This window comes from Marinimicrobium locisalis, assembly GCF_039822625.1.
Lineage (GTDB): Bacteria > Pseudomonadota > Gammaproteobacteria > Pseudomonadales > Cellvibrionaceae > Marinimicrobium > Marinimicrobium locisalis.
Genome location: NZ_JBDLLG010000001.1, coordinates 172,272 through 402,957, shown reverse-complemented (window position 1 = coordinate 402,957; position 230,686 = coordinate 172,272). Strand labels below are relative to the sequence as shown.

Here is a 230,686-nt window from a genome sequence, read left to right as displayed (position 1 = left end):
CGCACCCCCTTTCTAAAGGCCCGGGGCCGGCCCGGTCCGTTCACCCCCGTGGACCTCGCGGTCCAGGCAGGCCGTCCGCTGCTGATGCGCCAACCCTTTGAGTCGTCTGCGTTTGACCAGGTGGTTCTGGGGTGCGTTAACGTGATTTCCGAGGAAATGAACCCCTCCCGTGTGGCCGCCCTGCGACTGGGCATGGGGGAAAACATGCCGGCCTATACCGTCCAAATCAATTGCGGTTCCGGCATGCTGTCCATCGACAGCGCTTATCGCCACATCCAAAGCGGCAGCTCGGACCTGATTCTGGCCGGCGGCGCGGAGGCACTGAGCCACTCACCGCTGCTGCTTCAACAAAAAACCGTCAACTGGCTCGCCGATTTGCAGCTTGCCAAAAGCCCCATGGCGAAGCTGAAAACCTTGACCCGGCTAAAGCTCGGCATGCTGAAACCGGTGGTGGGTCTGGAACGGGGGCTGACCGACCCCATTGTGGAATTGAATATGGGCCAGACCGCGGAGGTAATCGCACAACTGTATGGGATTACCCGCCAACAGGCCGATGAATACGCTGTCAGCAGCCACTTGCGTCTAGCTAAGGCGCAGGAGGAAGGCTGGTTGGATAATGAAGTGGTGCCCGCCATCGCACCCGATGGCACCCTCTACTCCGAAGACAATGGCGTCCGCCGGGACAGCTCGGTGGAGCACCTCAGCAAGCTTAAGCCCGTGTTTGAGCGCCCCTATGGCATTGTCACCGCCGGGAACAGCTCCCAGATTACCGATGGCGCCTCCTGGATGATTCTCGCCTCCGAAGAGGCGGTGCAGAAACATAACTTGACTCCCAAGGCGGTCATTACCGACAGCCATTGGTCCGCCCTCGACCCTCAAATAATGGGGTTGGGCCCGGCCATGAGCATCGCTCAATTGTTGACCCGCCACAATATGCGCCTGGAAGACATTGATTTGTGGGAGCTCAACGAGGCCTTTGCCGCTCAAGTACTGGCCTGCCTGGAAGCCCTGGATGACGACACTTTCTGCCGGGAAGCGCTCGGGCTGGAGCAGCGCCTCGGCCGCATTGACCGGGAGAAACTGAACGTTGACGGCGGCGCCGTGGCGCTCGGCCACCCAGTGGGTACCAGTGGCAACCGTATTGTTCTGCACCTGATGAATACCCTGGAACGCAAAGGGCTGAAACGCGGTATTGCGACACAATGCATCGGCGGCGGCCAGGCCGGCGCCATGATGATCGAACGACTTTAAGGAGAGCGCTAGATGACAGGTCCCGTATTTTCCGCCTTACAGGCACGCGCCCTCGAACTGGGCCCTTTTGGCTACCAACCCGACCAGGAAAGCAGTGGTCCCTGGAAACACTGGCAGCTCAAACGCGACGAGCAGGGCATTGCCTGGCTGCTGCTCAACAAAGCGGACTCAAGCACCAACGTGCTCTCGGCCGAGGTGTTGGAGGAGTTGGGTCAGGTACTGGATGACCTTGAGTCCGACCTCCCTAAAGCACTGGTGCTGCGCTCCGGTAAAACCGGAAGCTTTTGTGTCGGCGCCGATATTAAGGAGTTTCGCAACCTTCACAGCGAAACCGAGGTGGAGGACAAGCTAAACAAAGCCCATGGCGTAGTGAATCGGCTGGAAGATTTGCGCTGCCCCACCATTGCGGTGATTCACGGCGCGGCATTGGGGGGCGGCCTGGAGCTGGCCCTGTGCTGTGATTATCGCATCGCCATAAAAGGGGCGACCTTCGGCACGCCGGAAGTGCTTCTGGGTCTGCACCCCGGCCTGGGAGGCACCGGTCGCCTGGTGGATCTGATCAGCCCCGTGCAGGCGATGACCATGATGCTGACCGGCAAAAACACACGCGATAAGAAGGCCAAGTCCCTGGGGCTGGTGGATGCCCTGGTGCAGGAAAGGCACGTCGCCAACGCGGTCAGGGCCGCGGCGGACGGCAAACTCTCACGCCGAAAGAACCACTGGACAGCGAAGCTGTTTCGCCTTGACCCTGTACGGCGCTATGCCGGCAAAAAAATGCGTTCCCAGGCGGCCAGCAAGGCACCTGCGGAACATTACCCGGCGCCTTACGCGCTGGTCGACCTCTGGGAAAAGCACGGGCAAAATCGAAAGAGTTTACTGAAGCATGAAGTGCCCTCTTTCGCCAAACTGCTGACCAGTGAAACCTCCCGCAACCTAGTCCGGGTTTTCTTTCTTAGAGAAAGCCTCAAAGGCCAGTCCTCGGTCGGGGAGGATGTCGACCCGGTGAAGCAGGTTCACGTGATTGGCGCCGGCGCCATGGGCGGTGATATTGCCGGCTGGTGTGCCATTCAGGGGCTTCGGGTTACGCTATTCGATACCCAGCCCGAAATGATTGCGAAGGCCATCGGTAAAACCGCGGACTTATGTCGGAAAAAACGCTTCAGCTCGGCCGATACGCGAGCCGTACTGGACCGGCTGATTCCCGACTTTACCCACCAGGGAATCGGCCAGGCAGACCTGGTGCTTGAAGCTGTTCCGGAGAAACTGGAAATCAAACACAAGGTGTTCGCCGAAATCGAGCCCCAACTCAAGGACGGGGCGATTTTGGCCTCCAATACCTCGAGCATTCCCCTGGAACAGCTGCAGGAAGGTTTGAAGCAACCCGAGCGACTGGTGGGCGTGCACTTCTTTAACCCCGTCGCGCAGATGCAGTTGGTGGAGGTGGTCAAACATTCCGCCCTGAACGATCATACCTATGATCGAGCCCGCCAGTTTGTCGGACAGATCAGCCGCCTGCCCTGCCCGGTTTCCAGCGCCCCCGGCTTTCTGGTCAACCGCGCGCTGACGCCTTATTTGATTGAAGCGATCATGATGCTCGACGAAGGCGTTAAAGCGGAGAGTATTGACCGGGTCGCGCTCGACTTCGGCATGCCCATGGGGCCCATTGAACTGGCGGACCAAGTCGGGTTGGATATCTGCCTAGGCGTGGCGGAAATGCTGCGCGAGCGCCTGGAAGGTGACTTGCCCGAGCCGCCCAAATGGTTCCGGGACAAGGTTGAGCAAGAAAAGCTCGGCAAGAAAACCGGTGAAGGCTTGTACCAATGGGAAAAAGGCAAACCCAAGAAACAGGACCAAGTGCCCCGCGCACCAGAGGATACCCTGGACCGCTTGATATTGCCCATGCTCAATGCCTGCATGGCCTGCCTGAGCGAGAACGTCGTGGAGGATGAAGAACTACTCGACGGGGCCATGATTTTTGGCACCGGCTTCGCCCCCTTCCGCGGCGGGCCCATGAAGTACGCCCACGAGCGAGGTTTTGGCGAAATCCAGCAGCGCTTGCAACAGTTGGAACAACTCCATGGCCAACGCTTCTCCCCGGATGCAGGTTGGAGTCGTTAAGGACTTTTAAGGGCCGTTAAAGACTTTAATGAGCCGTTAAAGACTTCGAGGGCCGCCCGTTATCTCTGTTAAAGCAGTGGATGAATGACGGCGGTCCCCACGACAACCAGCCAAGGCGGCAGACGCCAGTAGAGCAAAGCGCCAAACGCCGCCAATGCAATACCGAAATCGGTGGGCGAGTGAATGGCGCTGGTCCATACCGGGTCATAAAAGGCCGCCAACAGCAGGCCGACCACGGCAGCATTCACACCCGTGAGTGCTTTGCGTAAGGTGGGTTGCCGGCGCAGAGCGCCCCATAACGGCAAGGCAGCAATAATCAGCAAGAAGCCCGGCAGAAATATAGAGATTATCGCTAAGCTCCCCAGCACCACGGCTTCCGGCCCTGTGCCAATGGCCGCCCCCAGGTAACCGGCGAACGTAAAGAGCGGGCCCGGCAACGCTTGGGCGGCACCGTAGCCGGCCAGAAACAGGTCGTTGGAAATCAGTCCTTCCGGCACCAGCTCCGCCTGCAGAAGTGGCAGCACAACGTGCCCTCCCCCAAACACCAAAGCACCGGCCCGGTAGAAGCTATCGAGTAATAACAGATAGGCATTTTGAAGCTGGCTCGACAGAAGCGGCAGAGTCGAGAGCAACAGCGCGAAGAACAATGCCGCCACCCAGCCGGCTTTCGCTTTGGCCATTGGAAAACTCCCTTCCGTGGGCTTGTGGTGGGACTGAAGCCACACAACCCCAACCAGAGCCCCCAGGAATATGCCGCTAAGTTGCCCCCAGACGCCATCAATAGTTAATGCCAGCAGCGCTGAGGCAATGGCCAGAGTGGCGGTCAGGCGATCGGGGCAGAGTGACTTGCCCATTCCCCAAAGCGCTTGAGCCACCACGGCCACGGCGACGACTTTCAGGCCTGAGAGCCATTCGGCGCCCTGAGCCATACCGGTTTGGGTCACGGCCAAGGCAAAGCCAATCATCAATATCGCCGAAGGCAATGTGAAACCCAGCCATGCCACCAAAGAGCCCGGCAGACCCCGGCGGAAATACCCCAGCCCCATACCCACCTGACTACTGGCGGGGCCGGGCAAAAATTGGCACAGGGCGACCAGATCCGCATAGTCGTGGTCAGCGAGCCAGCGCCGGCGTGCAACAAATTCAGTGCGGAAGTACCCCAAGTGGGCCACCGGCCCTCCGAAGCTGGTACAGCCCAGGGTAAGAAACGCGAGGAAGATCGAAAGCAACGAGTCTTTGTCAGTTTGGGGGGAGGCCATGCGCGCGGTCCCATTCAGTCGCTAAAAAGCCTCTATCCTAACCTCCGGGGCTTTTCAGGGGCAATTCAGGCTGATGCGCGAGCCTTGTTTTGCTCACACCCATGAAGCGCCCCCGCCTATACAGAGTTCATTGGCCTCTGAGTTGAACCGGGCTTACCTCCCCGGGCTCCTCCGGCCCACCCGCGACTCGTGCCGCGCGGGTAGCGGTTTCAGCCAATAGGTCACGGTTGACTCGGTGCTGATCCCACCGCCGTTGCTCAATGAATTCCTTCAACGGCTGGGCGTTCTGCTCCGCCACATCCAGCTCAAGCCCAATACCAAACGTGGATTTGTGTACGACCAGCGCCCCGATTCGACAACGACGGTTGCCCTTGACCCGTTGGCCCAAAAGAATTTCGAGTTCCAATGTTTGCAGCTCGCGCACGTCCCCGTAGTCAGTTTCGACAAACAGGCCGTGGCGGCTGCCATTTTTGATTCGCCCCATGGCAACCGGCGCGCCGTGTTTGTAGATTAGCGCATTGATATTCAGTGGGACTCTTCGGCTGCAGCGATGCTCCATGGCAAATACCTCATAAACGTGAGTGATGGTTAAGCGATAGATTGGGTTGACGCCCGTATAGCGTCAGCCAGTGAATCATTCTTTGGGGTAAGTCGGGTGGGACTTGTGGCCAGGCAAAACGCCAAAGCCAATTGCCCTCCTCTGTGCCGGGCCGGTTCATGCGATGTTCGCTGTTCAAGCCCAGCAGGTCTTGCAAGGGGATAATCGCAATATTGGCGACGGAAGAAAGGGCCAGCCTGACCAGCAGGTCTGGCATGTCGTCCTGACTGTGATGGCAGTAGTCGAGCAGGCGCTCCTGTACTGCTTGTTCTTGTGAGCAGAACCAGCCAAGGCTGGTATCGTTGTCGTGGGTCCCGGTGTAAACCACCGTGTGGGGCGAATAGTTATGCGGCAAATGGGGGTTGTCCGAATTGCCGTCAAAGGCGAACTGCAAAACCACCATGCCCGGCAGTTTGAAGGACTCCCGCAGCACTTCCACCTCTTCTGTGATAACGCCCAGGTTTTCCGCCACCAACGGTAGGTTTTTGTGTTCGCGAAACAGGCTGTTTAACAGGGCTCGGCCCGGGGCCTCTACCCAGCGCCCAAGACGCGGCTGGGGCGTGCTGGCGGGAATTTCCCAAAAGGCCTCGAGACCGCGAAAGTGATCGAGCCGAACCAAGTCAAACCACAGTAACTGGGTGCTGACGCGCTGGCGCCACCAGCGGAAGTCATTGGCCTGCATTTCCTCCCAGTTATAATGAGGGTTGCCCCAGTGCTGACCGTCTTCGGAAAAATAATCCGGCGGCACCCCCGCCACTGTCAGTGGCTGGCCCGCCGCATCAAGGTGAAATAGGGACTGGTTCGCCCAGACATCGGCGCTGTCATGAGCGACGAAAATTGGCATGTCGCCAAACAAAGCGACCTGCTTTTCCCGTGCATAGTGGCGCAGTGCTTGCCACTGCTGGTTAAAAATAAACTGCTCGAAACGGTAGATTTCAATGGGTTGCGTCAGCTCTCGGCGCATGCGCGCCATACCCTGAGTTCGACGCAACCGAACATCGTCCGGCCAATGGGTCCAGTCCCCTTCCGGGTAGCAGTCTCGCAGCGCCATGAACAGGGCGTAATCATCCAGCCAATGGTGCTGCTCATAGCAAAACCGCTCAAAGCTTTCCGCGCTATCGGGCTGGTCATCATAGTGGGAGAAAAAGCAATCCGCCGCACGGCGGCGAGCTTGCTTCGGCGTTTCGCTAAAGCGGTGTTCAGGGGAGAGCCACTGCCGCGCCACCAAGTCATCCAAATCTATCAGGTCCGGGTTGCCGGCATGCACCGACAGGGTCTGATAAGGCGAGCGGTTTAGATGGGTGGGCCCAAGAGGCAGCATTTGCCAAAGCGTCAGCCCAGAGTCGGCCAGAAAGTCGACAAAACGGTAGGCTTCCACACCGAGCGTGCCGTTGCTCCCCTCCCCCGGCAGTGACGTGGGGTGCAACAGCACCCCGGCGCGACGGTCTCGCATGAGCGGGTGGGGCAGGTCGCGCAAAGCCATTAGGTGGCGCCCTCCGCGTGCCCTTTGCGCATAACTCCGCCGGCGGCGGGTGAGCCACCACCGTGACTGAATGCAGATTTCAAATACTCGGGCGCCGGCTGTTTAAGTAGCGTGTACAAGTTGGTCAGGTGGCGGCGGAACAGGTAATCAAAATCTCGCACGCTTCCCGACGGATTGTAGTCCCCAAACCACCAGAACCAGTCCGACCCTTCACACTGAGCCAGTTGTAGCTCAGCCGCTTCCCTTTCAGCCTCATTGAGGACTTCGACCGATTGGTCGTAAACCGCTTTGGCCTCACACAACATGTCCCAGGCGCGGTTCTTGTCCCGGTCACCAATCCAGGTTGAAAAGGTGCCGTAAACCCAGCTTCCGGCCACCATGTGTTTGAGCGCAACGGGTTCAAGTTCGCGTTCGGCCAGTGCCGCTTCATAGGTTGTCAGCTCCAAGCGGGGGTGGTCCCCGAGGCGGCGGTAAAGGGCTTCGAGAAAGTGCCAGGCGTTTTCGGGGTAGTATTCCCAGGCATTCTCGCCGTCCATAATAATGGAGATGACACAGGCCTCCGGGTCGTCGCTGTGATCGGCAATGTTAACCAAGTGGTTCAGCAGGTCTCCCACCGCATCTTCGGCGTGCCAATCCGCATACTGAAACCCGATCAAGTCCGAGAGTCCGTCGTCCCGGAAAAACGTATAGAGGTCGCTGCCTTCGAATTGGTAGGCGCGGTGCAAATGTTTGGGCGCCAGGCCCTTATTGTCCTTGTGCTTAATGCTGTTGTGCAGAACGGAGTCTCCCGTGGCGCTCCACAGAAACTGTTCTTCGCTCAGCAGTGCCAGGGTAGCGTCACTGAGGGCCCCTTCGGAGGCCCAGCAGCCCTTGGGCCGGCAGCCAAAATACTGCTCAAAAACCTCAAGGCCATGGCGCACATGCCAATGCGCCCGCGCTTCGCCCCCGGGGTACTGCGAAGCCTCGGGTAGCGACACCTTCGGCATCGCCTGGCGGGCGCTGTCAAAGTCCAGCAATAGCGGCAATATGGGGTGCGCGTAAGGGCTCATTGCCAGCTCGATGCGCCCCTGCTCATGAAGTGCCCGGTAACCCGGTTTGATCAGACGCAGTTGGTCCGCCACGACGGATAGCAACGTCCTTCGGTCCTCTTTGGTGAAACCGCCGCGCTTTTCCTGAAGCGCCTTAATACGATCGTCGTGTCGGCGGTGATGTTCTCCCAGCCAGGCCAGGTGGTACCAAACCAGGATGTCGATCAAAAACTGTTCAGTTAAATAGTTTAGCCCTTGGGGTGCTTCGATGGCTTGTTCAAACACCTGGACCAGGGACCGGTAGGCGGGAAAGCGCTCAATCATGCGATCACGGTGAGCACGAAGACAGTTCTCCGCTAGGGTTTGAAACGCTTCACTGCCCGGCGTTGGTTGTTCATCCCGCATCAGCGCGGCGAGCATCGGGTCCCGAATCGGTTCGCCCTTCTCCAAGTACTGATCCACCTGACTCAGGTAGTCATCCAGCTGCTCCAGGAGAATGGGCGCGAAATTCACCACCGCACAGGCCCGGGGGTTGGCCTCCAGGTGCGCCAGCATATCGGTGTAGTCTTTAAGTGCATGCAGGTAAGTCCAGGGAAAATAATATTCCCCCGTCAACCGATCCCGGTAATCCGGTTGATGCATGTGCCAGCAAAGCACGACCTTTGCTCGTGGCTGACTGACCTCAGAACACATAGGAATTCCCCTCATCCAGCATTTCGGGAGTAACAAGCACCACTCCCTTTGGTGATACGTGAAACCGCTTGCGATCTTCTTCAAGGTTGTAGCCGATCTCCGTGCCCGGTGGGATCTGGCACCCCCGATCGATCAACGCCTTTTTGATTCGACAGTTGCGCCCGACATCCACTCGGGGAAACAGCACCGAGTCGGTCACTTCGGCGTAAGAGTGGATTCTTACCCTCGGGAACAGCAGTGAATGGTTCACCTGCGCTCCCGAGACGATACTCCCGCCGGCGACCATGGAGTCCACCGCGCTGCCTCGGCGGCCCTCATCGTCAAACACAAACTTGGCCGGGGGCACCTGTTCCTGATAGGTCCAAATCGGCCACTCCGAGTTGTACAGGTCCAGCTCTGGGGTAATACCCGTCAGCTCCAGGTTCGCCTCCCAGAGCGAGTCGATGGTGCCCACATCGCGCCAGTAGGCTTTCCCACCGGTAACCGGGTCTCGGAAGGGAAAAGCCGTGACCCGGTGGCTCTTTATCAAAGAGGGAATAATATCTTTACCGAAATCGTGGGAGGAGCCCGGCAGGTTTTGGTCGTTAAGAAGCTCCCGAAACAGCACCTCGGTATTGAAGATATAAATGCCCATGGAGGCCAGCGCCTGATCGGAGGAGCCCGGCATGGGCTCGGGGTTTTTCGGCTTTTCCAGGAAGCTGACAATCTGGTTGTCGCTGTCAATATTCATTACGCCAAAGGCACTGGCTTGCTCCAGAGGCACCTCAATGCAACCCACGGTAATGTCGGCCTCGCGCTCCACGTGAGCGGCCAACATGGTGCCGTAATCCATTTTATAGACGTGGTCACCCGCCAGGATCAATACATAGGCCGGGTTGTGGCGGCGAATAATATCCAGGTTTTGCAAAACGGCATCGGCCGTGCCCGCATACCAGTTCTCCCCCATGCGTTGCTGGGCGGGGAGCAACTCGACAAATTCGCCCAGCTCTCCCCCCAGAAAACCCCACCCCCGTTGAATGTGACGATCCAGTGAATGGGATTTGTACTGAGTCAAAACACTGATACGCCGAATGCCGGAATTCACGCAATTAGAAAGCGGAAAATCGATAATGCGAAACTTTCCGCCATAATGCACGGCGGGCTTGGCGCGCCAGTTGGTTAGTTGGTGCAAGCGGGAACCGCGGCCCCCGGCCAGCACGATTGCCAGAGTTTCACGGGTTAAACGACTGACAAAACGTCCGGATGTGGAAGTGAGCATAAAACGTATCCCTAGAACAGGAGAACGTCATCAACAGAGGGGGCTGCCCCGTCGATAACGATTCCATAACAACGATTGAGCAATAAAGATGCCAAGGATTTTTGTTACGTTTGAAACATTGGATTAGTCCGTGGATCCTTGGCTTTAGGGCACCGCTAAGAGTCGCGAAGCGCCCTTCAATAAGTGTAGTCACAAAAATGACAAGTCAACTTGTTCCTGATCAAATGGCATCATTTTTTGTGGCGTCTAAAACAGTGTGCGTGACAATTCATAAACCGCTGGTAATATAACGGCATCCCTATTACGCTTTAACGACATACGCTTGGAAGAGTCATGTCCTATGCCAGCGACTGCTTTAAAGGAAGCCAGCGAGCGCTTGGCGCAAGCCCGACACCACGATCCTTTTCAGGTGCTCGGCTGCCACCCCCTTCCGGGGGACGCTTCATTGGTTACATTTCGTGTTTTTCTGCCTTATGCGAAGAGCATTTCGATAACCGGCGTTAACGCCACATTGACATTAACCCGAGAAACCAAAGACGGCCTATGGTGCTGGAAGGGAGAGAAAGCGGCTCTTCCACCCCACCCTGAACTGGAGTGGAAAGATACCGAGGGCTGCACTTACACAGAGCGAACGCCGTATACCTTCGCCCCACAAGTGGGCGAACTGGACTTGCACCTGTTCGGGGAGGGGCGGCACTGGCAGGTGCAGGACGTGCTTGGCGCTCACTGTAAAACCGTCGACGGAGTCGAGGGTGTGCTGTTCGCCACCTGGGCACCGGCCGCCGAACGGGTGAGTGTCATCGGGGACTTCAACCTCTGGGATGAACGCCGTCATCCCATGCGGGTACTGGGCGGCAGTGGCGTGTGGGAACTGTTCGTCCCCGGCCTGAGCCCGGACAATCTCTACAAATTCTCGGTTCGCAATCGGGAATCGGGGCAAGTGCAATCCAAAGCCGACCCTTACGGCCGCGCCTTTGAAATCCGACCGCAAACCGCCGCGCGCGTCGTGCCCCCCACCCGGTATCGCTGGGGCGATGCCGATTGGCTAGAACAACGGGCCACGTGGGACTGGCAGGCGGCACCCATGTCGGTGTATGAACTGCACCTTAGCTCCTGGCAGAAGACGCAAGAGGGCGGGTTTATGAACTACCGCGACCTGGCCCATCAGATTGCGGACTATGTCAGACCCCTCGGCTTTACCCATATTGAGTTACTGCCGATTACCGAGCACCCGTTGGACGACTCCTGGGGTTATCAAACCACGGGGTATTACGCGCCCACCAGCCGCTTCGGTTCACCGGATGATTTTCGTTACTTTGTGGATTACCTGCATCAAGCGGGGGTGGGTGTCTTACTGGACTGGGTGCCCGCCCATTTTCCCAAGGACGAGCACGCCCTGGCGCGTTACGACGGTACCGCCTTGTATGAGCACGAAGACCCACGCCGGGGCGAGCACCGGGATTGGGGCACACTGATCTACAACTATGGCCGCAATGAGGTGCGCAACTTTTTGTTGGCCAACGCCCTTTATTGGCTAAAGGAATTCCACATTGATGGCCTGCGGGTGGACGCGGTGGCCTCCATGCTTTACCTGGATTACTCCCGTGAGGAGGGTGACTGGCTGCCCAACCGCTATGGCGGCAACGAGAACCTGGAAGCCATTGATTTTCTGCGCCAATTGAACGAGCTCTGCCACGGTGAACATCCGGGGTCTCTGGTTATGGCTGAGGAGTCCACCGCTTGGCCCCAGGTGACGCGGCCCACCTGGGTGGGTGGCCTCGGCTTTTCCATGAAATGGAACATGGGCTGGATGCACGACACCCTAGTCTATATGAGCAAGGATCCGATTTACCGCCATTATCATCACGACCAACTGACCTTTGGGCTGGTGTACGCCTTTACTGAAAACTTCATGTTGCCCTTCTCTCACGATGAAGTCGTGCACGGCAAAGGCAGTCTGTTGGGAAAGATGCCCGGGGATGACTGGCAGAAATTCGCCAACCTGCGGCTACTATACAGTTACCAGTGGACCTATCCGGGCAATAAACTGTTGTTTATGGGCTCGGAATTTGCCCAACGAAAGGAGTGGGCTTACCGGGAGCCCCTGGATTGGGGACTGCTGGACCATGCCCCCCATCGCGGCATTTTGAGCACGGTAACGGACTTGAACCATCTCTACCGAAACCGGACAGAGCTCCACCAGCGGGGTTTTCGCCCCGAGGGCTTTGAATGGATCGATTGCCACGACAGTACTCAGTCTATCATCAGTTATTTGCGCTCCAGTGAAGACGGCTTTCTCGTGGTGGTGCTGAATTTTACCCCCACGCCTCGGGAGGGGTACCGTTTGGGCGTGCCCAGTGCGGGCGAATACCGGGAAATTTTTAATTCGGACTCCACCTATTACGGGGGGAGCAACCTTGGCAACCCGCTGCCCATTCCGGCCGAAGCATCGCCCTGGATGAATCGCCCCTATTCGATCCAAGTGACTTTGCCGCCACTGGGAGCCATTATTCTCGAATGTCACGCGCTATGAATATTCTCTGGCTGGCAAGTGAAGCCTTTCCCCTAATAAAAACCGGCGGCCTTGCCGATGTGGCCGGCGCCCTGCCCCGGGCACTCATCAAACGCGGTCACTCGGTTCGCCTGGTGTTGCCGGCCTACCAGTCGGTGTTTCAACGTTTGGAGGCCCACGGCATCGACGGCAAGGCGCCGCCGCTCAAGCCCCGGGGTACCCTGATATTGGATGGGCGCGAGGTTCGCCTATGGCAAACCCGGCTCCCGGGCACTCGGGTGATTGTGTGGCTGGTAGATATTCCCGAGTTTTCCCGGCGAGTGGGCAACCCCTATGTCACCGCCGAGGGGACGGATTGGCCGGACAACCACCGTCGCTTTTATACCTTGTGCCGGGCGGCGGTAGAACTGGCCATGGGGCGAGCGGGGCTGGACTGGAAAGCCGATCTGGTGCATGCCAATGACTGGCAGGGCGGCATGGCCTGTGAGCTGCTGGCTCGAGAAGACAAAGAGACAACTCGACCACCGGCCACCGTATTCACCATTCACAACCTGGCCTACCACGGCCTGTTTGATGCTTCGGCCCTGCAGGAGCTGGGGTTGCCGCCCGGGCTCTGGCACCCCGATTACCTGGAGTTTTACGGTCAACTGTCCTTTATTAAGGGCGGTCTGGTATTTGCCGACCGGCTGACCACTGTTAGCCCCACTTATGCCCAGGAGGTGCAAGCCCCCGCGGCCGGTTGTGGGCTGGACGGCTTGCTGCGAGCACGGCGCCATCATTTTTACGGAATTCTCAATGGCATTGATGCCAAAGAATGGAACCCCAAGCGGGACGTCCACTTGGTCGCCCACTACGACCACCGCCATTTAGAAAAGAAAGACATTAACAAGCGCGCTTTGTGCTCACAGCTGAGGCTGGCCAACGAGCCGGGCACACCACTTTTGGGCTTTATCGGGCGGATGGTGGAACAAAAAGGCCTGGACTTATTGCTGGGAACACTGCCGGAGTTCCTGGCCCGAAATGATATTCAAGTGGTCATCCTCGGCAGCGGAATGGCGGACTACGAAGAAGCCTTCCAGCGGCTCGCTCAAGATTATCCAGCGCAGTTGTCCGTTCAGCTGGGCTATAACGAAGCATTGGCCCATCAGATTGAGGCCGGCGTAGACCTGTTTTTAATGCCCTCCCTGTTCGAGCCCTGTGGCCTCAACCAACTCTACAGTCTTCGTTACGGAACGCTGCCGTTGGTGCACGCGGTGGGCGGACTAAAGGACACCGTTATTGATAACGATGACCCCGCGCAAGCCAATGGTTTTCGCTTTAATAGCGCCACCACCGGGGCCTTGCGCTCAACCCTCAAGCGGGCCCTGGCCTTGTACCGTGACCACCCCGAAGCTTGGCGGGCACGGCAGCTCAACGCCATGGGAGGCGACTACACCTGGGAGCGGAGCGCCGCCGAATACGAGCGGGTGTACGAAGAAGCGCTTTCGGATTCAGCACTCGCCTAAAGCTCCAGGTCCAGCTCGCAGCCATTGGCCGGTGTAGCGGTTTGCTCCAGAGGCTCCCCGGCCATGGCCGACTCGAGAGCCGCCTCAATATAGCTGTTACCTCTATCTTCGGTCTCTGCGGGGGCCACCCCCGGCGCCCCGCGATACATGAGCGTACCTTTCGGGTCGATCAGAATGACATAGGGGGCCGCCTCAACGCTGTAGGCCCGAGCCATCACACTGGTCTCGTCCAACAAGATGGGCGCCTCGGAAGACAGGCCATTCTCTCCCTTCAGAGCCATAGCCTCTTCCGGCTCCACCACGTTGTCCGGCCCGGGCTTGGAAGAGATGATTGTCAGCCACTTCACGCCTTCTTCCCGGTAACGCTCTTGCAACTGAGGCAGCGCATCGTTGGCATAGGCCTGCTGAACGGCCTCACAGCCGGGATCAAACCACTCCAGTACCAGCCACTCCCCGATGTACTGAGACAGCGTGTGGGATTCTCCGGTCGCATCGCTAACCAGAAAAGCGGGGGCGGGGTCGCCAGGCGTTGTGTCACTCACCACGCTAGCGGAGAGCGCAAGGCCGACAATAAGACTGAAAGGGCGGGCCCACTGCTGCATTCTATGACTCCTCTTTAAGGCTCATTAAGACCTGGCGACCTCAACGCTCGGCCATGAAGAGTAGCCGTGGACGCCAATAGTGCCCCATCCTAGCAAAGTTACCGTTTTATCTCAGTTCAGACTCCACAAACTGGCCTGGGAAAGCAAAAATAACGGCGATTTCACTCCCTTCCTTTTCAGCGGACCTGTGGCGCGCTATACTGTTTGTATATACAGTTTTGCGAGGTTTATGTGGAACCCAGTCTGGAACAGCTCGAACAGCAGCGGCTGATCTGGCGCGGCCGGGAAGCCGCTAGCCCGGCTCAGGTCCGCCCCAGCGGCTGGGCCGAGCTGGATCAACAGCTTGGGGGCTGGCCCGGCGGCGGAGTGACTTCGATTCACTCTCGCGCCGGTGTGGGGGAGCTGCGCCTGCTTTTTCCCAGCCTGCAGTCCCCGGAGCGGCTGTCGGTGTTCATCGCCCCACCCTATCCTCTGAACGCGGAAAGCTTAAAAGGTGCCGGGCTTGATCTGGCAAAGACGTTGATCCTACACCCCGAAACCCCGAAAAGCCGGTTGTGGGCCGCGGAGCAAAGTCTTAAAAGCGGTGTCTGCCACAGCGTCTGCCTTTGGCTGACTCAACCATTGCAAACCGTCCAAGCGCGGCGGTTACAATTGGCGGCCCGCGCGGGCGCCGCCAGCCTGTTTTTGCTGACCCTTCAAGGGGAGGGACGACCAGGCACAGCTCAAAATACAGGGCTACCGTTGGACTTGTGCCTGCAATTGACCCCCCACTCTCAAGGCTTGATGGTGGCTGTTCCCCGCCGGCGCCATGGCTGGCCAGTACCACCGTTTTTGGTCTCCATGGAAAGTACCTGGTCGGAACTGACCTCTCCCACCGTTCAGTTGGCAGCCAATACTCCAGCCCACTGGCGCACCGCGGAAGGACTGTGAAGGGCGGGAATATGCTTTGGCTCTATCTGTATTTTCCGCGGCTGCAGCTTGAAACCCAGGAGCCGGATAATTCGCTCCCCCTCGGCATTGTGGATGAGCGGGACAACCGTTTGGTACAACTGAATGAGACGGCAAAAAACCAGGGAGTGACCCATGGAATGGGGCTCGCCACGGCCGCCGCACTCTGCCCCACTATCCAATTGCTGCCTTTAAAAGAAAGCATGGCCCAACGCCGGATTGAGGAACTGGCTCAAGGGCTTTATGACCTTTCGGGAGACATATCACCCGATACCCCTGAAGGGTTGTGGCTTGGCGCCACCAGAATGGTTAAATACCATAATGGATTTGACAATTATTGCAAAAGCATTCGGCGGTTTTTGGAACGCCAAAACCTCACCTGTCAGCTCGGAGCAGGCACTTCTCCTCTCTCGGCCCGGTTATTGGCCAAAGCCGGGGCACCGCTGAGCGATCAGCCCGACGCCTTGGCCCGAGCTTACCGCCAATGCTCTTTGGCATTGACCGATTTGCCCCTCTCCACCCGGGAGCATTTGCACCGCTTGGGAATTCAGACCATGGCCGGTTTGCTGGCACTACCCCTCAAGGATTTATCTCGCCGTTTTGACGCCGAGCTGGCGCAATACGTGGGGCGCCTAACCGGACAGCTCCCCCACCCGCTGCCGTTTTTTCAACCGCCGGACACCTTTCGCCGCCACCGGGAACTGCCCCACGAACTGGAGACCACTCAACGGTTAATGCCTTGGGTTGAACGCTTGCTGGCCGAGCTGGAAGCTTTTCTTCAGGCGCGGGAGCAGGTGGTCAAACGGGTGGAGCTAAGGCTCTACCCCAGAGAGGGAGAGCCCACGGCCTTAACCATTGGCGCCGCGCGGGGCGAGTCCCGCGCCGAGCATTGGCTGTCGTTGACTGAATTGACGCTTGAGCGCCAGCCTTTGAACGCACCGGTTGTGGCCCTGGCTCTTTCGGCGCGGGAGTTGCTGCCTCGCCCCAAAGACACTGGAGACTGCCTGGACCCCCACAGTACCGCCAAGCTCTCTTCCGACCAACTGGTGGCCTTGTTACAGGCCCGCCTGGGAGAGGACCGTGTCCGGCGGTTGGCCGTGCAAGAGGATTTTCGCCCGGAGAAAGCCACGGTTGAACGGGACCCGCTCAGCAGAGCGGAGCGATTTCCCGACAGCCCACCCCCTCCGAGCCTGCGCCCCGGTTTTCTGCTGGACGCTCCCCAGCCCTGCCGTCAACCACTGGAAATCGTGTATGGGCCGGAGCGAATTGCCACCGGTTGGTGGGATCAGCAACCTCAAGTACGGGATTACTACATAGCCCGCAATAAGGATGGGCAGTGGTGTTGGGTATTCAGGGAGCCACAACAAAGCGGATGGTTTATGCAGGGGTATTTTGCTTAACAGCCCCTTGTGGCCGGCGACTTTGCTTGGAAAGACACGGCTTGAAGGGGCATTGGCTTTTAAGACCCACTGGCTGCGCCGCCGGAGCGGCGAAGCCAGTCACAATGGGACGGCATCGGGAGGGATTATGCCGACTTTTCCGCTTCGCCGTGATAATCCCGCGCCATCCAGAGATAGACCGCCGGGATTACAAACAGCGTAAACAGCGTCCCGATGGTCATGCCGCTGGCAATCACCAGCCCCATGGCAAAGCGGGAGCCGGAGCCCGCGCCGGTGGCGATCAAAAGCGGAACCATGCCGAGCACGGTGGCCGCCGTGGTCATCAGAATGGGGCGCAGTCGGATAGCCGTGGCCTCTTCAATGGCTTCCCGCTTGGTACGTCCGTCCTGCTGAAGCTGGTTGGCAAACTCCACAATCAGAATACCGTGCTTGGCAATCAGCCCGATCAGCGCCAGCAGCCCCACCTGAGTATAAATATTGATGCTGGTCAGCCCCACGCTGATGAAGATCAAGGCGCCACAGATGCTCATCGGCACCGTGACCATAATGATCACACTATCGCGGAAGGACTCAAACTGCGCCGCCAGCACCAGGAAGATGACCAGCAGGGCGAAGAAGAAAGTGACCACCAATTGCTGTCCTTCCTGCTTCAACTGCCGCGACTGGCCGGCGTAGTCCACACTGAAACCATCGGGCATCACCTCCGCTGCAATGCGGTCGAGCTCGCCCAACGCATCGCCCAGGGCCACCCCCGGCATGGGCACCCCGCTGATGGTGACTGAGTTCAACTGCTGGAACCCGGTAAGCGAGCGCGGCTGCACCGAGGACGTCAGAGTGATCAGGGAGGACATGGGCACCAACTCGCCCTGGCGGTTGCGCGTGTAGTAATCCTTCAGCAGGCTTGGATTCAAGCGCTCTTCCCGCTCAACCTGGGGAATGACCCGATAGGAGCGGTTATCCAGGGAGAAACGACCTACATAGCCGCCGCCGGTCAAACTGCCCAAATCGGCCGCGGCACGCTGCATGTCTACCCCCATAAGCGCCGCCTTTTCCCGGTCAATTTCCACCGTTTCCCGGGGCCGGTCAATTTTGAGGTCGCGGTCGATAAAGATGAACTTCCCGCTTTGCTGGGCCTGGGAAACAATCTCCCCCACGACTTCATCCATTACCGGGTACGGCTGGGTGGAACCGACCACAAACTGAACCGGCGTACCACCGCCGCCGGGGGAAGGCAGTGACGGCGGTACCGTGGCAAACACATTCACCCCTGGCAGGTTGTTCAGGAATGGCTGAATATCCTGCTCGAGAATTTCATTCGTACTGCGCGTGCGCTCGTCCCAGGGCGCCATGACGAAACCGGCAATCCCAACGTTGGTACCATTAGTCCCGTTAATGATGAACAGGTTCTCCAGCTCTGGAATATCCTCCAGCAGCTGCTCAATATGGCTTGTGTTAATTTCCAGATAGTCCAGCGTGGCATAGGCATCGGCGGTCGCTTGGGAGAACACGAACCCCTGATCCTCAGCCGGTTCAAGCTCGTTCTGGCTGGAGACGAACAGGAAGTAACAGGAAGCAAGAATAATGGCCGCAAACACCAACACCACCGGCATGCTATTCAGGGTGCCATGAAGCAGGCGCTGATACCGTCCCCGCAGCTTTTCGAAATGATCATCCAGCCAGACTTCCAACTTGGGCCGCTCGCCTCCGGACTCCCGCGAGCGTAGGATCCGCGAGCACATCATGGGGGAGAGCGTCAGGGCCACCACACCCGAGAGCACCACGGTTGAGGCCAGGGTAAAGGCAAACTCTACGAACAATACCCCGGTCAGCCCACCGACAAACCCCAACGGAATAAACACCGCTACCAGCGTGGTGGACATGGCCACAATCGGCCAGGCCAGCTGTTGGGCGCCGAGCAGAGAGGCATCCATGCGCGACATGCCTTCTTCCACATGGCGCTGGATGTTTTCAAGCATGATGATGGCGTCATCCACCACGATACCGATGGCTAGCACCATGGCCAGCAAAGTCAGCAGGTTAATGGAAAAGCCTAGAATCCACATTAAGAAGAAGGTGCCCACGAGTGACAGCGGCACAGCCACCGCCGGCACAATAACGCTGCGCACCGAGCCGAGGAAGGCGTAGATCACAAGCACCACAATAATCAGCGCCAGCACAATTGTGAATGCCACCTCGTCAATGGCGCTTTCAATGTACTCGGTGGAGTCGTAGGGAATATCGGCATTGAGGCCTTCAGGCAGCTCGGGAATGATTTGGTTATCCCAGACATCCCGCACCCGGCCAATCACTTCAAGGGCGTTGGAGTCGGGCGAGATTTCAATCCCGATAAAAGTGGCGGCCTTGCCATTGAAACTCACAGAGGACTCGTAACTTTCCGCCCCCAGTTCCACGTCTGCCACATCGCGCAGACGCACCACGGCATTCTCGTTGGAGCGGACCACCACTTCTTCGAAGGCCTCGACGCTGCGCAAATCCGTACCGGCGTTCAGGTCAACAGCGACCATCTGCCCCTTGGTCCGGCCCAGGGCCGCCAGAACGTTGTTGGAGCGCAAGGCGCTCACTACCTCTGAACCGGTCATGCCCACGGAGGCCAGACGCTGAGGGTCGAGCCAGATGCGCATAGCGAAGGTGCGCCCCCCCAGAATGCGAGCGCGCTGAACGCCGGGAATGGTGGATAGCTTGGGTTCCACCACCCGCACCAGATAATCGGTAATCTGGTTGTTGTCCAGCAAATCGCTGTAGAAGGATAGGTACATGGCGGCGGTGTCCTGCCCCACGGACAGGGAGACCACCGGATCTTCCGCGTTCTCCGGTAATTCGGAGCGCAACGCGTTCACCTGCGCGGCGATCTGAGTCAGGGCTTCATTGGGGTCATAGTCCAAGCGCAAAAAGGCCTGAACGCTGCTCACTCCCGCCGATGAAGTGGACTTGACGTAGTCAATGCCCTCAGCGGCGGCGACCTCGCGCTCCATGGGCTTGGTGATAAACCCCTGAATCAGATCGGCATCGGCGCCGATATAGGTGGTGGATACCGTCACCACCGCGTTTTTGATCTCAGGGAATTGGCGCACGTTCAAGTCAAACCCGGCGCGCGCTCCCAGCAGCAGCAAAAACAGGCTGACAACCGTGGCCAACACCGGTTTGCGGATAAATACATCGGTAAACCGCATGGTTTAGCTCTCCTTAAGGGCAGGCCTGTTACTCGTTTCCGGGGTTGGGGTTCAGTTCAGCCGAAGGCTGTACCGCCGGATCGTCGTTGACGTTGATCAGCGCGTTGTTGCTCAGCTTGAGCAAGCCCGAGGTGGCCACTCGCTCCCCGATGTCCAGGCCATCAACCACTTCCACGAGATCGCCGCGTCGCTCGCCGGTTTTGATAAAGCGACGCTTAACGCGGGTTTTGTCTTCCTCGTCGGTGTACAGCACGTAAACCGAGTTGCCGTAGGGGTCAAACTGCACGGCCGTTTGGGGCACGAACTTCACCTCTCTGGGCTCGCCCATGGTAAGGGTGACTCGGCTGAACATGCCTGGACGCAACTTGTGTTCCGGGTTATCCAGGGTGGCCTGCACGGTAAAACTGCGGGTCGCTTCATTAACGGAGGGCTCAATGGCCGTTACGGTCCCATTAAACGTGTCGTTGCCATAAGCGTCCACCCGAGCATTAACCGCTTGCTTTTCCGAGACCTCGGACAGCTCGCTTGCCGGGAGAGTAAACTGCAAGTAAATGGGGTCCAGCGCCTGGACGGCCACCACGGGGCTGCCCACGGAGACGTACTGCCCCACATTGACCTGACGAATACCGGAACGGCCGCTGAAAGGGGCCCGTATCATTTTCTGGCGAAGGCGCGCTTTCTGTGCTTCGAGAGACGCCTGAGCCTGCTGAGCTTCGCTCTGACGGCGCTGCAGTTCGGACTCGGAGCTGTTGCCTTCCTCAAACAGCCGACGGTAACGCTTCAGCTCCAGCGAGGCCAAGCGCTCGGCCGCTTCCAAGCGCTTCAGTTCCGCCCGGACGGTGTCGGTATCCAGGGAAACCAGCAGTTGCCCTTTCTCCACCGGCTCGCCGTTTTCGAAGTGCACCTCGGTCACAATACCGCCCACCTCCGTGGTCAGCTGGGCGCCGTTGACCGCCTTGAAGGAGCCGACGGCCGTGGTCGTGCGCTTCCAGGTAGAGGCTTCCACCTCGGTAGCCGTGGTAGCGACGGCCTGCTCGGGCATATTGGCAAAGTACTGGCCCATCATGTAATTGCCAAAGGCTTTCCAGCCGAAGACAGCGCCGAAAAGAATACCTACGGCCACTAACATCAAAATCATTCGCTTGGTCATGCGCGTGCTCCCTACTCCTTTCAAACAGTGAAGGCGCGTTTTTTAGTAACGGTGGGGTTTTATTTCGGACCCTAAATAAGGCTTATACGCAGCCGGGCCTCTTTGGATGGGGTCAAAGCTTACAATACCGGGGCGCCAGCGTATACGCCCCTTACAGAATCTTACAAATTCCGCCCCGCTCTCGACTTCATGTGGGTGAGAGGCGCAAAAGCGCCCTTTGCAGTGCGGCTAGTCCCTGCCCTTGAAGTCTGCTGCGCACCCGATATACTGTATGCATAAACAGCTTTATTGAAGCCAAATACCAGCAAACAAACAGAGCGAAAATCCCGTGGGTTATGCAGAGTTGGTCTGCCAAAGCAATTTTTCCTTTCTGGAGGGGGCCTCTCACCCGGAGGAGCTGATGCGTCGGGCCGATGAGCTTGGTTACCGGGCGCTGGCCATTACCGACGAGTGCTCCGTGGCCGGGGTGGTGCGCGCCTATGCCGAACACCGGCGCCTGGACAGCGAAACCAAGCTGATAGTCGGCAGCCGAATGAAGCTGCCGCCCGGGCTGGATGTGGTTCTGCTTTGCCCTCACCGCGCGGCTTATGCCGAACTGTGCCGAGTGATCACCAACGCCCGTCGGCGCAGCCCCAAGGGGCAGTACCAGTTGGAGAAGTGGGATCTGAAATCCCTTCAGCACTGCCTGGTCATTTGGCTGCCCCACGGTGACTGGACGCTGGACCTGCGCTGGGGCCAGTGGCTGCAGAAGCACTGCGCCGAGCGCCTCTGGCTGGGCCTGCGGCGCCACCTCACTCACCGGGAACACCGTTATATCGCCCACTGCGAACAGCTCGCCGGCACGCTAGAACTGCCCATCAGTGCCTGCGGCGAGGCGCTGATGCATTGCGCCGAACGTCTGCCTCTGCAGCAGGTATTGACCGCCACTCGCCTGGGAACCACCGTCGCCCTGGCCGGTCGACGGCTCCTCCCCAATGCCGAGCGCCGCCTGCGCTCGATTGGTCGGCTGCAAACCCTGTTCAAGGCCGAGTGGTTGGAGCAGACCCTCGCCATTGCCGAACGCTGCCAGTTCGGCCTGGGGGAGCTGCGCTATGAGTACCCGGCGGAGCTGGTTCCGGCCGGGACCACCCCCTTTGCCTACCTGTGCGAGTTGGTGGAGCTGGGCATCGCCAAGCGTTTTCCCGAAGGCCCGAGCCCGGAGGTTCGCGCCACTATCGACAAAGAGCTGGCCCTGATTGAAGAGTTGGGGTACGCACACTTTTTCCTGACCATTCACGATCTGGTGGTCTTTGCTCAGAAAAACGGCATTCTCTATCAGGGGCGGGGTTCCGCCGCCAACTCGGTGGTGTGTTACTGCCTGGAAATTACCGCGGTAGACCCCCGCCATATTAAGGTTCTGTTTGAACGTTTTCTGTCCAAGGAGCGGGATGAGCCGCCGGATATCGATGTGGATTTCGAGCACGAACGCCGCGAAGAAGTCATCCAGTACGTCTATGAAAAGTATGGGCGCCCCCGAGCGGCCCTGGCCGCCACCGTCATCAGTTACCGCTTTAAAAGCGCCTTGCGCGATGTGGGCAAGGCACTGGGCATTAATGAATCCCACCTTGAGTTCTTGATTCGCAATATTAACCGGCGGGACCGGGATGCTGCCTGGGAGGAGCAAGTCGCCGAGCTTGGTTTAACCCCCGGCTCGGAAACCGCCGAGCACCTGATTCGGCTGGTGAACGAGCTGCGCGGCTTCCCCCGCCACCTGTCCCAACACGTGGGTGGCTTTGTCATTTCCTCCGGTCCGCTGTATGAGCTGGTACCCATTGAAAACGCCGCCATGGCCGAACGCACTGTCATTCAGTGGGACAAGGACGATATTGAAACCCTCGGCTTGCTGAAGGTGGACATTCTCGCGCTGGGAATGCTGACGGCGCTGCGCAAGAGTTTTGACCTGGTTCGGGAGCACGAGGGTCGTTCTCTAACACTGTCAGAGTTGACGGCCACCATGGATGATCCCCAAGTCTATGGCATGATTCAGCGGGCGGATACCCTGGGGCTTTTCCAGATTGAATCGCGGGCTCAAATGTCCATGCTGCCACGCCTGAAACCCGCCTGTTATTACGACCTGGTCATCCAGATCGCCATTGTCCGGCCCGGCCCGATTCAGGGCGGCATGGTTCACCCCTATTTAAAGCGGCGCAACGGCGAGGAACGAGAAGATTACCCTTCGGAAGCGGTTAGAGGCGTGCTTGAGCGGACCATGGGAGTTCCCATCTTCCAAGAACAGGTGATTCAGCTGGCGATGGTCGCCGCGGGGTTTACCGGCGGTGAAGCCGACCAGCTGCGGCGCGCCATGGCGGCCTGGAAGAAAACCGGTGACTTGGGCAAGTTTCACGGTAAGCTGGTAAACGGTATGGAAGAACGTGGCTATACCAATGAGTTTGCGGAGCGTATCTACCAACAGATACTGGGCTTTGGTGAGTACGGTTTTCCGGAGTCCCACTCAGCCAGTTTTGCTCTGCTCGCCTATGCCTCCGCCTGGCTCAAGTACTATTACCCCGAAGCGTTTTACACGGCCCTGCTCAATAGCCACCCCATGGGGTTTTACTCTCCCTCCCAACTGATTCAGGACGCCCGGCGCCACGGGGTGACCGTGCACCCGGTGTGCGTGAACCACTCCGACCGGGACCATCGGCTTGAACGAGAGGACGAGCAGTTGAGCCTTCGCCTCGGGTTGAGGTTGGTCAAGGGGTTATCACGGGAGGCAGTCCACAAGCTGGAGGCCCAGCCCCGGGACAGTGCCGGCCGTCGTTTCCAGCAGAGCTCCCAGTTGCAGCATTGTGGTTTAACCCGGCGTGACCTGGAGGCGCTGGCCAGTGCCAATGCCTTGCACACCCTCAGTGACAACCGTTATCAGTCACGCTGGCAGCTTATGGATCGCAATGAGGATTTACCCCTCTTCGCCCAATCCGAGCCGGCGCTGGAGGCGGCCGAGGCCCCGGCGAACTACCTGCCCCGGCCCAGCGAATTCGACAATCTGATTGAGGATTATGCCAGCACCGGGCTGACCCTGAACCGCCATCCGGTCGCTTTGCTGGAAGAAGCCGGCCTACTCGGGCATTTTGTGCGCGCTCGGGATTTGGTGCACCAGCGCCACAAAGCCCCGGTGGTGGTGGCCGGTGTGGTGACCGGCCGCCAGAGCCCCGGCACGGCGGCCGGAGTGACGTTTATTACGCTGGAAGATGATACTGGCAACAGCAATGTGGTGGTCTGGCTGGCCACGGCAAGAGCTCAAAAACAGGCCTACCTGACGGCTCGCATTCTCAAGGTTCACGGCATTCTGGAGCGGGAGGGAGCCGTGGTCCATGTGATTGCCGGCCGCTTGGAGGACATGAGTGATCGGTTGCAGCGGCTTTCAGCCAAGTCTCGGGACTTTCATTAAACTCAGGCACTAAACTCAGGCATTAAATTCGGGCATTAAACCCGGCACTTCCATTAAAAACGTATTAACGCCTGCTTAATGCGGTAAACCGCACCAGTCACTGGCGCACAAAGACCAGGCAGCGGTTGTTGGCCGGAAGCTCAAGTGTTGCCGTCAGAGCGAGCCCACGCTGTTCTGCCTCAGCGACCACGGTCTGGCGGTTTCGGATACCCCGGTGCGGCACCCGTTGTCTTAGCGACCGGTCAAATGCCGCATTGCTCTCACTGGTAAAAGCCCCCTCCTCGTTGAAGGGCCCGTAGACAATCAGCTGTCCACCGGGAGACAGCAATCGTGACGCACCATCCAGCAGGCTCAGAACGGCTTCCCAAGGCATTATGTGGAAGGTGTTGGCTGTGAATACCGCATCGGTGTGCTCCACCGGCCAGTAAGGCTGCATTACGTCCAGCGCCAGAGGCGCTTTGAGGTTGGCCCCGGGGTAATCTTCCAGCCACTGGTTAATACTGTCATGGTTTTCCGGAAGGTCACTGGTCTGCCAGACGAGGTGAGGCATGGCGGAAGCGAAGTGAACCGCATGTTGGCCGGTACCACTGCCAATTTCCAACACATGACGGCAAGTGGCCAACCGCGGTGCCAGCACCGCTAAAATGGGGTGTTTATTATTTTCGCAAGCCTGGGAAAAAGGCTTTTGCAAGGCCGCTATGGACATAATTCACCTACTGAGAGTTTAGAATGATTAGAGGTACCCTTAGATGATGTCGTCCAGTGTAACTCAATAAAATAAAATGTCTTCCCCTACCCGCTCAATCAGCAGGTCCCGATAGTACTCGGCTTTGGCGATATGCAGGGTTTCCAGGGGGTTAAAATTGTCGGTTATGACTAGGTCGGTGTCCCCGGCGACGGTGGTCTCCCGCTCTTCCAGCCAGCTCAGAGCGGCTTCCGGGCCGGTTAAGTTCAGCGGACGGTCCGAGACAAAGAAGACGAAATCATTGAAGGTGGCATCGGGCGAGGAAACAAACGTGCGGCGATGGTCAAAAACCTGATCCAGGGTATGAGCCACCGCTTCCACCGGCGTTTCCTCATCCTCAAGAGTGAGGCCCACGAAATTCAGAGCCAGCACACCGCCGGGCTTGAGCTTGGCTTTGAGCTCGCGGAACATTTCCAGGCTGAGCAGGTGGATCGGCTCCGCCCCGCCGGTGAAGCAGTCGTGGATAATAAAGTCGTAGCGCTTATCCAGCTGCTTAATCTGGTAGCGGGCATCGCCCACAATGACATCCCCGGTGGGCTCAAAACTGAAATACTCATGAGCCGCGTGGGCCACGGCCGGGTCGATTTCAATAGCATCGGTGCGCACACCGAACTGCCGGTAGGTATTGACCAAGTGACCGCTGCCCAAGCCCACCAGCAAGGCGTCTTCCCCCGCCGGGTGAAACCGTGGCAAGTGCCCGACCACCTGCTGGTAACCCAGCATACCCGTCCCGGTTTCCAGGTGCTCGGCCCCGATGGTGGAGCCACCGGACATCAACCAGCGAATGCCCCGCTCCGGCTGGTCCACCACACGAACCCAGCCGTAGTGGGTTTCCTCTTCAAAGATGACTTGAGAGTTCGGATAGTCGCGGGTGCCCAGGGTGGAGCCTACACCCAGGAATAGCGCCAGCGCCAAAACCGCGGTCGTAGCGCCCCAGCCGACCAGCGAATTGCCCGCTTTGAGCCGCAAGTTTTCATAGAGTGCGAGCAAAAATGACAGCACCAGCATCAACGCGCTGAGGCTGAGCACGATATTCTCGGTGCCAAACAGCGGCAGGAGAAAAAAGCCCAGCAACAGGGTGCCCATAACGCTGCCCAGCGTACTAATGGCATAGACCGTGCCGGCGGTTCGCCCGACGCGTTCCAGCCCGCTGGTGGCGATTTTGATCACATAGGGCCCCACCATCCCCAAGGCCAGGAGGCAGGGGGTGAACAGGATTAAAGCGCTCATCAGCGCCCCGCCCCGCAAGCCGAGCCCGTTACTGGCGAGCTGAACGGGTTTACTCAGCAGGGGAATTACACCGATCAGCACCGCTGTCACCAGCAGAATGTGCGACAGTCGCAACCAGGGGGCGGTATCCGCCAGCCGCCCCCCGAGCAAATAACCGATCGACAGCGCCAACAGCGCCGTGGAGAGCAGCGATGACCAGACAATCATGCTGACCCCGTAATAGGGACCGATAATGCGCGTGCCAAGCAGCTCGATCATCATCACCGTGGCGCCGGTAATGCTCGCAGTCAGGTAGAACAACCCCCGGTCGACGGCTTGCAGCGGCGGGTGTTGCGCCGCGCTGGCCGAGTTCTGCGTCCGGGAGGGTTCCTTTTTGTGTGAGTGTTTGGCCACGATCCTTAACCTCTTTTATTGTTGTTGCGGGGGTTGGTAGCCTATAAGAACCCAATGAGGTTGCCAATGCCATATTGGAATTTTGTGGCGTGGTTCTCAGCTTACGATCATTCTCATAGGAGTATTCTGATGAGGGGACGCTGGCCTTCCGCCATCGCCTGGCTGAATTGCGTCGTCCCGCTGTTCGCCGTCGCCGGCTCCTACGGGATCTCGCTATATCAGGGCTCGGTGGTGGCCTGCTTTCCCTTTACCCACGGGTGCACGTCCATCAGCGGGGCCGCCCGTTACGGCGATGCGCTCTTTCTGTTTCGCGGCCTGATGATGCCCCTGAGCATGTTGCTGGCAGTTTACTGGTGCCTGCAATGGGAGTGGCTTACCCAGCAAGTGGGGCCGCGCCGCCGCCATACCGTGATCCTTTGGCTGGGTATCATCTCGGCCCTGGCGCTGGTGCTCTACGCCAATTATCTGGGCTCGGGCAGCGGCTTTTATGAATTTATGCGTCGCACCGGCATTATCTTTCACTTCGCCTTAGCCCTTCTGGCTCAGTTGCTGTGCATTCAATCCTTGTACCGCACACACCGCCCTCTGTCAGCGCGGACTCGACGAATCGTGCGCTGGCAGTTCGCTCTAATCGGCCTTCAGTGGCTGTGGGGCTTTGTCTCCCTCACCATCGACCTGACTCAACCCTCCTTCGAGTACGAGGCGAAAAACATCGTCGAGTGGAACTTCGCCTGGGCCATGGTGGGCTTCTATGGCCTCAGTGGCTGGCTGTGGTGGCGCGATCCACCCGGCCCCATAAATCGTACTCATCCGCCTGCTCAATCATGACCATGACTTTATCCCCCGGCTGCACGCCCTGCTCGCCATTGAGGTAGACGAGCCCGTCAATTTCCGGTGCATCGGCATAGCTGCGGCCGATGGCGCCCTCTTCATCCACTTCGTCGATCAGCACTTCCAGCGTACGGCCGATTTTGGCTTGCAGGCGCCGGGCGGAGATGCCCTGCTGGACTGCCATAAAGCGTTCGAAGCGCTCCTGCTTCACCGCTTCCGGCACCGGATCTGGCAGCTCGTTGGCGGCGGCCCCCTCCACCGGCGAGTACTGGAAGCAACCTACCCGGTCAAGCTCCGCCTCTTCCAAGAAGTCGAGTAGCTGTTGAAAATCGTCCTCTGTTTCCCCCGGGAAGCCGACAATAAACGTGGAGCGAATGGTCAGGTCCGGCACCTGCTCGCGCCAGCTTTTGATGCGCTCAAGGGTTTTCTCCACCTGGCCCGGGCGACGCATCAACTTCAGCATTCGCGCACTGGCGTGCTGAAACGGGATATCGAGGTAAGGAAGAATCTTCCCCTCCGCCATCAGCGGAATCACCTTATCCACATGGGGATAGGGGTAGACATAATGCAGTCGCACCCACACACCCAGCTCGCCCAGGGCGGCGCAGAGCTGGAGCATGTCGCTCTTCAGCGGACGCCCGTCCCAGAAGTCCGTCTTGTACTTGATGTCGACGCCATAGGCGGAGGTATCCTGGGAAATCACCAGAAGCTCCTTCACGCCGGCCTTGGCCAGGCGCTCGGCTTCGCTCATCACCTGCCCGATGGGTCGGCTTACAAGCTTGCCCCGCATATCGGGAATAATGCAGAAACTGCACTTATGGTTGCAGCCCTCGGAGATCTTCAAATAGGCATAGTGGCGTGGCGTGAGCTTTATGCCTTGGGGCGGTACCAGGTCAACAAAGGGGTTGTGGTCCCGCACGGGAGGCAAGTGCTGGTGCACTTGGTCGAGCACCTTTTCATAAGCATGAGCCCCGGAAATGCCGAGTACGCCGGGGTGAACTTCGCGGATTTCATCCTCTTTTACCCCGAGGCAACCCGTTACCAGCACCTTGCCATTCTCCTTTAGGGCCTCGCCGATGGTTCCCAGGGACTCCTCCACGGCACTGTCAATAAAGCCACAGGTGTTCACAATCACCATATCCGCGTCATCGTAGCTGGGGACGACCTGGTACCCCTCGGTACGCAGTTGCGTCAGAATCCGTTCGGAGTCCACGAGGTTTTTCGGACAGCCCAGGCTGACAAAGCCGACGGTGGGAGTATGTTTCATAGGATGTAGCTCTCGGGGTGCAGAAAAGGGCGCTATTGTAGGCGTTAATACGGCGGTTTGCATGGGGTTCCCATGATAGAATGCCGCTTTTGCGCAACGAGTCCCGATTCTTTTCCATGCGGCCCAGCCCCCAGGTTATACCTCTGCCCTATTACACGGACAGCGCTCATTGGTTCGCCTTATTGGCCGAGGCGCCCTCACCGGCCTGGCTCGATAGCGGCCACCCCGGCAGCCAGTACGGCCGATTTGATATTCTCGCCGCCCAACCGAGCTTCCAGATTAGCGCTCGAGGCCGGCAGACCCGAGTCGAAGCCAGCGGCGAGACCCTGGAGCTTAGCGGGGATAACCCGCTTAGCGTTGTCCGCCGTTGGCAGCGTCCGCCCCTCGGCTCGGCGCCCGGGCTGCCCTTCGTTCCCGGTGCCATTGGCTATTTTGGGTACGACCTGGCCCGCCGACTGGAGCAACTGCCGAGTCAAGCCGAGGCGGACATTGACCTGCCGGATCTCTGGCTGGCCTTTTACGATTGGGCCATCGTGCAGGACCACCACACCGAGCAAGCCTTTCTGGTGGGCCGGCCGGAGGTAAACCTCGAGCCAGTGCAAGCCCAACTGCTTGGTCAGCACGGCACCGACCCCTTGAAGCAGTTTCTGGATAACACTCATAACCTATTGAAAGTAGAGGATTTTTATCCAGAAATTTCCAGAAAAACTTATCTCGAGCGTCTCGCGCATATTCAGCGTTACATCGAGGCGGGTGACTGCTACCAGGTAAACTTTGCCCAACGATTCAGTGCGGAATTTAAGGGCAACCTGGCATTGGGCTTTCTGGCCCTGCGCCAGGCCCTGCCCTCGCCGTTCTCGGGCTACTTGTCGCTTCCCCGAGGGGCGGTAATTAGCCTTTCCCCCGAACGCTTTGTGTCCGTGCGCGAAGGGCGGGCGGAAACCAAGCCCATCAAGGGCACGGCCCCCCGCCGCGCCGATCCGGAGGAAGATCGCGCCGAGGGAGAGGCGTTGGCCAGAAGCCTCAAAAACCGGGCGGAAAATCTGATGATTGTCGATCTGCTGCGCAACGACCTGAGCAAGACCTGCGACCGGGTGGAAGTGCCACAGCTGTTCGAGCTGCAAAGCTTTGCCAACGTTCACCATCTTGTCAGCACGGTCACCGGCGACTTACGCCCCGGCGCCACGGCGCTGGACCTTCTGGAAGGCAGCTTCCCCGGGGGCTCAATTACCGGCGCCCCCAAAATCCGGGCCATGGAGATCATTGAGGAACTGGAGCCGAGCCGTCGCTCGGTATACTGCGGTAGCCTCGGTTACCTAAGCGCCGACGGCGGTATGGACACCAATATCGCCATTCGCACCCTCGTGGGCAATGGTGATCGGTTGCACTGCTGGGGAGGCGGCGGGATTGTGGCCGACTCGGAACCGGCGGATGAGTACGAGGAGAGCTGGAATAAAGTGAGGGTTTTGATGGAAACCCTGCAACGCACGTTTGGCTAAAGACCGGCGTGTACGGCGAGCTTTATAGCTAGCATGGCCCCGGTACGCCGATCCCGGGGCTCTTCTTCGCGGGAGGCCCTCTTGTTCGCTGGAGGCCTCTTTTTAGCTAGAGGCCCCTTTTTAGCTGGAGGCCCCTTTTTAGCTGGAGGCCCTTCTTCGCGCCGGGCCTCTTCCTTCGCTAAAGCGTCAAATCGCGGTTGCTGGCCTTGATAAACGCTTTTTTCAGGTCCTCGAAATTGTGCACCGCCGGGAACTGCGGAAACTCATCGATCACGTTCTGGGGCGCGTGGAAAAGGATGCCGGCATCGGCTTCGCCCAACATGGTGGTGTCATTGTAGGAGTCACCGGCGGCAATAATCCGATAGTACAACGTCTTGAGGGCCAATACGGATTGGCGTTTGGGGTCCTTTTGGCGCAGGGTGTAATCCACCACCTTGCCCTGCTCATTCACCTGAAGCCGGTGACAGAGTAGCGTCGGGAAGCCCAACTGACGCATCAGCGGCTGGGAGAACTCGTAAAAGGTGTCCGAGAGGATTACAACCTGGAAGCGCTCGCGCAGCCAGTCCACAAACTCGGGCGCCCCCTCCAGCGGCTTCAGTTTTGCAATCACCTCCTGGATCTCATTCAAGCCAAGGTTGTTCTCCTCAAGAATACGCAGGCGCTGTCTCATCAGCACATCGTAGTCCGGGATGTCGCGGGTAGTGGCCTTCAACTCTTCAATGCCGGTTACCTTGGCAAATTCAATCCAGATTTCAGGCACCAGGACCCCTTCCAGGTCGAGACAGGCTATTTCCACACTTACCCCCAAGTCACATATTCGGATCGGGCCCACGGCCCGAAAAATGGGGAAATTTACCGGTTTCCCCTACCAAACGCAACCAAGGAGGGCCTCGGGCTTCGAGGCACCAGCGACCCTGAAGGGAAGCGGTTTTCACGTGGAACATATACCCAAAAGAACTTAGAGCCAAAGTTTAAATGCTCAAAAAATAGTCTTTTTTAGCTGAAATACCGCCAAACTGACGAATTTTTCATCAATATATGGGCACATTAGAGCAAACAGACACTATATGCTGTGCATAAAACGCTCAAAACGCTTATTTTTCACGCACTGTTTCACGGTTGTAATATTTCACTTCAACAAGGCTCTCCAAGTCCCCTAAAACAGCGCTATAACCTCATAAAGTTTGGGTATTAGGAACTTAATCATCGCTCTGGTATTCTTCTCAGCCCGTGATGAGCCAATTCAATGATGGAAGAATCAATGACGAGTGAACTACTCAATACCGTCGATTTAGACGACGAACTGCAAAAGGCCTCTCCCCAAAAGGTCATCGAGTTCGCCTTGAGCGAGTTTGACAACATCGTAGTGTCCTTTAGTGGTGCCGAAGACGTGGTGTTGGTCCATATGGCCCACCAAATTCGCCCGGATATCAAAGTGTTCGTCCTGGATACCGGCCGCCTCCACGCCGAAACTTACCGTTTCATCGAGCGGGTGCGAGACCATTACGGCGTCGATATCGACATCCTCTCCCCCGACCCTGAGGCCTTGCGCGAGATGGTTCGCAAGAAGGGCCTATTCAGCTTTTACCGCGACGGGCACCAAGAGTGCTGTGGCATTCGAAAAATAGGTCCGCTGCGCAAAAAGCTCCTGGAAGTGGATGCCTGGATTACCGGCCAGCGTAAAGACCAGAGCCCCGGCACGCGCATGGGCATCCCGGTCATTCAGGACGACAAGGTGTTCGCCCGTCCCGGCGACCGACTGGTGAAATTCAACCCCTTGGCCAACTGGAGTTCCGAGCAAGTCTGGGACTATATTCGAGCCATGGGAATTCCCTACAACGAGCTTCATGATCACGGCTACGTCTCCATTGGTTGCGAGCCCTGCACCCGGCCGATTGGCCCAGGGCAGCACGAGCGGGAAGGCCGTTGGTGGTGGGAAGAAGCCACCAAGAAGGAATGCGGCTTGCACGGAGCCAATATCCGGAAATAGCCCAGATGTACTGGCACGCAGTGAGGAAAGGTTATGACCATCACGCTGGTTAAGAAAATCCTGAAAGACGGCTCACCCTGCGCCAAGTGCGCGGATGTTCTGGAAAAACTGGAATCGTCCGGCTATATGGATCGCATCAATGAGGTGGTGGTCGCGGATGAGCGGGACCCGGAAAGCCCCGGTCTTCAATTGGCACGCGAGCACAACGTCAACCGGGCCCCCTTTTTCGTAGTGGAACGTGAAGGCCAGCCGCCGGAGATTTACACGGTTTATCTGAAGTTTGTGCGGGAGGTGTTGGAGCAGGACACTCACGAGTCGGATGAGCTGAAGGAGATTATGAAGGACAACCCGGATCTGGATTTTCTCTAAACTGATTTTGTGCTTAAAACCAATAAAACGTCGGCCCAGAACAGGTCGGCGTTTTTTATGGGCAGCGGCTTTTTAGGCGAAGCCCCCGGGGCATGGCACTCCAGTTCCGCCCAGCCCACAATAGCCGCCGGGATTCTTGGCCAGGTATTGCTGGTGATAGGGTTCGGCGTAGTAAAACGGTCCAGCTTCCAGGATTTCGGTGGTTATTTGTCCCCTACCCGCTTTTTGCAGCGCGGCTTGGTAGCGATCTCGCGAGGCTTCAGCGGCGTCCAGTTGTTTTTCGCCGTAGGCGTAGATGCCTGAGCGGTATTGGGTGCCCCTGTCGTTTCCTTGTTGCATGCCTTGGGTGGGATTATGATTTTCCCAGAAGGTTTTCAGAATCGTTTCGAGGGGGGCGACTTTGGGGTCGAATACGATGAGTACGACTTCGTTGTGTCCGGTGTAGCCGGAGCAGACTTCTTCGTAGGTGGGGTTGGGGGTATAGCCGGCGGCGTAGCCCACGGCGGTGGTGTAGACCCCGGGCAGTGTCCAGAAGCAGCGTTCGGCGCCCCAGAAGCAGCCCATGCCGACGACGATTTGTTCTAGCCCCTCGGGGAATGGAGGTACCATCGGGGTGCCTTTGACGAAGTGTTTGGCCTGCTCACCTTCGAGTTTCATAGGCTCGTCCCGACCGGGCAGCGCCTGTTCCCGTGTAGGCATTTCCAGCTTTCTGCTTCCGAAGAACATCTTGGGAACCTCAATTAGACCGGTGTGATTGTATCGTTCCGGCGATGGAGGGGGTAAGTTCTTCGGGGACCCGCCGTGAACCCATCCATGGGGGCTTCTCATCGGCATCCATGCCGCGGCTTTAGCTCCTTGCGTCGCCCTAGCACCTACATCCTTGTAGGCGTCAGAGAGTCCCCGAAGAACTTACCCCCTCCATCGCCTCAGTGCCAGCAAACAACTTGGTTAGAATCAATGCAACTCACTTGTGGCACGGAGGTCTTGGGGTGGGTGTACCGGTTGGAGACCCGCCGTGAATACATCCCTGTAGGCTTCTCATCGGCATCCATGCCTCAGAGAGTCTCCAACCGGTACACCCACCCCAAGACCGGACTCAAAAAACACTCAGAATTCTCAAAACCAACGCTGATTATTAGACCGCTGCCACCAGCGCAACAATAAACGATCCACCGCGCCTTCTGCCGCCACACCAAACTTCTCCTGCAGCGACTTCTTCTGAACGTACCTTACCTCAAAGATATCCGCCTTATCCGCCTGCGACAAAAGATACTCATCACTGGTCTTCAACTCATCCACCAGCTTCACCTCCTGCGCCCGGCGGCCGAACCAAATCTCACCCGTGGCCACCTTACCGATATCCACCTGCGGACGATGCTCCGACACAAACTCCTTAAACAACAGATGCGTATCCTCCAAATCCTGGACAAACTTCTCCCGTCCCTGCTTCGTATTCTCACCAAACATGGTTACGGTACGCTTGTATTCTCCAGCGGTAAACATCTCAAAATCAATGTTGCTCTTCTTCAGCAAACGGTGGAAATTCGGCAGCTGCGCCACCACCCCGATCGAGCCCAACACCGCGAAAGGCGCCGCCAGAATGCGGTCCGCCACGCAGGCCATCATATAGCCACCGCTGGCGGCCACCTTGTCCACGCATACGGTGAGAGGGATATGGCGGTCCCGAATACGGGCCAACTGGCTAGAGGCCAAGCCGTAACTGTGAACCAGCCCGCCACCGCTTTCGAGTTTGACCACCACCTCATCGGTGGAGCGCGCCAGGCTGAGGACGGCGCTGATTTCCTCGCGTAGATTCTCCGTCGCCGAAGCTTTAATGTCGCCGTTAAAATCGAGCACGTAAACGCGCTTTTGCTCCGTGTCTGCTTCCCCGCCCCGGGATTTTAGCGCCTTTTTCTTTTGCGCCTGTTCGGCCTTTTCACGCTTCTTTTTGGCTTTCGCTTCGGCCTTGCGCTCGGCATTGTCCAGGGCCGCGTGCTTGAGGGCATCGGTCATGTGCTTGAAGCGATCATTCAGCTTCGTGGCTTCGATGTGCCCTTTCTCAAGCTTTTTCTTGCCTTTGGCGCCGGCGGCCGCGATCAAACCGATCACCATACCGATGGCTACCACGATAATCACCGCCTTGGCGAGGAACAAACCGATATCAATGAGAAATTCCAAAACTCTACTCCGTTGCTATGCATTTGATGTCGCGTGTCATATAAGAACCAAAACCAGCCCAGTGCTGGCCCTACTCCCAGTACGAGACCGCCTGACGGGCCGGTTCGTTCAGCGGACGGGCGAGTAGACCGCTGGAGGACAGGCGGACTTCAAACAGTGCCTTGTCCGCCATGGGCACGAACGTCGCGCTACCGTAGCGGGCGTCTACAACCGGGAGCCAACCCGGATGCTGGTTGGCCCAGGCCCAAACGTCGGGGCCCCACCCGTCCTGCTCCAGCGCATAGACGGTCCGCTCGGCCGCGCGCTCTTCACTCAGGGCGTAGTATCGGCCGCTGATACGATCTAGGCGGTAGCCGGGCTTGATGCCCAGGCCGCCCATAACGCCGCGCCACTTAATGATTCTGGCGTCAAGCTGCCATTGGTCACCGCGTAGCTCAAAAGTCTCTTCGCGGCCGCTGTTGTGAACCAATGTGGCCTCGAACAATTGTTCCCCCAGGCGCTCAAAGCTCAGTGTGGCGACTGGCTCTTCCTTTGAGAGCTGACGATAGCTGAACACATCGAAGGCAATCAATGCCAGGGACAGCGCGATCACGATTAATCCCAGCCCGAAGAAGCCCCGGAGGAACCCCATCAGCCAATTTCGTTTAATCAACAGGCGCAGGGCGGCATAAACCAGTATTAACCCGGCCAGCACGATAAAAACCGATAGTAGTGTATAGAACATGCCCTTCCCTATCCTCTCTTACGAGCTCTTATTGTGCTGATGTGCGATAAAATGCGCAATCAGCTGCCCTGCCAGGGTCTCCGGCGGAGGCACCATGGGCAAGCGGTCGTACCGCCACCAGTCGGCCTCCAGGATTTCGTCTTCATCCACCTGAATCTCTCCGGAGGCGTATTCGGCGTGAAAACCCAGCATCAGTTGCCCCGGAAACGGCCAAGGCTGACTGCCAAAATAGCGCGGCTCGCGCACGCTCAGGCCCACCTCCTCGTAGATTTCCCGGTGGACGGTATCCTCCACCCGTTCACCAATTTCCACAAACCCGGCCAAAGCGGTATGAAATGCCTTGCGCGAACGGGCATGACGGGCGAGCAGGCAGTGATCACCGCGGGTGATTAAGGTAATCATGCAGGGAGAGAGCCGGGGGTAGAAGCGTAGCTCGCACCGGGAACAGACGTGCGCGGGTTCCCCGGGGATGGGTTGGGTCGGCGCACCGCAGCGGCCGCAATAACGATGGTCAATTCTCCAGCGCGCCCACTGCAGGGCGCTACCACCCAGCGCGAACAGGGAGTCGTCAATTTGCCCCATCTGGGCCCGTAGCTCCAGCCACTGTTCCGATGCATCGCCCTCTGGCGGCACAAGGTCTTCGGGGCGGTTGAGCTGTTGGGCGTAAACCGGCCGATCCCGCCAGCGCCCGAGAAAATCCGATTCAGCCCGAGGTGCACGCTCTCGGGCTTCGGCTTCGCCGAGCAAACGCAATTCGCCGGCCCCATTACACAGCAGGCGCTCACCGGCCACCATCAGAAACAACGGGTGATGCACTGTGTGGGCATCCGCCACCTTATTGCACCGGGTATCCCAGGGCATCCAGGCTTTCTTCAGCCACTTGCAAAACACTATCGTCCGTGCGCCGGTCCTGCTTGATACTGTCAATGTAGTATTCGAGACTGATTACCGCATCGGCGAAAGTCTCCAGCATATGCTGGACCGCCGCGGGCTTTTCATTTTTGAGGAGCGACTGATCAATAAACTGAACGCAGGAGTTCAGCACCGCAGCCGCTCGGGTCCGCCCCAATACGACCATCCCGCCGCGAATGGTGTTTAGGGTGGTCGCCACGTTCTTAATGTGGCCCACATCGTAATTCGATTCAACAAAGGAGGTCAGGGCCCGCTTTATCATGGCCAGGCCGGACTCCGCTTCTTCCAGCACCAGCTCTTCCGCTTCGGCCAGTTGGCTGGTGGAGATAACTTCGTCCCGGGAGCGAGCGTTGATTTGAGTCAGTTGCTCCTCGGAGAGGTTCATTTTGCCCAGACCGGAGATGGAGCTTTCGATGTAGAGCAGTGTATCCGCAACGCCCAGCAGCTCGTCCGGGTCCACCACCTCATCCGACTGGTGCCAGCGCTGAATCTTCTGAATCTCTTCCTTGAGGCTGTTGCTGGCGGAAACCAACCCCACCACCGAGAGAATGTCCGCCACCTTTTTCAGGGTTTCGAGCAGTTCCGGGCTTTCGCGAAGCAGCTCAGTGCCCCCTTGGGCGGCCCTCTCCAGAATGTTCTTAGTACTGCGCAACTCGTCTTTGAGCACGGTGCCCATGGAGTGAATGGTAGCGGCGCTGGGGCCTTTGAGGAATTCCAGCTCGCGAGTGAGCTCGGCATCGGTATAGGGCAAAGGCGACAGGTTGTAAGCTGTGACCACTGCATCGACTTGGGGACCTGAGGCGCGGGAAAGGGCTATCAGGTAGAGCATGTCTCGGAGCAGGTCTTTCGGCGGCGCGACTTCGAGCCCTTCGGGCCCGGACAGCTGCAGCTTCTTGATTTCCCGGTCCAGGGCGCTGAACAGGCGCTTGCGACTGACGCTAATGACCATGTTCTCCGAGCGCAGCGCCTCCAGTGTTGCCGCCGCCACCCACCACAGTGCGGCGCGGGGCCGGGCATTGCTGATGGATTCCAGACGCTCCATGGCGCGACCCATCATGCCCAGGGAAGCGCGCACTTGTTTGTCCCGCAGAACATTGACCAGCCCCACCTGGTACATGTGCCGCAACCGGCGCACCAGCGCCCGCATGTCTTCGCCCAATACGGTGCTGCTCTGTTTGTTGCCCGCATAGACCGGAGTCACCTCGATGTTGTAAAAGTGGCTTTCGGGCAAGGGCGGCGCCTTGCGCAGCTGGCGCAGCTCGTTGATATGGGGGACCAGCAGCACCGCCATGCTTTTTGAGGTTTGGAGGCAATATTCCAGATAACGCGGCAGGATGAAAAACGCGGAGGTCAGTATGTCCAGCTTGCGGTTGGTGTCTTGCTCTTCTCCGAGCGGAATGTCGGTAATCTGTTCGACCAACTCCTGAGCCAGCGTGTCGACCCCCCGCAGCTGCAGCAGATTCAGGGTACCGCTGATCTGTTTAATACTGTCGATGCAATTTTGCAGCAGCTCGCCGTTGTTGCGGTCGGCGGCAAACTGCTCCAGCTGAGTGGCGGCATGCTCAATGGTTGCCACTAACTGGTCTTGAACCAGTTTCAAAGAGTTGAGGTTGACGTTTTCAGTGCTGCTCACCGCCGCGACCCTTTTTGTTTATGAAGCGTTTATTGATGGACTGCTTAAATTATGGCCTAACATTTTGGCCGAAGGAGGGGCTAGCTGCGTGGATCGATTTTGAATACGATTCAGACAAACAGACCCTCAAACCGTCAATGTAACCCAACTTTACCTATTTTTCATAAAAACTTGAGCAAAGCAACGTAAGTCCTTAAGAAATCGGTCTTTTTGGAGCACCAATCAATCCCTCCACAGGACTTGCCCCGCGGCTTTTTCAATCGCTTCCAGCTTGGCCCGATGGGCGGCAAATTCTTCTTCAGACGCTTCGATCACCGGCAACGGAGGGCGATCGTTGGCTAGGGGCCGCCGTTCGGTGCCCGAACTGGCCCCGCCCTCTTTTGAAGATTGCCCCCCCAGGGACAGGGCCGTCTGGCCGCCCGTCATCAGCAGGTAGACGTCCGCCAGAATCTCGGCATCCAGCAGGGCCCCGTGCAGTTCCCGCTGGGTGTTATCCACCCCGTAGCGCTTGCACAGGGCGTCCAAATTGTTTTTCTGGCCGGGGTGCTTGGTACGGGCCAGCACCAGGCTGTCGACCACCCCGCAGCGCTTGGCGATGGAGCCGTAGCGGGTATTCCACTGTTTTAACTCGTGATCGATAAATCCGATATCAAAGGGCGCGTTGTGGATGACCAGCTCCGCCCCTTCGATAAACGCCAGAAACTCTTCCACGACCTGAGCGAATACCGGTTTATCCGCCAACATTTCATTGGTAATGCCGTGGACCTCCATGGCGCCGGAGTCAACCTCCCGTTCGGGATTAATGTACTGGTGATAATGCCGGCCGGTGAGTTTGCGGTTGACCAGCTCCACACAGCCTATTTCGATGATGCGGTGCCCCTGGGCCGTTTCCAGGCCGGTGGTTTCCGTATCGAGTACAATCTGTCGCACCATTAACCCCTCATTTCGTCAATACCGAGATTCGCCAACTCATCGGCAATCTCATTTTCCCGGTGACCACTGTGCCCTTTCACCCAGTGCCATTCAATGGTATGCCGCTGAGCCAGCTCATCCAGTGCCTGCCACAGGTCCCGGTTTTTGACCGGCTTCTTGGCAGCGGTTTTCCAACCGTTGCGCTTCCAGCCCGCCATCCACTCATTGATCCCCTTGCGCACGTACTGGGAGTCAGTGGTCAACGCCACCTCACAGGGCTCTTTGAGTGCCGTCAGCGCTTCGATAGCGGCCTTGAGCTCCATTCGGTTGTTGGTGGTTTGCGCTTCTCCGCCATGCAGGTGCCGCTCCCTACCATTGAAGCGCAGCAGCGCGCCCCAACCACCCGGCCCGGGGTTGCCCCGGCAGGCACCGTCTGTAAACACTTCAATTTTTTTCAAGCTTTCTCCGGTATCTTGTTGATTTTACTGTTTTTTGTTTCGTCTTAACGGGCTGGCACCGAATCCGGGTACCGGCTTTTCGGGCGCCTGCCACTGAGGTTTCACCGGCACGGTGCCGCCCACTTCCTTACAGGCCACCACCAAATAAAAGGCACCGCTCGGCCAGCGCAGCTTTTTACCCCAGCGCTCGAGCCAATGCAAACGCCGTAACGAGCCCGGAGAGGTCACGGGCGGGCGAAAGAAGCCCCCCCGAACCTGGTCCGGCTCCAGGTCCAGCAGTTGTAGCCAGTCCAGCAACCGACCCAGGCGCAGCGCCTGGTGACGCCACAAGGCACGATCACTAAACCAACGGGCCACCCACCGAACCAACCCAAAGACGCTGGCAGGGTTAAACCCCACTATGATCAAATGCCCCCGAGGGATCAGCACGCGCTGGGCTTCGCGCAATAGCTGGTGGGGGGCTTGGCTGTAGTCCAGCAGATGGTGGATAACCACCAAGTCCACTGACTCCGGCGGCAGCGGAAGTTGACGGTGATCAGCCACCAGAGGGGAAAGCACGGCTTGTTGGTGCGCCTGATGAGCCACCGTGACGCGATGGGTGATGCGACTGCCGCCGCTAACATCGATACTTGGATCAATGCCCATCTGCAGCAGATGGTAGCCGAAAAGGTCCTCCAGTTGCTCATCAAGGCAGCGCTTCTCTTCGCCGAGGACAGCGCTGCCCAGCGGTGTTTGGAACCACGCTGATAACTCCGGGCTCGAACGCTGAAGCCCGGGCACTCCGAACCGACGCCGCCTCCAGGCGCGGAATCGATGCAACTGTTTCGATGACGCCATAATTAACCACTGTTCGGCGATTGAGAAGAATTCAGGTATGGTGTGAGTATACTCCACTCGCGTCCCAAGTCAGGAGTTGGCATGCTAGAACCCATTGCGATTCCCGCCCTCGATACTAACTATATCTGGTTGTTACCCGTCGGAGACGCCGCCGACGCCCATGAGCAGGACGTCTACTTGGTCGATCCGGGCGACGCGGCTCCGGCACTATCGGCTCTGGAAGAGCGCTCTCTGACCCTCAAGGCCATTTTAATCACCCACCATCACTGGGATCACACCGACGGCCTCGACGGCTTGCTGGCAAAACACCCGGTGCCGGTCTACGGCCCCGCCTCTGTCCCGCAGGTGACGCACCGACTCACCGAAGGCGACCGTCTGAACCTCCCCGGGCTGACCCTGTCCGTCCACGCGGTGCCGGGCCACACCCTGGACCACCTAGCCTACTTTCAAGCACCACAGACTCAGGGAGAGCCGCCTAGGGTATTCTGCGGCGATGCACTCTTCGCCGCAGGTTGTGGGCGCCTGTTTGAGGGCACCCCCGATCAAGCCCTAAATTCGCTCCGCAAGCTTAATGCTCTACCGCCGGAGACCCGAATTTATTGTGCCCACGAGTACACCCATATTAATCTGCGCTTTGCCCGGAGCGTCGATCCATCCAACACGGCCGTCGCTGAACGCCTGTCCGAGGTGGAGCAGTGCCGAGCCCGAGGGGCCCCCACCCTGCCTACGGAACTGACTGCGGAACGCCTTACCAACCCTTTCCTGCGCACCGAGGCCCCGAACGTTCGTCAAGCCCTGGGGCTTGGCGAAACAGCGAATGCCGTCGAGGTGTTTGCCGAACTGCGCCGGCGTAGAGATGGCTTTCGTTAGCGATTCTAACGGGCGGTTCGCAAAGTCTGAATGCAATCCTTGACGCCCTATCGGGGACTCCCTAGAATCGCAAAAATCCACGCCTGGCGATACGACGTCGGGCCTCATTAGACCAGTACACCGGTATTCAATGAATCGATTCAAGCGCCCAATCGCCCTCGCTGTCGGCCTGATGACTCTCAGTGGTTGTCAAACGCAGACGTCGTCCGACCCCAACCTCGACCAACCGCTGAAACTGGCGCAGAGCGCCTCTCTGGTGGTCGATGAAGCCCTGTGTACTCGAGATGAAGAAAAACACGCTGAGTTTGCGGTATCTGACCGGGGCAACCTGTGGCCGCGGCTGCGCGAGGGCTATGCGTTGCCCGAAATCGACCACCCGCGCGTCGATACCTACCTGAAGTGGTACGGCAAACACCCGCATTATATGGAGCGGGTCATGGAGCGCGGCCACCGGTACCTGCATTACATTATCACGCGTTTGGAAGAGGAAGGGCTGCCCACCGAGCTGGCTTTGCTGCCCATCGTCGAAAGCGCTTTTGATCCGTTTGCCTACTCCCACGGCCGTGCCTCGGGCATCTGGCAGTTTGTGCCCGCCACTGGACGCCAATATGGCCTGAAACAGAACTGGTGGTACGACGGGCGCCGGGATATCGTAGCCTCCACCGACGCAGCGATCCGCTACTTAAAGTACCTGAACGAGCTGTTTGACGGTGACTGGCTGCTGGCCCTCGCCTCATACAACACCGGCCAGGGCAATGTCATGCGCCGCATGCGTGCCAATGAGCGCCAGGGCAAACCCACGGACTTCTGGTCTCTGCGCTTGCCGCGCGAGACCCAGGCCTATGTCCCGCAGCTACTCGCGTTGTCCCGGATCGTAAAGAACCCCGAGCAGTTTGATCTGGCCTTGAAGCCAATCCCGGACGAGCCTTATTTCAGTATCGTGGATGTCGAGTCCCAGATTGATCTGGCCCAGGCGGCGGAACTCGCCCAACTCGATCTCGACGAACTCTACATGCTGAACGCTGGCTACAACCGCTGGGCCACCGACCCGGATGGCCCCCACCAGCTGTTGGTTCCTGTAGACCACGAAGAAGCGTTTCGCACCCGGCTGGCCAACATCGACGCCGACGAGCGTATCGGCTGGCGCCGTTACCGCGTGGCCTCAGGGGACTCTCTCATCACCATCGCCCGCCGGCATCGAACCAGCGTTGACAACATTAAGCGGGTGAACGAACTTTCCAGTAATATCATTCGCGTCGGGCAGACGTTGATGATTCCCACGGCCAAACACCCTTCTGACCGGTATGCTTTCAGCGCCGACCAGCGCCGAGAACGCGTCCAGGATAACTCCAAAGGCGCCGAGGGAAGCTCTCGGGTCGATTATAAAGTCCGCCCCGGCGACAGCTTCTGGACCATTGCCAAGCGCCACGGCATTACGGTCGGCGCGCTGACAAACTGGAATGGAATGGCTCCGGGCGATACGCTGATGCCCGGGCAAAATCTGGTCATCTGGACGGAGCAGGAGGACTTGACCACGGCGCAATCCGATAACCGGTCGGTGGTTCGCAAGGTCAGCTACCGGGTGCGCAAGGGGGATTCTCTGGCGCGTATCGCCAGTCATTTTAACCTTTCCGTTAAGGATATCCTGCGCTGGAACCAGGTATCACCCTCAAGCTACATCCACCCCGGCCAGTCACTGACGCTGTTTGTGGATGTGACGGAGAATGGTGGTTATTAGAGCCATCACTCAATCATGGGGTATGGCTTTAGTTCCTTATTTGTAGCCCCCATGGATGGGTTTACGGCGGGTCCCCGAAGTACCCACCCTCTCCCTTGCCGGAACTCAACTAACTAGCACCATGAACTAAGACAACAGCCATAAAAAAACCCGCTCGAAAGCGGGTTTTTTTATGGCGTTATATCGGCTGCTTACTGCTCGATATCGGCCTGCGTTCTTAGCTGCGTACGATAAGCCGTATACTCCTGCTCACCCTGCATACGAGCCAGATTGCGACGCAAAGACCGCTGCTGCTCCTCACTCAAAGAAGACCAAGAACCCGGCGTCACCTCAGAGAGGCTCACCAGCGCATAACCACTACCGGTGGCAACGCCGCTGACAACCGGCTCCGCACCCTCAGGGGCAGGCAACGAAAACACATGGTTCGACAATGCCCGAGGAACATCCGCCTCATTACGCTGAGCATCCTCAACCGTATTCACCTCAAGATCATTCTCCTCAGCCAACGCCTCCAAAGACTGCCCCTGCTCAAGCGCCTCCCGCAGCGCCTCGCCACGTTCAGCCAGCAGGCTACGGATACGCTCCTGGCGCAGCTGATTGGCGATCTGATCCCTCACCTCATCCAAAGGCTTAACATAAGCCTCTTCGTAGTCTGTCTTCTTCAACACGACCACTCGATCCGAGGCCAGCTCAATCACATCACTGCTATTGCCGCGCTCCAACACTTCCTCGGAAAAGGCCGCTTCCGTTACCGCCGCCTCAGAGGCAATACCCGGCCCACCATTGCGGGTGAACAGCCCCGTATTTTCAACGTCCAAGCCCAGCTCTTCCGCCACCGGCTCCAAGCTCTCGGCGTTGTAGGATAGCTCGCCGAGGCGCTCCATCAGAGTAACAAACTCATTTTCCGCCTCAACACGCTTCAGCTGACGAGCGATACGGTCGCGGGCGTCTTCAAAGGTGACCTCTTCATTCCCGCGCTTCTCCAAAACCTTGATCAGGTGAACCCCCGCATCGGTCTCGACCGGTTCGGAAACTTCCCCCTCTTCCAAGGATTTTGCAGCGGCGACGAACGGCTCGGGGAATCCGTCTTCAGTGATAAAGCCCAGCTCACCCCCCTGCCCTTTAGAGCCCAGGTCATCAGAGTGCTCGCTTGCCAACTCGGCGAAGTCTTCACCTGAAGCAAGTGCCTTCTGCACTTCGTTTATCTCTTCGTCGGCGCCGTCCTCAAACAGGATATGAGCCACCCGAACTTCCACGGGGCGAGAGTCACGGGCGGCCTGGTTTTCCTCGAACTGATCTCGCAGCGTCGACTCGTCGATCTCAATTTGGTCCATCAAGGACTCGACACTCAGGTCAATATAATCAACGGCCACCTGTTCGGGCTGGCGAAACTGCTGTTGATTGCCATTGTAATAAGCTTCGATGTCCGACTCGGTGATTTCAACATCATCGGCAACGCGCTCTTGCGTCAGGGTCGTATAAGAGAAGTCCCGGGTTTGATAGTTCAACGCCGCGAAACGCTCCAGCTCATCCTGGGTGACGAACCCACTATTGCCAACCCCCATCGCCAATTGATTCAGCAGCAACTCCTGCCGCAAGACCTGTTTGTACTGTGCGGGCGTGAAGCCGGAAGAGCGAAGCACTTGCTGATAGCGGTTGGAATCAAATTTGCCGTCATCGCCGGCGAACTGGGGGTTGCTGACTATCATCTGGTCCAGTGTCTGCTCGCTTACGGCCATCCCCCGGTCGCGGGCGTGCTGTACCAGGATTTGGCGCTGTACCAGGTTATTGACGGCGGGCTCACGCAGGCGCTCGTCACTGACAAATTCGGAGGGCACGGAGTCGCCATACTCGCTCAAAATCTGTTGACGTTGCCGATGAATTTCTCGCGCAACCTGGGTTTCGGTGATCGCCTCACCTTCAACCGTGGCCACTTCTGGGGATTGAGTGCTGCCGGAAAACAGTGCCTCGGCTCCCGACAGAGCGAAAATAATAACCAGGAAGCCGACCAGAATACCGGCCACTACACCTTTTGAGTTATCGCGAATCGTCTGCAGCATTGTCTGCTCCTAATCGTGAACCCTTTGGGACGACCATATCCAAGGGGCGCTTTTTATCATAATGTTCAGTGCTGAAACCGAACCAAGTATTTGTTGAATAAAGAAAAGGCGCACCTTGTGAGATGCGCCTCTTCATTCTGCCAGGACTAATACGTCGGGTTAGAGCAACCACTCAAGACTTGATGGGTGCCTACGACATTCGTCTCTGATCACCACTGAAACGCGCGGAAGGCGCGCCAAACGCTTAGTTTACAGCGTCTTTCAGTGCTTTACCCGCTTTGAAACTCGGTACCTTGGCAGCGGCGATTTGAATCTCGGCGCCTGTCTGTGGGTTGCGGCCGGTACGTGCGGCACGCTCCTTCACAGAGAAAGTACCAAAACCCACCAGCACAACCTGATCGCCCTTCTTCAGAGCACCAGTTACGTTGTCAACCATTGCGTCGAGCGCACGGCCGGCAGCAGCTTTTGGAATGTCCGCAGATGCGGCGATGGCTTCAATCAGCTCGGATTTGTTCACACTTAACCCCTTTTGATTATTTGCTTCAGAAATCGATGGCGCAGGTCTACTGTTCAATACCTAGTCTCAGGCAACCTCAAGAACTCGGGCAGACCTATTCAGGCCCAGTCCGTTGAACTCAGGACATACCACCATTGAACTCAGGCACATACACTGGCCTGAACAGTAGCCGGGCTTGGACAGCTATTCGCCCCCCGTGCCGCCTGCTTGGCGAATGAACTGCGATTTATACCAAGGCAGATGGGGCGGGTCAAGAAGACGATGCGTGCTTTGTGAGATTACTTCCCGAGTTGAACGTTATTTGACCATTCCGCCCAAAAAAAGCCGCTTGTCAAGGCCCTTTGTTACCAGCTGGCCACTCGGTTGAGTGGCCAGACTGTTACCTTTAGAAACCTCAAAAATCCTTCAAATGTATCAGTGGGTACTGATTCGCTTGGCCGAATCGTCCTGCTCAGCCTTCTTTTCAAGCGCCTTATACTCTTCATCCGAGAGTGGCTTAGGCATGCTTTGCAAGGCAATTTGCAGTACGTCGTCAATCCACTGAACCGGTTTAATTTCGAGGTCTTCCTTAATGTTATCGGGGATTTCTTTAAGGTCCCGCTCATTTTCCGAAGGGATAATGACGGTTTTGACCCCGCCTCTGTGAGCAGCCAACAGTTTTTCTTTGAGCCCCCCGATGCGCAACACTTCACCGCGAAGGGTAATTTCCCCGGTCATGGCCACTTCCGAGCGAACCGGGATGCTGGTGAGTACAGACACCAAGGCGGTGCACATCGCAATACCCGCGCTTGGCCCATCTTTGGGCGTGGCGCCTTCGGGAACGTGAATATGCACATCCATTTTCTCGTGATAGTCCGGCGCAATGCCCAGGACTTGTGCACGCGAGCGTACCACTGTAAGCGCCGCCTGAATGGACTCCTGCATTACATCGCCCAAGGAGCCGGTCTTAATGACCCGACCCTTACCTTTTACGGCGGAGGATTCAATGCTCAACAGTTCGCCACCGACTTGAGTCCAGGCCAAACCGGTGACCTGACCCACTTGGTTGGTTTCTTCCGCGCGCCCGAAGTCGAACTTGCGTACGCCCAGATAATCCTCGATCACTGACGAGTCGACAATGTCTTCGCGAACCTTCTTGTCCTTAATGTGGCGAGTCACCACCTTGCGGCAAATCTTGGCGATTTCCCGCTCCAGGCTGCGCACGCCCGCCTCCCGGGTGTAGTAGCGCACGATATCCTTGATGGCTTCATCTTCCAGCTTGAGCTCGTCCTTTTTCAGACCGTTGGCTTTCATTTGCTTCGGGAGCAAATAGCGCAAAGCAATATTCAGCTTCTCATCCTCGGTATAACCGGGGATGCGGATCACCTCCATCCGGTCGAGCAAAGGCCCAGGGATGTTCATGGAGTTGGAGGTGCACACAAACATCACATCGGACAGATCGTAATCCACTTCCAGATAGTGATCGTTGAAGTGGTTGTTTTGTTCAGGATCGAGCACTTCCAGTAGAGCGGATGCGGGATCCCCTCGGTTGTCCATGCCCATCTTGTCCACTTCGTCTAACAAAAACAGTGGGTTTTTTACCCCGATCTTGGCCATTTTTTGGACAAGTTTGCCCGGCAATGAACCGATGTAGGTTCGACGATGCCCGCGAATTTCCGCTTCATCCCGCACGCCACCGAGTGCCATGCGAATAAATTTGCGGTTGGTGGCCCGGGCAATGGATTCGCCCAAGGAAGTTTTACCAACCCCCGGCGGACCTACCAGACAAAGAATGGGGCCCTTAATCTTCTTCACCCGCTGTTGCACGGCGAGATACTCTAGGATGCGCTCCTTTACCTCTTCGAGACCGAAGTGGTCTTTTTCCAACACCTCTTCGGCGCGCTGAAGATCATGACGAACCTTGCTGCGCTTCTTCCAGGGGACCTTCACCATCCAGTCGATATAAGCCCGAACAACCGAAGCCTCTGCGGACATGGGAGACATCATCTTCAATTTGTTGAGCTCAGCTCGCGTTTTCTCCTCGGCTTCCTTGGGCATGCCGGACTGCTCGATCTTCTGCTCGAGCTCATCGGCTTCATTACCTTCATCGCCCATGTCGCCGAGCTCTTTTTGAATGGCCTTCATTTGCTCATTCAAATAGTACTCGCGCTGACTTTTTTCCATTTGCTGTTTAACGCGGCCGCGAATTTTCTTCTCGACCTGAAAGAGGTCGATTTCCGCTTCCATCAGGCCCAGCAAATGTTCAATGCGCTCTCGAACCGAAACCATCTCAAGTATGGCCTGCTTTTGCCCAAGCTCGAGCGTCATGTGAGCGGCGACGGTATCCGCCAGACGGCCCGGATCGTCGATGCCACTCAGAGAGGTCATCACTTCCGAGGGCACCTTTTTACTCAGGTTTACGTACTGCTCGAACTGACTGACGGTGGAATTGATTAGGGCGTCGGCCTGATGGCCAGTCATGCTGTCTTCTTCCAGCAAATTAACTCGGGCGCGGAAATGCTTTTCAATGATTTCCACGTTATCGATTTCCGCCCGCTCGCCGCCTTCGACCAATACCTTCACGGTGCCGTCGGGCAGTTTCAGAAGCTGCAGAATGGTCGCCACAGTGCCCACTGTATACAGGTCTTTGGCGCCCGGATCATCGTCACCGGGGTTTTTCTGGGCCACAAGCAGAACTTGCTTATCGGTGGACATGGCGCTTTCCAGGGCCTCGATGGATTTCTCGCGGCCCACGAAAAGCGGAATCACCATGTGGGGATATACCACTACGTCGCGCAGGGGCAACAGAGGGATATCACTGACTTGTGTGGGGATGGGGGTTTCTTGCTGATCCATCGAATCGGTCCTCATATTTGGAAGGCCTAATGGCTGACTCTTACCCCTAAGGGTTGGGGTTTGGACACTGGATTACAAGTTTCTAAAAGTAAAAAACCGCAAAGAGCGCTTCTATAGGCGCCCTTTGCGGTCAATTTCACGACTGAGGGAACAGCTATCAGTCGCCCTTGGCCACTTTCGCCGGCGCCTCGCTTTGTTCGTACACCAACAGGGGCTCTGACTCCCCCTTGATTACGGAATCGTCCACAATGACTTTGACGACACCCTCCTCTGACGGAATACGGTACATGGTATCCAACAGCACCGCTTCCATAATAGAGCGTAGACCTCGAGCACCGGTTTTGCGATCCATGGCTTTTTGGGCCACGGCTTCAAGGGCGTCCCGGCGGAAGTCGATATCGACGCCTTCCATCTCGAACAGTCGCTGGTACTGCTTAGTCAACGAGTTTTTCGGCTCGGTCAAAATCTGGATCAGGGCTTCATTGTCCAGCTCGTCGAGCGTGGCGATCACCGGCAGACGACCGACAAATTCGGGAATCAAGCCATACTGGACCAGATCTTCCGGCTCAAGCTGGTGCAAAATCTCGCCAAACTTGCGTTTGTCGTCTTTGCTTTTTACTTCCGCGCCGAAACCGATACCGCCCTTCTCCGAGCGCTCCCGAATGACCTTGTCCAGGCCCGCAAAGGCACCACCGCAAATGAACAAGATGTTCCCGGTGTCTACTTGCAGGAACTCCTGCTGTGGGTGCTTCCGCCCGCCCTGAGGGGGAACGGAGGCCACGGTGCCTTCAATCAACTTCAGCAATGCTTGCTGCACCCCTTCGCCCGATACGTCTCGAGTGATGGAGGGGTTGTCGGACTTGCGGGAAATCTTGTCGATTTCGTCGATATAGACGATGCCCTGCTGGGCCTTGTCCACATCGTAGTCACATTTTTGCAGCAATTTTTGGATAATATTTTCCACATCTTCACCGACATAACCGGCCTCGGTGAGTGTGGTGGCATCGGCAATGGTGAACGGCACGTCAAGTAGGCGGGCCAGGGTTTCCGCCAGCAGGGTTTTACCACTGCCCGTGGGCCCCACCAACAAAATATTGCTCTTGCCGAGTTCGATTGGGTCCTTGCCCTTGTCGCCGACCCGCAATCGCTTGTAGTGGTTATAAACCGCCACTGCCAGCACCTTCTTGGCACGTTGCTGGCCGATGACGTATTCATCCAGGATCCCGGAAATCTCACTGGGCTTGGGCAGGTGCTCAGAAGGCCCTTCCGCCGTCGCTTCCTGGATTTCCTCCCGGATGATGTCGTTGCACAGGTCGACACACTCGTCGCAAATGAACACCGAGGGCCCGGCGATCAACTTGCGAACTTCGTGCTGGCTCTTACCACAAAACGAGCAATACAGCAGTTTGCCGTTTTTGTCGCCATTGTCGTTGGTGTGATCGGTCATTAAACCACTCCGTCAAAACGCTTTAGGGTAAAGATGCAACCTTTTCCCCGGAATTTCAAGCCGGAGGCGGTAGAAACCGCCTTCGGCTAATGGATTATACGCTCAAAGCGCCACTTGGATGACCTTATTCGGTCGCGTCACGCTGGCTGACCACCTTGTCTACCAGACCGTACTCGACGGACCGCTCGGCGCTCATAAAGTTATCACGCTCGGTATCGAGGGCGATCTGTTCCACGCTTTGGCCGGTGTGATGGGCCATCAGTTGGTTCAAGCGCTCGCGTATACTCAGAATTTCCCGAGCCTGGATATGAATATCCGACGCCTGGCCCTGAGCACCACCGCTGGGCTGATGGATCATAACCCGAGAGTTGGGCAGGCAATACCGCTTACCCGCGGCGCCGGCGGCCAGCAAAAAGGAGCCCATGCTGCATGCCTGACCAATACACATGGTACTGATATCGGGCTTGATGAACTGCATGGTGTCGTAAATTGCCATACCCGCAGTGACGGAACCGCCCGGAGAGTTGATATACAGGTGAATATCCTTATCCGGATTTTCCGCCTCCAGAAATAGCAGCTGTGCCACTACCAGGTTGGCCATATGGTCTTCGACCTGCCCCACCAGGAAAATTACCCGCTCTTTGAGCAGGCGGGAATAGATGTCATAGGAGCGCTCACCGCGAGCGGTCTGCTCCACCACCATGGGGATCAAGCCGGATGCCATAACGTCGGGTACCTGTTTGGAGTATTCGTTCGACATAGGTTCTTTATGTCCCTTGTTAACTGCGGCGGGCCGGCCTCTGGGCCGGGCCGCTGGAGAATGTAGGGAAAGCTTAACCTGAGAATCGCTGATATGCCAGCGTCAGGCGAATTTGGCGGGAAGATTGGCCACAAAACAAGCAGTTTGTGGCCTTTTTAAACAATTTACTGCTGTTTCTGGCTGGCGACAATGTCATCGTAACTGCTGTTTTCTTCAGTCACCTTCGCCTGCCCCAGAATATGGTCGACAACTTGGTCTTCGAGCGCCGCGGATTCCACTCCGGAGAGCAGCTCGCGGTTCTGGTAGTAATAGTTGACTACCGCCTCGGGCTCTTCGTAGGTGGATGCCAAGTCTTCCACCATCTCGCGGACGCGTTCGTCGTCAACCTTGATTTCGTTCGCCTTAACGATTTCGCCCACAATCAAACCCAGGGCGACACGCCGCTCGGCCTCTTCCTGGAACATGGTGTCCGGGAGCAGTGACTTGGCGTCAAAATCTTGCTGCTGACCACCAAAACGCTGCATCATCTGGTTGCGTAAGGTTTCGATTTCGCTATCCACCAAAGCTTGGGGAAGCTCTGGCTTGTGGTTTTCGATCAGCGCGTCCATGACCTGGGTCTTGGTCTTGGTTTTGATGGCGTTTTTCAGCTCACGCGCCATATTGGCTTTGACTTCTTTGCGGAACTGGGGCTTACCGCCCTTTTCCACGCCAAACTTGGCGTAAAAGTCTTTATCCAGCTCAGGCAACTCTTTCTCGGAGACACTGTTAACCTTCACCTTGAATTCAACTTCAGCGCCGCGCAGCTCTTCAGACTGGTAGTCTTCCGGGAAGGTCAGCTTCAGCGTTTTCTCGTCCCCGGCCTTCAGCCCGACCAATCCGTCTTCGAAGCCGGGAATCATAGAGCCGGAGCCCAGCACCAGATTTTGACCTTCGGCCTTGCCCCCTTCGAACTCTTCGCCGTCGCGGGTGCCGACGAAGTCAATGTTGACCTGGTCACCTTCGGCCGCCGCACGGTCTACTTCTTTCCAGGTGGCCTGGTGCTCGCGCAGCACGTCGATCATTTTGTCGACATCTTCAGCGGTAACGTCCGCCTTGTAGCGGGTAATTTCGAATTTCGAGAAGTCATCCAGCTCAACCGAGGGATAGACTTCAAAGGTCGCAACGTACTCCAGGTCTTTCCCTTCCCCGAACTCTTTGGGTTCGATGGACGGTTGACCGGCGGGTTTGACGTCCTCTTTGCGCACCGCTTCATAGAAACTGCGGTTGATCAACTCACCCAGCACCTCTTGACGAACACCGGCGCCGTAACGCTGCTTCACCACCTTCATCGGGACCTTGCCCTTGCGAAAGCCGTTGATACGAATGTTCTTGGCGGCCTGCTGCAAGCGCTTCTGCACTTCGCTATCTACTTCGGCGGCGGGCACTCCCACCGTGAGGCGACGCTCCAGACCGGATGTTGTCTCTATAGAAACCTGCATTCTCTTCCTCTATACGCTATTCGCATCGGGGGGCCAATGCCGTTAAGGGTGACAAGTGAGTTATCGTAAAGTGGTGCGGTCGGAGAGACTCGAACTCTCACACCTTTCGGCACCAGAACCTAAATCTGGCGTGTCTACCAATTCCACCACGACCGCAAATTCCGGGGCGCCCGCTCTGTATCAAAAGCGTGGCGCCCGCCACATGAGTGCGTCAAGTGTTTGATTTCCAATAATTTTTTTAAAAAATCAAACGCCGCACCCCTGCGAAGGCAAGAGATTGTGCCACAAGCTCCGGGACGGTTCAATAAGCGGACTAGAGACGCTCCACGGAATAGCCCGAGTGGCGCAAGCCCTCGACCAATCCGTCCCGACCGATTAGGTGCCCTATTCCAACGACGACAAAGGCCTGTTGCCGCTCGCCAAGGTAGGTCTTTACCGCCCCTATCATGGCTTCGTTGCGGGTTTTGAACACCCGTTCATAAAGCGTCTGGCTGAAAGGGTCCTGGCGATCGAAAGCACCGAGAATGACCGCTTCCAGGTCGGCCTGATCCCCTTCCCGCCAAGCTTGCGCCATACGATCCAACTGGGGGCCGGTGGCCTCCAAGTCCGCAAGGGTATGCTCCAGAAACGCGCGTTGCTCCTCTTCGGTCATACCGGCAAAGAGCGCCAGCTGCTGCTCCAGAGTTTCCAGCGGTTTCACGGGCTTTGTGTTGGCGGCCAGATCCATGAAGTAGCGGTCGATGCCCTGCCCGGCCTGGTAATTGCTGCGTGCGACCTGAAGGTTCACTAGCTGCAGCGCGGCCAGCCAAGGGCGTAAATGGACAATGGACTCGGCATCCATACCCAGACGCTCGCTTGCCCGGGTCAGTTGTGACCAGAGTTCGGCGTCAATTCGTTCAGACAGTTCTACACCGGAAGGATAGCGCCCCAGACGGTCCAGCGTGGCGCGCATGCGCCGCGGCTCGACGTTTGATACATCCAGCTCCACGGCCAGCAAGTCGGATGTTTGGTAGGCTTCAATCACCGGGGAAGGCAAGGGATAAAAACTGTCATCACCAAAGTGAAGAGAACCAAACAAATAGACGGGAACGGAGTGCTCGGAGGTCTGAACGCGCCACAAGAGGGGCTGGGACTGTGCGGGATTATCCGCCAGAACCCCGGCGGAGAATACAAGTGACAGCAGACCCCAGAGCAACAATAACAGGGCACTCACTGGTGAACCAATGAGCGGGAGTGGGTACGAGAAGGCATTTGCCGATGCCTGCCGGCATCGGCTTGAGCCTACTCTATCGATTGTTTCTGTTTTGCCTACGTGCCCGGTCGCCATCATTAGACCACCTGTTTGTGACAAGGTTATGATGGCGAAAGAGTCTAGCAGAACCAGCGCGAAAATCGACCCCTATTACTCCAATCGTTCAATCACGGTGCTGATCCCCTGCCCCAACCCGATGCACATGGTCGCCACGCCCAGGGTCATATCCTTTTCCGCCATGGCGGTCAGGAGTGAGCCGGTGATCCGGGTTCCGGAGCAGCCAAAGGGGTGTCCCAGCGCAATGGCGCCGCCATTGAGGTTAACCCGTTCGTCCATATCATCCAAAATGCCCAGGTCTTTCAGGACGGGCAGCGACTGCGCGGCAAAAGCCTCGTTCAGCTCTACACACTCGATGTCCTCCATGGTCAGGTTGGCGCCATCCAGTGCCTTTTGAGTCGCGGGTACTGGGCCGTAGCCCATGATTGAGGGGTCAACCCCCGCCAACCCCAAAGACACGACCCGCGCGATAGGGGTCAGCCCCAGAGCCTGGGCGCGTTCAGCCGACATTACCAGCATCGACGAGGCGCCATCGGATAACTGTGAGGAGGTGCCGGCGGTTACTTGCCCGTTTTTGGGGTCGAATACCGGACGCAATTGGCCTAACCCTTCCACTGTGGTGTCGGGGCGGATCGTCTCGTCACTGGCGACCATTAACGGAAAGCCCCGATCATCGTGGCCGGGCACCGGAATGATTTCCCGATCAAAACTCCCTCTTTCCCGGGCAGCCGCCGCACGGTGGTGGGAGCGGGCCCCAAATTCATCCATTTGCTGACGGGTAATGCCGTGCAGCCGGGCCAAGTATTCGGCGGTAACCCCCATGTTTCCGGCAGCTTTGGCCACCGAAAGCCCCAATCGGGGGTTGGGATCGATCGCTTCATACATGGGCAGGTGCCCCAAATGTTCAACCCCACCAATCAGGTAGACATCCCCAAGCCCCGAACGAATATTCGCCGTGGCGGTGTGCAACGCGGCCATGGAGGAGCCGCACAGGCGGTTGACCGTTTGCGCCGGAACGGTATGAGGCAGTCCGGCCCGCAGCCAGACGTTGCGTGCGATGTTGAACGCCTGCTCCTCCCGCTGCAGCACGCAACCCCAAATGAAATCATCCACTTCGGCCGGGTCCAGCGCCGGGTGGCGGGCAAGCAGGCCCTGAATGAGCGTGGCGGAAATGTCATCGGCCCGGCTGTTGCGAAAGCAGCCGTTCTTGGAGCGCCCCATGGCGCTCCGGGCGTAATCCACAATTACCGCGTCTCTGTGATGCAGTGTCATTTCGCACCTCCTTGCTCGGGAGCGGTGTAGAACAACGTATTGGTCCGAGCGCGCTCTACCAGGCTCGGGGGCAGTTGATAGAGGGGGCTCAGTGAAGCCCAGGGCTCCGCCATGGCTTTGAGCTCAGCCGGTCCGAGACTATCGACCCAGCGTAGCGGCCCACCTCGAAACGGAGGGAACCCCGTGCCATAAACCATGGCCATATCCGCCTCCGCTGGCGTTTCAACCACCGCTTCGTCCAGGCACCGCACCAGTTCGGTGACCATGGGAACCATCATTCGAGCGAGGATCTCTTCATCGGTCACGGATTCATTGGCCATCTCGCCCAGGATCTCGCGCGCCTGCTGACTGGTTTTTTTCTGCGGACGCCCCTTCTTGTCATCTTCATAATCGTAGAAACCACCGCCGCTTTTCTGGCCAAGACGACCGGCGTCGAACAGCAGCTCCGTACAGGAGGTATAGTCCCGGGCAAGCCGGCCCGGATAGGCGTCGGCCATCACTTGTTCGGCATGCACGGCGGTATCCAACCCCACAACGTCCAACAAATAGGCCGGCCCCATCGGCCAGCCCCAGCGCTCCATTACCCGGTCAATGTGTTCGTAGTCGACCCCGTCGCGCACCAGCATGGCAAAGCCGGCAAAATAGGGAAACAGCACCCGGTTGACGAGAAAGCCGGGGCAATCGTTGACCACCACCGGCTTTTTGCCGAGCGCGCTCGCATAAGAGACGGTACGTGCGATGGCGTGATCCGAGGTCTGTTCACCGCGGATAACCTCCACCAACGGCATGGCATGGACGGGATTGAAAAAGTGCATGCCACAGAAATTTTCTGGCCGTTTAAGGGCTTCGGCCAGGGACGTTATGGAAATGGTGGAGGTATTGGAGGCGAGCACCGTATGCTCGGTGACCTTGTCTTCGGTTTCAGCCAGCACCGAGCGTTTAACTTTGGCATTTTCCACCACCGCTTCCACCACCATGTCGACTTGGTCAAAGCCGTCGTAACCGAGGGTCGGCTCGATACGGTTGAGCGCCTCGCCCATCGCCCTAGCGGTCATTTTGCCCTTGTCTACGCGCTTGCACAGCAGCCGGTTCGCTTCGCCCAGGCCCTGATCCAGGCCTTTCTGGGCGATGTCCTTCATTTTGATGGGCACGCCTTTATAGGCCGATTGGTAGGCAATCCCACCCCCCATGATACCGGCGCCCAGAACAGCCGCCCGTTTAACCCCTTGGTCGTCGAGCTTCTGCCAGGCTTTTGCTTTCTTTCCCAGCAATTGGTCGTTGATGAAAATTCCCACCAATGCCTGGGCTACCGGCGTGGTAGCCAACTGCGCAAAGGTCCGCGCTTCAATCTCAAGCGCCTTATCCCGGGATTCGCCGGCGGCTTCCCTCATCACATCAATCGCCGCGACGGGCGCGGGGTAATGTCGACCCGCCTGGGCGGCCACCACGTTTTTGGCCGTCTCAAACGACATGGTTGCTTCCACGTGGTTGTGCCGCAGTGGAGCGGTTTTCTGCTGGCGGCGCGCCTGATAATCGAACCGACCGGCGAGACATTCGGCCACGGTGTGCAGAGCGGCGGCCCGAAGCTGGTCGGCCACCACGATGGCATCGACCGCCCCGGCTTTCAGCGCCGCCTTGGCGTCCCACTGCCGCCCGCTGGCAATCCACTCTGCGGCGGTATCAACCCCTACCAGCCGAGGCAGGCGAACGGTACCGCCCCATCCGGGGATGATGCCGAGGGTGGTTTCGGGCAAGCCGATTTTGGCATCATCGGTAGCGATTCGATAATCGCACGCCAAGCACAGCTCCATGCCGCCACCGAGGGCATAGCCCGAGATGGCGATGACCACCGGAAAAGGCAGGTCCTCAAGGCGACAGAAGTTCCGGTTATTTTGAGCGAGATAGTCCCGCACCGCCTGCTCTCCGGCGGCGAAGAAACTCTGAAATTCGGTGATATCCGCGCCGACCATCAACGCCGGTTTGGCGCTGGTGAGGATCAGCCCGGTTACGGCGTCGTCTGAGGCAAGTTGGTCGAGCGCCTGTTCGAGCTCGATTACCGTTTGCCGGCTAAACTTGTTGACGGACTCGCCTTCCAGGTCGAACGTGAGTTCGACCACGCCATCGTCGAGTCCGGTCAGCTTCAATGTTTTTCCCTGATACATACACAATCTCTTGTTGAATCGAAGCGTTGGTCCAAACCCCGCCGTCACGGTTGATCGTTGGTAATCATAACGATTGTCGCTTTTGACGAGGTGTTTCGGGCGCGGAACAGCTGCCCCTTGGGCAGGTGGAAGCCGTCGCCTTCGTCCAGAGTGTAGCAGCGAACGCCGAGGGTCAATTCCAGGCTCCCCGAGATCACCCACCCGGCTCGGGCCGCGGGGAGTCGCTTGGGAGCCGAGCCCGTGTCGGCCCCCGGCGCGAAATGGCATCGCTCAAGCAGCCGCGAACGCCCCCCGGGGACGGGTAGGGATTCAATGGTCAGTCCTATATCCGGGCACTCGGTTCGAGCGGCGGAACCGGCTCGGACAATGCCCCCTTCGGGAGCCTTGGGATCGAGGGCAAAGAACTGTGCCAGGGAGATCGGGATAGCATCAAGCAACCGGGCCAGAGACCCGACGGCGGGACTGATCTGACCCTGCTCGATCAAAGAGATGTTGCTATTGGTGACACCCGCCCGGCGCGCAAGCTCACGTTGCGACAAGCCGTTGAGCTCACGAACCTGGCGCAAGCGCGCGCCCAGCTCGACCGCTTCGGGGTCCCGCTCGCTCCGGCTCGACGCTCGAGTCACAGGAATACCCACTGAATCATGGAGATGCCGCCCACCTCAAGGGCATCAACCCTTGAGAAGCCGCTCCTGGTCCGGGGTGGGAAGATTGTCCACCACTCGCTCGAAAGAGTGGTCGATCAATTCCAGAATAAGGTCATCGGGAACGCTGCCATCGAGAATGATGGTGTTCCAGTGAACTTTGTTCATTCGATGGCCCGGCTGAATCGCGGAGTAGGTGTCGCGCAACTCCTGAGCGCGGTTAGGATCGCACTTCAGGTTGATATAGGGCACACCGTCCTCGCCCTCGGCGAGGGTCGCGAAAAGTTTGTGACACACTTTGAAAGAAGTGACGTCGGGTCCCGCCGGGTGCAGTTCTACCGCTTCGGGTTTCGCCAAAATGCTGGCTTTTGCACTCTCGTAATCCATTGAAGTTGCCTCACTTAGGGTCGTCGGTTAATTTTACAGATAGTTTAACAGCTTAAAAGGAGGTTCTGCGATAATCTCGATACGTTGGCTCCCAAAAGTTGCGTTCGATTTTCTGTTTCATAATGTCTTCTGACACCGACATCGCCACCTCGTCTTCAACAGCCTGCTTAAAGACCGCCAGGGCGATGAGACGGCTGACTGAGCGAATCTCCCCCAGCGGCGGCAGGAGCGCGCCGACACCGGTCTGGACCATGGGCGAGCACTCGGAGAGCGCGCGACTGGCGGCGACCATCATTTTGTCCGTGATTCTGGTCGCGTTTGATGCCACCACACCCAACCCGACACCAGGGAAGATATAACTGTTGTTGCACTGCGCAATTTCGTGCCGCTGCCCCGCCATATCCACCGGCTTAAAAGGACTACCCGTGGCCACGATCGCCTTGCCCGAGGTCCAGCGCAAAATATCCACTGGCTGCGCCTCCACCTGTGAAGTGGGGTTGGACAGCGGCAGAACCACAGGCCGCTCACAGTTGGCCTGCATTGACTCGATCACGGCTTTGGTAAAGAGGCCCGGTTGACCGGAGACCCCCACGAGCACCGTTGGTTTCGCATTGATAACCACATCAAGCAAGCTCACCTGCTCGGGCGTCTTACTGTTTTCAAGGGTCCAGTCCGCCAGGGTTTTGTCCGGCACGCAAAGCGGCTTTTGAAAACTTCGTATCCCTTGCGACCCTTCTCGCAATAACCCCGAGCGGTTGAGCATAAAGATACGGCGCCGTGCCTGTGGCTCAGTCAACCCCTCTTGACACATTAGCACGATGATTTGCTCGGCGATGCCGCAACCGGCCGAGCCCGCGCCGGCAAACACAAACGTCTGGTCCTTGAGTGCCTCACCCTTGGCCTTGCAGGCGGCCAATAGCGTTCCCACGGTCACCGACGCCGTCCCCTGAATATCATCGTTAAAGCAACAGACTCGGTCTTTATATTGCTCCAACAGCGGGGTCGCATTGCCCTGGGCAAAATCTTCGAACTGAATCAATGCCTCCGGCCAGCGCACCTGTACCGCCTGGATAAATGCCTCTACAAAGTCGTAATAAGCCTCGCCAGTAATACGCTCGTGGCGCCACCCCATATACATTGGGTCGTTAATCAGGCTCTGATTATTACAGCCCACATCCAGGACCACCGGGAGCGTATAGGCTGGACTGATGCCGCCGCAGGCGGTGTAAAGTGCCAGCTTCCCGATGGGGATTCCCATCCCGCCTATCCCTTGGTCACCTAATCCAAGGATACGTTCGCCGTCGGTGACCACGATCACCTTGACTTTTTGCTTGGTCGCGTTTTGCAGCATGTCATCAATGCGTTCGCGATCCGGGTAGGTAATGAACAAGCCACGCTTGCGTCGATAAATTTTAGAAAACTGCTGACAGGCCTGGCCCACGGTGGGGGTATAAATGAGGGGCATTACCTCTTCCAGGTGGTCCACGATCAAACGGTAATACAGAGTCTCGTTGGTGTCCTGAATATTGCGCAGATAGATGTGTTTATCGATATCGCTATGAAAGGAGCACAATTGCTCATAGGCACGAGCTTCTTGCTCTTCAATGGTTTCGATACTGTACGGCAGCAGACCTTCCAGATTAAACTGCTGACGTTCCTGCGTACTGAATGCGCTACCCTTATTCAACAACGGCGCCTCCAAAAGCGCCGGGCCCGCAAAGGGAATATAAATTGGACGTTTTTTCACCGTGATACCCGATACTTATGATCAATTTTATGAATGTTAACACAGCCCCCCGCCGAAAGAAGGCCCGTCTCTTTCAGGTTCTTTTAGTGAAGAGAGGGGTCATGCGCCGGAGAGTTCCGTTACTCGCGCTCTTGAGTGTCGCATTTTTATGGGGATGCCAACCCGCCGAGAAACAGACCGCGCAACCGCCGGCCAATCTAGTGAAGTGCCCAGAGAAACGGCCGGAGGTTTGCACACAACAGTATGATCCGGTATGCGGTTTCGCCCCCGAGGGAGTCCAACTCGAAAACGAACCTTCACCAGGGCAGAATGCCACCCCCTATCGAACGTTCGGCAACGCCTGTAGCGCTTGTAGCAAAACCGAAGTCGTGGGTTACACGCCCGGGACTTGCGACTCCCCCTAAGGTTTACCGTTCAGTGTCGGAAGGAATTAAATTTTCGGCGATACGAACCATATTGGCATTGGCATTGTGCTGCGTTCTGGCGCAAGCGGTTTTTAACGTGGAGACCTTCCAGCGCTGAAAAAAACCGGTGACCCCAAAAACATGCATTCGGGCTCGAACCTGCGTGCCTTGCTCCAGCTCGTCAAAGGTCAAAACCACTCGGGCCCGATGCCAAGGCATGGGGCCCTCACCTGCTGGTAGGGGGTCGGGGTTCACGCGCGTGGTGTATTGGTACTCATAGACAAAGCGCTCCGGGGCATGGCACTCGATCACCTCCACCCGCGTTCGATAGCCGTACTCTTCTCCCGGTACATCCACCCACCACACTTTACCTTCGCCGTTAAGCCCGGGCTCGGCGCTCAAGCGTGCGCCGTGAAACTCCGGCAACTGGGTAAGATAGCGAGAGAAGTCAGAGAAGAGCTCAAAGACGGCTTCGCGCGGGCGACGAATGGTGTAGGACGTATCAAAAAACGGAATCACGCCGCCGCCTACCGCATCCGCTCCACGCGGAGCAGCTCTTCGCCGTCAGAGGCATAAAATGTCAGTTGGTTTTCGGTGAGTTTGTGTACCGTTACCGCCTTGGGCAGCAGCTGAAACAACCGTTGCTCTTGGACCATTACTTCAGGGGCGCAGGCCATCTTGGTACTGCCCAATGCCGACTCGATAATCAGCGCCTGCTTCTGGTAGCGATAAACGCCAAAAAACCGGTTGCAGCCACCGTTGCCCGTCAGGCGCGGCGGCTCTGAGAACTCAATGAACGCACGACTACCCTCGGCAACCTCCGCCCCCTGAAGCGCCGTCAACTGCCAGTGCCCCTGAAGGGACTCCGCCGTGGGGAAGCTTTCCTTCTCCCGTTCAGGGGCAGACTGACAGCCCGCCAGCAAGGCCAAGAGGGTCGCCGCTAAGACCCCCGTCCAATACTGCCATTGAACTTGCACCGGCACGCCTTAGCGACGAAAGCCGGGGGGCAATTGACCACCGCCACCGCCGCCGGGCATACCGCCACCTCCGGGCATGCCACCGCTGCCGCCCATCATGCCGCCCATGCCACGCATCATCTTGTTCATGCCGCCGCCTTTCATTTTTTTCATCATTTTAGACATCTGTTTGTATTGCTTTAGCAGGCGGTTCAGGTCCTGAATTTGGGTACCGGAACCCTGAGTGATGCGGCGCTTGCGCGAGCCGTTGAGCGAATCCGGGTGACGGCGTTCAAACGGCGTCATGGAGTCGATAATGGTCTCCATCACTTTGAACTGCTTGGTCATGTTGCCCTGCTGCGCCATCTGGGCCATGTTGCCCATGCCCGGCAGCTTTTCCATCATTGCGCCCAAGCCACCCATGCTTTGCATCTGCTGAAGCTGATCCTTGAGGTCCTCCAGGTCAAAACGCTGACCCTTATTGACCTTCTTCACCAGCTTGTCGGCTTTGGCTCTGTCGATCTTCTGCTCGGCCTGCTCGATAAGCGACATCAGGTCGCCCATGCCGAGAATCCGCGAGGCAATTCGATCCGGGTGGAAAGGCTCAAGGGCGTCGACCTTCTCGCCGGTACCCAGAAACTTAATCGGCTTGCCGGTCACATGGCGCACGGACAGCGCGGCACCACCACGGGCATCGCCGTCAGCTTTGGTAAGCACTACCCCCGTCAGCGGGAGAGCGTCGTTGAAGGCCTTGGCGGTATTCACCGCATCCTGGCCGATCATGGCATCAATGACGAACAGGGTTTCCGCCGGGTCCACCGCTTTGTGCAGGGACTGGATCTCCTCCATCAGGGTTTCATCAATATGGAGCCGGCCCGCGGTATCGACAATCACCACATCGGCAAACTGCTTACGCCCCTGAGCGATAGCCGCCTCGGCAATATCCACCGGCTTCTGCTCCGCGGTAGAGGGGAAGAAGTCGACTCCGACCTCTTCGGCGAGGGTCTCGAGCTGTTTGATGGCCGCCGGGCGGTAGACGTCAGCGCTGACCACCAGCACCTTTTTCTTCTCGCGCTCTCTCAGGTAGCGGGCCAGCTTGGCAACGGAGGTGGTTTTACCCGCCCCTTGCAGGCCGGCCATCAGGATAACCGCGGGAGGCTTGACTGCCAGGTCGAGCTTTTCGTTGGCGGCGCCCATGACATCCACCAGTTCGTCCTGCACTATCTTCAGGAATTGCTCACCGGGGTTCAGTGCCTTGCTGATCTGCTGACCCAGCGCCTTACTGCGGACTTGGGCAACAAAAGCTTTTACCACGGGCAAAGCGACGTCTGCCTCCAGCAGCGCTTTGCGCACCTCGCGCAGCGTGTCTTTGATGTTGTCCTCGGTCAGTCGCGCTTTACCGGTCACCCGGCGTAGCGAATCGGATAAACGATCACTTAAGGTATCGAACATGGTTACTCTCAACAGCGGATCAGTGTAAAGCGCGATTATACTCCCAAAGGTGGGGCCCGGGTCCACCCGGGAGGCTCGAATCCGCCTTCCAGCCCAAGCGAATGAGAAGCCTTCCCGCTTCTCTTTGGGGGCGCCTTGTGACACACTGCGCCTTCTAAGCCAACTACGTAAATCTGCAAGGACTTCCTGACATTATGGCCTCACTGCTGCTAAACAGCCTGGCAGCCGCCATCTATCTTCTGGCGGGTCTCTATCTGCTCTGGAAGCTACGCCAGGAGGAGGAACCGGACCGGCCGCGCCTCTTCTTTGCCGTCGCTGCCGGGCTGGTCGTGCACGGTCTCGGGCTCCAGCAGCTTATACACCTTGGCGGAGGCCTTGAGCTGGGATTTTTCCGGGTCTCATCGTTGCTTATTTGGGTAATCAATGCCCTCGTGCTGGTGAGCAGCCTGGGCAAGCCCCTTCATAACTTGTTTATTCTCCTGCTGCCGCTCTCCGCGCTCGGAGTGGTGGTCTCCATGGTGGCCAGGACCGCAAGCCAACCTCTCTTGCTGGATTATCCCCTGGCCAGCCACGTCCTGCTTTCCATCCTGGCTTATAGCCTACTGACCATCGCCACGCTCCAGGCGCTATTACTCGCCTGGCAAAATCATCAGCTCAAGCACCGCCACCCGACCGGACGGGTTCGCCTGCTGCCTCCGCTTCAGACCATGGAGGCACTCCTATTTGAAATTCTCTGGGCGGGCTATATCGTGCTGACCCTCTCAATCCTGTCAGGGTTTCTCTTTCTGGAGGATCTTTTCGCCCAGCACCTTGCCCACAAATCCATTTTCTCCCTCGCCGCCTGGGTCATATACAGTGTCTTGCTCTGGGGACGGCACCAGTTGGGATGGCGTGGCTACACCGCCATTCGCTGGACGTTGGCCGGGTTCGTCCTGTTAATGCTGGCCTACTTTGGCAGCAAGCTGGTGCTCGAGATAATTCTGGGACAGTCCTGACCCCGCGAGGGCCGGCTTGCCACACCCCGAGTCGCGAAGCCACACTGGGCGGGCTCTGCTATTGATTCCCGCTCGGATCTGCTTCAAGATACCCGGCCTCGCAGCAACATGGGCTTAATCCGCCTTGAATGAAGCACCGTTAGAAACACTGTTTGCCGGCCTGGTCGGGCTGTTGATCCTCTCCGGCTTTTTCTCAAGCTCGGAGACCGGAATGATGTCCATCAACCGGTACCGGCTGAAGCATCTGAGCAAAAAAGGCGACCCCGGAGCGCTCCGGGTCACCAAGTTGCTGAAGAATCCGGACAAGCTCATTGGCCTGATTCTGATTGGCAACAACCTCGTCAATATTTTTGCCGCCTCTATCGCAACGGTCATTGGCGTGCGTCTCTACGGGGATGCCGGTATTGCCGCAGCCGGGCTGATTCTGACGTTTGTGATGCTGGTATTCGCCGAGGTGACCCCAAAAACCCTGGCGGCCTTGTACCCCGAGCGATTCGCCTTTTTCTCCAGCTGGTTTCTCAAACCCCTGTCGTTCATTTTGGCCCCGGCGGTATACCTGGTCAACGGGATTTCCAAGAGCATTGCCAAGCTGTTTGGGCTACATAAGTCCCACAGCCATATCGAGCACCTCAATCCGGAAGAGCTACGCACCGTGGTCGATGAAGCCGGCGATCTCATCCCGGATCAGCATCAGGGCATGCTGCTCAACATTCTCGACCTGGAAAAGTCGACAGTCGAGGATATTATGATTCCTCGCAACGAAGTCGAAGGCTTGGACCTGAGCCGTCCGGTGGGCGAACTGCTCGAGCAGATCCGCACCACGGAGTACACCCGTCTGCCCCTGTTTGAGAGCGACATCAATAACGTCGTGGGGATTCTGCATCTTCGCAATGCGGCCCGCTTTATTCGTGGCGCTGATGAAAGCATTACCTTGGAGGACATTCGTCGCTTCGCCAACGACCCCTACTTCGTCCCCGAAGCCACACCGCTGCACACTCAACTGCTAAACTTCCAGCAGCAGAAGTGCCGTATGGCACTGGTGGTGGACGAGTACGGTGAGGTTCAGGGGCTGGTGACGCTGGAAGACCTACTGGAAGAGATTGTCGGAGACTTCACGACCAACGCGGCCGAAGAATCCGTGGACGACATCCTGCCTCAAGACGATGGCTCTTACCTGATCGACGGCGGCACATTTATTCGCGATATTAATCGCAGCCTGAACTGGGATTTACCTCAAGACGGGCCGAAAACGCTCAATGGCCTGGCGATGGAGTACTTGGAAAGCATCCCCGACGCCAACATTGGCTTTGCCCTGGATGGGTACCGCTTTGAAACCACCGCACTTACCGACAAAATGATTGCCTGGTTGCGGGTGGAGCGACGACAACGTAACTCCGAGTAACGCCGGCTTGTCGCCCTACTTCTCCCGCCATCGGCGTAATTTGAAGAGCACGTAACCCACCAGCGCCGCCAACAGAATCAGGCCCAGCAGCAGTACCGCGGCCGCCCCCAGAAAGCCGGCCAACTCTCCGGGCTCAACGCCCCAACCCCAAACCGCCAGCGCCAGAAAGGCGCCACAAGCGATTAGGCTGACCCAGAGCGTGCGGTAGCGGCGATAGGCTTTTCGGAACGACATAATTACACCTCTCCGGCCTCGGGCGTCTTTTGCCCGAGCCTACTCACTCTCGCCGCCACTGGGTTCCGCTGGGGGAATCCTGAAGCACCACGCCTTCGGCCAGAAGTTGGTCGCGGATTTCATCGGCCCGGGCGAAATTCTTGGCCTTCTTGGCTTCGGCTCGCTCGACGATCAGAGCCTCAACCTTTTCGGCATTGATGTCGTCGCCGGCGCCAGCCTGCAAAAACCGATCGGGAGCCTCTTTCAACAATCCCAGAATCGCCCCCATGGCCTTCAACTCGGCCGCCAGCGCTCGTCCTTTGTCAGGCTCGCGCGCGCTGTTGAGCTCTCTGACCAGTTCATACATGGCCGCCAACGCCAGTCGGGTATTAAAATCGTCATTCAGAGCGGCGACAAAGTCGCTGTAAAAACGGCTCTCGGCCAGCGACTCCGCGCTTGCGGGGGGAACATCGGCGTAATCCCGCAGGGCACCATACAAGCGCTCAAGCCCCGAGCGGGCCTCAATCAGGCTGTCTTCCGAGTAGTTTATGGGGCTGCGGTAATGGCTACCAATCAACAGGTAGCGCACCACCTCCGGGTGGTACTTTTCGAGCACATCCCGAATAGTGAAAAAGTTACCCAGGGACTTGGACATTTTTTCGCCGTCCACCCGCAGGGCGCCGGCATGAATCCAGTAGTTTACATAGTGACAACCATTGGCGGCCTCACTCTGGGCGATCTCATTTTCGTGATGGGGAAACGGCAGATCCGGCCCGCCGCCGTGAATATCAAAGTGCTCGCCCAGGCAGTGCTTGCTCATGGCGGAACACTCGATGTGCCAACCGGGCCGACCGTGACCCCAGGGGGAGTCCCACCCGGCTTCGCCGTCCTCTGCATGCTTCCAAAGGGCAAAGTCCCGGGGGTCTTCCTTGGCCTCGCCCACGTCAATACGCGCGCCGGACAATAATTCTTCCGGGTTCTTATTGCTGAGCTTGCCGTAATCTTTGAAGTGCTTCACCCGATAGTACACATCGCCGTTGCTTGCGGCATAGGCGTAGCCTTTGTCCACCAGTGTTTGAATCATGGCGATAATATCGTCGATGTGAGCCGTGGCTCGCGGTTCGATATCCGGGGGATCGATTCCCAGACGCGCCTCATCTTCGTGGGCCGCTTCAATGAACCTATCGGTCAAGCTTTGGTACGGTTCATCGTTTTCTTCGGCGCGACGAAGGATTTTGTCATCGATATCGGTGATATTGCGCACATAGGTCAAGTCCCAGCCCTGACTGCGCAGGAAGCGGGCCATCACATCAAACACCACCAACACGCGCGCGTGCCCCAAGTGGCAGTAATCGTAGACCGTTACGCCACAAACGTACATTGAGATTTTACCCGGTTCAATGGGTTTAAACGTCTCTTTCTGGCGGGTCAGAGTGTTGTATAAGTTCAGAGTCATAAGGCTATTGCTGATTTTGAATTTTGGCCCAGGTGTCACGCAACTCGATCGTGCGATTGAACACCGGTTTGTCCAGCGTGGAGTACTTGCTGTCAAGACAGAAGTAACCGGAGCGTTCAAACTGGTAATGGTCTCCCACCTTGGCCGACGCCAAGCTGATTTCCGCCTTACAGTTATCCAACACTTTCAGGTTCTCCGGATTGAGGGACTTCAAAAAGTCCTTACCGCCGGCATCCGGCGCTGGATCGCTGAAGAGACGATCATACAGACGAACCTCGCAATTAAGATGATGAGTCGCCGATACCCAATGAATAACCCCTTTGGGTTTAACGCCATCGGCGGGGTCGTTGCCCAGGGTATCTTCAATGATGCGCGCGCGGACTTCGATGACCTCGCCCGACTCATCTTTAATGGCTTCATCGGCCTCAATGACATAAGCGTTGCGCAGGCGCACCCGCTTGCCCAACACCAAACGCTTGTATTTTTTGTTGGCTTCTTCTCGAAAGTCTTCCTGCTCGATATACACGGTGTGGGTAAACGGCAGCACTCGAGCACTGAAGTCGTCCCGATTCGGATGGCCGGGCGCGCGCACTTCTTCCACTTTATCGGAGGCGTAATTGGTCAGCGTCACTTTCAAAGGCCGAAGTACACACATGGCCCTCGGTGCGTTCTTGTCCAAATAATCCCGAACGGCGTATTCGAGCATGCCCACATCCACCACGCTGTCCGATCGGGTTACGCCGATGTTCGCACAGAAATTCCGCAGCGCCTGGGGCGGGTAACCGCGCCGGCGCATGCCGGAAATAGTGGGCATTCGTGGGTCATTCCAGCCATCCACGTGCCCCTCGTCCACCAGCTGCTTGAGTTTACGCTTGCTGGTCATGGTGTAATTGATATTCAAGCGCGCGAATTCGTACTGGCGCGGTCGGGCCGGCACTGGCAGGTTTTCAATGAACCAGTCATACAGCGGACGGTGGTCTTCAAACTCCAGCGTACAGATGGAATGGGTGACCCCTTCCACGGCATCACTCTGGCCATGGGCGAAATCATAGGAGGGATAGATGCTCCAGGTATCGCCGGTGTGGTGGTGCTTGGCTTTTTTGATCCGGTAGATCACCGGATCGCGCAAATTGATATTGGGCGCGGCCATGTCAATTTTCGCTCGCAATGAGCAACTGCCCTCCTCGAACTCCCCGCGCCGCATTTTCTCAAAACGCTCGAGGTTCTCCTCCACGCTACGATCACGAAAAGGACTGTTGCGCCCGGGCTCAGTCAGCGTGCCACGATACTCCCGTGCTTGGTCGGGGGTCAGATCACACACGTACGCTTTGCCTTCACGAATCAAGTGCAGCGCCCAGTCATACAACACCTGGAAATAATCGGAGGTATAACGAACCGGCCCACCCCACTGAAACCCGAGCCACTGCACGTCGGCTTTAATGGCGTTTACATACTCTTCGTTTTCTTTTTCGGGGTTGGTATCGTCAAACCGTAAATGGCACACACCGCCAAACTCTTCCGCCATGCCAAAGTTCAGGCAAATGGACTTGGCATGGCCAATGTGAAGGTAACCATTGGGCTCCGGGGGGAAACGGGTTACCACCTTTTCCACCTTTCCAGCTTCCAAATCCTTGCGGATGATCTGCTGGATAAAGTGTTGGGGCTTTTCCGCCGCCGCTTTTTCGACGTTGCTGTTATTTCCGGCGGATGGATGATCGCTCATACGGCTCGCTTTCCCATTGGCTCAGTGAAGGTTGACCCGCTAATTGTCAGGCCGGTAAAAACCGCTCATTGTAAACGCTCCCTGCCGCTTTTCCTAGCAAACCAAGGACTTAGCCCCCCTCTTCGGACAAGTCTTCGGGGCGCCCGCCTTCTTCACGGGCGGCCGGTGGACTTGAGCGATAGTCTTCCCGGCGGCGGAGTTGATACTCCCTCACCGCTCGGTTGTGCGCCTCCAGGGTGTCGGAAAAAACGTGGGTGCCGTCGCCTTTAGCGACAAAATACAGCGCCGTGCCCGGCTCCGGATTCATGGCGGCCTCCAGAGCGCCGCGCCCCGGAAGGGCGATTGGTGTGGGCGGCAAACCCGATATGGTGTAGGTGTTATAGTCAGAAGGAGTGCGCAGGTCGCGCCGGCCGAGCTTACCCTTGTACCGGTCTCCCATGCCATAGATCACGGTGGGGTCGGTTTGGAGGCGCATGCCACGTTCGAGCCGTCGAACAAATACGCCCGCGATCTTACCACGCTCCCAGGGGGCGCCGGTCTCCCGCTCGACGATGGACGCCATAATCAGAGCTTCGTAGGGCGACTCGTAGGGCAGACCCGAGGCCCGCGTCTCCCACAGCGCTTTCAGTTGGCGATCCATCGCCTTGTGGGCTCGACGCAACAAGGTGACATCGGTGGTGCCACGCACATATCGATAGGTGTCCGGAAAGAACCACCCCTCCGGGTGGTCCAGCTCAAGACCGAGGCGACGAAGCTGTTCCGACTGCGACAGCCCTTTGAGCTCCGCCTCAATTGTAGGTTCGGCATGCAGGACCGAAAGCGCCTGCTGATAGGTCCACCCCTCAACCAGGGTAATCTGGTGGAGAATGACGTCCCCCTCGACCAGCTGTACCAAGAGCGCCTCGGGGGTCAGGCCGGGCCGGAGCCGATACTCCCCCGCATGGACCCGGGCTTGGTCGGTCAACCTTGCATAGAGACTGAGCGCTCTGGGGTGTTTGAGCACGTCCTGTTGAGCCAAATCGGCCGTGACATGACTGAGACTCTTTCCTCGGTCGAGCTGATAGCGTAACCCTTCCGGCGGCAATTGTAGCGGACTGTTGAGCCAGTGGTAGCCATAGGCCGCCAACCCCGCTCCCAAGACCAGCCCCACCAGAATTAACCCTCCCAATACTCGTGCCACGCTTACTCTCCCGTTGTCGTCATTATCATGCTTTTTGTGGTGGAGCGGCCCTCCAACCACGAATCAAAGGCCCTCTGAAGCTGGCGGGTCTGCTCTCCCACGGGCCAATGAGCGCCCTCGGGGGCCAAACCAACGACCGGCCAGAGCCCAAACACACTGTTACATACAAACCATTCACGCGCCGTCATCAATTCTTCGACACTGATGGCGGCCTCCGTTACCGCAATTTCCTGCGCCGGGGCCAGGGAGTCGAGCAGCAGCTGGCGCATGACGCCCGCGACGCCATTGCGCTCAAGCCTGGGCGTTCGCCAACCCTCTTCCAGACGGACAAATACATTACTTAGCGTCCCTTCAACCACTCGCCCTTCACCGTCGAGCAGCAGCCCTTCGGGGTAGTCGTTGCCCCACTCGGAGCGGGCCAAAACATACTCAAGGCGATTGAGATGCTTCATTCCAGCCAGCGCCGGGTTATCCCCCAGCCGGTGCCGACACTGGTAGAGGGTGACCCCGGTTTGCCCCGCTTCCCAGCTCGGAGGTTCACCCGGGCGAAACTGCCAGCAGAGACTGGGGGCGGGGTGAGCGGGCGGCTGATAGGCTCGACCGCCCTGCCCTCGAGTCAGAATCAGCTTAAGTACGCCGCTTTGGCCCGAGGCGGCCTCCAATAGCTGGTCGCGCTCACGCTCGAGCCGCTCCTCGTCGAGAGGAATGCCCAGCCGTTCGGCCCCCGAGCGCAGCCGCCGCGCGTGCAGCAGCCAAAGCGGGACCTGCCCGGCCCTGACCCGACAGGTTTCAAAAAGGCCATCACCGAACGCCAAGCCCCGATCCAGAGGCGAAAGGTCGGCGTCAAAAGCCCCGTTCGTAAGCGTAATTATTGAAGAGTCGGACATAAGGACAGTTTACCAGAGGCGGATACTAAAACGCCGGGGTGAAGCCCACCCCGGCGTGCGTTTCAGCTGACATTAACCGCCCGTCAAACCTTGCGGAAAATCAGCGAACCGTTGGTGCCGCCAAACCCGAACGAATTGGACAAAACCGCGTCGATTTCTCGCTCCTGGGCCGTGTTCGGCACCAGGTTGATATCGCAGCCTTCATCCGGGTTTTTCAGATTAATTGTGGGGGGTGCCACTTGGTCGCGGATAGCCAGCACGCTAAAAATGGCCTCTACCGCGCCGGCCGCACCCAACAGGTGACCGATCATGGACTTTGTCGAGCTGACTGCCACCTGGTCCACCGCCGAGCCCATGATGGTTTTCACCGCCTGACACTCGGCACGGTCTCCGGCCTGGGTTGAGGTGCCATGGGCATTGATGTAGCGGATTGCCTCCACCGGAATGCCTGCATCGTTGATGGCGTTCTGCATAGCCAGTGCCGCACCGGCACCATCAGCGGGCGGAGAGGTCATGTGGAAGGCATCACCACTCATGCCAAACCCCGACAGCTCCGCATAAATATTAGCGCCACGGGCCTTCGCGTGTTCGTATTCCTCGAGCACCATCACCCCGGCGCCGTCACCGAGCACAAACCCATCACGGTCCTTGTCCCAGGGGCGGCTGGCAGCCTTCGGGTCATCGTTGCGAGTGGACAGCGCCCGAGCCGCGGCAAACCCACCAAGCCCCAAGGGCGTGGTGGCCATCTCCGCGCCACCGGCCAGCATTACGTCACACTCGCCGTGCATGATGCTACGGGCGGCGTAACCGATGCTGTGGGTACCGGTAGTGCAAGCGGTGGTAATCGCGATATTCGGGCCCCGCAGACCGTACATAATCGACAGGTTCCCGGCGATCATGTTGATGATGGCACCGGGCACAAAGAAGGGTGAAATACGCCGCGGCCCCTTCTCCTCGATAAGCTTGGTTCCGTCTTCAATCGAACCGATGCCCCCGATCCCGGAACCGATCGAAACCCCCATTCGATGGCTGTTGGCTTCATCCACCTCCAACCCCGAATCACGCATGGCCTGAATCCCGGCAACCATGCCGAACTGGATGAATGGATCCATCTTCCGGGCATCTTTGACGGGGTAATAGCCTTCGACCGAAAAGTCCTTTACCGAGGCGCTAAACTGGGTGGTAAAGGCCGAGGGATCGAAGTGTGTGATAGACGCGGCGCCACTGACACCATTGACGATTCCACGCCAGCTATCGGCGACGGTGTTCCCCAAAGGGCTCACCATCCCCAGCCCGGTAACTACGACTCTTTTGCGCGACACCTTAGAAGTTCTCCGACATAAATAGCTAACGCCGGGCCCTCCCCTCCTCCTTTACGGCGAGAAGGGGACCGGAGCCCGACTACGAGGTAAGGTTACCACCGACCGCAGTCGGCTCACCCTTCCAAAGAAAAAGCCGTACTATTTCGCAATAATACGGCTTTTCGGAAGACGGTAATCAACCAGCTTGAAGATTACGCCAAGTTGGCATTGATGTAATCGATTGCCAGCTGAACAGTGGTGATCTTTTCCGCTTCTTCGTCGGGAATTTCGGTTTCGAATTCCTCTTCCAGAGCCATCACCAGTTCGACGGTGTCGAGGGAGTCGGCGCCCAGATCTTCGACAAAAGAAGCTTCGTTTTTAACTTCTTCTTCTTTCACACCCAGTTGCTCGGCAACAATTTTTTTAACCCGTTCTTCAATGCTGCTCATGATGTTATATAACTCCTAGTAGGTAGTATCGACGAAGCCGGTTCCCGTGCCCTCAAACCATCAGGCAAATATCGAGGCGACTCCTTGATTAAGCTACGGACAAAATCGACGCGCATTTTACATCGAATTGCTCCGGGTTGTAATGGATATGGCCAAATTTCTTTGATTTTTACAAAAATTTCATAAAAATCATAAACTTGGCCAAACCACTATGCCATATACATGCCGCCATTGACATGTATCGTTTCGCCGCTGACGTAACCTCCGGCATCGCTCGCCAAAAAAGCCACTACCGCGGCGATTTCCTCCGGTTGGCCGAGACGGCCCAGCGGAATCTTATTCAGCAGCTGCTCGCGCTGCTCTTCCGGCAACGCTTGGGTCATATCCGTGTCGATAAACCCTGGCGCCACCGTGTTAACCGTAATACCCCGCGAGCCTACCTCAGCGGCTAGCGATCGTGCAAATCCGGCTACGCCCGCCTTACTGGCCGCATAGTTGGACTGGCCCGGGTTACCCATGGCCCCAACCACGGAACTGATGTTGATAATTCGGCCCCAGCGAGCTTTCATCATCCCCCGCAGCACGGCTTTGCTCAAGCGGTAAACGGAACTGAGGTTGGTATTGATCACATCAAACCACTCCTCATCGTTCATCCGCATCAGCAGGTTGTCCTTGGTGATGCCGGCGTTGTTAACCAACACCTCCGGCACGCCGTGACGCTCTTTCATGGTCGAAAGCAGCGCTTTTATCGAGTCGGCGTCGGTGACATTCAGCACCAATCCTTCCCCTTTGATACCTTTTTCCTGCAGGCGCTGGGTAATTTTCTCCGCCCCTGCTTCGCTGGTGGCAGTGCCGATCAACACGGCGCCACCGGCGCCCAGTTGATCGGCCACGGCCGCGCCAATACCACGGCTGGCACCAGTGACCAAAGCCACCTTACCTTCGAGATTGTTCATGAGCGTTATTCCCCTTTCGCTTGTTGTAAGACCGCCTGAAGCTCATCCGGCGTTTCAATGGACAGGGTGCTTATCGACTTGTCGATTCGCTTGTTCAACCCTGAAAGCACCTTTCCCGGACCACATTCAACCACGGTGCTCACGCCCCGCCCGAGCAGGGTACGTACACAATCAACCCACAACACTGGACTGTAGATCTGTTCGATCATCAGGCGCTTAATAGCCTGAGGGTCTGACTCCGTATCCGCGTTGACGTTGTGCACCACGGGAATACGGGGGGCACGGAACTCGGTTGACTCAACTTTAGGTGCCAAACCATCGGCGGCCGGCCGCATCAAAGCGGTGTGGAACGGCGCGCTGACCGGCAGCGCCAGGGCCCGTTTGGCGCCGGCGGTTTTGCACAACGCCATCGCTCGATCCACAGCCCCGGAGGCGCCCGCAATAACGACCTGCCCCGGCGAGTTAAAGTTCACCGGCGAAACCACCTCCCCTTCGGCTCCGCGCTCACAGGCGTCAATAATGTCCGCATCTTCCAAGCCGATGATCGCGGCCATGCCGCCCTGGCCGGCCGGAACGGCCTCCTGCATCAATTTGCCACGCAGTTGGACCAGTCCGACCGCATCGGCAAAATCCACCACCCCAGCGGCCACCAAGGCCGACCATTCGCCCAGACTGTGGCCCGCCAGCAGCGCCGGCTGCGGTCCATTTTGCGACTGCCATAGGCGCCATACCGCGACACTGGCGGTCAACAGCAAGGGTTGGGTACGTTCGGTCAGGTTCAATTGCTCCTGAGGGCCTTTTTGGACCAGCTCCCACAAGTCATAACCGAGCACATCAGACGCTTCGGAAAAGGTTTCGGTAACCAGGCTGTGCTCGGCCGCCAAGTCGGCGAGCATGCCCACTTTTTGCGACCCCTGCCCCGGAAAAACAAAACCGAGTGCGGATGAGCCCAGAGATGATTCGGACATAAGTCTTTACCTCTTATATGGTTGGTACCGAGCGAGAACCCTCAGGCTCTCAGCTCTGATTCTTTTGTCTTAGCTCGGAGTCGATATGCTCCACAATGCGCCGGCGAACCTGCTCAATTGCCACTTCCAGAGCCCGGCCAAAAGCCGACTCATCCGCGTTGCCATGGCTTTTGATGACTGGTCGGCGCAATCCCAGGAAAATCGCACCGTTGTAGACGCCGGGGTCCAGCTCGGTGCGCCACCGCTTTAACAATGGCCTGAGCAGCGGCACCGCCAGGCGGTAACGGCGGCGCGAGCGGATACCGTCGCGCAACTTATTACCGATCAGACGCGCCACGCCTTCGCTGGCTTTGAGGGCGACGTTGCCGGTGAAGCCGTCGCAGACCACAACGTCCGCCCGCCCGGAGTAAATATCGTCACCTTCAATGTAGCCCAGGTAACGGATTCGCCCGTCGGCGTTAATAAGCTCATCAGCCGCGCGCACCACCTCGGGCCCTTTGGCCGCCTCGGTTCCCACGTTCAGCAGCGCCACTTCGGCCTCTCGCCCAAGCTCACGGGAAGCAAGCACAGAGCCCATAAGGGCAAACTGGTGAAGCTGTTCGGCACTGGCCTCAAGGTTCGCCCCCAAGTCCAGCATATAGGTGCGGCCCTGGGAGACCGGCACGGCTTTACAAATGGCGGGACGCTGAATACCGGGAAGACTCTTAAGCAGGTACCGCCCCATAGCCATCAGCGCCCCGGTATTGCCAGCACTGACACAGGCGTCGGCCTCCCCCGTTCGCACCAGCTCCAAGGCTTGCCACATAGACGTTTCCCGGCCGTGGCGCAGTGCGCTACGGGGGTCATCACCCATGGCCACCCAGGAGGGGGCGTGATGCAGACGAAGGGAGGACGGAAGGGAATCGGGCAGCAGTCGCTCTAGAGAAGAGCGCTCCCCTACAAGAATAAAGCGGACACCGGGCGCGGCGGACGCCGCCAGCTGGAGCACCGCCGATATAGCAGTGCGGGGACCTAAGTCCCCGCTCATAGCGTCTACCGCTATACGAATCATTATCGAGTAGCTGAATCGCTCAGCGGCCCGATCTTACTCGTCGTTGCCAGTGTCTACCACTTTGCGACCGCGGTAAAAGCCGTCGGCGGACACGTGGTGACGCAGGTGCTTCTCACCGGTAGTCGGGTCCACAGACAGCGCCTTACCAGTCAGCGCGTCGTGTGCACGACGCATGCCACGCTTGGAACGGGTTTTACGATTTTTTTGAACGGCCATGATAATCTCCTGTTGACAATATAACTGAAGCCGGGGCGCCTCACTTTTTCGGCGAGCCCTTTAATTGCTTCAGAACTTGAAACGGGTTTTCCGCCGGCTTCGGCTCCACGGGGTCGCCGCTGCTGAGCAATTGCTCATCAATGCAGGCTTCCTCGTGGTATGCCACTGTCGGCAAACTCAGTAATAACTCTTCCTCTACCATCCTGTAGAGGTCGGTGTTTCCATCATCCGGCAACAACCATGGATCCAGGGTTCGAGGCAATCGCTTGCCTTCTTCCTCGGACCGAACCATCGCCAGCTCGATAGACGCTTCCACCGGCAAGGTGACCGGCCCCAGACAACGCTGGCACGTGAAAACCAGATCGGCCTCGGCCTGGCCCTCCACCACCAACTTACCCTCTTCGCTGATTCCGAAGGTCAGGTCAACGCGAGCCTGTGCCTGATCCTCGCGTAACAGGCCCCGAATCCGGTTGAGTTTTTCCACCGGCAAATAACCGCTCATCTGGGCGCCCTGCTGTGCAAATTTGCGCGGGTCGCCCTGGCGCGGCAGGGGCTTGTCATAGGGGGCAGAAAACATAAGCGCGCAATAATAGGGATAAGCACCGCCCGTGTCAAAGAAAAAAGCGCTGCAAGAGCGGAGTGACGGGCCTTTCGGGTAGAATATGGGGTTTTTACCCCCAAAACGGGAGCCTGATCGTGCCGAAACTGTTACTCGCCTCAAGCTCGCCCTATCGCCGGCAACTGCTCGAACGCCTCGGCCTGCCCTTTACGACCACCTCGCCAGAGGTGGATGAATCGCCGGGAGTGGACGAAGCGCCCGCCGCCTTAGCCGAGCGTCTGGCAATAAGTAAGGCGCTGGCGCTGGCGCCTAAAACTCCGCAACCCCTGCTTATCATCGGCTCCGACCAGGTCGCTAGCCTCGACGGCCGCCCCCTGGGCAAACCGGGCGACCACCACCGAGCCACAGAGCAGTTGCGCGCCGCCAGCGGCCAACGGGTCACTTTTTATACCGGGCTTTGCCTCTACGATGCCCGTACCGGCCTCCACCGGTCCCACTGCGAAAGGTTTTACGTCCACTTTCGGCCGCTGACCGACGCTCAGATTGAAGCCTATTTAACAAAGGAAGCGCCTTATGACTGCGCCGGCGCATTTAAAATGGAGGCTCTGGGGATCCGCCTGTTCGAGCGCCTTGAAGGAGAGGACCCCAACGCCCTGATCGGCTTACCCCTGATTGCGCTCACCGATATGCTACTGGAGGCGGGCGTGGACCCCCTGTTGTCACAGCCGTAAAGGCAAACCCTGAATAAGCCAGATTTATAAGCGGTCCCACTGCAACAGCTCGCCGAACTGGTCCATACACAGCACCGGCTCATAGGGATGCAGGCGATGAATTTCGTGCGCCCCGTAGCTGACGGCGATTCTCGCCATTGAGGCACGCCGACCCATATCCATATCGTACTCGGTATCGCCAATCATGACGGCTTCTTCAGGGCCGCCCTTTAGCTCCTCCATCAACTGGTGAAGCATTAGCGGATGAGGTTTGGACGCCGTTTCATCAGCGCACCGAGTGGCATGAAAGAAATGCTCAAGCCCCACCGCTTTCAATACGCGGTCGAGCCCCACCCGACTCTTCCCGGTGGCGACGGCCATTTGGTGGCCTTCCTCACGCAACCGCGTCAGGGTTTCCATCACGCTGGGGAAGAGTTTGGGCGGGCACTCTTTGTCCTGCTGGAGATAGTTTATCCGATAGCGGTCACGAACCTGGGCGCGAGCCTCTTCATCCAACGCAGGGAACAAGGTTACCAGCGCTTCGGGCAAACCCAGCCCGATAATGTTGTGAACCGCCTCATCTTCCGGAACCACCCACCCCAGATCTCTGGCGGACTGCTGCATGGCCCGGGTGATTAACCCGGTGGAATCGCTCAGGGTCCCATCCCAGTCAAAAATCAATAACACACCAATAACCTCTTCGATTAACGTTCCAGTCGCTCAAGAACACCCGACAAATCCGGCGGCAAAGGCGCCTCCACTTGCGTGAGCTCACTTTCCCCGGGCAAATAAAACCCTAGTTTTGCCGCATGCAAGAAGAGGCGCTTGACTCCCTTTTCGCGCCAGTGCCGATTGGCCTCGTCGTTCCCGTACTTTTCATCCCCCACCAAACTGTGCCCCGCCGATTGGGCATGGACGCGAATTTGGTGAGTACGCCCGGTAATCAGATGCGCCTCAATCAATGTGGCACCCGCATAATAAGACAGCACGGAAAATCGCGTGAGGCTGGGCTTTCCCTCGGGGTGCACCTTTACAATTCGGTCGCCCTTAATATCGAGGCGCATCAGGGGTGCATCCACAGCCTGGCGCTTTTCCGACCAGCGGCCCAACACCAGCGCCTGGTATATCTTGGTAACACCGCTTTGCCCCTTATCGCGCAAAGCCGCTTGCATATGGCGCAGCATGCTGCGTTTTTTGGCCACCATAATGCAGCCGGAGGTATCCCGGTCAAGCCGGTGAATCAGTTCCAAAAAGCGGGCTTCAGGGCGCATTTGCCTCAGCACTTCAATTAACCCGAGACTCACTCCGCTGCCCCCATGTACCGCCAGACCGGGGGGCTTGTTGATCACCAAGAGTCCTTCGTTTTCGAACAAAACGCTCTGCTCCAGCTGGGCGGTTAACCGGTCGCTAGGCTTGGCTGCCTGGGGCCGGTCGGCGACCCGGACCGGGGGCACCCGCAGCTGATCGCCGGCCTGCAGCCGGTAGGTCGGCTTCACCCTCCCTTTATTAACCCGGACTTCCCCCTTGCGAAGGATGTTATACACCTTGGATTTGGGCACGCCTTTCAGGCGAGTCATAAGGAAGTTATCCACCCGCTGGCCGGCCTGATCGTCATCGATCGTCAGCCATTGGACCTTTTTCGGGGGCTCTGGTGTCGGAAGCTCCGGATCTGGGTTCGCCGAGCCTCGGCGTCCGGAAGTGCGAGGTGTATGCGTCATGAGGCGCATGATAGCGCAAAGCCGCCACGGCGGCGATCTCCAGCGGGCCCGAATAGCCGTTAATTGAAGCTTTTTGCAATTACTGTTATATTCCGGGCTGCTGGGACAGGCAGGTTTCCGGACAGGTAGACGCAAAACAGGCCTGTTGCGAGGAAATACCGCTGACAGCACATCAGGCCCCTCTGGGAATGGCGAGACGACTTCCCTCCCCCCGGCGCGGCCAGTGAACTGACAAAACCGGTGCTACCGCAATGAAGCCCGAAAGGCCTGCGGAGCACACCATGACCATCGCGCCAGACGCGTGATAGCCACTGTTGATACTGTAAGTGTTTTTGTAGAACTCTGATTTCTACGCAATGCCGGCCAGGTGAATATCCGGCGTCACAATGAAGCAAAGGCTCAGACCGCGCGACACTCCGGCGGGCCCCGACACACAGGTGACGACCCGGCGCCCGAACACAATCCCGGCACTGCCAGATTCCACGTGGCGCTTCGTTCGAGCCCGGCTCGCCAAGCGCCACCTGAAGCCTAAACCGGAAAAGTAGAGTTTCATGGAGCAGGATTGTATGACGATCAAGGCGACTTCCAGCCTCCTCCGCCCACCGGCCAACTGCCGGGCGGATAGAGCGGCTGGAGGTTGCCCTCTGCCCCCGACCCATGGGGTCCGCCCACCGCGGACGCCATTGAAGCGGTTATAAAAACACAACAGCGTTGACCTTGGTTATTCCGCGTGCCTGGTGCCCGGACTAACAAACATTAGGTAACGCATGAAAAGAATGCTCATTAACGCAACTCAACCTGAAGAGTTGCGCGTTGCTCTGGTCGACGGCCAGTGGCTGTACGATCTGGACATCGAAAACCGCAACCGCGAGCAAAAAAAAGCCAACATCTACAAAGGCAAGATTACCCGGGTAGAACCCAGCCTGGAAGCCGCCTTCGTTGATTACGGTGCCGACCGCCACGGTTTTCTCCCTCTGAAAGAAATCTCCCGCGAGTACTTCACCAAGGCTCCGAATGAGGTCGAGGGCCGCATCAAAATCAAGGAAGTGGTTAAGGAAGGCACGGAAGTCATCGTGCAAGTGGACAAGGAAGAGCGCGGCAACAAGGGCGCTGCTCTTACCACCTTTGTCAGCCTGGCGGGGCGCTACCTGGTATTGATGCCCAACAACCCCCGTGCGGGCGGCATTTCCCGCCGCATTGAGGGGGAAGACCGCGCCCAGCTAAAGGACGCTCTGAGCGGCGTCGAAATCCCCTCCGGTATGGGCATTATCATCCGAACCGCCGGCGTGGGCCGCAGTTCGGAAGAGCTTCAGTGGGACCTCAATTACCTGCTGCAGCTGTGGGAATCCATCGACAAGGCTGCCAAAAGCGCCCCTGCCCCCAACTTTCTCTTCCAGGAAAGCAACGTTATTATTCGTGCCATCCGTGACTACCTGCGCCAAGACGTGGGCGAGGTCATGGTGGACAACAAGGAAGCCTACGACCTGGCAAATGGGTTTATTCAGCAAGTCATGCCGAACTTCGGCAGCAAGGTAAAGCTGTACGAAGATGACATTCCGCTGTTTAACCGCTATCAAATTGAAAGCCAGATCGAAACCGCCTTCCAACGAGAGGTAAAACTCCCCTCCGGCGGCTCGATCGTTATCGATGTGACCGAGGCGCTGATTTCCATCGACATCAACTCTTCGCGTGCCACCAAAGGCGGCGACATTGAAGAGACCGCGCTTCAGACCAACCTGGAAGCGGCGGACGAGATTGCCCGTCAGTTGCGTCTGCGGGACATGGGCGGCTTGATCGTCATCGACTTTATCGACATGCAGCCCGCGCGCAACCAGCGCGAAGTGGAAAACCGCATGCGCGACGCCCTGAACATGGACCGAGCCCGTGTTCAGGTGGGCCGGATTTCCCGCTTTGGCCTGCTGGAGATGTCCCGCCAGCGGTTGCGCCCCTCTCTGGGCGAAGTTCATGCCAAGGTATGCCCCCGTTGTAACGGCCAGGGCACCATTCGCAGCACCCGCTCTTTGGCCCTCTCGATCTTGCGCTTGGTGGAAGAGGAAGCGCAGAAAGAGCGCAGCGCCGAAATTCGCGCCATCGCCCCGCTCTCCGTGGCTACCTACCTGCTCAACGAAAAGCGTAAGACCATTTCCAACATCGAGCAGCGCAACAACACCCGCGTGGTCGTGGTGCCGAACTCGGACATGATGACACCGCACTTTGAAGTGCAACGCTTGCGCGACGATGACGAAGGCACTCTGGAAACCAGCTACAAAATCGTCGCCACGGCCGACGAGCACAGCGAAGAAGAGACCGATATTAAAGCCAAGCCGGTTCCCGCCGCCCAGCCTGTGGTCCAGCCGGCGGCACCCAGCGAAGCAGCGCCCACGCCCCCGGCCCCCAAGGTGCCGACTCTGTGGGAGCGCTTTACCGCCCTACTGGCGGGTCTGTTCCAAAGCGAAGAAGAGGACGACCGCAAGAAGGACAGCGACAACAAAAAGGGCGGGCACCAGCGCAGTCGCCATGGCCGGAACGGGCAAAGCCAGAACCGTCGTCGCGAAGGTGGCGGCCGGAACCGCCGAAACACCAATCGTCGTGATGACCGCGACGCCTCCAAAGGCGACAGAGACAAGCGTCGGGACTCCGACAAGGCGCCGGAGAAGGCAAAAGAGGACGGCGACAAAACCACCGAAGGCGGCAATCGTCGCTCGCGCGGCGGACGCAACCGTCGCGGCGGCAACAAGCCCGACACCCGCCAAAGCGACGACAAGCGTGCCTCAAACGACAGGGGGCCCGCAGAGAAGTCACCGGCGGCGGACAAGGCACCCGCAGCCGATAAATCATCGGCCGCGGACACCAACAAAGACGCTCAAGGCTCTGATAGCGACTCCCAGGACAGCCGTCCACCGAAACGCCCGGCGGGCCGTCGCCCGCGCTCCGGCCCCCGCCGTCGCAACCGGCGTGAGATCCCGGACGAGGTGATTGAGAAGGCGAACGATATTCAGGCCGCCAACCAGGAAGCCACCGCCGAAGCCTCTGAAAAGTCCGGCGCGGAGAACCGTAAGCCTCGCCGGAGCAACCAGCCACAGAGTGAGGCTGGCGAGACGTCGTCGGAGGCCGTTGACACCGAGCCGACTGAAAAGCCGAGCCAGAAGGCGGCCCAAACCGACTCCCCAACGGTGGCGAGCGACAAGCCGCGCAATGACAACCGGGAGCAGGTGGCAGACGCTCCTGAACAGGCCGTCGGCTCCGAACAAAAACGAGGCCCCGAGCCCTCGGACAGTGAGGCCACCGACAAGCCTAAGGCAGAGCCGGCTTCAGACGCCGTGGTCCAGACCCGGCCGACGGAGAAAACCGTCGAGCGGGCTCGCGCGCAAGTGAGCCAGCGCCAAGTGGGTGAACCGCCTCGCACCGCCGAACCGAAAGCGGCGCCCAGCGAACAGGCTCGCCCCTCCCAGCCGGCGCCAAGCACTGCCTCCGCCAAACCAAAGGAAGCGCCCCAGGAGCGCCAGCCTCAACAAGCGCCAGCGTCCCCTTCGGCGGCAGAAAAAGCCCCGTTGCCGACTGACCAAGAGCCGTCCTCTGAAGTCGAGAAAAAGCCTTCCACGCCAACTGAGCCTTCCTCGACTGAAGAGAAGCCTTCTGCGGCTCAACAACCGTCGTCGGCGTCGGAAGCCGAGCCCGCCCCAGAGACTGTGGCGCAGAAGTCGCCTGAAGCTCCGGCGCCCCAGGCCAAACCCGCTCAAGCGCCTTCGGCAACCCCCAAACGCGCCGCCAACGACCCTCGTCTGGCTCCGCAATCCAGGGTTCCCGCCGAAATCATCACCGAGCAGCGGGAGCAATCAACGGCTCGAGCGTTGGATACCCGCCAGCCGCCGTCGGTCACCCACAACCCACGCCCCCTGACCCGGGCAGCCAATGACCCGCGCAGCCGCCAGGCGGAATCGGGAGCTGGCGAGTAAGCTGCTTGAGGGTGTGCCCTTAACCGGGCACACCCTCCGGTTCCGGTAAGTCTTAGAAATCCTTGGATTTTTTCAGGTTTTCCCCTTGTTCCAAAAAAAAAGCTCTGTATAATTTGCCCCTCTCGGAAGGGTGGCAGAGCGGTTGAATGCAGCGGTCTTGAAAACCGCCGTAGGTTAATAGCCTACCCAGGGTTCGAATCCCTGCCCTTCCGCCATATAGTAAAAACCCTCCCCATAACTGGGGAGGGTTTTTTTATGGCCGGGGGAAACACGGGGGCGGTCGCATAAACCTCAACAACCACGGCGGCCTCATTGAATTACCGGCTCACCACCCTCATATAGGCGTTAGTGAACCCAAAGGGCAAGCCGAGCGTCTAATGCATCGGATGGTTAGAACCACCGATAGGCAAAACCTTAGCGCCAAGGTCCCAATCATCTGGACTTGCTCAAAGGTTACCTAGTATGATTTGGTATGCATGTCTGAGCGATTCAGACACTACTGCTATTAACGGAGAACTACGATGCGAGAGCTTTACACCCAAAATGCGCGAAGTGCGCGGGCCGATATTGGTAGCAGCGTTGAGGTCAACAAGGTATTGCGTAATACCTATTCCTTGCTGGCGCTGACACTGGCTTTCAGCGCGGTCACCGCCGGCATCGCCATGGCCGTCAACCTGTCTCACGGCGCGGGTCTGATTATGAGCCTCGTGGCCCTGGGTCTGATTTGGTTCGTCCTTCCCAGAACGGCCAATTCCTCCGCGGGTCTGGGAGTGGTGTTTTTGTTTACCGGTCTGATCGGTGCCAGCTTGGGCCCCATTGTCAACCACTACCTGGCCATGGCCAACGGCGGGTCCATCGTGCTACAGGCACTGGGTGGTACCGCCGCGATCTTCCTGGGTCTGTCCGGTTACACGCTAACCACTCGCAAGGATTTCAGCTTCCTTCGCGGCTTTGTGGCCGTGGGCTTAATGGTCATGATTGGTTGCATGTTATTGATGCTCGGCGCCTCCCTGTTCGGCTTTGACGTTTCGGCGCTAAGCTTGGCATTTTCCGCCGCAGTCGTGCTGCTGATGTCTGCACTGATTTTGTACCAGACCAGTGCCATTATCCACGGAGGCGAAACCAACTACATTTTGGCCACCACCTCTTTGTATCTGTCGATTATTAACCTGTTTACCAGCCTGCTTCACCTCATTGGTGCCAGCAACGAATAACAGGGGCTCGACAGCCTTCGACAAAAAGCCCCGCCCGTCGGGGCTTTTTTCGTTTAGCGGACTTATTGTATGAAATTTGCGCTTGCCATCTACGCCGCCCCTTTCAGTGCTCAGGCGAGCCAAACCGCCCTGCACTTCACCCAAGAGCTATTGGCGCAAGGGCATGAGGTGGTTCGGGTCTTTTTCTACCAGGATGGAGTGCACACGGGCAACCAACTGGCTACCCCGGCCCAGGACGAGCAGAACATCACCGAAGCCTGGCGAGCGCTGACCAGAGCTCACGATTTGGATGTGGTGGTGTGCATCGCCACGGCACTCAAGCGGGGTATTCTCAACGAGGAAGAGGCGCAACGCTATCAGCAGCCGGCCAGCAACCTCGCCCCGGAGTTTGCTCTGAGCGGCCTCGGCCAGTGGGTGGAGGCGGTGGTGCGCGCCGATCGTGTCGTGACCTTTGGAGCCTGACGATGAGCCGAAAAATCCTTTTTACCCTTCGTCATGCCCCTTATGGCAGCGCCATTGCCCGGGAAGCGCTGGATGCATTGCTGGCCACGGCTGTATTTGGGCAGGATATCAGCGTATTATTTATGGATGACGGTGTTTTCCAGCTGCTGCCAAAGCAGTCCCCCGAGGCACTGCCTCAGAAAACGCTGTCTTCAAGCCTGTCGGCGCTGCCGCTGTACGATGTGGAAAAGCTTTACGTGCACGCGCCCTCTCTGGAAGCACGCGGTTTGACCAAGGATGAGCTGGCCTTGGATGGCCTGGTCTCATTAACCTCGGAAGAAGTGGCCACACTTTTTGGCGAGCAGGACCATTTACTCAGCTTCTAAACTGATTCTTAATCATGAGCACACTGCACACTGTCAATAAGTCGCCTTTCGCGCAACAGACACTTTCGTCTTGCATTAATATTTGCCGGGCGGGTGATGCGCTATTATTAATTGAGGATGGGGTCTATGCCGCCCTGCCCTCGTCACCAACAGCGGAGGCTCTGAAAGCGTTGGTCAGGGAGCGCGAGGTGGATCTTTTCGCTCTGGAACCTGACCTACAAGCTCGGGGGTTGGATGATCGTGTTTCCGGTTGGGTTAAGGTGGTGGATTATTCGGGCTTTGTGCAGTTGAGTACGGAGCATAAGACGGTTCAAAGTTGGTATTAAGCGATGGCGTTACGGTTGGATGGTGGCCGGGAGGTGCCGACGGATAAGGAGGGTTTTTTGAAGGATTTGTCGGACTGGAGTCCGGCGGTGGCCGAGGCTTTGGCCCGGGAGGTTGATGTGGAGCTGACGCCGGAGCACTGGGAGGTGATTGAGTTGTTGCGTGAGTTTTACCGGGAGTTTGAGCTCTCGCCCGCGATGCGTCCTTTGGTTAAGCGCGTGGGCCAAAAACTCGGACCAGAGAAGGGCCGCAGTATTTATTTGATGAAGCTTTTTCCCCCCAGCCCCGCCAAGGTGGCCAGTAAAATCGCCGGCCTTCCCCGACCTGATAACTGCCTTTGACCGCAAAACCCTTTATTCTCCATCTTGATTGGCTACCCTCCAGCTAGACCGGCAGGGGTTGGGGTATACCCTTCCAAGACACGCCGCACCGCTCTATAAGCTGAACCCGAAGAAGCCACTAGAAAGTCCGGCATCAATTCCGGTATACCTTCCCGAGACACGCCGTTAATACGTCCCTGTAGGCTCGAATCGCGAATCCCGCGCTCCACGGTCTCGGGAAGGTATACCGGAATCGCTGCCTCATTAGTAACTGGGTGTTCAGTGGTATTAGGGGGCACGTTGCACTGAGGTCTGCGAAGCGAAGTACCATTACAGGACCGTGGAGCGCGGGAGTCGCGATTCGAGCCCCCAGGGATGGGTTCACGGCGTGTCTTGTAATGGTACTTCGCTTCGCAGACCGGAACATCTAAGAGCCTGAAACATGAAACGCAGCAGAAAATTCAAAGCCCCAACGGCTCAGTATTCTTTCGGGCAAAATACTCTTTGGTGAGACCGACCACCACCCCGGAAAGAGCCAGTAGCGCAATCAGATTGGGAACCGCCATCAGCCCGTTCAGAATATCCGCCACGATCCAGACAATACCCAGACTGACATTGGCGCCGACCGGAATTGCCAGCACCCAAACCACCCGAAACGGCGTGATAATGCGCTCACCAAACAAATACTGCGCACAACGCTCCCCATAGTAGCTCCACGCCAAAAGCGTAGTAAACGCAAATAGCGAGAGACACAGCGCCACCAAATGTTGCCCCTGAGGAATCGTAGAGGCAAACGCCTCCTGCGACATCATCGGGCCTTCCGCGCCGCTATGCCATGCGCCGGTCACAATCAGGACCAAGCCCGTCACGGTGCACACCACCAGAGTATCAATAAACGTTCCCAGCATCGCCACCATCCCCTGACCTACCGGGCTGTTCGTTTGGGCGGCGGCGTGGGCAATGGGGGCGCTGCCCAAGCCCGCCTCGTTGGAGAAGACACCGCGAGCAACGCCGAACTGAATCGCCACCATGATGGTGGCGCCGGCAAAACCGCCGGTGGCCGCCGTACCAGTGAAGGCCGATTCAAACACCAACCCCACAGCGGCGGGAATGTCTGTGAGGTGAAGGGCGAGAATAGTGAGGCCACTGGCCAAATACAGCAGTGCCATAAAAGGCACCAACTTGCCGGCCACGCTGGCCAAGCGCTTTACTCCTCCGATCAAAACCGCGCCCACCATGGCCATCAAACCAATACTGGTCGCCCAGGCGGGAATACCGAAGCTCTCGTTCAGCGCGCCCGCCACGGAGTTGGCTTGAACGGTGTTACCGATACCAAAGCCCGCCAACATGCCGAAAAATGCAAAGAGGCCCCCGAGCCACACCCAACGCTGGCCGAGGCCATTCTTGATGTAGTACATCGGGCCGCCTACGTGTCGGCCATGTTCGTCCTTCTCCCGGTAATGGACGGCGCACACGGCTTCGGCGTACTTGGTAGCCATACCCACCAGCGCGCTGCACCACATCCAGAAAAGCGCGCCCGGGCCACCGATGCCAATGGCAGTGGCGACACCGACGATATTGCCTGTGCCGATGGTGGCGGACAAGGCGGTCATAAGGGCGTTAAATGAGCTGATATCGCCTTCTCCGTCGGAGCGGCGACCGCGGGAAAGTTGGCGGAAGGCTGTACCGATGCGCCTCAGCGGCATAGCGCCAAGGCGTACCATCAAAAGCAGGCCGGTGCCGAGGATCAGCACCAGCAAAAACTCTCCCCAGATCAGCCCCTTAATGATGCTTAGCAGGGCTTCCAACGCTTGTAAGGGAGAGTTGCCATTCATAGTTTAGATTGACTTAATGGTGCCTTTGGGCAGTACAGCGTGCACCGCCACTTTCTGGAACTTCTGTTCTTGGTTATCACCGGTATCGAGAACGATGTAGTTATCGTCCACTTTCACGATTTTCCCAAGCAGGCCACTGGTCATGACCACTTCATCCCCTTTGCTCAAGGAAGAGACCAGGTTTTGGTGCTCTTTCTGACGTTTGCGTTGCGGACGAATAATGAACAAGTACATAAACACAAAAAGCCCACCAAACATCAACAGAGTGACCATGGGGTTACCCTGTGATGGTGCAGCGTCTTGGGCCATTGCGGCGGGAATAAAGAATTCCATGTATCAAGCCTCTTTCTCTAGGTCGGAAAAAGGGCTAACTCTACCTTGTTTACGCTAGGCAGGCAATTGCGAAGAGGGGGCGGAACAATACCCCCGGCCGCGGGAAGCGGCCGGGGGCAACGAGCGTGCCTTGATCAGGCGTAATCTCGAAACAGCTTTCGAAACACACTGGGGGACAAACCCGTCCAGCGTTTAAAGGCGTTGGTAAAACTGGTGCGGTCTGAAAAATCCAAAGCTTTGGATACCGCATCCACGCTCATATGCTGATCAATTAAAAACTTGATTGCATAATGAAAACGTAAGCTGTCTCGCAATTGCGCAAAATTTTCACCTTGCTGCTGCAGTCGACGTTGCAAAGTCCTTTTTGACAGGTCCAGATCCTCGGCAATATAGTCAATTGCTAATGGATCTTGACCTACTCGACGATGCAGCACATCCAGAACTTTTGAGGCTACCCCTTCTGTCGGGGGAATTTTCGCCAATTCTAGATATTCATGGTATGACCGAACGCCGGGGGTGGCGAACGGACGCGCTGCGCTATCACTGATTCGATCATCGATACGCTGTAACTGAATCATACAGGCCTCTCCTTCTGCCAAAAACTCTGGGCATTGAATATTAGTTACGCTGAGTGGTCGCGGAGACGCTGACAGCGAACTGCCAGTGGCCGAACTCTCGCGATCGTTTTAATGTTGGGCCGGAGCCCGGCCTGACACCGCTTTCCGACCATCTCGCAATGACGCTCTAGCTGCCCTTTTGAGGCGGACCAAAGCACTTCATTGACAAGACAACTGTAGTATAGGCCAATCAAAAGCGAAATGTCGCCAACGGAGTCAAAAAAACCGACACACAGCGGGATTAAGATCACATTTTTATTAAAAAGCCAATCTTATACCCATTAGTTGTCATCCATTTCACCCTCGCCACTCAATGCCGCTGCCGGAGTCTCAGAAATGTTCACGCACGTAGTCTAAAATGACGCCATCGTGGTTCTTCGTGGTGAATTTTTCCGGGATATGACGCAAACGCCCTTCCTTGTCAATCAGGAAGGTGGTCCGAATCAGGCCCATGTACTCCTTGCCCGCAAACTGCTTTAACCCCCAGACGCCGTACTTCTCGGCAACCTGGTGGTCCGGGTCGGACAGCAAGTCGAAATTCAAGCCCTGTTTGGCGATGAATTTTTGTAGCGCCGGCCCTTTATCAGGGCTAACCCCCAATACGACCGTGTCGTGGTCACCGAGTTCCGAGAGCGCATCGCGCATGCCACAGGCTTGTACGGTGCACCCTGGCGTGGACGCCTTCGGGTAGAAGTACAAAACCACGTTTTTCTTGCCCCGAAAGTCCTTGAGGCTGACCTTGTCCCCATCCTGGTTGTTCAAGGTAAAGGCCGGAGCCAGATTGCCAATTTTTGGTAGTGCCATGGTTACTCCTAAACAACGTCTAACCCATCAATGTAGAAAGACGCCCCAAAATGGGGCGTCCTTCAATCTCGATACAATTTTGTTAAATCGCCATAATGGTCCACCCGTCGGTCCCGCAAATAGGGCCAGATTCGACGAACCTCCTCGCTCCGAGCCATATCCAGGCTAACCACCGTGCTTTCGGGCTGATCGATGGTGGCTGTGTACAAAAGCTCTCCCTGGGGCCCGGCCGCAAAACTGGTACCCCAGAAATCAATCCCCGAGCCACCGCCCGGGTCAGGCTCATGTCCGATGCGGTTGACGCTGATCACGGGCAGGCCGTTGGCCACGGCGTGAGCGCGTTGAACCGTCATCCAGGCTTCTCGCTGGCGCCCTTGCTCTTGGGGATCGTCTTCCCGGCTCCAGCCAATGGCTGTGGGGTAGATCAACAGCTGCGCCCCAGCCATGGCCATCAGGCGTGCCGCCTCCGGGAACCACTGGTCCCAACAGACCAGCACGCCGAGCTTGCCCACTGAGGTCTCAATGGGGTTGAACCCCATGTCGCCGGGGGTGAAATAGAACTTTTCGTAGAACCCTGGATCATCCGGGATGTGCATTTTCCGGTATTGCCCGGCGATGGTCCCGTCCCGCTCAATAACAACAGCCGTGTTGTGGTACAGGCCGGGGGCGCGCCGCTCAAACAGAGAAGAAACAATCACCACGCCCAGAGACTTGGCCAACGCGCCCAACCGCTCGGTACTCGGACCGGGGATCGGTTCGGCCAAGTCAAACTGCTCCACGTCCTCTTGCTGGCAGAAATACAACCCGCGGTGCAGTTCCTGGAGAACCACCAACTGAGCTCCCTGCTCCGCCGCGGCGCGGATACCGTTCATGGACGCTTCCAGGTTTGCCTCCAGATCATCACTACAAGCGTGTTGGACGAGGCCGACATTAAGCTGGGTCATAGAGCACTCCCTCCGGTAGCTGCATGGTAATACAGTGCAGGCTGCCCCCTTGCTCGATCAACACCGAGCAGGGAATGCCGAAAATGTGGTAACCCGGGAAGGCCTGCATCACCTGCTCAAGCGCCTGCTCATCCGCGGGATTGTCGTACTGGGGCACAAGCACTGCGCCGTTGATGACTAAAAAATTAGCGTAGGTCGCCGGCAGGCGCTCGCCCTCGTCGTTCAGAACCGGCCCCGGCCAGGGCAACGGCCGCAATTGATAGGGCTGACCCTCGGCGTCGGTCATGGCGGCCAGCTCCGCCTCCATGGCCTGGAGATCCGAATAGTGTTCATCCTGGGGGTCGTCGCACTGCATATACAAAACGACGTTATTCGGGCACAGACGGGCAATGGTATCGATATGGCTGTCAGTGTCATCCCCTAGGAGGTGACCATGGGAGAGCCAGTTGACCTGGCGCACCCCGAACGCTTCCTTCAGGCGCGTTTCAATGTCCTCGCGGCTGAGCGCCGGGTTCCGGTTGGCGTTTAACAGACAGGCTTCGGTGGTGAGCAGGGTGCCTCTTCCGTCCACTTCGATCGACCCCCCTTCCAATACCCAGTCCTGCGCCTCAAGCTCTACTTCCGGAAAAGCGCCGTCCCGATGCAGGCGGGCCGTCACCTCGTTATCCAGCTCGTGAGCGAACTTGCCGCCCCAGCCATTGAAACCAAAGTCCAGCAAGCGCGGGGTGCCTTCGACCAGCACGGTCAGGGGGCCGTGGTCCCGAGCCCAGGTATCGTTGCTCGGCGCCGGGCGCAAATGCACCACCTCCATGGGAACGTTCATCGCCTCCAGGCGCGCCTCTATGGTCTCGAGCTCGTCCTCGGGCACCGCGATGATTAGATCCGCGTAGTCGGCGATGACGGTGACCAAGCCTTCATAGAGGGCCGTGACCTCCTCCAGGTTCGGCGCCCAGTCACTGCGGCGGTGGGGCCAGGTTAGCAGGACGGCGTCCTGCGGCTCCCATTCCGCGGGAAGACGTGGTTGCTCCATAAATTCCCCTCAAACAGGCGATCGATAAAGAGCGGGATTATAACGAATTCAGGGGGTGAATGTGGCCGGGTAGATCAGCTCTTGCGTGTCAAAACCCAAGGCCTCCGCTTTCGCCACAAGCCGGCGCAATACCGATTGCCCCAGTTCCGGCTCGCGGGAGAGGATCCAGAGATAGGAGCGATCCGGTCCGGCCACCATCGAATAGTCGTAATCATCACTCAATTCAATGATGTTATAGCTCCCATAAAACGGGCCGAAGAAAGAGACCTTCAGCCGACCGACGTTTTCATCGCCGATGAAGTAAGCCCGGCCTTCGGCCTCCTCCCACTGCCCCGTTTCGGCGTTATATCCGCGATTAACGACTCGAATACCGCCGTCCTCGCGTCGAGAGTAGGTCGCCGTCACCGGGGCCAGGCCCTCCTCGAAATCATGGTCCAGCCGGGCGATTTCATGCCACTCCCCCAGGTACCGTTGCAGCTCGAACTCCCTGACCGGCTCCAGTCCTTCCGGGAGACCGGTGTCCGAGCAGCCCGTGAGGCCCAACAGCAACCACACGCCAACAATTTTAAGCCGGACTAAATACCTCATATACGTCACTCCCCTGTTTTTCCTGAATCAATGGTCTTTATAATACCGGCTCAACATACGTCGCGCCGATGCGACTGGACGAGTGTTCTAATGATTCGACTGCTAATTGCCCTGGTGATCATCATCGGCCTCTGGGCCGCCATGGGCCACCTCAAACGCCTACCCCCGGCCGAACGCAAGCGGCTACTCTGGAAGCTGGGCCTGTGGGGCGCCGGTGCCGGACTTCTGGTTTTGGTGGCCACGGGGCGGGCTCACTGGCTCTTTGCTATCGTCGGCGCCCTACTGCCCCTGGCTAAAACGGCCCTGGGGCTGGGCCTGCAATTCTTCCCTCTGTGGAAACAGAAACAACAGACCGCTGGCAAACAGCCGAGCGTCGGTCCGATGTCCGTGCGGGAGGCAATGGACACACTCGGGCTTAAAGGCGACGAACAGGCACTGACCCGAGACGAAGTGGTATCTGCCCACCGGAAACTCATGCAGAAACTTCACCCGGACCGGGGCGGGAATGACTTTCTGGCCGCCAAGGTGAACGAAGCAAAAGAACTGCTAATAAAGCGGTTGGGCTGAGCCGCGCAAGCCCATTAGCGGGCCGGGTGCCGCTGCGCCAGTACGTGTATATAGCGCCCGAGCGAGCGATATGGCTCCTGCTGGGACAGCCGCAGCTCCAACTCAACCACTTTGTCCGGGTGCTGCTCCCGTTGCTCCTTGTCGAGAATATAGTCGTGAAAAACCCGGATGCCACTAGTCGCCAAACGCCTCAGGGGCAGCTCGGCCAGCCAAGTGTCCACCGTTTCCGGGTAGAGCGGGTTGATAGGCGACAAACTCCCCCGAAAGCCCCCGTAGTCCCCCTTTTCCACTTTCTTAAAATTGGTGCGCAGTAGGTTCTTGTACACCGCCCCATGCAAATTGTAGTAGCTCAAGGATAAATAGCCGCCGGGCGCCAGCCACTGAAGCAGGTGCGACAGGACCGCTTTCGGGTCCAAAACCCATTCGAGCACCGCATGGCAGATAACCAAATCAAACGGTTCGCTCTCCGGCGCTAGCGCCTCGACGAGCCCCTGGATGGGCGCTCGTACCAGCCTCACCCGGTCACTCACCCCAAGCGCCTCCGCCTCCAGCCGGGCGCCCTTGAGCATCTGCTCCGAGATGTCGCACAGCGTGACCGAGTGCCCCGCCCGAGCCAGCGGCAGAGAAAACTGCCCTTGTCCGCCGCCCGCATCCAGAATACGTAGCGTGGGTTTGCCGGTATCCGGCACAAAGGGGGGAATCGGGAGGTGGTGGCCGAAGTCCCGGCGTAATACCGACAGGCGAATGCGCCCTTTCAAGCCACCGTAGACGTTGCGAGCGAAACGCGCCGCCAGGTCATCAAAGTTGCGATCACCCGTGACGGGATGTTTGGCCATGGGGTCGAACCTCTTATGCGGCCCGGGGCACGCCGCTGTGAAACCGGAAGGTGTCGTCCGGTGATTCGATCAGAGTTTTCTCCAGCGCCAGAAATTCATCCACCCGCGGTTGAATGGCGGTCTCCCCCGAGGCTTTTTGCGCCAGTTTAAGATAGTCCTGAAAATGGCGTGCTTCGGATTTGAGCAAAGAGAGATAGAAGCCCTGCAGCTCCTCATCCAGGTGGGGCGCCAGCTTGGCAAAGCGCTCGCAGGAACGGGCTTCGATAATGGCACCCACAATCAGGGTATCCACATAGCGGCCGGGCTCGTGAGTGCGAATCGGTTGCCTCAATTCCGAAGCATAGCGGCTGGGGGAAATCTGGCCGTAGGCGATGTCTCGCTTCTGCATCAGGCTCATGACCTGCTCGTAATGACGAAGCTCCTCGCGCGCGAGCCGTGACATTTTGTGCATCATCTCGTAATCCCCCACGTAGCGGTACATGAGGGTCAGCGCGGTGGAGGCGGCCTTCTTTTCGCAGTTGGCGTGGTCGAGCAACAGCAGGGGCTCATTGTTCAGCGCCCAGGTCACCCACGCATCCGGAGTTTCGCACTGAAGAAAGTCGGTAATTGGTTTTATATCAGTCATTTAAAGTCATTATTTCACGTATTTTGTTCGGTATTTTGAGCCGCTTTTTGCATGGCATCCCGAGCAAGCCCCGGCTCGATAAAGCGTTCGTAGTGGGCACAAGACAGCTCGTAAAAGTCCCGATCAATCTGGTCCCGTAATTCCGTCAAGGGGGTACCCTGCCACTCCGGCTTGACCCTCAAACCGAAGTGGCTAGGCTCGCGAATCTGACTGGCACCGGCCTTGAGTAAATCAAAGACCCAGCAGTACGGATCTTGATCCTCGTTGAAACGGATTTGCTGGTGGCGCATTTGCTGAAACAGCGCGGACTCGTCGATAATCTCAAAGCGCAGGCTAACCACCTGGGTCAAAAAGGTGGCCAACCTCTGGACGATAATCGCCCTCTGCGACTGATCATAGGCGTTCCAGTCGATCACCTCGTGCGCAAAGCGCTTGCAGCCCCGGCAAACGCTGTCGCCAATTCCGGTGGAGCAAACGCCGACACAAGGGGTTTTGACGCGTTTGAGAATAGTCATAAATCAGTAGGGAAAACCTGCCACTTCCAGAGGAATTTGCCAGAGCGTGCCGGCCCCGGTCAGATAGAGCGTTTTTCGTTCAGGCCCACCAAAGGCGGCGTTGGTGATGTTTGCATCGACCGTGATCTCCGCAATCTGTTCACCTTCGGGGGAGAACACCCGGACCCGCTGAAGGGTGTGTTCGGTGACGTAAATGTTACCCAAGCAATCCACCGCCATGCCATCGGGCACCTGGATCTGAGCCAAGTCCCGATGGCTTTCCACCGCCCCGGATTCGGTGAGGGAATAGGCCCTGAGCACACCCTCATCCCCGCCGCCGGCCACGTACAGCGTTTGTTCATCGGGGGAGAGCGAGACACCGTTGGGGTTATTAATACCGGACTCGATCACTGAAATACCCGACTCATCAATACGATAGACACGGGTTTTCGGTTGCCCACCCGGCGCCGCCGAGCGCTGAAAATCCGGGTCGGTAAAGTAAATTACCCCGTCGTCGGTCAGGGTGAGGTCGTTGGGAGAATTAAAGGGGCTACCTTCAAACTCGCTCCAAATGATTTCCCGCTCGCCGGTGGCCAGTTCGTACCGAGAAATCGCCTTGGCGTCGTGGGTGGCCGCCATCAAAACCCCCTCCGAATCCACGGCCAGCCCGTTGCTACCGCTGTTTTCAATGACTGTTTCCAGACTTCCATTGGGCGTGAGACGCTGCACCCGAGAGGGAAAACCATCTTCAAACGTAAAGTCGGAAAAGTACAAAGCCCCGTCGATCCACACCGGCCCCTCGTAGAGCCCGGCCTGCTCCCGTTCAATGGAGGAGCCCGGAACGCGCTCCGCGGTCAATTCACCAGAGGGCGCAGTCCCCGGCGAGGCGGGGCACTGCCAAGAGCCGTCTTGCTCCGCCGTCGCCGCAGAGGCCTGGGTGGTTTTTTGTTCCGGTGCCTGGGCATCGCAGCCCAGAAGGCTGACCAACGCCACGGTTGAGACGGTGCCTGCGAGCCGCGCGGTTTTAACGATCATAAGGGCTTCCTTTTGCCGATTTTTATATGATAAAGCACTTAAATATATAGCTCTAACCTATTGATTTACAATAAAAGAGCCATGATTAGGAGGAATGAGAGCTATTATACAGAGGTTGCCCTTGGCTTGGGTATGAAATCCGAGCCGGCCCTCATGATGAGACCAAACCAGCCACCACTAAAGTACCCGGGCACCAGGGAGGGCAAAGCACATAGTGACGCTGGAAGGAAAACGGAAGAGAAAGACAAAAAAAGAGGGGCCACTAGGGCCCCTCCAAACTTAGATCGGCTGGCGTATCAGGGCGACACGCACTCCAGGTTAATGTTGGTCTGGAACATAAAGTTCGACTGAGAGGTGTGACGCTCGGCAAAGAAAAGGTCGAAACTGTAGGTATTGCCCGTTTCGATTCCCAGGTATTCGGCCACCTCGTCCAGGTCCACACTCCGCTCCATCACGCCGTGTACCCCACCGATGTCAATGGCCAACTTGCCGTTAATAAAGACCCACAGGTCGTCATCACCGCGGAAGGTGAATACCTCCCCGCCTTCATAATCGAACTCCAGGTGTGCTTCCAGCGTAAAGTGGAAGTTGCGCTCACGCCCTTCGTTACCCCAGCCTTCGCCATCCACCGGGAAGAAACGATCATTTTGATACTCCCAGATGGTGGAGCCGGGCTTGCGGGTGATTTCCAGCACCTTGGGCAGCGTCTTGTTCACCTCCGGTACATCGCGATACCACTGGTTGAACGGCTCGGGCCCATTGGTGGTCAGGCTGCCCCGATCATCGTGAGCGTAGACCGGCAGGCCATCGGAGCCCAGGGTCTCTTCCACGATGCCGGTTTCCTTATCCACGCGGTACTCAAAGTCGGGGTGAGTATCACGGAAGTCCCGCAGCGTGACCGGCAGTGTGCGGCGGCTCTCATCCGAGATTTCGCAGGCCACCGGATTGGCCTCCACCCGCACGCTGTCCGGCTCACTATTGTAGGTGCCATCGTTCACCACCAGTTCGGCAATATAGCGCCCCGGTTGGTCCGCCTGGAACTCGGGGAACATGCTGTCGCCGTCATAAAGGGTGGCCTCACTGCCTTCCGGCTTGCTCACCAGTGACCACTGATAATCCAGCGGATAGCCTTCGGGGCTAATGCTGGCCGAGCCGTCCAGATAGACCCAGTCGCCCGCTTCGACGGTTTGGTTGGCACCGGCATTGGCTTCCGGCATCTTGTCGGACTGGTCGTGCGGTACCACTACATCAACGGTGCCCATCTCGGAATCGCCGATGGCGTTATCACACTGGACACCCAGTGTGTAAATCCGATTGATCCCCGTTCCAGAGCGTTCTGCCCGCAAATCGACGGTCAAATCCCCAGTCAGGCGCCAGTCCGGAGCGGTATTGCCATCACCCACACCATTGATGGGTTCGTTGGCTGTGACCGACTCAATACGGCAGCTGGTGACCGGGGCGCAACTGTCCGCCGCCTCGGCGGAGACGGCGACTTCCACCATTTCGTGGTTGGGCGCCCAGAGCTCAGAAGGCGTTGCGCTGATCTGGTCAATGGTCGGTTCGCCACTGGGAACACAAACGCCCTGCTCCGCCCGAACCGTCACTTGGCTTTGCTTGCTATCCAAAACCCCGTCATTCACCACCAACTGAGCGACGTAAAGTCCAGCTTGGTCCGGCGTAAAGTCTGGATAGGCGGTTTGCTGACCGGCCAGGACGACGTCACTGCCTTCCGGCTTGCTACTCAGGCTCCACTGGAAGCTGAGCGGGTCACCGTCGGGGTCGTAACTAGCGGAGCCATCGAGCATGACCAAGTCACCGGTATCCACGGTCTGCGCCATGCCGGCATCGGCCACGGGCCGAACGTTGACCGTATCCAGAACCACGGTGTCCGGCGCACTGTTTTCGTAGCCATCATTCACCACCAGCTGAGCCACATAGGTACCCGGCACATCAATGTCGATGCTCGCCTGCACCTCAGTGGCATCAGTAAGGGCCGCCGCGCTGCCGTCCGGACGGCTAGAAAGGCTCCACTGATACGTCAGCGAGTCGCCATCCGCATCCGAGCTAGCGCCCCCATCCAGTGCAATGGCGTCGCCCATGTGCACAGCTTGGTCCGGCCCGGCGTTGGCTACCGGCGGGGTATTTTCACTAGTAATAGTGACGGTATCCGGGTCGCTTGTGCTTGCCCCATCATTCACTCTGAGCGACAAGGTATAAACGCCCGGCTCGTCGGTGACAAAGGTCGGCATGACATCACCGGGAGCAGACAGGCTGGCTTTACTCATCTCGGGCTTGGAAACCCACTCCCATTCGTAGGTCAGCGCATCGCCGTCGGCATCGCTGCTACCGGAACCATCCAGAGTGACTTCATCCCCCGGCACAACACGCTGATCCGCTCCGGCATCCGCCACTGGCGTGACATTGCCCGGAGTGATGGTCACCGTGTCCGGCGCACTATCCAGCTCGCCATCATTCACGATCAACTCTATCCGGTATGTCACACCTTGCGAGACGGTAAGCGTTGGCATGGCCGCGGACTGGCTGGACAGTGCTTCCTCGGCCCCGGAAGGCTGAGTGACACTCCAGCGATAGCTCAAGGCGTCGCCGTCTGGATCGCTACTGTCGGTGCCATCCAGTGTAATAACGTCGCCTGGCTGAGCCTGTTGATCCGGGCCGGCGTTAGCGGTGGGAGCTTGGTTAGCCGGCTCACCAGGATCCGTAGGATCGGTCGGGTCCGTAGGATCGGTCGGGTCCGTAGGATCAGTCGGATCAGTCGGATCAGTCGGATCAGTCGGATCAGTCGGATCAGTCGGATCCGTCGGATCAGTTGGGTCCGTAGGATCAGTCGGGTCCGTGGGATCAGTCGGGTCCGTGGGATCAGTCGGGTCCGTGGGATCAGTCGGGTCCGTAGGATCAGTCGGGTCCGTGGGATCAGTCGGGTCCGTAGGATCGGTCGGGTCCGTAGGATCAGTCGGGTCCGTAGGATCGGTCGGGTCCGTAGGATCGGTCGGGTCCGTAGGATCGGTCGGGTCCGTAGGATCGGTCGGATCCGTGGGATCAGTCGGGTCCGTCGGATCAGTCGGGTCCGTCGGATCGGTCGGGTCCGTGGGATCAGTTGGGTCCGTGGGATCAGCCGGGTCCGTGGGCTCTGGCTCTCTAGGTTCCGCGGGCTCTTCCGGTTCTTCCGGATCCACGCCGGGGTCGCTGCAAATCAGCTGCTGGGGCTCGGGTTCGTTGGGTACCTCGGTCTGGTAGGGGACATACGGCAGCTGCTCACCGCGCTGAGCCTGATTCAACGCCAGCTCGGTATAAACGCGGCCTTTGTTTGAGCGAACAATCGGCAGGCGCGTATCCGTTTGAGGGTCGAACACCCAAATGCCGTAGCGGCTTTCCACATCACCACTGGAAAGGCCAGCGCGGCAGAACTCATTCACGCCGCCTTCTTCCACGGCGCACTGAGACCAACTGACCAGCAACCGACCCGTGCCGTCTCGATAGGGGGCGACGGCACTGTACCAGCCACCCTGTGACCGCTGGTTGGGATAGAGATCGACGCCCGACGAAATGAGTGAGCGCGGCGAGAAACCGCCAAACAACGTATCATTGCTGGCGCTCTCGGGGGCTTGCAATTCGAGGATGTCGCCCCCGTGGAACTGATTGTACTGGTGTTTGATTAGGGTTAATAGTTGACCGCTCTCGGACTGAACCAGTTGGTCCGGCACCATGAAAACTTCATCGGAGCGCTCAAGGCTGACGGTTTGGTAAAGCTGCTCAAGGGTGTCGCCATCGGCGCTGATACGCAGCAGCGAATAGTGATTGCTGGCAAGGGCCGCTCCCAGCGGCGTGTCAATGGTGTACTGGCACATGGCTTGTTGAGGCCACTGCTCCGGAGGGCTCAAGCCAGTCGGCGGAGCCACCGATTCCAGCACGGATGAATCGGTGGCCCCGCTCAGAGACGCGGCGCCAAGTAGGTCTCCAGACTCATCCGAACACTCTGAGACCAGCTCGTACTGACGAGACCAACGAATAAAGGCGACTTGACCGTCACGCAATGTGATGGGTTTAACATCGTGGTTGTTGCCAAAGGTGAGCTGAACGATACCCTCTCCATCCACACTCATGGAGTGGAGCAAAGAGGGACGCTCCTCGGGCCCCACTTTGTAACAATCGTCACCATAAGGGGTCTCGGGAATCGTCGGCACCGGCTTGTCCGGGTTGCCCGCCGCCCGGTCGGTAGAGAAAATGATGGTCCCTTCGTCCGTGTAGGCCGGGCTAGTGTCTTGACCAGCATTGGCGAGCGCATCCGAGCCAATGATTCGCCGAACCTCTTTACGCTCAAAGTCGTATTCGTAAATATTCCAGGTGTAGTCGGTGAAGCTGTCCGAGGGGCCGTGAGCCGCAAACACCACACGCTCACCATCCGGCGAGACATTAAGGTCCTTTACATCGTAGGCCGTGGTGCCGAAATAGTCCGCCAGCACGTCTTGGTCCACGGCATCCACACTTAGGCCGGACCGGTTGACCAGGCGGGCCCCGGGATTGAACTCATAGGGTGAGCGCAAATCTACGGGATTCCGCCCAGAGCCGTTCATCGCGCTGGCTGACTGTGCTTCCACTGCAGCATCAGCGGCAGCTGAGCTCACATCTCGCTCGACATACACAAACTGCGTGTTGTCGGATAGCGTTTCTTCCTGCGGCGCTTCGGCCGCACCCCCGCCACCACCACAGGACGCGACCCCAAGTGACATCATCGCGACCAGTATCAGTGTTTTGGAAAATGAAAAATTACTAGGCATATCTATACCCTCACCCTCAGTGTTTTATCCGTCAGATGACAAGGCGCAAGGGGGTCGCAGCCCACAAACTAGGGCTGGAAACAGTTTGCACTTCAATCACCTCAGGAAAAGCTCATCCCCCTAACGAGCAAAACGGCATGTCGACTTACGGCTGGTTCCACACCGGCTCCACTGAACCTTGAGCGCCACGTGGCGGAAAAACCGTCACTCGCGACCAAAACCGACATTCGCCCGGACAGAGTGCCAGAAATTCGCCGCGGAAAAATGTCAGGGATCACATCTTTGAAAAGTTCTTCGACGGTTTCCGACGAACGTCCACTCCGTTTGGACAAAAGGTGCCAGCCCCAACAGGGCTGGCTCATTAATCCTCGTCAGCTCGGCAAAAAGACGAAACGGTACTCCACCACGGTGGGCGGAACCGGCATTGCACCAAAGTCCACCTGTTCAATCCGTGCCAGAATCTGCTGCTCAAGATCGCTCATACCCAGTTCACTGACCAATAAGGTCAATTGAGAAATGGACCCATTCGGCTCGATCACCAACTTGAAGGTAAATTCACCAGTGAGATTGGGATCCTCCTGCAGCGCTCGCTGGTAAAGAGCGTAAACATTGCCCTTTGCCTGTTCCAGCTTGCGCCGGATGCTTTCCATATCCCTCTGCCCCGCCTGGCCGGACTCATGGGACCGTGGATGGCTCGCCGGCAGACTGTTCATATCGACGCCTTCAACCTCCGCCGCTTGGTGGGCAGATAGCGCGGTAATATCACTCTGCATGACCGACTCATCCACCACCGTACCGTTACTGCGCTCCGTCATTTCACGGCCCAGGCGGGCACGCTCGGTGCGAGCCACATCCCCCCCTTGATTATCGGAAAGGTTTTTACGCTGCATACTCGCAACATTCGCCGCGTTGCGCACGGCACTCAACTGGTTGGACAACTCATCCATCCCCTGCGACTGGGTCACCGATTCTCGGGCGTCCGGCTCGGGTTGAGGCGCTGGAGCTGCGGCGGGTTCCGGCTTAGGAGTCGGTGCGACCGTGGGCTCCACCGGCTTGGGTTCAGGCTTGGGTGGCGGAGGAGGTTCGGGCGCCACAGGTTCGGGCTCGGGCGGCTCGATTGGGTCCAGCAGTACCTGGGTGCGCTTAACCGCATCCTCCTTCACTTCGAGCCCGGTATCGAAGGTGGGTAGCCAGGGCACCACCACGAATAACAGCAACAAGGGAATCGCCAAGCGCTGCAACGTACGCTTAAAAGCCGTTTCCCGCTGCTCATCCCGCTCCCAAGGCAGATGTAGATCAAGGGCCATCGGCTCCATGGCATTGACGTTCGACATAACGTTAACCCCCCTGCCCGGCCTGGGTGACGGAATTAACAACCTCAGCCTCAGGTACGGCCTCTTCAGGCAAAGTCTCGGCGGGCGCGCCGCCGTGTACCTGGTTTACCGCCAGTGAAATATTGCGGTAGTTGCTGTGCTGACAAGTTGACATCACTTGGCGCAACAGGGAGAAAGACACACTTTCGTCCCCCATGATGGTGACGGCAAGCCCCATTTCCTGCTCGTACTCGGAGATCTCCCCGAGTTTCTCGGTATTCGCCTCAAGCGCTTCGGCCAGCGGTTCAATGAGTCGCTCCGAAGAGTCCAGAACCTCATCAACCGACGCCACCACCGTCTCACCCAGAAGAATTTCGGTATCACTGACCGTGAGCTTGAGCTCGGTATGTGGCTGCACACCACTCACCGAGTCGGGCAGTGTGACAAACTTGGCGTTTTCTATTTCCTGGCTATCACCGGAGTTCAACAACAGGAAAAACACCAAAATCGTAAAAATATCCATCAACGAGACAAGGCTCAGCCGAGCCACGGCCGGTCGCTTCTTTTGTTGGTAGAGAACGGTTGATCCAATCATGTCAGTGATTCGCTCTGCGTTATTTGATGTCGCCCAGTGAAATTTCCGGAAAGAGCTCAATTTCAACGACGCTGGCGGCTACCACGGCTTCATAAGAACGCACCGCGTCCATGGTAGACACCAGGCTCTGGTAATCCACCTCCGGGGCAGACAGAAGTAAGATGGAGGCATTATCGCTAAGCTGCTTTTTGACTTCCCGCATAACGCGGGTCAACTGAGCGTAATCGTATTCCTCACCCTCTTCTGTCTCGGTTCGCTCCACTTCCTGGATCAAAACATCATCCGGGTAATAGACCTTGTAGCCTTCGTTCTCGATCTTCACCATCAGCTGAGACTGAGACTCATCACTCTGGCCGCTCCCACCCGTCAGTTCCGGTAAGTGAATATCCAAAACCGTCACCTGGGCAAAGGTCAGTGTGATGAGCAAAACCGGCACCAGAACGACCATAAGGTTCATGAAGGAGGTCACATCCAGCTCGGCGTCATCGGTTCTTCTGGGCGTGAAGTTGAAGTTCATGGTCTTTACCCTTCGACGGCAGCCGCTTCTTTGTCTTTCTCATTCAGGTTCTTTTCGTGCGAACTCTTCTCCGGACGAGGGGTTCCTGCTTCGATGAACCGGTGCAGTGTCATAATATTCAGGAACTTGACCGCAGACATTTGGATACTTGAAATAATGGACGCGGTTTTATTCTGCAACACTGCGTGCAATATCAAAAGCGGAATGGCGGCAATCAACCCAAAAGCGGTGGTGTTCATTGCTACTGAGATTGAGTTCGACAGCATGGCGGATTTTTCAGCCGGATCAACATTGGCCACGGCACTGAATGCACCGATCAGACCGATGATTGTACCGAGCAGCCCCAGCAGGGTCGCAACATTGGCCAGCACCGCCAGATAACCGGTGCGCTGCTCAAGCCGGGGCATGGTTTCCAGCATGCCTTCGTTCATGGAGTTCTCCACGTCCGCGCGTTGCTTGGACACCTTCATCATGTCCAGGCCACAGGCGATAATTCGGGTAACCGGCGCTTGGCTTTCCCGGGAGTACATCTGCATTTTGTCCATGTCCGTGGTGCGCAACAATGGCAGAAAATCGTTGAAGGCGCGTCGATTACGCCACTTCTCGCGATTCAGGAAAACCCACCGCTCAAGCGCGATGGCGAGCCCAATCACCAACACTATAGAGATGGGGTAGAGGAACAGACCACCATCCTGAAAAAACTGTGTCACGTTGTTGTATATCTCAGTCATGGCTACACCTATTAGTAATCGTCATACACACTTACAAACTGTTAATAGTCATGCGGTTACGCGTTGGTCGCAACCACAGCCTTTAAGGTATTTACTACTCGCCTTCCAATTGCATTTCTTGATAAATCGTTACCGTTCGATTCAGTACGTCGCGGTCCACCGCTTCAAGCGTGGCATCGTGCTTGTTCTCCATGCTCCACTGCAGCTTGTCGGGCGTACTGGTGCCCTGCCAGGGAACAAAGTAGCTAACAGCTGGCTGTTCCTTGTCGCCAATAAACGTAGACTGCAGGCGAATGGCCGGGTTTTCCGGGGGCGTATCGGCGCTTTCTTCGGCCGGCACTTCTTCCGCCACCGCCTGGCTTGGAAGTGCAGCTGCCAGTAGTACCAAGGCGAAGATTGACTTCATTATTCCCCCTCCCTATTGCCGTGGTTATTGATTGTTTCAGCGTCATCGGCGCGGTAGGAAACCGTTTCTGGACCCTCGGCGTCCATTTCAAAGGCGGGCGCGATGCCGGTGCGCGAACGGAGCTCTTCAAGCCACGCCGCTACCTGAGTATTCTCCCCCTCCGTCAAAAACTGGTAGGCCTCCATGTGTTTCTGCGCCCGCAACGGATGGTTCAGGTAAATATCGTAGAGCACCGCGAGGTTCAAATGGGCTTCCGGAAAGTCCGGCCACAATTCCAGTGCCGCAGCATAAGTGTTCTGGGCGTGCAGATAGCGTCCAAGCTTACGTTGAGCCAGGGCCAGCCGAAGGTAGGCATTGACGTTATCGCCATTGATTGCAATGGCTTTGGTGTAAAGTTCGAGCGCCTGCTTATGCTCACCTCGTTGCGAGGCGATATCACCCAACATGACCCAGGGGCCGGAGAGGTCATCGTCGGCTTCGGTCAGTTGTTCGAGCAGGGCTTCAGCCCGCTCCCACTTCTGGGCCTTGAACGCACGCCGAGCCTCAATAAAACGGGTAACCGACTCCTTATCCACCCGGCCTCGCTGAGCGGCATAAGGGTTCTCCCGTGGTTCGTAGGGTAACCACTGGCCCTCATCGCCCTGCTCCTGCACCGGCAGATAGAGAGCGGTGGACACGAGGTTCAAGGCGGCCTCTTCTTCCGTCATCCATTGCAACTCGCTGCCCCCGGTTGAACACCCGAAAAGAGCTGCGCTCAGCGAGAGGGCGAGAGTTGCACGGAGAGATTTAACGTATCGCATCGCCATAGCTCACAATTAGTTCAGATTTATCAAACCGCGAAGGTTTCAACGTCCGCATCGCGGTAAAACTCTGGTCTATCCAACGGTTGAAATGCCCTTCCCAGGCGCGGTCAATATTCGCCTGATGAAGTTCCATAGCCAGTTCATCAAAAGGTATCGCCTGCTCGGCTATCAGCTCCTGGTAAACGCCACGCTGCTCGTTTGACAGCGAACTCGGCACCGGGGAGTTCAGTAGCGAACGCGCCAACTCACGATACAGCTCCGCCGTTTTAAAGCTGGACATACTGGTGAACTCCAGAATGCCCTGGTCGGCGGCGTGCTGGTAACGGCTGGCCGCTTCCTGCAACAAACCGTTCTTCTCGGGAAGGCTCTCCACCAGTGGAAGGCTGAGACGGTAGTCATTAAAGGCCTTGGCGTGATGGTCCCCGTACTGAATGCTGGCCCAGGCGGTGAGCCAACGGTTGCGTTCTGAATCACCAAACTCGGCGCCACCGTCCACCAGCTGGTCGAGCCAGAAGAGCTGACGGCGAGTATCGCCCACGCGCTCGTAGTTCAGCGCCAGCTTGTACCGGGCCTCCATCAGAACGTCGGTGGGCGCTTCATAGGTATTGGCGTAATCGCGGAAAAGCCGCAACGCCTGCTCGTAATTTTCGTCGTTTTCATACATGGTGGCGGCTAGGAACAACGCTTCGCGCCGTATCTCCTCATCCGGATCCTTGTCGGCCAGCGCTTCGTAACGCTCGGCGGCCAGGGCCCAGCTCTCCTGCTGTTCATAGGCAAACGCCAGGCGACGGGGAAACTCCACCGCCAGCTCATGCTCTGGCGCAATTTCAATCAGCTCCCGTAGCTCGTCAATTGCTCGCTGCCACTTTTCCATACTGATGAGCAGGGTTACCGCCTCATATTGGGAAGGAACCCGTAGCTTCGCCCCGGGCGTCAGGGCCTTGATTTTCAACAATTGGGCGACTGTCGCTTCCGGGTCGCCCTGCCCATCCAGGGTTTCCGAGTGGCGGTACAAGGCCGTGGCCAAGCGTTCCGTGACCGAATCATACTCATCCGACCCGGGCGACATCAGTTCGCGCTGTTGGCGGTAGCTTTCCGCCGCCTCGGCGTATGCCTTCAGTTGAAACTGCGAATGGGCCATGATGCCGAAGGCGGTTTCCTTGAGGGAGGGGTCCAGTTGGGGGTTGTCTTCCACCAATTGACTGGACACTGTCAGCGCCCGCTCGTACTCGCGCAAGCTGAACAGATACTCCGCCGCGTTGGTTAGCACGGAAACCGCCCGGTCGTCCGCATGGAACTGACCAGAAAAACGCAGCATGCTGTCCACCGCCCGGGCCTGCGTTGGCTCAATGTCCGCACTACCTTCCGGCAAACCCGCAATGTGCTCTTGGTAGGCAATGATGGCGGCGTAGCCGGCATCGCTTGCGTGCTCCGTAGCACTATCGCCCTGGGGGTCATAGGCGACTTGCTCATAGCCGGGGACGGCATCAATGTACCGCTGGGCCAGGAAAAGCGACTCGGACTTAAGGTAAATGACTTCGTCAATGCGCTCATCCTTCGGGAAGGTTTCCGCGTACTGGGCATAGTAATCAGCCGCTCTGACGTAAGCTTGCTCGGCTTCCGCATCAAGTGCCTTGGGCCCTTCCGTTTCCTGGGCTTCAGACTGGGGGTCAGTGGTGCTGGCCAAGTCCGGCCGTTCCTCAGGGTCGCCCTCTTGTAGAGCCTGGCCCTGGCTGTAGTGATACCGTGCCAGTTCATCCAGATAGCTGCGAATGGGCTCTCTGACCTCCGGGTAAAGGCCATCGGTATTGCCGGCATAATCCGAACGGATGCCGTAGGCACGCACGTAAACCGCTTTCTCCTCCAGCGCCAGAGAGGGGAAACCACCGTCAATATAGGTTTGGATGATTTTTCCGTGAAGCGCCGGGGCCCGTGTGGAATCCGGATGGTTGGCTATGAAATGACGGAAGGTACCGGCCGCTCTTTCGTACAGCTCTTTCTCGCGATAGTACTCGCCCAAGTGATCATAAAGCAGCCAAGTGTATGGCTGGTTAACCACGTGGGGCAAAGAGGGAATGGCTTCAGCGCCCCCCACCTTGTCCAGCGCCAGACTGATGGAGTGAACCGTATCCTTGGCAACCGGACGTTCGCCATCGGCCAAGGACTCGACATCGTCTCGGCCCGCCATCAAATCATCAAGCACTCGGGAAAATTCAGTCAAACTGTCACTGAACTGTCGCTGCTTGTAATGGGACCACCCCAACATGTAACGGGCGTTCGTGGCCAAGCGCGGTTCTTCCTGCGACAGTACCGCCCGATAGGATGCCTCGGCCTGAGCATAATCCTCGTTGTTGAAATGAATATCGCCCATACGGAAATGAGCTTCCGCAATATTGGCGTAATACGGATGGCGGCGAGTCAACTCGGAGAGCATCTTCATGGCCTCTCCCTGATCGCCTTCGAGATCATAGGCTTTGGCCAATTGGTACAGCACTTCCGCATTGTCAGGCGAGTTGGGGTACTTTTCCAGAATATTGCGGTAGGCTTTAATCGCCTCCACATAATGACTGCTGGGCTTGGCGGCCTGGCGCTGCTCCTGAACCCCCTCCATCATGTAAACGTCGGCCACCCGGCGTTCGATTTGCTCTTTCAGCTGTTCATCTTCAAACAACTCGGCCAGTTCGCTGTACTCTTCCCGCACCGCTTCGTGAGAAACCGGTTCGGGCGCTTCGGCTTCCTCCTTGGGTGGGGTGTACGCCAAAGAGCCAATCGTTTTGGGCTGATTGGCACCGCAGGCGGTCAGCAAAACCAACACGCTGGCGGCCGCTGTAATGGTTGCCATTGGGGACTTCATTGTGCCTCCGGGGAGTTCGTTGCGCCGGCCGCCGGCACGGATTGTTCGAGCGACAACAGCGCCATGTCATAAAGACGGGCCTTGGCCAGCCTGGACTGAGCGGCGTAGTAATTCATCCGCTCCTCATGTTTATCCAGCTCCAGCTTAATTAACTTGCGCATAACCCGCTCCAGCGCCAAAATTTGATTCTCTGTGCGAGCCAACAGGGCCTCTATGCGCTGGTGATGCTCACGCACCATGGGCTGATAGTGATCCGGCTGCTCATAGGGATCCTCCAGTGCTTGGAGCCTACCCAGCCTTTGCTCCAACACACTAAGGTCAGCGCGGGTGGTGTCCATTAGCGCGGTTAAACGCTCCCGCTCCTCTTCCTCAACCACAAGCGTATACAGCTCCAACTCTTCCCAACGCTCTCCCAGTTCCTGGCGAATGGCGTCCGTGCGGCCCAGCATCTCCCGCATATTCTGGTCAAAGCGCTTTTCTTCGGCCGATTGCAAAATAGCCTGATGCTGCTCCGCCTGGTCCGCCCAGTAATGCAAGTTTTCCTCAATGACGTACAGGTCTGCCAGCTCGGTCAGGGTTTCGTTAAACGCGTTACTGGCCATCAAGTCAATCAGAAAGGGGGTTAAGCTTTCATAGTCCACGGAGGGGTGGCGAGCATACCAATCGGTATCGTCCATGATGGCCTCGAGGTTGTTGATAAACTCCCTCGGGACATCTTGCCCGTCGATCACCCGACGGGCTTGGTCAATCAGTGAAACCCCTTCTCCAAACTCTTTTTCCGCCTCGATATTGCGCTTCAGGGCTCGCTTGTACAGCCCCTGTTCCTCGTAGACATGGGCCAGCAACACCTTCGCTTCCTGCACTTCCGGAATAGCGATGGACCGCCCGGCCAAAAGCTCCAGAGCGGGAATCGCCTCGGTGAACTGCTCTCGGTTGATGGCCGCCCAGGCGTAGCTCAGCAGCGCGCGATTGGAGTAAAGACCAGAAGTTCGGATCTCGCTTAAATAGCCCCAGGCGGCCGACAGGCGATCGGCCTTCATCGCCAGCTCAGCCAGACCATGCCGGGCCCGGTCCACCAAAGCTGCCGTGGCTCCTTCGCCGCCCGCACCGCTTTCGGTCACCCGCTCCAGGTTCTTAACCGCCGCAGCGACGTCACCACGCCCGACCTGTGATACGGCAAGGTTGAACAGGAAATAGGGGAAAGCGGGAGAGTTCTTGGCGGTCGCCTCTATCATGCTAACTTTCTGCGCCAGCCGCTCCGGGTGGCCGGTCACCAATGTCGCCAAATAGTGGTAGTCCACCAGAATATCCACGGGGATGGGCCCTTCAACCCTGTCAACAGCGTCTCTGGCGCTGGCAAAGTCCCCTTTGTTGTAGTGGAGCTTGGCCAGATAAAACCAAGCGCGATTGCCCACCTCGTGAGAGACGTTGCTTGAGAGCAGCTCATCGAATACGGGTTCCGCCTTGTTTGGCAAGCCGTAGGAGACCAGCATGCCGCCCTTGACTAACTGCCCGGTGTTTGCCAGCGCCGAGCGGTTCTTCAGGGACTCGGCATACTTTTGCTCCACCAGCGCGTGGAAGTAATCGTGCTGGAAATACTCAAACAGTACGGCGCCGTACTCCAGCTCTTGGGCGCTATTCACATTGGATGAGAACGCCCAAACCGCTGCGGGGGTGGCGGATAACGGAAGCAGTGCGGCCGCCAACCAGAAGCGGGACGCCAACACGACCTTTAGTGCCCTGTACCTCATAGGCTTACCACTGTTTGATTGCAAATACCGGCTCTTGCTTGACGGCATCGTCTCCGATGGCGAGTTCCAGATAGCTGCTATTGGCATCCTTTTCGAACTCGATATTGGTGGCGCGCTTGTAGGATCGCCCGCCGGGACCTATGCCGGTAAAGAACGCCGTCGCACTGTGATCACCATCGGCCAGATTCGTCATATACAGGCGGTGGATACCGCCGCGCAACATGGCATTTTGCTGCTTTTCGGAATAGATATGGGTGGCGACCAGCTTGCCATTCAGCTTCAGTTTCACCGACTCCAGTTGAAAGAACTGGCCTGAGCTGAACGACACGAAAACAGAGTATTTGGTGCTGGAGGGATAGAGAATGCGCTCTTCCATTTGCTTCAGGTCGTGGTTCAAGTCCACCACATCCGACTTGAGCGAGCGCACATACGTGGAAATGCGCTTGAGCTCTGCCTCGGCGTCGTCAGCCTCAGGGGCCCCCTGATCGGTGCTGACCTGATCACCGTCGACGCCCTCGGCCCAGTGCTGAGATTCAGTAGCCTCTGCTGCGGCATGATTCTGCGTGATACTCAAGGCCAGAACCAACGCACAAGACGCCAATGACGTCCTGATGAATCCCCACTTCTCCATGACTTGTGCCCCAAGTTTGTACAAACCAACAAAACGCCCGCATCAGGATTTTTTACTACCAGGGTCTTTTTCCGCCGGGTCTTTTTTTACAATGACCCTTGGAAAGACTTTCCCGTGACGTTTCGGACTAGCAAAAATAACGGAAGTCGCTGAAAGAGTCACACATTGAATGTTGATTTTATGAGCCAGGTCTCAAAATATCAGTGCTTTTTAGCGACGCATCACATTCCCCTTTCCAGAAGGGACGCGAGAGGCCATTTTTTGCCCGGACAACGGCCCCGTAGAGGCCACATGCAACGAACTCCAACAAAGGGACCCCAAACCATGTCGTCAATTTCCAAAAGTGAGACCTGTCTAACGTCTCCTTTTGTTTTTTAGCCGTAAACTACTGGCAAACTTCCTTTAAGCGAGATAATGGATACTATGCGCTATACCGTCTCACTCCCCACCTGCCTGGTGGCACTGGGCCTAAGCGTCCTGTCAACACACAGCCTCGCCCAAGAGCAAAGCGCCCGGGTGGAGGTGGTCAAGCCTCCCGAGCGCACCGAGCGCGCCCGCCGGGCGGCCATTGACAGCGAACATTTCGAGCTTGGCGCCTACTTCGGGGCACTCTCCGTAGAAGACTTCAGCACAGAGCTTTCCGGCGGAATCACCCTCAACTACCACATCAGTTCACGTTTTATGGTTCAGGGGCACTACGCCCAAGCGGATATTGAACGGGCGACCTTTGAGGAGGTATCCGGGGGCAACTTTCTCTCGGAGGCGGACCGGACTTTTGAGCACCTGAGCGTACTGGCGGGCTACCGGTTGGCCGAGGGACGCTCATTTTTCGGCGGGGACCGGAAGTTCAACTCCTATTTGTACGCCCTCGCCGGCCCCAGCCAAGTCAGCTTTGCCGGAGAGGACAATACAGGACTTATACTCGGCCTCAGCTACAAGACCGTACTGACGGACTGGGCGACGCTGAACTTGGACGTGCGGGATATCGTGGTCAACCGATCATTTCTCGGTGACGACAAAACCACCCACAACACCGAACTGGCGCTCGGGTTCAACCTGTTGTTCTGAGAGCAGCAGGTTGACGCCCAACGCTTCAGACTTGGCACCCTAAAAAAGGTAGCTGAGCCCTGCGCTCATCTGATTAGAGGTTACGGAGCGCTCTTCGTCCGCAATCAAACTGGAATCATACAGATGGGCGCGGTAATCGATCCTCAGCAGAATATCCCGCGTAAGCGCTGCTTCGTACCCCACACCCAGAGTGGTCGTGAAATTTTCCTCGCCCCCAAAACGGGTTTCCCCGACGCCTCCCACGGCATACAGCGACGACAGGCGCGCGCGTCCCTCCGAAGCGAAAAGCTCCCCTTGAAATACCTTGTAGCCCACGAGCAAATCATAGTGGCGAAAAGTTCGATCGCTGCCTTCGAACAGACGCCCCTGATTGTTTTCATACGCCGAAGGAGAACTATCCGCCTGCAGAAAATTGTACTGGAGGAAAAAATTTTCCGTGGCCTGAAAAGTGGCACTGACCCCAAGGGCCCACTCGCCATTAAAGTCAGCAATATTAACGACCCCAGCGGTCACGCCGAGATCGAGAACCTCACTGTCAATTCGATGCGCCGAGGTTGATTCGGTCTCCTGCGCCAAGGCCACCGGAGTGACCAGCAACCCAGCCAGAGCGGTGGCGCCCGCCTTTAAAAGAAAGTGCTGAATCCAATTTTCCATACTTCCAAACTCTCACTGTTGTCATCGGTATCGACCTCGGACCAGCGGTACTCCCCGCGCAGAACAAAATTTCGGCCGATGTAATAATTCAGGCCCAGCCCGTACTGGTTGAAATCCTCGTCACCGATCTCCAGCGGCACCAGCTTGGGCTGCGAATCGATGGACAGATTTCCCCGCCCCACCATTAACAGCGGTGAGACTCGCCAGTCGGAAAAAGGCTCAATCAACACGTTCACGCTATACAGCTCGCCCTTGATCTCGGCGCCCAGCACCTTGCCCACTTCGGCTTCCAGACCCATCCAGCTCAGAGGACGGTAGCCAACCAGAAAGCTGAACGTATCGCTGGACTGAAGCTCGCCACTGGAGAACTGACCGGAGTTGAACCCCACCCGCCAGTGACTCGCCAGATAATCGCCATAGCTCACTGACGGCAGGTCGGCCGGCTCACCCGTGGTTTGGAGGGTTCGCGAAATTTGCGAGGCACTGGACCAGCCGGTTCGGCCACTGGCCATACGGACCTCGTACCAGCCGGGTCGACGGGTCAACACATCGACCTTTTCGCCTTGCTCAATGACATAAAAGATGGGGTAGCCCCGCCCGGGGCCACTTCGAACATCCACATAAGGGTCTATGACCTCCAACTGCAGATAGGAGGCCTTACCCTCTTCATCCGCCACAGCGCCCAAAGGGGCCGCCGCGATTAACGCCAGAGTCACACCAAAGAACCAACGCCGCATCGAAACTCCCTAATATCGTTCAGCCTTGCTAAAGGTAGCAGCCGGAATGAGAATGCCCACTCAAAAACACCGCCAGTAGCGGCTCCGGCACAGCCATCCCGCTACCCTACCCTAATGGCGGCTATGACCCCACGCGAATTGTCGGATTCGTGACAAACCACAAACTTTAAATGTCAACCAGGCCATAAAACGCCAAAATTTCGCCTCTTTGCCCACCTACAAGCGAAGCGCTCGATACGTTCTGGGAGCCCCCGGATCCAATTCCGCCCGACCAATTTGTCACACAAATACGGGGCAAACCGAGGGGCGTGCTTAACAGAAGGAGGCCCCTCCTGTATAATCCGCCGCCGCTTGGTCGTGTCGTCAACCGCCTCCCCGGGGCACGGCTATTGGGGGCATTAGCGCCCTCCATTCGCATCCATGACGGTCATGGATAGTCTCTCAAGGCAGAGATCCTGTCGCGAGAGTAACCCCACAAAATTAGAGGAACTCAATCGTGCTTGAAGCCTATCGTAATCACGTCGCGGAACGCGCCGCGGAAGGCGTACCCCCGAAACCCCTCAGCGCCGAGCAAGTCGCCGACCTGGTCGAGCTGCTAAAGAATCCCCCCGCGGGCGAAGAAGACACCTTGGTTGAATTGATCAGCCACCGCGTCCCGGCCGGTGTGGACGAAGCCGCCTACGTGAAAGCCGCCTTCTTGAGTGCGATTGTGAAGGGCGAGGCCCAGAGCCCGCTGATCGATACCGAACTGGCCGTCAAACTGCTGGGCAATATGCATGGTGGTTACAACATCGAAGCACTAGTGGGCCTGCTGGACGACGATAAACTGGCCGCGCTGGCCGCAAAAGAGCTCAAACACACCCTGTTGATGTTTGACGCCTTCCACGATGTGGAAGAGAAGGCCAAAGCGGGCAACGCCTACGCCCAAGCGGTGATGCAGTGCTGGGCCGATGCCGAATGGTTCACCCAGCGCCCCAAAGTACCCGAGAGCATCAAATTGACCGTCTTTAAAGCGACCGGTGAGACCAACACTGACGACCTGTCTCCCGCTCAAGATGCCTGGTCCCGCCCGGACATTCCCCTGCACGCTCGCGCCATGTACAAGAACGAGCGCGATGGTTTGACCCCCGATGAACCCGGCACTGTCGGCCCCATCCAACAAATCGATGAGCTGAAAAAGAAAGGATATCCCCTGGCCATGGTGGGCGATGTCATGGGCACCGGCTCCTCACGCAAGTCCGCCACCAACTCCGTGCTCTGGTACATTGGTGAAGACATTCCCGGCGTGCCCAACAAGCGCACCGGCGGCGTCTGCATCGGAGGAAAAGTCGCCCCGATTTTCTACAACACCATGGAAGATGCCGGCGCTCTGGTGTTCGAAGCCCCGGTGGACGACCTGAACATGGGCGACGTGATTGAAGTGCGCCCCTACGAAGGCAAGATTCTCAACGGCGAGACCGGCGAGCTGATCTGCGAGTTCAGTCTCAAATCCGACATGCTTCTGGACGAAGTTCAGGCCGGCGGCCGGATTCCGCTGATCGTCGGGCGCGGCCTGACCGGTAAAGCGCGCGAGTCCCTGGGTCTGCCCCCCTCGGAACTGTTCCGCAAGCCCGAACAGCCCAAAGACACCGGCAAGGGCTACACGCTCGCCCAAAAAATGGTGGGCAAGGCCTGCGGCATGGACGGCGTGCGTCCGGGCACCTACTGTGAGCCCTACATGACCACCGTCGGCTCCCAGGACACCACCGGCCCCATGACCCGGGACGAACTGAAGGACCTGGCCTGCTTGGGCTTCTCCGCGGACCTGACCATGCAGTCCTTCTGTCATACCGCCGCTTACCCCAAGCCGGTGGACATCGACACCCAACACACCCTACCCGACTTCATCATGACCCGTGGCGGTGTATCGCTGCGCCCGGCCGATGGCATCATCCACAGCTGGCTGAACCGCATGCTGCTGCCCGACACCGTGGGCACCGGCGGTGACTCCCATACCCGCTTCCCGCTGGGCATTTCTTTCCCGGCCGGCTCCGGCCTGGTGGCCTTTGCCGCCGCTACCGGGGTAATGCCGCTGGACATGCCGGAATCGGTTCTGGTGCGCTTTAAGGGCGAAATGCAGCCCGGCATCACCCTGCGCGACCTGGTGAATGCCATTCCCTACTACGCCATCCAGAACGGTCTGCTGACCGTCGAGAAGAAGGGCAAGAAAAACGTTTTCTCCGGCCGCATTCTGGAAGTGGAAGGTCTGCCCGACCTGAAGGTGGAGCAGGCGTTTGAAATTTCCGACGCTTCCGCCGAACGCTCCGCCGCCGGTTGTACCATCAAGTTGGGCAAAGACCCCATCATCGAGTACCTGAACTCCAACATCACCATGCTGCGCTGGATGATCGAACAGGGCTACGGCGATGTTCGCACCCTGGAGCGTCGCGCGCGCAAAATGGAAGAGTGGCTGGAAAACCCGGAGCTGATGGAAGCCGATGCCGACGCCGAGTACTTCGAAGTGATCGAAATCGATATGAACCAGATCACCGAGCCGCTACTGGCCTGCCCGAACGACCCGGACGATGTGAAGACGCTGTCCGACGTTCAGGAAACCAAAATCGACGAAGTGTTTATCGGCTCCTGCATGACCAATATCGGTCACTTCCGCGCCGCCGGCAAACTGCTGGATGCCACCAAAGACGAGCTGGCCACCCGCCTCTGGATCGCGCCGCCCACCAAAATGGACGAGCATCAGTTGATGGAAGAAGGCTACTTCAACATCTTTGGTCGCAAAGGCGCCCGCACCGAAATGCCCGGCTGCTCTCTGTGCATGGGTAACCAGGCCCGCGTGGCTCCGAACTCCACGGTGGTTTCCACTTCCACCCGGAACTTCCCCAACCGCCTGGGACAGGGCGCAAACGTCTACTTGGCGTCCGCGGAGCTGGCGGCGGTGGCAGCCATTACGGGCAAGTTGCCCACGCCGAATGAGTACCTGAGCTACACTCAGGACCTGAACAGCATGGCCAGCGATATCTACCGCTACCTCAACTTCAACGAAATTGAGGACTACCAAAAGTCCGCGGACGAAGGTAAACGCATCGCCGCCGTGCAAATCGAGCAAGTGGCGGTGTAACCCGCGAGGCCTTGTCGATTGCCCGAAAGCCCATTGGTCCTTCGCCAATGGGCTTTTTTATTGGAAAGACACAAGTTTGAGGGGACCACCATGAGGGGACCATTATGATTATCCAGAACGATTACGTTGACCTGAACACACCCACGGGCCCCATGCGGACCTATGTTTACCGCCCGGTGGCCGAGGGCCGCTATCCCGCTATTATTTTCTACTCCGAGATCTTTCAGCAGACCGCGCCCATTGCCCGTTCGGCGGCGATCATGGCCGGGCATGGCTTTATTGTGCTAGTGCCCGAGGTGGCTCATGAGCTCAACCCCATCGGCACGGTGCTGGGCTACGATGATGCCGGCAAAGAGAAAGGCAACAACGACAAATTTGCCAAACCCCTCCGGGACCACGACACGGACACTCAGGCGATGGTCGACTTCCTGCAGCAGCGGAATGACTTTAGCGGCTCGGTGGGCAGCATGGGCGTGTGTCTGGGCGGGCACTTGGCCTTTCGGGCGGCGCTCAATCCGGCCGTGAAGGCCGCCTGTTGTCTATACGCCACGGACTTGCACTCCAATACCTTGCCCGCTGAAGAGGCAGATCAGACATTGACTCGGGCCGGAGAGATCCAGGGCGAACTGCTGATGATCTGGGGGCGCCAGGACCCCCACGTGCCGGACGAACCCCGCGCCACCATCAACCTCGCATTGCGCCAGGCCGGCTGTCACTTCAGTTGGATGGAAGTCAACGGACAGCATGCCTTTATGCGCGATGAGGGCGACCGTTATGACCCCGAACTGGCACTACAGTGCTACCAGATGGCGGTCAACCTATTCCGTCGAACCCTGGGATGAGTGAGCGCTAGTTCGAGCGAAAACTGACCGAACGCGCTGCGGGAACGGCGAGCTTTCGCACCCATGGCTCGCCCTTCCAGCCCGTGACGGTGACCTCGGACTCGTCCAAGCGGGGCGCTGTGACGTAAACTGATGCCATGCGAACCACGGCGCTTCTACTGTTGCTCACCCTTGTTTCCGCCTGCCAGCCCTCAGCGCCGGCCGAAGCGTTGCTGGAGGACTATCTGACCCGTCTGGCCCGGGTTCTGGACGTAGAGCGCCCCAACGTAGCGCCGGTGAGACCACCACGCATGCCGCCGGCCCGAGTGCTTCAGGTCCAGATTGAGCCGGTCTCGATTAATCTACTGGAGTTCTGGGGCTTTCGACAGTGCGGGCTATCGGAAGTGTTGGGGGAGAGAAACAGCGTTCTGGGACGAGTCATGGTGCCTTCCCAGCACCTTCATATGGACGGCCGCATTCTACAGCGGCTAAGACACTGCCAAAAAATGCTCAAGGACGACAAGCTGCTGACCCTCACGAAAGACCTGATGCAAGCCAAGCAAGCCCAGTGGCCCTCCCGCTACTGGAATGCCACCGTGGCGGCACCGGAACTGCGCGCTTTCTGGAGCCCCTCGACCGAGCCGTTAATTCCCGGCCAGGAAGCCAGTTATACACCCGCCGAGGCAGCTCTCGGGTATTTGAGCAGCCTTCCCCGCCGGCTATCGGAAAATCGCTGGCCAGAGCAACAAGCCCTTGAGGCGCGTTACAAAACCCTTGAGCAATCCGAACTCGGCGGCCGGCTCCTCGTGAGCCTTGAGCTGGGACACCATTACATCGTTGCAGGCAACCGAATGCTCAAGCAGGCGACTCGGGAAAAAACGCTCTGCCCAACACCCGGCTTACATAAGAAGGAGCTGGAATACGCCCGTAATGTCATGGTGAAAGTCTTTGTGGGTGAGGTTCAGCCGTGGCTTGCCGCCGTCAACCGACGAAGCCACTCGTTACGAGCGGAGTACGGGGTGCTGCTGAACCGGCAGGCACCCAAGCTCAGAAGAAAAATCCAACCATTTGAAGCAGAGTTGGCCGCCTTGCAGAGTCAATTCGAGCGAGCTTTGCGTGCTCATGTCGAGCACTGGCAAGGTCTGTTCGACACCTGCGGTAGTAAAGCGCGCCCCTGATGAGACGACGTTCATTATCATCTCGTAACCCCCAAATGGCGCAATTTCACCGGCCTCCCCTTCACATTTCTGCGCTTATCAGATAGGCTCCGGGCGGTTTTTTTGTCCCTCGCGGCCCTGTAAGGGCTATTACTACGCCCCGAGGGAACTCTCCCCCGTGATACGCATCACACAAATACAACCTTTGACGGTTTCTATAACTCTGCACTATTGGGAGGTAAGCAGCCGATGAACAGTGATGATATGTACCCCACGAGGCTCAAAGAACCCATGGAACCTTTCCAGCGGAAAGATCCAGTAATCCACGCGCGCAACGAGTACCGCTGGACCGGCCCGCTGGGTGAAGAGGCCCTGTCCCGGTACGAGCGCGACGGCTTTTTATGGTTCAAGGGTTTTTTTTCTTATGACCGCGTCCAGCCGTTCTTTCAAGAACTGATCGATATGGCCAAGGATGAGGAGCTGATGCGCTCGGATAAGGTCATCAGTGACCCGAACAGCGGCCGTATTCGCTCCGTGTTTGACATGCACCGCATCTCGGAGCGGTTTGACAAGCTCACTCGGGACCCCCGCATTTTGGGAATGGTCAGGCAGTTGCTTGGCAGCGAAGTCTATATCCACCAGTCCCGCATTAACGACAAGTTCGGTTTCGAGGGCAGTGGTTTTCAATGGCACTCGGATTTCGAGACCTGGCACTCAGAAGACGGGATGCCTCGGATGCGCGCCGTTAGCGCGTCTATCATGCTCACCGATAACAATGAATTTAACGGGCCCTTGATGCTGATTCCCGGTTCCCACCACTATTTTGTGCCCTGTGTCGGAGAAACGCCGGAAGAAAATTGGATCAGCTCACTGAAACGGCAACAGACCGGCGTTCCGGACAAAGATAACCTGGCCAAGCTGGCCAAGCGTGGTGGCATTCAGGCTCCAAAAGGCCCCGCGGGCTCGCTGCTGCTGTTTGAGTGCAACACCCTGCACGCTTCCAATGAGAATATGTCGCCCTGGCCTCGCTCCAATCTATTCTTTGTCTACAACAGTTTGAGTAACCTGCTGCAAGAACCTTACGCCGCGCCAGGACAACGGCCCAACTATCTTGGCAACCGCGATGAAGAAAGTCCCATCTGTATGCACGACGACTTCCCCGAGCTCTCCGGTCAAGGCGTACCACCACTGACCTACCTATAAGGCACCGGTGACCGAGGGCGACAAAGCGCCCTCGGTCACTGCCCCCGGCCTAGGACTGAGACTGTGGCGGCGTCATCAAGTGTTCCAGATCGGAAATGTCCACCAATGGATCGTCTAAATCCACCAGTACGTGGGAGTGGCTCAGCGTCCAGGCCCGACCGGTAATATGGCTGTGGATAGCCGGGTGCGAACCGACCATAGCCTCGCCCAGGCACGTGCCAATAAAGCTGCTGTTACGCGGTGAGATCGTCTCAAGCCACTGCCCTTCGCGAATCTCGCCCTTTTCGGCCATCAGTGCCAGGCGTGCCGAGGTGCCGGTACCCGTGGGGCTGCGGCAGATCACTCCGGGGTGAACATACGTCGCCGAACGCGACCGAAAGCCAACATCCTCCACGGCCTCCACCGGCCCCATAAAATGGGCGAAGGGCACGGGCCCGGACTCACCCAGCTGCGGGTGAGGTTCGTTGAACTGTTCTCGCACGGCACGGATAAACTCGTCCCCAAAGGCGGCAAGCGAGATGGCTTCCTCGTTGACCAACTCAAAGCCATGCTGGGAGGCATCCACCATGGCGAAGAAGGCACCGCTCCAGACCACATCATAAGTGACTTTCCTTCCTCCTGAGAGCGTCACCGTCAAGTCTCGCGCGGCAACATACGCGGGCTCGCCCTGAGTGGTGATGGACTCAACCCGACCATTGTGGTTGACGGCCTTGACATGAGCCAGGCCCGCCGGTGACTCCAGCACCACCGACTGCTCGCCTTCCTCCATCGGGATGAGGCCGCTTTGCAGCACCGCCGTGGCGGTGCAGATGGTGTTGGAGCCGGAGTACATGGGGTAACCCATGGCCTCCATAATGATATAGCCGGCCTGAGCTTTCGGGTGGCGCGGCTTTACAATCAAGTCCACCGACATGGCCGGGTCCCCGTAGGGCTCGGAGAGCAACAAGCGCCGGAGGCCATCCCCATGCGTCTGCAGGTACCGCATTTGTTCGAGAACGGTATCTCCCGGAATATTTTCGATGCCTTCGTACACAATCCGGCTGACATCACCCCCGGATTGCATATCGATCAGCCCTAACTCGCGAAAACGACCGTGATGATTACTCGGCAGCATAAGGGGCTCCTACTGACGCCCATTTCGCATCCGGCACAATGACCAAGTTGCCAATATAGCGCTTGGCCATAAACTCCCGCTGCGCCTCGTGAAAGTCTGACAGCGGGAAGGTGCCATGCAACAACGGTTGGATTTTACCTTGCTCGATATACCCGAGCAGGCGGCGAAAGGCACCGCGCGTGCCCTGGGAAGACCCGTGCAGCTGTAGCTGCTTCAGGTACATGGTTCTCAGGTCCAGCTCCACCACCGGGCCACCGATGGCGCCAGAGGTGGTGTAACGACCTTCGGGGCGCAGCACACGCAGCAGGTCATTAAACATAGGACCGGCCACCAAGTCTGCAACCACATCGACAGGCTCACCCTTGGTCACCCGCTCAATGGATTCCACCAGGTCGCCCTCTTCGCGGCGAACCGTATCCTCGGCGCCGATATCGCGTAAGGCGGCCTCTTTGCCCGCACTGGTCACAGCATAGGGAATTGCACCCCGTACCCGGGCCAGTTGTACAATGGCCGACCCCACGCCCCCGGAAGCGCCGGTGACCACAATACGCTCGCCCTCCTTCAAGTCGGCCCGGTCCAGCATGTGTTCGCCGGTGAGGTAGGCGCAACAGAAGGTAGCCAGTTCAGCATCGCTGATGGGGGCGTTGGTGGCGTGGGCATTTTCCGAGGGCACGGTGGTGTATTCGGCGTAACCGCCATCTCGGCCGTGGCCGATGTAGTCAATATCCGCGAGGCTGTCGTCACCCTCGGGCCGGTTGTACAGGGAGAAATCAACAATGACTCGTTCTCCGACACGGGACTCGGGCACGCCCTCACCCACCGCAACGATTTTGCCGACGGTGTCCGTGCCTTGAATGCGAGGGAACTCCAGTGTGGAACGTCCGCGTCGCCAAGTCGATACCGACGCCGGGTCCGTATCGCTGCCGTAGGCCCCCTGCCGGACCCAGACATCCGTGTTGTTCATGCCGCAGGCGCTGACCTCAATCAGCACATCGCCCGCCGCGGGTTTGGGTACGGGCACATCCTCTCGGTACTTCAACTGATCAAGATCACCATGGCCCGTTAACTGCACCGCTTTCATCGTTTCCGGAATCATTAACTTAGCCTCCATCTAACATCATGTAAAATCGCTAGACTTACAAAAATTATAGTGTCAAGCCTCGGTGGACGCAAAGTAGCCAAACACCTCGGCTTGCGTGGCTCAATGGCCACTGCGACAATAGCGCTTTTATCCACTCGGCACATGGAGAACGCATGAGCACTGCCAAAGCCGTACTGGTGACCGGGGCTTCTACCGGCATCGGCTATCACTGCGCCAAAGCGCTGCAAAAAGACGGCTACCGGGTGATCGCCAGTTGTCGAAAGCTCCCCGATGTGTCCCGTCTACAGGCCGAAGGGCTCACTTGTATTCAACTGGACGTGGCCGACTCCGGCAGCATCCACCGCGCGGTGGAGGAAACGCTGAGGCTGTGCGACGGAAGGCTCTACGGTCTTTTTAACAATGGCGCCTATGGCCAGCCCGGCGCCGTGGAAGACCTTACGCGCGATACCTTGCGCCGCCAGTTTGAAACCAATTTGTTCGGCTGGGCGGAGCTGACCAATGCCCTATTACCTTCTATGATTGACAACGGAGAAGGCCGGGTGGTTCAAAACAGTTCTGTGCTCGGGTTTGCCGCCATGCCCTTTCGGGGCGCCTATAACAGCAGTAAGTTCGCATTGGAAGGGCTTACCGATACGCTGCGTCTTGAGCTAAAAGGTACCGGCGTGGAAGTCAGCCTGATTGAGCCGGGCCCGATTTTGAGCGACTTCCGGAAGAACGCACTGACTGCTTTAAAGAGCAATGTGGACACGCAAAACAGCCGGCACAAAGAAAAGTATGACGCCGCGATTCAGCGGCTAAACAAGGAAGGGCCGGTACAACGTTTCACGCTCGGCCCGGAAGCGGTTTATAAAAGGCTCAAGCACGCCCTGGAAAGCAAGCGTCCAAAACCGCGCTACTACGTCACCTTTCCGACCTACCTGATGGCTTACCTTAAGCGCGTACTAAGTACCCGGCGAATGGACAAAATTCTGAGCAAAGTGGCCAGCTAGTAGGCCGCGCGAAAAACGGCTAGTGGCCCACTAGGAGCGCATCGCCATATAGGCTTCGTAGTCGGGAATGGAGCGGTCCACTTCGTTATTAAACAGGGGCGAGGCCACCATAAAGTCGGCGGATATCTGGTTACAAGCCACCGGGATGTTCCACACTGCCGCAATACGCAATAGCGCTTTGACATCGGGGTCGTGCGGCAGGGGCTCAAACGGATCCCAAAAGAAAATCAAAAAATCCACTTTGCCTTCGGTAATCAGTGCCCCGACCTGCTGATCGCCCCCCAGCGGACCGCTAATCAGCTTATGGATGGGCAACTCCGTTGCTTTCTCTATCACGGTACCGGTCGTGCCCGTGGCGTAAAGCGTGTGGGTTTTCAACGTATCGCGGTGTTTACTGCACCAGGCCACCAAGTCTTTCTTCTTGTTGTCATGGGCAACCAGGGCGATTTTTTTATTGCCCGCTAACGTAACCGTTTTGTAATCCATAGTGTTCTCATTCTCGGTGTTGAAACTGTTTAACGCCGCTGTGCGATGGCTTCGGTAACCGACTCTATAATGCTCGGCCCCCGATAGATAAAGCCCGTGTACACCTGAACCAATTTCGCCCCGGCGGCCATTTTTTCCACCGCGCTGTCTCCATCGCTGATACCGCCCACCCCAATTATAGGCAGTTCCTCCTTTAAGTGGCTGTGCAGCGCGGCAATAACGTGGGTGCTTTGATCCCGCACCGGCCGTCCACTCAATCCGCCGGCTTCCTCACTATGTTCCAGCTCTTCCACACCCTCTCGGCCAATGGTGGTATTGGTGGCGATAACCCCATCCATGCCCTGGGCCTTCAGTACATTGGCCACTTGCTCGATGGCCACATCGTCCATGTCCGGTGCGATTTTGACCACCAGCGGCACATAGCGCCCGTCGGCCTGATAGCGTTTACTCTGCTCGGCCTTTAGGCGTTCAAGCATGCGGCTCAAGCTGTCTCCAAACTGAAGGTCGCGCAGCCTGGGCGTATTGGGTGAAGAAATATTAAAAGTAATGTACTCGGCGTGGGCATAAACCTTGCGCATGCACTCGAGGTAGTCATCCACGGCGTTTTCCAGCGGTGTCGTGGCATTTTTACCGATGTTGATTCCGAGAATACCGGAATAACGACGGCGCTTTACCTTCTCCACGAGGTGGTCGACCCCCTGGTTGTTAAACCCCATGCGATTGATAATCGCTTCCTGTTCGGGTAGCCGAAAAAGCCGTGGTTTCGGGTTCCCGGGCTGTGGCCGTGGCGTCACCGTACCGATTTCCACAAAACCAAACCCCAGCTCACCCAGCGCATTGAAGTAGTCCCCGTTCTTATCCAGGCCCGCCGCCAATCCCAGGGGGTTGGCGAAGCGCAGGCCCATAACCTCCACGGGACTATAGCGGGCCTTGGGCTTGAAAAACGGCAGCAGGCGCAACCGCTCGGCGGCGCCGAGCCAGTCCAGACTGACATGGTGGGCGGTTTCGGGGTCCAGTTGGAACAGGGCTTTACGGATCAATGAGTACATTCGATAGCTCTTTGCGGAGGAGCGACATGGGGTCCAATTCGGCGCAAAGGATACTGGATTTACCGTTTCTAGTCGATTTTTTCAATCGCCTGAAAACGGTTCTGCCCATCGAAATGGATACGAAAGCGCCCTCGAATCCCCTCACGGGTTACAAAGCGGCGCAGTATCGGGGCTGGGAACTGCACGCTGCGCCCATCCACCGTGGTGGCATGAACATGTTGGGCACTCCCCTCGTACCAGCGCCGATACTCATCGGGTGAAATAGTTAGACTGACGATGACTGCGTTCAAGGCTGATACCAGAGTTCCTCCCGGTCCAAGGGGGTTTGTGGGGTCATATTTGGGTTATCGAGCCGGATGACTCGTCGCTTTTCCAGCTGCGCTCGCTTCACGGCCGAGCCAAAACGAGACATTAACAGCTTTTCAAAAGAACCGTCTTCAATGGCTCGGTTCAACCCGTTCTCAAGCACGGTCGCGAGCTCATGATCCCCTTTTCTAACGAAAAAATAATAAGCGGAAGGATAAACCAATGCAACATGGTCGTCGACGACCAAATCCAACTCCTCGAAGATGTCTTGCTCGCGCCAAATTTCGATCACCGATCTCGGGAAGTAGTCCACACGCCCGGCGTAAAGCATTCTGAACATTCCCTCCCAATGAGGCGTTCTGGCCACATCCAGACCATTGGCCTCCAACACTGCCGTATCCGGCCAGTCGTGCCCCTGCACCGCCCGAAGCGCTTTCAAGGGCTCCAAGGTCGTCATATCCTCAAAGCGGTCTTTGTCCTCCTCCCGCAGCAACAAAAGCCGCCAGCCGATCAGCCCTTGAAAAAGGGGAATTCGAATAGGACGGAGGACGCTTTCCCGCGTGGGGTTGGTATGCATCCAGTGCACGTCGTATATGCCTTTGGCCACCGACATTACACTGCGACTTTCCCGGAAGTTGGACAGGGTCACCGGGTCCAGCCGGTAAGGCCTCCCGGATTTATCCAGCGCGAGTTTAAGCACCCGGGAAAAGTGGTCGTCCCGGGACTGCCCGTACTCCTCTCCCAGTACCGGGTAGCGGACCAGTAACGGTTCCTCTTGTCCCCCCTCCGGGGCCGTCGCGGAGGCAACAGGCACACCGGACCACAGAAAGAGCCACAGGGAGAGACATACCAAACGCAGGCTTATAACCCAATCACTCATAAGCAATGCCAGCGGGATCTGGTTGTTATAAGAATAATACTTAACCTCTATATAGAGACAATAGCGCACCGGGCATCAAAAGCAAATGGTGATTCCCAGTCCCACTGAGAAACGGTGCTTATCGTTCAGGGGTATTCTCTCACATTTGTTATAACCTCGTTGAGTCGTGCTTACTCCTCTCTGTGTCCCGAAAACCAAGCAGAAGGCGGCTCTGCTTGGCTGGGCCTTGTCCCCAGGGCTCGCGGGCGTCGGGTACGATCAATGGGCAATTGCCAGAGCATGCCCCTCCCTACAAAAGTCGATTTTCACCCCAAGGCCTTGACCACGGCTATCAGGCCAAATATCAAGCCGACCAGCGCCCAGATCAGCGCCAGAACAACCACGATCAGAGCGCCGATCAGATCAGTCACGCTCACCAGAAACAGGGGCACAAACCCCTGCAGAAACGATACGATAACGGTTGCCAGAAGACTCGTACCGATAAGCAGCATTAAACCCTTGTTCTCCATGAACCGTTGATGAGCAAACACCAGGCAGCCCACACTTGCCAACTTACAGAGCACGATAAACGATAAAGTGGCGGCGGCGCCGGCTTTGGGAAAGGTGGCAAACCCCATCCCGGTATAGACGATCGGGCCGAAGGGAAGCGCGGTCAGCAACGCAATCATGAGCATAAGCAGGCCAAAGGCCGCCAGGCCGGCGATAATGCCCACGATGAACAGAATCAACGAGACGATAAACGTGGAAATCCCCTGAACTCGACCGGTAACCGACTCGGGAAACAGCAACGGCGCCGCCATGAGCAACGCGGTGTACAGCAGTTGAATATCCAGCAGCGCCAGCATGGGTATGCCCCACCCCGCCGCGCCCCCGGCTTCCCCGATAAATGGCGCCGCCACCGCTGTACCCATTTCCGCGAGCAACACCAGCCCTATCAATACAAGCGAGGCGATGAACAGAGGTTTACGCAGTTCCGCGAACATGGCTACTCCTCAATCCGAACTTGAGCGGCCCCTGATTCAACACTTATCGTCAGACGCCCTCCTTGTGAGTCGACCGTGAACTTCGGGTCCGCGTTTGGATAGTCGTCCTCTGGCCAATTTTGCGGTTTATGCTCGCCGTTATCGGGTTTGTAAGTGATCTGGGGCTGCCCCTGAAGAACTTGAAACTCCAGGGTTCGGGCCCGGCTATCTGTATCCGGCGCCACTCGATAGGTTTTCCCTCTCCCTTCCCTGACCGTTAATCGGGAAGGAAAAGGCTCGCGGCTTCTCTCTTCCCTGAGATCGAACCGGGAAACCGGTGGGCGAGCCGAAAAGTCGCTCAAGGAAAACATCCAGCCCGGCGCCTTATAGCCCTCCGGCAGCCCCGTGTCCTTGCTGCCAAGCAAGGCGAAGATACCCACAGCGCAGAGAACGGCAATCACCACCAGCGTAATTTGCACCGCCTTGGCATTCATGTCACCGGTTCTCCCACAACAAGTACACCACTTGGAACTCTCCGGGGCTGGCGCCCACGCTTGCCCGAGGGGTAAAAGCCACCCAATTGCCCTCGGATGTGCGGGCGGCAAACCAGCGCTGGGGGGCCAGCAGGTTGACGTCCAGCTCTCTCACGGTGTTGCTTCGCAGCGCCGTCTTTACCTCATTCAGATTCGGTGTCCCCCGCACCCTGAGTAATGCCAGACTGCCATTGTTTTTTGGTACCAGCATACGATCCGTGGCGGTTTTGGCCTGGAACCAAAAATCGGCCTGGCTTCTTGGCGCACCTCGCGGCACCTCTCGCCCGAGGTCAAAGTCACCCGACCAGGTTTGGCTGACGACAAAGCTTCCGCGTTCATCGGGTGATCGTTCGACACGAACCGGCTCCTCCGGTTCTGCAGGCTCGGCCGGCTCGTAGACCGACTCATCCTCTTGTTCCGGCACAGGTTCCGTGTCGCGCTCCGGTTTATCGCTCGCCACCAGCCACCAAACAACGCCACCCACAAGCAAAACCAACACCACCGCGGCCACAATAACCGCCCACCAGGGAAAGCCTCCGGAGGCTGGCGCAGGCTTGCTCTCGCTCACTTCAAACGTCACCAGAGGCCCCCGGTCATATTCCTCATCGGTATTATCCACCGAGACCACATCCAGCCGCAGCCCGTAGCGCCCAGGTGGTGTACCGGGAGGCACCTCGACCCCGACCTTAAATGTTTGCGTCTGCCCCGGTTCCATGCTGACCTGGTCCGGGGATTCCACCTTGAGCCACTGTTCCTTGGCATTCTCCATCGGCTCGGCGCTGGCCCGGGCCTCAACTTGGCGCTCGCCGACATAGCGCACGGAAAAGCTGGCCGCTCCCTTACCGTCTTTCAATGTCAGGCTATCGTGTGAGGAACTGATTTCGTAGAAGTTGGGCATTGCTGTTACTCCTGTTTTAATGGGATCCGGCGTTATTCAAAGCGCAGTTCTTCCGGGGTATAGCTAACGTGAGCCGGCTTTTCAAAAGCCACGATGGCGTGAATCAGAGCTTCGTACTCACGGGCGGCCTCCGGGGCGACTAACCGCAGGTGAAAGGGCTTTTCCCGGCCGTCGGCATCGGAGTTTTCTTCAATGCGAAAGCCATTGACACCAGTGGCCACCTCTAGAAACCGCTGCAAGCCCTGGCGGGTGCCGCGCAGCCGGGAAAGCTCCGCCGCACAGGCGCACAGCTCCCGCAACCGGCCCAAGCCGCTGGGCATAACGGTTCGCGCGCCCTCACCACCACCGGTCACCAGGAAACGGTCGAGATCAACCCACCGGGCAAGGTAGGGCACCAGCTCTTCCGGGGCTCGAAGCGGATCAAACAAGTCATCCACCGAACCCAGCAACTCCTCAACCGGCTGTGGCAGCGCCGCGGCTATTTCCAAAACGGCGTCAAGCGGCGTGCCGGGGCCCGGCGCGCGGTATATCGAGGGCAACAGTTGTTCAATCGCTTGGCGTTGCATCGTGTACGGCCTCAATGTGATGTTCATCACTGCAGAACACATACCCTTCCCCGATCGTTACTTGATTCGGGAAATTTTTCGCCGAGACTCCGGCATAGGTATCTCCACCGTCCGTGCTTCGATAAACCCCTTGCGGCCCGGCGGCCAGCACCATGGATGAGGCCTCCACCGCAGGCTTTGGCGCGGTCGCAACCGCGTTGATTCGGTGCAGTAGCCTTTCCTTGTCACGTAGCGGCAGGCCGGCATCAATGCGTGGCACCGTCCACTCCGGGTTCTTTTGGGAACCATCAATATGCACAACCCCCGAGTGATAGGTGGCGGCATAGACTCGCGCCCCGTCGCAGGCCAGCCCCAGGCAGGAGCCGCCCTGCCAGCCGCGCTTCATCGGCGTCCAGCCTTCACCGCCATCCATTCCCCGGCGCAACTCCCAGCGACGGCAACCCTCCCCTTCGTTGCCGCCCGTGGCAGCGGTGCCGGCCCAGAGGAAGGCTCTTGGTCCCAGTCGTTGGGCCTGTAATACGCGCACGTCCAGCCCCTTCAGACCAATGGACTGAAACTCGCTGAGGTGCTCATCCGGGCACAGGTAAACCCCCTTGGTTTCCCGGGCGGCCACCGCCACGTGGACCCCCAGGCCCGGGACATCGCTGACCGTGACGCTGTACAACCCCATATCCTGATCCGATTCATCCACCTTGACCGGAACCGGTCCCGATTCCGGAGGCACTTGGTATAGCCCTTCATCCGTGGCCAACAGCAGTATCGGCTCGCCAGCGCGACGCAGCCAAGCGACGTCGCGCACCCGAAACCCCAGAGCATGATCGGTCCGCCAAGTTTGGCCGCAGTCATCGCTAAACCGCACAACACTCTCGGTGGTCTCTCCCTGCCTTTTCTCTGTGCGGGTGTATACGGCGAGCAATCCCGGTGCGAACGGGCAGCAGTTGACGGCTTGAATAACCTCGTCGGGCAGTACCGCCAGTCGATCCCACCCCATACCGTGGTCCATTGATCGGTACAGTTCATTGCCCGCCGCCGCGTACCACAAATCATCGTGAAAGGGGTCGGAGGCCAAGCTGCGTACATCGGCAGCCGGTGCGTGGTCCACCGCAAACTGAACTTGCTCGGCGTAGAGGACACCGGGCTCGTTAAGGGCCGCGTGGTACACATCCGAGGCGTGCAAGCGGCGACGAAAGGCGTGTTCCCCGAGCGGATTGATCAAGTCATACAGACGATGTCGAACACGGGTCTCCACCGCCCGAGCGTCCTCGGCCGGGTGAATAACCAAGCGCGCACGAACGCGAACCGGCTTGTATCGATACCACCGCACGACGCAGGCCGTGCCCAGCGGGCGCCGCTCATCGAGCGATGCCCGCACCCGCGTCAGCGCCTGTTGGGTTTGTGCCGCTTCCAGCTCCGCCAGTGCGCAGCGCTCACCTTCGCCACACGCCACTTCCGGCACCAGCAGCAGCTGTACGGTACCGGGCTTGGCGTAGCGCCACCGCTCCGCCTGGGCCACGGCGCGGGCGCGGGCCACGCTCCCTTCCCGTAGCGCCACCGACTCGTAATCCCGGGCCGTCACCGCCCGGTTCAGGCTGTGCAATTCTTCCGGCCCCCGAATGAGAGCGTTCTCCAACGACTCCGGTGCCGAACCACCCACCGCCGCTTGGGGGTTGTTCACCCGAACCCCGGGCATCGGGTCTTTGAACAGCGTTAGGGTGTTAGCCGGAACATTGCCTTCCGGTCCGCCACCACACCGATACCAGGCGAGAATTTCACGTCCAGCAGGCGGAGTGGCCGCCAGCGCTTCATTCTGCTCTGTCAGGTCCGCCCGTTCGCCTTCCGAGGTTCTTCTCACCGAAGGTGCGAAAGTAATCACACCGGTCGTTCGGTCCACCACATAGACTGCCTCCTCCCGGCCGGCGCCGGTGAAATGCTCCACCTTTTGCCATATCCGGTACGCCTTGTCCCCGTGGCTGATCACATTGTCCTCGTCCGCTTTGCTCTCGGTTTCCACCGCAACGACCAAGTCCAAATCATCCCCTGTGGGCGCAATCACCGGAGCGTGGCGCAGCTGAAAATGCTGGCCCGGCAGGCCGGTGGACGCGCCTAGAAACTCAGCGTCTATCTGTTCGCATTGCAACGCTACCACCGTGCCCGATGACTGCTCCGGTTCGAGCACAAGAGTTTCCGTGGTAATAAACAGGGGGGGCGAGGCCCCCTGCCCCGGTTGCGCCATGCTGACACGGGTCCCGCGCGGTACCTCAATGCGGCGCTGGTGGCCCTCACTGCGGCGCACGAGCAGCTCCACCCTCGCGGCGCCCGGCGGCGCCAGTTGAACGCCCATAAGGCGCAAAAATTCCACATAAGCTTTTTCCGGAATCCGGTTAACGCGGTACAACATGACCTCGGTCAGAAAGGCATACAACTCCAGCAACGTGGTTCCCGGTTCACCGACCGAGAAATCCGTCCACTCGGGACAACGCTCACGCGCCAGCCGCTTGGCTTCGGCGAGCAGGTCGTGAAAATGCCGGTCATCCAGTCTCGGGACCTGTAAACTCATACTGGCAATTCTCCGCGATTGCTATCGTCATGGAGGTCAATCAAGCGAGCTTCATTCAGCGCGTAGCCCAACGCCAATTGGTCCTTGTGCCCATCGCGACGTACGCGAAACTCCAGAAAAATTTGAAGCATTCCCGGGTCCGGTACTCCGGTCAGATCGGCACCGGCGATCAGATGCGTAATTTGCGCTCGCGGCTCCCACCGCTCAACGGCCTGGCGAATGTAGTGCATGGCCAAGCCAGCCGTACCGGCATCATTGGGGGCGAACACCAGCCTATGCAGCCAGCAGCCGTAGTCCGGCCGCATCACCCGCTCACCGGGTCGCGTCGCCAACAGCAACAGAATTGATTGGCGCACGGCTTCCACGCCCTCAACCGTGGCGATCCCCCCCCGGGGGTTCAACGTCGGCCCTTCCACACCCGTTACCGGTTCCGACCCCAGTGCCGCCACGGGTAAACGAAACGCCCAGCCCCTGTCTTTGCGCTCCTTCATTCACTCACCTCCACCAGTTGCTGTCCGGTGTGACGTACGCGGTATTTCACACTGCCCGGCGGAGTGCCATCGGTCAGACCTTCGAGTGATTCCAGGCAAACCGGTCGGCCATCGATGCGCACCAATGTGGAGTACCCTCTCTGCACCGCCAGCGTGGAGGTGCAGGGTTTAATGGTGGGGCCGTAGTTTGGGCAGCCCGCAATCGGGCGCCCCTCGGGGTCGTTGCGCACCAAAAGCCTGCCTCGTTCGCTCCGCACCCAACTCTGGGTGGCGATGACGGCAACCTTTCCCAACTCGTGTGCGCAGCGCAGATCGGCCTCTTCGGTCAAGACTTTCATGTCACCCCCGACGAAAATCAATTTGATCCCCGGTCAGCCTCATGGACTGTCCGGGCGCCTCCAGAATCAAATCCCCTTCCGCGTGCAACTCGATACCCGAGGGCGTCAGGGATAAATAACTGCCATTGGCATTTTCCAGCCGAATGCTGTTGTCCTTGTCGTGCAAACGCAGGCGTTGCCCTCCCCGGGTCTTGAGAATGTAGGGAAAGTGTTGCTCCCTCCCGGACTTCCCGCTCTCCAGGGGCGGCCCCGCTTCGCCGTACAAGCCGCCGAGCACCAAACCACGGGAAGGATCGTTGTCCGGCAGCGCGACCAGGACCCGGTCGCCCACTTCAGGCAGACTGACAAGCCCTTTTTCCTCGCCCGCGCCCAATTGCAAGACCAGCATCCAGGTTCCCGCCGCATCGCCATAGCTGGGCATCACCACCTGCACCCGGCCCCGCTCTTGCGGATCGTCGACATCCCGCACCTCTCCCGTCACCAGGCCGGGTGCCGGGGGTTCGGGCTCCACCGGCTCAAGGCGGCTGCTGACTTCGGTCAAATACCCCGATTCGGCATCAATGCGGTGTGTCGCCCGGGTCAGTACATAATTCCCGCTCAAGCCTCCGGCGACCCCATTCACCGCCACTGCCGCGCCCGGTTTGTAATCCACATGCCCTTCCACAACGCCCCAAAACACCTCGCGCTCCATGGCATGCCGCTGCCAATGGGCGTTCGCCCGCGCCTCCACTTCCCCCTGGCTCTCAAACAGGGTTCCCAGTACTTCCCGGCGACTGCCCGGCTCCGTCCGCCCTCCCGACTCACTTTGCCCGGATTGCGATTCGCCGGTGTGACAGTTCCACGCCATGACATCCACACCCGACAGCGGGCGCGTGGCATTCTGTTCCAGACGACATTCAAGCAAGTTGTGTCCGAGGGTCAGCGGGAGCGCTCCGTCACCCTCTCGCTCCAGGGAAAACAGTCGTACCCCATCCTCTTCGCAATAAAAGTGCAGGCCGCACCGCGCCCCGTAATGCCGCAGCAGGGCCAGATCATGGGGAAAGCGCTGAATTACCCGGGGCCAGACCGGTCCGCCGCTGGCCGCGCTTGAGACCGACAACTCTCCTCGCTCGACCAGGGTTCGCAACAGGTCCGCCATGGTGACGTCCACCTGGGTTTCCCGCGTCTGTTGTCGCTGTAAAACAATCATCGGATCGTACGCCCTGACATGAATATGCAAGGCGCCGCTTGGCTGGTGCTCATATTCCACGCCCCCCACTTCTCCTAAAAACAGGGGCGCCGGCTGTTCATCAAGCATAACCTTCAGCGTCGAGCCCGGGGGCGGTTGCGCCGACTCCAGAACCTCCGGGTCCGGGGTCGCGCTGTGCCAGGTCACTACGCATTGGCTGGGTGCATTCAGGCACTGGGATACTTTCACGGCTGACAGGCGCAGGGAGTCCGGCAGACTCAATCCATCCACGGTAATGCGCGGCAGTGAGTGCAAGGGCTTCATTCGCTGCCTCCGGGCGAGGAAGTCACGGGTCGAACGGGGACTTCCACCATATGGTTTCCCTCCGCCAGGGGGTCGTCCAGTCCGTTGAGTTCCGCTATCAGGGACCAGAACGCCGGGTGCCCCGCATGGTCCGCCGCGACTTGATCAACGCGCTCTCCCGACGAGCCGGCCACCACCTCCTGCATTTGTGTGGGCGTTTGCGCCAACCTCCGCTGAGCTTTGTCCATGGCAATCGGCGGCTCCGTGGAGGTCGAACTTTCCGCCGGACTCTCGGAGTCCAAACGGTGGATTTTAAGTCTCAACCACGCGCGCGCCGCCCGTCCATCGGCATCAAAGTGCTCCAACCGTTCAGCGACGGAACCGACCAGCCCCCGTAGGTTAAGCACCGTACCCCACAAAACCCTGAGCGTAGGAGGCCGCCCGTAGCGACCACTAGCGCTCTGGTTTTCAGAAAGTTCCCAGATCGGGCGGGTCAGCTCGCGAACATCCGTCATCCGTTCACCCGTTTGCCCCGTCAGGCCGATATCAAACAGCAAATCCAGAGTCAGTTCCGTTCGCCCTCCCCCCTGGTACAACAACGGATCGTCTGTCAGTTCCGAGCCGGCCATGGCCCCGGTAAGTGAGCGACGAGGCGAGACACCGACCTGCCGCTTGATTTCCAGCTGTTCCGGATTCAATAGGCAGCGCAAGTGCTCTCCGGAATGCTCGACCAGAAGCACTACTTTTTCCATTACAGCCCCCTTTGTTCACGCTGCAAGCGTTCATCATCCAATGTTCCCTTTCCCACATGGGAAAGAGAGTGAGTATCCGCCTGCCAGCCTGGCAACGCCGGCCAGGGATCGCGCCCAGCCAAGTCATCCGATGATAATTCCGGCGGTCCGGAGGCGCAGCTCCAAGGTGATATCCAACCCGAACCGTTTTCGCACTCCGCGCTGCGGTGACTTCCCCGAGACTCGTCTGCGCCTCCAGCCGGCGGCGCCTCACGTTTCAGCTTCTGTGTACGCCCCTCTGCATCGCGATTCGAGACACTCGTTTGATCAAAGGTATTCCAGGGTTGCATGGAATGAGGTAGCTTGGAGCGGCGTTGCCCGGAAGCGGAGTCGGCGCATGGCCCCACGTCTCCAACACCTACCTCCCCGAACTCTACTTTATTGTCACGCTCAAGCCTGTGGCGGCGAGAATAATCGGCAAACCCGTCGGGAAGCGCCGTAGGTCCTACGGCAAGCTCTGGACCGATGCTGGCCCCGGTTTCGGGAGACAACCGTGAAGTACAGTCTCCCAGGGTCAGCCCGTCGATGTGTTCTTGAGTGTCTTCTATCGAACGACTCCAAGGCCTGCGACTTGTTTCTTTTTTGCGGGAGGAGATTCGACTTACTGCCTTTGGCTCCGTGGTAGCCTTCCAGGCTTGAGTAAAGCGTACTCTCCGGCCGGTAAAAATGCGCACCACTTCTGAGAATGGCTTTCCGTCTCGGCATTTGGACCATGCCCTTTTAAACACATCCCCTTTTCCACCGCCATCCTGTTCAGTGCCATTCTCTGACGTCTTATAACGTGTTGCCGTGGAGTCGCGGCCGCGACGGTTCACACGCGTTTGGGAACCGGCCCTATCTGTAGCCGCTGACTTCGGTGACTCCCTGCGGGGAAGCGACTCGGAGACCGGATAGCTGTAATCGTTGCGACCGAAATGCCGGGGCCATGTCGGCTGCTCCGGAGGAGGCTCCGCCCATGTGTGCAGAAGATAAGGTGCATGCTTTTCGAGGTTGCGAAACCAAGCATCCCGTCCCGATAATGGCGCCTCATCCGAGCTAACCAGTAGCGCCGCGCAACGGCTCACAATACGCCGTGCCACTCGCACCATGCCCATTAACCAGCGCCATGGGTTTATCATTTTTCTCCCGTTCATGCGCTCAACTCCGCATCAGCCATTGGCACCGGCAGCCACACGTTCGAATTCTTCAAACACCAGAACCAGGGTCTCCACGGCCACCTGATTCCCCAACGCATCCAGCGCCGCGCCACGCCAGCGCCGGGGCCAGCAATTTCGGAGGTTCCAGCGAACCACCTCCGTGGCACCATCATGACCATACATAATGATCGACACATTTCGACGATCCACGGTACCCTTAATGGATTTTTGCATCCAGTCCCAAAGCTGTCCTGACTTTGTCATCCCGTAGCGCAGGGTAACGTCCGCGTATTTCACTTGACCAGGTAAGCTATGGACCAACTGTTTGGCGCCCCCCTCCCGATACTTGATCGGCTCGACATCCACTTCAATGGGGCTACATTCAACAAAGCGCCCCTCGGTCACGCCGTTTACATCAATGGCAAAGTGAATCGCTGTATAAGGATCGGTCCACTGACCGGCCGCCCCTTGCGCATTCTGCTCTTCCGGCATAGTTCAGCCCCCGAATGGTTGATAAATAATTACGCCGACTCTTCCGTTTCAGAGCCGCCCACACCCTGTCCGATCTGGAAAATGACAAACTCGGCCGGCTTGACCGGCGCAATGCCTATGCGAGTTACCACCCGCCCTTCATCGATCACTTCCTGAGGGTTGGTTTCCTCGTCGCACTGCACGAAGAAAGCCTCTTCGGGCGAAGCACCAAGCAGGGCTCCCTGACGCCACAGTAGCGTAAGAAATGCCGAGACGTCGCGTACCAACGCCTTCCAGAGAAACTGATCATTAGGCTGAAAAACCGCCCAGCGGGTGCTGTTGGCGACGGATTCCTTAACCATGTTGAACAAGCGCCGAACATTGATGTAACGCCACTCACTGGCAGCAGGCGCCAGGGTTCGAGCACCCCAAACGCGAATGCCCTCGCGTGGAAAGAAGCGAATACAGTTAACCCCCTGTGGATTCAGCTCAGCCTGTTCCTGACGAGTAATTCGGTAACTGACATCAAGCGCACCCCGAATACCTTCGTTGGCCGGCGCCTTGTGGACCCCTCGGCTGGCGTCAACACGTGCACAGATGCCCGCCAGATGCCCGGAGGGGGGCACCATGAGGCGGAGGCCGGGATCCATCGGATCCCGGGTCAGGATCCAGGGGAAATAGACCGCTCCATAGCCCCCATCCGAGTTTCGAGGCCGGTAGCCGTCCTTCGAATGACTGGATGCGCCGCTCGCGCTCTCTTCCTCTTTGTCCTTATCATCGGCTTTTCCCTTGGCTCGCGCCGTCGCCACTTTGGTCAGGCCATTGATGCTTTCCACGGTTTCCGGCGCGTCAAGAATCGCGAAGCGGTCTTCCATTCGCTCACAGTGGCTGAGCAACGCATCATACGCCGACGCCGTGGTAAAGCCCGGCGCGGCAACGATGGCGACTTCATCAATTGTTTCCAATGCACCCAGCCCCTTCCGGTTGCCCGTCAATTGCGTCTTATCACCACAATTGACCACATAGCACCGGCTGCCGCCGTTATCGAAAAAGCCGTGGACTGCCTGCGCCAAATGCGTACTGACTTTCTGGGCATCGCTGTCGCCACTGAACTCACGTAAAAACTGGGACCAGCTGTTAATCGCCCTCGGTTCGTGCAAATGGGCGGAAGCGTCGGGCGCGACGCCCACAAAGCCCGCGGTGCTGGTGCCCACCGCTTGAATCGGCCGAGCCCCCGAAGGCACTTCCTCTACATATACACCCGGTGTTAAATAGGTCGTCATAGTCCTTCCTCCGGCTTGCTTGACGGGAAATGTGGCTGAGCATTATTCGCTGGGAGAGCGACTCGTTACATTCAACTTGATGTCGTGCTCCTGAACCAACGGAGCGTTATCGGCGGTTTGAGTCTCCGAGACGCATACTTCAAACTGAAAAGCCGGCATCGGCTTAGCGCCATGTGCTTGCCACCAAGCCGGCGGCACTGGATCGGTCAGGATCTGCATTGCCGGCTCCCCGTCGACGCAGGTCATTAAGTGCATCAGCAGCTTCTCCGCCCGCTCGGGTTCCGGTGCACTAACAGCGGCCACATAACGCAACTGGGCGACCGGCCGGTTTTCCTGCTCCTGCCTGACTCTTTGGTGCACTTTTCTCTCCGGGTGTGGAACGCCCGAGAAAAAAACCAGCGCTACTCTCACACCATCATGCTCCGAGGGGATCGACCGAATAACCGCCAGACTGGAGTCGCTCTCTCGCGTCAGGTTTCTCCCCCACTGCTGAAAGGCTTCCTGAATCGCTGACCACTCCATGCAGCACCTTCAGGCAAAAATGATGATCAGAACTGCGATCAGCATCACACCCATAATCAACAGAGTTCCGAGATCAGACAGGCCTTCGAACTTGGCCTTGGCTTTGAACCAGCCAATAGAGGGCATAGCCTGGGCCCCGTCTATGACAGCAATGGTGGCGCCAATCGCGGCAGCGATTCCGAAGAGTACAAACTTCCACCCCGCGACGTCCGGGACCAAATTCATGGCACCGATAATAATGGTGGCTAAACAGATAAGGTATCCGACAACAATCCCCAAGATATGAAGTGTTTTGGACATATCCATGCTCCTCTACTTTCAAAAATTGTTTTAGCTTTAATCTTGGGTATAGCAGTGAGCAGAGGGCTCTGCCATCTGGAGAGTAGAATGAATCGGTATATCAGAATCTCTGTAAATTAACGAACACCATTAGAAAAAAAAGTTAGGGGCAAAAAGAACAACCACGCGCCAGTACGGTAAATAATATGCCACCATTCAACATTTGGCGCCGTTTTTTAATTTCCTATTTTGTGACGCAGAGCTTTTTTTGAAAGGCGTTAACCGCTATCAGTACTACAATAACTCCGAAAAGGACTAAGCCAGTTTTGTCCCTATTGGTACCCGTTTGTCCGGCACACACAACGCTACCTCGCCATCTTCATTGTGAAAGCCGGTGACCAGGCATTCTGACATGATCGGGCCGATCTGCTTCTCGGGAAAATTCACCACCGCCACCACCTGGCGGCCAATCAGCTCCTCCAGGGTATAGAGGGCGGTAATCTGCGCACTGGATCGTTTGATTCCGATCTCTTCGCCAAAATCCACTATCAAGATGTACGCAGGCTTATGAGCCTCCTTGAACTTCTCCGCGGTAATGATGCGCCCTACCCTCAGCTCCACCTTGCTAAAGTCATTCCAACCGATCGTTTCCATTGTGGCTCCCTCAATATCCATCTAAAGTTGTAGTTACATGATAAAATTCGAAACCCGGACAAGGCTGGCTCCCCGTCTCCATCGACACTAAACCTGTCGGGACTCGCGTACAGGAGGCTCCCGAGCGCTTTGACGATCTTCGCCATCCGCCCACCGAGACATGAGAATAATTCCCAGAGAGGCGCTACGCTACCACATGCCACGACTCCATAGCCAAGTATTGTCATTTGTCGCCTTCCTCTTGACCCTATCACTGCCCAGCGCCTCGGAGGCGAACGACGGGCCCGTTCCCTTTACCAGCGACGGTTGTAGCGCCTTTCCGAACGGTACTCTAGCCCAGCAGACACTCTGGTTGGAATGCTGTACCGCCCACGACCTCGCCTACTGGCAGGGTGGCACCTACCGGGAGCGGCTTGCCGCGGATCGGGAACTATTGCAATGCGTTCGCCGCGCGGGAGAGCCCGGAGTCGCCATGATGATGCTGGTTGGGGTTCGCATTGGCGGGACCCCTTACCTTCCAACCCGCTTCCGTTGGGGCTATGGCTGGCCCTACCCGAGAGGCTACCGAGCGCTGAGCGAGAAGGAGAAAAATCAGCTCGACAATCGCAAACCCTGAACGCTTCCACGCTTCTCGCAATGACTTCCAGCGACCAAACTGAGTAAAACTTATACAAAATGGGCGGCATGTTCTAGTCGCCTAATAATTGGCGCATACTCCCCCGCAGTATGCCGTTGGTTTCTACGAAGAGCCGAAATAGGGGCGCAGGAAATCAAACGAGCCGTAGTGTCGGGTAAATGTCGGGCCGTTTTCGTTCCTGACAGACGCTAATTTAGCCGATAATCCTGATTCAGGAGGACAGGAGACACCCCATGATTCTAAAACAGCTGCGTTTAAGCCAACATCTATCTCAGGAACAACTGGCTCAAATGTCTGGGCTCAACGTAAGAACCATTCAGAGGATAGAAAGCGGCCAGCCCGCTAGCGTAGAGTCTAAAAAGTGTCTCGCTGCCGCTCTTGATGTTGATATAGAAACGTTGAATCAGGAGACATTTATGATTGATAAAAACTCAGACAACTGGGAAAAACTATCGCCCATTGTGAAGCTATGGTTTATGTTTAACTTTCTGCAATTGCGCCCCAGGCGCACAACAGCAAACCGGGTTGAAGTAAGCGCACAGATCTTCGGCTTTGTGTTTTGCTGTTTAGGCTTTCTAAGCGAACCTGCGTTGGCGGGAGGGATTATGCTGCTTGCCACGGCCCACCTCTTCCACTTGCTCAAGTGGCAGGGAGATAAATATGGCTTATGGTACGACCCAGCCTCGTAAAGGGTGCCCTAACAGCGCAGCCAACCGGTGGAAGAGGCGCCGGTTGGTTGGGTACTCGCGATATGAGGCGCCGCGTTGAAAGAGGGACTCGCCCCGAGCTGGCGGGCCAACCATCTTGGCCGCACCAGCCTTTAAGAACCCGATAGCCGTTAGCGGCCAAACCCGGCGCGGATGTAGTCGTTGATCGAATAGGCGGTGTAGCGCTCATCCCAGGTTTGGAGTGGCCGGGTAAGGACCACCTGCATAAACGCATCGAAGTTCCTGACACCACCTAGCGAGGCGTTGTAGTCGGCAAGGGTGCGGTCTGGATCGGGGTAGGTATGCGAGTCGGGCGCCTCGCCTTCGTCGTCGTTCCAGCGCCAGGCAATGTTGTTGGAGGCCGTTACGCGGGGGTCCTCCGCCTTCTTTATGGCTTCGACCACCAGGCCGGTATTGTCATCGTAAAGCCGAAGCCACTCTGTATCCTCCTCAGCCAGGCGCGAAACTATATTTCCGTGAACCTGCCAATCCGCATCCTGCTCCACCAACGCACCACGCAGGTCGACATCCAGCCCCCATACCGCGCGGGTGCAGCTATTATTAAAGCTGCAGGCATCAATCCCCTTTACCATGGAGTGACCCTCCGAGATCACATTGTTTATCGCATGAGCTCGGGCACCCGGAACCATTTTCGGCTCTGAATAACCCAGCAAGAGCCCGATGGCATTGCGGGCAAAAAAATTGTCTTCCGCCAAACCGCCGGAACGCAACTGCGCCCCATGACTGGCGCCTCTTGTGAGGATATTGCCTTTGAGCAAAATCGTGTCACCGTCCTGGCCGGCTTGGGTATAAACGTTGTGACTGTACATATTGGCGCCCGCGCCGGGAACTTCCGGGTGCCAGCCGCCGTGATCGAAAGTGTTTTCAATGAGTCGAAGGCCGTCAATGGAGGCGTAGATGTTGGAGGGCCGCTTACTCTGAGTATAAGAGGTTTTGTTCCAGTAATAGCCTGTCCAAATATTGCGACGGAAGGTGATATCCCGGGGGGTGCTCCCATCATGAGAGTGGGACACAACCTCAATATGCCTGAACACATTGTCCTCAAACAAAATATTCTGGTGGTCACCAACCATCACGATATTGGCGGACCCGGAGCCGGTATATTCCGAATGGTTGATATCCAGAGAGTAATTGGCAAACTCAAGGCCGATAATGTGAATGTAATTAATGCCTCCTTTCCCGATGTTGGACGCACTGGCCACTTCCAGCTTTGGCCGAGGCCCGCTATCGCCATAAAAAGCGACCATCGCGGGCTCCTCGACACTCCGCCCGGAGGGAAAGTTACTCAGACCTTGGTCCCGCCATACATCGCCACGCTTGAGATAGAGGTGATCCGGGTAGCCCTCACGCATTTTCTCGCGCCCGGCGGTAATGGTGTGACACGGCGTTTGTGGGGTTAAGCAATCATTCTCGTCACTGCCTGTCGAGGCGCTAACGTAGATCAGCTTCGAGTCATCGCTAGGAATAATGGGCGTAAAACCTCCGGTAGAAGCCGCCTCAACAGTAACGGACACTCGCCCCGTTGCGGAAGATTGGCCGTCGCTGACGATATAGGTGAAGGTATCCACGCCAGCGGTTCCGGCCTCGGGTGTGTAAGAAAAACTACCATCCTGCCTGAGCGTCACCTGGCCGTTGGACGGTGCTTCGCTCACACTTACCGTAAGGGCGCTAGCCTCCTCGAACTCGTCGTTGCTTAGCAACCCTTGATTCGCGGAAACGTCCAGAACGCTCTCCCCTACAAGGCTGTAACTATCATCGACGGCCTGCAGTTCGACTTCCATCCCCTCGTTAACAACGCTAAAGGTGAGGGTTACGGGCTCCCCCATGGCCCCAGCGCTATCCCGGTCGCTCCAAGGGGTGACCGTTAGTGTGTAGTGGCCAAGCGCGAGATCACCGGCTGCTGGATTGAGCCCTTCAGTGGCCTTAGCCACGGTATAGGGACTGGTGTTGGAAATCCGGTGTTTGGCCGATGGCCCCTCGAGCATGAACTCTACGCTTCCGGTTGTAGCGGAGTCTGTGGTAGTGGCTTGTATGTTGACTAACGTATCGGCGTAACTGGCGAGATTAACGGAGTTATCTTCCATTAGGTCTATAGCAGGCTGAAGGTCACCGTTTTCACCAATGGAAAAGTAAACATTCGCCACGGCCGGCGCTGAAGACTCAGGGGATCTATCAGTTCCATCATCAGAACCCGGACCGGCCGCGTCACTGGCGCCCGCCGTATCTTCGGGAGTCGGCTGGCCGCCTTCATTCTCGGTGCTTCCCCCGCATGCGGCCATACCGAGGATACAAGTGAGTAACGCAACTCTAATTAATTGATCCATCAAACCCTCCAAAGTCTCTTTCAAGGGCCGCCCTCTTTTTGAACCACTAGAGAACAGCGTTGAAGGCCACCGTTCGCGGCCCACCTCGATCATTCAGAGAGTAAGATTACCTGAAAGGAAATTTAGGTGCCCTTATTTGGCGGGACTTTTTCCCGGTGTTGTGAAACAAGCCACACTTATAGTCCGACGTGCCTTAAGGGCCAGTCAGGGAGCAAAGTCTACCCCCTTTGGGGGAGCCACGGGGCCTGCCTGAGCCCCCGTGGCTGGGCGAAGGCTAATCGAAGTCTTGTTGCTCCATCCAGGGGATGATGCGTTCGAAGGACTTTTCAATATTCTCCATTGATGTGGAGTAACTCAGGCGCAGGGAGTTGCTGCAACTACTACCAAAGGTTTCTCCGGGAATGGTGCACACGCCGGTTTCCTTGAGCAGGCGCAGAGCCACGTTGGTGCCGTTGGCGCCTTCGGGGAGCGAAGGGAAAAGATAAAAGGCCCCTTCCGGCTTGTAGCCGGTAAGATGAGGGGTCTGATCCACGAGCTCCACCAGCCGGTCCCGACGCTTGGTGTATTCATCCAGCATGTACTGAATAAAGTCATTACTGCCGTGGAGCGCTTCCACCCCGGCCCATTGACAGGGAGTGTTAGCCACGGTGGTGGTGAACATGTGGTACCGACGCAGCTTTTTGATGGCCCCCTGACTCCCGATCAGCCAGCCTATGCGCATGCCCGCCATGCTGTAGGTTTTGGAGAAGCTGCTCACCACCATGACGTGGTCCAGGTCACTGCAGCACGATAGCACCGAGGGGTAAGTTTTGCCGTCGTAGACCAGGTGATCGTACACCTCATCACTAATCACTTGAATCCCGCGATAGGCCGCCTCTTCCACAATTTTTTCCAGAGTTTCCCGCGGGTAAACGGTACCGGTGGGGTTGCTCGGCGAGTTCAGAATAATGCCATAGGTGTGCGGCTCAATCGCATCTATTACCTCTTCCGGGTCAATCTGGTGATTGTTTTCCGCTCGAGTGGGAATTTCCGTTACTTCCCCACCGTTCATCCGAATCAGGGGCGAATACAACATAAACGCCGGGTCTGGAATGATGAAGTGACGTCCGGGAGCGGAAACGGCGGTAATGGCCAAGTACAGCGCCTCAGTGGCGCCGGTGGTGATCATGATGTTTTCCGGGTTCAACGTTCGGTTGTAGCGCTCGCCGTAATAGATCGCGAGAGACTCCAGCAACTCCGGCAGGCCCGCATCCATGGTGTAGCCGGTCTGTCCACGCTGCATGGCCTCCACCGCCGCGTTCACTACGTTTTTCGGCGTAGGCAGGTCGGGCTGGCCGATGGATAAATGAATTACGTCATCCAGCTGCGAGGCCAGGTTCACCATCTTCCGGATACCCGGAATGGGAATGGTCATCAGCGCTGGGTTCCAGATCGGGTCCTCGGACTCGTAGAACTCGAAGTCCATGTTGCTCAGTGGCATGACTGCCCTCCCCTTACGACATCAGTGATGGACGATGATCAGTCAGATCATTGGCCTGTTGGTAGGCATGCCCGGTCTGCAGTACCAGTGCATCGTTGAAGCGGGCACCGACCAGTTGTAAACCAATGGGCAGGCCCGTGCTATCGAATCCACAGGGTACCGTCAGCGCCGGCTGCCCCGTCATATTGAACGGATAGGTGAACGGCGTCCAGGTCGGCCAACGAGTATGGGGCCAGTCTTCCGGTACTTCCCGCCCGGTTTTAAAAGCGGTAATAGGCAGTGTGGGCGTGAGTAGCAAATCGTACTTCTGATGGAAGTGAGCCATCCGTTCGCGCAAGGCGGTGCACTCATTCACGGCCCCCATATAATCCAGCATGGTCAAGCGACTGGCTTTATCCGCCACGCCCACCAATTGAGGGTCCATTTTTTCACGTTTTCTACTGCCCAAATGCCGCATGGCATTGGCCACGCCGCCGTAAAATAAATGCCCAAAGGCCGGCAGAGGATCGCTAAAGCCCGGATCCACGCGCACGACCTCTGCACCCAGCTCCCGGAAGACTTCGACGGAGTTTGCCACCGCTTTTTCCACTTCGGGGTCCACGTCGATATAGCCCAGATTGGGGCTGTACGCAATCTTGAGCCCATGAATGCCACGCCCCAGGTTAGCGGTGTAGTCAATGTGTCGGCGCGGGATGGCGTAGGTATCCCGATGATCGAATTCGGCAATCACATTCATCATCAACGCGCAATCTTCGACGGTCCAGGTCATGGGGCCGGAGTGAGCCAAGGTACCAAAGGGGCTGGCCGGCCAGTGTGGCACTTCGCCGAATGAGGGCTTCAACCCCACCACGCCGCAGAAAGACGAAGGAATCCGAATCGACCCCCCCGCATCGGTGCCCAGGGCAAGCGGGCACATGCCCAATGCCACGGCCACGCCGCTGCCGCCACTGGCACCGCCGGCGGTTTTGTCCGGGTTCCAGGGGTTGTTGGTGACGCCGTCGGTGGGGTTATCGGTCACGGCCTTCCAGCCCAACTCCGGCGTGGTGGTTTTGCCAATGGGGACGTAGCCATGACGAGCCAACGCCGCCGTGGCAGGCGCGGACTTGTGGAGAGTGGAATCCGGGTCTACCGTTTTTGAGCCCTTGCGCGTGGGCCACATCGGTGTCAGGAACACGTCTTTGACCCCCACCGGCACACCATCCAGCAGCCCCTGGGTTTGATTCTGCGCGTAGCGCTGTTCAGACTCTCTCGCCAGAGTCAGTGTTGTCTCCCGATCGACCAGGCAGAAGCCGTTGGTCTTGCCGTCGACCCGTTCAATCTGGTCCAGCATAGCGCCGGCCACATCCACTGGCGACAGGCTTCTGTCCCGGTAGCCTTCGAGTAGTTGAACAGCGGTCATACGCAAAATGTCTTGGGTCATCGACGGTACTCCTCACATTGACTATCAAACCGCTTAGCGGTCTGCACGCGGTTTATTCACTAGGTTCTTCAGGTCATCTCCGGCTTGCCAGCGAAGAAAGTTATCGGTGAATTGCTCCCCCAGCGCTCGTCGCCATCCGATGAAGTCCCCCGCCATATGGGCGGACATCATAACGTTAGGTTGGTCCCACAAGGGGTGCTGCTCTGGCAAAGGCTCTTCTTCAAAAACATCCAAAGCCGCCCCGGCGAGCTCGCCGGTCTTGAGTGCCTCCAGTAGGGCTTCTGTCTTAACAATGGGACCACGCCCGACGTTGATCAAGTGCGCGGAGGGTTTCATGGTTTTGAAGGCAGTCTCATCAAAGACCCCTTCGGTGTCGGGCGTCAGTGGCGCGGTAATCACCACATAGTCCGCGTGGGGGAGCCGCTCCAGCATGTCGGCCTGGGCGTACACCTTGCGAAAACCTTCAACGTCCCGCTCGCTACGCGCGGTGCCCTCTACTTCCAGACCGGCAGCGCTGAGCAATTGCCCAACTGTGGTGCCGATGGAGCCAGCCCCGACGATCAAGACGCGCTGCTTCTCTATCAAGCGGGTCTCTCGGTGTTGCCAGCGGTGTTGACGCTGGTAATGCAAGTTTCCCATGGTGTCTTTGGCAAACAGCAAAATGGCGCCCAACACGTATTCCGCAATGCCGCGATTGAAAGTCCCGCGGGCATTGGTGATAGGAATATCGGACTGGGCCAACGCCGGAAACATAAGCGCATCCACCCCGGCGCTGGTGGCGTGAACCCAGCGGATGCTGGGCTGATCCGGCCATACCCGCTCGATCATGCCGGACCGGAAATCAGTGACCACCAGAACGTCCGCCCGCGTAAGGCCTTCTTTCAACGCCTGTTCGTCACGCACGTGAGTCACGGTGACTTCTTTGGGCACCTCGTCCAGGCCCGGCAGGTCCGGTTCGTCTTCCGCGGTGAGTACCAATATTTCTGTCATAAACGTTTTCCACTGCTCTGTGTAAGAATGCCGTTGTGCTGCCTTTCAAACGCTCTGTAATTCGCCACACTTACTGGAGCTCGGCGGATACGGCCTCAAGCACGCGATTAAAGCGGTCGGCCGCCTCATCGACCTCCTCTTCGGTTACAACAAGCGGCGGCAGCCAGCGGATAATTTGTCCGGATGTGCCGCAGCGAAGCAATAATAGGCCCCGCTTTTCCGCCTCGACGGCGAGCCTTTCGGCGATATCCGCGCGCGGGCGTTCGGGACTGTGGGCGATTTCCATACCGAGCATGAGGCCCTTGCCCCGGAGGTCGTCGATCCACGCGGTGCCCTGGCGGAAGGCGTCCAGGCGGCGGTAGAGCTGTTCACCCCGGGCAGCGGCGTTCTCGACCAGCTTTTCGTTTTCCACCACTTCGAGCGTGGCCAGTGCGGCAGCACAAGCAACGGCGTTGGCGCCGTAGGTGCCCCCTTGGGAGCCGGGCAACCCCTTGCTCATCAGTTTTTCCGAGGCGGCGATGGCCGATAGCGGAAAGCCGCTGGCCAACCCCTTGGCGGTAACGACGATGTCGGGGTTCACGTTGGCGCACTCATGGCTCCAGAAGCGGCCGGTACGGCCGTAGCCGGCTTGGATTTCGTCGGCAATGAAAAGGATGCCATGGTCTTTACAGCGCTGAGCCACGCCTTCGAGAAAGGCTTTGGGGGCTGGGTAGTAGCCGTACTCCCCCTGCACCGGTTCGATGATCATTGCCGCGGTGTCGCTGGGCGCGCTGTGGGTTTTGAGCACTTCGTCCAGCTCTTTCAGGCAGAACTCGGTGGCGGTGTCTTCGTCCCAGCCGTACCGGTAGAGGTGCGGAAACGGGCTGGTCACTACGCCGGCCATCATGGGGTGGAAGCCGGTACGCACTTTGGTCCCGGAGGTGGTCATGGAAGCGGCGGCCATGGTGCGCCCGTGGAAGCCGCCGTGAAAGGTAAGGATGTTGGCTCGGCCGGTGGCTTGACGGGCGAGGCGCATGGCGGTTTCGACGGCCTCGGAGCCGGAGTTGCTGAAGGCGACGGAGTCTAGGCCTTTGGGCATTTTTTCGACGAGCCGGTCGGTGAGTTTGAGCATGGGCTCGTGGGTGACGGTGGTGTATTGGGCGTGGATGATGTTGCCCACTTGTTCTTGTGCGGCTTTTACGACGGTCGGGTGGCAGTGGCCGGTGCTGGTGACGCCGATGCCGGCGGTGAAGTCGAGGTATTGGTTGCCGTCGGTGTCGTAGAGCCAGGAGCCTTCGCCGTTTTTGACGCAGACTTTGCTGGATTGTTTCAGGAGTGGAGACAAGTGGCTCATTGGTTTTTGCTCCTGTGTTGTGACGTTTGGATTCAGTTCTGTTTGAAGTTTTGGGGTGGGTGTTGGGTACCTAGGTCCAAGACACGCGGCAAGTACTTCCCTGTAGCTCGACTGCTGCTCCCGGCAGCAGACGGTCTTGGCCCTAGGTACCCAACACCCTTGAACCCACGGTTTCTCCATAACGTTTTGATCATTCTTCAACAATACAATGTTCTTTTACCAAATTCCTTTTAACTCATTGAGTTTAAGTTGTTGATGATGGCTTGGGTGACCTCGTCGGTGGACCGGGATTTGTGGTCGCTGTTTTGTTGGGCCTGTAAGTCTTTGGCGACGGCTTGCCTTAATTGTTCCGCCGGCTCGCTGAGGTTGAGCCAGTCGAGCATCATGGCGGTGGTCAGAAGCATGGCCGTCGGGTTGGCGATGCCCTGGCCGGCGATGTCCGGTGCGCTGCCGTGGGTCGGTTCGAACAGGGCCGGTTGGCGTTTGTCGGCCGGGTTGATGTTGCATGAGGGGGCCACGCCCAGGCCACCGGCGAGGACCGCGGCGAGGTCGGTGAGGATGTCGCCGTGAAGGTTGCTGGCGACGACCACGTCGAACTGCCACGGGCTTTGGACAAATTTCATGCAGGCGGCGTCGACCAGTTCGTGGTGCACGCCGATTTCCGGGTAGTCCTTGGCGACTTGTTCGAAGACGTCGTTATACATTTCGCCCCAGTGGGGTTGGGCGTTGCGTTTGGTGATGAGGCAGACCTGGGCTTTCTGTTTGCCGCTCTGGTCGCAAAGGTAGTCTTTCTGGTTGCCGCTGTGTTCGCGCTCTTTGAGTCGCTCGCTGGCTCGCTCAAAGGCGTGACGAATCAAACGGTGGGTCGCCCGGCGGGTGAAGACTTCGAGTTGGGTGGCGACTTCGTCTTCGCTTCCCGGGCGCAGGCGGCCGCCTTGGTTTACGTATTCGCCTTCGCTGTTTTCGCGAATCACGAGCATGTCGATCTCTTTGGCTCGTTTATCCGCCAAGTACTGGGGCGCGCCGGGCAGCAGGCGCGCGGGCCGCTCGCAGGCCCAGAGGTCCAGGCCTTTGCGGAAGGTGAGTAGTGGCGCCAGGGAGATGCCATCGGGCAGTTTGTACCGTTTAGCGTCGCTGGCGGGGCCCGGGTCTCCCAGGGCGCCCAGCAGCAACGCGTCGTACTCACGCAGTTGGGTCAGTGCGTCTTCGGGCATCATTTCGCCGTGTTCCCGGTGCCAGGAGGTGCTGGGCCAGGGGAGTGTTTCCCACTCCAGAGCGAGTTTGTGTTTCTGGTTGAGGCTGTCCAGCACCCGCTCGGCGGCGGCCATGACTTCGGTGCCGATACCGTCGCCGGGCATTAACGCCAATTTAAGGGTTTGCGGTGTGGCCGCCATAGGGCTACTCCCCTCCCATGCAAAGGTATTTGATTTCCTCGTACTCTTCCATGCCGTGACGCGACCCTTCCCGGCCCAGGCCCGAGGCCTTCATGCCGCCGAAGGGAGCGGCGGCGTTGGAGACGGCCCCCTCGTTAATGCCGATAATACCGCTTTCCAGAGCGTCAGCCACGCGCCACACGCGGTGGACGTCTTGGCTGTAGAAATACGCCGCCAACCCGTAGGGTGTGTCATTGGCAATGCGAAGCGCTTCCTCTTCACTGCTGAATTTGAGAATGGGCGCCAGCGGCCCAAAAGTTTCTTCGTGGCAGAGTTGCATCTCGGGGGTGATGCCGGTAAGCAGCATGGGCTCAACGTAGTTGCCGTTTTTGCCCTCTGGCACTGGCCCAAATACCCGCTGGGCGCCTTTGCTCATGGCGTCCTGATAGTGCTGCATGACCTTTTCGACGGCCGCCCGATTGATCAGCGCGGACTGGTTAACGCCCTCTTCAAAGCCGTCCCCCACCTTCAGTTTTTTCATCGCTTCGGTGAGCTTTTCTACAAAGGCATCATGCACACTGTCTTGCACAAGAATGCGATTGGCACACACGCAGGTTTGTCCGGTGTTGCGGAACTTGGAGGCCATGGCCCCTTCCACCGCTTTGTCCAGGTCGGCGTCGTCGAACACGATGAAGGGCGCGTTACCGCCCAGCTCCAGAGAAATCTTCTGGATGTGTTCCGCGCACTGCGCCATTAACTTGCGTCCCACGCCGGTGGAACCGGTAAAGCTGAGTTTGCGGACCACGGGGCTTCCGGTAAGCGTCTCACCAATCGGCTGGGGTTTACCCGTGAGAACATTCAACACGCCGTCGGGAATGCCGGCCTCTTGCGCCAGATACCCCAGTGCAAGCGCGGTAAATGGTGTGGCCTCCGCTGGCCGCACAATCATGGAGCAGCCGGCCGCCAGAGCCGCGCCGGCCTTGCGGGTAATCATCGCCGCGGGGAAGTTCCAGGGGGTAATGCAGCAACTCACACCCACGGGCTGTCGGGTCACCACAATATGCTGGCCGGGTTTAGCGCCCGGAATGGTCTCGCCATAGGAGCGCCGCGCCTCCTCGGCAAACCATTTGATAAACGAAGCGGCGTAGGCGACTTCCCCCTTGGCCTCCGCCAAAGGCTTGCCTTGCTCCAGCGTCATTAAGGCACCGAGGTCCTCGGTGTTGTCGATCATCAACTGATACCAACGGTACAACAATTCGCTACGCTCGTTCGCCGTCTTCTTCCGCCACACCTGAAAGCCCTTTTCCGCCTCCGCGATGGCGCGGGCGGTTTCAACCTCGCTCAAGTCCGGGGTTTGGCCAATAATGTCACCGGTGGCCGGGTTATCGACATCGATCATTGAGCCATTGTCGGCCTGTACCCACTCGCCCCCAATCAGACAGGCTTGCTGGAACAGTTTGCGGTTGCCGAGTTTACCCGGGGCCTGGTATTGAGTGTTCGCCATTGTCGTTTAACTCCTTCCACCGAAAATTTGGGTAACTGCTTAGTACTCTAACGCTTGGAGATCAAATCATTCTTTGCGTTGTTGGGAACATAACCTTACGTTTCCTCAACTCTAGCAGATGACCGCCAGCCAAAGGCAAGCGGTTTTTCCCGCAACGCACGATAAAGCACGTTGACCTCGAACGATTTGAGCCCGAACCTTTCGGGTTCTATACAGATTCAGTCGCCGTATTGAGTAATCTGAACCAAATCCAATAGCTCGCGTAATGCCACGGAAAAAATGGCGTAGTCGCTGCCGCTACTGTTTTGAACCTCGTTCATCATGGCGCGCCAGCGGTCAAGTTGCGGACCCAGCGCCTCCACCCATTGGGAGATGGCCTCGTCCACATCGTCTTTGCTGTGCATCCGTTCGCACACCACCAACGTTAAGTTGCGTAGTTGCGACTCTAAGTCATCGAGGTAGGTCTCCCGCGCCATTGCTTGCCAGTAATTCTCCACCGCAGCCTCGGAAATATGCCGGGCAAAATCATGCAATTGAAGCTGCTCATTGATCTGAAGATACAAGCGCAGCACGCTCATCAAGGGCAACTGGGTATGCCGGGAGGCCTCGGCCACGCTCAGGCCAGAATACAGGTGGCCGGGAGTAGCGACGCGGCGTAGCAGACTTTCGGGAACACCCGCCTGAGTCAGATATTGCACCTGCGAGTCCCAATTCGACAGAGCGCTTCCAGACAGGTGATCCGGTAACGCCTCCATCACCTTGCGAACCAAGGGCCCAAACTGCTCTATTTCCGACGCCGGGTCCAGGGTACTGCGACGGTTACGCAAGAACCAACGGGAGGCCCGGCGCACCCGGCGCATGAGAATCTTCATCAGACCCATCTGGACATCGGCACTGACGTGATAATCCAGCGCTTCAAGCTCACCCCAGGTGTGGTCCAGGTCATAAATATCCCGCGCGATCACGTAGGCCTTGGCCATATCCCCGGAGTCCACACCGGTGGAGTCGAGCAACCGTTGGGCGAAGCTCAACCCCATGGTGTTCACTAGGTCATTGGCCACCTGAGTGGCAACCAGCTCGCTACGCAACCGGTGGCGTTCAATCCACTGGGGAAAATCCTTCCGCAACGGCTTGGGGAAAGCCCGGAAAGCAAACTCGGCAATATAGGGATCATCCGCCAACTGGGCTTCCGCCAGGTCGTTTTTCAGAATAACCTTGGCGTAGGAAATAAGAACCGCCAGCTCGGGCCGGGTCAGCCCCTTCCCTTGGGCTTGTCGCTCCGCGAGGGTTTCTTCGTTCGGCAGAAACTCCAGCTTTCGATTAAGTCGCCCCTGGTTCTGCCAGACGCTCATCACCCGGCGATATTCGGCATCCCGGCGCACCGCATCCGAGGCGGCGACACTGATAGCTTGGGTCTGGCGGTAGTTGTTGTGAAGCACCAATGCCGCCACTTCTTCGGTCATGGACTCCAGCCGGTGGTTGCGCTGTTTTTCGGTCAAATCACCGTTGGTCAACACATCGTTCAGCAAGATCTTAATGTTGACTTCGTGATCCGAGCAGTCCACGCCGGCGGCGTTGTCAATAAAGTCAGTGTTGCAAGCGCCGCCGTTCAGGGCGTATTCAATTCGCCCGCGCTGGGTCACCCCTAGGTTGCCACCCTCTCCCAGGACGCGGCAACGCAACTCCTCTGCATTCACGCGAAGGCTGTCGTTCGTCTTGTCGCCCACCTGCGCGTGGCTTTCCGTGCTGGCTTTCACGTAAGTGCCGATGCCGCCGTTCCAGAGTAGGTCCACCGGCGCCTTCAATAATTCATGAATCAGTTCGTTCGGGGTTAATTCGTTGGCATCAATCCCAAACCGGGTTTTCATTTGCGGGGTCAGTCGAATCGACTTCGCATCCCGAGAGAAAACACCGCCGCCTTTGCTAATCAGCTTGGAGTCGTAATCGGCCCAGCTCAATCCCGGTGTATCAAACAAGCGCTGGCGCTCTTCAAAACTCTTCGCCGCATCGGGGTCGGGATCAATAAAAATATGAAGGTGATTAAACGCCGCCACCAACTGAATATGCCTGGAGAGCAGCATGCCATTACCGAAAACATCGCCCCCCATGTCACCGATGCCGACCACGGTGAAATCATCGTTTTGAATATCCACCCCCAGCTCCTTGAAGTGTCGTTGCACGGACACCCAGGCCCCTCGGGCGGTAATTCCCATGGCTTTGTGGTCGTAGCCCCGGCTGCCGCCGGAGGCAAAAGCATCACCCAGCCAGTGGCCGTACTCGGCCGAAATTTCATTGGCGATATCGGAGAAGGTCGCGGTGCCCTTATCCGCGGCCACCACCAGGTAGGGGTCGTCCTCATCCAATCGCAGTACATTCTTCGGTGGAGAAATTTCCCCTTCAATGAGGTTGTCGGTTAAATCCAGAAGGCCGCGAATAAAGGTCTGATAACAGCGTACCGCCTCCCGCTGCAGGGCTTGACGATCACCGCTTGTGGGTGGCCGCTTGCAGACAAAGCCGCCTTTCGCCCCATTGGGGACGATCACGGCGTTTTTGACCTGCTGGGCCTTCACCAGCCCCAGCACCTCGGTGCGGTAATCCTGAATCCGATCGGACCACCGCAGGCCGCCACGCGCCACCTTGCCCGCTCGCAGATGCACCCCTTCCATGCGAGGGGAGTATACAAAAATCTCAAACAACGGCCTTGGCTCGGGAATATCCGGAATGCGACGGGGCATCAATTTCAGTGAAAGATAAGGCTTCGGCTTGCCGGCGGCATCCGTCTGGAAGTAGTTGGTCCGCACACAGCCTTCGAGAATCGCCAGATAACGGCGAATAATACGGTCCTCATTGAGGTTGGATACCTTGTCCAGCGCCTTGATGATTCGTTCTCGGGCCGACGCATGGCGCTGCGCTCGGTTCGCACCGGCCTTGGGGTCAAACTGAGCTTTAAACAGCGCCATCAGGTCACGCGTAATCTTGGCGTGGTTGACCAGTGCCGAGGCAATATAGCCTTCGGTAAAGTTAGACAACGTTTGATGCATATAGGAGGCCAGCGCCCGAAGTACACTGACTTCCCGCCAGCTCAGTTGCGCGCCAAGCACTAGGCGGTTAAACCCATCGCTTTCCGCCGCTCCGCGCCAAACGGCCGCGAAGGCTTCCTGAAAGTTGTGCCGCACAGCGGCGACATCCAACCGTTCAGGGGCATCGTAGGTTAACTGAAAGTTATGCATGTGCGTCGCTTCGCCCCGAGCGGATACCACCTTGTACGGGTGTTCGGCGATGACCCTCAGCCCCAGATGCTCCAGCACCGGAATAACGTCGGACAGTTCCATGGGGGCGCCATGGCGGAAAACCTTGAAACGCAGCTCACCATTGGCGCTGTCCGCCGGCTGATAGAAGCTCAGCGCCAGGTCGCCATTGCCGTTCAGCCCCAAAATGTAATCCAGGTCCTGGACGGCGACCCGCGCATCAAAATGTTCGCGATAGGCGGAGGGGAACGCCTCTTGATACTCTTCGAGCAGCTTAACGGCGCGTTCCTCGCCTTTGGCTTCGGTCAGCGCCTCCAGCAACTGATCTTCCCAGGAGCGGGTAATTTCAACGATTTGAGCTTCCAAATGGCTCACGTCAAAGCGGGGGGGCTCCTCCCCCTCAATGCGGAACACCAGGTGCACTCTGGCCAGGATGGATTCGGAAAAATAGGTATTAAACTCAACTTCTTCCGCGCCCAGCGCTTTGCCCAGCAGCGTTTGGATCTTCATGCGGATCCGCGTGGTGAACAGGTCCCGAGGGACATAGACCAGGCAGCTGACAAATTTGCCGAAGGCATCGGGCCGAACGAACAGCCGAACACGGTAGCGCTCGTTGATTTCCGCCACCCCGGTGGCGATCTCATAGAGTTGGCTAGTACTGCTCTGAAACAGCTCATCCCGGGGGAAGGTATCCAGTATTTGTCGTAGCGCCTTACCATCGTGGCTTTTGGGATCCAGACCCGAACGATCAAACACTTCTGAGGCCTTCTCCCGCAATAGTGGGATTTCGTAGGGACTCAGGGTGTATACGGCCGAGGTATACAGCCCCAGAATGCGAGCCTCGCCGCAAAAGTGGCCGCTCTCATCAAAACGTTTTATAACGATATAGTCGGAATAGGCTTGCCGGTGCACCCGAGAACGCTCGGGAGCTTTGGAAAAGGCGATGAGTTTGGGCGAGAGGTGAAATTGCAAACTGCCTGGATTATCGTCATTAACCGGCTTGCGGTCCGGTTCCGTGTCCTCCCGTTTAAATAAGCCCAACCTGGCGTCCTTGCGCTCGATGAGCCACTGGGTGCCCTTTTCCTCCACCAAGTCGTACTCGGCGTAACCCATGAAAGTAAAGTGATCATTTTGCAGCCAGGACAAAAAGGCTTGGCTCTCGGCCACTTTCTGACTCAGCGGCCTTTCTCGGACTTGCGCCAACTGCGCGGACGCGGCTTCGGTCACGTCCAGTAACGGCTGGAAATCGTCGACCACCGTACGGACCTGGGCCATAACCGTCAGTAATGAGCGACTGATCTGTCTGAGGACTTTAGGCTCGGTGTGCAGCCGAATTTCCATATAAATAACCGCTTCCGCCTCGGCCCCCTTCGGCGCCTGCTCGACCTCGGTGCTATTGGCGGGCCAGAGCCGACGAAGGTGGTGCTTCGCATCCCGCTCGACTTTAATGACCGTGCTTTTGATACTGTGAATGGCAATATTTCGCCGGTTCAGCTCAACCCGGATGGAGTCCACCAGAAACGGCATATCCTGTTGCTGGACCAGCAAGACGCTGTGGGGGCAAAGCCACCCATCCTCTTCGAGGGTGGGATTAAAAAGCCGCACCACTGGCTCTCCCGGCCGATACTGTTGAACTAAACGCCAAGCGCTAAAAACGGCGCCGAACACATCAGTCAGCGAACGCCCGACCCATTCACTCAATGGCAGGCGGGCGAAAAAGGCACGACTGAACGTCTGCCACTGTGGCCAGTCCGATTCCGGTACGGATTTTCTGGCCCATTCGTCCAAGTCGAAGAACAATCCTTCTGTATCCTCGGCATCGACCAAGCGTCTATCCATTCAGCCTCCTTTTTACACTTCGCGGATATGATCAGTTATCAGTTTGGTCTCTGGGTGTAAACTTGTCGAGCGCAAGCGCTTGAAAAAGCGGGGAACTGGCGCCAATAAAGTGGGTCTACCACCATCTCATTGCGCCGCGCGCATTTCTGATCAGAATTTAAGCAACAATAAGTGGGGACTCATGCAGGCTTACGACGCGCTACACACCCTGAATCACTGGCTCAACCAACAAATTGTCGGTCAGGAACACTTGGTTCAACGCATGCTAATCGCCCTGCTTGCCGACGGCCACCTATTGGTGGAAGGGGCACCGGGCCTGGCGAAAACCAAAGCCATCAAAACCCTGTCCGATGCTATTGAAGGCAATTTTCATCGCATTCAGTTCACTCCGGATCTTTTGCCCTCGGATGTGACCGGCACCGACATCTACCGACCTGAGCAAAGCCGGTTTGAATTTCAGCCCGGCCCCATCTTTCACAATCTGGTGCTGAGTGACGAAATCAACCGCGCACCGGCCAAAGTTCAGTCGGCGCTGCTGGAGGCGATGGCCGAACGGCAAGTGAGTGTGGGCAGTACCACCTACCCGCTGCCCGAACTATTTATGGTGATGGCCACCCAGAACCCCATTGAGCAGGAAGGCACCTACCCTTTACCGGAAGCGCAGCTCGATCGGTTCTTGATGCAGGTATTGGTGGATTACCCCAACATTGAGGCCGAACGCCGGATTCTAAAGCTGGCACGAGCCGAGGCGGCCCAAGACGAAGTGGCCGCGCCCACCGAAGTAAGCCAGCAAGTGTTGTTTGAAGCGCGCCAAGCGGTGCTGGCCATCCACATGGCCGAACCCGTCGAGGAGTACATTGTTCAGTTAATCAATGCCAGCCGGCGCCCGGAAGAATACGATGAGGAGCTGGCCCAATGGTTGGAATACGGAGCCAGCCCCCGCGCCACCATCTCCCTGGACCGCTGTTCCCGTGCCCACGCCTGGCTTGAAGGTCGCGATTATGTCAGCCCGGACGATGTTCGGGCCATCGCTCACGACGTATTGCGTCACCGCCTGATTTTGAGTTTCGAAGCCGAAGCCATGGGTATCAGCCGGGAGCGGGCCATTGACCGCCTTCTGGACGTGGTACCGGTGGCTTAATGGCCATGCCTCAGAGTCGCGCCCCAAATCCCGGCAACCTGACGCCCACCGGCGCTTACTGCGAGCTGCCGGACTTGCTCCGGCTGCGCTTTGCCGCCCGGGACCTGAAGCTGTTCGCCCGGCGCCCCGCCCGCAGCCTGCTCACCGGCGGCGTTCGCACCCGTATGCGCGGGCGCGGCGTGGACTTCGAAGAGGTTCGGCTTTACCAGCCCGGCGATGATGTGCGCACCATCGACTGGCGAGTAACCGCCCGCACCCAAGTGCCTCACACCAAGGTATTTCGGGAAGAGCGCGAACGCCCCGTCTTTGTGGTGGCCGATCAGCGCGCCTCAATGTTTTTCGGCAGCCGCACCTGCTTCAAATCCGTGCTGGCCACCCACATCGGCACCCTGATCGCCTGGGCAGCCCTCAACCAAAGTGACCGCATTGGGGGCTTGGTTTTCGGCGACCACACCCAGCGGGACATTCGCGCCCGGCGCAGTCAGCATGCCGCCTTGGAGCTTCTGCACCAGTTGCACGACTTTAATCGTGAGCTTGACTCGCCACTGCCGAGCCCGGACGGTACCAGCCTGGAGACGATTCTCTCGGATACCCGTCGCGTCTCCAAGCCGGGTAGCGCCGTGTTTGTGATCAGTGATTTCCACGATTTCAACCGCCGGTGCGAACAGCAATTGTTCGAGCTGGCCCGGCACACCGACGTTACCCTGATGCATGTGTATGACCCGCTGGAGCGAGAGCTGGCCAGCAACCACAACCTGACCGTTAGCAACGGCCGCGAACGGTTGCAGCTCCCCGCTCAGGATCGTGCCTTCCAGCGGGCCTACCGGGAGGATTTCGACCAGCGCCTGGCACTACTGACAGAGCGCTGTCAGCGCCTGTCGCTGCCCTTGCTGTCTTACGCCACTGACGATGATATTCATACACTATTGCGCGAGCGCTTCGGCGCCCGCCGGCGTTCGAGAGGCTAACTGTGAACCCGCAAGATCCATTGGCACAATTAAAAGATATTCACCTACCGGCCCCCGTCGGCTGGTGGCCCCTGGCCTGGGGATGGTGGGTGTTATTTGCCCTGGTGCTCATCGGCCTCGGGCTCTTGGTCTGGCAATGGCGGACTCGCCGGCGCCAACAGCGCTACCGCCAGCAGGCGCTGGGCATGTTGCGCGAAGCCCACCGCCACTTCCAGGAGCAGCCGGATTCGGCCGCCGCCGCACGCACCTACCTGCAGAGCGTGAGCGAGCTATTGCGGCGCACGGTGCTAAGTGCGTTGCCGGCGGACTGCCAACACGATGTTGCCCCCCTGCACGGCCGCGCCTGGCTGCGTTTTCTGGACGCCAGTGCGCCGGTGGGTAAGGGTTTCACCGAAGGCCCTGGAGCCGCGCTCGCGGAGGGTCCTTATCAGCCCGATCCCCGGGTGGATGTAGACGGGCTCGAGGAACTGGCCGCTCGTTGGATCAAAAGCCACTCGCTCAATCGCAAAGCGCTGACCCACCTGATAGCGGAGGCCGGTGATGCTTGAGTTTGCTTGGCCCTGGCTCTTTGCCCTTTTGCCCCTGCCGTTGTTGGCCCACTTTCTGCCGGAAGAGCCGAGCCGGGAAACGGCCCTACGGGTGCCCTTTTTCGGTCGGCTCAGAAAGCTCGAAGAGCGGCGCTCGGCCGGTCGCGAGCGCCGCTGGCTGAGCGCCCTCGCGCTCTGGCTGATCTGGGGCGCCACTCTGTCGGCGGCAAGCCACCCCCAATGGGTGGGCGACCCCATTGCCATGCCGAGCAGCGGCCGGGACCTGCTGTTGGCCGTGGACATTTCCGGCAGCATGGAAATCGAAGACATGCAGTATCAAGGGCAGGCGATCAACCGCCTTCAGGCGGTCAAAGGCATTGTGGGCGAGTTCGTGCGCGAGCGCAAAAGCGATCGCCTGGGTCTGGTCCTGTTCGGCTCTCGGGCCTACCTCCAGGCTCCACTGACCTACGACCGGCAGACGGTGTACACCCTGCTTCAAGAGGCTCAGATCGGCTTTGCCGGCGAAAAAACCGCCATCGGGGATGCCATTGGCCTGTCAGTAAAGCGCTTGCGCGATCGTCCCGAGGCCAGCCGGGTTTTGATTCTGCTCACTGATGGCGCCAACAACGCCGGCGAGCTGAGCCCCCAGCGGGCCGCCTACCTCGCCGAACAGCACGATGTCACCATCTATACCATCGGCTTCGGGGCCGAAAGAATGGTGACTCAAACCATTTTTGGCCAGCGTCAGGTCAACCCCTCGAGGGACCTGGATGAAGAAACCCTCCGGGAAGTGGCCGCTCAGACCGGCGGCCGTTACTTCCGCGCCCGCAGCCTGGAAGAGCTGCACGAAGTCCAACAAACGCTAAACCGCCTGGAACCCATTGAGTTCGAAGAGGAAACCTATCGGCCCACCCAGAGCTTGACGCACTGGCCTTTGGCGTTCGCGTTTTTACTGAGCGTATTAATGGCCGGCCATCGCTGGCTGAACAATCGGGGAGGTACCACCTGATGGATGCGCTGCTGACCGCTATAAGCGATTTTCACTGGCTCCGCCCCCTGTGGCTGCTGGCGTTGATACCCGCGCTCTTGTTGGTAGTACTTCTTTGGCGCCAAGGCCACCAGGCGCGCCAGTGGCGCCAGTTGATCGCCCCGGAGTTGCTGCGCCACCTGGTGGACCCCGGCACCCGGGAGAAACGCCGCTCCTACCTCTGGGGGCTAGCGGCCGCCTGGATGATCGGGGTGGTCGCCCTGGCGGGCCCCACCTGGGAGAAGCGACCCATGCCCGTCCACCGGGCGGAAAATGCCCTAATGATCATACTGGACCTATCACCCTCCATGCTGGCGGAGGACCTGGCGCCTTCTCGTCTGGTGCGCGCGCGGCTGAAGATTGCCGACGTGTTGCGCGAGCGCAAAGAGGGGTTTACCGGTTTGATCGCCTATGCCGGTGACGCCCATGCGGTCTCCCCCCTTACCGACGACACCGCCACCATCCGCAGCCTACTCAACGCGTTACACCCGAATATCATGCCCACCCCCGGCAGCCGGCCCGAAGCGGCCATTGACCTGGCCAAACAGCTCTTTAATGACGCGGGTATTAGCGAAGGCCAAATACTGCTGCTCACCGACGGGGTGGTGAAAAAAGCGGCGAATACCATGCTGGATCAGTTGGAAGACACCAAATTCCGCCTCTCTGTGCTCGGTGTGGGCACAGCGGAAGGGGCTCCCATCCCCAACGAACGGGGCGGCTTTGTGCGAAACCGCCAGGGGGAGATTGTTGTGGCCAAACTGGAGCAGGACCGACTGGAGCGGTTGGCCGGTCGCACAGGGGGGCGGTACGAGCGCATTGATGCCAGCCCCGACGATGTGGAATGGCTGCTGGAAACACCCAACTTTGTGAAAGATGAAAAACGGGAGCTGGAGCGACAGTTCGACGTCTGGTACGACCGGGGCCATTGGCTGGTGCTATTACTGCTGCCGGTTGTGTTGTTCAGCTTCCGCCGCGGTCTACTGGCGGTACTGGTGGCCCTGCCCCTATTGGGGACATTGGCGCCCCAGACCGCCCAGGCTCAGGATTGGCTGGCGCCCTTTCTAACGCCGGACCAGCGTGGCGCCCAGGCACTTGAAGAGGAGCAACCCGAGAAGGCGGCCGAGCAATTCGAGAACCCGGAGTGGAAAGGCTCGGCGTTGTACCGGGCGGAGGAGTACGAGGCGGCCGCGGAGGCGTTCGCCCAGAGTGACAGTGCGCGGGCGGATTACAATCGGGGGAATGCTCTGGCCCGGTCCGGGGACCTGGAAGCGGCACTCGAGGCCTATGAGTCCGCGCTTGAGAAGGCCCCGCAAATGAGTGATGCCCAGGCCAATAAAGCGATGGTGCAGCGGGTGCTTGAACGGCAAAAACAGCAACAGCAAAATCAAGAGCAGAACCAGGAGGGTGATCAGCAAGGCGATCAAAGCGAGCAGCAGGAGGGTCAGGATTCGGAAGGTCAGGATCAGCAGGAGCCCTCTGACCAGCAGGGAGAATCCGGACAGGATAGCCAAGGCCGAGATCAGGACGGACAAAACCAGGAAGGACAGAATCAGGAAGGAAAAGCTCAGAGCAGTCGTTCGGGCGAGGGGGATTCGCAAGACCAGTCGGGTGAGCAGCAATCGTCTTCAGCAGGCGATCAGCGCGGTGGCGAGCAGGGGTCTGAGGGGCAGCAACAGTCTTCTCCTTCGGCCGGGGCTCAAGGTCGGGATGGTCAGGAGGGCGATTCTGAGGCGCAGGCGGCTCGTTTGGAGGAGGGGGATGTGTCTGATGAGGAGCGTCAGTCGATGGAGCAGTGGTTGCGGCGTGTGCCGGATGATCCCGGTGGGTTGTTGCGGCGCAAGTTTGAGTATCAGAGTCAGCAGCGGCGGTTGGAGCGGTTGCGGGGGGAGACGGAAGGTGAAGGAACTGAGGAGCGTTGGTAGCTTAGGCTTCTCATCGGCATCCATGCCTCGGCTTTGGCTTCCTGCGTCGCCCTAACACCTACATCCATGTAGGCGTCAGAGAGTCTCCGAAGGGGATACCTGCCGCTGAGCCTCGGTGCCAAACTGAGACTTTAAGGCAATAGAAAACAACATCACATTTGGATTGCGGATGACAACTCGATTATGACGAGCACTTTGAAAAATCTGACACGTTTGTTTCTGTTTGGCCTGTTTCTGGCCGGGGGCGTGGCGCACGCTCAGGCGCTGGAGGCTGAGGTGGATCGGCGAACGGTAAGTATTAATGACACTTTGACGCTGACGGTGAGCCAGAGTGGCCGCAATGTGTCCGGGGGACCGGATTTTGGGCCCTTGCGGCAGAATTTCGATATTTTGGGCAATCAACGCAGTCATCAGATGCGGATTGTGAATGGGGATATGGAGGGCACGACGGAGTGGCGTTTGACCTTGGCCCCCAAGCGCACGGGGCTGTTGGTGATTCCCGGGTTGGAGTTGAACGGGAGGGTGACCGATCCGATTGAGGTGACGGTGCATGAGCCGCAGCAGGCACCGGAGGGGTCGGGGCAGGATATTTTTATGGAGACGGAGGTGAGCAAGGAGCGGGTGCATGTGCAGGAGCAGGTGTTGCTCACGGTGAAGTTGTATAGCCGCGTGAATCTGGACGGGGCGGAGCTTCAGCCCTTGGAGTTGGGGGATGCGGTGGTCAAGGCGGTGAATGAGGAGAATTACCTGAGGGAGATCGGTGGGCGTCAGCATATTGTGCTGGAGAGTACTTTTGCCCTGTTTCCGCAAAGCAGTGGCGAGCTGGTGATTCCGCCGGTGGTTTACGATTTGGCGATCAGTCGCGGGCAGCGGGATTTTTGGGGGCGCAGCACGCGCCGCCGGGTTCGCTCCGAGGAGACGGAGATTACCGTGGAGCCGATTCCGGCCGAGTTTTCCGGGGATACCTGGTTGCCGGCGAAGAATGTTGAGCTGTCCCAGCACTGGAGTGCCGACCCGGAGAAGTTGCGCCAGGGCGAGCCGGTCACGCGGCGCATTACCCTGGAGGCGCAGGGGCTCACCGCCGCGCAGCTGCCCAATCTGGTGCTGAAAAATACCCCGGGGGTGACGTTTTATCCGGACCGCCCCCAGACGGAGGAGCAGGTCACTGAAGAGGGCGTGCGGGGGACCAGTACGCTGACGGTGGCGATGGTGCCCAATCAGAGCGGGCGTATTGAGCTGCCTCCAGTGAGCCTGCAATGGTGGGATACGGAGGAGGACGCGTTGAAAACCGCCACGCTGCCCGCCCGTACCATTCAGGTTACCGCGGTACCCGGCGCGGCGCCCTCGCCTCAAGCCTCCGGCTCAAGCCGACAGGAGGAGCCCGGGGCTCAGCCGGTCAGCGCGCCGGCGCCCGATCCCGCTGGGCCCTACTGGCTTACCTGGGTGTTTGGGGGCGCGGCACTGGTGTTGCTGGTCCTGTGTGGCGGGTTTGCCTTTACCGTGTGGCAGCTCAAGCGCCAGTTGGCGGCGTGGGAAACGTTGGATCAGCAAGAGCGTGATCAGGCGCGAATCGCACGCGGTCGGGCCTGGCAGTCGGTCAAGCGAGCGGCGGCGAGCGATGATTTGCACGCCTTGCGCCGCGCCTTGCTGGACTGGGGCGCGGCGGTTTGGCCCGAGCTGCCACCTCGCGGGCTGACCGACTTGGCCGAACGGCTGGAGGACGATGTCGCCCGGGCCCGGGTTCAAGAGCTGGACGCCCTACTCTTCCGCGATGCCGGCACGGCGACGTTCGATGCGGACGCTCTGGTGAAGGCGTTGAACCAAAGCCGGGCCGGGCACCGGCAAAAACGCCGGCCGGAGGCCGGCTTGCAACCGCTTTACCGAAATCACTAATGGCCGGTGTCAGTGATACCCGGGCCGTGTGGCAGGTTTATATCATTCTGGGGGATGACGGTCGGCTCTACACCGGCATCACCACCGATATCGAGCGCCGGTGGCGCGAGCACACCCAGGGCCCCAAAGGCGCACGCTATTTTCGCGGGCGCCGGCCTGAACGCCTGTGCTACCTGGAAGCTCACCCGGATCGCAGCAGTGCCAGCCGTCGGGAGTACGCCATTAAGCAATTGAACCGTCGCGAGAAGGAACAGTTAATTGCCTCTGCCCCGGCTCCCCATACGCCGGGCGAGGTTCTACCGTGAGCCGCCCACTCTGCCCCCATTGCCAGCGGCCTCCACGGACCTGCCTTTGCCAGTGGGTGCGACCGACTCCGAACCAGGTGTCCGTGCTGATCCTACAACACCCCTCGGAAGTGGGGCGGGCCAAAAACACCGCGGGCCTGCTGGGCCTGAGCCTGTCCCAGTGCGAAACCCGCGTGGGTGAACAGTGGCCCGAGGCCGAGTTGCGCGCCCTGCTCGACCCGCACCGACAGCCGGTACTGCTTTACCCCCAAACCGATGACCTCCCCGCGCCCCGTTTCGAGCCCGGCCGGGGAATGGCTCCCGAGCGGTACCAGCTACTAATCCTGGATGGCACTTGGCGCAAAAGCCGGAAAATGCTCTACCTCAATCCACTGTTGCAGAACCTGCCCCGACTGGCGCTCACCGACACCCCCGAATCGCGCTATCGCATCCGGCGGGCCCGCAAGCCGGGGCAGCTTTCCACGCTGGAGGCAAGCTGTTACGCTCTGGCGCACCTGGAGGGCGGGCGCGTAGACTATAACGCTTTGTTGGAGGCCTTCGACGGCTTTAATGAGCAACACTTGGCGTTCCGGCCCTCTTCACACGCCTAAGACTCAGGCCGACTGAGATACAGCGAGTGATCTATTACGATTAACGGATACAAACGAGTACCGAGATTTCTATGACCGACCAAAACCATCCCGCCTTCGAGCACTTGCGCACCCAAACCATTGACGCCCTGAACCTGCAGGTGGAGGAGTACCGGCACAAGAAAACCGGCGCCCAGCACATTCACCTGGCCAGTGACAACACCGAAAACGTGTTTCTGGTGGCATTGCGCACGGTGCCTGCGGATTCCCGTGGGGTGGCCCATATTCTGGAGCACACCGCCCTGTGTGGCAGCGAAAAGTACCCGGTCCGCGACCCGTTTTTTATGATGATCCGGCGCTCCTTGAACACCTTTATGAACGCCTTCACCAGCCCGGACTGGACCGCCTACCCGTTCGCCAGTCAAAACCGCAAGGACTTCGACAACCTGTTGGATGTGTACCTGGATGCGGTGTTCTTCTCCCGCCTGGATGAACTGGACTTTGCCCAGGAAGGCCACCGGCTGGAGTTCAAGGAACCGGAGGACCCGCAGTCGCCCCTGACCTACAAGGGCGTAGTGTTCAACGAAATGAAAGGCGCCATGAGCTCGGTCCCCTCGCAGCTTTGGCAGTCCCTGTGCCGGTACCTGTTCCCCACCACCACTTACCACCACAACAGCGGTGGCGACCCGGAACACATTCCGGACCTGACCTATGAAGAACTCAAGGCGTTCTACCGGACCCACTACCACCCGAGCAACGCCATCTTTATGACCTATGGCGACATCCCGGCGGTGGAACATCAGACCACCTTCGAGGAAAAAGCCCTGCACCGGTTCGATCGACTGGACGAAATCATCGCCGTGGGGGGAGAGAAACGCTACCATGCGCCCGTTCGCGTGGAAGAAGCCTATGCCCTGGAAGAAGGGGAAGACCCGAGCCACAAAACCCACGTGGTCATGGGCTGGCTGCTGGGCAACATTACCGACCTGAACCAAACACTGGAAACTCAGTTGCTCACCGCCGTGCTGCTGGACAACAGCGCCTCGCCCCTGCTCCACGCGCTGGAAACCTCGGAGCTGGGACAGGCGCCCTCCCCGCTGTGCGGAATGGACGACTCCCAGTACGAACTGGCTTTTGCCTGCGGTCTGGAAGGGTGTCAGCTCGAAAGTGTTCCCGAGGTGGAAAAATTGATTCTGGATACGCTTCAGAAAGTGACCGACGAAGGCGTGCCACAGGAGCTGCTCGACAGTGCCCTGCACCAATTGGAGCTACAACAGCGCGAAGTGGGCGGCGATGGCTTCCCCTACGGCCTGCAATTGATCATGAACTGCTTGCCCGCGGCCACTCACCGGGCCGACCCCATCGCCCTACTCGACCTGGATACCGCGCTGGTCGACCTGCGCGAGAAGGTTAAGGACCCGGAGTTCATTCCGCGTATGGTGCGCGAATGGCTGCTGGATAATCCTCATCGCCTGCGGCTGACCCTGCGCCCCGAGACCCAATACAGTAAACATGCCCAACGGGCCGAGCAGCAGCGCTTGAGCGCCATTGAGAGCCAGCTGACCGATGACGAGCGCCAACTCATCGTCGAGCGGGCCAAGGCGCTACAGGAGCGCCAGGTTCAAAAAGATGACGACAGCATTTTGCCCAAAGTGGGGCTGGAAGATATCCCCAAAACCATGAGCTACGTCGAAGGCAGCCGGGAGCCACTCGATGCCGACAACCCGGCAAGCGCCCCTCTGCGCCGCTACGGCGCCGGGACCAACGGGCTGGTGTACGAGCAGGTCACCTGCAAACTGCCCGCCCTCGACGAGGAAGAACGTCCGCTGTTACCCCTGTACTGCAACGCGCTGACGGAAGTGGGTGTGAACGGGCTGGACTACTTGGAGGCCCAGCGCTGGCAGGCCAGCGCCGTGGGAGGGATCACCGCTTCGGCCACGGTTCGCGGCATGACCGACGATGTACAGCACATCGACGCCTATTTCTCTTTGGGCAGCAAGGCACTCAACCGCAACACCGGCGATATGAACGAGCTGCTGCGCGCAACCCTGACCGAACCCCGCTTTGACGAGCTCAACCGCCTGAGGGAGCTGGTTTCCCAAATGCGCGCCCGGCGCGAACAGAGTATCACCGGCAGTGGCCACAGCCTGGCCATGCTCGCCGCCGGCGCCGGCATGGCGCCCTCCGCCCGTTTGACCCACCAGTTGGGCGGACTGGAAGGCATTGCCTACCTCAAGCAACTGGACCAGGAGCTCAAAGACCCCGAGGCTCTCAAGGCCTACGCCGCAAGGCTGGCCAACCTGCACGCGCGCATTCAAGCCGCTCCACGGGAGTTTTTGTTGGTGGGTGAACCCCATGAGCTCGACCATTTGCGTGGCCACATTCAACAACATTGGCCCGAAGAGCCGGCCGCGCCGGATTTCCAGGCCTTTGGGCTGGGCGCCGTCCAGGAAACCGTGCGCGAGGGCTGGCTGACCAACACCCAAGTCAACTTCTGCGCCCAGGCTTACCCCACGGTACCGTCCGAGCACCCGGATGCCGCCGCCTTAACCGTACTCGCCGGCTTCCTGCGCAACGGCTACCTGCACCGGACCATCCGGGAACAGGGCGGGGCCTACGGCGGCGGCGCCAGCCAGGACACCAACATTGCCGCGTTCCGGTTCTTCTCCTACCGGGACCCGCGCCTGGCCGATACCCTCAACGACTTCGAGGCCGCCGTGGACTGGCTGCTCTCCAGCGAGCACGAGTGGCAGCCGTTGGAAGAGGCCATTCTGGGCGTGATGAGCAGCCTGGATAAACCCGCATCGCCCGCTGGCGAGGCGCGCCAAACCTACCAGGCCGAGCTGTTCGGACGGACGCGGGAAAAACGCGAGACCTTCCGCAACCGGGTTTTGGGCGTCACGCTTGCGGATATCCAACGCGTGGCCAATGATTACTTAAAGCCGGAGCGCGCTAGCACGGCCGTCGTCAGCCACAGTGGTGAGCGGGCGGTTCTGGAGTCTCTGGGGCTGACCATCCGGGAACTTTAAGCCAGTCGGGTTACGAAAACGTTCGAAGGAGCGAACCCGTTCGAGCTTGACCTCAACGTGGCTGAGGTGGGCGAGGCGTAATTCGGCACCCAGTCCGAGACCCAGTATGTAGTTTTCGACGGCAAAGTGTTTTAGCATTCCCGGGCACCCGACGACAGGCACAACGGATTTACTATGCCCTATTCCACCCTGGCTTACAGCGCGGCGACCAATGCGGGACACAAGCGCGAAAATAACGAGGACACTTACCTCAGCCTGCCCGAGCGCGGGCTGTGGCTGGTGGCCGATGGCATGGGCGGCCACGAGGCTGGGGAAGTGGCCAGCGCCATTGTTCGGGAGACGCTGCTCGACGAGCGCAGCAAGAACCTGACACAGGCGATTCAGGCCTCCCACCGGGCGGTATTGCAGGCCGCCTCCCTGGGCAAGGGCGCCCCCGGCATGGGCTCGACCATCGTGGCCCTGCACAGTGAGGGCGACGAGTATGAGGTCGCCTGGGTCGGGGACAGCCGGGCCTATCTCTGGACTCACACCGATGATGGTGGTCGGCTGGAACGACTCACCACCGACCACTCCTATGTGCAGATGCTGCTCGCCTCCGGCGCCATTGGCGAAGACGAGGTGGAGCGCCACCCGGACAAAAACATCATCACCCAGTGCCTGGGGTCCCACGAGCTTCAGAATGTGAAAGTGGACTCGGTCCGCGGCCAGTGGCAGCGGGACCAGTGGGTGCTATTGTGCAGCGACGGCCTGACCGATGAGCTGGATGATGCAGACCTGGCGCGAATTCTGTATCGCAGCCGCAGCCCCCGCGCGGCGGTGAACAAGTTAATGCGCGCGGCCCTGGAGGCCGGCGGCCGGGACAACATCACCCTCCAGTTGGTGCAATCGCCTCTGTGCAAGCGCTCGCGCTGGACCACGCTCTGGCAATGGGTCCCCCACATCACCGGCAAGCGGGGCCCCGATCTGGCCCTCTACGGTGCCGCCCTGTTCTCGCTCGCGCTCGTGCTTTACTGGGTGGCCCGCTAATGCATATCCCCGGCTACCGGATCATTCGCAAGATCAATCAGGGGGGCATGTCCAGTGTCTACCTGGCGATCCAGTTGAGCGTCGGACGCGAAGTCGCCTTGAAGGTGATGTCGCCGGCGCTCAATGGCGACCCGGTATTCAGCGAGCGCTTCCAGCGCGAGGCGAATATTGTCGGGCAGCTGTCTCACCCGAATATCGTCTCCATTTATGACATAGGCCGCTACAAAAGCCTGAATTACATCGCCATGGACTACCTGTCCGGCGGTTCCATTCACGAAAAAATGGCCACGGGCCTGAGCACCCCGGAGGTGCTTCGAATCACCCGGGAGATCGCCGGCGCCCTGGACCACGCCCACGAGAAAGGCTACATCCACCGGGACATTAAGCCGGAAAACATTCTGTTTCGAGAGGACAACTCGGCGGTACTGTCCGACTTCGGTGTGGCCAAAACCGTCAGCAGCGCCTCGCGCATGACCAACGCCGGCACGGTGGTGGGCACGCCGCACTACATGAGCCCCGAACAGACCCGGGGCAAACCGGTGGACGGCCGGGCGGATATTTACAGCCTCGGGGTGGTATTCTTTGAAATGCTGACCGGTCAAGTGCCTTACCAGGCTGACGAGGCGGTCGCCATTGCCATCAAACACCTGACCGCCCCCATTCCCAAGTTGCCACCGCAGTACCAGAGCTATCAGAAAATTCTGAACCAACTGCTGGCCAAAGATCCGGACAATCGCTTTCAGCGCGGGCGGGATCTGGTCCAGGCCATTGATAACCTGGATGGCACCGCCGGCCTGCCGCCAACCTACATTACCAGCACTCAGTCCACTCGGGTTCAGCTGCTGTCGCTCGTGCGCGCCCTGCTATCCACCAGCATCGGAGCGCTGCAGGAGCAACTGAAAAGCTACTGGCAGGCGGCCTGCTCCCTGCGTTGGACGCCCCGGCGCGGACTCTACCGGCACCCAAGAATTCGAGTGACGGAAATCAAGGGGCCGGTGCCCAAAGCCCAGGAGCGCACCACGGTGGTGTCCACCCAGGTGCAGCAGGCGGCCCATTATCACTCATTCGCCCGGGGACGAGTGCTTTCCCGGGCGCTGACCTTGGGACTGATGGTGGCTATCATCTGGGGGGCCTTTAGTCTGGCGCTGAGCCAGTGGGAACTGCCCGGAGAGCGATTTCTGCCTGCGCCCGTGGCGAACACCGCCCAGGTCACGGCCAACGTGCTGATTCCCTCCGTGGTCACACCCGAGGAACCGCCCTCTCGCCCCCACCGTGCACAACCGCTTCCCACCACGCCGCTGGTACTGAAACAAGAGGCAATGACACCCGAGCTGCTGGAGCCCATGCCCCGGGAAGGAACCGACACCGAAGCGCCAACCGACAGCGCTTCGGCCCCGCCCCCGCGCTACGAGCTGCGAGTCCAGCCCTCGCCGGAAAACGCGCGCGTGCGCATTCTCAATATTGTCGAGCGTTACTACCCAGGCATCCCCCTGTTACCGGGGCGCTACCACATAGAAACCAGCCACCAAGGGTACGATACGGACACCCAATGGGTTGAGATAGAAGACGAAGCCCTCAGCCTGGATGTGCGCTTGCGCAAAACCCCAGTGGCTGGCGCGAATTTTTTTAATAAGCTCAACAGCGGCGGGCGGGGGCCCGAAATGATCATTGTGCCGGCCGGACGCTATACCATGGGCAGCAAGTTGGATAGCCGCAGCATGCCCAAGCGCTCTATCCGTATTCCCCGCGCCTTCGCCATCAGCCGATTCGAAATTACCTTCTCGGATTTTGCCAAATTCGCCGAAGACACGGGGCGAAACCTGCCCGATGATAACAACTGGGGGCGCGACAACCGACCGGTGATTAACGTCAGCTGGAACGATGCCCGGGCCTACACCCAATGGCTGAGCGAGATGACCGGAAAGCACTACCGCCTTCCGAGCGAATCCGAATGGGAATATGCGGCGCGGGCGGGCACGGAGAGTACGTTTTGGTGGGGCGAAGCGGGAGCGGACGCCGAGGGCCTGGCTAACTGCCGCCGGGGTTGCAACAGCGAATACACCGGCTTGTTTTCCAGCAAAAGCGCGCCGGTCGGCTCCTACCCCGCAAACGATTTCGGCCTGCATGATACCGCCGGCAACGTCGCGGAGTGGACTCGGGACTGCTACCGGAACCACTTGCTGGAAATTCCCTTGAACGGCGACCCGCTGTTATCCAGCGACTGCCCCGAACGGACCGTCCGGGGCGGCTCCCTGGCGGACTCCGTCGGTGACATCGCCTCCCATCATCGCACCGGCAGGCCTCCCGACTTCCGTGACGGCACCGTGGGCTTCCGGGTGGTCGTGGAGCTGTATTAACCGGCGTTTCCGAGCGAGCTGGCGCTTAGGGATAAACGCGCGGCTCCGCTTCCAGGTCCACGTTGTATTCGGCGGCGATGGAGTGGCGAATTTCTTCGGCCAGGGCCAACACCTTTGCCCCGGGGGCACGGCCCGGGTTGGTCAACACCAGAGCCTGCTCCGAGTGCACCGCCACCGGCCCCCGCTGAACGCCTTTCCACCCGGCCCGATCAATCAACCACCCCGCCGCGAGTTTCACGTGCCGGGCGTCCACCGGATAGGACACCAACCCCGGGTGATGCATCTGCAACTCCATAAACTGATCAAGTCCGACCAACGGGTTCTTAAAAAAGCTACCGACGTTGGGAATCGCCATGGGGTCCGGCAACTTGCTCTGGCGAATGGCACACACCGCACGACCAACGTCCCGAGGGGTGAGCGCCTCGAGCGGCACAGAGGCCAGCGCCTCGCGCAACGATGGATAAGTCACCTTCAAGTGAGGCTGGCGCAATAACCGCAGCGTGACGGAGACAATAACGTAACGGTCCCGACCCTCGCGCTTGAACAGACTGTCCCGGTAACCAAAGGCACAATCATCTTTGTTGAATTCAATAAGTTCGCCGGTGGCGACATCAACGGCTTCAAGACGCTCAAATACGTCTTTGAGCTCCACGCCGTAAGCCCCAATATTCTGAATGGGCGCGGCCCCGACGGAACCGGGAATTAGCGACAGATTCTCCAATCCCCAGTACCCTTGCTCCAGGGTATATTGGACGAGCGCATGCCAGTTCTCACCCGCCGCGACCTTGAGCCGGTAGTAGTCCCGGTCTTCGTCCACCAGGGTTTTCCCGGTCAACCGAATGTGCAACACCAGCCCGGGAAAGTCGCCTTTGAGTATGACATTGCTGCCGCCGCCGAGTACCAGTAGTGGCAATGCCTTTTCCCGAGCAAACTGCAACAGTTCGGGCAGCTGCCCACGCTCGGTCACTTCGGCGTAGTACTCTGCCCGCGCCGGCACGGCCAGGGTATTGTAGGGCTGCAAGTCGACGTCGGTTTGTAGGTTCACGATGTGGCGGGCCCGGTTTACAGTTGTTGGCGAATGTCGAGCAACAGCCCGTCGCAGGCGCTTTCGACGAGGTCGAGCACGAGTTGGAAGCCTTCGTCACCGCCGTAGTAGGGGTCGGGCACTTCGCGGTATTTGGGGTTGTTGCCAAAGTCGAGGAACAGTCCCAAATGGCCTTTGTAGCTGGGCGGTTTCATCCGCTCTAGGTCGGCGAGGTTGGCGTGGTCCATGGCGAGGATATACTGGTAGGTCAGGAAGTCGCTGGGGTCGGTTTGCCGCGCGCGCAGGTGGCTGAGGTCGTAGCCTCTGTCCAGTGCAAACTGGCTGGCTCTGGCGTCGGGGCCTTTGCCAATATGCCACCCACCGGTGCCGGCGGAGTCGATCACAATTTCGTCTTGCAGTCCGGCGTCTTTCACTTTCTGCTCAAATATCCCATGAGCGGTCGGTGAACGACAGATATTTCCCAGACAGACGAACAGTACATTAACAGCCATTACAAAACCTTCTTTGTTGTGCTCACTTTTTGAACGTGCAATTTGGTGGTTCTTTTTGAGTTCCGCATAGAGGGGCGAATACCCTTTCGGGGTACGCTACAAGCACATCCATGTGCGCTCATTAGTGCGCCATCCATGGCGACTAACGCCCCCGAAAGGGTATTCGCCCCTCTATGCTCAGTGCCATCCATCAAGTGTGTCATTTCTTTTCGCGACTCAGACTACAAAGCTCGACGTTGGCACTGAGGCGGAGGAGGGGTATACACCCATTGGAGACTCTCTGACGCCTACATGGATGTAGGTGTTAGGGCGACGCAGGAAGCCAAAGCCGAGGCATGGATGCCGATGAGAAGCCTACAGGGATGTATTCACGGCGGGTCTCCAATGGGTGTATACCCCTCCTCCGCCGGAACTCAAACTTATCCCCCGAGCAGCAACCTCACACGTTCAAGATCCACTTCAGTATCCACACCTCCGGGCACAGCCTCACAAGCCTCAGCAACATGAATCACCTCACCCTGCCACATCACCCGCAACTGCTCCAACGACTCAAACCGCTCCAACGGCGCCTGATCCCAAGAAACAAACCGATGCAACAACCCCACGCGATACGCATAAATCCCAATATGCCGCCGGGCCGACAAACCCTCGGGTAAATAACGCCCCTCCCCCGCAAACGCATCCCTCGGATAGGGTATCGGCGCGCGACTAAAATACAACGCCCGGCCCGCCGTATCCGCCACCACCTTCACAATATTCGGGTTACAAAAATCCTCCACCGACTCAATCGGCTCGCACAAAGTGGCCACACTCGCCTTCTCATCAGCGGCCAAATTCGCCGCCACCTGATTAATGACCGCGGGAGGAATCAAGGGTTCATCGCCCTGCACATTGACCACAATCGCCTCATCCGGCAGTTTCAACTGAGCCACCACCTCCTGCAACCGATCCGTGCCCGAACGATGTTGCTCGGAGGTCATACACACCCGCGCGCCGAAAGCCTCGGCGGCGGTTTGAATGCGCGCATCGTCCGTGGCAATGGTAACCGACTCGGCCTCGCTCTGGCAGGCACGTTCATACACATGCTGAACCATCGGTTTGCCCGCAATGCCCTTCAACGGTTTGGCGGGCAGACGCGAGGAGGCGTAGCGGGCGGGAATAATGACGTGGAAGCTCATGGGTCGGGAGTCCGGGTTGAATGCTGTACCAGCGTTTGAACGCGGGGCAGGAATGTTTCCCAGAAAGCGTCGGAAAGCCCGGCGCTGACTGAAAGATACCACCAGTTGGGTTCCGCAAAGGGTTGGCACTTCACCGCATCCTTCGCCGTCATAACCAGCGGCAGGGGCGGCTCCAGGCGCAAGTCCTGGGGACGATAGGCGTAGTGATCCGGGAAACGGTGGCAATGGGGGTTTAAGCCCATGTCCGCCAGCGTTTGGAAAAACCGTTCCGGGTGGCCGATGCCCGCCACGGCGTGAACCGGTTGGCCGGCCTGGAAGGTGGAAAGCGGATGTTCATGCTCGTCCGCCACCGAGTGCCACGCATCGGGTTCGACTTTCATCACGTGCATGGGGGTATCGGTGTCCACCGCCTGGCGCTTAACCTTTTCCAGGGCGCCGTTGACGATCACCCAGTCCACGCTATTTAACCGTCCGATGGGTTCGCGCAGGGGGCCGGCGGGCAGGCAGAAGCCGTTGCCGAAGGCCCGTTCGCCATCGACCACCGCTATTTCCAGGTCTCTCGCCAGGCGGTAGTGCTGTAGGCCGTCGTCACTGAGGATGACATCGCAGCCTTTGACATTGAGCTCCTTGGCGGCGAGCACCCGGTCCGGGCTGACGCAAACCGGGCAGCCGGTGGCTCGGGCGATGGCCGCCGGTTCATCGCCACTGTGGGCGACAGCGGTGTCCCGCTCCACCATCAACGGGTAGCTCGGCGCGCGGCCCCCGTAGCCTCGGCTGATAACGCCGGGGCGATAGCCCTCCTGTTGCAGGCGTTTAACCAGCGCGATGATCAGTGGCGTTTTGCCCGTGCCACCGACGCTAATGTTGCCCACGATGACGACCGGTACACCGGCAGCCTGTGCCTCGGCACTCAGGCGCTCGCGGCGCCGGGCGGCCAGCCGGGTAAACAGCCAGCTCACCGGTCGCAGCACCTGCACCCAGCGGCTACCGTCGTACCACGCTTTCTCCAGGATCGAACTGGCGACCATGATCAGCGCTCCGGCAAGACGATCACTCCTCGGACTCGGGTCGTCGGGTGGTGATACTCAAGTGAACGAATCCCAATTGGCCCGCCGCGTCCATGGCTCGCACCACACGCTCATGGGGCGCTTGAGCGTCGGCGGTAATGGTCAGCGGAAGCTGGTTGTCCCCTTCCGAGGCTTTCTCCAGTGCGGATTTGAGAGTGGCGATTTTACTGTTCACCAAACTGCGACCGTTGACCGAATAGGCGCCCTCGGCGGTAATCACGATATCGATCGGTGCCTGAGCCGCCGCTTCGGACGGCTCGCCCTCCGCTTCCGGCAGATCGATACTTAAATGAGTTTCTTTGGTAAAGGTGGTGGAGACCATAAAGAAAATCAGCAACAGGAACACCACATCGATCAGCGGTGTCAGGTTGATGCTGTCGTTTTCTCTAGGTTGACGTCGAAATTGCACCCGCTCGCTCCTTTCTCAGGTTGGTCTCAGCTCGACTTCACATCGACGCGGCGATCACTGTGAAGCGCATCGACGAGCTTGACCGCTTCCTCTTCCATCGTGACCACGATGGTATCAACGCGGCGCTGAAAGAACCGATGGAGAATCATGGCCGGGATGGCGACCGTCAAGCCGGCGGCGGTGGTGATCAGTGCTTCGGAGATACCGCCAGCCAAAACGCCGGCGTTACCGGTGCCCTCGATCATAATGGCGGTGAAGACTTTGATCATCCCGATGACCGTGCCGAGCAACCCCAAAAGCGGCGCGATATTGGCGATGGTGCCGAGAATGGTCAGGTAGCGCTCCATGTCGTGAATGACCTGATTGGCGGCTTCCTGAATGCTGTCTTTCATGACATCGCGACCGTGCCGGGAGTTGCTCAGCCCGGCCGCGAGGATACGACCCAACGGAGAGGATTGCTTCAGTTCCCGCAACTTACTGGCATCCAACTGATTGTTTTTGATCCAGCTCCACACTTGAGCCAGCAGATGGGGCGGGGCAATTTTTTTCGGGTTGAGCGTCCAGTAACGCTCGCCGCCGATGGCAATCACCAGGATGGAACAAAAAATGATCGGCACCATCAACCAGCCGCCAGCGGTAATAATGTCAAACACTGAATCGATCCTCTTTCGGGTCTGTTTTAGTCGTTTTGTTCGAGTCTAACGGTGATTCGACCCGAACGAATGATTGTTTCGGCCTGTGCACCGGCAGGGGCGCAAGATAGCACAGACTTTTTCAGTCGTGAAAACACCTTGTCACAATTTTCCTATTCGGCGTACCACCAGCGACGCCGGTGAACCCGCGTGAGCTGTTCGGTCAACCGACCCTCGCCGTTCCATTCATAGATCAGCGCACCGTGACGGGCGGTATTCAAGACCTGGCTGCCCTTGACTCGATAACGCTCCACCACCGAGGGATCCGGATGCCCGTGCCGCCCTTCATAAGCGGCGCTGACCAACGCTCGCTCGGGCCGGGTATGCGCCACCCAGACCGGCGGCGAGGAACTCGCGGCTCCGTGGTGAGGCACTTGCAACAGGGTGAGGGCCTCGGGCAGCCTGCCCTGCCCAACCAGACGCCACTCCACCTCCCTTTCAATATCCCCCGCCAACACAATGTGCCGGTCCCGATACTGGATCCAGAGAACACAGGAGCGGTTATTGGCGTTGGGCTCCTCGGGAAACCCCGCGTGAAGAAAGCGAAAATGCACTTGGTCCCAACGCCAGCTTGCCCGTCGGTGACAGTCGTGCACGTCGGGATAATACAAGCGGCCCGGCTCCCCGGCCCAAACGCGCTCCGGCTCAAATTCCCGGATCAACCCCTCGAAGCCGCCGGAATGATCACCGTGGCGGTGGCTGACCACCACCGCATCCAATCGACCGACGCCGGAGCGGCGTAAATAGGGTGCGATAATGGCACTGCCCGCATCCATCCGGTCGCTGTAGGCCGGGCCGGTATCATACACCAGGCCGTGACCGGGCGTCTGCACGACCACCGCAAGGCCCTGCCCCACATCGAGCATGGTTAGCCGCAGCGCCGGTGCGGTGGCGCCCGGTAGGCACAGAGCCAGGGCGATCGCTGGTAACCCGAGCCAACGGCTTGGTACTCCCTTGGGAACCAGGCACAGGAGTACGCCCAGAAACGCCAGCACCAAGGACGCCCCACTCACAGTTGGATGCACCGTTGCCCAGGTTCGCAGCGGCCCGAGGGCCTCCAGCCACAGCATTAAAAAATCCAGCCCCCGGTCGGCGAGCCAAAGCCCCCACTGCGCCAACTCCGGCCACAGCGGCGTTGCCAACACGGCACCCAGCAGCCAGGGGACCACCAGCAGGGTAACGACGGGGATGGCCAAGGCATTGGCCAAGGGGGAGAGCAGCGTCGCTTCTTGAGTGAGCAATAGTAACGGCAATAGCAGACCCACGAATATGACCCACTGCGCCTCGAACAGGCGCTGAAACGCCGAGCGGAAGCCGAGCGTCCCTCGCCTTCCCCGGGGGCCTGCGTCGGAGCTGCGCGCCACCGACCGGCGCCCACCAAAGGCGACCAACAGCACGGCCACGGCGGTAAAACTCAGCCAAAAACCGTTATCAAACGGCGCCAGGGGGTCGAGTAGCAGCACCGCCAGCAGGGCCAGTGAAAGTGCGTCCATGGCCCGTACCCGACGGCGGCCCAACAGCGCCACCTGCACCACCAGCACCATTACCAGTGCCCGCTGGGTGGGAAGGCTAAAGCCCGCCAGGGCGCTGTAACCGAGGGCAAAAACCAGTGCCAACACATGACCGGTCAGACTCGCCCCAGCACCACGAAAACCGAGGTTCAGCCCCCGGCCCAAGCCGGCGCCGAGGGTAAACCCCAACACCGCCACAAACCCGATATGCAAGCCGGAGATGGCCAATAGATGGTTGGTGCCGGTTTCCGTCAACAGCGCCCACTGCGCCCCGCTCAGCCCCGCACGGTCCCCCACCAGAAGCGCGCGAAGCAGCGCCGGGTGCTCAAGAGAGGGATTGTCGGCCAGCCAATCCCGGGCCCGCTCTCGCCAGTGACTCAATGAACCATTGTGGGCCGGGGCAAGCCGTTGATTGCCCGAGGCGGCCCGCACATAGCCGGTGGCGTCCACGCCCTGGCGCATCAACCACAGTTGATAGTCAAACCCTCCGGGGTTCACAAACCCGCGCGGACGCTTTAGCCTCAGCCTAAGGCGCCAGCGCTCGCCGCTGTGGAGCCTCGGGCCGCCATACCAACTCAAGCGGATTCGTCGCAGCGGCAGATGAAGGGGCTCGCCGTCTGTCGTTCTCAATGACTCGACCGCCATCAGGATGCGCTCGCGGCGCGAGTCGTGCTCGGGCAGCCCCACCAAGGTTCCGGTAACCGTCACGTCCCTATCCTGCCAGTCGGCCGGCAAGCGGTGGGCCAGTTGCCAGTGCCCGTGGGCTAGGCCCCAAAAAAGACCGAGAACGACCAGGAAAAGACATTGTCCACAACCACCGGAGCGCCAGAGCATCAAAGGCGAGAGCGCCAGCAGCCAGAACCAGTGCACGGAGGGTAGCGTGGGAACCAGAGCCGCCAGGGTAATGCCAAGCGCGAGGGCCAGGGGCCGCAAACGAAATGGAAGAGAGAGCCGAAAGGTGTTCATTATGCATCCTTGCCAACCGAACCCCGTTATTATGCGCAAAGGCGGATGCCCCTCCAAGGTAGATAGCGTCTATACTCACATCAATTATGGAATTTGTGATCCAGCCCACTTTATCTGTTGACGGAGACGGCTCAGTAGGGGCATGAGCGAGAGGCGAACGGATAGACGATGCCGGACTCACTGACACTGACCACCATCGTCCTCGGGGAATTGGTGTTTGTTCTATTGCTGAGCACCACCCTGCTGGGTGTCCTATTGCGGCGCGAACGCCGCCAGCAACAGCGGCTCCTGAAGGCCTACGAGCGTTTGCGCGAGAGCGTGCGCACCGAGCGCGCCCGGCAGCGCAAAGGCCCTCTGTCCCCACAAGAGGGGGCGGCCGACGCCCAGCCCAGTTTCGGGCAGCAGCTGGAGCAGTTAAAAAACGAAGCCAAGGAGCGCTATCACGCCATTACTCAAGCCTCGTTGCCGCGGCTGGCCCCCGAGCAGCCCTTCAGCGCCAAGGTGGCGGCCTTGCGCTATCTCTACTGTGAGGCGGAAGAAAGGGCATTCCGCAAGACCCAGGCCTCGGGCGACCCCTGGGGGCTGCTTGAGAAACAATTGTACGATGTGGTCCGCTGGATTGCGGACCGCCAGCCCTCTCGCGAGGGTCGCCAGCGCAACAATCAGGTCAAGTTGCTGCAACAGCGGGTGGAGAAGCTCAAAGGGTTTGAAAAACTCAGCCGCGAGCTCCAGCGCAAACTGACCCTGAATCAAAACAAGCGTGAGGAGTTGGAACTGGTTCAGCAGGAGAACCAAGTCACTATCGACAAGCTCAAGCGGCTCAACGACATTCTTAGCCTGTCCCAAGACAGCAACAGCAGTGCGGGCGAACTCAAGGAACAGCTGCAGGGCGTTTTGCACGCGCCTCCCGAAAGCGCCTCCTCCGGCCAGGAACGGCGCATCAACAATATTGAACACTTTGCCGCGGACAACCAGCGCCTGCATGCCAATCTAATTCAAGGTTTTCGCGAGTACACCCAGGAATATCCGAGCAAAGGGAACGATGACCAGCGGGAAACGCTCGAGCGTACCATTCGCCAGTTGGAGGCGGAGCTGTACCGCTCTCAACAGCACATCAAAGCCTTGGGCCAGACCGGCCCCGCCTCGGGCAGCGAAACCGTTAGTACCCCCAGCGCGAACCTGGAGAGCGAAGAGGGGCGCCACCAGGCAATGAACCAGATCGAGGAAACGCTCAAAGTCATCCACACCAACATGGCGGACAGTGTCAGTTCCTTGAACACCGGTGCCTCCGACACCCCCGGCAAGCCGAGCTACTCCAAAAAGGAAATCCAACAACTGCGCTTGAACAATACCCGTCAGCGCAACCTGATTGTCGACCTGGAAAGCGAACTGACTCATTTGCGTGATGCCTTGCCCGAGACTACCGACCCCGATGCCGACGAGGAGCAAGTCCAGGAATTAAAGCGTTTGGAGCAGTTGGTCAAGGAGTGTGGGCACTGTATTCTGGCCCTGGAGAGCGAGGTGGATATGCTCTACAACCAGTTGCACGAACCCCCGGCAGCGACGCAAGCCGAGAGCGAAGGCCCCCTTCGTCAAGAGTTGGAAGCCATGGCGAACCGCTTGGAGCAAACCCTTGCGAAGGCGGAACAGGATGCCATAATGAGCGAGTACTCCCAGGCCAGCCTGCAAGCACAAGGGCCTGAAGAGTTGGCGATGGCGCTAATCGATGCACTAAAACGCGCCAGACTGACTGCCGGGTTTATCCTTGATTCAGCCCTGGGCAAAGCCGAGTACTTCCCCTCAAAGGCCTTCAACGAGCGCGAACACCAGCTGGTGCGCACCAGCACGACCACCAGCGAGACAGCCTATTTAAACGAGGGCATTTTGTTCGTTCATCATCATATTCATCTTTTATTGAAACATCCTCCCACCGACACCGCGCAGCTGGAAGAGACCGAGTCGCTGCTGCACGCGCTGCTGACCCTTACCAGTGCCCGGGCCGAGGCGTTGACGCTTATACACAAACATCAGCATCAGGGCCAAGTGCTGCAAGAGTGGTCCACCGCCAACCACAACACGCTGGTGAACATGGAAATTCGCTACGCTTTTCAGGCGGAGGAGACACAACGGTTGGTGGATACACTGACCGAACAGATGCAACGGGTGGCCGCCGCGCTGAAACTGACCGAGGCCAAGCAGACCGTTATCGACAACGCCCTGCTGGAGTGCCAAGCGCGAGTGCGACATTTGTTCAACGAAGATGACACACTGGAAAACGGATTCGACCAATTATTGTCTCAAGTAGAGGAGCTGCCGAAAACTTTGCAACAAAGCAACGCCTAAGGCCTTCTATCATCGTTTTTTCATATGAGGACAGGCATAATGGCCCTCTTTATTTCGGCCGTCATGTGATTCAGTATGGCACGCAAGTTATTACGCCGTTTTATTCCCAGCGCGCACGCCATCAAAAGCAACCCCGCGTTGCACTTTCTCGGGGACCTGTTACACAACCCCAACCTTTTTCACCTAAACCGCTACTCGGTATCGATGGCGTTTTTTGTGGGGATTTTTATTGCCTTTATCCCCCTACCCGGCCAAATGGCCATGGCGGCCTTATTGGCCTTGCTCTTTCGCTGCAATCTGCCCATATCCGTGGCATTGGTGTGGATCAGTAATCCGCTAACAATGCCCGCCATGTTCTTCGCCACCTACCAACTGGGCCGCTGGCTACTCGGGCTGCCACCGGTCAGCGTGTCGCTGGAGCTGAGCTGGCATTGGTTAATGCATGAGTTCAACCTAATCTGGCGGCCGTTATTGGTCGGTTCAATACTGTCTGGGTTGGTTTTCGGCGTGATTGGGTATGTGGTCATGCAGCTGTTTTGGCGTTGGACGGTGGTACGCAGCTGGCACCAGCGCAAAGAGCGCCGCGCCAGCCGGCGCTCCCGCGAGGTGTGAGTCCCGGAACCTTTCCTGGAGGGCTCTTTTCCCGGGTTTACTCGTACCGCAGCGCATCGGCGGGCTGGACCCGGGTGGCCCTCCAGGCGGGGTACAGGCTCGCCACCAGACTCAAGACCAGTGCCGTGCCCGCCACTCGCATCACATCCGGCCAGTGCAAATCCGAAGGCAAGTAGCTGATGGGGTACACATCTGAGTGAAGGAACTGAATACCCAATAGCCCTTCGAGCCACTGCACCCAGTCGGTCACCCAGTACGAGAGAGTTACCCCGAGCAAGACCCCAATACTGGTGCCCACCACACCGATCACTCCCCCCTGAACCATGAAGACCCGCAAGATGTCCACACTGGAGGCGCCCAGGGTGCGCAGGATGGCGATGTCCCCCTGCTTGTCCACAACGACCATGATCAGGGTCGATACCAAATTGAACGCCGCGATGGCGATGATCAGAAACAGCAGCAGACCCACCAGCTGTTTGGACATGTGAATGGCCTGATAGAGATTGCCGTGCGTGCGCGTCCAGTCGGAGCTGAAATACCCGGGCGGCAGCTCATAGAGTAGTGAACGCACCTGCTCCGACGCCTGGAACAGGTCGTCCACCTGCAGGCGAATGCCGCTGGCGGCCCCCGGGTGTGCGGTGAGCTCCGAGGCCAGGGTGAGTCGGGTCAAGGCCAGATTATTGTCCAGTTCCGTGCCGGTATCAAACACCGCCAGCACCTCCAATGCTTTAACGTCCGGCGCGCCCTGGCCACTACGGGAAGGCACCACCAGCGTCAGCTTGCCCCCGGTTTCCACGGCCAGGGACCGCGCCAACCCGGCACCCAGCAGCACACCGCGCTTGGACTCCGCCAGCGAGCGCCAAATACCCTCCGGCAGGTACTCGGAGAGCACGGCCAGGGACTCCCGCTGGCCCGGTGGCATGCCGTACAAGCTGACCGGCGCCACCTCACGGCGATGGGATAGAAGCCCTTCGAGCCGCACAAACGGCGTGGCCGACGCCACGCCCGGCCGCTGGCTCACCTGCTCGGCCAGCGCTTCGTAATCCTCAATGCCCTCGCGGTGATAAACGGCCCCATGGGGCATAATGCCCAGAATCCGCTCGCGCAGTTCGCGGTCGAACCCGTTCATAATGGAGAGCACGGTAATCAGCAGGGCCACACCAATGACCAGGCCGACAATCGAGACGGAAGAGATAAAAGACACCATTTGGCTGTGCCGGCGCGAAACGGCGTAACGCCGACCGATCAGCCAGGTAAAACTACGCGCCCTCATGCAGCGACCCTTCCCGGAGCGTTAACACCCGGTCCATCCGCCGGGCCAGGGCCAGGTCGTGGGTCACCACCACAAAGCTGGTCCCGATATCGCGGTTGAGCTCGGTCATTAATGCCTGTATGGCCTCGCCCGTGTGCCCATCCAGGTTCCCCGTGGGCTCATCCATTAAAACGCAGGCCGGGTCAGCCACCAGGGCGCGCGCAATAGCCACCCGCTGGCGCTCGCCCCCGGAGAGCTCCGAGGGCTTATGGGTCAACCGCTCTCCCAGCCCGACCCGTTCGAGCATGGAAGCGGCGCGCTCACGGGCTTGCGCCCGCTCCAGGCGGCCGATTAGCAAGGGCATCATCACATTTTCCAGCGCACTGAATTCAGGCAGCAGGTGGTGAAACTGATAGACAAACCCCAGCTGCCGGTTGCGCAAGCGGCCCCGCTGGTCCGCGCTCAGTGCCAAGAGCGACTGCCCCGCCACTTCCACATCGCCACTGCCGGGCAGGTCCAACCCGCCCAGAATATTAAGCAGCGTGGACTTCCCCGAGCCGGAGGCCCCTACAATGGCCAAGCGCTCCCCCGGGGCCACACTCATGTTGACCCGACTGAGCACCGCCACGGACTGGGGCCCCTGACGATAGGTCTTCTCCACTTCGTGACAGCGCAACACCGCTGTGGATTCACTCATAGCGCAATGCCTCCGCTGGTTCAATTTTGGCCGCGCGCCAAGCGGGATAAAGGGTGGCCAGAAAGCTCAGCAGCACGGCCACCGCGCAAATGACCGCCACATCCTGCCAGAGCAATTGCGACGGCAGGTGGCTGATGAAGTAAACAGAGGGGTCGAACACTTGCAGGTCGAGCAGTGATTCCATTGCGGAGACCAAAGGCCCGATGTATGCCGCCAGTACACAGCCGGTCACGGCGCCCACCAGGGTGCCGATCAGCCCCACCACCGAGCCCTGAACGACGAAGACCGCCATAATCTCTCGAGCGGTCATGCCCAGGGTGCGTAGCACGGCGATGTCCCCCCGTTTGTCAGCCACCATCAGAATCAAGCTGGAGACGATATTGAACGCCGCCACCGCGATAATGATGCCAAGCAGCACCGAAATCACGACTTTCTCCATTTTGACGGCCTGAAACAGGCTGCCTTGCGTTTGACTCCAATCACGCACCCGGTAGTCGCCTTCCAGCCCCTGGGCAATCTGTTGCATAATCGAGGCGGCCTGATAGATGTCGTCCACCTGGACCTGAACTCCCTGAACCCCCTGGTAGCGGAACAGGCGCTGAGCATCACCCAGGTGAATCAGCGCCAGGCGTTGGTCCATCTGGGCTCCTACCTCAAACACACCCACCAGAGTAAACCGCCGCATGCGCGGAAACACCCCGGCGGGGGTAATTCGAATGTCCGGCAGCGTAATGGTGACCGAGTCCCCCAGAGACAGCCCGAGTTGCCGGGCCAGTAGCCGCCCCATCACCACGTTGAACTGGCCCGCGCGCAAATCCTCGGTGGTTCCCAGCAGCATGCGCTGCTCCACCACCGAGACTTCGGTCTGAGCCTGTGGGAGTACCCCCTGAATTTGGATCCCCTCCACGCCGCGCCCGTAATTCACCAGGCCGAACCCTTCAATATAGGGAGCCACGCCCCGCACCCGGGGGTGAGCCCTGACCTGATCGGCCAGCGCTTCCCAATTCTCCAATTCCGGCTGGGCATCAATAAAGCCGTGGGGTACCACGCTCAGTATCCGGGACTTCATTTCCCGATCAAAGCCGTTCATAACCGAGAGAACGACAATTAATGCCATGACGCCAAGGGCCATGCCGACGAGAGAAAAGGCGCTGATGAAAGAAATAAACTGGTGGCGACGCTTGGCTCGGGTGTAGCGAAGGCCGATATGTAAGGGCACGTTGATTGGCATGAGCGCATTTAACCCTATTGATTGACCGGTCACAAGCCCGCAAAATGGTTTTTCCGCGCCCAGCAACGCGGTATGCTATGGGTAACGTCCGCCAAAACACGACGACAACAAAAACACTACCACTGGACACTGTATGTCTGAGCGCCGTCTTTACTTTCGCATCGATGACTACCTGGATCTGGAGTATCTGAGCGTTGATGAGAAAACCGTCCGCCAAACGCCGGCGGAGAACCTGTTTCCCGGCTCCGCCGCGATAAAGGCTTACGCGGAGCTGAAGAAAGTCGACAGCGAAGCCTCGCAATTGTTCTATCAGATCAAGGACAAAGACCGGCAAATTGCCGAGTACCTGCATTTACTCAACCGAAAAATCGACCTGCTCGGTCAACAACTGATCAGCGAGCCGCGGCTTCGCGCTCAGGTGGGCGAGCGACGCCGGGTAAATATCAGCGAGGGCGGCCTGGCCTTCAGCAACGCGGAAGCGCTGGCCCGCGAGCAATATCTGGCGCTCAACCTGACCTTTCTGCCGACCTACGTGGGCCTCGCGGTTTACGCGCGGGTGTCACGCTGTGAACCGGTTCGCACCGGCGGGTTTGAAATTGCGGCAGAATTCGAAACCATGACCGAACCACAACAACATATTCTAAGCCAGCAAATCATGCGGGCCCAAATGGCCGACAAGCGTCGCCATCAGGACCTCTACCCTCCGGCTTAAATGCCAACCTTAAGGAGCCTTTTCATGAAACGACGTCACGTCATAACCTTGAGCCTGACGCTCGGCCTGCTCGGTGCCGGGCAGGCCTACGCCGACCGGGTTGAAGTACCCGTAGGGCAACAGAGCGGCGCCCGGGAGGTCGGCCCGGTTCCGAACAATGGCATGACCCGGGAGGCCGTACGGGAGCGCTTCGGTCAGCCCCAAAGCCGCAGGGCACCGGTGGGCGATCCGCCGATTTCCAGTTGGGAGTATGACGATTACGTGGTCTATTTTGAGCACGACCGGGTACTGCGGGCCGTCATTAAGCACCGCCCCCAAGCGGGGACGGCGTCGGGGACCTCTAACGGCGGTTAATACGGCTCGTGCCATCGAGCGCGGCCAGGCGATAGGCCTCGGCCATGGTGGGATAATTGAAGGTGGTATCCAAAAAGAACTGGATGGTATTACCCGCACCGCCCTGACTCATGATGGCCTGGCCGATATGAACAATCTCGGCGGCCTCGGCGCCAAAACAGTGGACCCCAAGAATTTCCAGGCTGTCCACGTGGAAAAGGATTTTGAGCATGCCCACATCCTCTCCACTGATTTGGCCGCGAGCGGTGTTTTTAAACAGCGCTCGCCCTACTTCGTAGGGCACCCGGGCCGCGGTCAGCTCGGTCTCGGTCTGCCCGATCGAACTGATTTCCGGCAGGGTGTAAATCCCGGTGGGCACATTGCTTACCGGCTTGCAGGGCTCACCGGTCACCACTGAAGCCACCGCGCGCCCCTGATCAAAGGAGGCACTGGCCAGGCTCGGCCAACCAATCACATCCCCCACCGCGAAAATATTGTCCGTGGCCGTGCGGTAGTCCTGGGTCACCTTCAGGTTGCCCCGGTAGTCCGCCTCCAGCCCCGCCGCGGGCAGATTGAGCTTGTCGGTGTTGCCGCTACGACCGTTACACCAAAGAATAGCATCAGCCTTGAGACGCTTGCCGGACTTCAAGTGGAGGGTGACACTGCTCTCACTCGGTTCGATCGACTCATACTCCTCGCTGTGACGGACCGTGACGTCACTGTCGCGCAAGTGATAGCTGAGCGCATCGGAGATTTCATCGTCCAAAAACGACAGCAACCGGTCCCGGTTGTTGATCAAATCGACCTTGACCCCCAGGCCCGAAAAAATCGAGGCATATTCACACCCGATCACCCCGGCGCCATAAATGATCATATGGCGGGGGGTGTGCTGCATCTCCAGAATGGTATCGCTGTCGTATACCCGGGGGTGGCTAAAGTCCACATCGGCCGGACGATAGGGGCGCGAACCGGTGGCAATAACAATGGAGTCGGCGGTGATGGTTTCCTGAGCGCCATCCCCCAGGTCCACGCTCACGGTGTTGGTATCCACAAATTCCGCCAACCCTATGTGCAATGTCACCCGGTTGCGAATATAAAACTCGGTATGCAGCTCGACCTGCTTGGGGATGACCTTGGAGGCGGCGGCAAGTACCCGCGGGTACGACAGCCAGCGGGTATCGCCCATTTCGCGAAACAGGCTGACGCTGTTGTATCGAATCAGTTGCTTCACCGCATGGCGTAACGATTTTGAAGGAATGGTGCCCTTGTGGGCGCAGTTGCCCCCGACATGGGGACGCGCTTCCACAACGGCGACTTTGAGTCCGGCCTTGGCCGCCGACATGGCAGCGCTTTCACCTGCTGGTCCAGATCCGATAACCAGCACATCATAGGTGTGATCAGCCACTAGGAATGGCCTCCTGTTTTGGTGTTCGAGGTGGTGTTCTTGCTCCCTCTCTCCCCTCTGTGCGAGCTGCCCGAGACAGCTTTAGCGCTCGCATCGTACGCCAAATTGTCAGCGGGCGAACCCGGCTGCTGGCGTTCATTAATTTCTTTACACTTATCTTCGTCGTTGCCACAAAGGTCGCACACGTAGTCCTTCTCCCCCAGGGCGGCGCCCACGCCACCACAGGAGCCCTTGAGCGGCTGGCGGCCGAAGAGCACCCCAACGGACATACCCACAACCACCAGCAGCATCACCAGCACTGAAACCAGAACCATACCCATAAAACACCTCTCCCCGCAGGGGTATTACGCTATGAGCGATAGGGCTCGAAGGCGCTCGAAAAGCGGTCCTCATAGCCCTCATTCGCTTTGACAATCATGTAAACGGCAAGTTGTTCCCGCTCGGCCAGCGCCATCCCGGCTTTTGGGCCCAGCACGTTGAGTGCCGTGGCCCAGGCGTCCGCCTCGGCCGTCGTCTTCGCCAGAACCGTGACGGAGACCAGCTTGTGGACAATCGGCCGTCCGGTGCGCGGATCGAGCGTGTGGGAGTAACGCTTCCCGTCCCGCTCGTAATAGTTTCGGTAGTCACCGGACGTTGCCATCCCGATATCGGTCAGCGCCAGCGCCATTCGCCCGCCTTCCTGCAGCAGGGTGGGCTGTTCCACTCCGATGCGCCAAGCATCCCCCCGGGGGCTGACGCCACTGAGATAGACTTCGCCCCCGATTTCCACCAAGTAGTTCTCCACCCCCTGGGCCTCCAGCCAGCGAGCGACATGATCGACCCCATAGCCTTTCGCCACTGCGGACAGGTCCACCTGAATATCGGCAAGGCGCTTGGCGCGCCTTCCATCAAGGTTCAGTTTGCGGTAACCGACTTGCTGACGCAATGCCAGAATCTCAGCCTCAGTGGGTACCTCCTCGGGTTCCGCCTCGGGGCCAAAGCCCCACAGGTTTACCAGCGGCCCGACGGTAATATCGAAGGCCCCGTCGCTGCGCTCGCTCACCTTACGGCTGACCGCCAGTACCGCCGCCAAGGGTTCGGACAACGCTTGCCACTCCCCCACCGGCGCCCGGTTGAAGCGCATCAGCTCCGAATCCTCAATATACGTCGACATCTGCTGGTTGATCTGCGCCAGCTCCCGGTCCAGGCCACGTTGAATCGCGTCCGTATCGATCGATAATGACGCGCCCTCTTCCGCCACCACGGTCACGTGATAGGTGGTACCCATGGTGTTACCGGAGAAGCGCTCAAAGTCACGAGTCGCCTCCGCCTCCCAGTCACAGCCGGTCAGCAACGGCCCCATGAAGGCACCAATAAACAAAAACGAGGCCAGCAGAACCGGCCTCGTTTTTATTGTTGTGAGAACCTTGAACAATGTCTGTCCTCTTTTAACCGCCGAAGTCGTCGAGCATGATGTTCTCGTCTTCCACGCCCAGATCCTTAAGCATCTTGATCAGGGAGGCGTTCATCATCGGTGGTCCGCACATGTAGTACTCACAGTCTTCCGGAGCCGGGTGGTCCTTCAGGTACATGTCATACAGAACATTGTGAATAAAGCCAGTGGGGCCTTCCCAGTTATCTTCCGGCAAGGGGTCCGACAGGGCCACATGCCACTCGAAGTTCTCGTTTTCTTCGGCCAGCTGATCGTACTCTTCGTGGTAGAACATCTCGCGCATGGAGCGAGCGCCATACCAGAAGGTAATCTTCCGGTCGGTCTTGATGCGGCGCAGTTGGTCGAAAATGTGTGAGCGCATCGGGGCCATGCCCGCACCGCCGCCCACAAACACCATTTCGGCATCGGTGTCTTTGGCGAAAAACTCACCAAAGGGACCGTAGACGGTAATGGTATCGCCCGGTTTCAAGCTGAACACATACGAGGACATAATGCCCGGCGGAATGTCTTTAGCACCGGGAGGCGGCGTAGCGATACGGATGTTGAACTTAACAATGCCCTTCTCTTCCGGATAGTTCGCCATGGAGTAGGCGCGCATGACCGGCTCGGTCACCTTGGACTCCAGATCGAAGAAGCCGAAACGCTCCCAGTCGGGACGGAATTTTTCTTCGACGTCGAAATCCTTGAACTTAACGTGATGCGGCGGGCATTCCAACTGAACATACCCACCGGCACGAAAGTCCACGTTTTCGCCCTCGGGCAGCTTCAGTGTCAGTTCTTTAATAAAGGTGGCCACGTTCGGGTTCTTCTCGACCGTGCACTCCCACTGCTTAACACCGAAAACGTCTTCCGGAACTTCGATTACCATATTCTCCTTTACCGGCGTCTGGCAGGACAGGCGCCAACCTTCGCGTGCTTCACGTTTGGTGAAGTGGCCTTCTTCGGTGGGCAGCATGGCGCCACCGCCCTCTTCCACCAAACACTTACACTGCGCACAGGTACCGCCACCACCACAGGCAGAGGGCAAGAACAGTCCGGCGTTGGCCAGGCTCTGCAGCAACTTGCCACCGGCCGGTACGGTAATGGTCTTCTCGCCGTTAATATCAATGTTGACGTCGCCACTGCTCACCAGTTTGGCGCGGGCGCTCAGGATCACAGCCACCAACGCCACCACAATAACGGTGAACATGACCACGCCCAGAATAATTTCCACATTCATCTAGCTTACCTCGCTGGTTACAGGTCGATGCCGCCGAAAGACATAAAGCCAAGGGACATAAGACCGACAGTAATGAAGGTAATGCCCAAGCCCCGCAGGCCCTCCGGCACATCGCTGTACTTCATCTTTTCCCGAATACCCGCCAAAGCGGTGATGGCCAGAGCCCAACCCACGCCGGAGCCCGCGCCAAAGGCCACACTCTCGGCAAAGTTGTAGTCCCGCTCCACCATAAACAGGGAACTACCCAAAATGGCACAGTTCACGGTAATTAGCGGCAGGAAGACGCCCAGGGCGTTATAAAGCGCCGGTACGAATTTATCCAGGACCATTTCCAAAATCTGAACCAGGGCGGCAATCACACCAATGTAGGTAATCAAACCCAGGAAGCTCAGGTCCACATTCGGCAGGCCCGCCCAGGCCAAAGCGCCATCATCCAGGATGTAGGTAAACAAGAGGTTGTTCACCGGCACCGTGATAACCTGAACCACAACCACCGCGATACCCAAACCCAGGGCGGCACTGATTTTCTTGGAGATGGCCAGGAAGGTACACATCCCCAGGAAGAAGGCCAGCGCCATGTTTTCAATGAAAACGGTCCTTACAAAAATACTCAGTAACTGTTCCACGATCAGGCCTCCTGCGGCTTGGTGTTAGGCGCCATTTTGTACTCTTCTTCTTCAACCTGTTCCGGTTTCCAGGCGCGAATGGCCCAGATGAAGAACCCTATCAGGAAGAAGGCGCTCGGCGGCAACAGCAGCAAGCCGTTGGGGACATACCAGCCACCCTCGGTCACCGGCGTCAAAATAGTCACGCCGAACAAGCTACCGGAACCAAACAGTTCGCGAATAAAGGCAAGCCCCAATAGAATCACGCTGTAGCCCAGGCCGTTACCCACGCCGTCAAAGAAGCTCGGCAGGGGCGGATTCTTCATAGCGAAGGCTTCCGCGCGACCCATTACGATGCAGTTGGTGATAATCAAGCCGACAAATACGGATAGCTGTTTGCTGATGTCGTAGGCCACCGCCTTCAATACCTGGTCGACCAAAATAACCAGTGAGGCAATAATGGTCATCTGCACAATAATCCGGATACTGCCCGGAATGTGGTTGCGAACCATTGACACAAACAGGTTGGAAAAGGCCGTCACGGCGGTCAGAGCAATACACATCACCACCGTGACACTCAGGCTATTGGTAACCGCCAGAGCCGAACAAATGCCCAGAATCTGGAGCGCAATTGGGTTGTTATCAAAAACGGGTTCAATCAGAAGTTGCTTGAGCTTCTTCATGGCTTAGGCCTCCCCTTCGCGCAAATTTTTCAAAAACGGCTTAAAACCCAGCTCGCCCAGCCAGAACTCCACCAGAGCGTCCACGCCGCGGCTGGTCAAGGTGGCGCCGGACAGGCCGTCCACCTTGTATTCGGAGTTGGGAGCAGAGGACTCTACGCTGCCTTTCACGACGGACAACTGCACATTGCCGTCTTCACCGTAGATTTCCTTGCCTTCCCATATGGCCTTCCACTTGGGGTTGTCCACCTCACCACCAAGTCCGGGGGTTTCTTTATGATCGTAGAAGGTCAAGCCGGCGACGGTATTACCATCGGGCTTAACCGCCATAAAGCCGTACAGGGTAGACCAGAGGCCGTAACCGCGAACCGGCAGTACTACGCTTTCCAGCTCCCCTTCGGGCGTGCGAATCATGTAAACCTCGGCGTACTGCTCCCGGCGACCGATGCCCACGATGTCTTGCTCTTGAGACAGATCCATGGACTGGCTCGGATCTTTGGCCGCTGCCCACTGATCATAGTCTTCCGGATTCTTGGCATCGGTGAAGTCACCGGTATTAAGGTCCACTACCCGAGCTTCCACTCGCTTCTCGAACACCTCACTCACACTACCTTCGACATCCTGAAGGCCAGCGGCCGCGAGAATATTGGTTCTGAAATCCAGCTCCCGGTTCGCCTCCTGCATGGGCCGCAACATGACCGCCGCGGTGGATACCACCACCGAGCAGACAATACACAGCAGTAGTGTCACCGTTAGAGTTTTCTTGATCGTATCGTTATTAGCCACGTGCCAACCTCCGCTTAATATTCGCCTCTACGACAAAATGGTCAATCAGGGGTGCAAACAGGTTGGCAAACAGAATGGCCAACATCATCCCCTCCGGGAACGCGGGGTTTACCACACGAATCAGAATACACATGAATCCAATCAAGGCGCCAAACCAGATCTTACCGGTGTTGGTCATGGAGGCCGAGACCGGGTCGGTGGCCATGAAGATCATGCCAAACGCAAAACCACCCAAGACCATGTGCCAATACCAGGGCACGGCAAACATGGAGTTGGTATCGGAGCCGATGGCATTGAACAGCAAGGTAGTGGCCACCATGCCGAGCATAACGCCGCCAACAATACGCCAGGAAGCGATGCCCATAACCAGCAATACCGCACCGCCGAGGAAAATCGCCAACGTGGACACTTCACCAATGGAGCCGGGAATTCGACCGATGAACGCATCCATCCAGGAGAACTGCTGAGTCAAGCCCTGCATGCCGTCCTGAAAGGCCACGGACAAAGCAGTCGCGCCCGTGTAACCGTCTACCGCGGTCCATACCCCATCGCCGGACATTTCCGCCGGGTAGGCGAAGAACATAAAGGCTCGCCCGGTCAACGCCGGGTTGAGGAAGTTTTTGCCGGTGCCGCCAAATACCTCCTTGCCGACCACTACGCCAAAGCTAATACCCAGCGCCGCCTGCCACAAGGGGACATCCGGCGGGCAAATCAGGGCAAACAGCACGGACGTCACAAAGAAACCTTCGTTCACTTCGTGGCCGCGCACCATGGCAAAGAGCACTTCCCAGAAGCCGCCCACAACGAACACTACAAAGTAGATGGGGACGAAGTACGCCGCGCCGTGCCAGAACGAATCCCAAACGCTGCTGGCGTCATAGCCGCCCATCATTCCAATAAAGGCGCCGCGCCAACCTTCCACCCCGGACATGCCCATTTCGGCCATGATGGTGTTGGCCTGGAAGCCCAGGTTATACATACCGTAGAACATGGCCGGGAAGGTGCACAACCATACGGTAATCATAATGCGCTTGAGGTCAATGCCATCGCGCACATGGGCCGTGGTTTTGGTCACGCTGGAGGGGCGGTAGAAAATGGTATCGACCGCTTCAAACAGAGAGTACCACTTCTCGTATTTGCCGCCCTTGTGGAAGTTCGGCTCGATCTTGTCGAGGAAATTGCGCAAAGCTTTCATACCTTAGCCCTCCTTCTCAATACGGGTGAGGTTGTCACGAAGGATGGGGCCGTACTCGTATTTACCGGGGCAAACAAAGGTACAAAGCGCCAGATCTTCCTCGTCCAGTTCCAGACAACCGAGTTTTTGGGCGGTTTCGGTATCGCCGACGATCAGCGAACGCAACAGCTGGGTCGGCAGTATGTCCAGGGGCATGATTTTTTCATAGGCACCTACCGGCACCATGGCACGCTCACTGCCACCGGTGGTGGTGGTAAAGTTGAAGCGCTTGCCTTTAAACAGCTTGGAGACGTAAATCCCCATCACCGAGAAGGCGTTGAAGCCCGCACGCAGGTAATGCAGCATGGGACGGTCGTTGCCCTCTTCCAGCACGGACACCTGCTGGTGATAGCGACCGAGGTAAGCAAGGGGCCCGAGGGCGGCGCGGCCCCCGAAAACCGAACCGGAAATCAAACGATTCTCCGCTGGTTTGAGTTCCCCCGCCGTGAGCTCTTCCAGGTTGGCGCCCAGACGGGTGCGCACCAAACGAGGCTTATCGACCTGAGGGCCACCCAGCGCCACCACGCGCTCGACCATAAGCTTGCCGGAGGTAAACAGTTGGCCAATGGCGATCACGTCCTGGTAGTTGACAGTCCAGACGCTCTTGCGCTCACTGACTGGGTCCAGGTGGTGAATGTGGGTGCCGGCGTTGCCCGCCGGGTGCACGCCGCCGAACTCTTCGGCCACAAAGCGCTCACCCGAGGCCTGCGGTATGTTCGCGCCGGGCGCCTTGCACACAAACACCTTACCTTCGGTCATGCGGGCAAGAACGGTTAAGCCGCTTTTAAAAGCCTCGGCCTGCTCAGCAATGATAGCTTCAGGGTTCGCGGCCAGAGGGTTGGTATCCATGGCCGTCACGAAAATAGAGCTAGGCTTGCTATCCAGTGCCGGCACCTTGCTATAGGGGCGGGTCCGCAGCGCCGTCCAGAGACCGGATTCGTTCAGCAGGGCGCGGGCATCCTCATCGGAGACCTGCGAGGGCTCGGTGCCCTTAAACGCTTCAAAGGACTCGGCTTCATCGCCTTCCACATCGATCACGACCGACTGGAGCACGCGCCGCTCTCCACGATTGATGGCCGCTACCGTACCGGCCGCCGGCGAGGTATAACGCACGCCTTCGGTCTTCTTATCGGTAAACAGCAACTGTCCGAGCTTGACCTTGTCCCCCACCTGAACTGCCATGGTCGGTTTCATACCGTGGTAATCAAAACCGATGACAGCCACAGAGCGGATTTTGGGACCCTCGCTGATGGCCTGCTCGGGTGCACCGGATATAGGTAAATCCAATCCCCGACGGATCTTTATCATACGTCTCTGCCTAATCACTCGTTGGATAAACTGACCCTTCGGGAACGGACCCGAATGGCCGGTGTCGTATGCCGGACTTCCAGACAACGCTTCGCCCACCCCATTCCTGCCACCCGGCTCAGGCCGGAATGCGTTTGTGTGTGCGAAAGCGTTATTTAAACTTGGAAGCGTGTGTTCAGGGGCGCCCCCTTGGGCGGCGCACTTTCCTTTGAAAAGCGCAAATACCGTGAGATTTCTCCGCCTCAACACCCCTTGAGGAGTCCGCTTGGGCGAAAATCGCGCCCCGACCCATGGAAAAATCGCCGCAATTATAAAGATCGCAGCGCCGAAAGACCAGTCCGCAAGCACCTTTTTTGTGCTTACCGCACCAATGCTTACGCGCCGACGGTCTCTTCGGCGAACCGAGGCCCATCCCCCCGGACACAAAGTCATCAGGTCGGGTACAATGGCGCCTTTTTGGCCCGGTCAGCCGTTTTATGAGTCAGTCCAATCCACTCAATCCACCCGTTTCCTCCCGCCCCGGCAACCGCCAGCATTGGGGGCAGCTGCAGGGGGCCGCTCAGGCCCTCGCCCTGGCCAGCGCGGCCCGCCGGCACGCGGGGCTCAGCCTTGTGATTACACCCGACACTCTGTCGGCCCAACGGCTTGAGAGCGAACTCAGTTACTTCTGCGACGGACAGTTGCCGGTGCTGCATTTGGCGGACTGGGAAACGCTGCCCTATGACACCATCTCCCCTCACCAGGACATCGTCTCCGAGCGGCTGAACACCCTATACCGCTTACCGCAAACCCGCCAGGGTTTATTAGTGGTACCAGTGACGAGCATCCTACAGCGTTTAATGCCGCAAAGTTATTTGCTGGCCAACAGTCTGTTGCTGGAGCCCGGAGAGCGCGTGGATATTGAGGGCCTGCGCGCCAATCTCGAAAAAGCCGGCTACCACTGCGTGGACACCGTGTACGAGCACGGGGAGTTCGCCGTGCGCGGCTCGCTGATCGACCTCTTCCCCATGGGGAGCGAGCACCCCTTCCGTATCGACCTGTTTGACGATGAAGTGGAAACCCTGCGCAGTTTCGACCCAGAGACTCAGATGACGGTGGAACAGGTCGAGCGCATCCAGCTGTTGCCGGCAAGGGAATTTCCTTTGGACAAGGCCGGCATCGCTCGCTTTCGGGACCACTGGCACGAGCGGTTCGACGTCGACCATAAGGCCTGCCCGGTCTACCAGGACGTATGCAGCGGCATCGCGCCCCCCGGAATTGAGTACTACCTGCCGCTCTTTTTCGATCAGTCCAGCCACCTGTTTGAGTACCTACCGGAGAACACTCAAGTGTATGCCCTCGGAGCGCTGGAAACGGCCGCCGAGCGCTTCTGGGCCGAACTTCAAAACCGCTACGAAAGCCGCAAGGTGGACCCGCAGCGGCCGATCATGCCGCCCCGCGACATTTATCTAGGCATCGATGAGTTTTTCGGGCTGCTCAAGCCCATGAGCCGCACCTTTATTGAAGCCGAGCCGGTGGCCGAAGGCGAAGGACGGCACAACTTCGCCACACAGACGCCTCCCAGCCTGCCGATCAACCACCAGGCCGAGAACCCCCTCACCGCGGTGGAAGCGTTTCTGATGGAGTACGAGGGCCGGGTTTTGTTCTGTGCGGACTCCGCGGGCCGGCGGGAAACGCTACTGGAGTTACTCGGGCGCATTCGCGTCAAACCCTCGGTGGTCGAGAGTTGGTCCGGCTTTGTCGACTCCAATGAACCTCTGGCCCTCTCAGTCGCCCCGCTCGATCAGGGGCTGCTGCTCAGCGACCCCAAACTGGCGGTTATCGCTGAATCGCAACTGTTTGGCGATCGCGTCCAACAGCAGCGCCGGCGGCGTCAAGCCCAGGACGCCAGCGATCTGGTAGTCAAAAACCTGACCGAACTCAAACCCGGAGCCCCGGTTGTCCACATTGACCACGGCGTGGGCCGCTATCGCGGCCTGGAGACGCTGGAAGTGGACAGCCAGGCCACCGAGTTCCTGACCCTGGAATACGCCGAGGGCGCCAAGCTGTACGTCCCGGTCACCAACCTCCATTTGATCAGCCGCTTCAGCGGCGCGGACGAGGAGCTGGCCCCACTGCACAAGCTCGGCAGTGAGCAGTGGCAAAAAGCCAAGCGCAAGGCTGCCGAGCAGGTCCGGGACGCCGCCGCCGAACTGCTGGACATCTACGCTCGCCGGGCGGCCCGCAAGGGCTTTGCCTTCGACGACCCCAAGGCGGCCTACGAGAGCTTCTCCGCGGCCTTCCCCTTCGAGGAAACGCCGGACCAGCAGCGGGCGATTGAGGCGGTAGTGAGCGATATGCTCTCGCCCCAACCCATGGACCGCCTGGTCTGCGGCGACGTGGGTTTCGGCAAGACGGAAGTGGCCATGCGAGCGGCGTTTATCGCCAGTTACAGCGGCAAGCAGGTGGCCCTACTGGCCCCCACTACCCTACTGGCCCAGCAGCACTTTGAGTCTCTCAAGGACCGCTTTGCCGACTGGCCCATTACCATTGAGGTCCTCTCGCGCTTTCGCACCACCAAAGAGGTCAACGCCGTCCTAAAGCGGCTTGAAGAGGGCAAGATCGACATTGTGGTCGGCACCCATAAACTGATTCAAAGCGACATTCGCTACAAGAACCTGGGGCTACTGATCATCGACGAGGAGCATCGCTTCGGTGTGCGGCAGAAGGAAAAGCTCAAGGCCCTGCGCTCGGAAATCGACATCCTGACTCTCACGGCAACGCCAATTCCCCGGACGCTCAACCTCTCCATGTCCGGCATCCGGGATCTGTCCATCATCGCCACGCCGCCGGCGCGCCGACTCTCGGTGAAGACCTTTGTCCGCCAGCAGGACGATGCCGTGGTGAAAGAAGCCATTCTGCGGGAAATTCTGCGGGGTGGTCAGGTCTATTACCTTCACAACGAAGTGAAGAATATTGACCGGGTGGCGCGGGAGCTGGGCGAGCTGATTCCCGAGGCCCGAATCGGCATCGGCCACGGGCAGATGCGCGAGCGCGACCTCGAGCGGGTGATGTCGAACTTCTATCACAAACGTTTCAATGTAATGGTATGCACCACCATTATCGAAACCGGTATCGACATTCCCAGCGCCAACACGATCATCATCCACCGCGCTGACAAGTTCGGACTGGCGCAGTTACACCAGTTGCGTGGTCGCGTGGGGCGTTCACACCACCAAGCCTACGCCTACCTACTGACTCCCGAGCGCCGCGCCATGACCGGCGACGCTCTCAAACGCCTGGACGCCATCGCCGCCGCCCACGACTTGGGAGCGGGCTTTACCCTAGCGACCCACGACATGGAAATTCGCGGTGCGGGCGAACTGTTGGGCGAGGAGCAGAGCGGTCAGATCCAAACCGTGGGCTTTTCGCTCTACATGGATATGCTGGACCGGGCGATCAAAGCCATTCGCGCGGGCAAAACCCCGGATATCGAATCGCCCCTGGATAGCGGCATTGATGTAAATCTGCGGATTCCCGCCCTGATCCCCGCCGACTACCTGCCGGATGTACACACCCGGCTCGTACTCTACAAGCGTTTGGCAAACGCCGAGTCCGACGAGGCGCTGCGCGAACTGCAGGTGGAGATGATTGACCGCTTCGGGCTACTCCCGGAGCCGACCAAAAACCTGTTCCAGGTCACGGCCCTGAAGTTGCGGGCCGAGGCTCTGGGCATCGCCAAGCTCGAGGCGGGCGATCGCGGCGGTCGACTGGAATTTTCCGAGCAGACCGAGGTCGATCCTCTAACCATCGTACAATTGGTGCAAAGTGACCCACAAACCTACCAACTGGCCGGTGCCAATCATTTAAAATTCGTCCGAAATATGGAAAATGGCGAAACACGTCTGAACGCCGTTTCGGAACTGCTGGACCACCTGACGCCCGGAAAACGCTCATGAACCACGCTCTTCGCTCTACGCTTCCGTCCCTGCTCAGCCTGCTCTCGGCACTGGCTCTGGGTACACTCGCCCATCAGTCGGTGGCTCAAGAGTCCGACCCCAGCTGGTTTCAGGTTGAGATGATTGTATTTGCCCGGGAAAACGCCGGGGACGGGATTGAACAGTGGCCGCGCAATATTCAGTTGCGCTACCCCTTTAATTGGGTCGAGCTCGCCGACTCGCCGAGTGATGGCGACACGGAGCCGGCAACGGAAGAGCGCCCCTCCTGGAACCGTGGGCTGGACCGGCTCAAGCAGACCGGCGAGGATGACAACACCCTCTACCGCCTACCCGAAAATGAGCGCTCCATGGACCGCTACGCGGACGCGATGGCCCGCTCGGGAGAATACCGGGTGCTTTTCCACGAAGCCTGGCGCCAGCCCATGGTGGAAAAAGATCGCTCTCCGGCCATTCTTATCACGGGAGGGGAGACCTTCGGCAACCACTACGAATTGGAGGGGAGCGTCACTCTGAGCGTTTCCCGCTACCTGCACCTGCATACCCGCCTGTGGCTGACGCAGTTTGAGCCTAATTTCGGGCAGCCCCCGGGCGCCTGGCCCGAACTGCCCCGCCGCCCCAATCAGCCCCTCCCCGAGGGCGCCTCACCAGAGCCAACCTCCTCGACCGGCCCCGCTTGGTCAAACTCCGACGAGTGGAACCGAGACTGGCGCGATAGCGGCAACACCTGGGACAGCAGCCTAAACACCACCTCCAGCCAACCGGACTTTCTTGGGAAGGACTACCTGCCCAGCCGGATTGCCACCATGACCCAACGCCGTCGCATGCGCAGCAATGAGCTGCATTACATCGACCACCCGCTATTCGGCCTTCTCATCAAAATCACCCCCTATGAGCCAGAAGGAGGATAAAGGCGGCGCGAGCGCACCGTAGCGTTGAGAAGCAGTAGGAGAGAGGCTAACAGGGGGAAGGATTCAGAATTGTCTCTCGGAGTGTATGCACCCGCCCTCAACCGGCGACGGGTGACCGCTTGGACAGCGGGAGTCAGGCGACGGCTATCACATCGTCAGCCTGGAGCCCTTTATCGCCCTCGAGCAGTTCAAACTCCACGCTCTGGCCTTCGGCCAAAGAGCGGTAGCCTTCTCCTCTTATATTGCGGTAGTGAACGAAAACATCGTCACTATCGTCACCACGGGTGATAAACCCGTAACCGCGGGCGTTATTGAACCATTTTACGGTTCCTGATGCGCGCTCAGCCATAATGATACCTCATTATTCTTATCAAAAGTCCTATCAAAATACCGATAAGACCGACAAAAAAGCCGGCCTTTGCCCTCTTTTGGTAACCCCAAACTACAAATTTCTCACAAAACTTTGCACATTTTGGGTTGCAAAAAAGAGCAAGTGTCCTGCTTTTTTACAGAACGCACACTTTTTAAGCTAAATTGCCGCGATTGTCCAGAGTCAATTGCAGGTTTTGCGACTTTCTTAGCTTTTTTGGTTATATAAAATGAACGGCAACCGTTTGCATTTCATTCCGGCGCTATATAGATTCCCGGCGCGTTACGCCACAAGCCGCGCCAGTCCATACCGAACCCGAAGACAAAACGATCCGGCACCGTGAGCCCCACAAAGTCCGCCTCAACGGCGGGAGGCTGCGCCAGCGCCTTCTGCACCAGGGCCACCGTATGCACCGAGCGAGCGCCCTCCCGCCGCACATAGTCAACCAGCGCGCTTAGCGTTAAGCCACGATCGAGAATGTCGTCCACAACAAGCACGCGCCGGCCCTTGAGCGGGGTTTCCGGGCGGTGCACCCAGCGCAACGCGCCGCCTTCGGTTGCCTGCCCATAGCGGCTGGCATGAATATAATCGGTTTCCAAAGCCATGGGCAGGCGGGTCAGTAGCTGACCGGCTGTCACCAGGCCACCATTCATTACCGTCAACACTAGTAGGGGGTCCTCCCCAGTGAGCGTCCGCTCAATATCGGTGGCCAGACGATCCAAAGCATGGTGCAAGCTCGCCTGATCGTGCAGGCAGGTAGCCTCCTGGAGCACCTCGCTACTCTTCACCCTCGCCCCCTTCACCGGAATTCTCGCTCATGTCCGGGCCCGCCTTTGGATCGTGAGCGGAGCGATTGCGCGTTTTCGACGCGCCCGAAGAGGGCCGCCCTTTATAGGCCTTATTACCCTTACCGCTTTGTTCATCCGTACCATCATCCTCTTCGTCCTTATTATCCTTATCGCTGGCGTCATCCCCGCCGCTCGCCTCCTGTTTGCGGTCCTCAATACGGCTCGATTGCGCCTCCTCTGCCTCGCTGTCGATGGAGCGCTCCTGCTCGGCGTCCGCCTTGGCCAGCGACACCGGGTTGGGCACATGCAGGGTGGAAGTGGGGAAGGCGATTTCGGCCCCATGCTTACCAATAATATCGGAAACTCTGAGCATGACTTCTTCCTTGATTTGATGAAACTCCACCCAGTTCACCGTCTTGGTAAAGGTGTAGATAAAAAAGTCGAGGGAACTGGCGCCGAAGGTTGTGAAATTGACGATTAACGTCTGATTTTCAGTTTCCATTCGGTCGTCGTCAATCAACATTTGCCGAACTTCGTCCACGATCGACTTCAGCCGAGTGACATCATCATAACGCACGCCCACCGTTTCAAATATCCGACGGTTCTCCATGCGAGAAGGATTCTCTACCGAAATCTGGGTAAAAGTGGCGTTGGGAACGTAAAGGGGGCGACGATCAAACGTGCGAATACGAGTTTGCCGCCAACCGATATTCTCCACCACCCCTTCAATATTCTGGTCGGGAGAACGAACCCAGTCCCCCACGGCAAAAGGCCGGTCCATATAAATGGTCAAACCGCCAAAGAAGTTTGCCAACATATCCTTCGCCGCGAAACCCATGGCAATGCCGCCCACCCCGCCGAAGGCGAGCACACCCGAAATGCTGTATCCGAGAGACTGCATAATTACCAGCACCGCGGTGACCACAACCGTGGCTCGCAATAGCTTGCTGACCGCCCCGACAGTGGTCGGATCGCCTGGATCGCCCTTGCGCGGATGCAAAAACGCTTTTTCCCCCAGGCGAATAAAGCGCACCAAGAACCAGACGAGCAACAGAACCGTACCCACCTGACGCACCACTTTCACTACGCCCATCAACTCAATGTCCGTCCCCTGATGGGTCAGGTAACTGGCCCAGCTGATGCCAATGAGCCAAATAAGAACCTTGATCGGTGGCCGTCCGGCTTCGAACAGCATCATTAGCCACATGGCGTTGTTCTTATCCGCCTTTTTCTCCAGCCGCTTTAGAATAAAAGCGACCACCCAGGCGAGGACGAGGGTTCCCAGCACAATGCCGAATGCGTGCAAAACCCATAGCTGCTCCTGATCGGCCAGATCAACCAGCCACTGCTTACTCAGTTCCAAGAGGTCCATGGTGTGATTAGGCTCCCAATGTTAGACGAAGTTTTTATGTAAAACCCGCGCGATAGAATTTTTACGACTTGCGCCAGTATACCGACGGCCATGAAAAAACAAAAACTGCGAGAAAAATTAGGCAATTAGCGGTGAACGGTGCGACCGGGGCAGCCCCCCACGAGTTCCCACCCGGCCGGGAGCCCCTCATGATTCCGGCCTAAAGCCGTGGTATGGTAACCCACACTGACCCCGCCACGGGGAAGGCGTCATTTCACTCAACCGGAGAAGTGCGTATGGGCGTTCAATCACCGAGCATTGGTGCCTGGTACTTCGATCAAGAGGACCAGCAAGTGTTTGAAGTGGTGGCACTGGATGACGAACAGGGCACCATCGAAGTCCAGTACCTGGACGGGGCGATCGGCGAATTTGACGGCGAAACCTGGGCTCAGATGCCGCTCGTGCCCGCCGCCGCGCCGGAAGACTCCGATGTGGCCTACGAACTCAGCCAGGAAGACCGATGGCATGACGGCGAGGCCGTGCCGGCCGACAACTGGACCAACCCTCTGCACACCATTGAACCCGACCTTTTCCCTGGGTACGACGACTAACCCTCCCCGGGGCCGCCACTCCAACCGACGGCCCCACCCCCTCCGCCGACTGTCACCCCAAAAGGGTTGCATACAGTGAACAACTGTATATAATCCCAATAGCTGTATAAAAACCCATACGCCTAATATAGGCGGCCCCACTTTGTAGCCAGCCGGGCCGCACAGACCCAGGCCGCAGACACAAAGGAGCACACCATGCTTAACTTGACGCCACGCCAGGAAAAGGTGCTGCAGCTGATCAAGAACTATGCCGAGGAGACCGGCTACCCGCCCACTCGGGCTGAAATCGCCCGCATCCTGGGGTACAAGTCGGCCAACGCCGCCGAAGAGCACATTAAGGCCCTGGCGCGCAAGGGAGCCATTGAAGTCATTCCGGGTGCCTCCCGCGGTATTAAGCTGGTAGAGCCGGACCTGGGGCTCCCTCTGGTGGGCCGAGTGGCCGCCGGCAGCCCTATTCTGGCCCAGGAGCACATCGAGGATTATTGCCAACTGCCTCACAACTTCTTTTCGCCCAGTGCGGATTACCTGCTGAGAGTGCACGGCATGAGCATGAAAGATGTGGGTATTTTGGATGGCGACATGCTGGCGGTACACCGAACTCAGCAAGCGCGCAATGGCCAAATTGTCGTCGCCCGCATTGGGGAAGAGGTCACCGTCAAGCGCTTCAAGCGAGTCGGTAACCGGGCCCAAGTGGAACTCTGGCCCGAAAATCCCGATTTTGACGTGATTGAAGTAGATTTGCGCGACCAGGACTTTACAATCGAAGGTCTCAGTGTAGGAGTCATTCGCCGTGATTAATGCCGACCTATTCGCCCCCCCTGCCCCCTCCGGTGGCGTCACCGAGCTTGTATTGACCCACAACGCCCCGGAGCAAACCCAACTGTTGCTGCCCATGGTGGCGCACCTGAGCCGCAATCAGAGCGACCGCTGGCTGACCTGGATCAGCCCCGGCCCGGTCGATCGAAAACTGTTGGAAAGCTATGGCGTGGACCCTAGAGCCATTCGGCTAATTCACGCGCCAGAAGCAAAAGATAACCGTTGGATTCTCTGGGAAGCGCTGGCCAAAGGCAATAGCCACACTGTGATTGCCAGCCCGGGAACCCTGACCGAGCGGGAACTGAAACAACTGGAAGCGGCCGCCTTGAAGGGACACTGTCAGGCGTTACTGCTGCGTATTCGGTAGGATTTAAACAAGGCCAAGGCCCGTTACCAGGGACGAATCGGCTCGGTGGGCCGCGATCAGCCGCCATCAGGGGCAAGGCAGAGACATCAAAAAGGCGGCCTTCAGCAAGAGGGCTCTGAGGGCGCCCCCTTGGGACCCCGTCCGTCAGTGGTAAACTGGTTTTTCCTCGTCGGAGCCGAACTCACCCAGAAAGTCCTCAACACCATCCTCGGCTATCTCGCTGGCCGCCTCCATGCCCGCTTCAATCATCGCCTTGGCCACATCCAGCTTGCCCTCGCGCATATAGGACAGCGAATCAGCGGAGAAACGGATACAAACCAACGGCTCGGTTTCCTCATCGGCCCTTTGCAAGACCACGTCACCGTTTGACAGCTCCACAATTTCATATAGAGATGATGACATAAATACTCCTCACAAGCCGCCCAAAGGTGGCGCAGTCATCTGCGTTAGTCATTTATTAACAGTTTAACACAGACCCGCACGTTGAGTGATATGCCCCGACCGTTTCAGTACTCCGCGCTGGTCTCTCTCTGGCGTTCGATGAGGGCGTTAAAGGCTTGATACCAGGCCTCCAGGCTCTGACGGGAAACCTGGCGACCGGCGTTTTGAGGAGCATCCAAGTCAATCACCTCAATGCGCTGTGCCGAGTCCCGAGGGGGCAGCCAAAACGCCTCGTAGGCGGTTTGCAGAGCGACCAGCCAACTGTCGGTATTCTCGCTCAATGTTTGCAGTTCCCTGGGTTCGGAGGGGGTCTTGCCCAGGCGCTCAAGCGCTTGTATCAGATCCTGCTCCGTATAAATTCCCGAGGTCTCGGGCACCGCGTAGTTTTCCGCCAACTCCCGCAAGTAATGGCGGTAAGCACAAAGAAGATGAAACGCACCCGCGTCCAGGAGCGCTTGGCGTCTGAGCCTATCATCGGCCCTTTTGGAAGCGGGCTCTGCTCGAACCAGCTTCATTAAAGCACGGCAATAGGCCAACTTCTGGTTCACCTGCGAGAGACTGGACGCGGCCATACGGCTACCTCGTGACTAAATCCCGGGCCTACTTATTGGGGACCCATTTGCCTTTCTGGTAAAACGCCTTCCATCCCGTGGCTTTTCCGTCCACCTCGGACTGGACGTACTGCTCCTTGGTCTTGCGGCTGTAGCGAATCACCGTTTTGTTACCGTCAGGGTCCTCTGTGGGGGCCGAAAACAAGAAGGTGTATTTCGGGTCGATCTCTTTCTTGTGCGGCAATAGCTCAGCCACCAATGGCGCGCGGGTTTCCCGGTTCTTGGGGAACTGGCTCGCCGCCAAAAACAGGCCGGAGGCCCCGTCGCGCAGAACGTAAGTATCGTCTACCTTCTGACACTCGAGCTCCGGCATGGGCACCGGGTCCATCTTGGGCGGGGCCGGTTCGCCGCTCTTCAAAAGCTTGCGGGTGTTTTTACATTCGCTATTGGTACAGCCAAAGTATTTGCCAAAGCGCCCGGTTTTGAGTTGCATTTCGCTGCCGCACTTGTCGCACTCGAGCGTCGGTCCTTCATAGCCTTTAAGCTTAAAGCTGCCCTCTTCCACTTCGTAGCCCGGGCAGTCCGGATTGTTGCCACAGATATGCAGCTTGCGTTTGCTGTCGAGCAGGTAGCTGTCCATGGCGGTATTGCACAGCTTGCAACGACGCTTGGTTCGCAGCAAGCGGGACTCGGCCTCCTCGTCGGCGTCGGCATCCAGCGCCTCTTCCCCGGAAACCAGGTTCATCGTATTCTTGCACCGCTCCTTGGGCGGCAGACCATACCCAGAGCAGCCCAGAAATACGCCGGTGCTGCCGGTCCGAATCTGCATGTGACGCCCACATTGGTCACACTCGATGTCGGTATCGGTGGGCGCATTGGAGCGCATCCCCTTCTCGCTACTTTGGGCCTGATCCAGTTTGCGGGTAAACTCCGCATAGAATTCGTCCAGCAGTTGCAGCCAGTTCTTCTCACCCTGGGCGACATCATCCAACGAGTCCTCCATGCTGGCGGTAAAGCCGTAATCCATCAGGTCATCAAAACTTTCCACCAGGCGCTCGGTCACGATATCGCCCATTTTTTCCGCGTAAAAGCGGCGATTTTCCAGCCGGACATAGCCCCGGTCCTGAATGGTGGAAATGATGGAGGCGTAAGTGGAGGGCCGACCGATTGCCCGCTTTTCCAACTCTTTCACCAAGCTCGCTTCGGTAAAGCGCGCGGGCGGCTTGGTGAAGTGCTGGGACGGTTCCAGCTTGATCAACGGCAGCGCCTGCCCCACTTTAATATCCGGCAGGACCACGTCTTCATCTTTCTTCGCCACCGGGGGCAAGACCTTCAGGAAGCCGTCAAACCGGATGACGCGACCGCGGGTGCGCAGCTCAAAGTCCGCCGCCTTGACCACGATTGAGGTGCTGGTGAACTCCGCCGGGCTCATCTGACAGGCCACAAACTGTTGCCAGATGAGGGTATACAACCGCTCGGCGTCGCGCTCCATGCCGCTTAACTGATTCGGTTTAACCGTGACACTGGAGGGGCGAATCGCCTCGTGCGCTTCCTGGGCCCCCGCCTTGCTGGAGTAAACGGCGGGGCTCTCCGGCAGGTAGCGCTTGCCGTATTCGTCCTGAATATAATCGCGGCAGCTGGCCACTGCTTCCTTACTCAAGTTTGTGGAGTCGGTCCGCATGTAGGTGATGTAGCCCGCTTCGTACAAACGCTGGGCCATCATCATGGTTTTCTTCACCCCGTAGCCAAGGCGAGTGCTTGCCGCCTGTTGCAGGGTGGAGGTGATAAACGGCGCGGGCGGTTTGGACTTGGTGGGTTTATCTTCCCGGTCCACCACTTCGTAACTGGCGCCTTCAAGCGCCTTGACCGCCGCCATCGCCTGAGTTTCGTTAAGCGGCTTAAAGGCCTTCTCGCCCTGCTTTTTTACCTCGAAGCGGACCGCTTCGTCCTTGCCGGCTTTCAGTTTCGCGGCCAGGGTCCAATATTCCTCGGGAACGAACGCACGAATTTCCCGCTCCCGCTCCACGACCAGACGCACGGCCACCGACTGAACGCGCCCGGCGGAAAGACCGCGAGCAATTTTTTCCCACAGCAGCGGCGAGAGCATATAGCCCACCACCCGATCGAGGAAGCGACGAGCCTGCTGAGCGTTGACCCGGTCCCGATCCAGCCGACCGGGCTTCTTGAACGCGTTTTGAATCGCCGTCTTGGTAATCTCGTTAAACACCACCCGACGGTACTGCTCCGGCTCCCCCCCGATGGCTTGCTGCAGGTGCCAGGCAATGGCTTCCCCCTCGCGGTCCAAGTCCGTCGCGAGGTAGATGGTGTCGGCCTTGGCGGCGAGCTTGCGCAGCTCATCCACAACTTTTTCCTTGCCCGGCAGAATTTCATACTGGGCCTCCCAGCCGTGCTCGGGATCAATGCCCATGCGCTTAACCAGCTGCTCTTTCTGCTTCTTAGCTTTGAACTTGGCCTTTTCGGTGGGCGAGAGCTTGCGGGTTTTTGCCGCCTGGCGAGCGCGCTCTTTCGGGTCCACCGGTTTAGAGTTGCCGCTGGTGGGCAAGTCCCGGATATGGCCGACACTGGACTTCACAACATAGTCGTTGCCCAGGTATTTATTGATAGTCTTGGCCTTGGCCGGGGATTCGACAATAACTAAAGATTTACCCATGCGACTCTTCTTTTCCGTTGCGATCGTGAGTGGATGGCCCGAGGCCAGAGCGCTGCAAAATACCGGTTGAGGTGCGCATATATAAGTCCTGAGCCGGGCTGGGTCAAGTCAGACCTTTCCCGGCGCCCGGTCAACTGGCGGCAAAAGTAGTATTTTCACGGCTTGGCAGTCGGGCGCTTGCCCTTCTCTATCTGCTTGATTTTGCACGCTTTATTAGAGGTTCCCTTAAGAAGTAAAGCTTTGTCGGGCACCGCCGATAGCCTCTTGGGGCCGCCTTCGTCCCCGTGAGAGCCTCACCCCAGCCGGATCGTATCGGGAACCATGATCAATATACTGTTACTGACTTCACTGTTGCTGCTATCGCTGTTCGCCGTTCACTTGGTGAACCAGCGGCAAGAGAAGTTCCACCGGATCCGGATGCAACAGCGCCGGCTTCGCTGGCAAATCGAAGCGCTGGAGGAAGTATTGGTGGGCGTGGAGGAGGTTATGCCCACCCGAGCTATTGCCCGCTGCATCAACGCTGAGATATTACATCTGTTGGAACAATCGCTGGAATTGGAGAAAGGCCAGAACACGCACCTTGAAACCCGAATTAACCACGTTAAGCAGCGGGAAGAGGAGATGGCCCAGAAGACTGAGCAGCCCTCCGCCAACCGGCTGCGGGAAAGCGACGCGGAAATGGCGCGCACCGAGGAGGCGCTGGACCAGGCGGCCAAGGTTCTGCGCCGACAAGGCCATCAGGGACGGTTGGAGGGAGAGTCCCTCAGTCACTATCTGCAGGAATTGAGCTGGACCAAGTTGATGGTGGAAGTGGTCACCTACGTCGCCCAAGGCCACAAAGCAGTCATGCGCGGAGATTTCACGACCTCCCAAGCCTATTACAAAAAAGCCCAAAGCCTGTTAATTAGCTCTGACCACCCCGACCCCAAACGCATGGAAGTGATCCGGGAGCTCGGCGAAGTGATTCAGGGCAAACGAAAGGCGCTAAGTCGGGCGCTGATGCCGGAAGATGACTACAATCCCACTAACCTCTAATTCTGTCGTTTCGCTCCTCCCCTTTCGGCGTCCTACTGAACCCCTTCAGAAAGTCCAGAATGCCCTCCAGCGCCTCGATACCGCCCAACTCGGTCCAGTAGACCGACCAGCCTTTCGCATCGCCTGCCACCGCCTGAACCGACTGAGGTAGGCTCGGCAACTGGTGCGCGAGCCATTGCTGCTCCCGGGCGCTGGCCCGGCCGGCCCCCTGCCAAGTCCAGTGCCCCAGAAAGTGAGCCTCGTGCTGATAGGCCGCCCGAACCAGCATCCAGGGCGGCGTGGGCCCGCCTCCCTTTCCAGCGGGACGTTTGTAGGCCGGTATGCGGCTGGGCGCTTCCATATCGGTCGCTTGGCGGGGCAACGCCCGCAGGGACACTAGGATGCCCTCTTGGCGAGCGCGCTCTCGCAGTTCGGCCTGTCGCCGCTCGCGAGCGCTAGGCTGTAGCAGCATGAGAGGCCCGACGACCATCGCCACCACGCCCAGAAGCACCACCAGCGTCCAGATATTCACTCCACTCTCTCCTTCACTATTCACTTTTCAAGCACGGTAAAATGCTACTATCATGACTCGACGCCGGCACTCGAACGGCGTTTCCGCCGACCGTCCACCTGCAAGGAGATCCCACTTATGGCCACTTACAAACACATTATCGCCGGCCTGGACTTATCCGAGGAGTCCCCTCAGGTACTTCAGCGCGCCACTGAGCTCGCGCGGGACTGCGGCGCCACCCTAAGTCTCGCCCACGTCATCGAACCGCTGACATTCGCCTATGGGGGCGATATGCCCGTGGACCTGTCAGAGGTCCAGGAACAGCTTCAGCTCAAAGCCGAACAGGAGTTGCAACGGCTGACCCGCCAAACCGACTTTACGATTCAACACGAACATGTGCTCGTGGGCCAACCAGCCACGGAACTACACTACTTGGCCAATCAAGAAGGGGCGGATCTGATTATCGTGGGCAGCCACGGGCGCAAGGGTTTTGCCCTTTTGCTGGGCTCGACCTCAAATAGCGTTCTGCACGGCGCCAGCTGCGACGTGCTGGCGGTGCGAGTGGCCCAGGAGGACGAGAAAGAGGGCTCCTAACACGCGGAGCGGAAGGCGGGAGGGCGTTACCCCTCCTGCATGTCTTCCAGTTCCGCCCACCGATCAAAGCACTCCTCCAGCTTTTGCTCGGTCTCCGCCAACACCTTTAGGTGGGCATCCACCGTTTCCTGGGGCTCGCTATAAAAGCCCGGATCCGCCGCCCGGCTCTGCAGACTCTCCAGCTCCGCTTCGAGTGCCTCGATACGTTCGGGCAGTTGGTCAAACTCCCGCTGGAGTTTGTAGCTCAACTTTTTGGTTTTGGGCTTCGGACCGCCCTTGGCCTCCGGGGCCGGCTTGTCCTCCGCCGCGGCGCCGCCTTGGGCCCGGTCATCAGACTCGCTCGCCGGTTGGGGCGCCCGATCATCCGTCCAGCGCCCGCCCTGGCGCAACCAGTCATCATAGCCACCCACATACTCGCGAACCTGGCCGCGGCCCTCGAACGCAATCACGCTGGTCACAATATTGTTGAGAAAGGCCCGGTCGTGGCTGACCAAAAGAACGGTGCCGTCGTACTCCGTAACCAGATCTTCCAGCAACTCCAGCGTTTCCACGTCCAAGTCGTTGGTCGGTTCGTCCATCACCAGCAGGTTGGCCGGCTTGCTGAACAACTTCGCCAGCAAGACTCGATTGCGCTCCCCGCCGGACAGTGCCCGTAGCGGCGTTCTCGCCCGCTCGCCGGTAAAGAGAAAATCGCTGAGGTAGGAAATGATATGGCGGGACTTGCCGTTGAGCTCGATAAACTCTCGCCCCTCGGCAATATTGTCCACCGCGCTCTGGTTCAGGTCCAATTGCTCGCGCAACTGGTCAAAGTAGGCGATTTGGAGGTTGGTGCCCAGGCGGACCCGCCCCCGTTGAGGCTCCAGCTCCCCCAGAATCAACTTCAATAAGGTACTTTTGCCGGCGCCGTTGGCACCGATCAGCCCGATGCGGTCACCGCGCATCACCACCGTGGAGAAGTCGGAGACGATCGGTTTGTCCGGGTAGTGGTAGGACACCCGCTCCAGCTCCGCTACCAGCTTACCGGAGCGCTCGCCGCTGGTGACCGAGAAGCTGGCCTTGCCCTGGAGCTCACGTCGCTCTTGGCGTGTTTCGCGCATGGCCTTGAGCGCCCGCACCCGGCCTTCGTTGCGGGTGCGGCGAGCCTTGATTCCCTGGCGAATCCAGCTTTCTTCCTGGGCCAGCTTTTTGTCAAACAGCGCGTTGTGGCGCGCCTCTTCCGCCAGCGCCTGCTCCCGGTATTCGAGATAGCGGTCGTAGGTTCCGGACCAGGTGCGCAGGTGGCCACGATCGAGCTCGGCAATATCCGTGGCCAGGCTCTGTAATAGCGAGCGGTCGTGGGTAATAAAGACCAACGCGCCCTGAAACTCCAGCAGTTGCTGCTCCAGCCATTCGATGGCGGCGATATCCAGGTGGTTGGTGGGCTCATCCAGCAGCAACACATCGGGCTGACAAACCAGGGCCCTCGCCAGCGCAACCCGGCGGCGCCAACCGCCCGAGAGGTTGGCCATCAACCAATCCCCGTTCAGATCAAGGCGGGTCAGGGTGGTATCCACGGTTTGCTGGAATTGCCAGCCGTCCACGGCCTCGATTTTTTGTTGCAGCCGGGAGAGCTCCTCCATGTCCACCTCCCCTCCGGCCTGGGAGAGACGGTGAAATGCCTGCAACAGAGCCCCTACCCCTTCCAGCCCGGCGGAGACCATGTCAAACACGGTTTGATCATCGGCCTCGGGGAGATCCTGCGCGAGCCGGGCAACCTTCACTTCCGGCGCCACCTGAACGGTACCACCATCCAGATCGACCTCTCCCGAGAGGACTTTCATAAGGCTGGACTTGCCGGCGCCGTTGCGGCCGATCAGGCACAGCCGGCGGCCTCTCTCAATCGAGAGATCGACGCCGTCGAGCAATACCTGAAGGCCATAACTGAGTTGGGCATTTTCGAGTCGAATCAAAGACATGAGAAAGCTTCTTGATGTGAATCACAAAGGAATAAAAACCGGATTTTTATCGCGTAACAACAGTAGCGGCGCCCCGAACGGACTGATATGCTGCTATCAATAGATCCCGGCGGACGAGCATCATACAGCCAATCAGGGCTGTACAGAAGAACAATCCCGCCACCACCGAGAGACGAGGTAGCTGCACCCATGCACTCGCAACGCCTTGCCGCCCGACTGGCCCGTTTGACGCTGTATATCACCATGACCCTTCCCGCTGCGGGCCTCGCCTCCGAGGCGTCGACCCCGGCCGAGGCCTCTGACCCTCTGGCGGACCAGCGAGCCCTGTACCTGCAGGCACGGGACGCCCTTTCGAAGCGCCAGATGCAACGTTACGAACACCTCTACGAACAACTGGCGGACTACCCACTGAGGCCCTACCTCACTTATCACGAGCTGACCCGCACGCTGGCTCGGGCCGAGCCCGAGCACATTAATCGTTTTGTGAGTGAGCACGAGGGTTCCTACCTCGCGCGCCAGCTGCAACGCCAGTGGCTCAACACGCTCGCCAGTGAGGAGCGTTGGGAACAATACCTGTCCTCCTACCGGGGCACTCTGGGGGATACCGACCTTCAGTGCTATGCGCTCCAGGCCCGTCTCGAGCAGGGGGATGCCGACGCCCTTGCGCAAGTCGATGCCTTGTGGAATGTGGCGCACTCCCAGCCAGATGCCTGTGACCCGCTATTTGCCGCTTGGATGAAGGCCGGTCGGCTAACCGCCGACATTGCCTGGGAACGGCATTACAAAGCAGTCCAAGCTCGCAACCTCGCCCTTGCCAGCTACATTGCCCGGCAAATGCCCGAAGCCGAGCAGCGCCTGGCCCAATTGCTGCGCGAGGTCGACCGTCACCCACAAGTGCTGGCGCAAAGTCATCGCTTCCGCAGTCAATCCGAGGCCATTCAAACCATTATTAACCATGGCCTGCGTCGCCTGGCCCGGCGCGATGCGATCAAGGCCCTGGAGCTTTGGCGCGGCTATGACGCCCAGCAACTGTTCTCGAACGACGAACGACTCGCCACTCAGGAAGCCATCGCACGGCGCCTGATTGACCAAGACCATCGCGAACACGCCAACCAGCTATTATCGACCATCCCAACGCTGAGCGGCACCGACCTGGTGGAATCCATTATTCGCGATGCCCTGGGGCAACTCGACTGGGCCCGGGCCTACACTTGGTTGAACCAACTGCCACCCGAGGAGCAGGACAGCGAGCGCTGGCGCTACTGGCGCGCCCGGCTGATTGAAGAGCTGGAACTGCAGAATACCGGCCCCGAGCCGCGCGACCTCTATGCCGCCGTCGCGGCCACCCGAAGCTTTTACGGCTTTCTGTCCGCCGACAAACTGGGTTTTGAATACCGCCTTCTGGACCGGCCAGCCGAGGTTTCAGAGGCCACTCTACAGGCCGTGGAAAATCTGCCGCCCCTCAAGCGGGCTCGGGAGCTACTGCTTATTGGCGACATCAACAACGCCAGCCGGGAGTGGTATTACACCGTGCCCTCCCTGGAAAAGACACAGATTCTCGCCGCCGGCAAACTGGCCGAACGCTGGGGCTGGCACCGTAAGGGCATTCAGGCCATGGCCAGCGCCCGTTTCTGGGACGACCTTGGGGTGCGCTTCCCCTTAGCCTACCAGGAGCACGTTAAGACCGCCGCCGATGCGACCTCTATCCACCCCCACCTGCTGTTTGCCATCGCCCGGCAGGAGAGCGCCTTTATGGCCCACGCCCGCTCCCCCGCCGGCGCCCTGGGCTTGATGCAACTGATGCCAGCCACCGCCCAGCAAACCGCCCGCCGAGCCGGAGTGCCTTACCGGCGCGCCGACCTGCTCAGTCCGGACACCAATATCACGCTCGGGAGCCGCTACCTGCACGAGCTACTGGATGAATTCAACGGCAACCGGATTCTGGCAACAGCGGCTTACAACGCCGGACCCTACAGGGTGAAGCAGTGGCTGAAAAACGGCGAACAGAACCTGCCCTATGACGTGTGGATTGAAACCATCCCCTTCCGGGAGACCCGAGGCTACGTTCAAAACGTGCTCTCTTACTCCGTCATTTACAGCTATCGGATGGGAGAGAAGAGCTCTTTCATTACCGCCGAAGAGGCTGGGCACGCCTTCTAATCGGCCCGGCGCCGTCCAAGCACAGCGCTAGAGGAGGGATTCAGCGGCAGCGCAAGGGCACGCCGCGAAAACTAGTGGCCGTAGCGAACCCGCTCATGAGGCGAAGTAAGCCCGCAAGCGGGCCTGCACCACGGCCGCTAGCTCATCCGGAGCGAACTTGGACAAAAAGGCATCACAGCCTACTTTCTCCACCATTGCCTCATTGAAGCGACCGCTCAGAGAGGTATGCATGACGATGTGGAGCGAGCGCAATGACGGGTGCTGGCGAATCTCGGAGGTCAGCCGGTAGCCGTCCATTTCGGGCATTTCCGCATCGGTGATCATCATCACAATCTCATCATCGACTGTTTTTCCCTGGGCCACCCACTCTTGCAACAGGTTGAGCGCTTTCAACCCGTCCTGCACCACCATAAGCTCCAGGCCCAGGTCATTCAGTGTTTCCCGCACCTGATTGGCGGCGGTGGCCGAATCCTCCGCCAGCAGCACTTTGAGCCCACGCTCTCGGGCCTGCTGCGCCAGCGTTTTGTCCAGGGTCTGGTCCGATACCGACGTATTGAGGCTGGCGGTTTCGGCGAGCACGCGTTCTACGTCGAGAATTTCCACCAACCGGTCCTCCACCCTCGTAATGGCGGTCAGATAGTGCGCCCGACCGGCACCTTTTGGCGGCGGCAGTACCTCTTCCCAGTTGAGATTGACGATTCGATCCACCGGCCCGGTCATAAACGCCTGAACCGTTCGGTTGTATTCGGCCACAATCAAGTTTCGCTCCACCTCCGCACCAAGCGGCCGGGTGCCAATAGCGTGGCTGAGGTCTACCACGGGAATGGTTTGCTCGCGCCAATGGGTTACCCTGACCACCTGAGCGTGACTGTGCGGCACCTGGCGCAAGCGCGGCATTTTGATCACTTCCTGCACTTTGAAAACGTTGATCGCGAACAGCTGTGGGCCACCGAGGCGGAACAACAAGAGTTCCAGCCGGTTTTCACCGACCAACTGGGTGCGTTGGTCAACATTGCTGAGAAAGCTGGTCATAGTGGTTTCACCTCGTGTAAGGCGCCCGTGGAGTTATGGCTCGCCGCGCCTGGAAGACATCTCGCCGAAGGCGTCATGCCCCCGGTAGCCTCCAACCTCATCAGTTTAACAGAAGTGGCGCACTTTTCATCTTTTTCGGTTGCCGGAGTCACTCAATAGCCTTTGGGCGGAGCCCCCGCTCTTCTCTCATTGTGCTACTCATTGCGCGCGAGCTACACTGTGGAACCGAATCGCATTTAGGACCTCGTCGTTCGCCCATGTCTGAGTTACTCCCACTGTTGGCGCGGCAGCCCATATTCAACCGGTCGATGCAAGTGGTCGCCTATGAGCTTCTGTGCCGCACCAGCCACCTGAACTACGCCGACTTCCAAAACGGTGACTCCGCCAGCTCACAGGTGTTACTCCATACCTTTACCGAGCTGTCGCTCGAAAGCGTGGTGGGCAAGCTCAAGGCCTATATCAACTTCACCCGCACGCTGCTGGTGACCCCGCCACCGTTTGACCGGCGCCAACTGGTCATTGAGGTACTCGAAGACCAGACGGTGGATCAGTCCCTATTGGAAAGCCTGGCCCAACTCAAAAACCAAGGGTATACCATCGCCCTGGATGACTTTGTGCTGAGCGAGCACACCCGCCCGTTGCTGACCTACGCCGATATCGTCAAGCTGGATGTTCTTCAACTGACAGAGGCGCAGCTCATTGAGCATATCCAGATTCTCAAGCCAATGGGGGTTATCCTACTGGCGGAGAAAGTGGAAACCTACGAAATGCTCGAGCGTTGCAAGACGCTAGGCTTCGAGCTGTTTCAGGGCTATTTCCTGGCGCGCCCCAAAATCCTCAAGGGCCATAAGGTCACTGAAAGCAAGCAGGCGGTATTGCAGTTGCTGGCCGCCCTGCACGACCCGGACGTCCCCATCCTTCGAGTGGAGAAGCTGCTCTCCCAAGACCCGGTGCTCAGTTACAAGCTCCTGCGCCTGGTCAACTCGGCCGCCTTTGCCCTCCCGCGCACTGTGGACTCTTTGCGCCAGGCGATTACGCTTCTGGGGCTGGATATCATCAAAAACTGGGTGAATCTGCTGGCCATGGCGAACCTGGGGGACAAGCCCAGGGAGCTCAGTGTGGCGGCCTTGAACCGGGCTCGCATGTGCGAAGCCCTGGCCCGCATCATGCAAAATGAAAAGCGCCAGGACGCCTACTTTACCGTGGGACTGCTCTCGACGCTGGACGCCTTTATGGACCTTCCCCTGGACGTACTGCTGGCCAATCTGTCACTCAGCCCGGAACTGTCGGAGGCCTTGCTGCTGCACACCGGCCAGGAGGGCCGAGTGCTTGATATTGTGGAGCATTACGAGCGGGGGGAGTGGGAGAAAATTGACTGGACGTTCCTGGACCAGTTCGATGTCACTCCCGAGCTGTTATCACGAACCTATCTGGAGTCCTTGCAGTGGGTCTCGGCCACCCTGGAGCAGATTGGACTGACCCACTGACTCCGCACTACCAGCGCGGAAAACGGCCTCAGCGGCTGAGCCACCGTTCCAGTTGATCCCCCTCAAAGGGCCAGTCCAGTTCAGCGCCACTATCGCCCCGGGCCAGCACGGGAATCCTCACGCCGTAGCGCTCCATCAGCTCATCCGAGTCGGCTATATCCACCTCCTTCAGGCCCCAGTCCGTGGAGGAGAGAACCGGCCAGAGCCGGTCCTTGGCGTGCTCGCAAAGATTGCATCCCATGGTGGTGTAAAGGATAAGAGTGGTCGCGCTCAATTAGGCCTCACTGTTCCGGTTAGCGTTCATGCCGGTCGCGTCACTAGCATCACCGCCCGCCTGGCTCACACCGGTTTGGCCGGCGTTGGTGTACGAGTCAGTGCTAAGGGTCTCCAGCATACGCGCCATAAACTGCCTCAGAGAGGCGGCTTCGTCAACATTCTCGCCCGCATCCCCCGCAGCCATGCGTTCGCCGGCGTCCAGCAACAGTTGCTGGGGCTGGGCGCTGACGTTCTGTGACTCGGCCAGGGCCGCCTCCAGGTCTCGCAAGAACTGACCCACTGGCGCTAGGCGCTCCTGCAAAGTGGAGGCTCCAGAGGGCTGGCCATCTGCACGGCTCACCTGGCCGTAGCTTTCACTGACCCGACGAATATCCGTCTGACTTAAATTCAGGGAAAATTGGGCGATCTGATCCCCCTCAAACCCGAGGTCCATTGCCGAAGTCATGGCCCCTTCGAGGTCGCCACTAAAAAACTGCTCCGATAGCGAGTCCACCTGCCCCAGTACCGACTCAATCGAGGCTCGTTCGTCCTCGTTCAGGTCGCCCTCGACACTCCAACTCATCGAGCGACTGGCAGAGGCGGAGAAGGTTTGGCCCCGGCCGTCGCCGCTGAGAGAGGCGGCGCCACTGCTGTTCGCCTGAATCGAGACCACATCCCCTTCGGCGGTGGTTAACTCAAAGCTGAAGGAACTGGCCCGAGCCTGTTCATACGCATAAGCGGTGGGGCGAGCGCTCTGTGCGGTTTCTACCGAGTTGCCCTTATCGGTACTGGCCTCAGGGCGATTGTCATTTCCGCTTTTTTCGGGGTTAAAGGCATCATCGAGAATGCGCTCTCTCAAGCCCTCAATGCCTGACAGGACTCGGTCCCGGGTGTCATTGATATCGGTCTGAATTTCCGGCGTAAAGCGGCTGAGCGCCTCCAACTGCTTCTGCGCCTCGGCAAAACCCTTCTTGAATCCCGCCAACCCCTGTTCCAGGCGCTCTTGCAATTGCTCTTGAGTGGCGCCGTCGGCGGCGTCACTCTTCAGGCGATGCTCAATAAAGCCAAGAATGTTTCCGGCCACTTTTTCCGCCGACAAGGGCTCAAACTGAGCAAACCGCTCCGCGGACCCCCCACGCTTGGCGGCCAACTTCTCGTATCCCATCTGCAAGGTCTGTTCAATCACCTGGAAAGCCCGCTGGCGGTTCTCCTCAAGACTGGGCCCCTTGGCGCTATCGCCCTGCTCCGGGCCCTTGGGAGATTGGCGGTTGGACTGAATCAGATCGCGCGCACTGTCGTTGGCGCGCATATCGGCAGGGTAGCCTGAGGAATGGATGTTGGACACTGGCATGGCGACCTCCCGGGAGGCAAAGAAGCAGATTATGGGTTCCGCCTCTGTTAGCGGCCGGAAGTCCGAAAACTTTAACCTTCAGGCCACGCCTTGCGAAAGGGCCCCCTCAGGGACGAAACCACCACACTCCCGCCACGGCCACTACCAGCGTAACGAGCACCAAGCCACCGACCCAGCCCCGGTAACGGGGACCGGCCTGCTCGGCAACGGACGCGGGTACCGATTCCATTGAGGTGTGAGCGGCGGCGAAGGAGGGGGAACGCGGCTCGGGATCCGCTACTCGGGGCCGAGGGGGCGGCGGCGCTGAGCGAGTCACGGCGGCGTTGACTTCTCGGGTCGAGCGCACCGTGGTCTTCCCCAGATCGTCCGTCGGGCCTATGACCCCAAAACTCAGGGTGTCAAAGCGCAACTCGTCCCCCCTTCGCACTCGAGACTCGGTAATTTTTTGCCCGTTGAGAAAGGTGCCATTGGAGGAGCCCAGGTCCTTCACGTACAGAAGATCTTCGATGACTTGCAACTGGGCGTGACGGCGCGATAGATGAGCCGCGGCCAAATGAATGTCACAGTCGTTGGAGCGCCCCACCAGGGTAACGTCTTCAAGAGGGTATACCCGCCCATTCATGACGGCACTATTGGCCTTCAAGCTCCACCGGGAGGGTTCAGGCATTTCTTGTTCGAGGTCTTTTTTGGGGTCGATAACCTCAAGCTCCAGCTCGCCCAACGCAATCTGGTCGCCCTCGCGAACCGCGCGACGATCCTCGACCAGTTCACCGTTGACGGTCAGGGGGTTTTCCGGGGCGCGATTTTTCAGAACCAACCGATCACCGCGCACGCCGATCACAAACTGCAGATTCGCGACGGCGTTGTTATCCAGTATGAGGTCGTTCCTGGCAGAGCGCCCGACTTTTACCCCGGGCTCCACCAGCCAAACCGCTTGATGTTTGTTATGTCTGGTTCGGAGTTTCAGCATAATCGTTATTCACAATCGTTCGTTTTTCTTGTGTTCCTTGGGGTTGGGTTGGGTCGGGCCAGCGCCGGCGGGCCCTACGGCAACCGCAGGGTCAGCACCCCGCCTCCCAGCGGACCGTTGTTCTCCAGGCGAAGCGACCCCTGCCGCCCGTTCACCCGATGCATCTCCGCCACCCGGTGAGCAAACAGTAAACCGAGGTTGGTGCTGCCGTTAGAGAACGAGACACCCGCGTTGGGTTCAAACGGGGCGTCCAGCATGGATTGGGGGTATCCGTCCCCGTCATCGGCAATCGCGATGCAAAGTGTACCTTGATCCTCGCTCGCGCGCACTTGTAAATGTTCCGTGGAGTAACGGGCCCCATTGACCAACACATTGTTGATGATTCCGCCGATCAACTCGCTGTCGTAGTACCATTTGAGACTTGGGTCACAAATCACTTCGGCGGTAAGCCCCCGAGCCTGAAATAGCACATCGTTGCGATCGAGCTGGTCTTCCAATGTGTCCGCCACAAAGTGCTCGTCCAGATGGACGCGAAGCGACTCGTGTTGCAGCCGGTAGAGGGATAGCAGCCGCACCAGTTCGCTATTGATTCTGGAGGCTTCATACCCCAACACCGCAAAGGTTCTCCTCTGAGCCTCGTTCTCGGGGGGGGTCTGCGCTAGCATGTCCTCCAGCGTATGCAACAACATCCCGAGCGAATTTTTCATATCGTGCACACTCGAGGCCAGCACAAAACTGAAGTCGAGCTGATCGTCGGCTTCTTCCAGAGGCGAGTTCGGCATAACTACTCCGCTTTTTACACCATGAAGTGGCTCAGGCACCGGTTTTTAGGCGTCGTTCACACTGCTTTTGCAGATCCTGCAGCTGACGGAAACGACGGAATTGTTCGTGGTTTGGGGTGATGGTCTCGGAGACAAACAACAATGTATCGTTGAGCTTTTCGACCTCGGTTTCGTTGGTCTGTTCATCGGCCATCTTATCCAGAAGTGCCTGCGCCAAATTCAAACGCACACCGATGTGCCGGGGGAACTTGCGCAGCGCTTGATCAAAGCACTCAATGGCCTCGCGATACTGCGCGTTCTCGTAGTGGCCGATACCCCGCTGGTTGATTTCCGCCACTAGCTGGCGGTTCTTCTGGCTCACCGGCTCCTCCAGGAGGCGATCAATTTTCTCCAGCTCGGCCTCCTGCTGCCCATATACCGAGACCAGCTCCTTGAGCAGTTCCGCCGCCTCGTCGTAGCGTCCCAACGCCCGGTAGCTTTTCACCAGCTCGAGCGAAGCCTCCAGCCCCAATACCAGGGCTTCCTCGGTCAACACGTCCTGGGCATCGGACAACAGTTGCTCGGCTTTGCGTTTGTCGCCCTGGCCGGCGGCAATCTGGGCTTCCATCATCCGCACTTCGGCATGCATCTCCGGTGTCTTTCCGAAACGCTGTTCGTACTCCGCCAATACTCGCAAGGCATCCCGGGACAACTGTTTGGCAAGGGTTTTGTCCTCCTGAAACAGACTGGCCGTGGTTCGAGCCAGATTCAGGTGGACCTCGGGCAGGTCATAGACGGAGTTTTCCCCCAACCGCACTGCTTTGCGATAAGCCAAAGCCGCCGTCTGCACGTCATTATTTTCCAAAGCCACATCGGCGAGCTGTTGTTGGCGCTGAATCGCCAACGGAGATACCTCAACTGCATCGTTCAGCACTTTCTGCAGTCGGTCCCGCGCGCCCTGCTTTCGGCACAACTCGGCCTGCAAGTCATAAGCTCGCATGCACATGGGGTGCTCTTGAAGCGTTTCCTCCAGCCACTGCTGGGCACTAAGGTCTTCCCCTTGAGCCCGCTTAACCTCTGCCATGCCCAGCATGGCCCAGTCCAGGGGGCGCTGCTCAAGGGCCTCGCGGTACAGGTGTTCGGCGGCCTCCAGATCGCCCTGATCAAAATAAAGTTGACCGAGTAATTTTTGCGCCTGAGGGGCAAACCGGCCCTCGGCCTCCACCTCCTGGCGACACAGTTCAATGGCAGCGTCTGTCTGGCCGGTATCAATGGCCCGTTGGATCGGGCCGAGCTTGTCCCGCCGGGCCATCAGGCGGTCCAGTCGGCGCTGAAGCGAGCGTGTGGTAATGGGCTTGGTGAGGTATTCATCCGGCTGGTAGTCATAGGCCGCCATGACAATACTGCGGCTGGATTCGGCTGAGATCAGAATAAACACCGCCAGCGGGTCCAGAATTCGATGGTAGCGCAAATCCTCCAGCACCTGTTGGCCGGTTTTACCCTTGCCCAAGTTATGATCGCACACAATTAAATCGTAGCGGTTGGTTTTGCACAACTTCAGCGCCTCCGCCCCGTGGGCGGCGGTATCAATAGAGGTGACGCCCAGGTCCATCAGCATTTTGCTGACGGTCATGCGAAAGCTGTCAAAATCGTCCACTATCAGGGCGCGCAGTTTGCTGTACCCGGCGTAGGCCATACAGTGTCTCCGAAACGGGGGCGACATCCACTTTCCACAAAGAATAGCGCAAACACCGCTCAGGTGACAGAAAAGGCAAGAAACTCAAAAACCTATCGCCCCTGCCAATTCACGCCGGCAACCGGTACAATTCGCGCTCTGCGCGATCCCCGGTTACAGGTACTTTCCATGTCCGACACTCGTCCCGACCAGCTGTACGCCAACCCCCTGGGGGAAGTCGACCGTTTTGCCTTTGACCGGGCAGTGGTCGAGGTGTTTCCCGACATGATCAAACGCTCCGTACCCGGCTACGCCACCATCATCAATATGATCGGGGATCTGGCTGAGCGCTACGCCCGCAGCAACAGCCGCTGCTACGACCTGGGCTGCTCCCTGGGTGCCGCCACCCTGGCCATGCGCCACCGAATTCGCGCAAGCCATTGCGACATCGTCGCGGTGGACAACTCCCCCGCGATGATTGAGCGCTGCCGGCAGGTATTGGCGGCGGACACCGCCGAGCCAGCGGTAGAGCTGGTATGCGAGGACCTACAGCGGATCAGGCCCGAAAACGCCTCCATGGCGGTGCTCAACTTCACCTTGCAGTTCATTCCCGTGGAGGAACGGCTGGACACCCTCAAGCACATCGCCGAAGGACTTCTATCCGGGGGCGTGCTGATCTTGTCCGAGAAGGTCGCCTTTGACGATCCGCCCCACAATGAGCTGATGATTGAACTGCATCACAATTTCAAACGGGCCAACGGTTACAGCGACCTGGAAATTGCCCAGAAACGCAGCGCCCTGGAGCAGGTATTGATTCCCGAAACGCTGAGCGCTCACCGCGAACGGTTGCGCCGGGCGGGTTTCACCAGCGTTGATGTCTGGTTCCAGTGCTTCAACTTTGCTTCTCTGATCGCGATCAAATGATGGATTACCAACCTCTATTAACCGCCCTGCGGAACCACCCCAAACTCGCCCCCTGGGCCGAGCGACTGCCCGAGCAAATTGCCCGCGGGCTGGACACCCAACGCTACGGAGACCTGCCCCAGTGGCTGGAGGCACTTGACGCCCTACCCCAGACCCACCCCTCCACAGTGGATCTGGAGCAGACGGTGCGAATCGGAACCGCAGAGGATATAAGCGAGGCCACCCGTCACCAATTGCGGGAAACTCTGGAAGCGCTGATTCCCTGGCGCAAGGGACCCTTCCACATACACGGCATTCACCTGGACACCGAGTGGCGCTCAGACTGGAAGTGGGAACGGGTACTGCCCCATTTGGCCCCGTTGAAGCATCGTTGGGTGCTGGATGTGGGCTGCGGGAATGGCTACCACTGCTGGCGAATGCTTGGGGCGGGGGCCGAACGGGTGATTGGCATCGACCCCTCCCCGCGTTTCGTGGTGCAGTTTGAAATCATCAAACGGCTCATAGGAGGCGCGCCCCCGGTCGATGTGCTGCCGGCGGGCATTGAGGCACTGCCGGCAAAATTGCAGGCTTTTGATACCGTTTTCTCCATGGGGGTGCTGTATCACCGGCGCTCGCCCATGGACCACTTGCGCGAGCTCAAAGAGGCGTTGCGCCCCGGCGGACAGCTAGTGCTGGAAACCCTCGTGATTGAGGGCGAGGACGGCGAAGTGCTGGTACCCGAGGGCCGCTACGCCAAGATGAACAACGTCTGGTTTCTCCCCAGTGGCCCCAGCCTGTTGCGCTGGCTGCGCAAAGTGGGTTTCCAGGCCCCCCGGATGGTGGACTTCTGCCCCACCACCACCCAGGAACAGCGCGCCACCGACTGGATGCGCTTTCACTCACTGGCGGAATTTCTCGACCCGGAGGACCCGAGCCGAACGGCGGAAGGCCATCCGGCGCCTATTAGGGCGGTGTTTGTGGCAGAAGCGCCTTAGCAGGCCACCGGGCTGCCAAGACGTTGGCAGTATTAGTTCAGGGGCGTGAATGGGGCATCCAAACCGAAGGCCTCGTGGATTTGGCGGCACCAGCGGTTGAGCCGCTCCGCAGTCTGTTCTTCCTGCTGGTCTTCATCCAGCGCCAGGCCTACAAACAGTCCTTCGCCGGCGATTTCCGCCTTGGAAGCTTCAAAGTCGTAGCCTTCCGTCGGCCAGTGTCCCACGATGCGGGCGCCGTTGGCCACGATTACATCATGCAGCATGCCCATGGCATCCAGAAAATAGTCGCCGTAACCAAACTGGTCTCCCAGGCCGAATAACGCCACGGTTTTGCCGGAGAAGTCCACCTCGGCCACATCGTCCCAAAACTCTTCCCAGTCCGACTGAATCTGGCCGAAATCCCAGGTGGGAATTCCGAGAATCATCTGCTCATAGCGGGCCAAATCCAGTTGGGTCACATCGGCAATGTCGTGCACATCCACCCGGTCCTGACCGAGACACTGCTGAATCAAGTAGGCTACCCGTTCCGTGTTACCCTCGTCGCTGCCGAAAAACAGACCAATTTTCGCCACATTCACCTCAGTCATGTCGAGCCGACCCCGTTTCGTCCGGGCCGGTTTGGAGGGCGAATTCTCCCAATTATGGGCTCCGCAGGCAAGTACCCCGCCCGCGGCTATGCCCGTGTTAAAAAAGGTTAAAGCCGTCGGCATGCCATGACAGATGCCCGGCACTGTTGCACACTAGCTTCACGAATCCCACTGAAAGGCGAAACCGGCGACACCATGGTGAAACTGCTACTCATCGATGACGACCAAGAACTCTGCCAGTTGCTCAACGAGTACCTGACCGCGGAGGGCTTTCAGGTCGATATGGCCCACGACGGTGAGCAAGCGCTCGAACAGATCGCTCGGGACAACTACGCTGCCATTGTGCTGGATGTGATGCTGCCCAAGCGCAGCGGCTTTGACGTGCTCAAAGAGGTGCGGCAGAAGTACACCACTCCGGTGCTTATGCTGACCGCCAAAGGAGATACCATCGACCGGGTGGTCGGCCTGGAGATCGGCGCCGACGACTATCTGCCCAAACCCTGTGACCCGCGTGAACTGGTCGCCCGTTTACGGGCGGTACTGCGCCGGGCCTCCCCCGCCCCCCAGCTACCCGGCAGCTCGGGCTCCCTGCAAGTAGAGGATTTGCGTCTGCATCTGGGCAGCCGCAGCGCCCACTGGAAAGAGCAAGACGTTCCCCTCACCGGTACCGAGTTCAGCGTCTTGGAGCTACTGGTGGCACGGGCGGGCCATGTGATCAGCAAAGACGAACTCACCGAACAGGCGCTTAACCGCAAATTGACCCCCTACGACCGCAGCATTGATGTTCACGTCAGCAATATTCGCAAAAAGCTAACCGCGGCCGGGGCCCGGCGGGAAATGATCATTAACGTCCGAGGGGCCGGTTATATGCTGACGCTCAATGAAGAGGCCGGGGACGGAGCCGCTTCCGCATGACCCGGCTTTACCTCAAAGTCTTTTTCACCTTCTGGTTGATTACCGCGCTGATCATAGTGGCCACCAATGTGCTGGTGCACTGGTTTGATCTGGCACCGGACTGCAACCTCAACCAGTACCGCTACGACAAGGATTACGCCCCCGCCCGGCGGCTGCTATTCCAGATGGTCGGCTCGGCCATCAATCGCAACAAGGAAGAGCTGATTGACGACATGAAAGCCATGCCCCGTTGGTCGACACAGTACTTCTACATTGTGGATGATGGCGGCGAAGAGCTTCTCAATCGCTCTTTGCCGGAGGGCGTTCACGAGCTACTACCGGAATTGACCAGCATCAAGCCCTATGGCCGTCACATCGAAGGCCATCAGAAAATCTACGGCCGCTACATGTCGCTCAACGACGGCGAGCGCATCAAGGTCGTGACCGTTTCCTCCACCCAGGATGATCCCTCCGAAGCCGATATTATGCGGCAGCTGTTTATCAGCAACATCTGGCCCCTTATGCTGGTCTCAATCTTGATCTGCGGCGTGGCCTGCTTTTTTCTGGCGCGTCACTTTTCCCGCAGCGTGGCCACCCTGCAAAAGGCCACCAAGCAAATCGCCAATGGAGACTTGAGCGTTCGAGTCAGCTCACACTTTGCCGGCCGGCGTGATGAAATCGCCGCGCTGGGCCGGGATTTCGACCACATGACCGAGCGGCTGGAAAAAGCCATGCTGGAGCAGAAGCGGCTGATCAAGGACGTCTCCCACGAGCTACGCTCCCCGCTCGCCCGACTGCAAGTCGCCCTGGGGATCGCCCAGCAGCGCAGCGACGGCCAGGTGGACAAGGAATTGGACCGAATCAAAAAGGCCGCCGATTATCTGGGCGATGTGATTTCGGACATTCTGGCGTTACCCGTTCACGACGCCGGTGGCTGGGAGCTGAACGACACTCTGGACCTACGCGCACTGCTGGAAACACTCATGGACAATTACCGGCTGGAGGCCGAGCGAAAGTCGGTGACACTGAAGCTGGTGACCTCTCTCGACGAAGCGCTGGTGGCCACCCACGGCAACATGCTGGTGGGCGTTTTTGAGAACATTCTGCGCAATGCCCTGCACTACACCTACCCTTCCACCACTGTTCGGCTGGTGTTGGAGCGGCACGAGACCGACACGCCTGAGACTCCTCAGTACTGCGTAAAAATCTGCGACGAAGGGCCGGGCGTGCCCCCGGAAAGTCTTACCGATATTTTCCAGCCGTTTTACCGCACGGACGAAGACCGCAACCGGGAAAGCGGCGGCTACGGGCTCGGCCTGGCCATCGCCCAACGCAGCGTTGCACTTCACCAAGGCACCATTGAAGCCTGGAATCGCCAGGGCGGCGGGCTCTGTGTGGAAGTCTGCCTCCCCGGAGAAGACAAGGAGGAAGCCTAGCGACGACGGAAGGGAGTGACAAGGCGTCGGAAAATCGTGACAAAAATGTACCAGGCGGCGAAACTTGTCCGCCTGGGCGGCAAGGTTTGTCGGAATTCTGACGCCTTCGCCAAATTCAACAACAAACTGCCCAGCTCACCCTCCCCTCCTAACTCAACTTCCTTTATAAATCAATAAGTTACCAGGCGTCCGTGCTATCTGGCACGAAAATCGCTTAGGAGAGTTATCCAGCCCAAAATTCATACCTGGGCCAACCCAATAACTCCGACTGAGCGACGAAAACCCATGGTCGACGACGCGCAACACCGCCGCCCCGCTTTTGCCCCGAGTGCTGAACCCGCCTCCGCTGAACAGCGACTGCGTCTACTCCAGCGTCTGCTGACCTCTCAGGAGCCGGCGGTGATGGTCTCTCACTTTTATGACGCTTTGGCGCCACAACTGGGGTTTGCCGGCCTCACCTACACGCCGCCGTGTTCCCAGCCTGGGGTAGAACTGGGCCACGAAGGTCGACACAAGTCAGACTATGCCTTGAACGGCAACAGCCAAAAGCTCGGACACCTGACGTTTCACTGGGACCGCCGCTTCAGCGAACGGCAACTGGCAGAGGTGGAAGAGTGGCTGAGCCTCCTGGTTTTGCCTCTGAGCAATGCCCTGCGTCACCAGGATGCGCTGCGCCTGGCGCTGGTGGACTCCCTAACCGGCCTCGGTAATCGAGCGGCGCTGGATAGCGCCCTGCACCGGGAGCTGCGACTGGCGGAGCGCCAGGGAAGCGAGCTATCGATGCTGCTAGTGGATGTGGATCACTTCAAGAAAATTAATGACCAGCTCGGCCACAGCCGGGGGGATGAGATTCTCAAGCAGGTGGCCCAGCTGATTTCCGACACTCTGAGAGACTCGGACCTGGTTTACCGCTACGGTGGAGAGGAGTTTGTCGTATTGCTGAGCAATACCGGGCCGGAAGGCGCCGCCGTGATTGCCGAGCGCCTACGCCACACCGTGGCTCAGGTTTTTGCCCGCACCGAGCGCCCCGTAACGGTTAGCATGGGCATCAGCACCCGGCGGCAGGAGGGGGAGGTGTCTTTGCACAGCTTGTTCGATCGGGCCGACCATGCGCTGTATCGCGCAAAGGCCAGGGGGCGCAACCGCGTGGTGCCGGAAACCAACCCAACCGCATCCCTTCAGGCCCCCCAAACTCTTCAGGGCTAACTCGTGCAGAGGCGGTGCAGCCTTTGGTGCGCCCTCAATATCATTTTGAAGGCTTACGTTTGCCCGAACGCGGAGGCAGTGAGCGTTTCCCGGCGCCGGAGCGCAACTTGTTTTCCTGACGTTCCAGCCGCCGCTGCTCCTCCGGCGTCAGCTTTTTGACCGAGGGACGATTCAGGCCAGCAGTCAATAGCAGATCTCGAATCTCCTTGTCGTTAAGCTCCACCCACTGGCCGACACGAACATGGGAAGGGATGAAAATATTTCCGTAACGCACCCTTTTCAGGCGACTGACCTTTACCCCCTGGGACTCCCAGAGCCGGCGAACTTCGCGGTTGCGCCCCTCCATGACCACACAGTAAAACCAGCGGTTACGGCCCTCACCGGCGCCTTCGACAATATCGGTAAAGCGGGCCACGCCGTCTTCCAACAGCACACCTTCCACCAGCTGACGCTTCATTTCCTCGTCCACCGCCCCCTGAATGCGGACCAGGTATTCCCGGTCGATGACCGAGGAGGGGTGCATCAGCTTATTGGCCAGCTCGCCGTCGTTGGTGAAGAGCAGCAGACCACTGGTATTGAAGTCCAGCCGTCCCACTGAAATCCAGCGCTCGCCCTTGAGCGTCGGCAGGTTTTCAAAGACGGTACGGCGCCCTTCGGGGTCATGGCGTGAGCAGATTTCCCCCTCCGGCTTGTTATACAGAATGACCCGCTGACGCGAAACCTGGGTGCGCACGTCCACCCGTTCATCGCGATAGAAGATGGCATCCTCGGGGGTAACACGGTCGCCCAGGTGAGCCACGCGGTCATTGACGCGCACTTCCCCGGCCTCAATGGCCCGCTCCATTTCCCGGCGCGAACCCAGCCCGGAGCGGGCCAAGACCTTCTGTAGTTTTTCATCCCGCGGGGCGGACACCTCTTGCCCTGCGCCCTTCTTCGGCCCTCCCCCCTTTTTGGGGGCAGCGTCCGGAGAGGGCTTGGAGTTCGGTTTGCTACGAGAGCTTGAAGGCCCGAACGGGTTGGGTCGTTTCGATTTGCTCATAAGGACGACGGATCTGCCTCATTATTGGGTTCGTGCTCGGAAGGGGAATCCGGCGCATGTGATGGACGCTCGACGCCGGGGTCAGACGCCTCTTCAGCAGCCTCTGTGGCTTTGGAAGTGTCGGCTTCCGGCTCCTCTTGAGCCGTCTGCTCCTCGGCGGGCGGCTTCGGGTCATCGGTAGAAGGCTCTGCTTCCGCCGAAGGCGTCGGTTCCTCCGCCGAGGGTTCGTGTTCCGCTGCCGCGGCCTGAGTGTCGGAGGCGGCGTTGGGGTCGGAATCGTTGGCTTGGCCTTGGTCAGCGGTGGTTTTGTCGGCTTTGGAGCCGTCCAGGTCCAATGCGGCGTTAATATCGTCCAGGTCCCTTATCTCGCCCAGGCTCGGCAGTTCATCCAGACTTTTCAGATTGAAATAGTCGAGAAACTGTCGAGTAGTGGCATACAGCGCCGGGCGGCCGGGCACATCGCGATGGCCCACCGCCTTTACCCACTCCCGCTCGGTCAGGGTTTTGATAATGTGCGAGCTGACGGCCACACCACGAATCTCTTCAATATCGCCGCGAGTGATGGGCTGGCGATAGGCCACCAAGGCGAGGGTTTCGAGCAGCGCCCGGGAGTACTTCTGGGGCTTTTCTTCCCACAACCGATTGACCCAGGGCGCCGTATCCGGCCGCACCTGGAAGCGCCAGCCCGAGCCGACTTCCTTCAACTCAAAACCGCGACCTTCGCAGTCCGCGGCAATGGTTTCAAGCGCCGCTCGGATGTCGTCGTTCTCGGGCGCTTCCTCTTCCTCGAACAACGCTTTCAGGCGGTTGAGGTTGAGCGGCTGGCCAGCGGCCAAAAGAGCGCCTTCAATGATCGTGCGCAGTTGGGTTAATTCCATGGTCATTCTTGGTTCACAGTGAATTCGTCGGGGGCGGGGAGCACTATTGCACTCGCGCCTTTACGTGAATAGGGCCAAAGGGTTCGCTCTGAACGATTTCCACCAACGCCTCTTTGATGAGTTCCATCACCGCCAGGAAGGTCACCACGACGCCCAAGCGCCCTTCTTCCACGCGAAACAGCGCCACAAACGGCATAAATTGATTGTGCGCCAGCTTATCCAGCACCTGGGCCATGCGCTCGCGCGTGGAAAGCTTTTCCTTCTCCACGTGGTGACTTTCGAACATATCCGCCCGACGCAGCACCTCGGACAGCGCCAGGAGGACTTCCGTGAGTTCCACCTCCGGCTCGGGCCGAGTCAGGTTGCGATCGGGAGCTTCGGCCGTCGCCTGAAACACCTCTCGCCCCACTCGTGGCAGTTCGTCCAAATCCTCGGCGGCCTCCTTGAAGCGTTCATACTCCTGCAGGCGGCGAATCAACGCCGCTCGCGGGTCCTCCTCCTCTTCTTCTTCCTCATGGCTCCTAGGCAGGAGCATCCGGGACTTGATCTCCGCCAGCATCGCGGCCATCACCAGATATTCCGCCGCCAGCTCGAAATGAGCGACGTCCATCAGTTCCACATAGGCCATGTACTGGCTGGTGATTTCAGACACGTCGATATCAAGGATATCGAGGTTCTGACGCCGGATGAGATACAAAAGCAGGTCCAGCGGCCCCTCAAACGCCTCCAGAAACACCTCCAGGGCATCCGGCGGGATGTAGAGGTCCTTGGGCAGTTCGGTATAGGCCTTGCCCTGCACGATGGCGAAGGGCATCTCCCCCTGGCTTGGGTGCCGGGAGGCCTCCTTATCCTTCGCGGGCTCGGCGGAAACCGTTTCGGCGGTATTGTCTGCGGGTGAACTCATTAACTCTCTCGCCCCGGCAACGCTCGGGTGGGTGGAAAGGCGGGCCGGTCTCGGGCCCGACCGCCAGGTGACCGGCATTATAACGACTAAACCCGTCGGGGCCTACTCGCCCGGGGATAAGGGGTTTACTCCGGGATAAACGCCGAAGCGTCCCCCTTGCCCTGGCGGGTCACTACGGGCACGGGGCCGGTAAGGTCCACCACGGTGGTCGGCTCGAGACCACAGTTACCGCCGTCGATAACCAGTTCAATCTGATGCTCCAGCCGTTCGCGGATATCGAGCGGGTCACTCAGGGGCAAGTCGTGCTCGGGCATCAACAGGCTGCTGCTCATCAGTGGCTCTCCCAACGCTTCCATCAACGCCAGGGCGATACGGTTATCTGGCACTCGCAGGCCGATTGTCTTGCGCTTGGGGTGCATTAGTCGGCGCGGCACTTCCGAGGTACCGGGCAAAATGAAGGTAAAAGGCCCCGGGGTGTGGTTTTTCAGCAACCGGAAGGCCTGATTGTCGACCCGGGCAAAGGTGGCCAACTCGGAGAGATCCCGACACATCAGGGTAAAATTGTGATGCTTATCGAGCCGGCGCATTAAACGAATGCGGTCGAGCGCCATTTTGTCCCCGATGTGGCAGGCCAGCGCATAGGCCGAATCCGTCGGGTACGCCACAATGCCGCCGCCGCGAATAATATCCACCGCCTGGCGTATTAGGCGGTCCTGAGGGTTGTCGGGGTGGATCTGAAAATACTGGGCCATAAAACGTCTGCTCTTATCGTGCTGTCATGTTAATCAAACGGTGCTTTCTCAGTGGCCGAACCCAGGCTTGAGGGCCGAACATGGGCCTCAAGCGGCAAAGCCGGGCAATTCCCACACGGGCCGGCAGCCCGGCGGCAAAGGACCAAAGTTACCCAATTCCTGCCAGGGCGCCTCCGGACGGTGGAAATCACTGCCACAAGAGGCCGCCAGCCCCTCTCGAGCGGCGATGCGCGCCAGGTCCTCGGCGGTTCCAGAGGGCTGCTGCCCGCTGATTATCTCCATCGCGTCGCCGCCCGCTTCAACAAAGTCCGACACCAAGGCACACATTTTGGTGCGAGTAAGCGGGTATTTTTTCGGGTGGGCAAGTACCGCAAGCCCGCCCGCCTGGTGAATCCAGTTCACAACGGTTGGCATGTCCGGCCACTGGAACCGAACATCGGCGGGTTTTCCCGCCCCCAAGTACTTCTTGAACGCTGCATTCTGATCCTTGACGAGACCGCGGTCCACCAGAAATTGCGCGAAATGGGGCCGCCCCAGGTGGGCTTCTCCGGCCAGGGCCGAAGCTCCCTCCAGCGCCCCCGGAATGCCTAGGCGGCCCAGCCGCTCGGCAATGGCCTCGGCCCGACTCGCCCGCGCTGCCTGCTGGCGCTCAATGGCCGCTTGCAAAGGGGCGGAATCCGTGTCAATGCTTAGACCGACAATATGAACGCCGCCGCGCCCCCACTGACTGGAGAACTCTATTCCGGCCACCAGTGTCAGACCTTCGGCAGCGGCGGCCACCCGGGCACGCGCCACCCCGGCTACGGTATCGTGATCCGTCAGCGCCAGAGTGTGAACCCCTTGCGCTTTGGCCCTCGACATCAGCGCTTCAGGGCTTAAAATACCGTCTGAGCAGTGGCTATGGCTGTGTAAGTCGAACAAATAAGGCTCCCGCCGCAAAAATCGCATTATGGCATGCCTGAACGCTCCAGAGCCATGAACCACCACCGAATTGGCACCTACGAGGCCCGAATGACCGATAGCGACAGCGCCACCGATAAAAACCAAGCCCTATCCGAGCAGCCGACCAAGCCCAAACGGGAAAGTCTGCTGGCCAACTTATTGCTCAATATCGTGATCCCAACGCTGATCCTGACCAAGTTCAGCGGCGAGGATCAGTTGGGCATTAAGCTGGGCATCGTGGTCGCCCTGGCCTTTCCCCTCGTCTACGGCGCGCGGGACTTTCTGGTCAGCCGGAAAATGAACGTATTTTCCGCCCTGGGCTTTTTCAGCATCTTATTGACCGGCGGCATCAGCCTCCTTGAGCTGGACCCCCAGTATATCGCCATCAAGGAAGCCGCCATTCCCGGAATCATCGGGTTGGCCACCCTGCTGTCCATGAAAACCCGCTATCCTTTGGTAAAAACCTTCCTCTACAACGACAAGGTGCTGAAAGTGGATAAGGTGGCGGCCGCCCTTGCGGAGTACGATAACGAACGCGCGTTTGAGCGCACCTTGCGAAACGCCTCTTACATGGTTGCCGGTTCTTTTTTCCTTTCTTCCCTGTTGAACTATATTCTGGCCAAGGTCATTTTGATCAGCGACCCGGGAACCGTGGCTTTCAACGCGGAGCTAGGCAAAATGACCGCGCTGAGCTTTCCCGTCATCGCCTTGCCCGCCATGGTGATTATGATGTTTGCCTTGTTCTATTTGTTTCGCCGTATCCGTAAGCTCACTCACCTGGGGCTGGAGGATGTGATTAATGACGGCAGTTAATGCCGTACCAGCCACTCAATACTATGCAACCGCTAGACCACTAAGCGGCGACTAAAAAGGAGCGATTATGTTTTACGCCATTATGAGTGAAGATGTCTCCAACAGTCAGGAAAAGCGCAAGAGCGCAAGAGCGGACCATATCGCTCGACTGAACGCACTAAAGGACGCCGGCCGATTACTGCTGGCAGGGCCGCACCCGGCCACCGACAGCGAAGACCCCGGCGCGGCGGGCATGACCGGTAGCCTGGTGGTGGCGGAATTCGATTCACTGGATAGTGCTCGCGAGTGGGCCGATGCCGACCCTTACGTGGCCGCTGGGGTCTATGCCAAAGTGGTAGTAAAACCGTTTAAGCGAGTACTGCCCTAAGCGCGGCCACGGCCCAAGCAATGCAAATTTGTGGTCCAGCGCACTTGGCCCTACTATTGTTTGCCGTACAATCTCAATAACGTTAGACATTTTTACTCACCCACCAATAAACAATGGGTATACGCGTGAAAAAAGTTTTGTTCATCCTCAGTGTGCTTGTCCTGGCGATGCCGGTCCTTAGCCCCGCCGTTTTGGCTCAGGACCGCTATGTGTCCGATGTGCTCTATGTACCCCTGCGCAGCGGCATGGGCAACCAATACCGAATTGTGCATCAGGGGCTGCCGAGCGGCACCCGCCTGGAGTTGGTGCGCGAGGATGAAAGCGAGGACGGCGAGTCCTGGAGCCTGGTGCGCACCCAAGACGGCAAGGAGGGCTGGATCCGGAGCCAGTTCCTTTTGTCTGAGCCGACCGCCGCTCTCAAGCTCGAGCGCCTGCAGCAGCGAGCCGGTAGTGTCGGTGAACAAAACCAGGCGCTGGAGAACCAACTGTCCGAGGCAAGGAACCAGATCACCCAGTTGGAAGAAGAGTTACGGGAGGTTCGCGAGCGCTACGCAGCCCTACAGGAGGAACACGAGCGTCTCCAATCCGTTTCAGCGGATGCGGTCAGCCTGCACCAGCAACATAAAGAGCTAAGTGAAAACTACCAAATGCTGCAGACTCGCCATGACGTGGTACAAGCCAATAACGAACGCCTCAAGCGCGACCGCCGCTACCAGGACTGGCTATTCGGAGGGGGTATTCTCGTGGCCGGCGTGCTGCTGTCACTGATCCTGCAGGCGATCGGCAAACGCCGGCGCCAGTCGGAATGGCGATAAGGGGAAGACCATGAGCGCTACCACGAGCCGCACCTTTCAATTCATTCGTCAATTCATTGGCCAATCCTCCTGTGCGTTGCTTTTTGTCGCCCTGTTGGCATCGGCCCCCTCCTGGGGGCAGGAAG

At 58.5% G+C, this 230,686-nt stretch carries 203 protein-coding genes and 2 tRNA genes (2 of these 205 only partly in view); 65 read left to right on the top strand and 140 right to left on the bottom strand.

Features of this window, described 5'->3' with window-relative positions; translation table 11 throughout:
* Positions 1 to 1,251 carry the 3' portion of an acetyl-CoA C-acetyltransferase gene (locus AAE514_RS01805; RefSeq protein WP_347329770.1) on the top strand. Its footprint begins 60 nt before the window's first position, so the window shows 1,251 of its 1,311 coding nt (coding positions 61–1,311); the start codon falls outside the window, past its left edge; its stop codon occupies positions 1,249 to 1,251.
* A gap of 12 nt (positions 1,252 to 1,263) precedes the next feature.
* Positions 1,264 to 3,369 (top strand): 3-hydroxyacyl-CoA dehydrogenase NAD-binding domain-containing protein, encoded by a 2,106-nt coding sequence (locus AAE514_RS01800; protein WP_347329769.1) that lies wholly within the window; start codon positions 1,264 to 1,266, stop codon positions 3,367 to 3,369.
* A gap of 68 nt (positions 3,370 to 3,437) precedes the next feature.
* Here the strand turns inward: AAE514_RS01800 and chrA are convergent, their stop codons facing one another.
* The 5 genes from chrA to glgC form a co-directional block, all read right to left on the bottom strand.
* Positions 3,438 to 4,628 carry a chromate efflux transporter gene (gene chrA, locus AAE514_RS01795; RefSeq protein ID WP_347329768.1) on the bottom strand — a complete coding sequence of 397 codons (1,191 nt, stop codon included), beginning with the start codon at positions 4,626 to 4,628 and terminating at the stop codon, positions 3,438 to 3,440.
* A 127-nt stretch (positions 4,629 to 4,755) separates the two neighbouring features.
* Positions 4,756 to 5,187: a PilZ domain-containing protein gene (locus tag AAE514_RS01790; RefSeq protein WP_347329767.1), complete on the bottom strand. Its 432-nt coding sequence runs from the start codon at positions 5,185 to 5,187 to the stop codon at positions 4,756 to 4,758.
* Between the two features lie 10 nt (positions 5,188 to 5,197).
* On the bottom strand, positions 5,198 to 6,709 hold the full coding sequence (gene malQ / locus AAE514_RS01785; RefSeq protein WP_347329766.1) for a 4-alpha-glucanotransferase: 1,512 nt from the start codon (positions 6,707 to 6,709) through the stop codon (positions 5,198 to 5,200).
* Entirely contained in the window at positions 6,709 to 8,394 is a 1,686-nt protein-coding gene (locus tag AAE514_RS01780) for a glycoside hydrolase family 57 protein (RefSeq protein ID WP_347329765.1), read from the bottom strand. Before AAE514_RS01780 ends, malQ begins: the two co-directional genes overlap by 1 nt.
* A gap of 25 nt (positions 8,395 to 8,419) precedes the next feature.
* Positions 8,420 to 9,688, bottom strand: coding sequence for a glucose-1-phosphate adenylyltransferase (glgC, locus tag AAE514_RS01775; RefSeq protein ID WP_347329764.1), 1,269 nt, complete (start codon positions 9,686 to 9,688; stop codon positions 8,420 to 8,422).
* A 340-nt stretch (positions 9,689 to 10,028) separates the two neighbouring features.
* Between glgC and glgB the strand changes: the two genes are divergently transcribed.
* Entirely contained in the window at positions 10,029 to 12,221 is a 2,193-nt protein-coding gene (glgB, locus tag AAE514_RS01770) for a 1,4-alpha-glucan branching protein GlgB (RefSeq protein WP_347329763.1), read from the top strand.
* Positions 12,206 to 13,705 carry a glycogen synthase GlgA gene (gene glgA / locus AAE514_RS01765; protein WP_347329762.1) on the top strand — a complete coding sequence of 500 codons (1,500 nt, stop codon included), beginning with the start codon at positions 12,206 to 12,208 and terminating at the stop codon, positions 13,703 to 13,705. Before glgB ends, glgA begins: the two co-directional genes overlap by 16 nt.
* Here the strand turns inward: glgA and AAE514_RS01760 are convergent.
* Positions 13,702 to 14,307, bottom strand: a complete 606-nt coding sequence (locus AAE514_RS01760) for a redoxin domain-containing protein (RefSeq protein WP_347329761.1) — start codon at positions 14,305 to 14,307, stop codon at positions 13,702 to 13,704. The genes glgA and AAE514_RS01760 overlap by 4 nt on opposite strands.
* Positions 14,308 to 14,538: 231 nt before the next feature.
* Here AAE514_RS01760 and imuA point away from each other — a divergent pair, with 231 nt between their 5' ends.
* Both imuA and AAE514_RS01750 read left to right on the top strand, forming a co-directional pair.
* Entirely contained in the window at positions 14,539 to 15,237 is a 699-nt protein-coding gene (imuA, locus tag AAE514_RS01755; RefSeq protein WP_347329760.1) for a translesion DNA synthesis-associated protein ImuA, read from the top strand.
* A gap of 11 nt (positions 15,238 to 15,248) precedes the next feature.
* A complete protein-coding gene (locus AAE514_RS01750) occupies positions 15,249 to 16,655 on the top strand; it encodes a Y-family DNA polymerase (RefSeq protein WP_347329759.1) in 1,407 nt (468 codons plus the stop codon).
* A 125-nt stretch (positions 16,656 to 16,780) separates the two neighbouring features.
* Here the strand turns inward: AAE514_RS01750 and AAE514_RS01745 are convergent, their stop codons facing one another.
* Together AAE514_RS01745 and AAE514_RS01740 are read right to left on the bottom strand one after the other, a co-directional pair.
* Positions 16,781 to 19,846: an efflux RND transporter permease subunit gene (locus AAE514_RS01745; RefSeq protein WP_347329758.1), complete on the bottom strand. Its 3,066-nt coding sequence runs from the start codon at positions 19,844 to 19,846 to the stop codon at positions 16,781 to 16,783.
* Between the two features lie 28 nt (positions 19,847 to 19,874).
* Complete coding sequence (locus AAE514_RS01740) at positions 19,875 to 20,996, bottom strand: efflux RND transporter periplasmic adaptor subunit (RefSeq protein ID WP_347329757.1); 1,122 nt, start codon at positions 20,994 to 20,996, stop codon at positions 19,875 to 19,877.
* A gap of 328 nt (positions 20,997 to 21,324) precedes the next feature.
* Between AAE514_RS01740 and AAE514_RS01735 the strand changes: the two genes are divergently transcribed.
* Entirely contained in the window at positions 21,325 to 24,426 is a 3,102-nt protein-coding gene (locus AAE514_RS01735) for an error-prone DNA polymerase (protein WP_347329756.1), read from the top strand.
* A 97-nt stretch (positions 24,427 to 24,523) separates the two neighbouring features.
* Here the strand turns inward: AAE514_RS01735 and AAE514_RS01730 are convergent, their stop codons facing one another.
* Positions 24,524 to 25,132 (bottom strand): DUF938 domain-containing protein, encoded by a 609-nt coding sequence (locus AAE514_RS01730; protein ID WP_347329755.1) that lies wholly within the window; start codon positions 25,130 to 25,132, stop codon positions 24,524 to 24,526.
* Between the two features lie 63 nt (positions 25,133 to 25,195).
* Positions 25,196 to 26,794, bottom strand: a complete 1,599-nt coding sequence (locus tag AAE514_RS01725) for a fused MFS/spermidine synthase (protein ID WP_347329754.1) — start codon at positions 26,792 to 26,794, stop codon at positions 25,196 to 25,198.
* Between the two features lie 129 nt (positions 26,795 to 26,923).
* Between AAE514_RS01725 and AAE514_RS01720 the strand changes: the two genes are divergently transcribed.
* Positions 26,924 to 27,622, top strand: coding sequence for a hypothetical protein (locus tag AAE514_RS01720; protein WP_347329753.1), 699 nt, complete (start codon positions 26,924 to 26,926; stop codon positions 27,620 to 27,622).
* On the opposite strand, the gene rimO is transcribed toward AAE514_RS01720, so the two are convergent.
* On the bottom strand, positions 27,552 to 28,892 hold the full coding sequence (gene rimO / locus AAE514_RS01715) for a 30S ribosomal protein S12 methylthiotransferase RimO (RefSeq protein ID WP_347329752.1): 1,341 nt from the start codon (positions 28,890 to 28,892) through the stop codon (positions 27,552 to 27,554). The two genes, AAE514_RS01720 and rimO, sit on opposite strands and share 71 nt — an antisense overlap.
* Before the next feature lie 89 nt (positions 28,893 to 28,981).
* Here rimO and pabB point away from each other — a divergent pair, with 89 nt between their 5' ends.
* Positions 28,982 to 30,391: an aminodeoxychorismate synthase component I gene (pabB, locus tag AAE514_RS01710; RefSeq protein ID WP_347329751.1), complete on the top strand. Its 1,410-nt coding sequence runs from the start codon at positions 28,982 to 28,984 to the stop codon at positions 30,389 to 30,391.
* Positions 30,392 to 30,569: 178 nt separating this feature from the next.
* On the opposite strand, the gene thrH is transcribed toward pabB, so the two are convergent.
* Positions 30,570 to 31,187, bottom strand: coding sequence for a bifunctional phosphoserine phosphatase/homoserine phosphotransferase ThrH (gene thrH / locus AAE514_RS01705; RefSeq protein WP_347329750.1), 618 nt, complete (start codon positions 31,185 to 31,187; stop codon positions 30,570 to 30,572).
* A gap of 465 nt (positions 31,188 to 31,652) precedes the next feature.
* On the opposite strand from thrH, the gene AAE514_RS01700 reads away from it, so the two are divergent.
* Both AAE514_RS01700 and AAE514_RS01695 read left to right on the top strand, forming a co-directional pair.
* Positions 31,653 to 32,381: a phosphoadenylyl-sulfate reductase gene (locus AAE514_RS01700; RefSeq protein ID WP_347329749.1), complete on the top strand. Its 729-nt coding sequence runs from the start codon at positions 31,653 to 31,655 to the stop codon at positions 32,379 to 32,381.
* A gap of 33 nt (positions 32,382 to 32,414) precedes the next feature.
* Positions 32,415 to 32,750: a hypothetical protein gene (locus AAE514_RS01695; protein WP_347329748.1), complete on the top strand. Its 336-nt coding sequence runs from the start codon at positions 32,415 to 32,417 to the stop codon at positions 32,748 to 32,750.
* 72 nt (positions 32,751 to 32,822) lie between these two features.
* Here the strand turns inward: AAE514_RS01695 and msrA are convergent, their stop codons facing one another.
* From msrA to AAE514_RS01655, 8 genes are all read right to left on the bottom strand, one after another.
* The gene (msrA, locus tag AAE514_RS01690; RefSeq protein ID WP_430623868.1) at positions 32,823 to 33,449 is read right to left on the bottom strand and encodes a peptide-methionine (S)-S-oxide reductase MsrA; all 627 of its coding nucleotides are present in this window, start codon (positions 33,447 to 33,449) and stop codon (positions 32,823 to 32,825) included.
* A gap of 417 nt (positions 33,450 to 33,866) precedes the next feature.
* Positions 33,867 to 34,928 carry a protease SohB gene (gene sohB, locus AAE514_RS01685; protein ID WP_347329746.1) on the bottom strand — a complete coding sequence of 354 codons (1,062 nt, stop codon included), beginning with the start codon at positions 34,926 to 34,928 and terminating at the stop codon, positions 33,867 to 33,869.
* 70 nt (positions 34,929 to 34,998) lie between these two features.
* On the bottom strand, positions 34,999 to 35,652 hold the full coding sequence (locus AAE514_RS01680) for a cation/multidrug efflux pump (RefSeq protein WP_347329745.1): 654 nt from the start codon (positions 35,650 to 35,652) through the stop codon (positions 34,999 to 35,001).
* Positions 35,653 to 35,670: 18 nt separating this feature from the next.
* Complete coding sequence (gene nudC, locus AAE514_RS01675; protein ID WP_347329744.1) at positions 35,671 to 36,513, bottom strand: NAD(+) diphosphatase; 843 nt, start codon at positions 36,511 to 36,513, stop codon at positions 35,671 to 35,673.
* A complete protein-coding gene (locus tag AAE514_RS01670) occupies positions 36,488 to 38,197 on the bottom strand; it encodes a FimL-related protein (RefSeq protein ID WP_347329743.1) in 1,710 nt (569 codons plus the stop codon). Before AAE514_RS01670 ends, nudC begins: the two co-directional genes overlap by 26 nt.
* Before the next feature lie 222 nt (positions 38,198 to 38,419).
* Positions 38,420 to 39,127 (bottom strand): DNA polymerase III subunit epsilon, encoded by a 708-nt coding sequence (gene dnaQ, locus AAE514_RS01665; RefSeq protein ID WP_347329788.1) that lies wholly within the window; start codon positions 39,125 to 39,127, stop codon positions 38,420 to 38,422.
* A 2-nt stretch (positions 39,128 to 39,129) separates the two neighbouring features.
* Positions 39,130 to 39,567: a ribonuclease HI gene (gene rnhA, locus AAE514_RS01660; protein ID WP_347329742.1), complete on the bottom strand. Its 438-nt coding sequence runs from the start codon at positions 39,565 to 39,567 to the stop codon at positions 39,130 to 39,132.
* 24 nt (positions 39,568 to 39,591) lie between these two features.
* The gene (locus AAE514_RS01655) at positions 39,592 to 40,404 is read right to left on the bottom strand and encodes a class I SAM-dependent methyltransferase (protein ID WP_347329741.1); all 813 of its coding nucleotides are present in this window, start codon (positions 40,402 to 40,404) and stop codon (positions 39,592 to 39,594) included.
* An 81-nt stretch (positions 40,405 to 40,485) separates the two neighbouring features.
* Here AAE514_RS01655 and gloB point away from each other — a divergent pair, with 81 nt between their 5' ends.
* Positions 40,486 to 41,274: a hydroxyacylglutathione hydrolase gene (gloB, locus tag AAE514_RS01650; protein ID WP_347329740.1), complete on the top strand. Its 789-nt coding sequence runs from the start codon at positions 40,486 to 40,488 to the stop codon at positions 41,272 to 41,274.
* 130 nt (positions 41,275 to 41,404) lie between these two features.
* On the top strand, positions 41,405 to 43,012 hold the full coding sequence (locus tag AAE514_RS01645) for a lytic transglycosylase (protein WP_347329739.1): 1,608 nt from the start codon (positions 41,405 to 41,407) through the stop codon (positions 43,010 to 43,012).
* A gap of 191 nt (positions 43,013 to 43,203) precedes the next feature.
* Here AAE514_RS01645 and AAE514_RS01640 read toward each other — a convergent pair whose 3' ends face one another.
* From AAE514_RS01640 to ffh, 16 genes are all read right to left on the bottom strand, one after another.
* Positions 43,204 to 45,072, bottom strand: a complete 1,869-nt coding sequence (locus AAE514_RS01640; protein ID WP_347329738.1) for a SurA N-terminal domain-containing protein — start codon at positions 45,070 to 45,072, stop codon at positions 43,204 to 43,206.
* 244 nt (positions 45,073 to 45,316) lie between these two features.
* On the bottom strand, positions 45,317 to 45,622 hold the full coding sequence (locus AAE514_RS01635; RefSeq protein WP_347329787.1) for an HU family DNA-binding protein: 306 nt from the start codon (positions 45,620 to 45,622) through the stop codon (positions 45,317 to 45,319).
* Positions 45,623 to 46,003: 381 nt separating this feature from the next.
* Positions 46,004 to 48,424 carry an endopeptidase La gene (lon, locus tag AAE514_RS01630; RefSeq protein WP_347329737.1) on the bottom strand — a complete coding sequence of 807 codons (2,421 nt, stop codon included), beginning with the start codon at positions 48,422 to 48,424 and terminating at the stop codon, positions 46,004 to 46,006.
* A 157-nt stretch (positions 48,425 to 48,581) separates the two neighbouring features.
* Positions 48,582 to 49,871, bottom strand: coding sequence for an ATP-dependent Clp protease ATP-binding subunit ClpX (gene clpX / locus AAE514_RS01625; protein ID WP_347329736.1), 1,290 nt, complete (start codon positions 49,869 to 49,871; stop codon positions 48,582 to 48,584).
* Positions 49,872 to 49,995: 124 nt separating this feature from the next.
* Complete coding sequence (gene clpP / locus AAE514_RS01620; protein ID WP_347329735.1) at positions 49,996 to 50,631, bottom strand: ATP-dependent Clp endopeptidase proteolytic subunit ClpP; 636 nt, start codon at positions 50,629 to 50,631, stop codon at positions 49,996 to 49,998.
* 164 nt (positions 50,632 to 50,795) lie between these two features.
* A complete protein-coding gene (gene tig / locus AAE514_RS01615) occupies positions 50,796 to 52,109 on the bottom strand; it encodes a trigger factor (RefSeq protein WP_347329734.1) in 1,314 nt (437 codons plus the stop codon).
* Positions 52,110 to 52,180: 71 nt separating this feature from the next.
* A tRNA-Leu gene (locus AAE514_RS01610) sits at positions 52,181 to 52,265 on the bottom strand.
* A 157-nt stretch (positions 52,266 to 52,422) separates the two neighbouring features.
* Complete coding sequence (locus tag AAE514_RS01605; RefSeq protein ID WP_347329733.1) at positions 52,423 to 53,322, bottom strand: TraB/GumN family protein; 900 nt, start codon at positions 53,320 to 53,322, stop codon at positions 52,423 to 52,425.
* A 189-nt stretch (positions 53,323 to 53,511) separates the two neighbouring features.
* On the bottom strand, positions 53,512 to 54,690 hold the full coding sequence (gene fadA, locus AAE514_RS01600) for an acetyl-CoA C-acyltransferase FadA (protein ID WP_347329732.1): 1,179 nt from the start codon (positions 54,688 to 54,690) through the stop codon (positions 53,512 to 53,514).
* Complete coding sequence (gene fadB / locus AAE514_RS01595; RefSeq protein WP_347329731.1) at positions 54,687 to 56,852, bottom strand: fatty acid oxidation complex subunit alpha FadB; 2,166 nt, start codon at positions 56,850 to 56,852, stop codon at positions 54,687 to 54,689. Before fadB ends, fadA begins: the two co-directional genes overlap by 4 nt.
* Positions 56,853 to 56,896: 44 nt before the next feature.
* Positions 56,897 to 57,478: a helix-turn-helix domain-containing protein gene (locus tag AAE514_RS01590; RefSeq protein WP_347329730.1), complete on the bottom strand. Its 582-nt coding sequence runs from the start codon at positions 57,476 to 57,478 to the stop codon at positions 56,897 to 56,899.
* Between the two features lie 45 nt (positions 57,479 to 57,523).
* Positions 57,524 to 57,883 (bottom strand): MmcQ/YjbR family DNA-binding protein, encoded by a 360-nt coding sequence (locus AAE514_RS01585; protein ID WP_347329729.1) that lies wholly within the window; start codon positions 57,881 to 57,883, stop codon positions 57,524 to 57,526.
* Positions 57,884 to 57,935: 52 nt separating this feature from the next.
* Complete coding sequence (locus tag AAE514_RS01580; RefSeq protein WP_347329728.1) at positions 57,936 to 59,630, bottom strand: NAD-dependent malic enzyme; 1,695 nt, start codon at positions 59,628 to 59,630, stop codon at positions 57,936 to 57,938.
* 407 nt (positions 59,631 to 60,037) lie between these two features.
* Positions 60,038 to 60,553, bottom strand: coding sequence for an SRPBCC family protein (locus tag AAE514_RS01575; protein WP_347329727.1), 516 nt, complete (start codon positions 60,551 to 60,553; stop codon positions 60,038 to 60,040).
* A gap of 8 nt (positions 60,554 to 60,561) precedes the next feature.
* On the bottom strand, positions 60,562 to 61,011 hold the full coding sequence (locus AAE514_RS01570) for an META domain-containing protein (protein WP_347329726.1): 450 nt from the start codon (positions 61,009 to 61,011) through the stop codon (positions 60,562 to 60,564).
* Between the two features lie 9 nt (positions 61,012 to 61,020).
* On the bottom strand, positions 61,021 to 62,442 hold the full coding sequence (gene ffh, locus AAE514_RS01565) for a signal recognition particle protein (protein WP_347329725.1): 1,422 nt from the start codon (positions 62,440 to 62,442) through the stop codon (positions 61,021 to 61,023).
* Between the two features lie 194 nt (positions 62,443 to 62,636).
* Here ffh and AAE514_RS01560 point away from each other — a divergent pair, with 194 nt between their 5' ends.
* Together AAE514_RS01560 and AAE514_RS01555 are read left to right on the top strand one after the other, a co-directional pair.
* Positions 62,637 to 63,437 (top strand): cytochrome C assembly family protein, encoded by an 801-nt coding sequence (locus AAE514_RS01560; RefSeq protein WP_347329724.1) that lies wholly within the window; start codon positions 62,637 to 62,639, stop codon positions 63,435 to 63,437.
* 124 nt (positions 63,438 to 63,561) lie between these two features.
* A complete protein-coding gene (locus AAE514_RS01555; RefSeq protein ID WP_347329723.1) occupies positions 63,562 to 64,839 on the top strand; it encodes an HlyC/CorC family transporter in 1,278 nt (425 codons plus the stop codon).
* A 15-nt stretch (positions 64,840 to 64,854) separates the two neighbouring features.
* Here AAE514_RS01555 and AAE514_RS01550 read toward each other — a convergent pair whose 3' ends face one another.
* The 12 genes from AAE514_RS01550 to AAE514_RS01495 all read right to left on the bottom strand — a co-directional run bounded on the left by AAE514_RS01550 (position 64,855) and on the right by AAE514_RS01495 (position 75,816).
* Entirely contained in the window at positions 64,855 to 65,073 is a 219-nt protein-coding gene (locus tag AAE514_RS01550) for a hypothetical protein (RefSeq protein WP_347329722.1), read from the bottom strand.
* 43 nt (positions 65,074 to 65,116) lie between these two features.
* Complete coding sequence (gene cysS / locus AAE514_RS01545; protein WP_347329721.1) at positions 65,117 to 66,508, bottom strand: cysteine--tRNA ligase; 1,392 nt, start codon at positions 66,506 to 66,508, stop codon at positions 65,117 to 65,119.
* Between the two features lie 4 nt (positions 66,509 to 66,512).
* Complete coding sequence (locus AAE514_RS01540) at positions 66,513 to 68,231, bottom strand: glutamine--tRNA ligase/YqeY domain fusion protein (protein WP_347329720.1); 1,719 nt, start codon at positions 68,229 to 68,231, stop codon at positions 66,513 to 66,515.
* A 109-nt stretch (positions 68,232 to 68,340) separates the two neighbouring features.
* Entirely contained in the window at positions 68,341 to 69,411 is a 1,071-nt protein-coding gene (gene mltG, locus AAE514_RS01535; protein WP_347329719.1) for an endolytic transglycosylase MltG, read from the bottom strand.
* Positions 69,412 to 69,413: 2 nt separating this feature from the next.
* Entirely contained in the window at positions 69,414 to 70,298 is an 885-nt protein-coding gene (gene pabC / locus AAE514_RS01530; RefSeq protein ID WP_347329718.1) for an aminodeoxychorismate lyase, read from the bottom strand.
* Between the two features lie 83 nt (positions 70,299 to 70,381).
* On the bottom strand, positions 70,382 to 71,620 hold the full coding sequence (gene fabF / locus AAE514_RS01525) for a beta-ketoacyl-ACP synthase II (protein ID WP_347329717.1): 1,239 nt from the start codon (positions 71,618 to 71,620) through the stop codon (positions 70,382 to 70,384).
* A gap of 191 nt (positions 71,621 to 71,811) precedes the next feature.
* The gene (gene acpP / locus AAE514_RS01520) at positions 71,812 to 72,048 is read right to left on the bottom strand and encodes an acyl carrier protein (protein WP_012487300.1); all 237 of its coding nucleotides are present in this window, start codon (positions 72,046 to 72,048) and stop codon (positions 71,812 to 71,814) included.
* A gap of 209 nt (positions 72,049 to 72,257) precedes the next feature.
* Positions 72,258 to 73,004, bottom strand: a complete 747-nt coding sequence (gene fabG / locus AAE514_RS01515) for a 3-oxoacyl-ACP reductase FabG (protein WP_347329716.1) — start codon at positions 73,002 to 73,004, stop codon at positions 72,258 to 72,260.
* Positions 73,005 to 73,009: 5 nt separating this feature from the next.
* Complete coding sequence (gene fabD, locus AAE514_RS01510; protein ID WP_347329785.1) at positions 73,010 to 73,957, bottom strand: ACP S-malonyltransferase; 948 nt, start codon at positions 73,955 to 73,957, stop codon at positions 73,010 to 73,012.
* A gap of 64 nt (positions 73,958 to 74,021) precedes the next feature.
* Entirely contained in the window at positions 74,022 to 75,023 is a 1,002-nt protein-coding gene (gene plsX / locus AAE514_RS01505; RefSeq protein WP_347329715.1) for a phosphate acyltransferase PlsX, read from the bottom strand.
* Between the two features lie 33 nt (positions 75,024 to 75,056).
* Positions 75,057 to 75,239, bottom strand: a complete 183-nt coding sequence (rpmF, locus tag AAE514_RS01500; protein WP_347329714.1) for a 50S ribosomal protein L32 — start codon at positions 75,237 to 75,239, stop codon at positions 75,057 to 75,059.
* Positions 75,240 to 75,279: 40 nt separating this feature from the next.
* The gene (locus AAE514_RS01495) at positions 75,280 to 75,816 is read right to left on the bottom strand and encodes a YceD family protein (protein WP_347329713.1); all 537 of its coding nucleotides are present in this window, start codon (positions 75,814 to 75,816) and stop codon (positions 75,280 to 75,282) included.
* A 119-nt stretch (positions 75,817 to 75,935) separates the two neighbouring features.
* Between AAE514_RS01495 and AAE514_RS01490 the strand changes: the two genes are divergently transcribed.
* The gene (locus AAE514_RS01490) at positions 75,936 to 76,529 is read left to right on the top strand and encodes a Maf family protein (protein WP_347329712.1); all 594 of its coding nucleotides are present in this window, start codon (positions 75,936 to 75,938) and stop codon (positions 76,527 to 76,529) included.
* A gap of 24 nt (positions 76,530 to 76,553) precedes the next feature.
* On the opposite strand, the gene AAE514_RS01485 is transcribed toward AAE514_RS01490, so the two are convergent.
* Both AAE514_RS01485 and rluC read right to left on the bottom strand, forming a co-directional pair.
* Entirely contained in the window at positions 76,554 to 77,195 is a 642-nt protein-coding gene (locus AAE514_RS01485; RefSeq protein WP_347329711.1) for an HAD-IA family hydrolase, read from the bottom strand.
* 17 nt (positions 77,196 to 77,212) lie between these two features.
* Positions 77,213 to 78,226, bottom strand: coding sequence for a 23S rRNA pseudouridine(955/2504/2580) synthase RluC (gene rluC, locus AAE514_RS01480; protein ID WP_347329710.1), 1,014 nt, complete (start codon positions 78,224 to 78,226; stop codon positions 77,213 to 77,215).
* 767 nt (positions 78,227 to 78,993) lie between these two features.
* On the opposite strand from rluC, the gene rne reads away from it, so the two are divergent.
* The 7 genes from rne (at position 78,994) to AAE514_RS01445 (ending at position 84,888) form a co-directional block, all read left to right on the top strand.
* Complete coding sequence (rne, locus tag AAE514_RS01475; RefSeq protein ID WP_347329709.1) at positions 78,994 to 82,182, top strand: ribonuclease E; 3,189 nt, start codon at positions 78,994 to 78,996, stop codon at positions 82,180 to 82,182.
* A 124-nt stretch (positions 82,183 to 82,306) separates the two neighbouring features.
* Positions 82,307 to 82,397, top strand: a tRNA-Ser gene (locus tag AAE514_RS01470).
* Positions 82,398 to 82,703: 306 nt separating this feature from the next.
* Positions 82,704 to 83,396: a Bax inhibitor-1/YccA family protein gene (locus AAE514_RS01465; protein ID WP_347329708.1), complete on the top strand. Its 693-nt coding sequence runs from the start codon at positions 82,704 to 82,706 to the stop codon at positions 83,394 to 83,396.
* Positions 83,397 to 83,465: 69 nt separating this feature from the next.
* Entirely contained in the window at positions 83,466 to 83,858 is a 393-nt protein-coding gene (tusD, locus tag AAE514_RS01460) for a sulfurtransferase complex subunit TusD (RefSeq protein ID WP_347329707.1), read from the top strand.
* A 2-nt stretch (positions 83,859 to 83,860) separates the two neighbouring features.
* On the top strand, positions 83,861 to 84,223 hold the full coding sequence (gene tusC, locus AAE514_RS01455; protein ID WP_347329706.1) for a sulfurtransferase complex subunit TusC: 363 nt from the start codon (positions 83,861 to 83,863) through the stop codon (positions 84,221 to 84,223).
* Positions 84,224 to 84,237: 14 nt separating this feature from the next.
* Positions 84,238 to 84,549: a sulfurtransferase complex subunit TusB gene (tusB, locus tag AAE514_RS01450; protein WP_347329705.1), complete on the top strand. Its 312-nt coding sequence runs from the start codon at positions 84,238 to 84,240 to the stop codon at positions 84,547 to 84,549.
* Between the two features lie 3 nt (positions 84,550 to 84,552).
* Positions 84,553 to 84,888 (top strand): TusE/DsrC/DsvC family sulfur relay protein, encoded by a 336-nt coding sequence (locus AAE514_RS01445; RefSeq protein WP_347329704.1) that lies wholly within the window; start codon positions 84,553 to 84,555, stop codon positions 84,886 to 84,888.
* Positions 84,889 to 85,328: 440 nt separating this feature from the next.
* Here the strand turns inward: AAE514_RS01445 and AAE514_RS01440 are convergent, their stop codons facing one another.
* From AAE514_RS01440 to AAE514_RS01410, 7 genes are all read right to left on the bottom strand, one after another.
* Positions 85,329 to 86,702, bottom strand: coding sequence for an alanine/glycine:cation symporter family protein (locus AAE514_RS01440; RefSeq protein WP_347329703.1), 1,374 nt, complete (start codon positions 86,700 to 86,702; stop codon positions 85,329 to 85,331).
* Between the two features lie 3 nt (positions 86,703 to 86,705).
* Entirely contained in the window at positions 86,706 to 87,035 is a 330-nt protein-coding gene (gene yajC / locus AAE514_RS01435; protein WP_347329702.1) for a preprotein translocase subunit YajC, read from the bottom strand.
* 134 nt (positions 87,036 to 87,169) lie between these two features.
* Entirely contained in the window at positions 87,170 to 87,613 is a 444-nt protein-coding gene (locus tag AAE514_RS01430) for a helix-turn-helix domain-containing protein (RefSeq protein ID WP_347329701.1), read from the bottom strand.
* Between the two features lie 369 nt (positions 87,614 to 87,982).
* A complete protein-coding gene (gene bcp / locus AAE514_RS01425) occupies positions 87,983 to 88,456 on the bottom strand; it encodes a thioredoxin-dependent thiol peroxidase (protein ID WP_347329700.1) in 474 nt (157 codons plus the stop codon).
* Between the two features lie 62 nt (positions 88,457 to 88,518).
* Positions 88,519 to 89,400, bottom strand: a complete 882-nt coding sequence (locus AAE514_RS01420) for a carbon-nitrogen hydrolase (RefSeq protein WP_347329699.1) — start codon at positions 89,398 to 89,400, stop codon at positions 88,519 to 88,521.
* The gene (locus tag AAE514_RS01415) at positions 89,387 to 90,430 is read right to left on the bottom strand and encodes an agmatine deiminase family protein (RefSeq protein ID WP_347329698.1); all 1,044 of its coding nucleotides are present in this window, start codon (positions 90,428 to 90,430) and stop codon (positions 89,387 to 89,389) included. The genes AAE514_RS01420 and AAE514_RS01415 overlap by 14 nt, the downstream gene beginning before the upstream one ends.
* A 48-nt stretch (positions 90,431 to 90,478) precedes the next feature.
* Positions 90,479 to 91,018, bottom strand: coding sequence for a lipocalin family protein (locus AAE514_RS01410; RefSeq protein ID WP_347329697.1), 540 nt, complete (start codon positions 91,016 to 91,018; stop codon positions 90,479 to 90,481).
* A 90-nt stretch (positions 91,019 to 91,108) separates the two neighbouring features.
* On the opposite strand from AAE514_RS01410, the gene AAE514_RS01405 reads away from it, so the two are divergent.
* Positions 91,109 to 91,585 (top strand): J domain-containing protein, encoded by a 477-nt coding sequence (locus tag AAE514_RS01405; protein WP_347329696.1) that lies wholly within the window; start codon positions 91,109 to 91,111, stop codon positions 91,583 to 91,585.
* Positions 91,586 to 91,599: 14 nt separating this feature from the next.
* Here AAE514_RS01405 and AAE514_RS01400 read toward each other — a convergent pair whose 3' ends face one another.
* The 14 genes from AAE514_RS01400 to AAE514_RS01335 form a co-directional block, all read right to left on the bottom strand.
* Positions 91,600 to 92,421, bottom strand: a complete 822-nt coding sequence (locus AAE514_RS01400) for a methyltransferase domain-containing protein (protein WP_347329695.1) — start codon at positions 92,419 to 92,421, stop codon at positions 91,600 to 91,602.
* Positions 92,422 to 92,434: 13 nt separating this feature from the next.
* A complete protein-coding gene (locus tag AAE514_RS01395; protein WP_347329694.1) occupies positions 92,435 to 93,046 on the bottom strand; it encodes a MiaE family protein in 612 nt (203 codons plus the stop codon).
* Positions 93,047 to 93,060: 14 nt separating this feature from the next.
* Entirely contained in the window at positions 93,061 to 93,561 is a 501-nt protein-coding gene (locus AAE514_RS01390) for a DUF1289 domain-containing protein (protein WP_347329693.1), read from the bottom strand.
* A gap of 3 nt (positions 93,562 to 93,564) precedes the next feature.
* Positions 93,565 to 94,575 (bottom strand): SMP-30/gluconolactonase/LRE family protein, encoded by a 1,011-nt coding sequence (locus AAE514_RS01385; RefSeq protein WP_347329692.1) that lies wholly within the window; start codon positions 94,573 to 94,575, stop codon positions 93,565 to 93,567.
* Positions 94,576 to 94,871: 296 nt separating this feature from the next.
* Positions 94,872 to 99,371 carry a PKD domain-containing protein gene (locus AAE514_RS01380; RefSeq protein WP_347329691.1) on the bottom strand — a complete coding sequence of 1,500 codons (4,500 nt, stop codon included), beginning with the start codon at positions 99,369 to 99,371 and terminating at the stop codon, positions 94,872 to 94,874.
* 371 nt (positions 99,372 to 99,742) lie between these two features.
* On the bottom strand, positions 99,743 to 100,705 hold the full coding sequence (locus tag AAE514_RS01375; protein WP_347329690.1) for an AgmX/PglI C-terminal domain-containing protein: 963 nt from the start codon (positions 100,703 to 100,705) through the stop codon (positions 99,743 to 99,745).
* Between the two features lie 4 nt (positions 100,706 to 100,709).
* Complete coding sequence (locus AAE514_RS01370) at positions 100,710 to 101,279, bottom strand: ExbD/TolR family protein (RefSeq protein WP_347329689.1); 570 nt, start codon at positions 101,277 to 101,279, stop codon at positions 100,710 to 100,712.
* A 19-nt stretch (positions 101,280 to 101,298) separates the two neighbouring features.
* Positions 101,299 to 101,796, bottom strand: coding sequence for an ExbD/TolR family protein (locus AAE514_RS01365; protein WP_347329688.1), 498 nt, complete (start codon positions 101,794 to 101,796; stop codon positions 101,299 to 101,301).
* A 5-nt stretch (positions 101,797 to 101,801) separates the two neighbouring features.
* Positions 101,802 to 102,527, bottom strand: coding sequence for a MotA/TolQ/ExbB proton channel family protein (locus tag AAE514_RS01360; protein WP_347329687.1), 726 nt, complete (start codon positions 102,525 to 102,527; stop codon positions 101,802 to 101,804).
* 94 nt (positions 102,528 to 102,621) lie between these two features.
* Positions 102,622 to 102,933, bottom strand: a complete 312-nt coding sequence (locus AAE514_RS01355; protein ID WP_347329685.1) for a hypothetical protein — start codon at positions 102,931 to 102,933, stop codon at positions 102,622 to 102,624.
* On the bottom strand, positions 102,933 to 103,640 hold the full coding sequence (locus AAE514_RS01350) for a tetratricopeptide repeat protein (protein WP_347329684.1): 708 nt from the start codon (positions 103,638 to 103,640) through the stop codon (positions 102,933 to 102,935). Before AAE514_RS01350 ends, AAE514_RS01355 begins: the two co-directional genes overlap by 1 nt.
* 79 nt (positions 103,641 to 103,719) lie before the next feature.
* Positions 103,720 to 106,578 (bottom strand): tetratricopeptide repeat protein, encoded by a 2,859-nt coding sequence (locus tag AAE514_RS01345; protein ID WP_347329682.1) that lies wholly within the window; start codon positions 106,576 to 106,578, stop codon positions 103,720 to 103,722.
* Positions 106,579 to 106,586: 8 nt separating this feature from the next.
* A complete protein-coding gene (locus tag AAE514_RS01340) occupies positions 106,587 to 108,341 on the bottom strand; it encodes a tetratricopeptide repeat protein (RefSeq protein WP_347329681.1) in 1,755 nt (584 codons plus the stop codon).
* A 4-nt stretch (positions 108,342 to 108,345) separates the two neighbouring features.
* The gene (locus tag AAE514_RS01335) at positions 108,346 to 108,915 is read right to left on the bottom strand and encodes an AraC family transcriptional regulator (RefSeq protein ID WP_347329680.1); all 570 of its coding nucleotides are present in this window, start codon (positions 108,913 to 108,915) and stop codon (positions 108,346 to 108,348) included.
* A gap of 471 nt (positions 108,916 to 109,386) precedes the next feature.
* On the opposite strand from AAE514_RS01335, the gene AAE514_RS01330 reads away from it, so the two are divergent.
* Positions 109,387 to 110,040 carry an outer membrane beta-barrel domain-containing protein gene (locus tag AAE514_RS01330; protein ID WP_347329679.1) on the top strand — a complete coding sequence of 218 codons (654 nt, stop codon included), beginning with the start codon at positions 109,387 to 109,389 and terminating at the stop codon, positions 110,038 to 110,040.
* 39 nt (positions 110,041 to 110,079) lie between these two features.
* Here the strand turns inward: AAE514_RS01330 and AAE514_RS01325 are convergent, their stop codons facing one another.
* Positions 110,080 to 110,694: an outer membrane beta-barrel domain-containing protein gene (locus AAE514_RS01325; protein WP_347329678.1), complete on the bottom strand. Its 615-nt coding sequence runs from the start codon at positions 110,692 to 110,694 to the stop codon at positions 110,080 to 110,082.
* Positions 110,664 to 111,431: an SH3 domain-containing protein gene (locus AAE514_RS01320; protein ID WP_347329677.1), complete on the bottom strand. Its 768-nt coding sequence runs from the start codon at positions 111,429 to 111,431 to the stop codon at positions 110,664 to 110,666. The genes AAE514_RS01325 and AAE514_RS01320 overlap by 31 nt, the downstream gene beginning before the upstream one ends.
* Positions 111,432 to 111,927: 496 nt before the next feature.
* Here AAE514_RS01320 and acnB point away from each other — a divergent pair, with 496 nt between their 5' ends.
* The 4 genes from acnB to thpD all read left to right on the top strand — a co-directional run bounded on the left by acnB (position 111,928) and on the right by thpD (position 117,727).
* Positions 111,928 to 114,546 (top strand): bifunctional aconitate hydratase 2/2-methylisocitrate dehydratase, encoded by a 2,619-nt coding sequence (acnB, locus tag AAE514_RS01315; protein WP_347329676.1) that lies wholly within the window; start codon positions 111,928 to 111,930, stop codon positions 114,544 to 114,546.
* A gap of 104 nt (positions 114,547 to 114,650) precedes the next feature.
* On the top strand, positions 114,651 to 115,388 hold the full coding sequence (locus AAE514_RS01310; RefSeq protein ID WP_347329675.1) for a dienelactone hydrolase family protein: 738 nt from the start codon (positions 114,651 to 114,653) through the stop codon (positions 115,386 to 115,388).
* 137 nt (positions 115,389 to 115,525) lie between these two features.
* Complete coding sequence (locus AAE514_RS01305; RefSeq protein ID WP_347329674.1) at positions 115,526 to 116,545, top strand: DUF3080 family protein; 1,020 nt, start codon at positions 115,526 to 115,528, stop codon at positions 116,543 to 116,545.
* Between the two features lie 228 nt (positions 116,546 to 116,773).
* Positions 116,774 to 117,727, top strand: a complete 954-nt coding sequence (gene thpD, locus AAE514_RS01300; protein WP_347329673.1) for an ectoine hydroxylase — start codon at positions 116,774 to 116,776, stop codon at positions 117,725 to 117,727.
* 49 nt (positions 117,728 to 117,776) lie between these two features.
* Here the strand turns inward: thpD and AAE514_RS01295 are convergent, their stop codons facing one another.
* Positions 117,777 to 118,841, bottom strand: coding sequence for a proline racemase family protein (locus AAE514_RS01295; RefSeq protein ID WP_347329672.1), 1,065 nt, complete (start codon positions 118,839 to 118,841; stop codon positions 117,777 to 117,779).
* On the bottom strand, positions 118,828 to 119,937 hold the full coding sequence (locus tag AAE514_RS01290) for an alcohol dehydrogenase family protein (protein WP_347329671.1): 1,110 nt from the start codon (positions 119,935 to 119,937) through the stop codon (positions 118,828 to 118,830). The genes AAE514_RS01295 and AAE514_RS01290 overlap by 14 nt, the downstream gene beginning before the upstream one ends.
* 158 nt (positions 119,938 to 120,095) lie before the next feature.
* On the opposite strand from AAE514_RS01290, the gene AAE514_RS01285 reads away from it, so the two are divergent.
* On the top strand, positions 120,096 to 120,932 hold the full coding sequence (locus tag AAE514_RS01285) for an SDR family oxidoreductase (protein ID WP_347329670.1): 837 nt from the start codon (positions 120,096 to 120,098) through the stop codon (positions 120,930 to 120,932).
* Between the two features lie 30 nt (positions 120,933 to 120,962).
* On the opposite strand, the gene AAE514_RS01280 is transcribed toward AAE514_RS01285, so the two are convergent.
* From AAE514_RS01280 to AAE514_RS01195, 18 genes are all read right to left on the bottom strand, one after another.
* Complete coding sequence (locus AAE514_RS01280) at positions 120,963 to 121,418, bottom strand: methylglyoxal synthase (protein ID WP_347329669.1); 456 nt, start codon at positions 121,416 to 121,418, stop codon at positions 120,963 to 120,965.
* Positions 121,419 to 121,447: 29 nt separating this feature from the next.
* On the bottom strand, positions 121,448 to 122,467 hold the full coding sequence (locus tag AAE514_RS01275; protein WP_347329668.1) for a quinone-dependent dihydroorotate dehydrogenase: 1,020 nt from the start codon (positions 122,465 to 122,467) through the stop codon (positions 121,448 to 121,450).
* Between the two features lie 68 nt (positions 122,468 to 122,535).
* A complete protein-coding gene (locus tag AAE514_RS01270) occupies positions 122,536 to 122,757 on the bottom strand; it encodes a DUF2835 domain-containing protein (RefSeq protein WP_347329667.1) in 222 nt (73 codons plus the stop codon).
* Positions 122,754 to 123,653, bottom strand: coding sequence for a substrate-binding periplasmic protein (locus AAE514_RS01265; protein WP_347329666.1), 900 nt, complete (start codon positions 123,651 to 123,653; stop codon positions 122,754 to 122,756). Before AAE514_RS01265 ends, AAE514_RS01270 begins: the two co-directional genes overlap by 4 nt.
* A 305-nt stretch (positions 123,654 to 123,958) precedes the next feature.
* A complete protein-coding gene (locus AAE514_RS01260) occupies positions 123,959 to 124,636 on the bottom strand; it encodes a hypothetical protein (RefSeq protein WP_347329665.1) in 678 nt (225 codons plus the stop codon).
* Positions 124,637 to 124,638: 2 nt separating this feature from the next.
* Positions 124,639 to 125,109: a hypothetical protein gene (locus AAE514_RS01255; RefSeq protein WP_347329664.1), complete on the bottom strand. Its 471-nt coding sequence runs from the start codon at positions 125,107 to 125,109 to the stop codon at positions 124,639 to 124,641.
* Position 125,110: 1 nt separating this feature from the next.
* Positions 125,111 to 126,046 carry a hypothetical protein gene (locus AAE514_RS01250; RefSeq protein ID WP_347329663.1) on the bottom strand — a complete coding sequence of 312 codons (936 nt, stop codon included), beginning with the start codon at positions 126,044 to 126,046 and terminating at the stop codon, positions 125,111 to 125,113.
* A 32-nt stretch (positions 126,047 to 126,078) separates the two neighbouring features.
* Complete coding sequence (locus tag AAE514_RS01245) at positions 126,079 to 126,612, bottom strand: phage tail protein (RefSeq protein ID WP_347329662.1); 534 nt, start codon at positions 126,610 to 126,612, stop codon at positions 126,079 to 126,081.
* Entirely contained in the window at positions 126,593 to 129,169 is a 2,577-nt protein-coding gene (locus tag AAE514_RS01240) for a putative baseplate assembly protein (RefSeq protein WP_347329661.1), read from the bottom strand. The genes AAE514_RS01245 and AAE514_RS01240 overlap by 20 nt, the downstream gene beginning before the upstream one ends.
* On the bottom strand, positions 129,166 to 129,660 hold the full coding sequence (locus AAE514_RS01235; RefSeq protein WP_347329660.1) for a GPW/gp25 family protein: 495 nt from the start codon (positions 129,658 to 129,660) through the stop codon (positions 129,166 to 129,168). The genes AAE514_RS01240 and AAE514_RS01235 overlap by 4 nt, the downstream gene beginning before the upstream one ends.
* The gene (locus tag AAE514_RS01230; protein ID WP_347329659.1) at positions 129,657 to 129,998 is read right to left on the bottom strand and encodes a hypothetical protein; all 342 of its coding nucleotides are present in this window, start codon (positions 129,996 to 129,998) and stop codon (positions 129,657 to 129,659) included. Before AAE514_RS01230 ends, AAE514_RS01235 begins: the two co-directional genes overlap by 4 nt.
* Before the next feature lies 1 nt (position 129,999).
* Positions 130,000 to 131,490, bottom strand: coding sequence for a phage baseplate assembly protein V (locus AAE514_RS01225; RefSeq protein WP_347329658.1), 1,491 nt, complete (start codon positions 131,488 to 131,490; stop codon positions 130,000 to 130,002).
* A complete protein-coding gene (locus tag AAE514_RS01220) occupies positions 131,487 to 132,221 on the bottom strand; it encodes a CIS tube protein (RefSeq protein WP_347329657.1) in 735 nt (244 codons plus the stop codon). The genes AAE514_RS01225 and AAE514_RS01220 overlap by 4 nt, the downstream gene beginning before the upstream one ends.
* Positions 132,222 to 133,408: 1,187 nt before the next feature.
* Positions 133,409 to 133,888 carry a phage tail protein gene (locus AAE514_RS01215; protein ID WP_347329656.1) on the bottom strand — a complete coding sequence of 160 codons (480 nt, stop codon included), beginning with the start codon at positions 133,886 to 133,888 and terminating at the stop codon, positions 133,409 to 133,411.
* Positions 133,889 to 133,917: 29 nt separating this feature from the next.
* Positions 133,918 to 135,150 (bottom strand): phage tail sheath family protein, encoded by a 1,233-nt coding sequence (locus tag AAE514_RS01210; protein ID WP_347329655.1) that lies wholly within the window; start codon positions 135,148 to 135,150, stop codon positions 133,918 to 133,920.
* 42 nt (positions 135,151 to 135,192) lie between these two features.
* Complete coding sequence (locus AAE514_RS01205; RefSeq protein WP_347329654.1) at positions 135,193 to 135,672, bottom strand: hypothetical protein; 480 nt, start codon at positions 135,670 to 135,672, stop codon at positions 135,193 to 135,195.
* A gap of 9 nt (positions 135,673 to 135,681) precedes the next feature.
* On the bottom strand, positions 135,682 to 135,972 hold the full coding sequence (locus AAE514_RS01200) for a hypothetical protein (protein ID WP_347329653.1): 291 nt from the start codon (positions 135,970 to 135,972) through the stop codon (positions 135,682 to 135,684).
* 294 nt (positions 135,973 to 136,266) lie between these two features.
* On the bottom strand, positions 136,267 to 136,605 hold the full coding sequence (locus tag AAE514_RS01195) for a tRNA-binding protein (RefSeq protein WP_347329652.1): 339 nt from the start codon (positions 136,603 to 136,605) through the stop codon (positions 136,267 to 136,269).
* A 196-nt stretch (positions 136,606 to 136,801) separates the two neighbouring features.
* On the opposite strand from AAE514_RS01195, the gene AAE514_RS01190 reads away from it, so the two are divergent.
* Together AAE514_RS01190 and AAE514_RS01185 are read left to right on the top strand one after the other, a co-directional pair.
* On the top strand, positions 136,802 to 137,221 hold the full coding sequence (locus tag AAE514_RS01190) for an FAD-binding oxidoreductase (RefSeq protein ID WP_347329651.1): 420 nt from the start codon (positions 136,802 to 136,804) through the stop codon (positions 137,219 to 137,221).
* A gap of 254 nt (positions 137,222 to 137,475) precedes the next feature.
* On the top strand, positions 137,476 to 137,931 hold the full coding sequence (locus AAE514_RS01185; protein WP_347329650.1) for a helix-turn-helix domain-containing protein: 456 nt from the start codon (positions 137,476 to 137,478) through the stop codon (positions 137,929 to 137,931).
* Between the two features lie 149 nt (positions 137,932 to 138,080).
* Here the strand turns inward: AAE514_RS01185 and AAE514_RS01180 are convergent, their stop codons facing one another.
* From AAE514_RS01180 to AAE514_RS01145, 8 genes are all read right to left on the bottom strand, one after another.
* Positions 138,081 to 140,294: an Ig-like domain-containing protein gene (locus AAE514_RS01180; RefSeq protein ID WP_347329649.1), complete on the bottom strand. Its 2,214-nt coding sequence runs from the start codon at positions 140,292 to 140,294 to the stop codon at positions 138,081 to 138,083.
* Positions 140,295 to 140,568: 274 nt separating this feature from the next.
* Complete coding sequence (locus AAE514_RS01175) at positions 140,569 to 141,774, bottom strand: pyridoxal phosphate-dependent aminotransferase (RefSeq protein ID WP_347329648.1); 1,206 nt, start codon at positions 141,772 to 141,774, stop codon at positions 140,569 to 140,571.
* Between the two features lie 13 nt (positions 141,775 to 141,787).
* Positions 141,788 to 143,194 carry an amidase gene (locus tag AAE514_RS01170; RefSeq protein WP_347329646.1) on the bottom strand — a complete coding sequence of 469 codons (1,407 nt, stop codon included), beginning with the start codon at positions 143,192 to 143,194 and terminating at the stop codon, positions 141,788 to 141,790.
* A gap of 33 nt (positions 143,195 to 143,227) precedes the next feature.
* Positions 143,228 to 144,184: a D-2-hydroxyacid dehydrogenase gene (locus AAE514_RS01165; RefSeq protein ID WP_347329645.1), complete on the bottom strand. Its 957-nt coding sequence runs from the start codon at positions 144,182 to 144,184 to the stop codon at positions 143,228 to 143,230.
* Between the two features lie 70 nt (positions 144,185 to 144,254).
* On the bottom strand, positions 144,255 to 145,517 hold the full coding sequence (locus AAE514_RS01160) for an aspartate aminotransferase family protein (protein WP_347329644.1): 1,263 nt from the start codon (positions 145,515 to 145,517) through the stop codon (positions 144,255 to 144,257).
* A 230-nt stretch (positions 145,518 to 145,747) separates the two neighbouring features.
* Entirely contained in the window at positions 145,748 to 146,911 is a 1,164-nt protein-coding gene (locus AAE514_RS01155) for an isocitrate/isopropylmalate dehydrogenase family protein (RefSeq protein ID WP_347329643.1), read from the bottom strand.
* Between the two features lie 4 nt (positions 146,912 to 146,915).
* Complete coding sequence (locus AAE514_RS01150; protein WP_347329642.1) at positions 146,916 to 148,394, bottom strand: NAD-dependent succinate-semialdehyde dehydrogenase; 1,479 nt, start codon at positions 148,392 to 148,394, stop codon at positions 146,916 to 146,918.
* Positions 148,395 to 148,612: 218 nt separating this feature from the next.
* On the bottom strand, positions 148,613 to 153,481 hold the full coding sequence (locus tag AAE514_RS01145) for an NAD-glutamate dehydrogenase (protein ID WP_347329641.1): 4,869 nt from the start codon (positions 153,479 to 153,481) through the stop codon (positions 148,613 to 148,615).
* A gap of 181 nt (positions 153,482 to 153,662) precedes the next feature.
* Between AAE514_RS01145 and AAE514_RS01140 the strand changes: the two genes are divergently transcribed.
* The 11 genes from AAE514_RS01140 to AAE514_RS01090 all read left to right on the top strand — a co-directional run bounded on the left by AAE514_RS01140 (position 153,663) and on the right by AAE514_RS01090 (position 168,245).
* Entirely contained in the window at positions 153,663 to 154,622 is a 960-nt protein-coding gene (locus AAE514_RS01140) for an AAA family ATPase (RefSeq protein WP_347329640.1), read from the top strand.
* A 5-nt stretch (positions 154,623 to 154,627) separates the two neighbouring features.
* Positions 154,628 to 155,590 carry a DUF58 domain-containing protein gene (locus AAE514_RS01135; protein ID WP_347329639.1) on the top strand — a complete coding sequence of 321 codons (963 nt, stop codon included), beginning with the start codon at positions 154,628 to 154,630 and terminating at the stop codon, positions 155,588 to 155,590.
* A 2-nt stretch (positions 155,591 to 155,592) separates the two neighbouring features.
* A complete protein-coding gene (locus tag AAE514_RS01130) occupies positions 155,593 to 156,138 on the top strand; it encodes a DUF4381 domain-containing protein (RefSeq protein WP_347329638.1) in 546 nt (181 codons plus the stop codon).
* Positions 156,131 to 157,126 (top strand): vWA domain-containing protein, encoded by a 996-nt coding sequence (locus tag AAE514_RS01125; RefSeq protein WP_347329637.1) that lies wholly within the window; start codon positions 156,131 to 156,133, stop codon positions 157,124 to 157,126. Before AAE514_RS01130 ends, AAE514_RS01125 begins: the two co-directional genes overlap by 8 nt.
* Positions 157,126 to 159,066, top strand: coding sequence for a VWA domain-containing protein (locus AAE514_RS01120; RefSeq protein ID WP_347329636.1), 1,941 nt, complete (start codon positions 157,126 to 157,128; stop codon positions 159,064 to 159,066). The genes AAE514_RS01125 and AAE514_RS01120 overlap by 1 nt, the downstream gene beginning before the upstream one ends.
* A gap of 195 nt (positions 159,067 to 159,261) precedes the next feature.
* A complete protein-coding gene (locus AAE514_RS01115) occupies positions 159,262 to 160,959 on the top strand; it encodes a BatD family protein (RefSeq protein ID WP_347329635.1) in 1,698 nt (565 codons plus the stop codon).
* The gene (locus AAE514_RS01110; RefSeq protein WP_347329634.1) at positions 160,959 to 161,264 is read left to right on the top strand and encodes a GIY-YIG nuclease family protein; all 306 of its coding nucleotides are present in this window, start codon (positions 160,959 to 160,961) and stop codon (positions 161,262 to 161,264) included. Before AAE514_RS01115 ends, AAE514_RS01110 begins: the two co-directional genes overlap by 1 nt.
* On the top strand, positions 161,261 to 161,854 hold the full coding sequence (locus AAE514_RS01105; RefSeq protein WP_347329633.1) for a tRNA-uridine aminocarboxypropyltransferase: 594 nt from the start codon (positions 161,261 to 161,263) through the stop codon (positions 161,852 to 161,854). The genes AAE514_RS01110 and AAE514_RS01105 overlap by 4 nt, the downstream gene beginning before the upstream one ends.
* A gap of 71 nt (positions 161,855 to 161,925) precedes the next feature.
* Complete coding sequence (locus tag AAE514_RS01100) at positions 161,926 to 164,862, top strand: insulinase family protein (protein ID WP_347329632.1); 2,937 nt, start codon at positions 161,926 to 161,928, stop codon at positions 164,860 to 164,862.
* 174 nt (positions 164,863 to 165,036) lie between these two features.
* Positions 165,037 to 165,888: a PP2C family protein-serine/threonine phosphatase gene (locus AAE514_RS01095; protein ID WP_347329631.1), complete on the top strand. Its 852-nt coding sequence runs from the start codon at positions 165,037 to 165,039 to the stop codon at positions 165,886 to 165,888.
* Entirely contained in the window at positions 165,888 to 168,245 is a 2,358-nt protein-coding gene (locus AAE514_RS01090; RefSeq protein ID WP_347329630.1) for a bifunctional serine/threonine-protein kinase/formylglycine-generating enzyme family protein, read from the top strand. Before AAE514_RS01095 ends, AAE514_RS01090 begins: the two co-directional genes overlap by 1 nt.
* 25 nt (positions 168,246 to 168,270) lie before the next feature.
* Here the strand turns inward: AAE514_RS01090 and murB are convergent, their stop codons facing one another.
* The 7 genes from murB to AAE514_RS01055 all read right to left on the bottom strand — a co-directional run bounded on the left by murB (position 168,271) and on the right by AAE514_RS01055 (position 175,604).
* Positions 168,271 to 169,347 carry a UDP-N-acetylmuramate dehydrogenase gene (murB, locus tag AAE514_RS01085; RefSeq protein WP_347329784.1) on the bottom strand — a complete coding sequence of 359 codons (1,077 nt, stop codon included), beginning with the start codon at positions 169,345 to 169,347 and terminating at the stop codon, positions 168,271 to 168,273.
* Positions 169,308 to 169,781 (bottom strand): low molecular weight protein-tyrosine-phosphatase, encoded by a 474-nt coding sequence (locus AAE514_RS01080; RefSeq protein WP_347329629.1) that lies wholly within the window; start codon positions 169,779 to 169,781, stop codon positions 169,308 to 169,310. Before AAE514_RS01080 ends, murB begins: the two co-directional genes overlap by 40 nt.
* Positions 169,782 to 170,200: 419 nt before the next feature.
* Entirely contained in the window at positions 170,201 to 170,959 is a 759-nt protein-coding gene (kdsB, locus tag AAE514_RS01075) for a 3-deoxy-manno-octulosonate cytidylyltransferase (RefSeq protein ID WP_347329628.1), read from the bottom strand.
* Positions 170,956 to 171,987: a tetraacyldisaccharide 4'-kinase gene (gene lpxK / locus AAE514_RS01070; protein ID WP_347329627.1), complete on the bottom strand. Its 1,032-nt coding sequence runs from the start codon at positions 171,985 to 171,987 to the stop codon at positions 170,956 to 170,958. Before lpxK ends, kdsB begins: the two co-directional genes overlap by 4 nt.
* Before the next feature lie 22 nt (positions 171,988 to 172,009).
* On the bottom strand, positions 172,010 to 172,435 hold the full coding sequence (locus AAE514_RS01065) for an ExbD/TolR family protein (protein ID WP_347329626.1): 426 nt from the start codon (positions 172,433 to 172,435) through the stop codon (positions 172,010 to 172,012).
* Positions 172,436 to 172,461: 26 nt separating this feature from the next.
* A complete protein-coding gene (locus AAE514_RS01060; protein WP_347329625.1) occupies positions 172,462 to 173,088 on the bottom strand; it encodes a MotA/TolQ/ExbB proton channel family protein in 627 nt (208 codons plus the stop codon).
* Between the two features lie 152 nt (positions 173,089 to 173,240).
* Complete coding sequence (locus tag AAE514_RS01055) at positions 173,241 to 175,604, bottom strand: DNA internalization-related competence protein ComEC/Rec2 (RefSeq protein WP_347329624.1); 2,364 nt, start codon at positions 175,602 to 175,604, stop codon at positions 173,241 to 173,243.
* A gap of 168 nt (positions 175,605 to 175,772) precedes the next feature.
* Between AAE514_RS01055 and AAE514_RS01050 the strand changes: the two genes are divergently transcribed.
* Both AAE514_RS01050 and AAE514_RS01045 read left to right on the top strand, forming a co-directional pair.
* Entirely contained in the window at positions 175,773 to 177,947 is a 2,175-nt protein-coding gene (locus AAE514_RS01050; protein WP_347329623.1) for a hypothetical protein, read from the top strand.
* Between the two features lie 75 nt (positions 177,948 to 178,022).
* Positions 178,023 to 178,559, top strand: coding sequence for a DUF2062 domain-containing protein (locus tag AAE514_RS01045; RefSeq protein WP_347329622.1), 537 nt, complete (start codon positions 178,023 to 178,025; stop codon positions 178,557 to 178,559).
* Positions 178,560 to 178,596: 37 nt separating this feature from the next.
* Here AAE514_RS01045 and AAE514_RS01040 read toward each other — a convergent pair whose 3' ends face one another.
* The 3 genes from AAE514_RS01040 to AAE514_RS01030 are packed head-to-tail and all read right to left on the bottom strand — an operon-like array spanning position 178,597 to position 181,739.
* Positions 178,597 to 179,832, bottom strand: coding sequence for a lipoprotein-releasing ABC transporter permease subunit (locus tag AAE514_RS01040; protein WP_347329621.1), 1,236 nt, complete (start codon positions 179,830 to 179,832; stop codon positions 178,597 to 178,599).
* Entirely contained in the window at positions 179,819 to 180,508 is a 690-nt protein-coding gene (gene lolD, locus AAE514_RS01035; RefSeq protein ID WP_347329620.1) for a lipoprotein-releasing ABC transporter ATP-binding protein LolD, read from the bottom strand. The genes AAE514_RS01040 and lolD overlap by 14 nt, the downstream gene beginning before the upstream one ends.
* Positions 180,501 to 181,739, bottom strand: coding sequence for a lipoprotein-releasing ABC transporter permease subunit (locus AAE514_RS01030; RefSeq protein ID WP_347329619.1), 1,239 nt, complete (start codon positions 181,737 to 181,739; stop codon positions 180,501 to 180,503). The genes lolD and AAE514_RS01030 overlap by 8 nt, the downstream gene beginning before the upstream one ends.
* A 133-nt stretch (positions 181,740 to 181,872) precedes the next feature.
* Between AAE514_RS01030 and AAE514_RS01025 the strand changes: the two genes are divergently transcribed.
* Together AAE514_RS01025 and AAE514_RS01020 are read left to right on the top strand one after the other, a co-directional pair.
* The gene (locus AAE514_RS01025; RefSeq protein WP_347329618.1) at positions 181,873 to 182,451 is read left to right on the top strand and encodes a PilZ domain-containing protein; all 579 of its coding nucleotides are present in this window, start codon (positions 181,873 to 181,875) and stop codon (positions 182,449 to 182,451) included.
* A 24-nt stretch (positions 182,452 to 182,475) separates the two neighbouring features.
* On the top strand, positions 182,476 to 182,805 hold the full coding sequence (locus AAE514_RS01020) for a hypothetical protein (RefSeq protein WP_347329617.1): 330 nt from the start codon (positions 182,476 to 182,478) through the stop codon (positions 182,803 to 182,805).
* Here the strand turns inward: AAE514_RS01020 and sthA are convergent.
* The 9 genes from sthA to AAE514_RS00975 form a co-directional block, all read right to left on the bottom strand.
* Positions 182,792 to 184,189 (bottom strand): Si-specific NAD(P)(+) transhydrogenase, encoded by a 1,398-nt coding sequence (sthA, locus tag AAE514_RS01015; protein ID WP_347329616.1) that lies wholly within the window; start codon positions 184,187 to 184,189, stop codon positions 182,792 to 182,794. The genes AAE514_RS01020 and sthA overlap by 14 nt on opposite strands.
* The gene (gene nqrM, locus AAE514_RS01010) at positions 184,189 to 184,509 is read right to left on the bottom strand and encodes a (Na+)-NQR maturation NqrM (protein ID WP_347329615.1); all 321 of its coding nucleotides are present in this window, start codon (positions 184,507 to 184,509) and stop codon (positions 184,189 to 184,191) included. Before nqrM ends, sthA begins: the two co-directional genes overlap by 1 nt.
* Positions 184,510 to 184,538: 29 nt before the next feature.
* Complete coding sequence (locus tag AAE514_RS01005; RefSeq protein ID WP_347329614.1) at positions 184,539 to 185,531, bottom strand: FAD:protein FMN transferase; 993 nt, start codon at positions 185,529 to 185,531, stop codon at positions 184,539 to 184,541.
* 85 nt (positions 185,532 to 185,616) lie between these two features.
* Positions 185,617 to 186,840, bottom strand: coding sequence for an NADH:ubiquinone reductase (Na(+)-transporting) subunit F (nqrF, locus tag AAE514_RS01000; RefSeq protein ID WP_347329613.1), 1,224 nt, complete (start codon positions 186,838 to 186,840; stop codon positions 185,617 to 185,619).
* Between the two features lie 17 nt (positions 186,841 to 186,857).
* Complete coding sequence (nqrE, locus tag AAE514_RS00995; RefSeq protein ID WP_347329612.1) at positions 186,858 to 187,466, bottom strand: NADH:ubiquinone reductase (Na(+)-transporting) subunit E; 609 nt, start codon at positions 187,464 to 187,466, stop codon at positions 186,858 to 186,860.
* A gap of 2 nt (positions 187,467 to 187,468) precedes the next feature.
* Positions 187,469 to 188,128: an NADH:ubiquinone reductase (Na(+)-transporting) subunit D gene (locus tag AAE514_RS00990; protein ID WP_347329611.1), complete on the bottom strand. Its 660-nt coding sequence runs from the start codon at positions 188,126 to 188,128 to the stop codon at positions 187,469 to 187,471.
* A 3-nt stretch (positions 188,129 to 188,131) separates the two neighbouring features.
* Positions 188,132 to 188,911 (bottom strand): Na(+)-translocating NADH-quinone reductase subunit C, encoded by a 780-nt coding sequence (locus AAE514_RS00985; protein ID WP_347329610.1) that lies wholly within the window; start codon positions 188,909 to 188,911, stop codon positions 188,132 to 188,134.
* Entirely contained in the window at positions 188,904 to 190,106 is a 1,203-nt protein-coding gene (locus tag AAE514_RS00980) for an NADH:ubiquinone reductase (Na(+)-transporting) subunit B (RefSeq protein WP_347329609.1), read from the bottom strand. Before AAE514_RS00980 ends, AAE514_RS00985 begins: the two co-directional genes overlap by 8 nt.
* Before the next feature lie 3 nt (positions 190,107 to 190,109).
* The gene (locus tag AAE514_RS00975) at positions 190,110 to 191,453 is read right to left on the bottom strand and encodes a Na(+)-translocating NADH-quinone reductase subunit A (RefSeq protein WP_347329608.1); all 1,344 of its coding nucleotides are present in this window, start codon (positions 191,451 to 191,453) and stop codon (positions 190,110 to 190,112) included.
* A gap of 476 nt (positions 191,454 to 191,929) precedes the next feature.
* Between AAE514_RS00975 and mfd the strand changes: the two genes are divergently transcribed.
* Positions 191,930 to 195,391 carry a transcription-repair coupling factor gene (mfd, locus tag AAE514_RS00970; RefSeq protein ID WP_347329607.1) on the top strand — a complete coding sequence of 1,154 codons (3,462 nt, stop codon included), beginning with the start codon at positions 191,930 to 191,932 and terminating at the stop codon, positions 195,389 to 195,391.
* On the top strand, positions 195,388 to 196,299 hold the full coding sequence (locus AAE514_RS00965) for a CsiV family protein (RefSeq protein ID WP_347329606.1): 912 nt from the start codon (positions 195,388 to 195,390) through the stop codon (positions 196,297 to 196,299). The genes mfd and AAE514_RS00965 overlap by 4 nt, the downstream gene beginning before the upstream one ends.
* A 133-nt stretch (positions 196,300 to 196,432) precedes the next feature.
* On the opposite strand, the gene AAE514_RS00960 is transcribed toward AAE514_RS00965, so the two are convergent.
* From AAE514_RS00960 to AAE514_RS00950, 3 genes are all read right to left on the bottom strand, one after another.
* Entirely contained in the window at positions 196,433 to 196,648 is a 216-nt protein-coding gene (locus AAE514_RS00960) for a cold-shock protein (protein WP_347329605.1), read from the bottom strand.
* 272 nt (positions 196,649 to 196,920) lie between these two features.
* A complete protein-coding gene (locus tag AAE514_RS00955) occupies positions 196,921 to 197,457 on the bottom strand; it encodes a hypoxanthine-guanine phosphoribosyltransferase (protein ID WP_347329604.1) in 537 nt (178 codons plus the stop codon).
* A complete protein-coding gene (locus AAE514_RS00950; RefSeq protein WP_347329603.1) occupies positions 197,447 to 198,829 on the bottom strand; it encodes a mechanosensitive ion channel family protein in 1,383 nt (460 codons plus the stop codon). Before AAE514_RS00950 ends, AAE514_RS00955 begins: the two co-directional genes overlap by 11 nt.
* A 275-nt stretch (positions 198,830 to 199,104) precedes the next feature.
* Between AAE514_RS00950 and AAE514_RS00945 the strand changes: the two genes are divergently transcribed.
* The 3 genes from AAE514_RS00945 to AAE514_RS00935 all read left to right on the top strand — a co-directional run bounded on the left by AAE514_RS00945 (position 199,105) and on the right by AAE514_RS00935 (position 200,602).
* On the top strand, positions 199,105 to 199,419 hold the full coding sequence (locus AAE514_RS00945) for a DUF6763 family protein (protein WP_347329602.1): 315 nt from the start codon (positions 199,105 to 199,107) through the stop codon (positions 199,417 to 199,419).
* Between the two features lie 195 nt (positions 199,420 to 199,614).
* Positions 199,615 to 200,217, top strand: coding sequence for a transcriptional repressor LexA (gene lexA / locus AAE514_RS00940; RefSeq protein WP_347329601.1), 603 nt, complete (start codon positions 199,615 to 199,617; stop codon positions 200,215 to 200,217).
* Positions 200,210 to 200,602, top strand: a complete 393-nt coding sequence (locus tag AAE514_RS00935; RefSeq protein ID WP_347329600.1) for a cell division inhibitor SulA — start codon at positions 200,210 to 200,212, stop codon at positions 200,600 to 200,602. Before lexA ends, AAE514_RS00935 begins: the two co-directional genes overlap by 8 nt.
* Before the next feature lie 144 nt (positions 200,603 to 200,746).
* Here the strand turns inward: AAE514_RS00935 and AAE514_RS00930 are convergent, their stop codons facing one another.
* The 3 genes from AAE514_RS00930 to topA all read right to left on the bottom strand — a co-directional run bounded on the left by AAE514_RS00930 (position 200,747) and on the right by topA (position 204,265).
* Complete coding sequence (locus AAE514_RS00930; RefSeq protein WP_347329599.1) at positions 200,747 to 201,004, bottom strand: hypothetical protein; 258 nt, start codon at positions 201,002 to 201,004, stop codon at positions 200,747 to 200,749.
* A 104-nt stretch (positions 201,005 to 201,108) separates the two neighbouring features.
* On the bottom strand, positions 201,109 to 201,615 hold the full coding sequence (locus tag AAE514_RS00925; RefSeq protein WP_347329598.1) for a DUF6586 family protein: 507 nt from the start codon (positions 201,613 to 201,615) through the stop codon (positions 201,109 to 201,111).
* A 28-nt stretch (positions 201,616 to 201,643) separates the two neighbouring features.
* Positions 201,644 to 204,265: a type I DNA topoisomerase gene (gene topA / locus AAE514_RS00920; RefSeq protein ID WP_347329597.1), complete on the bottom strand. Its 2,622-nt coding sequence runs from the start codon at positions 204,263 to 204,265 to the stop codon at positions 201,644 to 201,646.
* 321 nt (positions 204,266 to 204,586) lie between these two features.
* Here topA and AAE514_RS00915 point away from each other — a divergent pair, with 321 nt between their 5' ends.
* Positions 204,587 to 205,300 (top strand): hypothetical protein, encoded by a 714-nt coding sequence (locus tag AAE514_RS00915; RefSeq protein WP_347329596.1) that lies wholly within the window; start codon positions 204,587 to 204,589, stop codon positions 205,298 to 205,300.
* On the opposite strand, the gene AAE514_RS00910 is transcribed toward AAE514_RS00915, so the two are convergent.
* Positions 205,290 to 205,811: a hypothetical protein gene (locus AAE514_RS00910; RefSeq protein ID WP_347329595.1), complete on the bottom strand. Its 522-nt coding sequence runs from the start codon at positions 205,809 to 205,811 to the stop codon at positions 205,290 to 205,292. The two genes, AAE514_RS00915 and AAE514_RS00910, sit on opposite strands and share 11 nt — an antisense overlap.
* A 117-nt stretch (positions 205,812 to 205,928) precedes the next feature.
* Here AAE514_RS00910 and AAE514_RS00905 point away from each other — a divergent pair, with 117 nt between their 5' ends.
* On the top strand, positions 205,929 to 206,384 hold the full coding sequence (locus AAE514_RS00905; protein WP_347329594.1) for a universal stress protein: 456 nt from the start codon (positions 205,929 to 205,931) through the stop codon (positions 206,382 to 206,384).
* Positions 206,385 to 206,410: 26 nt separating this feature from the next.
* Here AAE514_RS00905 and uup read toward each other — a convergent pair whose 3' ends face one another.
* The gene (uup, locus tag AAE514_RS00900; RefSeq protein ID WP_347329593.1) at positions 206,411 to 208,339 is read right to left on the bottom strand and encodes an ATP-binding cassette ATPase Uup; all 1,929 of its coding nucleotides are present in this window, start codon (positions 208,337 to 208,339) and stop codon (positions 206,411 to 206,413) included.
* A gap of 189 nt (positions 208,340 to 208,528) precedes the next feature.
* Here uup and AAE514_RS00895 point away from each other — a divergent pair, with 189 nt between their 5' ends.
* On the top strand, positions 208,529 to 210,499 hold the full coding sequence (locus tag AAE514_RS00895) for a transglycosylase SLT domain-containing protein (protein ID WP_347329592.1): 1,971 nt from the start codon (positions 208,529 to 208,531) through the stop codon (positions 210,497 to 210,499).
* Between the two features lie 93 nt (positions 210,500 to 210,592).
* Here AAE514_RS00895 and AAE514_RS00890 read toward each other — a convergent pair whose 3' ends face one another.
* The gene (locus tag AAE514_RS00890) at positions 210,593 to 211,531 is read right to left on the bottom strand and encodes a chemotaxis protein CheV (protein WP_347329591.1); all 939 of its coding nucleotides are present in this window, start codon (positions 211,529 to 211,531) and stop codon (positions 210,593 to 210,595) included.
* A gap of 257 nt (positions 211,532 to 211,788) precedes the next feature.
* Between AAE514_RS00890 and AAE514_RS00885 the strand changes: the two genes are divergently transcribed.
* A complete protein-coding gene (locus tag AAE514_RS00885; RefSeq protein ID WP_347329590.1) occupies positions 211,789 to 213,018 on the top strand; it encodes an EAL and HDOD domain-containing protein in 1,230 nt (409 codons plus the stop codon).
* 28 nt (positions 213,019 to 213,046) lie between these two features.
* On the opposite strand, the gene AAE514_RS00880 is transcribed toward AAE514_RS00885, so the two are convergent.
* From AAE514_RS00880 to AAE514_RS00860, 5 genes are all read right to left on the bottom strand, one after another.
* A complete protein-coding gene (locus AAE514_RS00880) occupies positions 213,047 to 213,292 on the bottom strand; it encodes a glutaredoxin family protein (protein ID WP_347329589.1) in 246 nt (81 codons plus the stop codon).
* Positions 213,293 to 214,624: a DUF5610 domain-containing protein gene (locus AAE514_RS00875; RefSeq protein ID WP_347329588.1), complete on the bottom strand. Its 1,332-nt coding sequence runs from the start codon at positions 214,622 to 214,624 to the stop codon at positions 213,293 to 213,295.
* A gap of 106 nt (positions 214,625 to 214,730) precedes the next feature.
* A complete protein-coding gene (locus tag AAE514_RS00870) occupies positions 214,731 to 215,594 on the bottom strand; it encodes an FHA domain-containing protein (protein ID WP_347329587.1) in 864 nt (287 codons plus the stop codon).
* Positions 215,595 to 215,668: 74 nt separating this feature from the next.
* Positions 215,669 to 216,376: a sensor histidine kinase gene (locus AAE514_RS00865; protein WP_347329586.1), complete on the bottom strand. Its 708-nt coding sequence runs from the start codon at positions 216,374 to 216,376 to the stop codon at positions 215,669 to 215,671.
* Between the two features lie 31 nt (positions 216,377 to 216,407).
* Positions 216,408 to 218,051: a tetratricopeptide repeat protein gene (locus tag AAE514_RS00860; RefSeq protein ID WP_347329585.1), complete on the bottom strand. Its 1,644-nt coding sequence runs from the start codon at positions 218,049 to 218,051 to the stop codon at positions 216,408 to 216,410.
* A gap of 168 nt (positions 218,052 to 218,219) precedes the next feature.
* Between AAE514_RS00860 and cmoA the strand changes: the two genes are divergently transcribed.
* A complete protein-coding gene (gene cmoA, locus AAE514_RS00855; protein ID WP_347329584.1) occupies positions 218,220 to 218,954 on the top strand; it encodes a carboxy-S-adenosyl-L-methionine synthase CmoA in 735 nt (244 codons plus the stop codon).
* Positions 218,954 to 219,928 carry a tRNA 5-methoxyuridine(34)/uridine 5-oxyacetic acid(34) synthase CmoB gene (gene cmoB, locus AAE514_RS00850; protein WP_430623870.1) on the top strand — a complete coding sequence of 325 codons (975 nt, stop codon included), beginning with the start codon at positions 218,954 to 218,956 and terminating at the stop codon, positions 219,926 to 219,928. Before cmoA ends, cmoB begins: the two co-directional genes overlap by 1 nt.
* Before the next feature lie 32 nt (positions 219,929 to 219,960).
* Here cmoB and AAE514_RS00845 read toward each other — a convergent pair whose 3' ends face one another.
* A complete protein-coding gene (locus tag AAE514_RS00845) occupies positions 219,961 to 220,515 on the bottom strand; it encodes a flavodoxin (RefSeq protein WP_430623867.1) in 555 nt (184 codons plus the stop codon).
* A gap of 195 nt (positions 220,516 to 220,710) precedes the next feature.
* On the opposite strand from AAE514_RS00845, the gene AAE514_RS00840 reads away from it, so the two are divergent.
* From AAE514_RS00840 to AAE514_RS00830, 3 genes are all read left to right on the top strand, one after another.
* Entirely contained in the window at positions 220,711 to 221,430 is a 720-nt protein-coding gene (locus AAE514_RS00840; protein ID WP_347329582.1) for a response regulator, read from the top strand.
* Positions 221,427 to 222,845, top strand: a complete 1,419-nt coding sequence (locus tag AAE514_RS00835; RefSeq protein WP_347329581.1) for an ATP-binding protein — start codon at positions 221,427 to 221,429, stop codon at positions 222,843 to 222,845. The genes AAE514_RS00840 and AAE514_RS00835 overlap by 4 nt, the downstream gene beginning before the upstream one ends.
* A 285-nt stretch (positions 222,846 to 223,130) precedes the next feature.
* Positions 223,131 to 224,051: a GGDEF domain-containing protein gene (locus AAE514_RS00830; protein WP_347329580.1), complete on the top strand. Its 921-nt coding sequence runs from the start codon at positions 223,131 to 223,133 to the stop codon at positions 224,049 to 224,051.
* 40 nt (positions 224,052 to 224,091) lie between these two features.
* Here AAE514_RS00830 and rluB read toward each other — a convergent pair whose 3' ends face one another.
* The 5 genes from rluB to AAE514_RS00805 all read right to left on the bottom strand — a co-directional run bounded on the left by rluB (position 224,092) and on the right by AAE514_RS00805 (position 228,545).
* The gene (gene rluB / locus AAE514_RS00825; RefSeq protein ID WP_347329579.1) at positions 224,092 to 224,964 is read right to left on the bottom strand and encodes a 23S rRNA pseudouridine(2605) synthase RluB; all 873 of its coding nucleotides are present in this window, start codon (positions 224,962 to 224,964) and stop codon (positions 224,092 to 224,094) included.
* 122 nt (positions 224,965 to 225,086) lie between these two features.
* Positions 225,087 to 225,968 (bottom strand): SMC-Scp complex subunit ScpB, encoded by an 882-nt coding sequence (gene scpB, locus AAE514_RS00820; RefSeq protein ID WP_347329578.1) that lies wholly within the window; start codon positions 225,966 to 225,968, stop codon positions 225,087 to 225,089.
* 43 nt (positions 225,969 to 226,011) lie between these two features.
* A complete protein-coding gene (locus AAE514_RS00815; RefSeq protein ID WP_347329577.1) occupies positions 226,012 to 226,872 on the bottom strand; it encodes a segregation and condensation protein A in 861 nt (286 codons plus the stop codon).
* A gap of 125 nt (positions 226,873 to 226,997) precedes the next feature.
* On the bottom strand, positions 226,998 to 227,624 hold the full coding sequence (locus AAE514_RS00810; RefSeq protein WP_347329576.1) for an L-threonylcarbamoyladenylate synthase: 627 nt from the start codon (positions 227,622 to 227,624) through the stop codon (positions 226,998 to 227,000).
* An 87-nt stretch (positions 227,625 to 227,711) separates the two neighbouring features.
* On the bottom strand, positions 227,712 to 228,545 hold the full coding sequence (locus AAE514_RS00805) for a PHP domain-containing protein (RefSeq protein WP_347329575.1): 834 nt from the start codon (positions 228,543 to 228,545) through the stop codon (positions 227,712 to 227,714).
* Between the two features lie 90 nt (positions 228,546 to 228,635).
* Here AAE514_RS00805 and AAE514_RS00800 point away from each other — a divergent pair, with 90 nt between their 5' ends.
* The 4 genes from AAE514_RS00800 to AAE514_RS00785 all read left to right on the top strand — a co-directional run.
* Entirely contained in the window at positions 228,636 to 229,379 is a 744-nt protein-coding gene (locus tag AAE514_RS00800) for a VC0807 family protein (protein ID WP_347329782.1), read from the top strand.
* A gap of 67 nt (positions 229,380 to 229,446) precedes the next feature.
* On the top strand, positions 229,447 to 229,746 hold the full coding sequence (locus AAE514_RS00795) for a YciI family protein (protein WP_347329574.1): 300 nt from the start codon (positions 229,447 to 229,449) through the stop codon (positions 229,744 to 229,746).
* 125 nt (positions 229,747 to 229,871) lie between these two features.
* Positions 229,872 to 230,561: a TIGR04211 family SH3 domain-containing protein gene (locus AAE514_RS00790; RefSeq protein WP_347329573.1), complete on the top strand. Its 690-nt coding sequence runs from the start codon at positions 229,872 to 229,874 to the stop codon at positions 230,559 to 230,561.
* A 10-nt stretch (positions 230,562 to 230,571) separates the two neighbouring features.
* Positions 230,572 to 230,686 carry the beginning of a peptidylprolyl isomerase gene (locus tag AAE514_RS00785; RefSeq protein ID WP_347329572.1) on the top strand. Its footprint extends 515 nt past the window's final position, so 115 of the gene's 630 nt are visible here — the first part of the coding sequence; it begins with the start codon at positions 230,572 to 230,574; the stop codon falls past the right edge of the window.

Excerpts from the sequence above, each read along its gene's own strand:
- AAE514_RS01800 (WP_347329769.1), top strand. The coding sequence starts at position 1,264 with ATGACAGGTCCCGTATTTTCCGCCTTACAGGCACGCGCCCTCGAACTG.
- chrA (WP_347329768.1), bottom strand. The coding sequence starts at position 4,628 with ATGGCCTCCCCCCAAACTGACAAAGACTCGTTGCTTTCGATCTTCCTC.
- AAE514_RS01790 (WP_347329767.1), bottom strand. The coding sequence starts at position 5,187 with ATGGAGCATCGCTGCAGCCGAAGAGTCCCACTGAATATCAATGCGCTA.
- malQ (WP_347329766.1), bottom strand. The coding sequence starts at position 6,709 with ATGGCTTTGCGCGACCTGCCCCACCCGCTCATGCGAGACCGTCGCGCC.
- glgC (WP_347329764.1), bottom strand. The coding sequence starts at position 9,688 with ATGCTCACTTCCACATCCGGACGTTTTGTCAGTCGTTTAACCCGTGAA.
- glgB (WP_347329763.1), top strand. The coding sequence starts at position 10,029 with ATGCCAGCGACTGCTTTAAAGGAAGCCAGCGAGCGCTTGGCGCAAGCC.
- glgA (WP_347329762.1), top strand. The coding sequence starts at position 12,206 with ATGTCACGCGCTATGAATATTCTCTGGCTGGCAAGTGAAGCCTTTCCC.
- AAE514_RS01760 (WP_347329761.1), bottom strand. The coding sequence starts at position 14,307 with ATGCAGCAGTGGGCCCGCCCTTTCAGTCTTATTGTCGGCCTTGCGCTC.
- AAE514_RS01750 (WP_347329759.1), top strand. The coding sequence starts at position 15,249 with ATGCTTTGGCTCTATCTGTATTTTCCGCGGCTGCAGCTTGAAACCCAG.
- AAE514_RS01745 (WP_347329758.1), bottom strand. The coding sequence starts at position 19,846 with ATGCGGTTTACCGATGTATTTATCCGCAAACCGGTGTTGGCCACGGTT.
- AAE514_RS01740 (WP_347329757.1), bottom strand. The coding sequence starts at position 20,996 with ATGACCAAGCGAATGATTTTGATGTTAGTGGCCGTAGGTATTCTTTTC.
- AAE514_RS01730 (WP_347329755.1), bottom strand. The coding sequence starts at position 25,132 with ATGTCCATAGCGGCCTTGCAAAAGCCTTTTTCCCAGGCTTGCGAAAAT.
- AAE514_RS01720 (WP_347329753.1), top strand. The coding sequence starts at position 26,924 with ATGAGGGGACGCTGGCCTTCCGCCATCGCCTGGCTGAATTGCGTCGTC.
- rimO (WP_347329752.1), bottom strand. The coding sequence starts at position 28,892 with ATGAAACATACTCCCACCGTCGGCTTTGTCAGCCTGGGCTGTCCGAAA.
- AAE514_RS01700 (WP_347329749.1), top strand. The coding sequence starts at position 31,653 with ATGACGAGTGAACTACTCAATACCGTCGATTTAGACGACGAACTGCAA.
- AAE514_RS01695 (WP_347329748.1), top strand. The coding sequence starts at position 32,415 with ATGACCATCACGCTGGTTAAGAAAATCCTGAAAGACGGCTCACCCTGC.
- msrA (WP_430623868.1), bottom strand. The coding sequence starts at position 33,449 with ATGCCTACACGGGAACAGGCGCTGCCCGGTCGGGACGAGCCTATGAAA.
- AAE514_RS01680 (WP_347329745.1), bottom strand. The coding sequence starts at position 35,652 with ATGTTCTATACACTACTATCGGTTTTTATCGTGCTGGCCGGGTTAATA.
- nudC (WP_347329744.1), bottom strand. The coding sequence starts at position 36,513 with ATGCCCTGGGATACCCGGTGCAATAAGGTGGCGGATGCCCACACAGTG.
- AAE514_RS01655 (WP_347329741.1), bottom strand. The coding sequence starts at position 40,404 with ATGGCGTCATCGAAACAGTTGCATCGATTCCGCGCCTGGAGGCGGCGT.
- gloB (WP_347329740.1), top strand. The coding sequence starts at position 40,486 with ATGCTAGAACCCATTGCGATTCCCGCCCTCGATACTAACTATATCTGG.
- AAE514_RS01645 (WP_347329739.1), top strand. The coding sequence starts at position 41,405 with ATGAATCGATTCAAGCGCCCAATCGCCCTCGCTGTCGGCCTGATGACT.
- AAE514_RS01640 (WP_347329738.1), bottom strand. The coding sequence starts at position 45,072 with ATGCTGCAGACGATTCGCGATAACTCAAAAGGTGTAGTGGCCGGTATT.
- lon (WP_347329737.1), bottom strand. The coding sequence starts at position 48,424 with ATGGATCAGCAAGAAACCCCCATCCCCACACAAGTCAGTGATATCCCT.
- clpX (WP_347329736.1), bottom strand. The coding sequence starts at position 49,871 with ATGACCGATCACACCAACGACAATGGCGACAAAAACGGCAAACTGCTG.
- clpP (WP_347329735.1), bottom strand. The coding sequence starts at position 50,631 with ATGTCGAACGAATACTCCAAACAGGTACCCGACGTTATGGCATCCGGC.
- tig (WP_347329734.1), bottom strand. The coding sequence starts at position 52,109 with ATGCAGGTTTCTATAGAGACAACATCCGGTCTGGAGCGTCGCCTCACG.
- fadA (WP_347329732.1), bottom strand. The coding sequence starts at position 54,690 with ATGACACTGCATCACAGAGACGCGGTAATTGTGGATTACGCCCGGAGC.
- fadB (WP_347329731.1), bottom strand. The coding sequence starts at position 56,852 with ATGTATCAGGGAAAAACATTGAAGCTGACCGGACTCGACGATGGCGTG.
- AAE514_RS01585 (WP_347329729.1), bottom strand. The coding sequence starts at position 57,883 with ATGGATTACGAGAGTGCAAAAGCCAGCATTTTGGCGAAACCCGAAGCG.
- ffh (WP_347329725.1), bottom strand. The coding sequence starts at position 62,442 with ATGTTCGATACCTTAAGTGATCGTTTATCCGATTCGCTACGCCGGGTG.
- AAE514_RS01560 (WP_347329724.1), top strand. The coding sequence starts at position 62,637 with ATGGCCTCACTGCTGCTAAACAGCCTGGCAGCCGCCATCTATCTTCTG.
- AAE514_RS01550 (WP_347329722.1), bottom strand. The coding sequence starts at position 65,073 with ATGTCGTTCCGAAAAGCCTATCGCCGCTACCGCACGCTCTGGGTCAGC.
- cysS (WP_347329721.1), bottom strand. The coding sequence starts at position 66,508 with ATGACTCTGAACTTATACAACACTCTGACCCGCCAGAAAGAGACGTTT.
- AAE514_RS01540 (WP_347329720.1), bottom strand. The coding sequence starts at position 68,231 with ATGAGCGATCATCCATCCGCCGGAAATAACAGCAACGTCGAAAAAGCG.
- pabC (WP_347329718.1), bottom strand. The coding sequence starts at position 70,298 with ATGTCCGACTCTTCAATAATTACGCTTACGAACGGGGCTTTTGACGCC.
- acpP (WP_012487300.1), bottom strand. The coding sequence starts at position 72,048 with ATGAGCAGCATTGAAGAACGGGTTAAAAAAATTGTTGCCGAGCAACTG.
- fabG (WP_347329716.1), bottom strand. The coding sequence starts at position 73,004 with ATGAACAATCTCGAAGGTAAGGTGGCTTTGGTCACTGGTGCCAGCCGT.
- plsX (WP_347329715.1), bottom strand. The coding sequence starts at position 75,023 with ATGATTCGTATAGCGGTAGACGCTATGAGCGGGGACTTAGGTCCCCGC.
- rpmF (WP_347329714.1), bottom strand. The coding sequence starts at position 75,239 with ATGGCCGTTCAAAAAAATCGTAAAACCCGTTCCAAGCGTGGCATGCGT.
- AAE514_RS01495 (WP_347329713.1), bottom strand. The coding sequence starts at position 75,816 with ATGTTTTCTGCCCCCTATGACAAGCCCCTGCCGCGCCAGGGCGACCCG.
- rluC (WP_347329710.1), bottom strand. The coding sequence starts at position 78,226 with ATGACGCATACACCTCGCACTTCCGGACGCCGAGGCTCGGCGAACCCA.
- rne (WP_347329709.1), top strand. The coding sequence starts at position 78,994 with ATGAAAAGAATGCTCATTAACGCAACTCAACCTGAAGAGTTGCGCGTT.
- AAE514_RS01465 (WP_347329708.1), top strand. The coding sequence starts at position 82,704 with ATGCGAGAGCTTTACACCCAAAATGCGCGAAGTGCGCGGGCCGATATT.
- tusD (WP_347329707.1), top strand. The coding sequence starts at position 83,466 with ATGAAATTTGCGCTTGCCATCTACGCCGCCCCTTTCAGTGCTCAGGCG.
- tusC (WP_347329706.1), top strand. The coding sequence starts at position 83,861 with ATGAGCCGAAAAATCCTTTTTACCCTTCGTCATGCCCCTTATGGCAGC.
- tusB (WP_347329705.1), top strand. The coding sequence starts at position 84,238 with ATGAGCACACTGCACACTGTCAATAAGTCGCCTTTCGCGCAACAGACA.
- AAE514_RS01445 (WP_347329704.1), top strand. The coding sequence starts at position 84,553 with ATGGCGTTACGGTTGGATGGTGGCCGGGAGGTGCCGACGGATAAGGAG.
- AAE514_RS01440 (WP_347329703.1), bottom strand. The coding sequence starts at position 86,702 with ATGAATGGCAACTCTCCCTTACAAGCGTTGGAAGCCCTGCTAAGCATC.
- yajC (WP_347329702.1), bottom strand. The coding sequence starts at position 87,035 with ATGGAATTCTTTATTCCCGCCGCAATGGCCCAAGACGCTGCACCATCA.
- AAE514_RS01430 (WP_347329701.1), bottom strand. The coding sequence starts at position 87,613 with ATGATTCAGTTACAGCGTATCGATGATCGAATCAGTGATAGCGCAGCG.
- bcp (WP_347329700.1), bottom strand. The coding sequence starts at position 88,456 with ATGGCACTACCAAAAATTGGCAATCTGGCTCCGGCCTTTACCTTGAAC.
- AAE514_RS01420 (WP_347329699.1), bottom strand. The coding sequence starts at position 89,400 with ATGACCCAGCTTAATGTCGGCCTCGTCCAACACGCTTGTAGTGATGAT.
- AAE514_RS01415 (WP_347329698.1), bottom strand. The coding sequence starts at position 90,430 with ATGGAGCAACCACGTCTTCCCGCGGAATGGGAGCCGCAGGACGCCGTC.
- AAE514_RS01410 (WP_347329697.1), bottom strand. The coding sequence starts at position 91,018 with ATGAGGTATTTAGTCCGGCTTAAAATTGTTGGCGTGTGGTTGCTGTTG.
- AAE514_RS01405 (WP_347329696.1), top strand. The coding sequence starts at position 91,109 with ATGATTCGACTGCTAATTGCCCTGGTGATCATCATCGGCCTCTGGGCC.
- AAE514_RS01400 (WP_347329695.1), bottom strand. The coding sequence starts at position 92,421 with ATGGCCAAACATCCCGTCACGGGTGATCGCAACTTTGATGACCTGGCG.
- AAE514_RS01395 (WP_347329694.1), bottom strand. The coding sequence starts at position 93,046 with ATGACTGATATAAAACCAATTACCGACTTTCTTCAGTGCGAAACTCCG.
- AAE514_RS01390 (WP_347329693.1), bottom strand. The coding sequence starts at position 93,561 with ATGACTATTCTCAAACGCGTCAAAACCCCTTGTGTCGGCGTTTGCTCC.
- AAE514_RS01385 (WP_347329692.1), bottom strand. The coding sequence starts at position 94,575 with ATGATCGTTAAAACCGCGCGGCTCGCAGGCACCGTCTCAACCGTGGCG.
- AAE514_RS01380 (WP_347329691.1), bottom strand. The coding sequence starts at position 99,371 with ATGCCTAGTAATTTTTCATTTTCCAAAACACTGATACTGGTCGCGATG.
- AAE514_RS01375 (WP_347329690.1), bottom strand. The coding sequence starts at position 100,705 with ATGTCGAACGTCAATGCCATGGAGCCGATGGCCCTTGATCTACATCTG.
- AAE514_RS01370 (WP_347329689.1), bottom strand. The coding sequence starts at position 101,279 with ATGATTGGATCAACCGTTCTCTACCAACAAAAGAAGCGACCGGCCGTG.
- AAE514_RS01365 (WP_347329688.1), bottom strand. The coding sequence starts at position 101,796 with ATGAACTTCAACTTCACGCCCAGAAGAACCGATGACGCCGAGCTGGAT.
- AAE514_RS01360 (WP_347329687.1), bottom strand. The coding sequence starts at position 102,527 with ATGACTGAGATATACAACAACGTGACACAGTTTTTTCAGGATGGTGGT.
- AAE514_RS01355 (WP_347329685.1), bottom strand. The coding sequence starts at position 102,933 with ATGAAGTCAATCTTCGCCTTGGTACTACTGGCAGCTGCACTTCCAAGC.
- AAE514_RS01350 (WP_347329684.1), bottom strand. The coding sequence starts at position 103,640 with ATGACGGAAGAAGAGGCCGCCTTGAACCTCGTGTCCACCGCTCTCTAT.
- AAE514_RS01345 (WP_347329682.1), bottom strand. The coding sequence starts at position 106,578 with ATGGCAACCATTACAGCGGCCGCCAGCGTGTTGGTTTTGCTGACCGCC.
- AAE514_RS01340 (WP_347329681.1), bottom strand. The coding sequence starts at position 108,341 with ATGAGGTACAGGGCACTAAAGGTCGTGTTGGCGTCCCGCTTCTGGTTG.
- AAE514_RS01330 (WP_347329679.1), top strand. The coding sequence starts at position 109,387 with ATGGATACTATGCGCTATACCGTCTCACTCCCCACCTGCCTGGTGGCA.
- AAE514_RS01325 (WP_347329678.1), bottom strand. The coding sequence starts at position 110,694 with ATGGAAAATTGGATTCAGCACTTTCTTTTAAAGGCGGGCGCCACCGCT.
- AAE514_RS01320 (WP_347329677.1), bottom strand. The coding sequence starts at position 111,431 with ATGCGGCGTTGGTTCTTTGGTGTGACTCTGGCGTTAATCGCGGCGGCC.
- AAE514_RS01310 (WP_347329675.1), top strand. The coding sequence starts at position 114,651 with ATGATTATCCAGAACGATTACGTTGACCTGAACACACCCACGGGCCCC.
- AAE514_RS01305 (WP_347329674.1), top strand. The coding sequence starts at position 115,526 with ATGCGAACCACGGCGCTTCTACTGTTGCTCACCCTTGTTTCCGCCTGC.
- thpD (WP_347329673.1), top strand. The coding sequence starts at position 116,774 with ATGAACAGTGATGATATGTACCCCACGAGGCTCAAAGAACCCATGGAA.
- AAE514_RS01295 (WP_347329672.1), bottom strand. The coding sequence starts at position 118,841 with ATGCTGCCGAGTAATCATCACGGTCGTTTTCGCGAGTTAGGGCTGATC.
- AAE514_RS01290 (WP_347329671.1), bottom strand. The coding sequence starts at position 119,937 with ATGATTCCGGAAACGATGAAAGCGGTGCAGTTAACGGGCCATGGTGAT.
- AAE514_RS01285 (WP_347329670.1), top strand. The coding sequence starts at position 120,096 with ATGAGCACTGCCAAAGCCGTACTGGTGACCGGGGCTTCTACCGGCATC.
- AAE514_RS01280 (WP_347329669.1), bottom strand. The coding sequence starts at position 121,418 with ATGGATTACAAAACGGTTACGTTAGCGGGCAATAAAAAAATCGCCCTG.
- AAE514_RS01275 (WP_347329668.1), bottom strand. The coding sequence starts at position 122,467 with ATGTACTCATTGATCCGTAAAGCCCTGTTCCAACTGGACCCCGAAACC.
- AAE514_RS01265 (WP_347329666.1), bottom strand. The coding sequence starts at position 123,653 with ATGAGTGATTGGGTTATAAGCCTGCGTTTGGTATGTCTCTCCCTGTGG.
- AAE514_RS01260 (WP_347329665.1), bottom strand. The coding sequence starts at position 124,636 with ATGTTCGCGGAACTGCGTAAACCTCTGTTCATCGCCTCGCTTGTATTG.
- AAE514_RS01255 (WP_347329664.1), bottom strand. The coding sequence starts at position 125,109 with ATGAATGCCAAGGCGGTGCAAATTACGCTGGTGGTGATTGCCGTTCTC.
- AAE514_RS01250 (WP_347329663.1), bottom strand. The coding sequence starts at position 126,046 with ATGCCCAACTTCTACGAAATCAGTTCCTCACACGATAGCCTGACATTG.
- AAE514_RS01245 (WP_347329662.1), bottom strand. The coding sequence starts at position 126,612 with ATGCAACGCCAAGCGATTGAACAACTGTTGCCCTCGATATACCGCGCG.
- AAE514_RS01240 (WP_347329661.1), bottom strand. The coding sequence starts at position 129,169 with ATGAGTTTACAGGTCCCGAGACTGGATGACCGGCATTTTCACGACCTG.
- AAE514_RS01235 (WP_347329660.1), bottom strand. The coding sequence starts at position 129,660 with ATGAAGGAGCGCAAAGACAGGGGCTGGGCGTTTCGTTTACCCGTGGCG.
- AAE514_RS01230 (WP_347329659.1), bottom strand. The coding sequence starts at position 129,998 with ATGAAAGTCTTGACCGAAGAGGCCGATCTGCGCTGCGCACACGAGTTG.
- AAE514_RS01225 (WP_347329658.1), bottom strand. The coding sequence starts at position 131,490 with ATGAAGCCCTTGCACTCACTGCCGCGCATTACCGTGGATGGATTGAGT.
- AAE514_RS01220 (WP_347329657.1), bottom strand. The coding sequence starts at position 132,221 with ATGGAAAAAGTAGTGCTTCTGGTCGAGCATTCCGGAGAGCACTTGCGC.
- AAE514_RS01215 (WP_347329656.1), bottom strand. The coding sequence starts at position 133,888 with ATGCCGGAAGAGCAGAATGCGCAAGGGGCGGCCGGTCAGTGGACCGAT.
- AAE514_RS01210 (WP_347329655.1), bottom strand. The coding sequence starts at position 135,150 with ATGACGACCTATTTAACACCGGGTGTATATGTAGAGGAAGTGCCTTCG.
- AAE514_RS01205 (WP_347329654.1), bottom strand. The coding sequence starts at position 135,672 with ATGGAGTGGTCAGCGATTCAGGAAGCCTTTCAGCAGTGGGGGAGAAAC.
- AAE514_RS01200 (WP_347329653.1), bottom strand. The coding sequence starts at position 135,972 with ATGTCCAAAACACTTCATATCTTGGGGATTGTTGTCGGATACCTTATC.
- AAE514_RS01195 (WP_347329652.1), bottom strand. The coding sequence starts at position 136,605 with ATGGAAACGATCGGTTGGAATGACTTTAGCAAGGTGGAGCTGAGGGTA.
- AAE514_RS01190 (WP_347329651.1), top strand. The coding sequence starts at position 136,802 with ATGCCACGACTCCATAGCCAAGTATTGTCATTTGTCGCCTTCCTCTTG.
- AAE514_RS01185 (WP_347329650.1), top strand. The coding sequence starts at position 137,476 with ATGATTCTAAAACAGCTGCGTTTAAGCCAACATCTATCTCAGGAACAA.
- AAE514_RS01180 (WP_347329649.1), bottom strand. The coding sequence starts at position 140,294 with ATGGATCAATTAATTAGAGTTGCGTTACTCACTTGTATCCTCGGTATG.
- AAE514_RS01175 (WP_347329648.1), bottom strand. The coding sequence starts at position 141,774 with ATGCCACTGAGCAACATGGACTTCGAGTTCTACGAGTCCGAGGACCCG.
- AAE514_RS01170 (WP_347329646.1), bottom strand. The coding sequence starts at position 143,194 with ATGACCCAAGACATTTTGCGTATGACCGCTGTTCAACTACTCGAAGGC.
- AAE514_RS01165 (WP_347329645.1), bottom strand. The coding sequence starts at position 144,184 with ATGACAGAAATATTGGTACTCACCGCGGAAGACGAACCGGACCTGCCG.
- AAE514_RS01160 (WP_347329644.1), bottom strand. The coding sequence starts at position 145,517 with ATGAGCCACTTGTCTCCACTCCTGAAACAATCCAGCAAAGTCTGCGTC.
- AAE514_RS01155 (WP_347329643.1), bottom strand. The coding sequence starts at position 146,911 with ATGGCGGCCACACCGCAAACCCTTAAATTGGCGTTAATGCCCGGCGAC.
- AAE514_RS01150 (WP_347329642.1), bottom strand. The coding sequence starts at position 148,394 with ATGGCGAACACTCAATACCAGGCCCCGGGTAAACTCGGCAACCGCAAA.
- AAE514_RS01145 (WP_347329641.1), bottom strand. The coding sequence starts at position 153,481 with ATGGATAGACGCTTGGTCGATGCCGAGGATACAGAAGGATTGTTCTTC.
- AAE514_RS01140 (WP_347329640.1), top strand. The coding sequence starts at position 153,663 with ATGCAGGCTTACGACGCGCTACACACCCTGAATCACTGGCTCAACCAA.
- AAE514_RS01135 (WP_347329639.1), top strand. The coding sequence starts at position 154,628 with ATGCCTCAGAGTCGCGCCCCAAATCCCGGCAACCTGACGCCCACCGGC.
- AAE514_RS01125 (WP_347329637.1), top strand. The coding sequence starts at position 156,131 with ATGCTTGAGTTTGCTTGGCCCTGGCTCTTTGCCCTTTTGCCCCTGCCG.
- AAE514_RS01120 (WP_347329636.1), top strand. The coding sequence starts at position 157,126 with ATGGATGCGCTGCTGACCGCTATAAGCGATTTTCACTGGCTCCGCCCC.
- AAE514_RS01110 (WP_347329634.1), top strand. The coding sequence starts at position 160,959 with ATGGCCGGTGTCAGTGATACCCGGGCCGTGTGGCAGGTTTATATCATT.
- AAE514_RS01100 (WP_347329632.1), top strand. The coding sequence starts at position 161,926 with ATGACCGACCAAAACCATCCCGCCTTCGAGCACTTGCGCACCCAAACC.
- AAE514_RS01095 (WP_347329631.1), top strand. The coding sequence starts at position 165,037 with ATGCCCTATTCCACCCTGGCTTACAGCGCGGCGACCAATGCGGGACAC.
- AAE514_RS01090 (WP_347329630.1), top strand. The coding sequence starts at position 165,888 with ATGCATATCCCCGGCTACCGGATCATTCGCAAGATCAATCAGGGGGGC.
- AAE514_RS01080 (WP_347329629.1), bottom strand. The coding sequence starts at position 169,781 with ATGGCTGTTAATGTACTGTTCGTCTGTCTGGGAAATATCTGTCGTTCA.
- kdsB (WP_347329628.1), bottom strand. The coding sequence starts at position 170,959 with ATGAGCTTCCACGTCATTATTCCCGCCCGCTACGCCTCCTCGCGTCTG.
- lpxK (WP_347329627.1), bottom strand. The coding sequence starts at position 171,987 with ATGGTCGCCAGTTCGATCCTGGAGAAAGCGTGGTACGACGGTAGCCGC.
- AAE514_RS01055 (WP_347329624.1), bottom strand. The coding sequence starts at position 175,604 with ATGAACACCTTTCGGCTCTCTCTTCCATTTCGTTTGCGGCCCCTGGCC.
- AAE514_RS01050 (WP_347329623.1), top strand. The coding sequence starts at position 175,773 with ATGCCGGACTCACTGACACTGACCACCATCGTCCTCGGGGAATTGGTG.
- AAE514_RS01045 (WP_347329622.1), top strand. The coding sequence starts at position 178,023 with ATGGCACGCAAGTTATTACGCCGTTTTATTCCCAGCGCGCACGCCATC.
- AAE514_RS01040 (WP_347329621.1), bottom strand. The coding sequence starts at position 179,832 with ATGAGGGCGCGTAGTTTTACCTGGCTGATCGGTCGGCGTTACGCCGTT.
- lolD (WP_347329620.1), bottom strand. The coding sequence starts at position 180,508 with ATGAGTGAATCCACAGCGGTGTTGCGCTGTCACGAAGTGGAGAAGACC.
- AAE514_RS01030 (WP_347329619.1), bottom strand. The coding sequence starts at position 181,739 with ATGCCAATCAACGTGCCCTTACATATCGGCCTTCGCTACACCCGAGCC.
- AAE514_RS01025 (WP_347329618.1), top strand. The coding sequence starts at position 181,873 with ATGTCTGAGCGCCGTCTTTACTTTCGCATCGATGACTACCTGGATCTG.
- AAE514_RS01020 (WP_347329617.1), top strand. The coding sequence starts at position 182,476 with ATGAAACGACGTCACGTCATAACCTTGAGCCTGACGCTCGGCCTGCTC.
- nqrM (WP_347329615.1), bottom strand. The coding sequence starts at position 184,509 with ATGGGTATGGTTCTGGTTTCAGTGCTGGTGATGCTGCTGGTGGTTGTG.
- AAE514_RS01005 (WP_347329614.1), bottom strand. The coding sequence starts at position 185,531 with ATGGGGCCGTTGCTGACCGGCTGTGACTGGGAGGCGGAGGCGACTCGT.
- nqrF (WP_347329613.1), bottom strand. The coding sequence starts at position 186,840 with ATGAATGTGGAAATTATTCTGGGCGTGGTCATGTTCACCGTTATTGTG.
- AAE514_RS00990 (WP_347329611.1), bottom strand. The coding sequence starts at position 188,128 with ATGAAGAAGCTCAAGCAACTTCTGATTGAACCCGTTTTTGATAACAAC.
- AAE514_RS00980 (WP_347329609.1), bottom strand. The coding sequence starts at position 190,106 with ATGAAAGCTTTGCGCAATTTCCTCGACAAGATCGAGCCGAACTTCCAC.
- AAE514_RS00975 (WP_347329608.1), bottom strand. The coding sequence starts at position 191,453 with ATGATAAAGATCCGTCGGGGATTGGATTTACCTATATCCGGTGCACCC.
- mfd (WP_347329607.1), top strand. The coding sequence starts at position 191,930 with ATGAGTCAGTCCAATCCACTCAATCCACCCGTTTCCTCCCGCCCCGGC.
- AAE514_RS00965 (WP_347329606.1), top strand. The coding sequence starts at position 195,388 with ATGAACCACGCTCTTCGCTCTACGCTTCCGTCCCTGCTCAGCCTGCTC.
- AAE514_RS00960 (WP_347329605.1), bottom strand. The coding sequence starts at position 196,648 with ATGGCTGAGCGCGCATCAGGAACCGTAAAATGGTTCAATAACGCCCGC.
- AAE514_RS00950 (WP_347329603.1), bottom strand. The coding sequence starts at position 198,829 with ATGGACCTCTTGGAACTGAGTAAGCAGTGGCTGGTTGATCTGGCCGAT.
- AAE514_RS00945 (WP_347329602.1), top strand. The coding sequence starts at position 199,105 with ATGGGCGTTCAATCACCGAGCATTGGTGCCTGGTACTTCGATCAAGAG.
- lexA (WP_347329601.1), top strand. The coding sequence starts at position 199,615 with ATGCTTAACTTGACGCCACGCCAGGAAAAGGTGCTGCAGCTGATCAAG.
- AAE514_RS00930 (WP_347329599.1), bottom strand. The coding sequence starts at position 201,004 with ATGTCATCATCTCTATATGAAATTGTGGAGCTGTCAAACGGTGACGTG.
- AAE514_RS00925 (WP_347329598.1), bottom strand. The coding sequence starts at position 201,615 with ATGGCCGCGTCCAGTCTCTCGCAGGTGAACCAGAAGTTGGCCTATTGC.
- topA (WP_347329597.1), bottom strand. The coding sequence starts at position 204,265 with ATGGGTAAATCTTTAGTTATTGTCGAATCCCCGGCCAAGGCCAAGACT.
- AAE514_RS00915 (WP_347329596.1), top strand. The coding sequence starts at position 204,587 with ATGATCAATATACTGTTACTGACTTCACTGTTGCTGCTATCGCTGTTC.
- AAE514_RS00905 (WP_347329594.1), top strand. The coding sequence starts at position 205,929 with ATGGCCACTTACAAACACATTATCGCCGGCCTGGACTTATCCGAGGAG.
- uup (WP_347329593.1), bottom strand. The coding sequence starts at position 208,339 with ATGTCTTTGATTCGACTCGAAAATGCCCAACTCAGTTATGGCCTTCAG.
- AAE514_RS00895 (WP_347329592.1), top strand. The coding sequence starts at position 208,529 with ATGCACTCGCAACGCCTTGCCGCCCGACTGGCCCGTTTGACGCTGTAT.
- AAE514_RS00890 (WP_347329591.1), bottom strand. The coding sequence starts at position 211,531 with ATGACCAGCTTTCTCAGCAATGTTGACCAACGCACCCAGTTGGTCGGT.
- AAE514_RS00885 (WP_347329590.1), top strand. The coding sequence starts at position 211,789 with ATGTCTGAGTTACTCCCACTGTTGGCGCGGCAGCCCATATTCAACCGG.
- AAE514_RS00875 (WP_347329588.1), bottom strand. The coding sequence starts at position 214,624 with ATGCCAGTGTCCAACATCCATTCCTCAGGCTACCCTGCCGATATGCGC.
- AAE514_RS00870 (WP_347329587.1), bottom strand. The coding sequence starts at position 215,594 with ATGCTGAAACTCCGAACCAGACATAACAAACATCAAGCGGTTTGGCTG.
- AAE514_RS00865 (WP_347329586.1), bottom strand. The coding sequence starts at position 216,376 with ATGCCGAACTCGCCTCTGGAAGAAGCCGACGATCAGCTCGACTTCAGT.
- AAE514_RS00860 (WP_347329585.1), bottom strand. The coding sequence starts at position 218,051 with ATGGCCTACGCCGGGTACAGCAAACTGCGCGCCCTGATAGTGGACGAT.
- cmoA (WP_347329584.1), top strand. The coding sequence starts at position 218,220 with ATGTCCGACACTCGTCCCGACCAGCTGTACGCCAACCCCCTGGGGGAA.
- cmoB (WP_430623870.1), top strand. The coding sequence starts at position 218,954 with ATGGATTACCAACCTCTATTAACCGCCCTGCGGAACCACCCCAAACTC.
- AAE514_RS00845 (WP_430623867.1), bottom strand. The coding sequence starts at position 220,515 with ATGACTGAGGTGAATGTGGCGAAAATTGGTCTGTTTTTCGGCAGCGAC.
- AAE514_RS00840 (WP_347329582.1), top strand. The coding sequence starts at position 220,711 with ATGGTGAAACTGCTACTCATCGATGACGACCAAGAACTCTGCCAGTTG.
- AAE514_RS00835 (WP_347329581.1), top strand. The coding sequence starts at position 221,427 with ATGACCCGGCTTTACCTCAAAGTCTTTTTCACCTTCTGGTTGATTACC.
- AAE514_RS00830 (WP_347329580.1), top strand. The coding sequence starts at position 223,131 with ATGGTCGACGACGCGCAACACCGCCGCCCCGCTTTTGCCCCGAGTGCT.
- scpB (WP_347329578.1), bottom strand. The coding sequence starts at position 225,968 with ATGGAATTAACCCAACTGCGCACGATCATTGAAGGCGCTCTTTTGGCC.
- AAE514_RS00815 (WP_347329577.1), bottom strand. The coding sequence starts at position 226,872 with ATGAGTTCACCCGCAGACAATACCGCCGAAACGGTTTCCGCCGAGCCC.
- AAE514_RS00810 (WP_347329576.1), bottom strand. The coding sequence starts at position 227,624 with ATGGCCCAGTATTTTCAGATCCACCCCGACAACCCTCAGGACCGCCTA.
- AAE514_RS00800 (WP_347329782.1), top strand. The coding sequence starts at position 228,636 with ATGACCGATAGCGACAGCGCCACCGATAAAAACCAAGCCCTATCCGAG.
- AAE514_RS00795 (WP_347329574.1), top strand. The coding sequence starts at position 229,447 with ATGTTTTACGCCATTATGAGTGAAGATGTCTCCAACAGTCAGGAAAAG.